The following is a 224,551-nucleotide window of genomic DNA, read 5'->3' on the forward strand; positions in this document are numbered from 1 at the left end:
TCGAGCCGCGGGAGCCGCTAGGCGGAGGCGTGTCGAGACCAACACGGTCCTATCGGCGCTCGGCCGGACTGTGTTGGTCTCGACACGCTCGCTAGCGCTCGCGGCTCGACCAGCGTCAGGTGAGGTCGGTGCGGTCGGAGTCCTTGAGGGCGGCGACGATCTTCTTGACCTGCTGGGCATGCGTACGGGTGGTGACCAGGACGGCGTCGTCGGTGTCGACGACGACGATGTCCTCGAGGCCGATGAGGGCGACCATACGGCCGGAGTGGGGCACGACCAGGCCGGTGGAGTCGAGGGCGTGGACGAGCGTGGCGTCACCGAGGATCGTGGGGCCCTCGGGCGAGGCGGTGGCGGCCGCCTGGAGCAGCGTCGCGAGCGAGTCGAAGTCGCCGATGTCGTCCCAGCCGAGGTCGGCGGGCACCGTGGCGACCCTGCCGGCGGCGGCAGCGGGCTCGGCGACGGCGTGGTCGACCGCGATCTTCGGCAGCGTCTCCCACAGTTCCTCGAGCCGCGACGGCTCGGCGGCGATGGCCCGCAGCCGGTCGGTGAAGCCGGGGTCCGACTCCGCGAGCAGGTCGAGGAGCACGGTGGGACGGACGACGAACATACCGGCGTTCCAGCGGTAGCGTCCGGTCGCGAGATAGCCCGCCGCGACCTCGGCCGACGGCTTCTCGACGAACTCGTCGACCAGGTACGCCCCCGGGTGGCCGGCCAACGGCTTGCCCTCGGCGATGTAGCCGAACGCGGTCGAGGCGAAGGTCGGCGAGATCCCGATCGTCACCAGCCAGCCGTCCGCGGCGATCGCCGCGGCGCTGCGTACGGTCTCGTGGAAGTTGTCGACGTTGCGGATCACGTGGTCGGCGGCGAAGGAGCCCATCACGGCCTCCGGATCGCGCCGCTCCAGGAAGGCCGCTGCCAGGCCGATCGCGGCCATCGAGTCGCGCCCGCTCGGCTCGGCCAGGATGGCGTCGTGCGGCACCTCGGGCAGCTGCTCGCACACGGCCCGCTCATGGACCGCGCCGGTCACCACCATGATGCCGTCGGAGACGGGCTCGAGGCGGTCGTAGGTCTCCTGCAGGAGCGTACGTCCGTGGCCGGTGAGGTCGCGCAGAAACTTCGGCTCCGAGGACCGCGAGAGCGGCCACAGCCGCGTACCTGCGCCACCAGCGGGGATCACTGCCCAGAACGTCATGCCGCACACCTTAGAGTTTCGACGTGAGCAGCTTCCCCGAGACCCTCGCCCGAGCCCTGCGGACCAACCCCGGCGGTCCGTTCGTGACCTTCTACGACGAAGCGAGCGGCGAGCGCCAGGAGCTGTCCACCACGACGTACGCCAACTGGGTGGCCAAGGCCTCGGGCCTCCTCCTCGACGAGCACGGGCTCGAGCGCGGGGACAGCATCCGGATCGACCTGCCCACCCACTGGCTGGCCACCGTCTTCCTCGGTGCCGCCTGGAACACCGGGCTCGTGGTGACCGACTCCGACGGTTCCGATTCCTCTGGCCCCGACGCCGTCGTCTGCGGCCCCGAGACGCTGCCCGCCTGGGCGGATGACGCCGCGAAGCGGCCGACACTGGCATGCTCGCTGCTGCCGTTCGGCGTACGTTTCGCCGACCCGCTCCCCCAGGGCGTGCACGACGTCGGCATCGAGGTCTGGGGACAGCCGGACGCCTTCACCCCCTGGGACCCGCCGGCCGCGGACGACGCGGCCACCTCGTGGGCCGGCGTCGAGACCAGCCACGCGGATCTGTTCGGAGGCGACGGACAGGCCGTACGGCTGCTCTCCACCGTCCCCTCGGCCTCACCGGCCGGCGCCGAGCTCCTCGCCTCGCTGCTCACCGGCGGCGGCTCGCTGGTGCTGGTCACCAACGCGACCGAAGAGCGGTTGACCGCACTGGCGGAGTCCGAGCGCGCTCAGCCGAACTGGTCGTAGCCTCGTACGACGCCCATCTGGGACTTCCGGTCCCAGCCTCCGCTCTGGTTGTGCTCGTAGGCGAACCACATGCCGTCGGACTTGCGACGCAGCAGCAGGTCGCCGCCGGTGGAGGCGCCGCGGAGGTCCTTGGTCGCGAGGATGAAGTCGAAGACGCTGGTGTCGATCCCGGGGTCGGAGTAGGTGGTCAGGCCGCCGGGGCCGTTGGTGCGGAAGATCAGCAGCTTGCTCGAGACCCTGAAGACCACCTCGGGCGAGCCGTCGTCGGCGTAGAAGCGGCCGGCGCCGATGACCTGGGTCGAGCCGCTCACTGCGCTGCGCATCCGGTAGGACGCTCCCAGGGCGCTGGTGCCGCGCCCGGGCCAGACCCGGATCTCGCCGGTGGAGTGCTTGCCCACGAGGTCGGGCCAGCCGTCGCCGGTGATGTCGGTGACCACGTCGATGACCGAGACGGACTGGAAGCCGCGCCCGATGATGACGCCGGTGGCGAAGGTCTCGGTGCCGTTGCCGCGGTTGACCCGGACCGTGCCGTCGGTGTGGCGGATCAGGATGTCGCCGTCGCCGTCGCGGTCCCAGTCACCGGCGTTCATCAAGGTGGCCGAGGTGCCGCCGATCAGGTTCGTCGCCCGCGGCGTACCGAAGCGGGCGTTGCCGTCGGTGCGGATCACGACGATCCGCTTGTCGGCGGACCGCCGGGCGACCAGGTCCGGGTAGCCACGCCCGCTGATCTGCGACTGCAGCTCGCGCGCCGCCCAGCTCGCCTGCTTCGAACCCGCCTGCGAGCGGATCGTGCTCAGCTTGGCGTAGAGGTAGCGGCCAGGGCACGCGGTGGAGCCGGCGTCGCGATGGCCCATGATCGCGTGCGAGAACGTGCGGTCGCCGATCCGGGTGGAGCCCTTGTTGCCGCGGACACCGTGCAGCGACAGCTTCCACGCGTACAGCGTCCCGAAGGCGTTCACCAGCGCGGTCGGGGGTGCGACGTTGTCGAAGTTGCCGATCGCGGAGGCGGCGAAGGCGTAGCTGTTGTAGCCCGAGGTGTGAGCACCCACGACGGGCCGGTCGACGCCGCCGTAGCGGCCCTCCCAGATCCGGCCGAACTTGTCGATCAGGAAGTTGTAGCCGATGTCGCGCCAGCCCCGGCTCTGCACGTGGTAGGCGTAGATGCTCCGGATGATCCCCGGCACCTGGTCCCTGGTGTAGGAGTTGGTGTTGACGGTGTGGTGCACGAACCCACCGCGGACCTCGTGGTAGTCGGGCGGGCCGGCCTCGCGCACGCTCTCGTCGGCGCCCCACTGGCGACGGCTGTAGATGCTGGGTTTGGAGGTGTACGCGGCCGCCGACAGCGTCGCTGCCTCCCCCTCCTCGACGCGCGCTGTGCTCTCGGCGCCCTCGGCCGGCTCCGGCGCGTCATCGGCCCCGGTCTCGATCTCGGGCGACTCGCTGCGGCTCGCGTCCGCCTCGCCGGGCGTGATCACCGCCAGCCTGAGGTCGGCCGGCACCTGGGCACCGGTCAGCCGTAGCCGGGTCTGCACCTGGTCGACCTCGCCGACGATCGCCTCCATGGTGCCCGGCCTCGACCCGTCGGCCTCCGCGGAGTCCGGATCAGGAGCATGGTCGTCCAGGTGGACGTCCAACGCCTGCCAGTCGCTCCACGTCCCGTCCACCAGCGTGCGTACGTCGGCCGCGACCGCCTCCTCCGGCACGACCGCGCCGGGCGCCCAGGTGAGCCCGACCGTCCCGAAGCCGTCCACCGGCTGCGGAAGGCTGGTGACGGTCACCGCATCGCCCGCGTCGGCGGCCTTCTTGGCCTGCGCGGTGATCCGGCCGGCTCGGGGCGCGGTCAGCGAGATCTCCTCGAGATGGGCATCGACCGGCTTCACGGGCACCTGCGCCGCTGACGGCACCGCCACCTGACTCCCGGAGACGGGAACCTCGCCGGGTCGGACCACCTTCAGGTCGACGACGGTGCTCGCCGGGACCAGCGCGGCCAGGACGAACCCGAGCACGAGCAGCTGCTGGGTCGAGGCGACGTAGCGCGAACGAGCGCGCTCGACGTCGCTCGACCGCTCTTCTCCGGCCTGCGAAAGCACGTATGGATCCCCCTGGTTCCGTAACACCAGGGAACATCTTTCACATCAGTCACAGGGGTTGGGAAGAGCCCGCGGGGAACTACAGATCTGTAATTCTCCGCGGGCTCTCGCCCTGAGCTCAGCTCAGACTTCCGCTCCGAGCGCGCTGTCGGCAGCGTCGAGCTTCCTCTGCGCCACCGACCCCTTGGCGTCGTCCTCACCGTAGTGGAGGTACTCGATGCCTTCGTCGACGTCGCCGTCGAAGACCAGGCGGCCCTTCTCCAAGCAGATGACGCGGTCGCACATCCGCTTGACCGAACCGGCGGCGTGGCTGACGTAGACCACGGTGCGGCCGCTGTCGCGGATCTCCTCCATCTTCTCCATGCACTTCTTCTTGAAGGGCTTGTCACCGACGGCGAGGACCTCGTCGGCGAGGAAGATGTCGGAGTCGATGTGGACGGCTACCGAGAACCCCAGGCGCGAGTACTGCCCCGAGGAGTAGTTGCCGACCGGGGAGTTGAGGTGGTCGCCGAGCTCGGCGAAGTTCACCACGTCGTCGTAGATCTCGGCGGTCTCCTCGGCGGAGAGCCCATAGATCGCGGCGTTGAGGAAGATGTTCTCCCGGCCGGACAGCTGCGGGTGGAAGCCCGCACCCGTCGCGATCAGGCCCGCGATCTGGCCACGCGTCTTCACGACACCCTGGTCGGGGCGCATCACGCCGCTGATCAGCTTCAGCAGGGTCGACTTGCCCGAGCCGTTGAGGCCCATCAGGCCCACCGACTCGCCCTGCTTGATCGTGAAGGTGACGTCGTCCAGCGCCTTGAAGGTGTTGGAGACGGCCCGTCCCTTCATCTTGGCGACGGTGATGTCCTTGATGCTGCGGTGGTAGCGGAGCGTGAAGTTCTTGGTGACTCCGTCCACCACGATCGAGTCGGCGGTCATGTCAGACGCTCCGGAATCTTGTTCTCGTACTTGCTGAAGACCACCTGGGCGATCACCAGCAGGACCAACGAGACACCGAACGCACCCAGACCCCACATCCACAGATTCTCGGGCAGGTGCTTGGCGGCGGTCTCCTCGGGATTCGGGGTCACCCCGACCCAGAAGGCCTGCTGGAAGAGCAGCACGGCGTCCGCGATCGGGTTGAGCAGGTAGATCCAGGCCTTGTCCCCGAGGGCGCTCTCGATCATCGAGAACGGGTACATCATCGGGACGCCGAAACGGATGTAGTTGGTCAGGATGTTGACCGCGCTGCCGAAGTCCCGGAAGAAGACGTTGGCCAAGCTGAAGACCAGGGCAAGAGCGGTGCCCAGCGCCATCACGATGCCGAGCGCGAGCAGGAAGGAGGGAACCGTCTCCCAGGTCGGCGTCCATCCGCTGAACAGACAGACGACGATGAGGATCAGAGTCGCCGGCACGAGGTGGTAGAGCGAGACCAGCATCGAGGCGACCGGGAACATCTCCTTCGGCATCGCCATCTTCTTCAGCAGCCCCTTGTTGCCGAGCAGGGACCGCGTCCCTGCCCCGAAGGTCTCGGTGAAGAAGTGGACGATGACCAGCCCGGCGAACAGGTGGACCGGGTAGTTGTCCATCCCCTTGTCCGCGCCCATGATCTTGCCCATGAAGATCCAGTAGACGAGGAACTGCGTCAACGGGTTGATGTAGGACCAGAAGACGCCGAGGATCGAGTTGGAGTAGCGACCGCTGATCTCCCGCTGCACAAGCAGCTTGAGGAGGTAGCGGCTCTTGAAGACGGAGAGCAGACCGAGGTTCTCCGCCGGGGGTGCCAGCGGCGCGTCGACGATCCGTACGGGGCGTTCATCAACTCCGGTTGCCATCGGACCCCTTCTCCTCGACGACCTTCCACGGCTCGAACGTCTTCTCCCAGGCCTCCGGCGAGGTGAACTCGCTCAGCTTGGCGCGGTACTCCTCGGCGAGCTTCGGCCACTGGCGCTTGAGCCGGCGGTGCACCTTGATGGTGTCCTTCAGCATCTGGTTGAAGCGCTTCTTGTCGCGGCGGTAGAAGGCAGCGCCCTGCTGGTCGTTCATCGACACGATGGCGCTGTCGTACTTGGTGATCCGGTACCACTGGTTGTCCATCGCGGCGAGCTCGGCCTCGGGGAACTCCGTGGAGAGCTTGCGCGGCTTCATGATCTGCCGGATCGGCGCCTTGAGCGCGGCCAGCTTGACCTCGCGGCTGGTCGGGACCTCGGTGTCCTCCTTGCCCTTTCGCGGCGGCTTGTGGCGGCGCACGGGCGGGAACTCGTCACGGTCTGCCTTGAGCTGCGCGTCCGGGTAGTCCTTGACCATCTCGCGTACGGCGGGAAGCTGGGTCGCGAGGGTCTCATGGAGCTTCTCGGGGCCGGCGAGCACGTCGAGCAGCGCCTGGTGGCGCAGCATGACCGTCGAGTACTGCATCGAGACCAGGTGCTTGATCTGGTGGGAGAACGACTCGGTGACCATGCGGCCGCCGTCGTCGTAGATCGAGTGCAGCAGAGCGGCGACGAAGCGGTTGCGCTGGTGGAAGTAGGACTGCCAGTCGAGGGCGTCGTTCTTGTCGGTCCACGGGACGTGCCACACGGCCGCACCCGGGAACGACACGGTCGGGAAGCCGGCCGCCTTGGCGCGCAGGCCGTACTCGGAGTCGTCCCACTTGATGAAGACCGGCAGCGAGAGCCCGATCTCCTCGATCACCTTGCGCGGGATCAGGCACATGAACCAGCCGTTGAAGTCCACGTCTACGCGCTTGTGCAGCCAGCGGGTCGAGCGCAGGTTGCGGGCGCCGAAGTCCCAGTCGCCGTAGACGCCGGGAGCCGACTGCCACCAGAAGCGCCACGGCTGGACGATCTCGCCGTAGGAGTGCAGGCGCGACTTGGCGTAGAGCGAGAACATGTGGCCGCCGACGATGGTCGGCCGCTTGGCGAGGTCACCGAAGGTGATCGCGCGGATGATGCCCTCGGGCTCGCAGACGACGTCGTCATCCATCATCAGGGCGTACGTCGCGGTGCCCTTGCGCAGCGACTCGAGCTGACCACGCGCGTAGCCGCCGGAACCACCCAGGTTGCCCTGCTCGATGATGTGCAGCAGATCGCCCAGGGCCTTCTCGGCCGCCGGGAACTCGACGTCGTCGGCGACCTTCTTGGTGCCTTGCTCCATCACGAAGACGGTGTCGAGGTAGGGGCGCAGCTGCTCGTCCTCACCCATCTGCGCGAGCAGCTTGGCGCAGAAGTCGGGCTTGTTCATCGTGGTGACGCAGATGTCGACGGTGCCGTGCTCGGCACGGTCGTCGGGGACCTCCGCGGTCCACTCGGCCGAGGTGATGACGGCGTCCTCGTCGGAGGCGACGACGTCGTACCAGTACCAGCCGCCGTCGACGAACGGCTTCAGCGGCAGGTCGAAGGTGAAGGTGCCCTCGGGGTTGGTGCCGGTGTCGGCGGCGTCGACGCGCTGGGAGCGGCCGTTGGCCATCGACTTGTAGACGATGACGCTCGCGCCGCGACCCTGGAGCGCGACGGTCAGCTTCACGCTGTCGACCACGGTGTGCCGGCGCCAGTAGCTGGCCGGGAACGCGTTGAAGTAGGTGCCGAGCGAGAGCCGCTCGCTCTTCAGGATCCGCAGCGCCGTACGCGACTCGATCTGGTCGGGGTGGATCTGGGTGCCGTCGTTGATCGACTGGCGGATCTGGGCGTTGTTCAGCGCCTGGGCCGTCTTGTCGGAGCCGACCTCGTACTTGTCGGCGTCGAGGATGGCAGCCTGGTTGTCGACGTAGAGCGGGAGTACGTCGGAGTCACGGTCCAGGGGCAGGATCTGCCGCTGGAGCAGTCGGGTCACGCTCATTCGTCAACGCCTCCGGAGGTGAGCGGGGTGCCGTCCTCGAAGTGGGGACGGAGCTTGTTCTCGAACATGGTGAGCGCGGACGCGATCGCCATGTGCATGTCGAGGTACTTGTAGGTGCCGAGGCGGCCACCGAAGAGCACCATCGGCTCCTTCTTGGCCAGGTCGCGGTAGACCAGGATCTTCTCGCGGTTGTCGGCGGTGTTGATCGGGTAGTACGGCTCGTCGCCCTCCTGGGCGAAGCGGCTGTACTCCTTCACCACGATCGTCTTGCCGGGCTTGTAGCGGTCGGCGCGCTCGGGGTGGAGGTGCTTGAACTCCAGCTCACGGGTGAACGGGACCTCGGGGTCGTTGGCGTTCACCACGCCGGTGCCCTGGTAGTCGTCCACGTCGAGGATCTCGGACTCGAGGTCCACGGTGCGCCAGGAGAGCTTGCCCGCGGAGAAGTCGAAGTACTCGTCGACCGGACCGGTGTAGACGATCGGGACCTTGCCCTTGTAGTCGTCGACCACGGTGAAGAAGTCGGTGTCGAGCTTGACCTCGATGTTGGGGTGGTCGGCCATCCGCTCCAGCCACGCGGTGTAGCCGTCGACCGGGAGACCCTCGTACTTGTCGTTGAAGTAGCGGTTGTCGAAGGTGTAGCGGACCGGGAGGCGCGTGATGATGTCGGGCGACAGCTCCGTCGGGTCCTTCTCCCACTGCTTGGCGGTGTAGCCCTTGATGAAGGCCTCGTAGAGCGGGCGGCCGATCAGCGAGATCGCCTTCTCCTCGAGGTTCGTGGCGTCCTCGGTGTTGAACTCGGAGGCCTGCTCCGCGATCAGCGCGCGCGCCTCGTCGGGGGTGTGCGACTTCCCGAAGAAGGAGTTGATCAGCGCGAGGTTCATCGGCAGGGAGTAGACCTGCCCCTTGTACTTCCCGAACACCTTGTGCTTGTAGTCGGTGAACTCGGTGAACTTCCGCACGTAGTCCCACACCTTCTCGTTGGAGGTGTGGAAGAGGTGGGTGCCGTACTTGTGCACCTCGATGCCGGTCTCCTCGTCGAACTCGGAGTAGGCGTTTCCACCGATGTGCGGACGGCGCTCGATGATGAGCACCTTCTTGTCCAGCTCGGTGGCGGCGCGCTCGGCGATGGTGAGGCCGAAGAGGCCGGAGCCGACGACGACGAGGTCAGGAGTGGTTTCAGGGGAGGACACGATCGCTCAGTCTAGGTCTCTGTGGGTAAGGGGTCGGTCAGGAGGAGGTGGGGATGGTTCGCATACCCCGCGCGGCGCGCAGGGCCTTGATCACGTTGACGGCTTCGTGCTTGCCGCCTCGCAGCGGGCTGAGGAGAACCACAGCCGCGGTGATGAGCCAGGGCTTGAGACGTACGAGGACGTTCTCGCCGTAGCGGAAGTGGACGACGAAGAGGTTGCGGTACATGTAGAAGCCCTTCCAGCCGGCCAGGTCGTGCTGCTGGCTGAAGTCGAGCTGTCGCACGAGCACCGCGTCGCGTACGGCCCAGATCGTGCGGCCGGCGCGGCGGGCGCGGATCGCGAGATCCACGTCGTCGTAGAAGATGAAGTAGGTGGGATCGGGAAGCCCGATCTCCTCCAGGACGGTGCGGCGGATCATGAAGCCCTCGAAGGCGACGTTCTCCACGGCTACCCGCTCCGGAAGCGCGTCGCGGGTCGGGTAGGTGTCCATGACCGAGGCCGTCTTGGGCTTGATCGCGAGCGGGTTGCGCAGGTCGAACTTCAGCGCGGCCAGCTCGATCAGCTTGCCGTTCTTGTCCTCGCGCACGGAGAAGAGGCAGTCCTCGTCCTGGGCGAGCAGCACCTCGAGGCAGTCGTGGGCCGGGACGACGTCGTCGTCGATCAGGTAGAGACGGTCCCAGCCCTGCTCGACCGCGGCCTTGGTGCCGAGGTGGAAGCCACCGGCGCCGCCGAGGTTCTCCGGGCTGTCGATCACCTGCAGGTTGGGGGTGATCGCCTCGGCGAGGACCTGCGCGGTGTGGTCGGTGGAGGCGTTGTTGACGACGATCACCGCGTCAGCGGGCTCGTCGAGCTTGGTGAGCCCGTCGAGCAGCCCACGCAGCATGTCGGCGCGGTTGTAGGTGACGACGACGATCGCGACCGTCTCACGGGTGGTGCTCAACGAAGGAACCTCTCGTGTCCACTGAAGTCCCCCCGGATGGCAGCCCACCACGCCTGCGCAGAGAGCCGGATCCGCTTCGGCTGCGGCTTGGTGAGCAGGTAGAACCATAGAGTCTTCGCCACGAAAGCCAAAGCGAAGGGCCACCCTCGGTAGTCGCGCAAGTTGAGCAGGTTGTTGCGCGCCATGCAGTAGTGCTTCAGGTCGCTCGGCGTGTGGTTGTACGTCGCCCTCCCCCACGCCATCGGGGTGCCGAGATCTCCGACGGAGGGATGGCGCACCTGAGCGCCGACGACGGTCGCGATCCGCGCCCCGGCCTTCTCGGCCCGGAGACGGTATTCGTGGTCGTCACCCCAGATGAAGTACTCCGCTCGGGGGTAGCCGATCCGCTCCACCAGGTCGCGGGTGACCAGGACCCCGTTGAACGGGATCACGATGTCCTTGATCAGGCCGTCGGTGGCGGCCGCCTCGACGTCGGCGAGCTGGTGCACGACCTTGGAGCGGCCCGGGAGCCGGATCGGGAACACCAGGCGGCCGGGGTCACCCTCGTCGACGACGAGCGGCCCCCAGAAGTCGAGGTCGGTCTGCTTGAGCAACAGCCCGAGGCAGTCGGTGTCGGGCAGGCCGTCGTCGTCCATCAGCCAGACCAGGTCGGCGCCGCGCTCGATCGCCATCTCGAGACCGTCGTGGAAGCCGCCGGCGCCGCCGCTGTTGCGCTGCAGGGTGCGAGCGATCACCGGCACCTGGCGCTGACCCGGCTCCTCGGCACCGTCGAGCTCGGCGAGCCACTGCGACGTACCGTCGGTGGAAGCGTTGTCGATGACGATCACCTCGTCGAGGCCGTCGACCACGTCGAGCCGCTCCAGCAGTCGCTGCAGCAGCTCGAGACGGTTGAAGGTCACCACGACCGCGGCGACACGATTGCTCCCTGGCACGGATCCAGACTAGCCGCGACCGCGGGGTATCCCGGGAATCAGCGAGTCGCTGTGACCTGCGCTTAACCCGTTGTTCAACAGGCTGAGGCGAGGTCGTCGGTCTCGTTGGCCTGGTAACCCTTGTTGCGCGAGCCCAGGGAACCGCCGGTGACGGGGCCGCCCTTGTCGTCGGCCTCGGAGCCGCCCGCCTTTGGCTTGCCCTCGGCCTTCTGGGTGGGCGCCTTGGTCTCGCCGTCGTCGCCGGTGCCGGGCGACTTGAAGACCTCCTCCTTCTTCGGGGTGGCCTTCTTCACCGCCTTGCGCACCTCGGCGTGGATGTCGGACATGTCCGGGTCGGCGGTGTTGACCAGCGGAGGCACCAGCGAGAGCGTCGAGATCTTCTGCGACTTCGCCTTCAGCGCCAGCGCCGAGAACCGCTCGATCTCGCTCGGCGGGACCGAGGTGGTGATGGTGGAGCCGGTCGCCTTCGCGACGTCCTGGTAGTGGCGTACGACGTCTGCGGGGCTGGTCTGCTGCAGGATCGCGTTCAGGACGCACTTCTGGCGGGCCATCCGGGAGTAGTCGTCGGAGTCGTGGCGGGCCCGGGCGTACCAGAGGGTCTCCCAGCCGTCGAGCTTCTTCGTGCCGGGCTGGATGTGGGTGTAGAAGCTGTCGGAGGGGAGGCCGACCGGGATCGGCTGGCGAACCTTCAGGGTGACTCCCCCGATGGCGTCCACGATCTCCTCGAAGCCGTTGAGGTCGACGATCGCGTAGTAGCTGATCTGCAGGTCGGTGATGCCCTCGACGGCGTCCACGGTGGCGGCCATCCCGGGGTCCTTCTCGCCCTTGTAGAGCTCCTTGTGCTCACCGGCCCAGGTGCTCACGCCGTTGAGGTAGCAGCCGTCGCAGTCGAAGCCGCGCGGGAACTCCTCGTCCATCGGCGAGCCGTCGTCGAAGGTGAAGTTCTGCATGTTGCGGGGCAGGCCGATGAGCACCGTACGTCCGGTCACGGCGTCGATGGAGGCGACCGTGAGCGAGTCGGGACGCAGGCCCCAGCGGGTCTTGCCGCCGTCGGAGTCGGCGCCGGCGAGCAGGACGTTGAAGCGGCCGTTGTGGGCCTCGGCGGCCTCGGCGCCGGCGAAGATCGCCTCGACCATGCCCTTGTGGACGCCGACCAGGTGGGCGCCGAAGATCAGGGTCGCGGCCACCGAGAACGCCAGCGCGCCGTTGATCGCGACCACGATGCGGCGCTGCTTGAGGTCGAGCTCGAGCGGGCGGCCGAGGCGCCAGGCGTCGATGAAGAGCGCTGCCCAGGCGATGGCGCCGGCGATGAGCGCGATGCGGAACAGGCCCAGCAGCCACGGCGTCGTGCCGAGCCGGAAGATCAGGCCGTGCCACAGCAGGGAGATCAGGAAGACCAGCCCGGTGGTGACCGCGAGACCGATGACGGTCCAGATCGCGATCCGGCCGACGCGGCGGTTGCCGGCGACGAGCTGGGCGGAACCCGGCAGGAGCAGCGTGATCAGCAGCAGCGCCATGGCGCGACGGAACCGCACGCGGGAGGCGCGCTCGGCGGCCGTACGCTGGGGCCGGTAGTTCTGCTCAGCCATCTGGTGTCCCTCGGGTGTGAGTCTGCACCGCCAGTATCACCAGTCACACGAGTAACACGGTGGTGCGACGCGCCGACTAACTTTAGCGGCCTGGCACGGTACGTTTGAGCGCATGCCAAACCCCCGCAACCCTGGCAGCCCCAACGATCCCCGGTCGCAGCAGTACGGCTGGGCGTACGGCAATGGCCAGCATGCTCAGCCCTCCGGGCCCGAGCCCACCAACGTCATGCCCACCGTCCGGCGCCCGTCCGGCGGCGCGCCGCCTCCGGCGCCGCCGCGTGGCGGCTATGACCGGCCGCTGCCCCAGCCGGGGCAGATCGCGCCGACCCCAGGGCAACAGGGCGGGTATGGCAACCAGGGCTACAACCAGGGCTACAACCAGGACTGGAACCAGCCGAGCGAGTACGGCGGCAACGGTGGCAACGGTGGCTATGGGGGTCCGGGCGATGGCTACGGCGGTCGCGGGGGCCGCCAGCCCAAGCCCAAGAAGCGCCACCCGTTCCGCCGGTTCGTCGCCATCGTGATGATCCCGGTGCTGATCCTGGTCGGCGCGGTCGCCTGGATCGGCATCAGCGCCTGGAACAAGGTCGACAAGGTCCCCTACGAGCCGACCGCGGGCGAGCGGCCCGCGGACCAGCCGGGCACGACGTACCTCATCGTCGCCAGCGACTCCCGCGAGGGCCTGACCGCCGAGGAGAAGAAGAAGCTCTCCACCGGTGACGCCGCGGGCAGCCGCACCGACACCATCAAGCTGCTGCACACCGGCGGCGGCAAGACGATCGTGGTGACCCTCCCCCGCGACTCCATCGTGCCGATCCCCGGTCATGGGGAGACCAAGATCAACGCGGCGTTCGCCTACGGCGGCCCCGAGCTGCTGGTGCAGACGATCGAGCAGAACACCGGCGTACGCATCGACGGCTACGTCGAGATCGGCATGGGCGGTCTGGCCCGGCTCGTCGACGGCGTGGGTGGCATCGAGATCTGCCCGAAGAAGGCCATGAAGGACCCCAAGGCCGGCCTGGACGTCGAGAAGGGCTGCCAGGAGGCCGACGGCGTCACCGCGCTCGCCTACTCGCGGTCCCGCTATGCGGCCGAGGACGGCGACCTGGGTCGTGGCGCCAACCAGACCGAGGTCATCTCCGCGATCGGCAAGAAGGCCACCAGCCCGGCCACGCTGCTGAACCCGTTCAAGCTCGCCGAGATGGGCGAGGGCGCCGCCGGGCTCAAGGTCGGCGAGGGCATGAGCGTCATCGGCGGCGCGAAGTTCCTGTTGGCGTTCAAGGCGCTCGCCGGCGGCTCCGCGATGACCTGCGGCGTCCCGATCAGCGACTTCGCAGTCCACTGGCGCAAGGACGACGCGCTGACGATGTTCGGCCACATCAAGGAGGACACCGTCGACCAGATCCCGGCGGACATCTGCACGCCGACCGGTCTGCCCGAGTAGCCCGTTCCACCCCGGCCGTCCCTACTGACCTTCGTCGGTAGGGACGGCTGCTTTTCGTCCACTGTGCCCGGCCGCGTACGTCCCTAGGTTCGAGGCATGATCACTCTGGACCACCTGACCAAGAGATACGGCGCGACCACCGCGGTCGACGATCTCACCCTGCAGATAGAGCCCGGCCGGGTCACCGGCTTCCTCGGCCCCAACGGCGCCGGGAAGTCCACGACCATGCGGATGATCCTCGGCCTGGACCGGCCGACGTCGGGGACCGCCACCATCGACGGCCGCCCGTACGCCTCGCTGCGGCGCCCGCTGCGCGAGGTCGGCGCGCTGCTCGACGCCAAGGCGGTGCATCCCGGTCGCCGGGTGCGTACGCATCTGGTGGCGATGGCGCGGAGCAACTCGATCCCGGTGGCCCGGGTCGACGACGTGCTCGAGCGCGTCGGTCTCGCCGGCGTCGCCCGGCGCCGGGCCGGGAGCCTGTCGCTCGGGATGAGCCAGCGGCTCGGGATCGCGGGCGTGCTGCTCGGCGACCCGCGGGTGATGCTCTTCGACGAGCCGGTCAACGGGCTCGATCCCGACGGGGTGATGTGGATCCGGAAGCTGCTGAGGTCGCTCGCCGCGGAGGGGCGTACGGTCCTCGTCTCCAGCCACCTGATGAGCGAGATGCAGCAGACCGCCGACCACCTGGTCGTCCTGGGCCGCGGGCGGCTGCTCGCGGACTCCTCGCTGGAGTCGTTCGTCGCCGGGCACGGCTCTTTGGAGGAAGCCTATTTCCGGCTGACGGCCGGGAGCGTTGAGTACACCGGGACGGAGGTGGCCTGATGCTTGCCTCGATCTCGTCCGAATGGACCAAGCTCTGGTCGGTCCGCTCGACCTGGTGGTGCCTGATCGGCGCGGCCGCGCTGATGGCGCTCTACTCGGTCCCGCTGGGCTTCGACGCCGCCGAGCCGAACCCGAACCTGTCCCACGCCGACCAGCTGCTCCATGTCGAGGAGGTCGCCACCGCAGGGCTGCTGTTCACCCAGTTCGCGCTGATCGCGCTCGCTCTGCTGACGGTGACCTCGGAGTACGCGTCCGGCAGCATGCGTACGACCCTGCAGTGCGAGCCCCGGCGCGGCAGGGTGCTGGTCTCGAAGCTGATCGTTGTCGAGGCCGTCGCGCTGGTCGCAGGAGCGCTCCTCGCCGTCCTGGGTGCCGGCCTCGGCTACCTGACGGCGGGTGACTACGGCGTCTTCGACGTCTCTTCGGTGGCCACGGTGGCCGCGAAGATCAGCGTCTACATGGGCGTGGTCGTCGCGCTGGCCATCGGGCTCGCGGTCGGCCTGCGAAGCACCGCCGGGGCGCTGGTCGTGGCGTTCCTGGTGCTCTTCCTGCTGCCGATGGTGCTGATGATGAGCGGGATGGACCTGATGACCGACGTGTCCTACTACCTGCCGGGGACGGCGGGCACGGAATACCTCGGCATCGGGATCGCGACCCTCTTCGGGCTCTCCGACGGACTCCCCTACGGCCGCAGCGGCGGGCTCGGGCTCTTCGCCGCCTGGTCCGTGGCCACGCTGCTGGCCGGCTACCTGGTGTTCCGCCGGCGCGACGCCTGAGGCCTCCGCCTGCTAGCGGTCCTCGCTCACGAGCCCTGCCTCGTGGGCGAGGACCGCTGCCTGCACCCGGTTGCGTACGCCGAGACGACCGAACGCGCTGCTCAGATAGGCCTTCACGGTCCCCTCCACGAGGTGGAGACTGCGACCGATCTCGGCGTTGGAGAGCCCGGCGCCGACCAGCGCCATCACGTCGCGCTCGCGGTCGGTGAGGGCGGCGACCTTGGCCCGCGCGTCCGCGGCCCGCGACATCCGGTCACCAGCCCCGGCGCCGAGCTCGGCGATGACGCGCTGGGCAACCCGTGGCGAGAGGAAGGCGGCGCCGTCGGCGACCGCGTGCACGCCCGCGAGCAGCTCGCGGGGATCGCCTGACTTCAGCAGGAATCCGCTCGCCCCGTCGCCGAGGGCCCGGGCGATGTAGGCGTCCTCGGAGAAGGTGGTCAGCATGACTCGCGCGGTCTCCGGGGCGGTCCGGGCGATCTCCGCCCCTGCTGCCAGACCGTCCATCCGCGGCATCCTGACGTCGAGCAGCGCGACGTCGGGCCGGTGGCGCTGGGCCGCCTCGACCGCCGCGCGCCCGTCGGCGGCCTCGGCGACCACCTCGATCGCCTCGTCGGTCTCCAGGATCGCGCGTACGCCGGCCCGCACCATCGCCTCGTCGTCGGCCAGCAGCACCCGGATCACAGGCGCACCCCGCGCCGCTGGTCCGCGCGGGCCGGCAGATCGGCGACCACCTCGAACCCGCCGCCGGCGGCGGGGCCGTGGCGCAGCGTGCCTCCGGCGGCGCGGGCCGCCTCCTCCAGCCCGGCAAGGCCGAGACCGGTGGTGGCCCCGGCGCGCGGAGGGAGGGTCGCCCGGCCGTTCGTCACCGAGAGGCGTACGCCGTCGGCTCCGGTCTCGACCGAGACCGTCACCGGCGCCCCGGCAGCGTGCCGGGCCGCGTTGGTCAACGCCTCCTGCACGATGCGATGGGCGGCGACGTCCCGCACCCCTTCGCCATCGTCGAGCGATCCCTCCAGGCGTACGTCCATCCCCGACTCGCGCGCACGCTCGACCAGGCCCTCGATCCCGGCCGCGGCAGGGGCCAGCGGCGCCTCCTCGGCGGCGGGGCGGAGCACACCGACGATCTCGCCGAGCCGCTCGGTGGCCCCGGCTGCGGCCGCGCGGATGGCGCCGGCCGCCTGCTGGTGGGCGTCGGTGAGCCCAGGTGCCACCTCGAGCGCACCGGCACGCAGCGCGATCAGGCTGAGCTCGTGGCCCAGCGAGTCGTGCATCTCCTGGGCGATCCGGGCACGCTCGGCGAGCTGGGCCTGCTCGATCTCGGTCGAATGGTTGCGGGCGACCTGGCGCAGGTAGCGGCCGCTGAGCCACGGCAGCGCCATGAAGATGATCATGTTGCCGGCCATCGCGACCTGCACCCCGCCGCCGTTGACGACGGCATCCAGCACGGTCAGCGCCACCACGGCCACGCCCGCCACGACCGCCGACGGCCACACCTGGTCGGCCCATCTGCCGACCAGGAAGCTCACCAGGGCCGCGAACGCGATGTAGCTGATCAGGACCCACCCGTCGTTGGCCACCACCGTGCCGCCGACCAGCGCGCACACGAGCGCCACCGCTACGGCAGGCTGCCTCTGCCGGACCCACATCGCGAGCGTGACGCCGAGGACTCCCACCAGCGCCGACCAGCCCGACCACTGCGGGTGGCCGGCATCGCTCATGTAGAGGTGCTCGCCGGCGACCGCCACGATCAGGACGCCCGACAGGATCGACTCGAGGGCCCGGGGCCGGCGCAGCAGACTCACGCTCACCACGGTAGTTGCCGTCTCGCCCGGGCTGTACCGACTTTCGTCAGTAGGCAGACCCACCCTTCCGCAGCCGAACGGAAGCAATACAGACTGTGACCCATGGCTTACGAGACCCTGACCTTCGACGTGGACACCGATGGCATCGCGCTCCTGACTCTCAACCGACCCGACGCGCTCAACTCGTTCACGGTGACGATGGCGCGCGAGCTGGAGGAGGTCTTCACCACCGACGCGATGGCCGACGAGGTGCGCGCGGTCATCGTGACCGGCGCCGGGCGGGCGTTCTGCGCCGGGATGGACCTCTCCGCCTCCGGGAACGTGTTCGGCCTCGACGAGTCGCTGCACCCGACGCCCGAGAGGCTCGCCGAGCACCTCGCCGACCCGGCCAACCACCCCGAGTACGCCGAGGGCGTACGCGACACGGGCGGCAAGGTCACCCTCGCGATCCACGCACTTCCCAAGCCCGTGATCGCTGCGATCAACGGCCCGGCGGTCGGCATCGGCGCCACGATGCTGTGCGCGATGGACGCGCGGCTGGCCTCCTCGAAGGCGAAGATCGGCTTCGTCTTCGGCAAGCTCGGCATCGTTCCTGAGGCCTGCTCGTCCTACTTCCTGCCACGCGTCGTGGGTGTCCCCCGGGCCCTGGAGTGGCTCTACACCGCCGAGATCCTCGAGCCCGACCAGGCCCTCGACGGCGGTCTCGTCCGCAGCATCCACCTGCCCGACGAGCTGCTGCCCGCGGCCTTCGAGCTGGCCCGGAGGTTCACCCAGAACCGGTCGCCGGTCGCCACCGCGCTCGTGCGCCAGCTGATCACCCGCAACGCCTCCGCACGCCACCCGCTCGAGGCCCACCTGTCCGACTCGCTGGCGATGTTCTACGCCTCGATCGGTGACGGCAAGGAGGGAGTCGCCGCGTTCCTGGAGAAGCGGGCGCCGGAGTTCACCTCGAAGGCGTCCGAGGTCCCGGACGTGTTCTACGGACAGATTTTTACGGGCTGACCTGCAGCGATAGTCGTTGACCCCCTGTTGTGGGGCCGGATCCTGGGCTACGGTCGAAAGTGGGCCCGCCCGCTGGTCCCTCACCCGGGTGTGGCCGCGGCCGGCACGCAGTGCCCAACCCGAGATGGGCGCGTGTCGGCCGCATCTCGGTGCCGATCAGGCGCCGATCCGGCCTGCGTACTCCTCGACGATCGCGTCGACCGGCTGGTCGACGGCGACGACCATCCCGGCCTCGTCCGGCTCGAGCGGCTCGAGCGTCTTGAACTGGCTGTCCAGGAGCGCGGCCGGCATGAAGTGGCCGGGTCGGCTCGCCTGGCGCCTCGCGATCACGTCGCGGGTGCCCTCCAGATGGAGGAAGGTCACCTCCGGGCAGTGCCGGCGGAGCTGGTCACGATACTTCCGCTTCAGCGCCGAGCAGCCCATCACGCCACCGCGCTCGACGTGCCGGGCGAGCCACTCCCCGACCGCCTCGAGCCAGGGGTAGCGGTCATCGTCATCGAGCGCGATCCCTGCGGTCATCTTCTCGATGTTCGCCTGCGGATGCAGGTCGTCGGCATCCTCGAACGGCACCCGCAGCCGCCCTGCGATCGCCGCTCCGATGGTCGACTTCCCCGAGCCCGAGACTCCCATCACGACAAGTACCGGTTTCGCCATCACGCCATCGTACGGGCGTAGAGCGCCTCGAGATCGGTGAAGTGCCGATGAGTCCCTGCCTCCTGGTAGGAGGAGGTGTCCGCCATCGTGTAGCCGTGCGGGGCGTCGGGGTAGATGAGGTTGGTGTAGATCACCCCGGCGTCGTCGAGCGCCCTGCTGAGGTCCTCGACGTTCTCCGGCGTCATGGAGCGGTCGTGGTCGGCGTGCCCGAAGTAGTACTCCGCCCTCGTCCCCGCGATGCAGGTGTGCGGCGAGGCGGCGTCCGCGGTGACCAGCCCGCCCCCGTGGAAGCCGCCGACCGCGACGAACTCGTCGGGGAACCGCCCCGCGGTCCGCACCGCCAGCCGCGCGCCCATGCAGTAGCCGTGGGTCGCGAGCGGGCCGGTGACGTACGTCTGGAGGGTTTCGACGTACGCCGGGATGTCGATCGCCAGCCGGTCCACGGTGAGGCCACGGACCCGGTTCATCGCGCCTCCGGCGAAGAATGCGTCCCTGGCGGCGGGATCGCGGAGGTCTCCGGTCGGCGCCAGCTCCGCCACGCTGCCGTCGCGGTAGAACGTGTTGGGCGCGAGCACGACGTAGCCCCAGGAGGCGACCCGCTCGACCATGTCGGCCAGCCGCGGCCGGAGGCCGATGGCATCCATGTAGACGAGCACACCGCCCTTCGGTGCGCTCTCGGGCCGGGCCAGATAGGCCTCGGCGATGCCGTCAGGTGTCTCGATCTCGATCTGCTCGACCACGCCTTCACGCTACCGGCAGCACCTTGATGCCATGCTCGTCCCCATGACTCAGCACCCAGAGGCACTGCACCTCGAATCCTCCCGAGCGATCCCGGTCGCGTACGAGACCGCCCTCGCCCGCGTCCTCCCGGCGCCGCTGCCGCAGATCTTCGGTCGCCGGTACGCCGCGATCGGCCCGATCGCCGAGGTCCGCGACCAGGCCGGCGGCTGGGATGCCGTCGGCGAGACCCGCACGATCGTCCTCGCCGACGGCGCGACGATGCGCGAGACCCTGACCGGCATCGACAGCCCCTCGACGTTCTCCTACGAGATCACGCCGCTCTCGGGCCCGCTCAAGCTCCTGGTCGGCCACGTCGCCGGGCGCTGGTCCTTCGCCCCGGCCGGCACCGGCACCCGGGTCACCTGGTCCTGGGACGTCACGCCCACGTCCCAGGCGACGTCGTACGCGATGCCCGTCTTCGGGTGGATGTGGAAGGGCTACGCCCGGCAGAGCCTGGAGTCGCTCGAGGAGATGCTGCTCTCCTCGTGAGCCTCACTCCACCCCGTTGCGCTTGATGAAGGTGAGGATCTGCTCGGAGAGCTCGGGGCGGCACACGATCACGTCGGGCAGGTAGACGTCGTCCTGGTTGTAGCGCAGCGGCGAGCCGTCGATGCGGGAGGTGAACAGCCCGGCAGCGGCGGCGACGGCCACGGGGGCGGCGGAGTCCCACTCGTACTGCCCGCCCGCGTGGACGTACGCGTCGGAGATGTCGCGTACGACCGACATCATCTTCACGCCGGCCGATCCCATCGGCACCAGCTCGGCGCCGAGCTCCTCGGCCAGCGCCTCCACGAACGCCGGCGGGCGGCTGCGGGAGACGGCGATCCGGGGACGGCTCGAGGTCGACGGCGGCACGACCGGGGCGGCACCGGTGTGGAAGGTGCTCTGCACGGAGGCGTCGGCCAGGGCCGGCTGCGCGACCGCGCCAGCGATCAGCTCCCCGTCGTTGGAGGAGGCCCACAGCGCCACGTGCACCGCCCAGTCGTCGCGCGGCGGCTCGGAGAACTCACGGGTCCCGTCGAGCGGATCGATGATCCACACCCGGTCCTTGGTGAGCCGCTCCTTGGAGTCCTTGCCCTCCTCGGAGAGAACGGCGTCCTCCGGGCGGTACTCGGCGACGAGCTCCATCAGCAGCTCGTGGGCTGCCAGGTCACCGGCGTCCTTGAGCTCCTTGCCCTCCAGGCCGGAGGTGGCACGCACCTCGAGCAGCCGGCGACCGGCGGTCTCGGCCAGCCAGGCGGCCAGCAGGTGATCGGAGGCGAGGATCTCGGTCGTAGGCACACCAGGAACGCTCTGCTTAATCTTCTCGGGCTCCGCTTCGAAAGTCACCCGCGGAACTCTATCCAGCCGACCGCCGAGTCCGATAAAGCCCCAGCCCGAGCCCGATCGCGGCGACCAGCGCCACCCCGGTCAGCACCGCGCGCAGGATCAGCCCGGTCTTGGCACGCTCGTGCTCGTCGGTGACGTCGTTGGCCATCGTCTCGGCCGACTTCAGGATCACCTCGAGAAGGCTCTGGATGTATGCGACAGCGCCGTCGGACCAGGTGCGGACGATCGGCTCGCCCTTCGACGCCGCCCGCAGCTCGGTGGCGACACCTTCGATGCTGCCCTTGGCGGCGACATCGCGGACCGTACGCTGCACCATCATCGCGCCGGAGCCCTTGTCGAAGGTGCCGTCGGAGACCCGGTCGAGCTCCGCCTGGAGCTCGGGCGAGGCGCCCGAGTAGAACGCCGAGGACGCCTTCACCCAGGCGGCCTCCGCGTCGGTGAGCTCCTTGACCGACTTCGTACCGATCTCGTTCTCGGACAGCGCGACGACCATGAGCTCCCGCTCGATGCTGAACGCCTCCGCCGCCTGCGTCAGCTTGCTGAGGTTGCGGACCTGGTCGCCGGTCTGGTTGTCCTCCAGCTCCGGCACCTGCCCCGCCAGCATCAGCAGGTTGCTGGCCAGGGCGGTGTAGACCTCGCGAGCGGCGTCCTGGCTGGCCCGGTCGCCTTCCTGCATCTCGACCCGGTAGAGCTCGAAGTCGTCGAGCACCTCGGTGATGTCGTGGTGGAGTCTGCGCAGCTCAGCGTCACCGTCGACGTCGATCTCGGCCGCCGCCGTCCGCCACTCCTCGACCGCGAGGTCGGTCGTGTGCAGGTAGGTGGAGCGTACGTTGACCGGTGCCTGTGCGACGGGCTGCAGCGCGTCCCGTTCGAAGATCACGTCGACGGCGAGCTCGATGGTCTCCGGGAGCGCCTCGCTGATAGCGGCCGCCCGGCCGGTCTCCGATGCGCTCCGGAAGGAGGCGAAGGTGGCCACGCCGCCGACCGCGACAGCGACCAGGGCCACCGCCAGCAGGATGCTCAACGTCCGGTTGGCGCCGGAGCGCTTCGCCACCCGTGACCCGCCGGTCGAGAACGACCCGCTCGCCCCGATCCGCTCGAACGCCTCGGACGAGCCGGTTGCACCGGTCGACCCGGTCCCGGCTGCGGGGAACGAGCCGCTCCCGCCGAAAGCCTCGTAGGCGCCGGAGGTGCGGATCGGACCCGACGCGTGCATCGGACGCTGCCTGGGCACCTGCGCGTCGAAGACGGGCAGCGGGCCGGAGCCGGTGAGCACCGCGACGACGTCGTGAGCGCTGGGCCGCTGCTCGGGGTCCTTGGCCATCATCATCGCGACCAGGTCGTCGATGATCTTCGGCACCTGGACCGCACCGCTGACCCGCGGGATGGGCGCGGTGGCGTGCTGGTAGACCATCGTCGCCGGCGCGCCACCGGAGTAGGGGGTGTGGCCGGTGAGCATCTCGTAGAAGACGCAGCCCAGGGAGTAGATGTCGCTCGGCGGACCGACCTCGCCACCCGAGCCACGCTCGGGCGAGAGGTAGCCGAGGCTCCCGACCACGTCGTGGGTGGAGGTCAGCCGCTGGTCGCCCAGCCGGGCGAGCTGGGCGATCCCGAAGTCGACGATCCTGATCCTGCGGTCGCTGTCGTAGACGAGGTTGGACGGCTTGATGTCGCGGTGGACGATCCCCTGCGCGTGGACCGCGGCGAGCGTACGCGCGGCCTGGACGATGACCTCACCGGCCTCCCGGGCGATCAGCGGGCCGTGCGAGCGCAGGCGTTCGCCGAGGTCGGGGCCGGTCAGGAGCTCCATCACGAGGAAGGCCATCGGCCCGTTGCCGGTGCGTTCGATCCCGGCGTCGTGGACCTGCACGGTGCCGGGGTGGCTGGCGGCCGCGGTGGAGAGCGACTCGCGCCGGAACCGCTCGATCATCGTCGGGTCGGCCGACGTCCTCACGACCTTGACCGCGACCCAGCGCTGCAGGGTGAGGTCCATGGCCTGCCATACCTCGCCCATGCCGCCTCGCCCGATCAGGCGGTGCAGCTCATAACGGCCGGCAATCATGGGGTGGGGGGAGGTTTGCATGGGGGACGTTCCCGTCGAGGATCCAGTTGTTCGTACGTGTTGGGTTGCTCACACAACGGCCTGGGAGTTTAGGCGACACTCACTAGTAGGCGCCAGAGCCACGCACAACAGCTTTGACTGTACGAACGACGATTCCGAAGTCCCGCAACAGCGTCCAGTTGTCCACATAGTCCAGGTCCAGGCGGACCGTGTCCTCCCAGGAGAGGTCCGAACGCCCCGAGACCTGCCACAGCCCGGTCAGACCGGGTGCAACCGCAAGTCGGCGATGAGAGTCCCGATCGTACATCGCCACCTCGCTCGGCAGACCCGGCCGGGGCCCGACCAGCGACATCTGGCCCAGCACGATGTTGAACAGCTGCGGCAGCTCGTCGATGGAGTACTTCCGCAGCACCCGTCCCACGCGGGTCACCCGGGGGTCCGCGCGGAGCTTGAAGAGCACGTGGCCCGGCCGGTGGTCGAGCGTGCGCAGCAGCGACTCGGCGTCGACGACCATGGTGCGGAACTTCCAGATCCGGAACTGCTTGCCGCCTCGGCCGACGCGCACCTGCCGGAAGAAGACCGGCCCCGGAGAGTCGACCTTGATGACGACCGCCATCACGGCGAAGACCGGGAGGAGCACGGCGACGGCGGCCGCCGCGGCCAGCCACTCCCACACGTACTTCGCCACCCGGGTCAGCCGCGCCCGCAGGGCCTCGTCGACGTAGAGAAGAGTCATCGAGCCCAGCCGCATCGAGGACGTACGCTGCGGGGTCACGTCCTGCATCCGGGTGCTGACCAGCAGCGGCAGGCCGAAGGACTCGCTCGTCCAGGCCAGCCGCTGGATCTCGCGGCCGGCCAGGTCGGGCCCGGGGACGACCAGCACGGCGTCGGGAGCGACCGAGGCGATCGCGCCGGAGAGCCCGTCGGCTCGGCAGACCGCCGCCGCCTCCATCAGGCCGCCGCTGAGCCGGTGGGTCCACTCCGGGATCACGCCGTGGTCATGAGCCGCCTCCACCACGACGACCCGCAGCGGGGTGCGCGGCCGGGAGCTGAAAATGTAGCCCACGATCCGGAACGCGAGCGCGGTCACCAGCCCGAGGATGGTCTGCGCGACCAGCTGCGCCTGCGGCAGCTCGACCACCGCACCCAACAGCCAGGTGAACATGCTCATCGCCATGAACGCCTTGAAGACCCCCGAGACCGTCGCCCGCAGACGCTCGGCGCCGGGCAGGATCTTCGGCGCGGTGATCCTGGTGGCCAGTCCCCAGAGCAGACCCCACGCCAGCGCGGGGACGATCTCCTGTCCCACGATCAACGGCGCGAGGACCATCAGCGCGAGCCCGTCGACCATCGAGGCCTGCAACCGAAGGGAGGGTGCCTTCGCGGACACCCTCCGGCGGTTGATGTCGAGCGGGACTACTGTCTCCACCGACGCCAGCTCTATCGTCATCAATCTCCCCCATAGCTGCTGGGCGCCCGAACGCTTACTTCATGCCAGAACAATGCGGGAAGAAAGCGGTCGTTGGGGGCCGATGGGGGTCCGGTTAGACCAAATGAGGGAACCGGAACCCACTGGTCCAGACCAGTCGTCTCACTCCAGCGACTGCGGGGACCGCCAGCCGAGGCGGTGGGCCAGTCCGACGGCGGCGATCTGGGAGGTGACCTGGAGCTTGGCGAGGATGGACTTCACCTGGGTGCGCACGGTCGCCTCGGAGACGACGCCGATGACGGCGATCTCGTGGACGGTGCGGCCGAGCATCAGATGGCCGAGGACCTGGGACTCGCGCTTGGTGAGCAGCTCGATGCGGCGGCTCAGCTCGGAGACCTCGTGCTGGCGCTCGAACCAGACCCGGATCAGCCGCTCGCGGTCGCTCACCGCGAGCACGCAGGCGCCCTGGTAGAGCCGCCTGACGGTGCCGAGGATCTCGCCGAGCGGGCGGGACTTGGACAGCACCGTGCGGGCGCCGTTGCGCAGCGCCTGACCCCAGCGCGCCTCCTCGATCGCACCGGTCACCACGACCACGTCGACGCCGGCCTTGGCCAGCGGCTCGATGAGACGTACGCCGTCGCCGTAGCGGCCCAGGTCGAGATCGAGGAGCACGACCTTCGGCTTGTTGCGGAGCACGACGGAGACCATAGTGGCGGTGGAGACGGGCTCGCTGGGCATCGGGATGCGGCGTACGTCGTATCCCTCCATCGAGACGGCGAGCTCGAGCGACTCGGCGAAGAGGACATGGTCCTCGACGATGACTACTCGGTACTGGCTACGCGGCGACAACGTCATCGGAGGCGCCTTCCTTGTCTGCTTCTGCGGTGGGGCGCTGGATCACGGCGCTGGGAAGGGTGACCACGAAGGTCGTACGGTCCGCGGCGGCGAGGCGGAGCGAGCCGCCCATCCGATCGGCGACGGTGTGGGCCTCGTTGAGCCCGATGCCCTGGCCGGCCGAGTCCGGCCCCCGGACACCCCACTCGAAGATCCGCTCGCGCACCTCGGGGGCGACCCCGGGGCCGTCGTCGGAGACCTCGATCACGACCATCTGATCGGCCTCGCCCGGCTCGTGCCGGACGGTGACGTCGACAGCGCCGGAGCCGTGCTTGGCCGCGTTGTCGAGAAGAATGTTGATGATTCGCGCGGCCGCGTCCGAACTGCCCACGGCGAGCGCGTTGCTGGGCTCGTGGACGACCGTGGTGCCGCTGGCCTCATGAGCCAGGGCGAGGTTGTGGACCACCGCGTCGACGTCGATCACGCCGACGTCGATCGGCATCGTGTCCGCGCCGCCACGCTGGGCACGCACGAGGCGCTCCAGGCGCCTGAGCTCGCTGCCCATCATGGTCATCATCGCGACACGACGCTCCGGGTCGAGCGTCTCGGAGTTGCACAGCAGCTCGCTGGCCGAGCGGACACCGGCGAGGGTCGAGGTCACCTCGTGCATCCGGGCCCGGTGGAGACGCTGGGTCTCACGCGCGCTGAGCAGGTCGTGGTAGATCTCGTCAGCCGCCTTCGCCTCCGCCGCGCACACACGCCTGTAGATGCGCACGCCACCGAACAGCAGCGCTGCGGCGGCGACGAGCGAGGTGGTGACGACGATGGCCGTGAGGATGGCCCAGAGGACTGCTCCGTGAGCGTGGAAAGAGACCCAAGGTCCCTGCAGAACGGCGATCAGAAAGCTTTGGATACCGATGAAGACGGCGGTGGTCGTTGCGTAGGCGGTGGTTAACCAACCCGAGTTGATCCGCTGGAAAATGGACGTAGACATACTGCTCCCCAGGTCGGGTCGGCCAGTGAGGTATGAGTCCCGAATAGGGCCGTGTCCAGGCCCTGCTCCCCCAGCCCGAGCTTGTCGGGCCGTCCCAATTTGAATGATGTGACCGAAACCTTTACAAGGCAACGTAATCAGCACCGTATCGCCACGTGACCGCATTCCGGGCCAATACCGAGAATTGAGGAGTCATAGAATTTCGAGGTCGTCCACAAACTACATTGCGGGACACGTTGTCCCAGGTCATCCCCAAACTTGGGGCTGTGTAGAACAGGTTTCCGATCTACGCCTGAGACTGCCCAGAATAGCCATACCCCCAGGGAGATCTGGTGAGGCCCGAGACGACCGAACGGCGCGGCAGACATGGCAGGCTCGACCGTACGACTCAGGGTTGCTGTCTCAGCCGACGAGACGATGACCCTCGATGCCGTGACGGTTGCACTCGACGAGCGCGGCATCACCGTCACGGCGACTGCTCCCACCATCGCGGGCCCCGACGAGCTGCTCGGCGGAGATCCCTCGGCCTGGCTGGTGGTCACCGACCTCGATGGCTGGACCCATCTCGGCGAGGTGTGTGACCTGGTCCGCAGCGTGCGCCTGCCCGCGGTTGTGCTGACTCCAGCCCCGCGCGGCGGCCTCTGGGGTGCCCTCCTCGAGGCCGGTGCGGTCGCAGTGCTCTCCGCCGACACCGGCTCGGACACGATCGAGGACACGCTGCGCGACGCGGCCGAAGGACGGCGCGGGCACACCCCGAGCGAAGCCGAGGGGCTCATCGCGCAGTGGCACCTGCTCCGGGACGGTCGCGAGCGCATGCACCGCCTGGTCCGCTCGCTCACCGTGCGCGAGCACGAGGTGCTCGAGCTGCTCTACGACGGGGCCACCGTCGCCGAGATCGCGGCGCAGTTCGGCGTCGCCCAGACGACGGTGCGGACCCAGGTGAAGTCGATCCTGCGGAAGTTCGAGGTCGGCTCCCAGCTGGCCGCGGTCGCTGCGTACGACCGGTATCTGCGGCCGCCTAGGAGTTGAAGCGCTGCTGGGTCTTCTCCAGGCCCTCGTTGATCAGCGTCTCGATCGCGTCGGCAGCGGTGTCGACCACGAACGGCAGCACCTTGCGCTCGGCGGTGGAGAAGTTGGAGAGCACGAAGTCGTGCACCTCCTGGCGACCGGGCGGGCGGCCGATGCCGACGCGCACCCGGTGGAAGTCGCCGGTGCCCAGGGAGGACCGCATCGACTTGAGGCCGTTGTGGCCGTTGTCGCCACCGCCCAGCTTGACCCGCATCGTGTCGAAGGCGATGTCAAGCTCGTCGTGGATGGCGATGACATGGTCGGGCTGGACCTTGTAGAAGGTCGCGAGCGCCTTGACCGGCCCGCCGGACTCGTTCATGTAGGTCCGGGAACGGGCGAGCACGACACGTGGGCCGGGCAGCCCCGGGCTGTGTCCATTTCTGGCACCCGGGAGCCGCCCTTCCACGACGTCAGCACGGCCGGACTTGTGGGCGCGCCACTTGCCGTCCAGCCGGTTGGCCAGCTCGTCGGTGACGAGATAGCCGATGTTGTGACGGTGCCCGGCGTATGTCGGCCCGGGGTTGCCCAGGCCGACGACCAGCCAGACGCCGTCGGTCACCGAATCGGTCACCGGTCGGTCACTCGCCGTTGGAGGCCTCGTCCTCGGCGGACTCAGCGGTCTCGCCCTCGGCGGCCTCGTCGGAGGCGGGCTCCTCGATGGTCTTGGCCTCGGTGATGTTGACGACCAGGGCCTCCGGGTCGGTGACCAGGGTGGTGCCCTTCGGCAGCTCGACGGCGCCGGCGAGGATCTGGGTGCCGGCCTCGAGGCCCTCGACGCTGATCTCGATGCTCTCGGGCACGTGAGTGGCCTCGGTCTCGACGGTCAGGGTGTTGGCGTCGGTGACGACCATGGTGCCGGAGATCGCGTCGCCCACGACGTGGACGGTGATGTCGACGGTGACCTTCTCGCCGGCGCGGACGGCGACGAAGTCGACGTGCTCGATGACACGGCGGACGTCGTCGACCTGGACCTGCTTGGTCATGGCGAGCTGGACCTTGCCGTCGATGTCGAGCTCGAGGAGAGCGTTCGCACCGTGGTTCTTGAGCGCCATCATGGTGGCGTGGCCCGGCAGGCTCAGGTGGATCGGGTCGGCGCCGTGGCCGTAGACGACCGCAGGGATCTTGTTCTCACGGCGGATGCGGCGAGCGGCACCCTTGCCGAACTCGGTGCGCTTCTCGGCGACGATCTTCTCGCTGGACATGCGTTGAACTCCTCGATGAGTGGTGCTGACGTCAATGGCGCCCGGCTGGTCCAACGAAGGCCGTGCGACGAAGGCACGGCGTCTCCCGAAGAGACGTCCACCTTGTCGATCACGGAGCGCGATGCGCTCCCTCGCCGAGGCAACTGCCACAGACTATCCCCGGATCACGCTCACAGCGAAATGCGCGCGCGTGCTGACCTGCGAGGACGTACGTTGGAGGTCGTGTCCCTCACACTCGACGAGGCCCGCACACGGGCCGGCGTGCTCAGCTCCGTCTCCTACTCGCTCCATCTCGACCTCACCGGTCCCGAGACCTTCCGGAGCCACACCCGGGTCCGGTTCCGTTCCACGGTCGCCGAGACGTTCCTGGACCTGAAGGGCGCCATCGCGGTGTCGCTGGTCGTCAACGGGGAGGCGGTCGAGGCCGCGTACGACGGTCGGCGGGTGGGTCTGACCGGGCTGTCGACCGGCCTCTCGACCGGGCTGTCCGACGGGGCGGTCAACGAGGTGGAGGTGACCGCGACGCTGCCCTATACGACCGACGGCGACGGGATGCACACGTTCACCGACCCCGTCGACGGGTCGCGCTATGTGTCCGCCTACCTGGGCATGGACAACGCCTCGAAGGTCTACGCCTGCTTCGACCAGAACGATCTCAAGGCGTCGTTCGCGGTCGCGGTCACCGCAGATCCGGCAGACACCGTCCTCGCCAACGGCTCCGTCGTCTTGCACGACGCCGGACGCTGGGTCTTCGCCACCACTCCCCCGATCCCGCCGGCACTGCTGGTCGTTGCCGCCGGGCCGTGGCACTCGGTGCGGTGGACGTACGCGCTCGATTCCGGGGAGAGCCTCGACTTCGGCTGGCATGCCCGGCGGTCGCTGGCGGCAGAGCTGGACCGGGACGCGGACGAGCTGCGGCGTACGTCCGAGGCGTGCTTCGCCCACTACGCCGACCTCATCGACGAGCCCTATCCCTTCGACTCCTACGACCAGGTCTTCGTGCCCGGGCTCAACTGGGGCGCGCAGGAGATGCCGGGGTGCGTGACCTACCGCGACGAGCTGTTGCCGCGCGGCGCGATCACCGACACGCAGCGGGCGATCCGCGCGGTGATCATCGCCCACGAGATGTCGCACATGTGGTTCGGCGACTCGATGACGATGACCTGGTGGGAGGACACCTGGCTGCAGGAGTCGTTCGCCGACTACATGGGCTATCGGGTCGCGGAGGCGGGGGCCGGCTTCTCGGACCTTCGGGTCGAGGTGGAGATCGGGAGCAAGCCGTGGGGCTACCGCTCCGACGCCCGCCGCTCGACCCATCCGGTCGCTCCGCTGGCCGTGGACGTACCCGACGTGGACACCGCCGCCACCATCTTCGACGGCATCTCCTACGCCAAGGGCGGAGCCTGCCTGGTGCAGCTCGCCTTCTGGCTCGGTGACGAGGAGTTCATGGCCGGGGTCAACCGCCACCTGACCCGCTTCCGGTTCGCCAACGCGACCCTGGCCGACTTCGTCGAGTCGCTCGCGGCGAGCTCGCCGAAGGACGTACGCGGGTGGGTGGACGCGTGGCTGCGGCGCCCGGGGTTCGACACGGTATCGGTGCGGCGCGACGGGGACGTGCCGGTCCTGGAGCGCGAGGGGAGCCGGCCGCATGCGTTCACCGTCGCCGGCTACGACTCCTCGCTCCGGCTCGTGAAACGCAAGCGGATCGAGCTGGGTGCCGAGCCGGTGCCGCTGCCGGAGTTCGCCGGGCTCGTCGTTGTCCCCAACGCCGGCGGCGAGACCTTCGCCGCGCTCCGCCTCGACCCGGGATCGTGGGAGGCGCTATCCGGCGGGCTCTCCCGGCTCGAGGACCCGCTCGTACGTGCCGTGCTCTGGTCCGCCACCGCCCTCCGGGTGCGATCGCGTGACCTGTCGGCCGACGACTACCTCGACCTGGTCGAGACCCACCTGCCCGCCGAGACCCGGGCGGACATCATCGAGGGGGTGCTCGCCGAGAGCCGCTCCGTGGTGATCCCGCAGCGGGTGCCGGCCTCGCGCGCGGCTGGAGCGGTCGCGCGGGTCGCCGCCGCGTCCGCCGCGGGCCTGGCGGCGTACGCGGACGACGAGCAGCGGGCCCTGGCCTGGGCCGCGGCCCTGGCCGCGACCAGCGCGGACGCCGAGCTGCTGCGCGGCTGGCTGGACGCCGACAAGGTCGGGGGCAGCATCCCGCTGCTGCCGACCACACGCTGGGCGGCGATCGTACGTCTCGCCTCGCTCGGTGAGGCCGACGCGCGCTTCATCGCGACCGAGCGCGACCGGGACGGCACCGCCGAGGGAGACCTCGGGGCGCTTCGCGCCCTCGCCGCCCGCCCCTCGACCAGCGCGAAGGACGCCGCCTGGGAGGCGATGCTCGCCCCCGGTGTCGACAACCGTCGCTTCGGGGCGCTGGCATCGGGGATGTGGATCGCCGAGCAGGCGCATCTGCTGCGTCCCTACGTCACTGCCTATCTCGCCGAGGCGCCGGCCCTGGCCACCCGTGGTCAGGCCTTCGCCATCGAGGTCGGGCGCGCCTTCCCGCGGATCGCTCTCGATGACGGTCAGCTCGATGCGCTGCGCACGGCCCTGGCCGGCGACGTACCGACGATCCTGCGGCGGTCGTGGGAGGACCACTTCGACGACCGCGAGTAGCAACCACTAGCCTCTATCCGCCCTCGACCCCCACCATGAGGACGGCCATGAAGAAGACGCGCATCTGGCTCGGCGTCGGGATCGCGTTCGTCGTGCTCGTCGGCGCCGTGACTGGCACCGGCTGGTACCTCGCCCACCGGCTCGATCGCCAGGTCACGACCGTCGATGTCTTCTCCGGGCTCGAGGAGCGTCCCGAGGCGGCCGGCGACGCTGCGGGCGCCCTGAACATCCTGCTCCTCGGCACCGACGGGCGCACCGGCGGCAAGGCCACCACCGGCAGCGAGGCCACCGCGTCGTGGACGCCCGGTGAGCAGCGGGCCGACACGATGATGCTGCTGCACCTCAGCGCGGACCGCCGCTCGGCCTCGGTCGTCTCCATCCCACGAGACTCCTGGGTACGGATCCCCGGCCACGGCAAGGCCAAGGTCAACGCCGCCTTCTCCCAGGGCGGGCCGAAGCTCAGCGTGCAGACCGTCGAGAAGCTCACCGGCGTACGCATCGACCATGTCGCCTGGGTCGACTGGGCCGGCTTCGAGGAGATCGGCGACCTCCTCGGCGGCGTCGAGGTCTACATTCCCGAGACCGTCCACGACTCGGCCCGCCACCGCACCTGGACCAAGGGCACCCACCTGCTCAGCGGTGAAGAGGCCCTCCTCTACGTACGCCAGCGCTACGGCCTTCCCGGCGGCGACCTGGACCGCGTGAAGCGCCAGCAGTACGTGCTCCGCTCCATCCTCCGCGGCCTGAGGCAGAGCGTCGACCCGAAGAACCCCAAGAAGGCCTACGACCTCCTCGACATCATCACCCGCCACCTGACCGTCGACTCCGGCTTCTCCGGGGGTGACCTTCGGGGCCTGGCCCTCGATCTTGCCCGGATGCCCTCTTCGGACCTGACGTTCTTCACTGCCCCTGTGGCCGGGTTGGGCAAGGAGGGTGCGCAGAGCGTTGTCCGTCTCGACAAGCGCGAGGGTCGTCGTCTGTGGGCGGCTATGCGTGAGGACGAGATGGATGCGTGGCTGGCTGAGAATCCCGAGGTTGTGACTGGCGGGACGGTCAGCTGAGGTCCTTCGGGGCTGGGGGCCGCCGACCCGTTACGGGAGGGTGTTCTCAACGGACCCCGGAGTAAAGGACGGCCTTCGGCCGCCGGCTTCGCCGGTCGCCTGCGGCGATCATCTCGACAAGCTCGATACATCGCCTTGACACCGGGCTCCGCCGAGAATTTCGGCTGTATACCGGGTCGGCGGCAGGGGTTTGGCGCAGCGGTTTGGGTTGGGCGGGGGCTTGGGAGCTCGGGCATTCGGGCCGACCAGTGGAAAGAATTTTCATTCCGCCCGGGACCAGCTCGGCAGACGGGATCAGGGAGGCGAACGAATTTTCGTTCGCCGCAGAGGCCGCCTCAGCCCGGGGCGGGTTTGGCGCGTGAAAGAAATTTTTCTTCCACGCAAAGACCCCATGTCTGGTCTAGGCGTGGAGCGGTCACCTTCCGTGGGGCAGTGTGCCGTGGCCACACCCGGGCCGCCGCCCCGATAGCCAGCCAAGTCTTTTCTCGATCTGGTCCGGAGTCCAGGACCGCGAAGCGGCCGGCGAAGCCGGCGGGCCGAAGGCCCGTCCTTGACGCCGGACCAGATCGAGAAGACCCTCCCAAAACGGGTCGGCGGCCCACCCCAGCCCCGAAGAACACCCAGCTACCGTGAACAACATGCCGATCCCAGACTTCATCGTCGACCTCCGCCGCAGGATAGGAACAGAGCTGCTCTGGCTCCCAGGCGTAACAGCGGTAGTACGCAGAGACGACGAGATCCTCCTGGTCCAGCGCGCAGACAACCTGCGATGGACCCCGATCACCGGGATCGTCGACCCAGGCGAGCAGCCGGCGACGGCAGCAGTGCGCGAGGCGAAGGAGGAGACCGGGGTGGACATCGTGGTCGACCGGCTGGCGTCGGCGGGCGCGACGAGTCCGATGGTCTATCCCAACGGGGATCGTGCGGTCTACATGGACCTCACGTTCAGCTGCACGTGGCGCTCGGGCGAGGCGTACGTCGCTGACGACGAGTCCGCGGATGTCGGCTGGTTCCGCGTGGACGAGCTCCCGGAGATGCCGCCCGAGCTCCGGGCGCGGATCGAGGCCGCGCTCTCCGACGAGGTCGCGGCCCGGTTCATAGGGCCCTGACAACCGGCCGTCAGCCAGACGCTCGCAATCGACTGTCGAGGACACTCATGAGCTCTGCGACACGGTTCTTGCCGGCCGGTACGACCGGATAGCGCGCGAGTACGTCGAGCAGCACCGGGCTCGCACGCTCGACGGCACGGTCCACGGATGCCACGGCAGCCCCGGGCTCGGAGATCTCCGCGATCCGGGCGACGCTGGCTGCCGCGCGCAGGATGTGCCCGACCTGGGCGGCGTCGGCGAGCGGATGGAGGTAGGCGGCAGAGGCGGCGTCACCGGCGCTTCGGGCGGCCAGCCGAGCCGCCTCGGAAGGGGCCTCCTTGGCCGCACGATGGGCGTCCAAGGAGGTGACCCGCTGCACCTTCGTACGTCTCGCACCACCGACGAACTCCCAGGCCGCATCCAGCGCCAGCCTCGGTCGAGGGTCGTCGGGGCAGGCCGCCTCGAACAGAGGCAGCACCTCAGCGGCGCTCTCCGTGACGTAACGGGCGACGACCCGGAGCTCGTCGGTCGTCAGCTCGAAGTCGCCCGCCACGACGGAGCAGGCTCAGGCGTGGCCGTCGAACATCGAGGTCACCGAGCCGTCCTCGAACACCTCGCGGATCGCGCGGGCGAGCATGGGGGCGATGGAGAGCGTGGTGAGCTTGTCGAACTGCTTCTCCTCCGGCACCGGGAGGGTGTTGGTGATGACGACCTCGGTGGCGGTGGAGTTCTTCAGCCGGTCGACGGCGGGGTCGGAGAGGATCGCGTGGGTGGCGCAGATGATCACGCCGGCGGCACCGTCGGCCATGAGCGCGTCGGCGGCCTTCACGATCGTGCCACCGGTGTCGATCATGTCGTCGGTGAGGATGCAGATGCGGTCCTTGACCTCACCCACGACCCGGTTGGCGACGGTCTCGTTGGGCCGGTTGATGTCGCGGGTCTTGTGGATGAACGCCAGCGGCGCCCCACCGAGACGGGCCGCCCAGCGCTCGGCGACCTTGATCCGGCCGGCGTCGGGAGAGACGACGGCGAGCGGCTGGTTGCCGTACTTGTCCTTGATGTAGTCGGTCAGCAGCGGCAGCGCCATCAGGTGGTCGACGGGACCGTCGAAGTAGCCCTGGAGCTGGTCGGCGTGGAGGTCGACGGAGATGATCCGGTCGGCACCCGCGGTCTTGAACATGTCGGCGACCAGACGAGCCGAGATGGGCTCACGACCGCGGTGCTTCTTGTCCTGGCGGGAGTAGCCCCAGAACGGCATCACGACGGTGATCCGCTTGGCCGAGGCGCGCTTCAGCGCATCGACCATGATCAGGTGCTCCATGAGCCACTGGTTGATCGGCGCCGTGTGCGACTGGATGACGAACGCGTCCGAACCGCGCACCGACTCCTCGTAGCGTACGTAGATCTCCGAGTTGGCGAAGTCGTAGGCCGAGGTGGGCGTCAGCTTCGTTCCCAGAAGGTCGGCGACCTCCTCGGCGAGGACCGGGTGAGCCCGGCCGCTGAAGAGCATCATCTGCTTCTCGGTGGTGCGCTTGGTCATCTGCTGGCTCCTACCCCCGGGGTCACTGCACTTGGATTCTCCATCAACTTCGCTGCCGGACCCAACCCCGGGGGTCACTCGCCTGTCGCCGAGGGTTCACCGACGATGGGTACGCCAGACTCGAGCGCCTCCTCGGCCGCGGCCGCCTGCGCCGTGCCTGCCCTCTTCGCCAGCGCCCACCCCTCGATGATCCGCTGCTGACCTGCGGAGACGGCCAGCGCACCGGGCGGGACGTCCTCCCGGATGAGGGCCTCGCCACCGGTCGTCGCGCCGTCTCCGACGACCACCGGGGCGACAAAGGTCACACCTGAGCCCGACTTCACGTGGCGCCCGATCCGGGTCTTGTGCTTGTTGACGCCGTCGTAGTTGGCGAAGATCGTGCCGGCCCCGATGTTGGTGCCCTCGCCGATCGTCGCGTCGCCGACGTAGGACAGGTGCGGCACCTTGGCGCCGGGCCCGATGGTCGAGTTCTTGACCTCGACGAAGCCGCCGATCTTGCCCTCCTCGCCGAGCACCGTGCCCGGGCGCAGGTAGGCGAACGGCCCGACGTTGGCACCGGGTCCGACGACGGCGAGCTCTGCCTGCGTACGCACCACCCGGGCGCCGTGGCCGACCTCGGTGTCCTTCAGCGTGCAGTCGGGACCGACCACCGCGTCCTCGTCGATCCGGGTGGCTCCGATGAGCTGGGTGCCCGGCAGGATGGTGACGTCGGGCGCGAGCTCGACGTCGGCGTCGATCCAGGTCGTGGCCGGGTCCATCACGGTGACCCCGTCCTTCATCCACCGGGTCACGATCCGATCGTTGAGGATCTTTCCGAGCGCGGCGAGCTGCGCCCGGTCGTTGGCGCCCTCGGCCTCGCTCACGTCGTCGAGGACGAACGCGTCCACCCCCAGCCCGTCCGAGACCGCCAGCGCGATCGCGTCGGTGAGGTAGAACTCCTTCTTCGCGTTGTCGTTGCCGATCCGAGGCAGCACCTCGGCCAGGAAGCCGCCGTCGAAGGCGATGATCCCCGAGTTGATCTCGGTGATCGCCCGCTCCTCGTCGGTCGCGTCCTTCTCCTCGACGATCCCGGCAACCCCGGCGTCTCCACGCAGGATCCGGCCGTAGCCGAAGGGCTCCGGGACGATCCCGCTCAGGATCGTCGCGGCCCGGCCGGCGGCCTCGTGGTCGGCCACCAGCGCGCGCAGCGACTCCCCGCGCAGCAGGGGCGTGTCGCCGTACGTGACGAGGACCGTCCCGCCGGAGACCGCGCCGGCCTCGACCGCCACCCGCACGGCGTGCGCCGTGCCGAGCTGCTCGGTCTGGACCGCGATCACGGCCTCGGGCAGGATCTCGGCGATGTGGGGCTCGACCAGCTCGCGCTGGTGTCCCACGACCGCGACGACACGGGACGCCCCGGCCTCCGAGACCGCGGCCAGGACATGGCCCACGAGACTCCGGCCCGCGATCTGGTGGAGCATCTTGGGAGTCTTGGACTTCATCCGGGTGCCGCCACCGGCGGCCAGCACGATCACGGTGAGCTCGCTCATGTTGGCTCAGTCTAGGCCGCTGCGCCGGCGCGCCGATCCGGGGTCAGCGGACCCGTTCCTCGGCCGCGTTGAGGACCCCGATGATCTGGTCGTAGTCACCGCGGACCTCGGCATAGCGCAGCAGCTTGACCTGCTCCACGAGCACCTCGTGGGCCTCGGGATCGGCCTCGAGCAGCGCCATCACCTCGTCGACGTACGCCTCGAGCGGCATCGCGTGCTCGGAGCTCTCGTGGCCCGGCATCAGGGCCGTCCGGACCGCCGGCGGGACGAGCTCGGTGACCTGGATCCCGATCGGCTCCAGCTGCATCCGGATCGACTCGGAGAGCATGTGGATCGCCGCCTTGGTGGCGGTGGCGTTGTAGGTGGGCGTGAACCGCAGCGGCGTGTGGGCCAGCCCCGAGGAGACGGTGAGGATCGTGGCGCCGGGACGCTCGCGCAGCTGCGGCACCAGCGCGTCGATGAGCCGGATCGGACCGAGCAGGTTGGTCACCACGGTCTCCTCGGCATCGGCGAGGAAGCCCCGCGTGGTCCAGTCCTCGGGCCGCATGATCCCGGCCATCGCGACGAGCACGTTCAGGTCCGGGAAGCGGCTGACCACGTCGGCGGTCGCCTCCGCGATCGAGGCGGCGTCGGCGGTGTCGATGCGGACGGTCTCGAAGCCGTGCACCTGGGCCAGCTCGGAGAGCAGCGACGTACGCCGGCCGCCGATGATCACGGTGTTGCCGCGCTCCTTGAGGCGCAGGGCGAGAGCGAGGCCGATCCCGGAGGTCGCTCCGGGGATGAAGATGGTGTTTCCGGTGATGTTCATGCCTCCACCTTGCGGCGGCCACGCCGTCCGCGGGAGAGACCTGGCGATCGTGGGATCGGCAGTCCCTGGCTGCGTACGATCCCAAGCCGCATCATGGATGCCATGGACCGCGCCTCCCTCGCCGACTTCCTCCGACGCCGCCGTGAGGCGCTCCGCCCGCAGGACGTCGGCCTGGTCACCGGACCGCGCCGGCGTACGCCCGGCCTGCGCCGCGAGGAGGTCGCTGCGCTGACCGGGATGTCGACCGACTACTACGTACGCCTCGAGCAACAGCGCGGCCCGCAGCCCTCCGAGCAGATGCTCTCCGCGCTCGCCCGGGCGCTGCGCCTGACCGTCGACGAGCGTGACCACCTCTACCGGCTGGCCGGACACAACGCCCCGCGGCGTACGTTCGAGGACGGCCACGTCGCTCCGGCGCTGCTGCGCGTGCTGGACCGGCTCGAGGACACGCCGGCGATGATCATGTCCGCGCTCGGCGAGACACTGGTCGCCAACCGGCTGGCGACCACGATCTTCGGGGACCGGCCGGCGCTGACCGGCTGGGACCGCTTCGAGGCCTACCGCTGGTTCACCGATCCCTCGACGCGGAGCGTCTACCCGCCGGACTACCACCTCACGCACGGCCGTGGCCTGGTGGCGAGCCTGCGGATGGCCTACGGAGCACTCGGCGAGCGCGGGCGCGCCGGCGAGCTCGTACGCCTCCTGCTCGCCAGGTCCGAGGAGTTCCGCGAGCTGTGGGAGCGGCACGAGGTGACACATCGGTACGAGGACCACAAGACGCTGCTGCATCCGCAGGTCGGCCGCATCGACGTCGACTGCCAGGTGCTGTCGGCTCAGGACCAGGGCCAGGCCCTGCTGGTGCTGACGCCGGTGCCCGGCAGCGAGGCCGAGGAGAAGATCCGGCTGCTCGCGGTGCTCGGCCACGAGGAGTTCAGCGCTCCCTAGGAGTCGCCCCGGCCCAAGTCGAGGACGAGGACGGCCATGTCGTCGGAGGGCGGCGCTGGGGAGAAGTCGGTGACCGCCCGCAACAGCCGGTCGGCGACGACCTGCGCTCCCACGTCGATGCCCCTGGCGAGGACGGCCTCGACCCCCGCCTCCTCGAACATCGTGTCCCCGGAACGCCGCTCGAGGACACCGTCGGTGACGACGACGAGCCGGTCGCCCCGCTCCACCGTCACCTCCTCCTCGATGTAGTCGACCGCGTCGAGCACCCCGAGGAGCGCCTGCGGCCGGCCGACCCGCCGAGCGACGACGCCAGGCCGGGATCGGGTGACCAGGAACGGCGGCGGGTGGCCCGCACAGACGAGCCGCACCTGGAAGCGGGAGGCGGCGGTGACCTCGAGCGTGCCGCACACGAGCGTGATGAACCGGCCCCGCAGGCCCTCGTCGCTGATCGCGGCGTTGAGCCGCTCCAGGGTCGGCGCGATCGGGATGCCGGCCCGCATCAGCGCCCGCACGGTGTGCCGCGACATCCCGGCGACCGCGGCCGCTTCCGGCCCGACACCGCACACGTCGCCCACCATGAAGCCCCAGCGCCCGGCGCCGAGCGCGAAGATGTCGTAGAAGTCGCCGCCGGCGTCGTTGAACTCCCCCGTCGGCTCGTAGCCCACCCCGATGTCGACGCCCGGGATGTCCGGCAGCACCGCCGGCAGCAGGCTGCGCTGCAGGGACCGGCCGATCTCCTGGAGCTCGGTGTGGGCGCGGGCGTTGTCGATGGCCAGGGCAGCCCGGCGGGACACCGCCTCCGCGACCATCAGGCGCTCGCGACGCAGCGGCTCGCCGGCCGGCCGCCCGAGGGTGAGCCAGCCGATGACCCGGTTGCGTGCCTCCAGCGGAAGGATCGCGACCTCACCATCGACGTCGGGCTTGGCCGGAGCCTCGGGGCCGTCCGGCTCCGCCTCCTCCAACGCGTCCTGCACCGCGTCGAGCTGGTGCTCGTCGGCATGCCACGCGAACTGGAGCTGCGGATGCTCGCGGGCGTCGTTGAGGTAGATGCCGCACCACGTCGCCAGCCGCGGCACCACGATCTGCCCGGTCATCGCGGTCGTCGTCTCCAGGTCCAGCGACGCGGCCAGCATCACGCTGGCCTCGCTCTGGAACGTCAGCCAGGCGCGACGCTCGCTGTCGGCAGCCCGCGTGGACGCCCGGTCGACGCTGGGCGCGGCCCAGTCCGCGACCCGCTGCAGCTCGGCGCCGTCCTCGGTGGCGAAGCTGCCCGGCTCGTGTTTCGCGACCGCCAAGGTGCCGATCACCCGGCCCTCGAAGGCCACCGGCGCCGTCGTCAGCGAGCGCAGCTCCAGCCCACTGAGCAGCTCGACGGGCGTCGCCCGCAGGTCGCTGATGGCCAGCGGCCGGAACGACGCCTTGAGGCTCGGCGCACCGGCCTGACCACGGCGCACGCTGCGTCCCTTGATCGACGTCGCCGCCCCGCTGGTCGCGGCCACCACGAACCGGTCCTCCATCTCGTCCTCGAGCAGGAGGTACGCAGCGTCAGCATCGAATCGCTCCCGGGTCTGATCCACGACGAGGTCGAGGATGTCCCCGAGCGCGAGCTGGTTGAGGGCGACCCCACTCAGCCCCAGTGGATCCTGCCCGGTCGTGGCCACGCTCTCCCGGCGGCGTACGTCCTGGCCTTCCGGGACTCCCCCGTTGGGCGCCTCCACGTCGAGGGTCGTCTCGACGAGCGCGAACGCGGCCCACACCCGCTTGTGGTCCCGGCGGTACTCCACCCCCCAGGCCGTCGCCAGCGCAGAGGTGATGAGCAGCCCGCGGCCGTGCTCGCCGGCCCCCGGCCGGGCGTTCGCGCCGACCGGGAGAACCCGGGTGGGGTGCTGGTCGAAGACGTCGATGCGGAGCCGGTCCTCCTCGCGTACAACCGCAACCGTCATGGGCGTCCCGGCGTGGGTCACGGCGTTCGTCACCAGCTCGCTGGTCAGCAGGACGACGTCGTCGAGGATGTCGTGGAGGCCCCAGTCGGCAAGCACCTCGCGCGCGAAACGGCGCGCTTCGGATACCGACGTCGGCGCCGGCTCGAACGTGCGCGAGAGTGTCTTGGCTCCGTTGCTCATGACCACCGCCGATTGTGCACCCCTTTGGCGCCGGTATGACACCGATCGCGGCAAGGTACCGGCAGGTAGGTCAAGGAATTACCAGAATCGGTGGTGAACGATCATTTGTGAGCCATGGCCAGCCGAGGAGTGCGACACTTCAGCAGACGCGTGTATCAGCGCGAGAGGAGGCGGCGGGGATGCCCTCATCGGCGGACACATCCAGGTCGACCACGCTACCCGAGCAGGTGACGGTCGACCAGGCCGCGCTGCGCCAGCTCAAGGACGCGATGACCGCGATGCGCGACGGCATCTTCACCGGCCGGCTGGAGCCTGTCGACGGGCCGCTCGGTGACGTCGCCTCCATCCACAACGAGATCGCCGAGCGGCTGAACCACCTGACCGACGAGATCGCGCGCGTGCGTCGTGAGGCGGGCCGCGACGGCCACCACGACGAACGGCTCCGGCCGAGCATCGGCGGCGGTGCCTGGGCCGGTGCCGTCGAGGACGCCAACAAGCTGGTCGCCGACCTGGCACGCCCGACCGCCGACGTCGCCCGGGTCGTCGCCGCCGTCTCCGCGGGCGACCTCACCCAGACGATGGACGTACGCCACGGCAGCCGCGCCCTCAAGGGCGACCCGCTGCTGGTCGCCAAGAGCGTGAACGGCCTGGTCGCCCAGCTCGCCACGATCACCGAGGAGATCGCCCGCGTCACCCGCGAGGTCGGCACCGAGGGCAAGCTCGGTGGTCGCGCCCGGGTGCGCAACGCCTCCGGCACCTGGCGCGATCTCGTCGACGCGGTCAACACGATGTCCTCGCGGCTGACCGCCCAGGTCCGCGACATCGCCGAGGTCACCACCGCCGTCGCCAACGGCGACCTGTCCCGCACGGTCACCATCGAGGTCTCCGGCGAGATGGCGCAGCTCAAGGACACCGTCGACCGGATGGTCGGCCAGCTGTCCTCGTTCGCCGCCGAGGTCACCCGTGTCGCCCGCGAGGTCGGCACCGAGGGCCGCCTCGGCGGCCAGGCCGACGTGCGCGGCGTCTCCGGCACCTGGCGCGACCTGACCGACTCGGTCAACACGATGGCCTCCAACCTGACCTCCCAGGTGCGTGGGATCTCCTCGGTCGCCAAGGCCGTCGCCCGCGGCGACCTGTCGCAGCAGATCACGGTCACCGCACGCGGTGAGGTCGCCGAGCTCGCCGAGACGCTCAACTCGATGACCGCCACCCTGCAGACCTTCGCCGACGAGGTCACCCGCGTCGCCCGCGAGGTCGGCACCGAGGGCATCCTCGGGGGCCAGGCCGAGGTGCCGGGCGTCGCCGGCCGGTGGAAGGACCTCACCGACTCGGTGAACTCGATGGCGAGCAACCTGACCAACCAGGTCCGTGACATCGCCCAGGTCACCACCGCGGTGGCCGGCGGCGACCTGTCCCAGAAGATCACCGTCGACGTACGCGGCGAGCTCGCCGAGCTCAAGACCACCGTCAACACCATGGTCGACCAGCTCTCCGCCTTCGCCGACGAGGTGACGCGTGTCGCCCGCGAGGTCGGCACCGAGGGCATGCTGGGCGGCCAGGCCGAGGTGCCTGGCGTCGGCGGCCGCTGGAAGGACCTCACCGACTCCGTCAACTCGATGGCGACCAACCTGACCAACCAGGTCCGCAACATCGCGCAGGTCACCACCGCGGTGGCCGGCGGCGACCTGTCCCAGAAGATCACCGTCGACGTACGCGGCGAGCTCGCTGAGCTCAAGACCACCGTCAACACCATGGTCGACCAGCTCTCCGCCTTCGCCGACGAGGTCACCCGCGTCGCCCGCGAAGTCGGTGGCGAGGGTCAGCTCGGCGGCCAGGCAGCGGTGCCCGGCGTCTCCGGCACCTGGCGCGACCTGACCGACTCGGTGAACTTCATGGCCGGCACGCTGACCGCCCAGGTGCGAAACATCGCCCAGGTGACGACAGCGGTGGCCCGCGGCGACCTGAGCCGGCAGATCACCGTCGATGCCCGAGGCGAGATCCTCGAGCTCAAGTCGACCATCAACACCATGGTCGACCAGCTCTCCTCCTTCGCCGCCGAGGTCACCCGCGTCGCCCGCGAGGTCGGCACCGAGGGCAAGCTCGGCGGCCAGGCCGACGTGCACGACGTCTCGGGCACCTGGAAGGACCTCACCGACTCGGTGAACTCGATGGCGTCCAACCTGACCTCCCAGGTCCGCAACATCGCCCAGGTCACCACCGCCGTCGCCCGCGGCGACCTGACCCAGAAGATCACCGTCGACGCCCGCGGCGAGATCCTCGAGCTCAAGTCCACCATCAACACCATGGTCGACCAGCTCGGCTCGTTCGCCGACGAGGTCACCCGTGTCGCCCGCGAGGTCGGCACCGAGGGCGCGCTCGGCGGCCAGGCCCAGGTGCCCGGTGTCGCCGGCACCTGGCGCGACCTGACCGTCTCGGTGAACTCGATGGCCTCCAACCTGACCAACCAGGTCCGCAGCATCGCCCAGGTCTCCAAGGCGGTCTCGCAGGGCGACCTGTCGCAGAAGATCTCCATCGAGGCCCGCGGCGAGGTCGCCGCCCTGGCCGGCACCCTCAACGCGATGGTCGACACGCTGCGTACCTTCGCCGACGAGGTCACCCGTGTCGCCCGCGAGGTCGGCACCGAGGGATCGCTGGGCGGTCAGGCCCACGTACGCGGCGTGGCCGGCACCTGGAAGGACCTCACCGACTCGGTCAACTCGATGGCCTCCAACCTGACCTCCCAGGTCCGCAACATCGCCCAGGTCACCACCGCGGTGGCCCGTGGCGACCTGACCCAGAAGATCACCGTCGACGCCCGAGGCGAGATCCTCGAGCTCAAGTCCACGGTCAACACCATGGTCGACCAGCTCTCCTCCTTCGCCGACGAGGTCACCCGCGTCGCCCGCGAGGTCGGCACCGAGGGCAAGCTCGGCGGCCAGGCCGAGGTCGCCGACGTCTCCGGCACCTGGCGCGGACTGACGGAGAACGTCAACCAGCTCGCGTCGACGCTGACCACACAGCTCCGCGCCATCGCCGAGGTCTCCGCCGCGGTGACCCAGGGCGACCTGAGCCGGCAGATCACCGTCGGGGCCGCCGGCGAGGTCGCCGACCTGAAGGACAACCTCAACGAGATGATCGACTCGCTGCGGGAGACCACCAGGGCCAACGAGGACCAGGACTGGCTCAAGACCAACCTGGCCCGGTTCACCGGCCACATGCAGGGCGGTCGGGACCTGCTCGAGGTCGCCCGGCTGATCGTCTCCGAGCTCACCCCGCTGGTCGGTGCCCAGCAGGGCTCGATCTTCCTCACCGACCAGACCTCCGAGCACGGCGGCCCCAAGGTCCTGCGCAGGATCGCCTCCTACGGCTACCAGCCCGGCCCCGACGTCCCCGATGTCTTCGCACTCGGCGAGGGACTGGTCGGGCAGGCGGCGTACGACCGTCAGCCGATCATCGTGCGCGACGTGCCGGCCGACTTCCTGCGGATCTCTTCGGGCCACGGGTCGGCGGCACCGACCTCGATCGTGGTGCTCCCGGTGGCGTTCGAGGAGAAGGTGATCGGTGTCGTCGAGCTCGCCTCGTTCCGGCCGTTCAGCGCCGTCCACATGCAGTTCCTCGAGCAGCTCGCGGAGTCGATCGGGGTCTCGCTCAACGCGATCATGGCCAGCTCGCGCACCGAGGAGCTGCTGGTCGAGTCGCAGCGCCTCGCGGCCGAGCTGCAGGACAAGCAGGACGAGGGCGAGCGCCAGCAGGTGGAGCTGCAGCAGACCAACGCCGCTCTCGAGGAGAAGGCGCGTCAGCTCGCCGACCAGAACCAGGCGATCGAGATCAAGAACCTCGAGATCGAGGACGCCCGGCGTGGCCTGGAGGAGCGCGCCGAGCAGCTCGCCCTCTCGTCCCGCTACAAGTCCGAGTTCCTGGCCAACATGTCGCACGAGCTGCGTACGCCGCTCAACTCGCTGCTCATCCTGGCCCGGCTGCTCTCCGACAACGTCGACGGCAACCTCAACTCCCGCCAGGTGGAGTACTCCCGCACCATCCACGGTGCCGGCACCGATCTCCTCCAGCTGATCAACGACATCCTCGACCTGTCCAAGGTCGAGGCGGGGAAGATGGACGTCCACGTCACCGACGTCGCGGTCACCTCGGTCGTCGAGTACGTCGAGGCGACCTTCCGGCCGCTGACCGCCGAGAAGGACCTCGACTTCATCGTCAGCGTCGACCCCGACGTACCCCGGGTGCTGCGCTCGGACCAGCACCGGCTGCAGCAGGTGCTGCGCAACCTGCTCTCCAACGCAGTGAAGTTCACCGACGGCGGCGGCGTCCGGCTGCTGATCCGCAACGCCTCCGGCGAGCGCTTCTCGACACCCAGCCTGCAGCAGGCCGACGCGGTGCTGGCGTTCTCGGTGGTCGACACCGGCATCGGCATCCCGCCGGAGAAGCTGAAGGTCATCTTCGAGGCGTTCCAGCAGGCCGACGGCACGATCAGCCGCAAGTTCGGCGGCACCGGCCTCGGCCTGTCGATCAGCCGCGAGGTCGCCCACCTCATCGGCGGCGAGATCCAGGTGAAGAGCGACCCCGGACACGGCAGCTCCTTCACCCTGTACGTCCCCAGAATCAGCTCCGGGACGATCGACGCCCAGCCTCCGACGCCCGCCGCGTACGAGGATGCGACCGCCACCAGAGCGGACCAGCTCCTGCTGGTCCTCAGCAGCGACAGCGACGAGTCCGGCCCCGGCACCAGCGCCGTCGTGGAGGCCCTGTTCGGCTCGGTCGACGAGGTCGAGACTGTCTTCGGCACCTCGCCCGAGGAGGCTCAGACGGTCCTGACCGACCGCGACGTCGACTGTGTCGTCCTGGACCTTCCGCTGGCGGACGGCGGCTTCGACGTACTCCGCTGGATGCGCACCCACAAGCGCACCAAGAACATCCCCGTCGTGCTGAGTAGGGTCGGCGAGGTGACCAAGGCCCAGCAGAGCCGGCTGGACAGGTACGCCCAGGCGATGACCCTCAAGACGCCGGCAACCACCGAGGAGACGATCGACGACGTGAGCGTGCTGCTGGGCCGCCCCGGAGTGCAGCCCCCTGGGACGTACGTCCCCGAGCCGGCCGGTCCGAACGGCCAGTTCGTCGGTCGGAGGATCCTGATCGTCGACGACGACGTACGCAACGTCTTCGCGCTCACCAGCGCGCTCGAGCAGCACGGCATCGACGTCATCTACGCGGAGTCCGGCGAGGCCGGGATCGAGGCACTCCAGCGGGAACCGGGCGTCGACCTGGTGCTGATGGACATCATGATGCCGGGCATGGACGGGCTGACCGCGATGCGCCTGATCCGCGACATCCCGCAGTTCAAGAGCCTCCCGATGATCGCGCTGACCGCGAAGGCGATGACCGGTGATCGCGAGGACAGCCTCGCCGCCGGCGCCTCGGAGTACATCACCAAACCGGTCGACGTCGCCGACCTGCTCTCGCTGTTCCGGTTGTGGCTCTCATGAGTGATCGCCATCAGGGGACGGCGAAGATCCTGCTCGTCGACGACCGTGCCGCCAACCTGGTCGCGCTCGAGGCGATCCTCGGCTCGCTCAACCAGAGCCTCGTCCGCGCGGGATCCGGCGAGGACGCCCTACGCGCCCTGCTCCACGACGACTTCGCGCTGATCCTGCTCGACGCGCAGATGCCGGGGATGGACGGCTTCGAGACGGCCACCCGCATCAAGGCACGCGAACGCACCAAGGACGTCCCGATCATCTTCCTGACCGCCAACGACTTCGACACCCACCTCGCCTATCGCGGCTACGCGACCGGCGCCGCCGACTTCCTCGCCAAGCCGTTCGACCCGTGGCTGCTGAGGGCGAAGGTGCAGGTCTTCGTCGACCTCTGGCACGCCAGCCGGAAGCTCAGTGCCCAGGCCGACCTGCTGCGTCGGTCCCTGGACGAGCGGGCCGCCCAGCCCGGCCGGGTCGACGTCGACGTCGTCACCGATCTCCGCTCCCGGCTCGCGGGAGTCGAGGAGGCCGTGGCCGAGCTCGACACCGGCGGTGACATCGGCCCCGGCGGCGATGCCCGCCGCCGCCTCGGGACGCGGCTCGAGGATCTCAGGCAGGCGCTCGACGCGCTGGGCTGAGGCCGAACGGTGTCAGATCTTCGCCCGGTAGGCCGCGAGGACCTGCTCCGCCTTCTCCTTGTCGGCGTCCTGCAGCGGGATGAGCAGCTCGGCGACCACGTCGGTCAGCTCGGCGACGCGCCGGTTGAGCTGACGCTGCTCCTGCACCTCGGCCTCGAGCGCCTCGATACGGCGCACCAGCGAGGCACGCGTACGGGCCGCGTCGCGGGCGCCGCGAGCGATGTTCTTGATGCCGGAATCGTCGGACATGTCAGTTTCCTTCTGCAGCGTGCTGCGTCAGTTTTTTGGGGGAGGGCCAGGAGGCGCGTAGCCGCGCGACGCCGGGCAACGGGTTGCCGAGCATGTCCTGGCCTTCGTTGATCCCGAGGTGCTCGACCACACCGCCGGCCGCCTCGATCTCGGCCTGGACGAGGGCGGGGTCGACGCGGCGTACGAGGCCTTCGGGCTGCGGCTCGGGAAGGTTCTCACCGGTGACCGCGAACTCGAGGTAGAGCTTGCCGCCACTGGGACGCAGCGCCATCTTCGCCAGGGTCCAGAGCTGGCTCCGGGCCGCGCCGTCGAGGCAGCCGATCAGGTCCCGAGCGTAGAGATGGTGGGGGTCGCGGGCAAGCCGCGCACCCAGCGCCAGCGTTGAACGCAGCTCGCCGAGGATGAGCTGCTCGGAGACCAGCGGGAGCTTGTGGCGCTCGGCTCTGCGGCGTACGGCGGCCACCGCGGCACGGGAGAAGTCCACCGAGTGCACCTGGTGTCCCTTGCGGGCGAAGAAGCGACCGTCACGCCCGATCGCGCCTGAGCCGATGTCGACCACCTTCGCGTCCTCGGGCAGCTGCCGCTGGACCCACGCGCCGAAGGCCGACTGCTTGCTCTCGAGCTCTTTTCCGTGGGTGTTGTGGAACTCGGTCCAGAACCCCATGTCGGTGCGGAATCCGCGCAGCCAGCCGTCCAGGCGACGTACGCCGGCCGGCGGGTCGGCGTACTTGAACGACGGGTCCGGGGTGCGCCACTTCGGGCCGTAGATGAAGGCCAGCATCTCCTCGGGCTCGGCGGGAGCCGGGAAGTCGTAGCCGTGCAGGTTGATCGTCGAGACCGGCACGATCGCCTCGCGGCGCAGCCGTCCGGAGCGGTTGCCGAGCTGGTAGAAGACCGGCTCGCCGTCCTTGTCGGGCACGTAGAACGCCACGAAGATGTCGATGTGCACCTTGCGGCCGTCCGAGACCTGGTGCAGCACCTTGATGTCTCCGCCCGACATCCGCAGGACGCTCCAGCCGCGCTCGCGCATGGTGCGCTCGATGGCGTACGACTCGGAGATGATCTCGGCGGGGACGGTGTGCTTGGAGAGGTAGCAGACGTCGGTGTCGGAGTCGTGGCCGAGCATCCGGCCTTCGCGGATCGCGCCGAGAAGCGCGCCGTAGTTGAGGTAGGCCTCGACGCCGACCACGTCGCGGAGGTCGGCGAGGACACGCTGGGTGCCGTCGAGGATCTCTTCGCGGATGCTTTCGTCGGTGGCCTCGAACGAGCGGGTCAGGTGGCCGACCTTGTCGACGCTGAGCGGGTTGCCGCTGCCGTCGACGATCGAGATGTTGCCCTCACCGGAGCCGAGGACGACCTTGTCCTCGAAGAGCACCTCGCCCTCGTAGTCGGCGATGGTGATCGTCGCGGTGCCGTCCAGGAACCGGGTGAGCACGGTCGGCCACGGCACCATGGTGCCCCCGTCGACCGGGTGGCCGTCGCGCTCGGGCGTGAGGGACCAGACGTACTGGCCGTCGACGGAGAGAATCAGGACCGGCGTCGAGGAGTCCCGGACAAGGACCCCTTCGTCGGAGATCTCGAACTGTCCGCCAGGAGTGGGGGCACTGCCGGTCACGAGACCTGGGCATCCTCTCGCGCGATGGCCTTCCGCAGAGCGGTGCTGCTGGTCTGGAGCGTGTAGGGGAAGTAGACGACCTCGACACCGACCGACGCCATCTTCTTCTCGAGCGCGTCGCCCTTCTCGGTGCCCTTCCAGTCATCGCCCTTGAAGAGGTGGGTGAACCCGACCTCGCGCCAGGAGTCGACCTTGTCGGTGGTGCGCTCGGCGTAGACCGCGTCCACGATCCCGATCGCCTCGACGATCTCGAGCCTCTCGACGAGCGGGACGGTCGGGATGATCCCCTTGGTCGTCTCGCAGACCTCGTCGGAGACCACACCCGCGATCAACGTGTCGCAGCGCTCTCGCGCCTGGCGCAGCATGTTGAGGTGACCGATGTGGAAGAGATCGAACACGCCAGGTACGTAACCGATGACCGGTCCCATGCCCACGCTTCCTCCAAGTGTTTGTCGATTAGTTTGGGCGACTTTACACCCTGCTCCCCCACGACCTTGATACAGGCCAGTATCCATGTCTCCCTGTGCATCTCCGGAATCACCAGCGCGACACGCGGACGTCCACAGGAAGCCCGGCGACCTTACACGAAGATGAACTGCGCGTGGCCATCAATGACGACAGCCAGGGTCAGCCGGGCGGCATGACCCCGAGGACGACGAGCAGTCCGGGAAGGCCGAGGAACAGCAGACCGAGCAGGATCGGGCCACCGAGCACGCCCAGGATGACGGTGACCTTCGAGACGGCGTACCGCCGCAGGTAGGACACGGCGAGCACCCCGAATCCCGCGGCCGAGACGACCGATCCGAGGAGGTACGCCACCGAGCGCAGGCCGAGGTCAGCCGGGTCGCCGCTCGCTCCCAGCAGGATCACGCCGGCCTCCACGGTGCTGCCGACCGCGTCGAGCGCGAGCGTCGCGAAGGCACCCCAGAGAAGCACCGACATGGCCCATGGCGTCACGAACCGGACCGGGCGTGCGGCCACCGACAGCAGGGCGACCGCGGCCCCCAGGACCTTCAGGCTCGTGACGGTCCAGTTCATGACCGAGAGCCCGGTGGCGTACTCGGCGTAGCGGCCCTCGGCGAAACGATCGGTGGCCTCGAAGACCACGTTGACCCCGGCGAACGCCAGACAGCCCAACGCCATCAGCACCGCGACGGCAATGACGGCAGGGCTCGCGGCCCGCGCCGCGGGCGCCACCGGTCCCTTCCTGCTAGCGAGAGTCGTCATGCTCTCGACGCTATTGACCTCGGCGCGGCGAGAGCATCGGGGGATCCCCTACCTGAACCCGGAGCGCGCTACCTTCGGTTTCATGGATGTCGTCGAGATCGACGGGTTGCGTATCGCCTACCGGCGAGCCGGGAACGGTCCCGCGGTCGTCTTCGTCCACGGCGGCGCCGAGGACGGCCGCGCGTGGACACCACAGCTCGAGGCCCTCTCGGACGAGTTCACCGTCATCGCGTGGGACGAACCGGGCGCCGGCAGCTCCGACGACGTGCCCGAGGGTTTCGTGCTGAGCGACTACGCAGACCACCTTGGCGGGCTGATCCGAGCCCTGGACATCTCTCCGTGCACCCTCGTCGGGCTCTCCTGGGGCGTCACCGTCATCCTCGAGCTCTACCGACGCCACCCTGATGTGACGCGAAGCCTGGTGCTCGCCGACGGCTACGCCGGCTGGCGCGGCTCCCTCGGCCCCGACGAGGCCGACGCCCGTCTAGCGGGCCTGCTCAACCAGCCGTCAGACAGCTTCGACCCGACCCTCCCAGGCCTCTTCGCCGGCCCTCCGCCGCCGGAGTTCGTCCCCCTGCTGGAGGCGATGGCGGCCGACGTACGCCGCCACAGCATGCTGACCGCCCTGACCGCGATGGCCGACGCCGATCTGACCGACGTGCTCGGGACGATCCAGGTCCCCACCCAGCTCATCTGGGGCGCCCTCGACGCGCGGTCACCCCTGGCAGTTGCAAACGAGTTCGAGCGCCAGATCCAAGGCGCCGGCCTCGCCGTCATCCCCGACTGCGGCCACGTCAGCAACCTCGAGGCTCCGCAGGCGTTCAACGACATCCTCCGCGAGTTCCTCCGCCGCCACGCTGCGTGAGCCGCACTCACACTCGAGATGCTCCTCGCTGGAGCCATTCGAGAATCAGGCGGGTGGTCTCCTGCGGCAGCTCCTGCTGGATCCAGTGGCCGCAGTTCAGCTCCACGACGTCGACGCGCGGCACGAACGCCTCGAGGTTCGGCGCCCTCATGACCGTGTCACGTGCGCCGTAGATCATCAGCGCTTGCTGGCGGACGATCGGGTCGACGTCCTCCATCAGCTCCCAGTTGCGGTCCACGTTGCGGTACCAGTTCACGCTCGACGTGAAGCCCGATGCCTCGAATGCGTCGATGAACACCGCCAGCTCCTCGTCGCTCATCACAGGCTCTCCACGTGGCGTATCGGCGTGGGCGAGGTTGAGGAGCGGCATGCCCGGCTCCGGCTCGGCCGCGCCCTCGTTCTTGCGGTACAGGTTGCACAGGAAACGGCGGGCGTTCGCGTCGAACACAGCATCGGCCACCCCGGGCTGGCGGTTGAAGTGGACGAAGTACGAGTCGCTGCCGACGATCGACTCGATGAACGCGACGGGCGGCACCTCACCGCGTTCCATGTACGGCACGCTGAGCGCGATCACCTTGTTCACCCGAGTGGGATGCAGGACGGCAGCACTCCACACCACGTTCGCGCCCCAGTCGTGGCCCACGAACGTGGCGTCCTCGTATCCGAAGTGATCCAGGAGACCGACGAGGTCGCCGGAGAGATGCACGATGTCGTAGTCGGAGACCTCGGCGGGGCGGGACGAGTTGCCGTAGCCACGCTGGTTGGGAGCGATGACGTGATAACCGGCGGCGGCGAGCGCCTCCATCTGGTGTCGCCACGAGAAAGCCAGCTCCGGCCAGCCGTGGCAGAGGACGATGGGATTGCCGGCGTTCTCCTGTCCCGCCTCGAAGACTTCGAGCTCGATGCCGTTGACGGCGATCATGCTCGGCTCGGGAAAGGCGAGGGGTTCTGACATACGTTGTCCTTCCAGCGACATGCCGATGCGCGCGGTGTGACGATCGGTTGATGTGACCGTAGAAGCCATCGCGGACAGGAACCGTCCTCAATGCTTCACAGATTGAGAGCAGCGCAAGCGAACATTGACTGGGCTGGATTATCGAATTGTTGGCGCACATCGGGTGAACGCAAAGCGAAGTCCGCACATTCGCTAAAACGTATGGAACCAGATGCATAACCCCGGCGAGCGAGCAGACGTTGACGTGTCATGCGGATCCTGTCCGCGGCTTGAAGGCCGTGGGCGACCAAGGGGTTCTCGCCGCAAGCGTGGGGCAGCGACGAGGACCGGGGGCTTGGCGCGCAGGTCGTGCCGTGGACAGGATCCGCATGGTTCGACCTGCGGTGAGTCCTACCTGCATGCCAAGCGCATAGCTACTGCTCAACCGCCCGAGGTCAGATGACCTCGGGCCGCTTCTGCTCCCCGGGTAGGAGTCGAACCTACGTCGCTAGTCCTGATTCAAAGTCAGGCGGGCCCTGCCGGCAGACCAACCGGGGAACGTACGTCGAAACGCACGGGACAACTGTAGACGGCAGCGCACCCACCGCGCGCACTGACACTGCATGCCGGTCGAGGTTGGGCGGGGGTCACGCGGCGAGATCGTGGTCGAGAAGTACGTCGCGCAGCCCGAACTCTGCTCGGGACCAGGTTGGCGGCGGTTGTGCCCAGGTGTCGGGTGGTGGGCTCGTGTAGGTATGGCCCGTGGGGGTGGTGGTGATGATGCTGCCGTCGGGTCCTGGTCTGGCCTGCCAGCCGAGGGCTTCCTTGGCCTGGTTGCACCTTTCGCACAGGCCCTGCAGGTTCTCGGCGCTGGTGGTACCGCCATCTGCGTGGCGTTGGATGTGGTCGATGTTGCGGATCGGGGCGTCGCAGCCGTTGGTGCGGCAGATCCCGCCGTCCCGGGTGGCGATGAACTCCGCCAGCCCGTCGGGTGCCTTGCGTGATCGGGATTCCATCGCGACCAGCCGCCCGGCGGGGTCGGTGAACAGGCGACGGACGAACACCTCGGCATAGTTGAGTGCTTCACGAGCCCAGGCGGCGGGGACGGGTCCGTAGCCCTCGACCATGGCGGGCTGATCCGCGTCGCTGGCGAGCGTGTCTGCGGTCATCACGATCTTGACCTCGATCCGAGGCTTCGAGCCGGTCGTGCTGCGGCCGGTGATCCGGTCGACGAGCGTGTCGGCCATGACCTGACCGCGCGTGCGTTCATCGCCGGCTGCGTGGGCAGCCTTGGCCGCCTGGTCCAGTGCGGCGAAGACCGCGACGCCGTCCTTGACCGGGAGCAGGGCACCCAACCACGTCATCGTGTCCGGGGCCGGCCGGAGGCTGACGCGGCGGTCTTTCACGGCGTTGGCGGCTCGGGCGACGACGGAGGCTTGGTCGAGGGTGATCGCGACCTTCTTGGCGGCGTTCTCGAGCTGCCGTAGCCCCATCGACACCGCCTTGGCAGGCTCGCCGCCCGAACCCATGGCGCAGAGTTCGTAGTCGATGACCCGACGATCGCCCAACGACAGACAGGCGGTTTCACGGGCGAGGATGGTGGCCTGCCACTGGGAGAACAGACCCGCCTTCATCAGCGCGAAGGTGTGCGGCATCTCTGCGGTCAGGATCTTTGCCAGGCCGAGCAGCTTGGCGCCCTTCTCGGGCGAGACCCGCCGAGCCAGCGCGATCTGCGAGGCGACCCCTTCGCCCAGCCTGCGGGCAGGCACCCCGGCCTCGGCCTGGCGTGCCCGGACGGCTTCGTCGAGGCGTACCGCCGCTTCGGCTTGGACCGCCTCAGCAGTGCACTTGACCGCTTCGAGACCAGCGATCCAGTCAACCAGCTCAGCCTCGGACGCGCCCGAAGGCGGCCCAGCGAGGAGGTGGTCGATGGTCTCGTACATGCGCCTTATTATATGCGATCGAGTACCCAGACGCGACCTATTTGTGGTGTTCAGATGACAGTTACGCAGTCAGCGAACAAGACACCTGAGCACCGCGCCACTCTCTCGCCGCCGCCCCGATACAGGCGAAATCTTTCTCGATCGGGTGCCGGGTCAAGGACCGCGAAGCGGCCGGCGAAGCCGGCGGGCGAAGCCCGTCCTTGACGCGGCGCACGATCGAGAAACACTCAAATCAAGGGTCGGCGGCGAACCCTGAAACGAAGTACAGCCGCCAAGCGAGCTTTCCCGAAGAAGCGGACCGTGTTGGTCTCGACACGCCTCCGCCTAGCGGCTCCAGCGGCTCGACCAGCGAGCAAGGCGGCTCGACCAGCGAGCAAGGCGGCTCGACCAGCACTTGTCAGTCAGCAGCGCCTGACCCATCGAGCAGTGTGGTTCAACGCCGGATAGAGAGCGTTTGGATGCGGTAGGTTGCCAATATGCTCATCATCGCGATCATCCTGTTCGGCATCGTGGCAGGCGGCGTGGCACAACTCGTTCTCGGTCGATCGATGAAGGACATCGATTGGACCACCGCGGCGGTGACGGGCCTCCTGGGCTCCTTCGTCGGTGGCCTGGGGCTCAGCCTCGCGACCGGCAACGGCCTCGATCTCCACCCGACCGGGCTGATCGGGTCGATCCTGGGAGCGCTGCTTCTCACGTGGGCGTGGGGGTACTGGCGCCGGTCGCGTCAGGGCCAGTGATCATCGGCTCGTCCTAGCGGCACACCCCACCCGCTACGGGTGATGCCGCCGACCCATGACCGTTCGAGAGTGGAACCTCAACCACCTAGGAGCGGATGTCATGGCAGACGAGACCACCAACCCCGACGTCGAGGTGAACGCGGCCTCCGTGTCCGACGGCGCGTACACCCTCATCATCGCGGACTTCAGTGACACGGACATGGCGTGGGAGGCGTACGAGGCGCTCAAGTCGGTCGAGAACGGCCGCAGCGTCGAGATCGAGGGCGTCATCGTGGTCAGGCGCTCGGCCGAGGGCAAGCTGGAGATCCAGAAGGCGACCGACCACAGCACGAAGTCAGGACTCAAGTGGGGCGTCGTCGGCGGCATCGCGCTCGGCGTGATCTTCCCACCGTCGATCATCGGCAGCGCCGCAGTGGCAGGCGGGGCCGGAGCCTTCGTCGGAAAGCTGCGGCAGCGCCACCACAACCGCGAGCTCGAGCAGAAGCTCGAGAATGCGATCACACCAGGGCACTCCGGCCTGCTCGCCCTGGTTTCCGACCCCGGCGAGATCAAGATCCGCAAGGCCCTCGAGCGGGCGGAGACCATCGTCGAGTCCACCCTCGAGAAGGTCGAGGCGGACGACATCAAGGCCGCCGCCAAGGAAGTCCAGGGCGGCCACGCCTGAGCCCCTGACGGCGAGCGTCCGACCTCGAACAGGCTCAGGCGACGTCGCGACGCAGGGATACGGCAGCGGCCAGCACCGAGGAGGCCAGGGCGTAGCCGAGGAGCACGAGCGCGCCTGTCAACGGCGCCTGGACGACGGGTCCACTCACGCCCGCCTCGGCGGCGATCATCTCCAACAGCTCGGTCGACCCGGTGAGCGCGGCGGTGGCTCCACCGGGAAGGAAGGGATAGACGATGTTGACTCCAGGGAGAATCATCATCAGGTTCTCCATGAAGTAGAAGTAGCCCAGCGTGATCCCGATCGCGAGCAGCTGGTGCCGCGCGACGGCTCCGATGCCGACGCCCAGCAGCATGTAGATGGCTGCGGCGGCGCCGTACCTCGCCGTGGTGCCGAGAATGGCGTCGAGCCCGAGCCCCGGCTCGATCCCGTGCGCTGAGGTCCCTGCGTAGATCCCGGCGATCGCGGAGAGCGCCAGGACCACCCCGTACGCCAGACCGAGACCCCCGTAGGCGATCAGCTTGGCCACCAGCACCCGGCCGCGCTTCGGCACCGCGAGGAAGGTGTTGGCTACGGTCCGATGCCGGTATTCGCCAGTGATCGCCACAGTGCCGATCAGCGCAGGCACGAAGAGGGCGACGCCAAGGAGACTCAAGACTCCGGACACGCCTGCGGCTGTGTCCAACCCAGGCATCGGCGGAGTGGCGTTCTCCGGCCCGGTCAGGGCGATGAGACCGGTGAGCAGGCCACCGCACGCCACCGCAGCCACCAGCGTCCACAGGGGCAGCCGCGTCCTGGTCAGCCGCACGACCTCACCTCGGATCGTGTTCTTCAGCTGTCGCATGCCATCTCCTCCTCGATCATGCTCAGGTAGGCCTCCTCGAGTGAGGCGTGGTCACCGGTGAAGTCGCTCAAGGAACCGGACCAGAGCGTGCGGCCACCCTCGATGAGCACCAGATCGTCGATGACCTGCTGCAGCTCGGTGAGCACATGACTGGAAACCAGCACCGTCCCACCGGCATCGGCGAAGGCTCGCACAAGACGTCGCAGCCAGACGATGCCCGAGGGGTCCAGCCCGTTGGTCGGCTCGTCGAGGATCAGCCCGGATGGCTGCCCCAACAGGGCCGTCGCCAACGCCAGCCGCTGGCGCATCCCGGTCGAGAAGCCGCGTACTCGTCGACGCGACACCGAGCGCAGGCCGGTCTCCTCGAGCACTTGCTCGACCCGGTCGCCGGGTACACCGATCAGGGCGGCCTGAGTCTGCAGGTGCCCGCGAGCGGTCATCCCCGGATGGGCGCCGGCCAGGTCGCCGACGACGCCCAGCACTCGGGACGGACAGCTCAACGCGGTGTAGGGCACCTCATCGATCGTCGCCGTCCCCTGATCCGCACGGGCAAGTCCGGTGAGGATGCGCAAGGTCGTGCTCTTGCCCGCGCCGTTCGGCCCGATGAAGCCGGTCACCCGTCCGGGCCGGGCGACCAGATCGACCCGGGTGAGCGCCGGCACCGGCCCGAAGGACTTGGCCAGACCCTCGGTCTTCAGAGTCGGGCCGGACAGCACCCCGCTCCCCTCCGCCGTTACACCCACAGCCGCAGCCGCGCTCATGGCCGAGCCAGAGCATCGAGCTCCGACGCCAGCTCGGCGGCCTCCGGAGCGCTGACCAGCAGCTCGTCGAAGCCAGCACCGACCTCCCGGTCGCGCAACCGGATCCGCAGCAGAGGCAGCCCACGCGTCATCGAGACCAGCCTGCGGGTGCCATCGGGGTGTCGAAAGGTGCCCAGCTTGCGTAGACCGGAGATCACCAGACCGATACGCCAGCCCAAGACCTCCGAGCTCCAGTCCGGCAGCACCTCCACCGAGTCGACGGCGCTGATGGCGACGGAGTAGCTCCCGCGGCCCGCCATCAGCCGCTCCCAGCCGGGAAAGGTGAGCGTGAGCAGGCCGTCTTGGACGTTGAGAGTGGTCATCTCATCTCCTAGAATATGATCAGATCAGGAACATTCTAAGAATGATAATAATGGGAGTCACATGCCGTCGCAAGGCAATATCTCCGAGGTCGTCGCGCACCCCGTACGGCTGCGGGTTCTGCAGGCGGTGGGTGGTCGCGACCTGACCACCGCCCAGCTCCGGGAACTGTTGACCGATGTCCCCCAGGCAACGCTGTACCGACACGTCGCCACCCTCGTCGAGGCCGGCTTCCTCGCGGTGGCGTCGGAGCGGCGGGTGCGGGGCACGACCGAGCGCACCTACACGCTGGGCGAGCGGATGGCTCACGTCGAGCAGGCCGAGCTGGCGACACTCTCCGACGAGCAGATCCGAGCCGGCTTCCTCGCGTTCATCGGCGAGCTGCTTCGTACGTTCGAGGGTTCACTCGCGCTCGGCGAGGTCACCCGCAGCCACCTCGGGTTCGGCACCGGCGCGCTGTACGTCGACGAGGAAGACCTCGCGCGGATCCAGCAAGGATTCAACGAGCTCATCGCCCCGTACGCCGGCGAGGCGGCCGGGAAGCAGCGGGTCATGCTGTCTACCGCGCTCCTGCCCACCGAGTAGTGCAGTACGTCCCAGTGACACCAGGCCTCAGCTGACGACCCTCAGGTCACGCTCGGTGTTGTTCAGACGCCTGCCGCCCGCTTCGGTGACCGTGACGATGTCCTCGATGCGGACGCCGAACTCCCCGGGGAGGTAGATCCCGGGCTCGACGGAGAAGCACATCCCGGGCACCAGCGGCTGCTCCTCGCCCTCGATCATGTACGGCGGTTCGTGCGTCGTGGTGCCGATGCCGTGCCCGGTGCGATGGATGAACCGCTCGCCGTACCCCGCGTCCGTGATCACCTCTCGAGCGGCCCGGTCGATCTCCTGGCAGGCAACGCCTGGGCGTACCGCTTCGACTCCTGCCTGCTGCGCCGCGCGGACGACCTCGTGGACCTCGCGGACCAGAGCGGACGGTTCGCCCACACAGACCGTGCGGCTGGTGTCCGAGCCGTAGCCGTGCATCAGCCCGCCGAAGTCGAGGACGATCGCATCGCCGACCTCGATGGTGCGGTCGCCGGCCTCGTGGTGAGGGTTGGCGCCGTTGGGGCCTGAGCCGACCACCGTGAAGTCGACCTGCTCGTGCCCGAACTCTCGAAGCAGGCGGGCCAGGTCGGCGGCCACGTCCGTCTCCTTCCGGCCGGCGAACCTGACTCCGAGGATCTGCTCGTAGGCCGCGTCCGCGGCGGCCCCGGCAGCTGCCAGCCGAGCGAGCTCCTTGGAGTCCTTCACCGCTCGCAGCATCGGGAGGGCCTGCGTCAGCGACCGGTAGGAGGATTCGGGCAACGCGTCCTGCAGCCCGAGCAGATGCATCGCCCAGGCGGAGTCGGCGATTCCCATCGTTGCGTGGGCGGGGATCAAGGTGCTGGCGCGCGCGAACGGATCCTCGCCGTCGACCCAGTCGACGATCGAGAGGCCTGGTGCGCCCATGGCACTCTCGGCGTCCGGCCGCTCCAGAGTCGGCACCAGCAGCGTCGGCTGCTGGCCGGGAGCGAGCACGAGCACCGTCAACCTCTCGGTGATGGCGGTGGGCTGGTACCCGGTGAGCCACACCAGGTCAGGGCCGGGTGTCACGAGGAGCCCGTCCAGCCCCGCCTCAGTCGCGTCGGCGACGGCACGGGCCATCCGGGCCGCGTAGTCCTCGTACGTGATCGGCACTGGTGACTGCGTCGTGGTCATCGTGTCCTCCTGGTAGGGACGATAACCACAGAGGCCCAGGCACGAATCATCCGTTCAGGATGATCCAGCCGCGCGAGCGTCATTCCTAATCTGAGCCATCAGCTGCCGTCGCTTTTCGCAAGGAGTGATGAGGATGTCCAGATGTCGCAGGAGCCCCGCCCCGCTGCGGTGGTCACCATGAGCGCAGGGGACGCAGCAGCGGACCTGGCGACGCGAGCCAAGATTCCGCCTACCGCCTGGATCTCGTGGGTGGCGCTGGCGATGATGACCACGAGCTCGGTAGCCAGCCTGCGGGCGGCGCCGACGATGGCGGTCTACGGCCTGGCCTGCGTGTTCTTGTACCTGCTCCCCGCCATCGTGTTCCTGCTGCCGACCTCACTGGTCTCCGCGGAGCTCGCATCAGGGTGGGAAGGCGGCATCTACAAGTGGGTCTCGGAGGGGATCTCCAAGCCGATGGGCTTCCTGGCGGTGTGGTGCCAGTTCGCCATGACGATCTTCTACTACCCGAGTCTGCTGGGGTTCGTGGCGAGCACCCTCGCGTACGTGTTCAATCCGGAGCTGGCCAGCAGCGGGGTGTGGACCGCGTGCGTGATCATCGTCGTGTACTGGTCCGGTGTCTGGATCTCCTCACGTGGCACCAAGGGAGTTGCGGGTCTCGCCAGCGGCGGCCTGATCATCGGAACCCTGATCCCCGGCGTCGTGCTGATCCTTCTCGGCATCGTCTTCCTCGGGCAGGGCAACGAGTCCGCGGCACCGATGACCTCCGAGAACATCTTCCCGGTGTGGGCCGGGCTCTCGAGCCTCGTCCTCATCGTCAACAACTTCCTCTCCTATTCCGGGATGGAGATGAACGCGGTTCACGTGTCCTCGCTGAAGAACCCGGGCAAGGAGTTCCCGAAGTCGATGTTCCTGGCCATGGGCCTGGTCCTCGCGATCTTCATCCTCCCGGCGCTGGCGATCAGCTGGATCGTGCCCGCTGAGGAGCTGTCCCTCACCGCTGGTGTGATGCAGGCCTTCGACGCGGTCTTCGCGAACTTCGGCTGGCAGTGGCTGACCCCGATCGTGGGCATCATGCTGGTCACCGCCTCCCTCGGCGGCATGCTGACCTGGCTGGCGGGGCCCTCGAAGGGCCTGCTGCTGATCTCACGCCAAGAGGGTTACCTCCCGCCCTTCCTGCAGAAGCTCAACAAGAACGGTGTCCAGCAGAACATCCTGGTCGTCCAGGGGCTGGTCACCACCGTGATCGGCCTGGCGTACGCACTGATCCCGGACGTGTCCAGCGCGTACTGGGTCTTCTCCGTCATCACCACCCAGGTCTACCTGATCATGTACCTGCTGATGTTCGTGGCGGCGATCCAGCTACGCCGGAAACACCCGGACCATCCGCGCGGGTATCGCGCACCCATGCTGGTCGGGATGTGCGGAATCGGCTTCGCGGCCTCCCTCGCCGCCCTGCTCGTCGGCTTCATCCCGCCATCGCAGTTCTCGGCCGGAAACTCCGGTCTCTACTTCGCCATCGTCGGCGGCGGCGCACTCGGACTCGGACTCCTCGTGCCGTTCCTGTTCTACCGGTTCCGCAAGCCGTCGTGGAAGCAGCCTGACCCGCAGGAGGTGACCCCGTCATGAGCACCCCGACGGAGACAGAGAGCAAGCGCGAACGCAGCTGGATCTACATCACCGCCCTGGTCGTCCTCGGCGTCCTCGTCGTTGCCGGTCTGCTCGCCTTCAACTCGGCCCGGGAGACCCGCAACGCCGAGGAGAAGGCCGACGAGCTGATCGCGGCCCTCGAGGACGCGGGCGCTCGCACCCCGGACAGAGACCAGATCGTGCGGGTCCTCGGCGAGGACGGCGGAGCGACCTGCGAGAACCCGAACGACGCGCTGAGTCGCGCCATCCTGCTCTCGCAGCTCTCGAACGGGGCGACCGGCCCCGGGGCGCGCCCTGTGGTCGCCGACAGCCGGGTCTTCCAGGGCCAGAAGCTGATCATCGAGATCTACTGCCCCGACGAGCTGGACGACTTCAACGAGTTCGTCGACGACCTCGAGACCGATGACGTGGCGGGTGAGTAGGAGATGGATCTGAGGAGCCGCATCACCGAGCTCATGCCCCAGGCGCGGGCGGAGCTGGCCGAGCTGGTCGCCATCAAGTCGGTCGCCGACCCGCGCCAGTTCCCGCCCGAGGAGTGCCACTGCGCTGCGCAGTGGGTGCTCGACCACTTCGCGGCTCTCGGATTCGACGATGCCCGGCTGGCGGAGACCGCGGACGGCAGCAACGCCGTCGTGGGCTCTCGCCGGTGCACACGACCGGATGCGCCCACGGTGCTGCTGTACGCCCACTACGACGTGCAACCACCGCTCGACGACGCCGCCTGGCAGACACCGCCGTTCGAGCTGGTCGAGAAGGACGGGCGCTGGTACGGCCGCGGGACGGCGGACTGCAAGGGCAACATCCTCATGCACCTCCTGGCGCTCCGGGCCTTGGGACGGGACGTACCGGTGAACCTCAAGCTGGTCGTGGAAGGGTCCGAGGAGCAGGGCACCGGGGGGCTGGAGGCGTTCGTGGTCGACAACGCGGATCTGCTCCGCGCCGACACGATCCTGGTCTGCGACACCGGAAACGCGGCCGTCGGCCAGCCGGCGGCGACCGTCAGCCTGCGTGGCATGGTCAACGTGGTCGTATCGGTCGAGGCGCTGGCCTCGGAGGTGCACTCCGGCATGTTCGGCGGTGCGGCTCCGGACGCCCTCGCCGCCCTGATCGCGATGCTGGCCAGCCTGCGGGACGCAGCCGGCAACACCACCGTCGAGGGGCTCGACAACACCCGACGCTGGGAAGGCCAGCCGTACCCGCCCGAGCAGTTCCGCAGCGACGCCGGGCTGCTTGACGGGGTGCAGCTGATCGGTGACGGCTCGGTCTCGGACATGTTGTGGGCCCGGCCCGCGGTCACGGTGCTCGGCATCGACTGCCCACCCGTGGTCGGCTCGGCGGCGGCGATCGTGCCGAAGGCCGCGGCCCGGCTGAACCTCCGCATCCCACCCGGGCTCGCGCCGGACGTGGCACAGAATGCCCTCGAAGCACACCTCCGCCTGACCGCGCCCTGGGGTGTCCACGTCACCATCGAGGTGGAAGCCACCGGCTCGCCGTTCCGGGCCACCACCGACGGACCGGCCTACCAGGCAATGGGCAAGGCGATGCTCGAGGCCTACGAGAAGCCGATGGCGAGCCTGGGCCAGGGCGGCTCGATCCCGTTGTGCAACGTGTTCACCGACACCTACCCCGACGCCGAGATCATCCTGATGGGCGTGGAGGAGCCGCAGGCGTTGATCCACGCGCCGAACGAGAGCGTGGATCCGCGCGAGATCTCGTCCATGGCACTGACCGAGGCGCTGTTCCTGCAGCGCTACGCCGCCATGACGACTTCACCGACCTGAATCCTCATCTCAATTTCGCGCGGCGCCCTTAGGCTGAGCGACGTGGACCTTCCTGTGATGCCGCCGATCCTGCCGATGCTCGCGAAGCCCGCGAAGGGCGTGCCGACCGACGGTGGCTATGCGTTCGAGCCGAAGTGGGACGGGTTCCGGTGCATCGTGTTCAAGGACGGGGACGAGGTGGAGCTGGCGTCGCGGAACACCAAGCCGCTGACTCGCTACTTCCCCGAGGTGGCCGAGGCGCTGCGGAAGGCGCTGCCGGAGAAGATCGTGCTCGACGGGGAGATCTTCGTGGCGATCGGGGACCGGTTGGAGTTCGAGGTGCTGCAGCAGCGGATCCACCCGGCGGCGTCGCGGATCAGCCTGCTGGCGGAGGAGACGCCTGCTGCGTACGCGGCCTTCGATCTGCTCGCGCTGGGCGAGAGGTCGTTCCTCGACGAACCGCTGACGGAGCGGCGGGCGGCGCTGGAGGACGTCTTCGCCAAGGTGGCCTCGGACAACGTCCATCTGTGCACGACGACGACCGATCCCGAGGTCGCTCAGGACTGGTTCACCCGGTTCGAGGGCGCCGGGCTGGACGGGGTGATGGCCAAGCCGCTGGACGCCCCTTACGTCCCCGACAAGCGGACGATGCTGAAGGTCAAGCACTCGCGTACGGCTGACGTGGTCGTGGCCGGCTACCGCGAGCACAAGACCTCCACACCGGAGAACCCGCTGCTCGGGAGCCTGCTGCTGGGTCTGTACGCCCCCGGGGAGGACGGCCAGCCGGAGCTGCAGCACATCGGGGTCTCGGCGTCCTTCACCGCCGCGCGACGCGCCGAGCTGTGGCAGGAACTGCAGGAGCTCGTCGTCCCGATCGAGGACCACCCGTGGGGCCGCTGGAGCGAGTGGCTGACCGCCAACCCCGACCGGGTCCCCGGCACCCAGAGCCGCTGGTCGCAGGGGAAGGACCTGTCCTTCACCCCGCTGCGCCCGGAGCGGGTGCTCGAGGTGGGCTATGACCACATGGAGGGACGCCGGTTCCGGCACACCGCCCAGTTCAAGCGCTGGCGCCCCGACCGTGACCCGGAGTCGTGCGGCTATGAGCAGCTCGAGGAACCCGTGGCGTACGAGCTGTCCGAAGTGCTCGGAGGAGCGTCTAAATCCGGCTAGGGTCGGAGCCATGAGCTACGACGTCGTTCTTCTTGTCGAGCAGGCGATCACCCTCGACGACGCGACCCGGGTCCACTCCCTCCACGAGGGAGTCGAGGACCCGGTCTACCACGTGCTGCTGCCCTTGGAGGATGCCGCCGCACGGATCGAGTCAGCGATGGGCACGCTCAGCGCGGCCGAATACCTCGGCTCGGCGATGATGATGAACGAGATCGACCTCGACGCGGTGCGCGAGGAGGCCAAGGACGAGGCCGAGCAGGCGCTCGAGCAGACCCTGAAGGTGCTGAAGACCTCCGGCGCATCCGCCCACGGCGAGCTCGTCCAGGACCCGGTCAAGGCGCTGCGTGCCAAGGTCGCAGCGGTCGATGGCCGGGAGGCGATCATCATGACCCGCCCGCACGTGGTCGCCGAGTTCTTCCACGTCGACTGGACCCACCAGGCCCGCCGTCATCTCCACGTCCCGGTGCTGCATCTGATCGAGCACGAGAACTTCGACGAGCAGGCCGGCGAGGGCGAAGGAATCAGCGGCATGTGAGACGTTTCGTCCGCATGACAAACGAAACCCTCGGAAGTGACCGGCAACACACCAAAGGTTACCGCTCTGTTACCGGCTTCACGTGGCAGTTGTGGCTCGCATTCCCCTAGTATCTTGGGGTTCGCTGTTCCGGGGGGATCCAGCGACGAGGAAGTGCCTGCTCGTGCGATCGGGGGATCCGCGCTGAGCGGGCACTTCTGCTATCCGCTCACTCCTTCCGTGCCTTCTTCAAGGCGCTGGTGCGCTGGTTCACCCAGTCCGACATCGTGTTGATCGCCGTCTCCAGGTCCTCGGCACTCAACGAGTCGCTGGTCGGCACCGTCTCAGCGAGCCCGTCGAGGGTGTCGGCGGCCGTACCGTCGGCGTACACGTTGTCGAACAGTTCCCAGTACGCCTCGGTGTAGACGCCTTTCAGGTCATCGGACGCCAGGAACCGTTCCTTGAGCGCGTTCCCACCGCGGATGCCACCGGCTCCGGCCTGCTGCGGACGTTCCGGGGCCATGCCTTCCGGCGCACCGCCCATGCCAGCGCCCATGCCTGTCTCGTCGTCGGGACCAAGGGTGGCGTCACCCTGCATCGCGAGGTTGAGGTCCCAGGAGATCACCGAGAGCTTCTCGGACTCCAGGTCGTACCAGAGGTAGTAGTTCTGGCCCGGACCGCCCATGTCGTCGCCGTTGACGATCAGGTTCTGCATCGCCAGGTAGCTCGCCAGGGAGTCCACGTCGACCCACTCGTCGAGGTCGGCGGCGAACTCCTCGTCGTCGGCCTCGTCCATCCACTTGAGGAAGTCGATGATCGGCTGCAGGGTGCCGTCGTCGCTGGAGTTGATCTGCTTGAACTGGTCGCTGTAGGACGACTGGTCGTCGTCGACGTAGGCCAGCTGGGAGGAGGCGTCCGCCTTGTAGAGGTAGCCGGGCGAGTCGAACAGGTTGTTCGCCATGTTCTCGTCCGGGTGGGCGAGCAGCAGACGGGTCGTCGTGTCGCTGCCGTTGACCGAGTAGACGGCATACCCGTAGTCCTGGGTCGGCAGGTCGGCCGCCTTGGTCAACGAGAGGGCCATCGCCTCATTGATGACCGGGCTGCCGGGGCGTACGGAGATCTCGGTCATGCCCTGGTAGGCACGGCCCTCGACGTTCTCGTTGAAGCTGAGCAGCAGCGGGAGCGAGGTCGGGTCGTCGGCGGAGGCCTGGGACATCGCGCCCATCCCGCCACCGCCCGGTCCGCCCGCCATCCCGCCTTCGGGCATCTCCATGCCCTCAGGAGGCTCCATGCCCTCGGGCATCTGCATGCCCTCGGGGATCTCCATCCCTTCGGGGAGCTCCATGCCCTCTGGGGGCTGCACGCCGCCCCGGCCGGGACCACCCTCGCCACCGGCTCCACCTGTGCCGCGCAGGCCCATCAAGGTCGAGTTTCCCTTGAGCCGCACCGCGACGTCGTTGATAACGGTCCCGTCGATGGTCACCGTGGCGGTGACCCACTTCTTCTCGCCGTCCTTCTGGTAGCTCTCGACCATGTCGTCGTACTCGACATCTGTGATGTCGATGGAGACCTCGTGGTCGACGGAGGCGTCGAACAGGTCGACGGTGCCGGCGAGGTCCTCAGTGATCTCGGCGGCGGCGATCTCGACCTCGCCGGTGATGTAGGGCTTGATACCCACGTCTTTGAGCGTGACCAGCAGCGCGAGGGAGAAGACGCCCAGGAGGGCGACGAGCTTCCAGTGCTGGCGCCAGGACCGCGGCAGCCGGTGCCGGAGGCGCTTGCGCGGCACCGGCTGCGGCGCGACGTTGTCGGGGTCGGCCATCACAGGTCGGTCTGGTCGTAGCCCGTCAGCACGGTGACGCGCTGGCCGCTGTTGACCGCGGAGAGTGCCTGCAGCAGCTCACGCGAGCTGCTGCCCTTCTTCAGCTGCGCGGTGTAGTAGAGCTCGATCAGTGCCCCGGAGCGTACGGACTCGGTCGAGACCAGCTCGAAGTCGGAGCAGTGCTGGATCATCAGGTCCTCGACGACCGAGGTGTACTCCGGCTCCGGCGGCACCTGGACCTTGACCACCTGACGCTGTACGTCGAGCTTGAACCAGTTGAACTTGTTCATCAGGACGAGAACGAGGCAGATCATCACCGTGGCCGCGATCGCGAGCAGGTAGAACCGGGTGCCGGTCGTCATCCCGATCGCCATCACCAAGAAGATGAAGCCGACGTCGCGGGTCTCCTTCACGGCGTTGCGGAACCGGATCACCGACAGCGCACCCACCAGCGCGAACGCTCGGGCGATGTTGGAGCCGACGACGAGCATGATGAGCGAGACGACCATGCCCGCGAGCACCAGCGTCTGGACGTACGACTGGCTGTAGGAGACGTTCTTGTGGGTGGCCCGGTAGACGTAGCCGATGATCGCCGACAGCACGAACGACAGCGTCAGCGACGCCACGATGTCGAAGACGGTGAACGTGGAGCTGAGATCTTGGAAATCGAGATTCATGAGAGCTTCCTGTGCAGTGATCGCTGAGGAGATCAGCGAGAGGTGATGAGATCGGTGGACGGGGCGAGGACGTTCTCGGCCGAGCCGTAGCGTGAGCTCGGGGCGAGCGAGAAGGCCTCGACGGACTGGCAGTACTTCGAGATCCGGACCACCGACATGTCGAGCCGTGCGGTCAGGTCGGTCGCCCAGTAGGGCACCCGCTCGTTGGCCTTGAGCTCGACGATCGCCAGCTTCGGCGGGATCAGGAACCGGTTCTCCGCGCTGGAGGCGAAGTGGAAGTCGCGGTCGCGGCCGTGCACGCGGTGGTCGATGGTGACGCGCAGGCCGAGGTCGGCCTCGCGCCCGATGAACGCCTCACGCTGATAGCCGGTGGTGACGATCGGACGCAGGTCGAGATTGCCGACCAGCGAGGTCACCTCGTTGACGAAGCCTCGTGAGGTGCCACTGACGTCCAGTTCGAGCTCTTCGCGCTCGTCGAGCCAGCGCCGCGCCTGCTGGTATGGAAGCGAGAGGCGGCGCTTCTGGGTCACCCGGTTCACGCGCTGCTTGATCTCGACGTGGACCGGGGTGTCCTCGGCGCAGCTCGCCGGCTTGCCGTAGAGCCGCATCCGGAGCTTGCGGCGGAACCGGAGCCCCTCGATCTTCTCCCAGTAGAACCGCAGATCCGGGGTGTCGTAGTAGACCGACGTCACCGGGTAGCCGCCAAGTGGCGAGTACGGGTCGGCCTCCATCCGGGCCTCGAGCTCCTCGCGCAGCTGGGCGACCTTCAGCTCGTCGATCAGATACTTGATCTCGTAGCGGTTGAAGGCGTGCAACCGGCTCGCGGTCTCCGCATAGCCGGTGGGCTGCGTCGGAGCATCCTCGGCTTCCATCTCATCGTGGTTGACGCCTCGGCGTCGACTCAACCAACCCATTCAGTTCTTCCTCCCGGGAGAGTCACTCATGCGACTCCGGGAGTTCACCGGTCGTTCATGTCTTCGGGCTGTGCCGAACCTGTGATGAGCCTGTCAACGAGTCGGCGAGAGGCCGATCATTCGATGCGGTTGCCCTCCTCGTCCCAGTGGGACGCGACCTTCTTGCTCGGCTGCACCCGCGGCGGCTCGCCCGGCATCTTCGGGTAGTCGGGCGGGAAGTTGAGCTCGCCTCCGGGCAGCTTCTCCCACAGCTCGAGCAGGGGCGTGAGGTCGCACGCCTCGTCGTCGATCTGCGCCCAGCGGTCGCCGTCGGCGAGGAGGTCGGGGACGGTGAAGAGGTTGAGCTCTCGCGGGTCCTTCAGGTCGGCCAGCTCGTCCCAGGTGAGCGGCGTGGAGACCGGGGCGCCGGGTCTGGGACGCAGTGAGTAGGCGCTCGCGATGGTCCGATCCCGGTTGTTCTGGTTGAAGTCGACGAAGATGCGCTCCCCGCGCTCCTCCTTCCACCACGCGGTGGTCACTCCCCCGTCGCGACGCTCGAGCTCACGGCCGAACCCGATGGCGGCGTGACGCAGCTCCTCGAAGGTCCACTCCGGCCGGATGCGTACGAAGATGTGTACGCCGCGGTTGCCGCTGGTCTTCGCGAAACCGCGCAGGCCGAGCTCCTCGAGCGTCTCCCGAGCGACGCCGGCGACCCGCAACACGTCGGCGAAGTCGGTGCCCGGCTGGGGGTCGAGGTCGATGCGCAGCTCGTCGGGATGATCGACATCAGCGCGGCGGACGGGCCAGGGGTGGAAGGTGAGCGCGCCCATCTGGGCACACCAGACCGGGACAGCGGGCTCGGTGGGGCAGATCTCCCGCGCCTTACGCCCGCTCGGGAAGGTGATCTCGACCTCCTCGAGGTAGTCGGGGGCACCCTTGGGCGTGCGCTTCTGGTAGAAGCCGTCACCCTCTCCCCCAGAATTGGGCCCAGTGGTCGGCCCGGTGGCCAGCTTCATGCCCTCGCGCCAGCCGTCGGGCCAGCGCTCGAGAGCCGTCGGGCGATCCCGCAGCGCTCGCATCAGCGGGTCGCCGACGGTCGCGAAGAACTGCGCGACCATCAGCTTGGTGACCTCGGGGGTGCTGTCGGTCGCCTCGTAGATCACCCGGTCGGGGCTGGAGATCCGTAACTCGCGCTCGCCTGCCTGCACGTGTGCCGCCGGTGTCTTCGCCATGGCGCCAACCTAGCCCGCTCCAAGCCCCTCCCCCAGCGAAATCGCCCGGACGACATCCGCAACTCACTGGCCAGTACGTCGTGAGACCGGCATGATCCGCTCCAACGTACGGCGACCGCCACGATCTCGGAGGACCCCCACATGTCGACTCGAACCACGGCACTGACCGCCGCCACGGCCGCCCTGGCTGCCGCCATCACCCTCGGCCTCACCGGCGCTCCCTCGACCGCGAGCGCCAACCCGGCCTGCGGGACCGTCGCCTCGCCCGACACCCGGGTGGAGCACACCCGGCTCACCGACCCGGCGGTGACCGACATCCTGGCCCGCTCCGGGTTCGACGATGTCGCCGGCGCGGTGAGGACGGCCGTCTGCGACGCCGGCAGCAGCAGGGCCGCCACCGCTGCGGCACGGCTCGCCGGCCAGGCGCTGTGGCAGCGCGCGGTCGACCGCGTGCAGGGCCGCGGCGGCGCCGGTGGCGACCTGCCGCGCAGTGACGACCGGCCGCTCTACTGGGCCCGGCTCGCGGGCGAGCTGGAGGTCGCGCGAGTCGCTCCTGCGTACCGGACCTGGTCCGAGGACGCCCGGGCGAAGGTGCTGGCAGCCTTCGACCGGAGCTCGCGCGGGATCGAGTCGACCGCCTTCACTCGCGGCGAGTCCGGCCGGTCACGGCAGGTGCTGGCCTCCGGCTTCGACCCGTTCACCCTCGATCGCAACATCCGCCAGTCGAACCCTTCCGGGGCGACGGCGCTGGCGATGGACGGGCGCGTCGTCCAGACGGCGAAGGGTCCCGTCGAGATCCAGACCGTGGTGTTCCCGGTGCTGTGGGAGCCGTTTGCGCAGGGCACCGTCGAGCGCGCGTTCCTGCCACACCTGGTCCCCGGCAAGCGCGACGTGGACACCGCCATCACCATCAGCCAGGGCCGCGCGGGCCGTTTCGACCTGGAGGTCTGGAACGGCGCCCATCGCGGCACCTTCCCCGACAACGACCGCGTCAGCGTCAACGAGACGATCCCGATCCCCGAGGACGTACCTCATGCCGACCCGCAGCCGCAGTGGACCCGGACCACACTGCCGGTCGAGGCGATGAAGGCGGCCGTGCCCGGCACCTTCCCGGTGAACATCAACCGGATCATCACCGAGATCCCGGCCGGATCGACCACGCCGGTCACCCGGGAGGACCCGACACCGGGCTCCACGGCGGTCGCCGGTGGCGGCGGTGACTACCTGTCCAACGAGTCGGCCTACCGCACCACCGCCCTCCGCGACGCGCTCGAGGCCGACACCAAGCAGGGTCACATCCACGTACCGGTCCTCGACGGGGACGCCGGTGGCGAACCGCTGGCCGACATGCGGGCAGACATCGTGGCCCAGACTCTCGATCTCGTGGCGGCTGCGGCGACCAGCTGATCCGGAGATGGCCCGAAGGAGATGGCCCGAAGAAACTAGCCGTCTGCCGCACCGTTTTCATGCCCCCGGGCGTACTAGGGGCATGAAAACAGCAAAGGTCAGGCCTATCTCGGGTGCGGCCCTTGTGATCAGCATCGTCAGCGTCTTCGCCCTCGGCGCCTGCGGCGGGTCGGACGGATCGAGCGGATCCTCCGCCGACTCCGGCTCGGTCGAGTCGCTGGCCGACCAATCAGCCGGGAAGGCGGCAGGCCCGGAGATGGCCGCGGAGGACGCAGACGCAGCGGCCCCGAAGCAGGCCGTCACGAAGGCGTCGATCATCTCCACCGGCTCGGTCGCGCTCGACGCGAAGGACGTCGCAAAGACCCGTACGCAGGTGCAGCAGATCTCCGACAGGTACGCCGGCCAGGTCACCGAGCAGGAGACCAGCGACAGCGACGACGACGGACCGAGCCATGCCCGGATGGTCCTCCGGATCCCGTCGAAGTCGTTCGACGACGCGATGGCCGACCTCGAGGACACCGCCACCCTGGTCGACTCCAACACCACGACCACCGACGTCACCACCGAGGTCGTCGACACCGAGGTGCGGGTGAAGAACGCGCGGACGAGCATCGAGAGGATCCGTACGCTCCTCTCCCGTGCCGAGGCGATCGGTGACGTCATCGCGATCGAGTCCGAGCTGGCCAGGCGCGAGGCCGACCTCAACTCGCTGCTCGCCCAGCAGGCGGCCCTCGAGAACCAGACCTCGCTGTCGACCATCACGGTCAACATCGACCGTGCCGGTCCCGGCGGCTCCTCCGACGACGACCCCGGCTTCTTGGCCGGGCTGAGCGCCGGCTGGGATGCCCTGGGCGACTCGGCCCGCGTCCTCGCGGTCGCCCTCGGCGCCATCATCCCGTGGACGCCGGTCATCCTGCTCCTCCTCGCGCCCGTCTGGTTCCTGTCCCGACGCCGGAGGCAGGTGGCTGGGCCAATGGCCGGGCCGGTGCCGGCCACCGGCCCGGCGGAGGAATAACCAGTCGAGATCGGGGTGCTCGGCGGCGTACGTTCTGAACATGAGCGCGCTCGAGCACCCCGGCCTCGTCTTCCGCAGCCTCGACCCCTTCGACGGGGACGAGGCCCTGTTGAAGGGGTGGTACGAAGGCACGCGGCGTGGCTTCCACCAGTCCCGAGGCAACGACGACGGCATCGAGGTCTGGCGAGACCACACCCGCTCCGACTCGGTGACGCTGCTGGGGGCGTGGACGGAGAACTCGGAGTTCTCCTCGGCCACGATCCCGGTAGCGACGTTCTCGTCCTGGACCTCGCCGGTCAACGTGGGCGGCGGCGTCAGCCTGCCGACGCTGCTGATCAGCGACGTGACGGTCTCCCCGACCCACAGGCGCCAGGGCCTGCTGCGCAAGCTGATGACGGTCTCGCTGGCCGACGCGGTCGCCGCCGGCGTGCCGCTGGCGGCGCTGACCGTCTCGGAAGGGTCGATCTACGGCCGCTTCGGGTTCGGCACGGCCACCCATCTGCGCCAGGTCGAGGTCGACGTGACCGCGAAGTTCCGCTACCGCCCCGAGGTGCCCGCCGATGACGGTTCGGTGACCATGGTCGAGCCGGCCGACGCCTGGAAGACGGTCGCCGAGATCTACGGCACCTTCCAGGAGCGCACCCGTGGATCGGTCACCCGGCCGCAGTTCTACGAGCCCTGGCTCTCCAGCGCCTACGATTTCGGCGGCGACTCGAAGGGCGAGTCGAAGCAGCGCGCCGTGCTGCACCTGGACACCTCCGGCACGCCAGATGGCTACGCCATCTACAAGACCGCCGACGAGCGCAACGACTCCGGGCTGCGGATGGCGCGGGTCGTCGACCTGGTGGCGCTGACCCCGGCGGCCTACCTGCGGCTGTGGCGGTTCCTCGCCGACATCGACCTCGTCGAGCGGGTCTCCTGGCACCGGGCACCGCTGCAGGACCCGCTCTACTGGGCGCTCGCCGAGCCGTTCGCGGTCAAGAGCGCCGAGATCGACGACATGCTGTGGATGCGTGTGCTCGATGTGCCGACCGCCCTTCAGGCACGACCCTGGTACGCCCCCGGCGAGGTCGTCCTCGGCGTCGACGACCCGCTCGGACACGCTGCCGGGGCCTGGCGGGTCGCGGTCGCGGACGGCACGGCCGAGGTCACGCGGACCGACGCAGCCCCGACCGTGGAGCTCGGCGCGGACACCCTCGGTGCCCTGTATCTCGGCGGCGTCGACGTACGCACCTTGGCGGCCGCCGGCCGGATCACCGGCTCGCCCGAGGCGATCGAGACCTGGGCGGCGATGGCCGACGGCGGCCCGCTGCCCTACTGCATCACCGGCTTCTGAGGGTCAGGGACGTCCGGGCTCGGCGCCGATCAGGCTGATCCGGTCGCCGCGAAAGTGGTAGTGGTGCATCGCGTCCAACCGCGGTGCGTACGCGTGCAGGCTGATCGCGGGGCGCGAGCCGACGTTGCGTACGTCATGGACATGACCGGCGTCGTGCGCCCGGGCTTCGCCCGGACCGACGTCGGCGATCTGCAGGCCACCGAGCCAGTTGTGCTCGACCAGACTGCCGGTGAGCACGGTGAAGGCGGTGGTCGCGGTGCCGTGGTCGTGGAAGCCGGTGCTGGCGCCCGGCGACCAGGCGATCAGCCAGACCTCGACTTTGTCGCCGCGGTGAAGCAGGTGGAACTCCCGCCCGGTCTCGGGCACCTGAACCCGCGCGAGCAGGTCGTCGTCGGCGTGGGTGCGGATGGCGTCCAGCAGGGGCTGTATGGCAAGGGCGGTCAAGGTGGCCTCCTCCAGAAGCGTCGTGGGCTTAAGTATAGTAGATGACTCGACTTTGGCAATGGAGTTGTGCTCCCACCCCAGACGTACCATTTGAGCCATGGGTTACAACGTGGAGAAGTCCGACGAGGAGTGGCGCGCAGAGCTGTCGCCCGAGGAGTACGCGGTGCTGCGCCAAGCGGGCACCGAGCGGGCGTTCACGGGTGAATACACCGACACCGAGACCAAGGGCGTCTACTCGTGCAAGGCCTGCAAGGCCAAGCTGTTCGAGTCCGACACCAAGTTCCACTCCGGCTGCGGCTGGCCGTCGTTCTACCAGCCGATCAGCGACACGATCGAGTACATCGAGGACAAGACGCACGGGATGGACCGGGTGGAGGTCCGCTGCGCCAACTGCGGCTCCCACCTCGGCCACGTCTTCCCCGACGGCTACGGCACCCCGACCGGCGACCGGTTCTGCATCAACTCGATCTCGATCTCGCTGGAGCCTGCCGACCAGGCCTGACCCGGCTAGCGTTGCGCCGTGACTGTGCGGATCGCGATGTGGTCAGGACCGAGAAACCTATCCACGGCGTTGATGCGCTCGTTCGAGAACCGGCCGGACTGCACGGTCCTCGACGAGCCGCTGTACGCCGCCTACCTCGCGGCCACGGGCCTCGATCATCCCGGCCGTGACGACGTGCTCGCCTCCCAGCCGAACGACTGGCGGGTGGTGGCCAAGGAGATCACGTCCGGGCCGGTCGGCTCGGCGGTGCAGTACCAGAAGCACATGACCCATCACCTGCTCCCGGAGATGGACCACGGCGCCTTCGCCGGGCTCTCGCACGCGTTCCTGGTCCGGGACCCGGAACGGGTGCTGACCTCGTACGCGAAGGTCCGCGAGGAGCCGACGCTGGAGGACCTCGGACTGCCACAGCAGGTGGCGCTCTTCGAGGAGTTCGGCGGTCCGGTGGTCGACGCCGCCTCGATCCTGGCGTCGCCGCGGGCGGCTCTCGCCGGGCTGTGCGAGGCGCTGGGGATCGGCTTCGACGAGGCGATGCTGTCGTGGCCGGCCGGCCGCCGGGACTCCGACGGAGTGTGGGCCCCGCACTGGTACTCCGGGGTGTGGGCCTCGACCGGGTTCGCCGCCTCCTCCCCCGGCGCCGCCGACCCGCTGCCCGCGCGCCTGGCGCCGCTGCTGGAGCGCTGCCTGCCCTACTACGATCGCCTCGCCCCCTATGTCATGAGAGTTGACTGATGCTGCAGACATACGACCCCCGCAACGACCACCTCCAGGTCTGGATCAACGGTGAGCTCAGCCACCGCCTGGAGGCGCGGATCTCGCCGTTCGACTCTCTCGCCCAGGGCGGCGACGGCGTCTGGGAGGGGCTGCGGCTCACCCAGGGACGCATCTTCAAGCTCGACGAGCACCTGCAGCGGCTGCGGCGCTCGGCGCGGGCTCTCGCCTTCTCGGACATCCCCTCCGACGCGTTCATGACCGAGGCGATCCGGGAGTGCCTGGCCGCCAACGAGATGCGCGACGACGTCCACATCCGGCTCACGCTCTCGCGCGGCGTGAAGGTCACCTCCGGCATGGACCCGCGGCTCAACCAGTCGGGTCCGACGCTGATCGTGCTGGCCGAGTTCAAGTCACCGGTCTACGACGACTCGGGGATCACGCTGATCACCGCGGCGCAGCGCCGCCCGCGCGCCGACATGCTCGACCCGAAGATCCACCACAACAACCTGATCCCCTCGATCCTGGCCAAGGTCGAGGCCAACAACGCGGGCGCCGACGACGCGCTGATGCTCGACGACGCCGGATTCATCGCCGAGACCAACGCCACCCACTTCTTCCACGTACGCGACGGCGTGCTGCGCACCTCGACGACCCGCGCCTGCCCCGAGGGGATCACCCGCGCCACCGTCCTCGACCTCGCCGCCGACCTCGGCCTGCCGGTGGACGTCGGCGACTTCTCGCTCACCGACGCCCACACGGCCGACGAGGCCTTCGTCACCGGCACGATGGGCGGGCTCACCCCGGTGGTCTCCCTCGACGGCCGGCCGATCGAGCGCGGGCCGATGACGCAGCAGCTCTCGAAGGCGTACGCGGACCTGCAGGCGACAACGGGGACGGTCGTCGCGGGCTGAGACTCAGGCGCCGACCGAGTCGCGCCAGGCGACCAGGTCCTCGAGCGGCTTGAGGTCGTAGTCGGGACCGCCGACTCCGTAGGTGAACAGCCGGGCACCTGCGTCGTAGAGCGGCTTGGCGGCCTCCGCGCTGTCGGCCGCGGTCGAGATCTCGATCTCGTTCACGTCGCGGCCGATGGCCTCGCAGTGGCCGGCGAGCACCCCGCGCTTGCGCTCCAGAGTCTCCACGTCGGAGAAGGAGTGCCAGATGTCGGCATGCTTCGCGACGTACTTCAGGGTCTTCTTCTCCCCGCCGCCACCGATCATGACCGGGATCTTCCGGACGGGTGCGGGGTTGAGCTCGGACCAGCGCTTCTCGATGCGCGGGAGCGCCTCGCCGAGCGCGTCGAGGCGCGAGCCGGCGGTGCCGAAGTCGTAGCCGTACTCGGTGTAGTCCCGCTCGAACCAGCCGGACCCGATCCCGAAGACCAGCCGGCCGTCGGAGATGTGGTCGACGGTGCGGGCCATGTCGGCGAGCAGCTCGGGGTTGCGGTAGGAGTTGCAGGTCACCAGGCAGCCGATCTCGGCGCGCGTGGTCTGCTCGGCCCAGGCCGCGAGCATGGTCCAGGCCTCGAAGTGCTTGCCGTCGGGCTCGCCGTAGAGCGGGTAGAAGTGGTCCCAGTTGAAGAGGATGTCGACGCCGATCTCCTCCGCGCGGCGGGCGGCATCGCGGATCTGGGCGTAGTCGGCGTGCTGGGGCTGGATCTGGACTCCGATACGGATCGTCATGTGTCCAACCCTACGGAGTGCCTGGCTTCCGTCCCCGCGCGAATCGGCCCTATCGTTCGGCAGGCGGCGAACCGCGCCGTACGAGAGCTGAAGAGGGTGCGAGATGCGACTCGGCTGGGATCTGCACGATGACGGCAAGAACGTACGCGAAGGGGCGATCGTCAAGCCCGGGGAGCGGTTGAGCTGGCCCCGGACGATCGGCTTCGGCGGCCAGCACGTGGTCGCGATGTTCGGTGCCACGTTCCTGGTGCCGTTGCTGACCGGCTTCCCGCCGACCACGACGCTGTTCTTCTCGGGCCTCGGCACCCTGTTGTTCCTGCTGATCACGCGCAACCGGCTGCCCAGCTATCTCGGCTCCTCGTTCGCCTTCATCGCGCCGATCGGTGCCGCGATGGGCGGCGGCGGGATGGGGGCTGCGCTCTTCGGCATCCTCGTCACCGGTGCGCTGCTCGCGCTGGTCGGCGTCATCGTGATGGTCACCGGCACCGGCTGGATCGAGGCGCTGATGCCGCCGGTGGTGACCGGTGCGATCGTCGCGCTGATCGGTCTCAACCTGGCCTCGGCGGCGACCAACAACGTGGTCGGCGGCGACCCGGCCAACCCCGACAACGGTGCCGTGCTGGTCGCCGCGATCACTCTGGCGACCGTGCTCGTCGTCGCTGTCGCCTTCCGTGGCCTGATCGCCAGGCTCTCCATCCTGGTCGGCGTCGTCGTCGGCTACCTCGCCGCGCTGGTCATGGGCCAGATCGACACCTCGGCGTTCCAGGAGGCCGCCTGGTTCGGGCTCCCCGACTTCTCCACCCCGACCGTGTCCTGGTCGGTCGTGCCCATGTTCCTGCCGGTCGTGCTCGTCCTCGTCGCCGAGAACGTCGGCCACGTACGCAGCGTCGCCCACCTCGCCGACGACGACACCATCAACCGCGAGACCGGCCGTGCCCTGTTCGCCGACGGCCTCGCCACCACCATCGCCGGTGGCTTCGGCGGCTCGGCGACCACGACGTACGGCGAGAACATCGGCGTCATGACCGCGACCCGGGTCTTCTCGACCGCCGCCTACTGGGTCGCCGGCGTCGTGGCGATCCTGCTGTCGCTGTCTCCGAAGTTCGGGGCGCTCCTGAACACCATCCCTGCCGGTGTGCTCGGCGGGATCACCGTCGCGCTCTACGGCCTGATCGGCCTGATCGGGATCAGGATCTGGCTGGACAACCGGGTCGACTTCGCCGACCCGGTCAACCAGTTCACCGCCGCGGTCGCTCTGGTCATCGGGATCGGCAACCTCACCCTCACCTTCGGCGACCTCACCTTCACCGGCATCGCGCTGGGCACCATCGCCGCGGTCGTGATCTACCACGGGATGAGCGCGTTGGCGCGCCTGCGGAGGTAGTTGTGAAGCTGAGAGTGGTCTATGGGCCACTCTCAGCTTCACAACCTCCGCTGCAAGGCGGTCGCTCCCTCCACGGACAGGAAGCCGTCGCCCTCACCCGAACCGATGATGATGCCGCCGTCGTCGAGCGTCTCCAGTTGTTTGTCGTCCAAGCCACCCGGCAGTGCCCGCGCCCTCTCCGCGGAAAGGTACGTCAGGTGGCCGACCTTTGGACCTGGCTTTCCCGCAGGTTGCACCTCGGCCACAGCGCGCATGAGAGTTCTCGAGGTCACCGCGGCCCAGTACGGGTCCCAAACCGAGACGAGCCTGCGCAGAATCGGGACGGCAAGTGCCCGGGCGTCGGCTCCACACCACTTGAGCACGAAGGCGTTCCGCACATTCGGGGAATCGGAGTATCCGCCGACAGTCATCGTGATCGAGACGTCCTCGAGCCTCGTCCCGCGCGCGTCGTACGCCTGGGTCACCCCGAGATGCGGAGCGTCGGTGTTGCGCTGGAAGGCGTCGGATATCACCTTCAGCGCAATCGCCGGCTCGGCAATCACCTTCCCCGGCAGGCGCGACGACGACCACCGAAGGGTCTCCCCAGCGACGACGTCCAGAGCCGCGAGGAACGCCACCAGCTTGTCGGCGATCTGATCTGGCGACTCCTGCCTAGGACCCCAGAATCCCCGTGCGATCAGTTCGTCGAGCCTGCTCACGCCTCGCCCAGATCAGATGTTCATCGGATCAGGATGAGGCGTCGCACCCGGAACGTCTGACCAGACCAACCGAACCTCGATGTCGTCCTCACCCACCAGCTCGACGATCTTCTTCGCCGCCCACTCGTTCCAGAACACGAACTCCCGCGACTCCGGGATGCGGAAGGCAGGCGCCGATGTCGGAATCTTCTCCCCGACAAAGACCACTCGCTGGATGATCTCGAGCCAGCCCTCCGGTTCCGACGAACGCTCAAGGTCCAAGCAGTCCACCAGATCTGTCGGCACGTACATCTCGTACGCGCCGGTTCCCTCATTACGCAGGTCGACCGGAATGAAGAATCCGTGCTCGCCGAACTCGTCCCGGACGGCATCCGCGACCCGTTTGCTGAGTACGGGATAGCCCTGGGCGAACGACGGAAACTCCGTACGCCGCAACTCCTCGTCGGACTCCCAGTAGGCAGCGATGCTTCGCGGCGGATCCTTCGGGAACCCGTCGAACAACCAGTTCGCGTACGCCTGGTCCTGGACCAGCACATGCAGCGCAGCATCATCACCACGGGCGAGCATCGCGTAGACAGAAACCACCGGTCCAACCTATCCCGTCCACACCGAGCCGGGAGCCGGCGAGCCACCGGCGAGCTCGGTGGACACTGCCCGACCGATGACCCGCAGCTGGTTCTCCATAGCGGTGCCGATCTGATCCACGCTCGCTCCTCGACGGATACCAGCCGACTCGATCTGGAGAAGGCTCTGCTCGACCCTCGTGAGGAAGTTGCCGCGGTGCGTGTAGTTGTGCGGCGACGGGTGTCCCAGGGGCAGACCGTTCGCCGCGCCATTGATGTCGACGCCGTAGTAGTGCAGCATCTGCCGCGCCCGCGCGCCCGGCGCCCAATGGCCGTTCGATGCGGTGGAGGGGACGATGTGCGCAGCGGCCTCGCCGGGCTGAGGCGGTCGTCCATCGGCGATCAGGTTGCCGCGCAACTCCAGAGCGTTCTGTTTGCAGGCGCTAGGCGCCAGGCCGAGCGGGTCAGCCCACATCATCGGGTTGTGGACATAGGTGTTCGGGTTGGGGGCCGGGAGAAGACCGAGAGGATCCTGGCTCAGGTAGCGGCCCGTCGCCGGGTCGTAGTAGCGCTGGTTGTTGTAGTACAGGCCAGTCTCGGCGTCGGCGTACTGGCCGGCGAATCGCAGCGGTGTCGGCGTCGTCGTGTCATCGCCTGGGGCTCCCCAGATGGTGCGGCGGGCATGCCAGACGAGCTGGGCGTCAGCGGTCAGCATCTCCGCCGGCGCACCCACGAGATCGGTGACGATCGCAAAGAACCGCGCGTCTGTCTGCTCCGCAGTCAGCTCGACCTGAGCAAGGGCCCGCTGCCCGTCGTGGGCCCAGGAAGTGATGCTCCCGTCAGCCGAGGTCTGCTCGACCATCGTGAGCCCATCCCAGGCGAACACCGTCTGCTCGACGATGACACCGGCCCCGTCGTGGCGTCGCTTCGCGATTCGGCGACCGAGCGCGTCGTAGACGTAGGTCCAACGGGTGCCGTCCGGGGTTCGTACGGCCGCGAGTCGGTCCTTGGCGTCCCACTCGTAGAGCCACGTGTCGGGCTTGGCGGAGAGGCGAGTTCGGGTGTGACGGACGAGGCGTCCCTGAGCGTCGTACGCGAAGCGGCTGCGGCCGGCACGAGCGAGGAGGTTGCCGTCGTACTCCCGACGTTCCGTGTCGCCACCGTTGGCGGCAGAGCGAGTGATGTTGCCGAGCGGGTCGTAGGAGTAGGACTCCGTCACCGAGCCGTCAAGCGCGACCGAGGTGATCTGGTCTGCAAGATCGAGCTCGAACCTTCGGGCACCGGTGAGCCGGTCTTCGACGCCGATCAGACGACCCGCCGACTCGTAGGCGAAGGTGCGCTCCTGGAGCACGACCAGCGGCACGGAATCAGCCTGGCGCTGGACTCGCTGAGTCAGGGGCTGGCCGATGAGGTCCCAGGTCTGCTCCAGGACGAGGTCGCCGGTGGTGCGCCGGGTCTCGCGGCCGGACAGGTCGTGCTCGAAAGCGATCTCCTGGCCGGCGACGGTCATCCGCTCCGGCGCGATGCCCGCGCCGTAGTCCCACGTCGTCTCGACACCCTCCGGTGTCGTACGCCGCGTCGGGCGGCCCAACGAGTCGTGCTCCTTCACCACGCTGCGACCGTTGACCGACTCAGCGTGCACCCGACCGAGCGGGCCTCGCTCGATGACCAGGTCGACGCCGGGAGACGTCGCCCGCAGGAGGCGGCCGACCGGGTCGTACGCCATCGTCGTGGTCTCGTCGCCGGCCTGCTCCGTGACCAGATTGCCGAGAGCGTCGTAACCGAAGGTCAATCGCTGACCCGCGCCGTTGGTCTGCTCGATCATCTGGCCGGCGATGTCGTAGGCGTAGGTCAGGGTGCGGCCGTTGTAGTCGGTCTCGGTCGCGAGGCGGCCGGCATCGTCGTAGTCGTAGCGCCAGGTCGCACCTTGGGGATTGGTGACGCTGGTGAGACGCAGCTCGGGGTCGTAGGTGTAGCGCGTGGTCGCGCCGTCGGGCGCCATCACCTCGGCGGGCATGTCGAAGTGGGTGAACCTCGTCATGGTGGTGCGACCGGCAGGGTCGGTGTAGGAGACCGGGTTGCCCTCGCCGTCGTACGTCCACGACTCGGTCGAACCATCCGGAAGACGCCGAGACGCGAGCTGACCGTCGACGGTCCAGGAGTAGGTCGTGCGCGCGCCCAGGGCATCGGTGCTGGCGACGACCCGTCCGAGGTGGTCACGCTCGAACCCTGCCGAACGACCGTCGGGCTCGACGACCCGACGTGGGAGACCGGCGGTGTCGGTCTCGATGGTGCGGACCCGACCAAGAGGGTCGGTGACCGAGGCCAGGTGGCCATCGTCCCCGTAGCCGAACGCGGTGGTGACACCGCTGGCGTCCGTGACCGCCGTGCGGCGCCCGGCGTCGTCGTAGCTCAATGTCGTCACCGACCCGTCGGGCAGCACCTGGCGGACCATGCGGGGCCCGGCGGGGGTATCGGCCCACTCCATCGTGGTCTGGCTGCCGTCCGGGCGGGTGACCTCGGTGAGGTTGCCGGCCTCGTCGTAGTCGAAGGTCGTGCGGCGGCCAAGTGGGTCGGTGCGTGCGAGTAGTTGGTTCTGCTCGCTCCACTCCGAGCTGGTCGCGCCTCCGAGCGGGTCGATCGTGGCGACGACCTGAAAGCGGGAGTTGATCTTGAAGGTCGTGGTGAGCTCGCGGGAGTCGGTGACCCGCGTCTCGCGCAGACCGCTCGCGTTGGCCTCTCCGTACTCGAAGGTGTTGCGCATGACGCCGTCGGAGCCGCCCTGGCTGACGCAGCGGCCGCGCTCGTCGTAGACGTAGTCATAGATGGTGCCGTTGCGGTCGACCCAGCGGGCCAGACGGTGCTGGTCGTAGGCGAACTCCATCTCCTCGCCGGAGCCGTTGACCACACCGACCAGGTCGCCGTTGGCGTCGTAGCGGTAGCCCATGACGTCGACCGCGTCGATGCCGTCGGCACGGGTGACGGTCAGGCCGGTGACCCGCTGGCCCGACGTGGCCACACCCACGCGATATCCGGCACTGTGTATGACCTCCGACGGGATGCCGCGCTCGTCGCGGGTGAACCGGACCGAGTCGCCCGAGGCGTTCGTGATCGATGTCAGCCAGGCCGTCCCATCCATGACCGTGCCGTAGTGGCGGGTCTCGCCGGTCGCCGTGTCCAGCAGGTGGTAGTCACCGTCCTCGGTGACCCGCATCCGGGTGGTGCCACCCGCGACCGGCGGGCTCTCCTTGCCGACCTCGAGATTGCGGAAGACATGCGCCATCGTGTCCGCCGCAATCACGACCACCGAGCGCCGACCGACCAGATCGGTGTGTACGTCGACGCGCTCGTCGAACGTCGAAGACCACGACGGGCCGAACCAGTGCCCGTAGGTCCAGTCGCTTGAGTGCTTGCGGCTGAGGACCAGCGGGAGGTCACCGGGGAGGGTGAGGTCGTTCTCCTGCAGGAAGACCGCGCCGGTGGCGACATCCACCGGGTCACCACAACCGGTCGGTGTCCGGTCGCCCTCGCGGGCCGTGCCGTCCGCATTGGAGGGCAGGCCATCCGTGCGACTGCCGGTCCGGTCAGACCCGGACCTTGCCATGTCGCTGTCCAGGTCACGACGAGCATCCGCGTGCTTCCGAATCCCGTCGGCGACGTCGTCAGCGTTCTTCTTCAGGGACTGTCCGACGTCGCTGAGAGTCTTGGTCGCCGCCTCCCGGAGCTCCTCGACGACGTCATCCATCTTTCTGGCCATCAAAGTTCTCCTAGGATTCGAAGAAGGGCAGGGCGGACACCTCGGCTGCGAACGTGGCGCAAAGGTCGTACTGGTCGGCGCCACAGTCGCTGAGCGCCGTGGCGATCTGCTCCATCAGGTCGTAGCTGAGCTTGGTCGCCGCGGTCGCCTCGCCGTCGGTCACGATCGGAGCCTCGGCGATCGACATGGCGAGTTCGGTGATCGTTCCTGTCAGTGGCTCGGTCACCATGCTTGCGACCTCACCCATCACCCCTTCCATCGCGATGTCGGTGGCGATATCGAGCGCCTTCTTCCGAGCGGCGATGATCGCTGCGTTGCCGACTACGCTGAGGCCTCCCGTGACCACAGCGGTCGCGGCGGCTGCAGCGATCTGTGCCGCCGTGATCGTCAGTTCGGCAATGACCTTCATCTTCAGCGCAACGATCGCGTCAGCGGCGACATCGATCCCCGTTGCGACCCCGGGCAGTGCGTCGAGCAACCCGTCCATGTTGGCCGTCCGGTTATCGGTCCACGCCCTGATCAGCGCATTCACCGACTGTGCCGTGGCCCCGTCGCCGAGCTCGTTGACTCGGATCTCCAGCTCGTCGAGCGTGCCGCGAAGGTCTGACTCCAGACCTCGCAGCAGCTGTGCGGCATCGCGGACCGCGTCCTCGTTGACGTTCGGCCACTCGTACCCGAGCAGGTCGAGTACGAAATCCAACTCCCCAGGGATGGTCATCCCCACGTCTCAGCCCTCCCCGTCGTCATGCGGACATGTCATGAGCCCATGACGGGATCGGCACACGAACCCGAGCAGGAGCCACCGCGACAGATGAGGTTAGTGGAGACTCACGAGGCCGGACAGGGAATTTCCGAGATGTTCCGACCGGTCAGGTATTCGTCAGGGAAGGCGCTCCAGGAGGTCGCCGATCTCGACGCGAGCGCCGGTGTAGAAGGGCACCTCTTCGCGTACGTGACGGCGGGTCTCGGAGCCGCGGAGGTGACGCATCAGGTCGACGATGCGGGAGAGGTCGTCGGCCTCGAAGGCCAGCATCCACTCGTAGTCACCGAGGGCGAAGGACGGGACGGTGTTGGCCCGCACGTCGGGGTAGTCGCGCGCCATCTGGCCGTGCTCGGCGAGGAGGCGGCGGCGCTCCTTGTCATCGAGGAGATACCACTCGTAGGAGCGGATGAACGGGTAGACCGCGACGTAGTCGTGGGTGCGCTCGTCGGCGAGGAACGCGGGCAGGTGGCTCCGGTTGAACTCGGCCGGGCGGTGCAGCGCCATCTGCGACCAGACCGGCACGAGCCGGCCGCCGAAGGCGGTGCGGCGCAGGCGGTGGTAGGCCGACTGGAGCTTGTCGGAGGACTCCGCGTGCAGCCAGAACATCACGTCTGCGTCGGCGCGCAGGCCGGCCACGTCGTAGGTGCCGCGCACCACGATGTCCTCGCCCGCGAAGGCGGCGAAGAGCTCCTCGACCTCGACCGCCTCGGCCTTGCGGTCGGCGTCGCCGAGGGTCTCCTCGAGGGAGAAGACCGACCACATCGTGTAGCGGATCGTGTCGTTGAGCTCGTTGATCTTGGCTGCGTTGGACTTGATGTCGGCCTGCGGGTCGGTCATGCCCCCTATTTTGCGCTACCGCCGGTCGCCGATCCGCGCCGGGCTCCATCCTCCGGCCTCTATGGTGTGGGCATGCTGCCGCTGCGTACCCGCATCTTCGCCTTCCTCCAAGAGCGCCTGGTCAAGACACCGCTGAACGCCGAGGAGATGATCGCCCTGCGCGCCCAGCGCGAGGGGCTCCGCACCGGGCCGGTCACCGCGTTCCTCTTCGGCCGTCCCGCGGACGTCGAGATCAAGGAGACGTACGTCGACGGGCGCCGGTTCGCGATCTACACGCCTCATGACGTCAGCGAGTCTGCGCCGGTCGTGATCAACTTCCACGGCGGCGGCTGGTGTCTGGGGACGCCGGAGCAGAGCGCGTGGGTCTCCTCGCACGTCGCGGCGGGGACCGGCTCGATCGTGATCGCGCCGTCCTACCGGCTGGCTCCGGAGAACCCGTTCCCGGCTGCCGTCGAGGACGCCTGGGCCACCGTGGAGTGGGTCGCCAAACACGCCGCCGACCTGGGCGGAGACCCGTCACGGATCGCGGTGATGGGCGACAGCGCCGGCGGCAACCTGGCGGCCGTGGTCTCGCTGATGGCGCGTGATGCGGGCGGTCCCGCCATCCGCGCGCAGGTGCTGATCTACCCGGCGGTGGAGATGTACGAGAAGTTCCCCTCCGAGGCGGCCAACGCCAACGGGCCGGTGCTCACCTCGACGCAGATGAGCACCTTCGGCCACCTCTACATGGGCGAGCGCTACGGGGACGAGTCCTGGCATGCCTCTCCCCTGCGTGCCACGTCGCACGCCGACCTGCCGCCGGCCCACATCATCACCGCGCTGCACGACCCGATCCGCGACCACGGCACGCGGTACGCGGAGGCGCTCCGCGCTGCCGGGACGCCGGTCTCGCTCGTGGACTACGACACCGCGTTCCACGGGTTCATGTCGCTTCCCGGGGTTGCCCCGGCGGCCCGGAAGGCTCTCGACGGGATCGTCGCGTTCCTGCGGTGAGATCATCAGGAGTTTTCTACATTCGCTTAGGAGTTTGTTAACCCTCGGCGCCGGGCCGTGTTGTAACGTTCCACCCAGGTGTCCGTCGCCAGGTTGTCTCGGGTTGTGCGCCACCTGGATCCCCCCATTCGCCTGCGACTGAGAGCGCTTTCGCGAGTCCTCGGCGAGCCCTGCGCATACCGGAAAGGCGTAGCGACATGCCAGACGTCTCCGTCAAGATCGAGACTCTTGATCAGACGGTCAAGAAGCTGGATTCGATCATCGATGAGTTCGACCATGCGGTCGGCAATGCCGACGCGCTCGAAGGCGCCATCGGGAACCCGTTCCGGCGCGGCGAACTGCGCGGTCAGGCCGACGACTTCGAACAGCGCTGGGACATGAAGCGCAACGATCTCAAGGACGAGCTGTCCGACGTGCGGGACCACATCAAGGGCGTCGTCGAGGGCTTCCAGAACTGGGACAGCGAGACGGCTCTCCTGTTCCAGCAGAAATAGATGGAGTGAGTCATGGATCAGTCACCCAAGGGGCGGGAGATCCAACCCGTCATCGGCGACTCGGCGGTGATCGTCGCTCGCGGCAACAAGATCGAAGAGCTCGGCGAGCAGATGTCCGAGGCGGCCACCGTGCTCGAGCAGATCGCCACCGGAGAGCTGGCCGACGGCCAGATGCAGGGAAAGGCCGTCGCTGAGCTTCAGGACAAGATCGGGTCCTCCTACGAGACGTTGCGGGAGGCCAGCGAGCTGTACACGCCCGTCGGGCCGCTGATCGCGGCGTACGGCAAGAGTCTCGGCGAGGTCCAGGCCAAGATGGGGCCGCTGGTCGAGTCCTGCACGGACAAGTGGACCACCTACGAGGGGCTTCCGGGAGACCGCGAGGAGGACGACGCCGAGGGGCAGGCGAAGAAGACCGCGTACGACGAATGGCAGGACGACGCGGAGAGCTGGGACGCCCAGTACGACACCTGGGAAGACGCCTATGACCTCGCCGTCAACGGCATCGGCAACGAGATGGCCGGCAGCATCAAGGACGGCTTCTGGGAGATCTTCGGCTTCCTCATCAACATTCTCGAGGCCATCGCCATGGTCTTCATGATCGCCGGGCTCTTCCTCGGTGGCATCGTCGCCGTCATCGGATTCGCCCTCGGCGCCTTGGTGCTGATCGGCAAGATCGTCCAGGCGTCAGCCGGCAAATGCGAGGTGACAGACGTGCTCTTGGCGGTTCTCGCGGTGCTCCCCTTCGGAAAGCTCGGCCAGATCGGGAAGGCCTGGACAGCGATGGGGAAGGGTGCCGCCTCCGGCGGGAAGACCGCCGGCGCGGCCGGACGAGGCTACGGAAACTTTGCTCTGAAACGAGCGGCGCCGCTGAACCCACCTCCCGTGAACGTCACGTTCGGCGCCAAGTTCAAGACCGCACTCTCCATCTCCACCGGCTTCAGGGAGGTCCCCCGGACCAGGGCCGCTTGGATGGCCAACCCGTTCAAGCCCCCCAAGGACATTCCCGTGGGCATCATGAGCGGCTCCGACATCGCCACCGGGATGGCCATCTACGGGGGGATACGCACCGGGACCTGGGGCCAGAAGGTCGGGGCTGGCTTCGACGGGCTCAGCGGCCTGGGGAAGTGGGCAGGCGAGTGGTACGGCACCACCTCGACGAGCCAGGCACTGAACGAGCGGCGCACCAATGACCAGCAGAGCGCACAGCCCTCGGAGGGATGATGCCGGAGACATGGGAAGCTGAGATCGCCCAGCCATCGGAGCGATGGATCTGGGTCCCGAACGCGGGCGAGCTCGACGCCGCGGGTGCGGAGAGGTGGGTCGAGGACGTGCTCGCCTCGCTCCGCGACACCTGGGACGGCGAGTGGACCGACGAGGTCGACCCCGGCGCGCGTGCCCTGCTTGCCCACCACCTCGCCGGCGACCTCCACCCCGGGACGCTGGCCTCGATGCTCCACTGGCCGCTGCCCGCGCCCGTCGTCAGCCGGGTGCGGGTCGTACTCGGGGGCGGCGAGCCGACCTCGCCCGAGGAGTGGCGGCAGCAGGGCTTCGACGTCGATGAGTACGCAGGGGCCGCTCTCGGTCCCGGGCTGAGATGTCTCGCGTCCAGGACCGGAGAGATCGACGGTGAGACCGTCGAGTTCCTCACCGGCATCTTCGTCTTCTCGACGCAGGAGATCAGCGTGATGGTCGTGGTCGAGGCAGGCGCACCCGAGATCTTCGGTCTCACCATCGCGGACATGCCGCTCTTCCTCGCCGAGCTCGAGGTCGTACGCCCTGATGGCACCCCGTTCTCGGCAGAGCCGGTCCCCGGCATGCTGAGCGACCCGTTCGACGTCTGGGAGGACTCGTCCTTTGTCTAAGGCAGCACCCGCTCCGCAGTCCTCGCTACGCGAGCTGCTCGGCGGCACCAAGGAGCCGGAGTTCGAGCTGAGGCTCCTCCCCGGCTGGGAACGTCACTCCCCGGACGAGGTCGACCGGGCCGCGATGGACGCGGCGTTGAAGAAGCGCTTCATGAGCATCAACAGGCCCGAGCTCCACGCCTCCATGCGGGTGCAGCTCGATCAGGCGTACGCGCTCATGAAGCAGCATCAGGTCAAGGCCTACTTCGCCGCCACCGCCGAGACCGACAGCCTCGCCATCATTCCCGGCGCGATCGTCGCGACGACGTTCCACGCCCACGGCGGCGGAACCCTCGACACCCACGTCGCCGCGATCATCCGTGACCACGGCGCCAAGCCGTTGTTCGGCGACAAGCGGTTCATCAGGTACGAGCGCGAGTCGACCAAGACCGCCCAGGGCGACGAGCCGGTGGTCGCGACGACGATCGTCTACATGACCCCCGTCCCCGGCTCGAAGCGGCGACGGGGGCTCCAGCTGACCGCGACGATCGCCCGCCCGTTGGACATGGCCGCGACCGACGAGAAGTTCCTGGCGTGGAAGCTGGCGCTGGACGTCTGTGTCTCGACGCTGCGGTGGGTGCCGGCCTGAGGATCAGCTGATGTCCGCGGCGGCGCGGTGGGCCGAGGCGATCGTGGCCGGGATCCCGACGCCATCGTAAGAGGCCCCGGCGAGGGCGAGACCGGGCACGCCGCGGAGTCCTTGCCGGATCCGGGCGACCCGGTCGAGATGCCCGACGGGATACTGCGGTAGCGCGTCGGTCCAACGCTGGACGTGCACGTCGGACGGCTTCGCGGTGATGCCGGCGATCCGCTCCAGGGCCGCCAGCGAGTCGGCGACGAGCCGGTCGTCGTCGTCCGAGGGCGGCTCGCCGTGGCGCCCGATGGACGTACGCAGGTAGTTGCCGCGCTCCCCCACCCAGGCCCACTTGGCGAAGGAGAAGGTGGAGGCCTTGATCGCGCAGTCCTCGACGGGCGGAACGAGGAATCCGGACCTGCCGGCCAGCTCCGCGGGGAGCTCGGCGAAGGCGAAGGTGATCACGGCGACGCTCGCGGTCTCGATCCCGGACAGCTCGCGCGCGACCGCCGGGGCGGTCGAGCGGAGCAGCTTCGCGGCCACCGGAGCGGGGGTCGCGACCACCACGGCATCTGCGGTCTCCACCGCGCCGCCGATCTCGATCAGGAAGCCCTGCGGGGTCCGGGTGACGGTGTCGACCTGGGTGTCGAGCCGGATGTCGAGGCCCGCGGCGAGGGTCGCCGGCAACCGGGACATGCCACCGTCGATCCCGGCGAAGACCGGCACCGACGAGCTCGGGAGCGCGGCGGCGGCCTCCAGCAGCGACCCCTTCTCGGCCAGCATGAACAGCTGCGGGGCAGCCGCCTTCACCGAGATCGCACGGGCGTGGCCGGCGTAGACCCCCGCGAGCAACGGCTCTGCCAGCCGGTCGGCCGTCTCGTCCCCGAAGCGGGCCGCGATGAGGTCACCGACCGAGATGTCCTCGTCCGTCTTCGCAGGCGGGAGCGTGGGTTCGCGGCGTACGACCTCCAGGGTCTCCTCCGAGAGCAGACCCGAGGACTCCAGCGCGGCCAGGTCGAGAGGCACGCCCATGATCGACCGCGGGATCGGCCGCAGCGCGCCGCGGGACCAGATCGAGGACTTCGCGTCGGTGGGGTGGACCACGTCGAGGCCGACCTCACGAGCCAGAGACACGCCCTCCGGCCGGCGGTTGAGCATCGCCTCGGCGCCGACGTCGACCGTCTGTCCGGCGACGGACTCCCCGCGGATCTTTCCGCCGACCCGGTCGGAGGCCTCCAGCACGGTGACCCGGTGGCCCTTCAGGGACAGATCGCGGGCCGCGGTCAGTCCGGCGATCCCTGCTCCGACGACGATGACACGCACAGCGTCAGTCTCCCATCCGCCCCTGAGGCGATGCTGACGAGGTGGGCTGCTCAGGTGAGCTGCTCGACCGCTTGCTTGGCCTCGGCCAGCCCGACGCCGGTTGCCTCCCGATAGACCTTGATCGCCTCGATCTTCTTGCCCGCACGCACCAGCGCCACGACCTCGTCCTGCCGCGGCAGCGGCGGCTCCTCCACCCCAGCGTGCTTCAGGAGCAGGTCGACCTTGTCCTCGAGCCTGTTCATCCGGCGAGTGAGCTCCGCACGAGTTCTGCTCCCCGACGACTCGATCACGAAGTAGAGCAGGATCAGACCGACGAGGGCTACGACTCCGAAGGTATCCACAGCCGAACCATAGTGCCGAGGCGTCACCCCCGTCGGCCGAGACGGCACCGAAGTGCCCACTCGACCGACGTAAGTGCCGTCTCGGCCGACGTACCTGACGCCTCGGCCGGGTGGGGTCAGCTGGCCAGCTTTCCGAAGTTGGAGCGGTGGAAGACGAGGGGCTGGCCGGCGCCGTGGTCGGCGGCGTGGAGCTGGAGGAGTACGACGATGTGGTCTCCGGCCTCGACCTCGCGATAGATCGTGCAGTCGAACCGTGCGAGGCCCTCGTCGAGGGTGAGGGCTCCGTCGAGGGACGAGCTGACCACGAGGCCGTCGAAGCGGGAGTCGACCGGACCGGCGAGCTGGCGGCAGACCTCGCCGTGGTGCTCGGCGAGCACGGTGACACCCAGGTGCGAGGAGCGCCGCAGGTCGGGCCACGTCTTCGAGGTCCGGGCCACGGAGAAGGAGACCAGGGGCGGGTCCAGGGAGACCGAGGTGAACGACGACGCGGCCAGACCGACGGGGCGACCGTCGACCACGGCGGCGACCGCCACCACCCCGCTCGGGAAGACTCCGAAGGCCTGCCGCAACGCGGCCGGGTCGAGATCCTGATTCGTACGCAGCGGACTGGTCATCACGCCACCACCTCTCTCGCGGGCACTGCCCGCGCCTCGTCCACGGCCGTGTCCCGCAGCCTCTCGCCACGGGTCTCCGGCAGCAGCCACATGCAGGTCAGACTGATCACGGCGACCACGACGTTGTAGCCAGCCACCCACCACAGCGAGCGGTCGTCGGAGAGCGCCACCAGGGCGGCCGCGATCAGCGGCGTCAGCCCGGAGGCCACCACTCCTGAGATCTGGTAGAGCGCGTTGAGCGCGGAGAACCGGTAGCGGGTGTCGAACAGCTCGCTCCAGAACGCCGCCAACGGCCCGTAGACGGTGCCGTAGACCAGGCCCAGTCCACCGACGAATGCCGCCACCGACGGCACCACCGCGCCGGACTGCACCGCGGCCGCGACCGGGAAGGCGATCACCAGCCCCAGCACGGCCCCGACCGTGTAGACCGGCCGCCGTCCGAACCGGTCGCTCAGCGCTCCGGAGGCGACTGTCACCACCACGCCCAGCAGGGCGCCGGCCATGATCGCGTTGAGCACCACCGACCGGCTCAGGCCCGCGTCCGCCACCGCGTAGGAGAGCAGGAAGACCGAATAGAGGTTGTAGGTGAAACCCTCCACGAACCGGGTCCCCATCCCGAGCAGCAGCGTGCGCGGCTGATGCCGGAAGAGCTCCCCGACCGGCAGCTTGGAGACCTTCTTCTCCGCCTGCACCTCCTGAAACGAAGGCGTCTCCATGATCGAGAGCCGGATCCAGGCGCCGATGGCGAGCAGCACGATCGAGATCAGGAAGCAGACCCGCCATCCCCACGCCAGGAAGGCCGCGTCGGGCAGCTGCGACGCCACCGCGAACGCCCCGGAGGCGAGCACCAGCCCGCCCGGGACACCGATGTGCGCGAAGCTGCCGTAGAGCCCGCGGCGCCCGGCCGGTGCGTACTCGGTGGCCAGCAGCACCGCGCCGCCGTACTCACCGCCGACGCCGATCCCCTGCAGGATCCGGAGCACGACGAGCGCGATCGGGGCGATCACCCCGATGGAGTCGTACGTCGGGAGCAGCCCGACCAGCGAGGTGCCCACTCCCATGATCACGAGCGTCCAGATCAGCATGGTCTTGCGACCGATCCGGTCGCCGAAGTGCCCGAAGATCAGCCCTCCGACCGGGCGGGCCAGGAACCCGACGGCGAAGGTGGCGAAGGACGCGAACGTGGCAGCGGTGCCGTTGAGTCCGTTGAAGTAGAGCTTGTCGAAGACGAGGCCGGCGGCGGTGCCGTAGAGGAAGAAGTCGTACCACTCGATGGTGGCACCGACCGAGGCCGCGAGCGCGACGCGCTTCGGGCTGGCGGAGGTGGCTGTGGGGGTGGACACGTTCGCCTCCTACTGAGCCGCGGCGCCGAAGGGCACCGCTGCCCCGCGGCCGGCGACAGGGGCAGGGTGGGACCACAGGCCTCGGCGGGCGAGCTCGGGCAGGACGCCCTCGCCGAACCAGTAGGACTCCTCCAGGTGCGGGTAGCCGGAGAGCACGAACTCGGAGATCCCGACGGAGTGGTACGCCTCGATCAGGTCGGCGATCTCGGTGTAGGAGCCGACCAGCGCGGTCCCGGCACCACCGCGGACCAGCCCGACGCCCGCCCACAGGTTGGGGTACACCTCGAGCCCGTCGCGGGAGCCCTGATTGAGCTCCAGCATCCGCCGCTGGCCCTCCGAGACGCTGCGGGACAGCCCAGCCTGGACTCGCTCGATGTCCTCGTCCGAGATGTTCTCGAGCAGCCGGTCCGCCTCCGCCCACGCAGCAGCGGAGGTCTCCCGGGCGATCGAGTGCAGCCGGATCCCGAAGCGGAGCTCGCGCCCGCGGTCGGCCGCCAGCTTCTGCACCTTCGCGATCTTCTCCGCGACCGCGGCCGGCGGCTCGCCCCAGGTCAGGTAGACGTCGGCGTACTCGGCGGCGACATCCAGGGCCGCAGGCGAGGAGCCGCCGAAGTAGACGTCCGGGACCGGCGTCGGCCGCTGCTCGAGGCGCGCGTTCTCGACGGAGAGGTGCTTGCCGGAGAAGGTCACCGTCTCCCCGGCCCAGAGCCGGCGGACGATGTGCAGGAACTCCCCGCACCGCTCGTAGCGCTCGTCCTTGACCAGGAAGTCGCCGTACATCCGCTGCTCGTGGTCCTCACCTCCGGTGACGACGTTGAGGAGCAGCCGCTGCCCGGACAGGTTCTGGAAGGTGCCGGCCATCTGCGCGGCCAGGTAGGGCGAGACCGAGTCGGGCCGGAACGCGACCAGGAACTTCAGCCGCTCCGAGACGGAGCTGAGCATCGCGGTCGTCACCCAGGCGTCCTCGCACCACGCGCCGGTCGGCGTCAGCGCCGCCTCGAAGCCGAGCTGCTCGGCGCTGCGGGCGATCTGGCCGAGGTAGGGCACCGTCGCCGGACGGCCGGACGCCAACGCGCTGACGCCGTGACCGCCGCCGATCACGTGACGGCCGTCGCCGCCGTTGGTCGGGAGGAACCAGTGGAACTTGAGCGTGCTCATCGCTGCTGCCTTTCGAGTGGGATGTAGGGATGTCAGATCTGGCCGTGGCGAGGTGGCGGGGTGGCGTCGACCGCCCACCGCCCGAGGTGCTGGACCTTCCAGGCGGCCGGGTCGTGGAGGGTGTGGGTGCGTGCGTTGCGCCAGTGGCGGTCGAGGTTGGTGGACGTCAGAGCCGCCCGGGTGCCAGAGACCTCGAGCAGCCGGCTGGTGACATCGACCGACACCTTCGCGGTCGACGCTCGGGCAGCCGCCACGGCCAGGCTCGCCTCGGCCGCCGATGCCTCGGTGAGGTCCGCGTCGGCCTCGTCCACGCGTCGTGCCGCCTCGGCGAGGAGCGCCTCGGCGCTGCGTACCGCCAGCTCCATCTCGCCGAAGGCCTGGACGACCAGCGGGTCCTGCGCGGCGGTCTCGACCCCGGCGAACGCGACGGCGTCGGCGTAGGGCCGGGACTTCGTGCGTACGAACTCGGAGGCCTCGTCCAGCGCGCGCCGGGCGATCCCGGCGTCGATGGCCGCGTGCAGCAGCTGCGCGAAGGCGCCGTAGGTCGTCGGCACGTCGAAGGTGACCGCGAACGGCGTCACCCACTCCTCGGCCACGGCGACGTCGGTGAGGCGCACCGTGCCGGACCCGGTCGTACGCTGCCCGACGGCATCCCAGTCGTCGATGATCTCGACGCCGGGAGTCTCCGTGCGGACCCAGGCCACCTGCAGCGGCCCATCGACCTCACGCCGCGCAAGCACGGCGAGATAGTCGGCGAAGAGCGAGCCGGTGCAGTAGAACTTCTCGCCGTTCAGCAGCCACTCCCCCTCCTCCCGGGCTGGCGTGAGGGTCGTCCGGATGTCGCGTACGTGCTTGGTGCCGAACTCCGACTGCGCGTTGGCGACCAGCGCCCCGGCCCGCACCTCGCTGTAGATCCGCTGCTGCTGCTCGCGGGTGCCGTTCAGCCGGAGCTGGTTGAGGAAGACGAAGTGGCTGTGCGGAACCTGGCCGACGTTGGGATCACCCCACGAGACCAGCCGGAACACCTCCGCCACGGTCGTGGCCGGAAGCGCCGGACCGCCGAACTCGAGGGGGACGGTGAGCGCGCCGAGCCCGGCGGCGGCGTACGCCTTGACCTGGTCGTAGGGCAGCGCCCTGACCCGGTCGCGTCCGCCGTCGCCGAGCGCGAGCTCGTCGGCCAGCCGCCGCGCCACCAGCGGCGCGGTCTCGGCGTCGAGTCGGGCGATCTCCGTCGTGCTCAAGCCACGGACTCCAGCTGCTGCGCCTCGAGCTCGCGCACGAGCGGAAGGACGCGCTGACCGAAGTACTCCACGTCCTCGAGGTAGTGCAGGAAGCCGCCGAGGATCAGGTCGGCGCCGGCCCTCTTGAGCTCGACGATCCGCTCGGCGACCTGCTCTGGCGTGCCGATCAGTCCGGTCCGGAAGCCGTCGTTGTACTGCACCAGGTCCTCGAAGCTGGAGTCCTGCCACATCCCGGTCTTGTCGCCGGTCGACTGCCCGGCCTGCTTGACCGCGGAGCCGAAGCCCTCGACGGCCTCACGGTCGGCCTTGTCGATGATCTCCCGGAGGGTGTCGCGCGCCTCCTTCTCGGTGTCGCGGGCGACGATGAAGCCGTTGATCCCGAAGCGGACCCGACGTCCCAGCGGCCCGGCGACCGCGTTGACGTCCTTGATCTGCGCGGCGAGGCCCTCGGGAGTGTTGCCGTTGGCGAAGTACCAGTCCGAGACCCGGCCGGCCATCGCCTTGGCGTCGGAGGAGTTGCCGCCCTGGAAGATCTCCGGGTGCGGACGACCCTCGCTGGCCAGCGGCTTCGGCTTCAGGTCGAAGTCGTGCAGCCGGTAGAAGTCTCCGTTGAGCTCGGCGGCCTCACTCGTCCAGATCTCGCGGAGGTAGCGGATGAACTCCTCCGAGCGGCGGTAGCGCTCGCCGTGCTCGAGCCACGGCTCGCCGAGCTGGGTGAACTCGTCCTTGAACCAGCCGCTTACCACGTTGACGGCCGCGCGGCCGCCGGAGAGGTGGTCGGCGGTGGCCAGGAACTTGGCGAGTACGCCCGGCTGCCACAGCCCCGGGTGGACGGCGGCGATCACCTTGAGCCGCTCGGTGGCCAGCAGCAGCGCGAGGGAGAACGAGGTGGACTCGTGCTGGTAGGCCGCACCATAGGAGGCCATGTAGCGCACCTGGGACAGGGCGTACTCGAAGCCGTTGTTCTCGGCCAGCTGCGCGAGCTTCTTGTTGTAGTCGTAGCTCCAGTCGGTGCGCTGCTCGATCTTGCTCACCACCAGGCCGCCACTGACGTTGGGCACCCAGTAGGCGAACTTCAGGGGCTCGGTTGCCGGTGAAGTCATGCTGGTCTCCTTGGATCGCGAATGTCTATTAAACTTATCTGATTAAACAGACGGCGGGACCGGATCTCCCGATGTGGACCACCGGAAGACCCGATCCCGTGATAGGTGCCGCCTATCAGGCGGCGTCGGGGCGAGAGGCCCTACTGATCACCGAGGGCCCGGCTCACGTGTACCAGGTCGGCGCGGGGATCTCCCCGAGCAGCGCGTAGCGGCCCACCTCGGCCCGCTTGTGCGCGACCGGGTCGTGCAGCGAGTGGGTGCGGATGTTGCGCCAGAAGATGTCCAGGCCGACCTTGTTGGAGGTCGCCCGGGCGCCGGTGAGGTCGTAGACCTTGGTGCCGATCTCCAGGCCGGCGTCGATCGCGACCTGCTTGGCCGCGGCGATCACGACCGCAGCCTCGCCGCGCTCCTGCTCGGTGACCTCGTCGGCGTGCGAGTTGATGGCCTCGATCAGGCCGGCCGCCCGCTCGGCCAGCGCCTGGGCCGCCCACAGCTTCGAAGTGAGGTCGCCGTACGTCTCCTGGATGTAGAACTCCTCGCTCCCCGTCTCCTTGACGTCTCCGGCGTAGGGCCAGGCGCGGGTCGTGTCGCGGGTGTAGGTCGCCGCGGTCGTCAGTGCGCCCTCCGCGATCCCGAGGTAGAAGTTGGTGAAGATCAGCTGGATGATCGGCACGTTGAGCGTGTTGTAGACCCGCGGGGCGAACTCGTACGTCCCATCCTCCTTCTTCACATAGCCGGCCGCGGACTCCCAGGGGACGCGCACGCCGTTGATCTCGACGGCGCCGGACTCGGTGAGCCGCTGGCCGAGGTTGTCCCAGTCGCCGGCGAAGACGATGGCCTCCTGCTGGGTCGGGACGATCGCGAAGACGTGCTTCTCGGTGCCCTCGATGACCCCTTCGAGCACGGTCAGGTCGGAGATCCTTCCGCCTGTCGAGAACGACTTGCGGCCGGCGAAGACGAGCTCGTCACCCTCGACCTTGATCACCAGGTCGTCGTCGCGCGGGTTGACCGCGCCACCGAAGAAGAAGTTGTTCTCGGTGTAGAGCTGCTCGACGGCGGCGATCTGCTCCGGGGTGCCGACCAGCCGCGCCGCCCAGGCCCACAGGTAGTGGTAGCCGAGCAGCTGCCCGATCGAGCCGTCGCCCGCGGCGACCGCCCGGACCACGCGCAGCGCGGTCGTCCAGTCCTGGCCGGCGCCGCCGTGCTCGGCGGGGCCGAGCAGGGTGACCAGGCCGCTCTCCTTGAGCAGGTTCACCTCGTACGTCGGGACCTGGTTGGCCCGGTCGCGGGCGACCGCGTCCACGGAGAGCCTGGTGGCCACCTCGCGGGCACGGTCGACCCAGCCCTCCGGAGTCGTGGGTGCCGCGCCGAACTCCGCGGCGGTGCGTACAGCTTCGGTTGTCATCGCGCCCTCTCAGTCTTGCGTCGTGGATATTTCTGTCTTTAATCGACCAAGTTACTTGAGAATGGGGAGCGTGAGACAGGCTGGAGGCCAGCGATCACCGATCACCCGCTCGGGATGACCGATCACCGACCGACGAGAGGACAGCGTGAGGATCGAGCAGCTGGAGTACATCGCGGCCGTGACCCAGTACGGCTCGCTGCGCCGCGCGAGCGAGCAGCTCCACATCTCCCAGCCCGCCCTGAGCGAGGCGATCACCAAGCTCGAACGCGAGCTCGGCGTGACCCTGCTCGACCGGCGCCGCGCCGGGGCCCGGATCAGCCGCGAGGGCCAGGAGCTGCTGCACTCCATGTCCGACGTCCTGGAGGCCGTCGACCGCCTCCGCCTGGCCGCCGGCGACCAGAGCGCCGGGGTCAGCTCGGTGCGGGTCGGCACGGTCCACGCCGGCACCTCGACCGTGCTGCTACCGACGTTGCGGAGATTCGCCGACGAGCATCCGCGCACGAGCGTCGAGGTACGCACCATGGTGCAGGAGGACATCTACCTCGCCCTCGTCGAGGGCACGATCGACATCGGTCTGGTCAACCTGCTCGACGGCGACGACCTGCCGCCGACGGTCGAGGGCAGCGCGCTTCTCCACGGACGGCCGATCGTCGTGCTGCCCGCGGGCCACCCGCTCGCCTCCCGCGACGAGATCACCGTCGCGGAACTCCGCGAGGAGCCGTTCGTCGGCATGCGCGCGGGCTACCTGATGTATCGCTTCGCCCACCGCGTCTTCGGTCGCGACCTCCCCCACCACTGGCACGCCACCGACGGCGCCGAGATGGGCAAGATGATGGTCGGCGAGGGCCTCGGACTGACCCTGCTGCCCGACTACAGCGTCGTCGGCGACCCGCGCGAGACGGGCGGACACATCACTGTACGTCCCCTCGCCGGGGACCGCTCCCGGGTGACGATGGTCGCGGCGCGACGGCACAACGCACGTACGACCTCGGGGGCGCGAAGCCTCCTCGAGCTGCTCGCCGAGACGGCTGCCCGCTCTCAGCGCGCTCGGGCTCAGCCCTCGGCCGGCTCGTAGCTCTGCACGAACTCGGTGAGCCGGGCGAGCTGGTCGGGGTCGGTGCTCGGGATAACGCCGTGGCCGAGGTTGAAGATGTGGCCCTTGGCGCGACGCCCGGTCTCGATGATCTTCCCGGCCTGCTCGAGCATCACCTCGGTGGGCGCGAAGACGAGGGCGGGGTCGAGGTTGCCCTGGACTCCGAAGTCGTCGCCGAGCTGGGTGATCGCCCAGTCCAGCGGCGTACGCCAGTCGACACCGACGACCTCGGCACCGGCGCTGCCCATCAGCGGGAGGAGCATGGCGGAGTTGACGCCGAAGTGGATCCGCGGGACACCGAGCTCACCGATCCGGGTCATCACCTGGGTCGAGTAGGGCAGCACGTGACGCTCGTAGTCGGCGGGCGTGCAGGCGCCGGCCCAGGAGTCGAAGAGCTGCACCGCGGAGGCACCCGCGCGGACCTGGACCTCCAGGAACGCGCCGGAGATCCCGGCGATCTTGCGCATCAGGGCGTCCCACACGTCGGGGGCGCCGAACATGAGCGCCTTGGTCTTGGCGTACTCCTTCGAGGGGCCGCCCTCGACCAGGTAGGAGGCCACGGTGAACGGGGCGCCGGCGAAGCCGATCAACGGGGTGCCGCCGTTGATGCCGGCCAGCTCACCGATGAGGTTCTGGACGGCTTCGGTGATGTAGGTGACGTGCTCCGGTGTCAGGTCCGGGATCGCCTCCACGTCGGCCAGGGTGCGCACCGGGTTGGCGATGACCGGGCCGACGCCGGGCTTGATGTCGAGGTCGACACCGACCGCCTTCAGCGGCAGCACGATGTCGGAGAAGAAGATGGCCGCGTCGACCCCGTAGCGGCGTACGGGCTGCAGGGTGATCTCGGTGATCAGGTCGGCGTCCTGGCAGGACTCGAGCATGCCGATGCCCTCGCGGACCTTCAGATACTCGGGCAGCGACCGGCCGGCCTGGCGCATGAACCACACCGGCGTACGGCTCGGCTTCTGCCCTGCGAGTGCTTGCAGGAACGGGGAAGATGCGAGCAGGTCGGGGGTCTTCCCAGAGGTGTGTTCAGCGGCCACCTGGCAATGGTCCCATCCGGTGCGGCGTGTACGCACATCGCGAATCGCGCAGAAGACATACCCTGTTCACATGGTCGTCCGTGGAGAGTCGCGTCCCGCCGCGGGACCGGAGACCGGTCCTGCCGTGTTCCGGTCCGCCGCGGAAGGGATGCGCGCCGCGACCTTCAGACCCGAGGTGCTGGCCGAGGAGATGCCGGCGCCCCAGCGGATCGCTCCGTACGCCGCGGCACTCTCCGCCGAGGTGACCGTCGACGACGTCGACGTGGCGACCGGACGGCTGATCCTGCTGCACGACCCCGACGGCAATGACGCCTGGGGCACGGTGCACGGACTGCCCGGCACCTTCCGGCTGGTGGCCTACGCACGGGCCGATATCGACGTCGAGCACATCAGCGACCCGCTGCTGGGCGAGGTCGGCTGGTCCTGGCTCCTCGACGCGCTCTCCGGTCACGGCGCCGAGCACGTCGCCGCCGCGGGCACCGTGACCCGCGTGGCCACCGAGTCCTACGGCGGGATGGCCGATGAGGACGGCACCGCGCAGATCGAGATCCGCGCCTCCTGGACGCCGGTGGGGACGGCCTCGGGCGACCTGGACCTGCGACCACACACCGAGGCATGGGGCGAACTGCTCTGCACGGCCGCGGGACTTCCTCCGGTGCCGGAGGGCGTCACCGTCATACCGAGCCGGCGAGGGCAGCGAGGCGCGTGATCTCAGACAACACCGAGGCCGAGACGGGGCCGGACACACCAGAAGATGCTGCTCCGGCGCCGCTGCTGACCCTGCGCGACGGGTTGCCTCCGGTGACCGACACCGACGAAGGCCTGGTCAAGGCCGCCGCGGCCATCGCCGCCGGCTCGGGTCCGGTCGGGATCGATGCCGAGCGCGCCTCTGGCTATCGCTACTCCAACCGCGCCTACCTGATCCAGCTGCGCCGCGAGGGCTCCGGGATCTGGCTGATCGACCCGATCGAGCTGTCCACGATGCAGCCGCTGGTCGACGCGCTCGAGGGCACCGAGTGGATCCTGCACGCCGCCACCCAGGATCTCCCCTGTCTCAGCGACCTCGGTCTGCACCCCTCCGCCCTCTTCGACACCGAGCTCGCGGGGCGGCTGCTGGGCTATCCGCGCGTCGGGCTCGGCACCCTGGTCGAGACGGTGCTGGGCTTCACCATGCTCAAGGAGCACTCCGCGGCCGACTGGTCGACCAGGCCGCTGCCGGACGCCTGGCTGGAGTACGCCGCGCTCGACGTCGAGGTGCTCGTCGAGCTGCGCGACGCGCTGGCTGACGAGCTCGTCTCGCAGGGCAAGGAGGCCTGGGCCCGCCAGGAGTTCGACTGGCTGCGCGGGTTCGAGGCGCCGGTGCGTACGGATGCCTGGCGACGCACCTCCGGCATGCACCGCGTCCGCGGCCGCCGGGGTCTCGCCGCGGTGCGTGAGCTGTGGACCGAGCGCGACCGGATCGCGCAGCAGCGCGACGTCACCCCGAGCCGGATCATTCCCGACGCCGCGATCGTCGCCGCCGCGCAGGATCTCCCGCAGGAGAAGGCCGCGCTGCTCGGGCTGAAGGGCTTCCACGGCCGTGGCGCCGAGCGCTACGCGACCTCCTGGGTGAAGGCGCTCAACCGCGCGGTCACGATGGACGAGGACGAGCTCCCGGTGCGTTCGCCGCGCTCCGACGGTCCTCCCCCGCCGCGCGCGTGGGCCGACAAGGACCCCGTCGCCGCCCGTCGTCTCACGCTGGCGCGCGAGTCCGTCAACGCCCTCGCCGAGGCGCGCAACCTCCCAGCCGAGAACCTGCTCACCCCCGACTTCCTGCGCCGCGCCATGTGGACGCCCCCGAAGACCCGCGACCCCGGCGCCCTGCTCGACGACATCATCGAGCTCCTCTCCGGCTTCGGCGCCCGCGGCTGGCAGATCGCCCTCACCGCCCCGCTCCTCACCGACGCCGTCCTCCACGCCGAGGCGAACTGACCGAGCCTGCCGAGAGGTCAGGCCCGTCGGCCGAAGCGTCACGCGCGCTGGCCGAAGCGTCACCTAGGACGGCCGAGTCGGCATCGTCGTGACGGCTCGACTGACCTAGCCGACCTCTCGGGCGACGTACGTGACGCCTCGGCCAGCTAGGAGCTGGGTGAGATGGAGGGCGACGGGGAGGCGGCCGGCGTCGGCTGGGGGAAGACGGTCTTGGAGAGCTCGTCGATCTGGACCGCGTAGTCCTCGACCTGGTCGGGCTCGGTGACCGCGAAGGAGCCTCGGACGGCGACAGCGGCGACCTTCTGGAGCTGGGCGAGCTGGGTGGCCTCGGGGAGGACCTGCATGTCGCGCACGGTGTCGGTGAAGATGCGAGCGTTCTTGGGGTTGCGCTCGGGCTGGGTGAAGACCGGGGCGTAGCCGACCTCGGAGTTGACCGGCACGAAGTGGCCGGTGCGGACCATCTTCACGACCGACTCGGTCGAGATGAGGTAGGTGAGGAAGTCGGCGGTGGCGTCGGGATCGGCGGTCTCCGACCCCATGCACAGGCCGGCGTAGTCGCCGGTGGTGCCGTTGCCACCCGGCATCGGCATCACGTCCCACTCCATCGCGTCGGTCGCCCGAAGGTCCGAGACCAGCGAACGGTCGCCGACCAGCGCCACCAGGCGGCCCTGCTTGAAGGCCTGGAACGGCGTGCGGCCGTTGAGGTCCTTCGCGGTGGCCAGCACGTTGGGCTGGGTCAACGCCTCGACCAGGTCCTCGTACGCTCCGGCCGAGTCCTCCAGCGCGGTCGACGTCGGAGCCAGCGGGTCGTCGAAGAGGGTCGCGCCGGCACCGGCGAGCCAGGGCATCAGCGCGGAGAGGTTCTGCTCGACGTAGGTGCCCCGGACACCCTTGTGGTGCTCAGCGGCGTAGGTCATCGCCGAGCTGAACTGCTCGAGGGTCCAGCCACGCAGGGAGCCATCGGCCCGGACGCTGGGCGTGGGCAGGCCCTCCTCCTTCATGGCGTCGAAGTCGAGCAGCCCGGTGTTGACGTAGACGACCTGCGGCGAGACCGAGTAGGGCATGCACTCGAGGCGACGTTCGACGGAGAAGTCCTCCATCGCCTCGCGGGAGTACTTGTCGCCGAAGTCGACGTTGCGGGCCTCGAGCAGTGTGTCGACGGGCTGGATCCGCTTGTCCTCGGCGAACGCGCCGACGTCGGCACGCGGGGTGAGCACCACGTCGACCTTCTCGCCGCTGTTGACCGCCGCAGTGAGCTGGTCAGCGGTCGGCCAGGACTTCACCTCGACGGTGACGTTGGGGACCTCTTGGGTGTATTCGGCAGCCAGCTGCTTGTAGGTGTCGACCAGCGTCTTGTGGCCGGAGACCCCGAAGACGAGCTTCACCTTGGCCGGCGCCTTCGTCGTGGTGCTCGGCGAGGGCTTCGAAGCCGGGTCACCACCACCGCAGGCGGCGAGGGACGCCGAGAGAACCGTCACCAGAAGCGCCGTTGCCAGCCGCGTGCGCCGCACCATTTCCTCCATCTCAACACCAGTACCGGGTCTGTGATGCAACAACAGACCCGGTTTACCAGCGATTCACTTTACGATACGTACCTGGACACTTCCTGAGAAGGCACGTCAGAACAGCCCCAGGACCGCCTCAGGCGAGGTGATCGCGTGCGGCCTTGATCACATCATCGAAGATTTCCTTGGCCAGCACATCGCCCTCACGGCGTACGTCTGCGGGATCCATCCGGATCAGCCGGTCCAGGCGCACCTCGGAGGGCCTCCCCTGGCGGTCCCAGCCACCGGTGCCGACATCCATCCAGTGCCGCCCGTTCCGCGCCTCCTGCGCCTCGTCGCGGTCGTGGTCCTTGCTGGTCAGCATCAGGCACAGGAGCACGCCGGCCTTCTCGCCGATCACGAGAACGGGCCGGTCCTTGCCCTGGGTCTCGTCGTCCTCGTAGGGCACCCAGCCCCACACGACCTCGCCCGGGTCGGCGTTGCCGTCACCGATCTCGGGCTCGTAGGAGATGGCGCCCTCGCGCGCTGCGGGCTGGGTGTCGGTCACTACGGCTCCTCGGTCGGTGGCTGGCGTCATGGCCGCCCAGCCGAGGTGCACCGAAAAAGATGATGAACACGCCGGACCGGGAGCGCCTCACGGCGCAAGGCCGCTCGAAGCGGCTGAAGTTGGGACCCGGGGCTGCCGCAGCCCGACGTGTTCGGCACCAGTGTAACGGTGCCCCCAACCTCCTCCGCATCAAAGCGAACAGGAGGCTACAGCACCCCTGGCTTCGGGCTCCGCTTCAGCAGCAACTCAAGTCAGCCGCTGCTCGAGCTCCGCATGACCCGCCGCCTCGAGCTGCTCCGACAGCTGCAGCATGTTGCGCACGTCCTTCGCGGCCGCGTCCGGGTCCAGGGCCGCCCGCCCGGCGGCGATGACGCGGGAGAACGCGGCGGCACGGAGAAGCACCACAGCGAAGTCGCTGCCGGCGATGCCGCGCAGCACCTCGTCGACCATCGCCTTGAGCTCCTCCGGGCCGGGAGGCTCCGCGACACCGGCCACGACCTGCGCGACCTGCGCCTTCGCCCGGCCGGCATCGAACTCGCGCGCGGCGCCGACCGGGTCGGCGTAGACCCAGCTGCGGAGCAGGTAGAGGCGCCACAGGCAGCCGGCCAGCGACTCCGCCGGCGAGCTCGACCAGACCTCGGCGATCGTCTCGATGCCCTCGGACTCGGCCAGATGGAGGATCCGCTCGGCGACCGCGGGGTCGTCGCTGTCCCGCGCGCCACGTACGAGCGCCGTCGCCGCCGCATCGGCCGCCTCCTGCACCAGGGCAGGGTCGTCGCCCCCGAGGAGGGAGTCGAAGAAGCCGTCCCCGGGACGCATCGGCGAATGGAACTCTCTGGACATCGGATCGAGCGTAGCGGCCGCCACCCACATGTAACAGCCTTGCGGCGCTACCCCAGCAGCTTGCGGATCCGCGCGTCGGAGACCTTCTCGGCGGTGCCGAGATGCTGGGCCCAGAGCTGGACGCGGTACTCCTCGAGCATCCACCGCACCTGCCGCAGCCGTGGCCCGGGCGGCCGACCCTCGGCGAGCGCCTCGACCTGGTGCAGATAGGCGTCCTGGAGGGACGCGATCCGGTCGTGGGTCGTCCGGTCGGCGCGCAGATCGGCGTCGAGCTTGCGGCGGCGTTCGACGATGGCCTTCAGGTAGGTCGGATACCGCCTGATCTGCTGGGCACCCGCCTCGGCAACGAACCCACGGTGCACCAGCCGCGCGAGTTGGTCCTTCATGTCGGTCAGCGCGGGGAGCTGGAACATGTCGGCCCGCCCGGAGAGGGCCTTGTCGGTCTCGCGATAGGCCTCGAGCGCCCGCATCACGTCGGCCAGGACCGCACGGACGGCCGCGACCAGGTCGGCCGGCGTGCCGGCGGCGGCCTGGACGGCGGCGTACGCCTCCTGTGTCCGCGGCAGCGGACGGGCGTCGACCAACTGCTGGACCACGGCGGCGCGGCAGTCCTCGACGAGCTCGGCGGCGCTCGGGTAGGGGGATCCGGCCAGCGCGAGCTTCTCCATGGTGGAGAGCCCGTCGACGACCTGCTTGCCCACATTCGGGAGAGCGAGGAGAAGCAGCCGTACGACGCCGAGACGATGACGCGCCTCGGCCTCCTCCGCGGATCCGGCGACGACGAGACCGACCGTCGTGCCCTCGTCGGAGAGGCACGGGAAGACGGTGACCTCATGACCGGCACGCTTCTCGGTCACCGTGGTGGCGATGTCACCGAAGACCCAGCTCGTCTCGCCGGTGCGAGTGTGACCTGCCGACGCCGCGACCTCGGCGATCGCGGCCTCGAACTCGCCCTCGAGCGGCGCCTTGAGCGCGTCGAGGTCCTTGCCCTTCGCGGTCTCCTTGCCGTCCTCGCCGACGACCCGGTAGGTCGGGCGCAGGTGCTCGGGCACCTTGGTCCAGTCCCAGGCCTCGCGAGGGATGTGTACGCCCGCGGTCGAGCGCGCCCAGCGCTCCAGCGCGGTCAGCAGCGGCTCCTCCCCCGGCGGCGTCTCCTTCAGGAAGGCGCGCGCCTTGTCAGGAGCGGGCACGAAGCTGACCCGCAGCGGCTTGGGCAGCGACCGGATCAGCGCGGTCACCAGCTCCTCGCGCAGCCCCGGCACCAGCCAGGAGAAGTCGTCGGCGCCGACGCGGTTGAGGGTGGCGACGGGTACGTCGATCGTCAGCCCGTCATCGGCCGCGCCCGGCTCGAAGTGGTAGCTCAGCGAGAACGTGAGCGGCCCTGCGTCCCACTCCGCCGGGAAGTCGCTCTCGGTCACCTCTCCCGCGGCGTCGTTGGTGAGCATCGACAGCTCGAAGGTGAGCAGGTCGGGCGTCTCCCGCCGGGCCTGCTTCCACCACTGGTCGAAGTGGGCGCCGGAGACGATGGAGGCCGGCAGCCGGCGATCGTAGAAGTCGAAGAGTGCGTGCTCGTCGACCACGATGTCGCGGCGCCGGGCGCGGTGCTCGAGCTCCTCGGCCTCCTCGACGAGCTTCGCGTTGTCGCGGAGGAAGCGGTGATTCGTACGCCACTCCCCGTAGACCAGGGCATGCCTGATGAAGAGCTCGCGCGAGAGCTCGGGATCGATCTTGCCGAAGGCCACGGGACGGTCGGCGACCAGCGGCACGCCGTAGAGGGTCACCTTCTCGCGCGCCATCACCGAGGCGCGCTTCTGCGACCAGTGGGGCTCGGAGTAGGTGCGTTTGACCAGGTCGCGGCCGAGGCTCTCGGCCCACTCGGGCTTGATCGAGGCGTTCTGCCGGGCCCAGAGCCGGGAGGTCTCGACGAGCTCGGCGGACATCACGAACTGCGGGTTCTTCCGGTGCAGCGCCGACCCGGGGAAGATCGCGAACTTCGCGCCTCGGGCGCCCTCGTACTCCCGCGGGCCGGGCCGCCGCTTCTCCCGCGCTCGCGCCGCGTCGGCCTTCGAGTCCCGCTCCTCGAGCGCCCCGATGTGCGAGAGCAGCCCGGAGAGCAGCGCCTGATGGATCCCGTCGGCGTCGTACGTGACTTTGTCCTCGCCTGCGTCCTCGCCGGCTTCGATGACGTCGCGGTGTCCCTTGCCGAGGTCGATCTTCATCTCCCGGCACACCTGGCGCAGCTGCGACTCCAGGTCCTGCCACTCCCGGACGCGTACGTAGTGCAGGAACTCCCGCTTGCACAGCCGCCGGAACGCGCTGGAGGAGAGCTCGTGCTGCTGCTGCTTGAGGTAGCGCCACAGGTTGAGCCAGGTGAGGAAGTCGGAGGTCTCGTCCTTGAACCGCGCGTGCAGCTGGTCGGCCTGCGCCTGTTCCTTGGGGTGGTCCTGTCCCGGCCGCTCACGGGGGTCCTGGAGCGAGAGCGCGGCAGCGACGACGATGACGTCGCGTACGCACCCGAGCCGCTCGGCCTCGAGCACCATCCGGGCCAGCCGCGGGTCGATCGGCAGCCGGGCCAGCCGGCGGCCCAGCTTCGTCAGCCGCTGCCCCCGCATCGCGCCGAGCTCCTCGAGCAGCTGTACGCCGGCGGTGATGTTGCGCCGGTCCGGCGCCTCCACGAACGGGAACCGGGCGATGTCTCCCAGCCCGAGGGAGGCCATCTGCAGGATGACCGAGGCCAGGTTGGTGCGCAGGATCTCCGGGTCGGTGAACTCCGGCCGGCCGAGATAGTCCTCCTCGGAGTAGAGCCGGATCGCGATGCCCGCCTCGACCCGCCCAGTACGTCCCGACCGCTGGTTGGCCGAGGCCTGCGAGATCGGCTCGATGGGCAGCCGCTGGACCTTGGTGCGGGCGGAGTAGCGCGAGATGCGGGCGACACCGGTGTCGACGACGTACTTGATCCCGGGTACCGTCAGCGAGGTCTCGGCGACGTTGGTCGCGAGCACGATCCGGCGGCCGGTGTGGGGCGAGAAGACCCGGTGCTGGTCGGCGGCCGACAACCGCGAGAACAGCGGGATGATCTCGACCAGACCCGTCCCGGAGCGCCCCTTGTTCAGCCCGAGCGCATCCGACAGCGCGTCGGCAGCGTCCCGGATCTCGCGCTCGCCGGGCAGGAAGACGAGGACGTCACCCGGCCCCTCGGCGGAGAGCTCCTTGACCGCGTCGACGATGGCCTCGGTCTGGTCGCGGACGACGACCTCGCCCTCTTCGTCCTCCTCGGAGAGCTCCATCAGCGGCCGGTAGCGGACCTCGACCGGATAGGTGCGGCCGGAGACCTCGATGATCGGCGCGGGATCCCCGGTTCGCGGGTCGGCGAAGTGGGCGGCGAACCGCTCCGGGTCGATCGTCGCCGAGGTGATGATGATCTTCAGGTCGGGTCGCCGCGGCAGCAGCCGGCGCAGGTAGCCCAGCAGGAAGTCGATGTTCAGCGACCGCTCGTGGGCCTCGTCGATGATGATCGTGTCGTAGCGGCGCAGGTCGCGGTCGCGCTGCAGCTCGGCGAGCAGGATGCCGTCGGTCATCAGCTTGATCCGGGAGGCGGCCGAGGACTTGTCCATGAACCGCACCTGGTAGCCGACCAGGTCGCCGAGCGAGGTGCCGAGCTCGGAGGCGATCCGCTCGGCCACCGATCTGGCCGCGATCCGGCGCGGCTGGGTGTGTCCGATCAGTCCGGCAGACCCGCGCCCGAGCTCCAGGCAGATCTTGGGCAGCTGCGTCGTCTTCCCCGACCCGGTCTCACCGGCGACGATCACGACCTGGTGGTCACGGATGGCCGCGGCGATGTCCTCGCGGCGCTGGGTGACCGGGAGCTCGGCAGGGTAGGTGATCGCGACGGAGGTGGCGGCGGGCTGGTCGGACTCGGACATGAGGTCACCCATTCTCCCCCGGCGTACCCCTCGACCGCACATCGGTTTCTCGCGGAACCCCCGCCCGCCGGATGGCGGGGGCAGCGGATGTGATTCCCGCCACAGGCCGGGTTCCGTCGACAACGGTCACGAGGGAGGCTGGGGGCACCCCGACGAAGGAGTGGCCATGACCGAGACGACCACCAGCGAGATCTACCCCGACACCCCCATCCGGCCGCCGTTCGATCCCGAGCTCGTGCCGGTCCTCGAGGCGGTACGCCAGGGCATCCCGCCCTTCTCGGCGGAGCTCCTCCCGCTGATACGGCAGCAGAGCGCCGACGGGTTCCCCGGCATGGAGCCGGCGGATCTGACCGTCGGCGGCGCGGTCAGGGTCGAGGAGCGGCAGGTTCCCGGCCCGGAGGGCGCCCCCGACATCACGCTGCTGATCTTGAGCCCGACCGTCGACGGGCCGCCGCGACCGGTGATCTACCACATCCACGGCGGCGGCATGGTGATCGGAAATCGGGTGTTCGGCGTGGAGGCCTTCCTCCCGCACGTCGCAGACGGCACCGCCGTGGTCGTGTCGGTGGAGTACCGCCTCGCCCCGGAGCATCCCGACCCCGCGCCCGTGGAGGACTGCTACGCCGGCCTGGTCTGGACCGCGAAGAACGCCGCTGACCTCGGCATCGATCCCGAGCACCTCATGATCGCGGGAGCCAGCGCCGGCGGCGGCCTCGCCGCGGGCACGGCGCTGCTCGCCCGCGACCGGTCCTTCCCGAAGCTGAGCCACCAGATCCTCATCTGCCCGATGCTCGACGACCGCTTCGAGACCCACAGCAGCCAGATGCTCGACGACGAGGGAGTCTGGGACCGCGAGGCCAACCTGTTCGGCTGGACCGCACTGCTCGGCGAACGCCGGGGTGGCCCCGACGTCTCCCCGTACGCAGCGCCCGCGCGCGCCGAGGATCTCACCGGCCTCCCCCGCACCTACATCGACACCGGCTCGGCGGAGACGTTCCGCGACGAGACGCTGGCCTATGCGCGCCGGCTCTCGGAGGCCGGCGTCAGCGTCGATCTCCACATGTGGGGCGGCGGGTTCCACGGGTTCGACATGATGGCCGGGCACGCCGCGGTCTCCCGTGCCTCGATCGCGACCCGTGACGAGTTCGTCCGCAGGGCACTCGAGGCCTGATCCGCTGGCTTGCTCGCCTTCCGTGGGCGAGAGTAGGCCAGGGAGGTTCAGGTGCGAGATCTGATCGGCAAGCTCGAGGTGGTCGACGACGACACGGCCAGTGCGCTGCGCGTCATCGACCACTTCGACCGGCTCGTGGACGAACGGGCCTCGACCGCCGCGGTCGTACGCGCCGCGGCGGCGCTGGCCGGGTCCCCCGCAGGGCTCCACGACGCCGCGCGCGGCCTCGTCAAGCGGTTCGCGCCCGACGGCCGCGCACTGGCCGGCGAGACCGAGGGCAGCTGGCATCACGCGCCGCTCCCCGGCCAGCCCGGATCCTGGCTCTGGCTCGAGCGCACCGGGGACGACGGCCCGCTCGACGCCCTCATCCTCGAGCGCGCCGCCCGCGCCCTGCAGTCGCTCAGCACGGGCGCTCCCGACCCCTCGACCAGCGGGCTGGTCAGGATCGCGTGCGACCCCGACGCGACCGACGCGGACAGACGCGACGCGGTCGCAAGGCTCGGCCTGACCGGCCCCGTCACGGTCGTACTGAGCACCTCGGTCCACCTGCGGGCGACGCTGATCAGCACGGTCGGAGCTCTGGTGGTCGCGCTGCTTCCCGGCACGCCCACCATCCCGGACGGCGTCCGTGCGGGGGCCGCCGTAGCCCCCGATCCGCTCCAACTGCCGACGGCGCTGGAGCAGGCACGTACGGCCCTCCGGTTGGCCGCCGACGTCGGCGGTCTCGCGCCTGCGGTGGTCCGCTACGACGACCTCGGCGCGCTTGCCGTCATCGCCGAGCGGATCAGCGCCGACGAGGCGGCGGGGGTGGGTGACGTACGACGTCTGGAGGAACTGCTCGCCGGGCATCCGTGGGTCGTGGACACGCTCCACGCGGTGCTGGACCAGCCGAGCCTGCGACAGTCGGCCGCGATGCTCCATGTGCACCACTCGACGCTGCAGGAGCGGCTGACCTGGCTGAGCGGTCAGCTCGGCTACGCGCCCACCAAGGGGCGCGGACGGCAGCGCGCGGCGGTCACGCTGCTGCTGTGGCGTGTGGCCCACGGCACCGATCAGCAGGTCGTGGGCGATCCGCACTAGGCGGGCCTTGGTCCGGGCACCTAGATTATGTCCCCATGACCGGGGAGCCGAGCGAGACCGAGGTCCAGGATGCGCTGCGTGCGCTCCGCGGCGAGGACGACACCCTCAACGAGCGGTCGGTGCAGACCGCTCTCGACCTCCATCGGCTGCGCGATGCGCTGACCCGGTTCGGCGACGACGAGCCGTCCGGCGACACCAAACCGGCGCGCGACAGGTTCCGACTCTGACTCGAAATCGGCCAATGGGTGGGACGCCGAGTTACGTAGGGGATTTCAAGAGGGTTACCGTTGCTGATCGTGACCGAATCTCTAACAGTGCGTGACAACCGCACCGGGGTGGAGTACGACATCCCGATCACCGACGGCACCATCCGCGCCGCCGACCTGGGGAAGATCAAGGCCGCTGACCCGGCCACCCACGAAGAAGGTCCTGGCCTGGCCGTCTATGACCCCGGCTTCGTCAACACCGCTTCCTGCCGATCTTCCGTCACCTATATCGACGGTGACAAGGGCGTGCTCGAATATCGGGGCTATCCCATCGAGCAGCTCGCCGAGAAGTCGAGCTTCCTGGAGGTCTCCTATCTCCTGGTCCACGGCGCGCTGCCGACCAAGGAGGAGTACGACGCGTGGGTGCACGAGATCACCTTCCACACGTTCGTGCACGAGAACATCAAGGAGTTCATGCAGGGCTTCCGCTATGACGCCCACCCGATGGGCATGCTCATGGCGTCGGTCGGTGCGATGTCGACGTTCTACCCGGACGCCGCGAACATCTCCGACCCCGACAACCGTCGCCTGCAGATCATCCGGCTGATCGCCAAGATGCCGACCCTGGGCGCGTGGGCGTTCCGGCACGCGCAGGGCAAGCCGTACGTCTACCCGGACAACGACCTGTCCTACACCGGCAACTTCCTCTCCATGCTCTTCAAGATGAGCGAGAGCAAGTACGCCTCGGACGACCGCATCGAGAAGGCGCTCGACACGCTCTTCATCCTGCACGCCGACCACGAGCAGAACGCCTCGGCCAACGCCGTCCGCAGCGTGGGCTCGACCCAGGTCGACCCCTACTCCTCGGTGGCTGCCGGCGTCGGTGCCCTCTTCGGCCCGCTCCACGGCGGCGCCAACGAGGCCGTGCTCCGGATGCTGCGCCGCATCGGCAAGGTGGAGAACATCCCCGCCTTCATCGAGGGCGTCAAGGCCGGCAACGAGCGGCTGATGGGCTTCGGCCACCGGGTCTACAAGAACTACGACCCGCGCGCGACGATCATCAAGCAGCAGGCGCTCAACGTCTTCGAGGTCACGGGCACCAACCCGCTGCTCAACATCGCGATGGAGCTGGAGAAGATCGCGCTGGAGGACGAGTACTTCGTCAAGCGCAAGCTCTACCCGAACGTCGACTTCTACTCCGGCCTGATCTACGAGGCCCTGGAGTTCCCGCCGGAGATGTTCACCGTGCTGTTCGCCATCGGGCGTACGCCGGGCTGGCTCTCCCAGTGGCTGGAGCTCGTCCAGGACAAGGAGCAGAAGATCGCCCGTCCGAAGCAGATCTACACCGGCGAGCGCGGACTCACCTTCGTCCCGCGCGACGTTCGCTGGGCGTGACGGTCCCCGGCACGCAGACCCCGTCCACCCCCGTGGTGGATGGGGTCGTCTGGGATTTCGGGAACGTCCTCATCCGCTGGGACCCGCTCCCGGCGATCGCGGCCGGAGTCGGGGACGCCGACGCCCGCAGGTTCATGGAGTCCTTCGACTTCAGGTCGTGGAACCACGTCCAGGACGCCGGCCGCACCTGGGCCCAGGCGCTCACGGTGCTCGAGGAGGCGGCGCCCGAGTGGCTCGCGGCCGGAGCGGCGTACGTCGACAACTTCCCGCTCTCCCTGCTCGGGCCGGTCCCTGGCACCCATGAGATGGTCCGCGAGCTCGCCGCGGCCGGCTTCCCCCAGCTCGGACTGACCAACTGGTCGGCCGAGCTCTATCCGCATGCTCCGGCGACGTACGACGTGATCGAGCTGCTCGGCGACGTCGTCGTCTCCGGTGAGGTGCGTCTGGCCAAGCCCGACCCGGCGATCTACCGGCTCGTGGCCGAGCGCGCCGGGATGCCGTTGGACCGGCTGGTGTTCATCGACGACAGCGTCGCCAACGTGGCCGCCGCCGCGGCGCTGGGCATGCACGCGATCCAGTTCACCGGGGCCGAGCAGCTCCGCAAAGACCTGGTCGCACTCGGCCTCCCGCTCTAGACCTGCTCGGGCGCGCGCTCCAGACGGCGTACGCCCGCGAAGGAGATCGACATCAGGGCGGTGCCGGAGATCACCGCGGCGACCACGAGCAGCCAGGTGTCGAAGCCCACCGCGACGGCGACCGGGCCGACGAGCGCGAGCCCGAGGGGGCGGGCGACGAACGAGCCGACGATGTCGAAGGAATAGACCCGGGAGAGCTTCTCCTCGGGGATCTCCTGCTGGATCGCGATCTGCCAGAAGATGTCGAAGACCTGCAGCCCGAACCCGTGCAGGAACGCGCCGAGGAGGATCGGCCAGAGCGTGTCGGAGACCGCCATCGAGATCGGGAAGAGGCCGGTCATCGCGAGGAAGAGCACGCCGACGGAGAGCAGCCGGCGCGGGCGGAACCTCAGGCAGAACAGGCCGCCGACGAAGAAGCCCGCCATCAGGGCGGCGAGCGCGAAGCCCCACGACGCCCGGCCGATGCCCTCGCCGACCACGATCGGGCCGAGCACGCTGTGCGCTCCCGACCAGAACAGGTGGTAGAGCAGCGCCTGCAGGATGAGGAACCACAGCCACGAGTGCCGCATCACCTCGCGGAAGCCCTCGGCGAGGTCGCCGAGCATCGACGCCTTGTGGGGAGGGCGCTCATGGGGCACTCGCATGCCGGCATAGGCGACAGCGGCGATGGCGAAGGTGAGCGCGTCGACCATGATCGCCCAGCCTGATCCCACCGCGGCGACGAGCACACCGCCGAGGGCGTAGCCGATGGTCGAGGCGGTGGTCTGGAGCAGCGACCGGAGCGAGACGGCGGCACCGAGATCCTCCGCGGGCACGACGACCTTGGTCATCGCCATCGCGGAGGGCTGGTTGAGCGCGGCGACGATGCCCGCGAGACCACCCATCACCGCGATCGACGGGATCGTCGCCACCCCGAGGATCACCGTCGTCGCCAGGGCACCGGCCACGACGGCGCTGATCGCCGCCGTGCCCTCCATCATCAGCTTGCGCGAGACCCGGTCGCCGAGCACTCCCCCGGCCAGCGTGGTGACCACCTGGCAGGTCGCGAAGATCGCCTCCACGATGCCCAGCTGGGTGACGGTCCCGCCGAGGTCGAGCACCGCGAACGCCAGCGCGACCGGCGTGATCGCGTTGCCCAGCGACGATGCCGCCGTCCCGGTCACGAGTCGGCGGAAGTTGCGATGCCTCAACGGTGAACGGCGCCCGGTCGGCGGTTCGGTCGGTGGCTCGGTCGTGACGGTCATATCCTCAAGTTACTTCGCTGGCGAACTATTCGCCAGCGAATTATCAACCGGCGAAAGGTAGGATCGGTTCATGCCCGAGCTGCGACCCTCTGAGACGTCCGACGACGACCTCACCGAGGACGGTGCCGACCGTCACGTCGCGCGATGGCGCGACCACTGGCTCGACATCGACTTCGACGACGAGATCGAGGCGATCACGGTACGGATCGGGTCCATCTCGAGGTTCTTCAACGATGCTCGCGCGGCGGCGGCGAACAAGGTCGGCCTGGCCGACTTCGAGTACAAGACGCTCCACGACCTGATGATCCGTGACACGCCCGGGCACGCCTCCCCCACGGCCCTCGCGAAGGATCTGGGGATCAGCCCGGCCGGGATGACGGGCCGGCTGGACAGCATGGAGAAGGCCGGGTGGTTGCGGCGTACGGCATCGGTCGAGGACCGCCGCAAGATCAGCGTCGAGGCGACCAAGGCTGGGATCGAGATCTGGCGCCGGGCGATGGACCTGCGCGGCGAGGCCGAGACCAAGCTGCTGGAGACGCTGAGCCCGGAGCAACGTACGGAGCTGGCGACTCTGCTCAAGCAGGTGACCCTGCGGATCGAGGCCGAGTAGTGCCCTGGGGGATCTCTTCGAGACCGCATAGCCCCGTCTCAGCCCGTTCACAGGGACACTGGCCACACTCGAAGACATGACCGAAATCCCTCCTCCGCAGCCGAGTGGGACTCCGCCGCAGTGGACTCCCCCGGCTCCCGCCGGCGCCACTCAGCCTCCCGCCGGCCCGTTCGCGCCCCCGCCGGCGCAGACCTCCGTCATGCCGGCCGTGGCCGGAACCCCTGGCGCCCCGGGCGCTCCCGTCAAGAAGCGTGCCGCAGGCCGCACCGGGCTCGTCGCGGCGGTCCTCGCCGGCGCCCTGGTGGCCGGTGGTGCCGCCGGTGTCGGTGGCGCGGCCGTCTACGGCGCCCTCAACGGTGACGGCATCGGCGGCGGGGCGAACACCCCGGCCACCTCGCAGGTCGTCGACGCGAAGGCCCCCGAGGGCAGCATCGAGAAGGTCTCGGCCAAGGTGCTCCCCTCCGTCGTGAAGATCGAGGTCACCTCGCAGCAGGGCTCCGGCTCGGGCTCCGGGGTCGTCATCTCCTCCGACGGCACGATCCTGACCAACAACCACGTGGTCGAGCTGGCGGCCAACGGTGGCACGGTGACCGTCGACTTCAACGACGGTACGTCGGCCTCCGCCGAGGTCCTCGGGACCGACCCGCTCACCGACACCGCCGTGATCAAGGCGAGCGGCGTCTCCGGCCTGACGCCGATCACGATCGGCAAGTCCTCCAACCTCACCGTCGGCCAGAGCGTCGTGGCGATCGGCTCCCCGTTCGGGCTCGACTCCACGGTGACCACCGGCATCGTCAGCGCCCTCGACCGCCCGGTCAACGTCGGCGTCGACCAGAGCGGCGCGGCCACCGTCTACCCGGCGGTGCAGACCGACGCGGCGATCAACCCGGGCAACTCAGGTGGCGCCCTAGTCGACCTCAACGGCAACCTCGTCGGCATCAACGCCTCGATCCGCTCCACCGCAGGTGGGGACGGCCAGGACGCGGGCTCGATCGGCATCGGGTTCGCCATCCCGATCGACGAGATCCGTCCGATCGTCGAACAGCTCGAGAAGGGCGAGCAGGCCACTCACGCGCAGTTCGGCATCTCGGTCTCGGACGCTCCCCAGGCGCAGAACGGCCAGACCTCTGTCACCGGGGCCCAGGTCCAAGAGGTCAGCGAGGGCAGCACCGCCAAGAAGGCGGGCCTCGAGAAGGGCGACATCATCACCAAGGTCGACGACCACGTCATCACCGGATCGGACTCCCTCGTGGCGACCGTCCGCTCCTACCGCCCGGACGACAAGGTCGAAGTCTCCTGGTCTCGCGACGGCGAGCAGCAGACCGCGAAGGTCACCCTGGACTCCGACGCATCCTGATCTCCCCGCGTGACGCTGGGGCCCGCAGGGCCTCAGCGTCGCGGGGCGCCAACACACCACAACGCCTCATGCCCGACTCTGACCGGGGATGAGGCGCTCGTGTTCAGGAGACCTGCTTCTGGATGCTGCACAGCCACTCGACCGGCTCGAAGCCCATGGCCTCGTTGACCTGGATCATGTGGGCGTTGACCTCGGCGTTGTACGTCGTCAGGGTCGGCACTTCCGGCCGCTCGGCCTGGAGCAGCCTGAGGTTGGCGACCTTGACCGCCAGTCCGAGCCGGTGGCCCCGGTGAGCCCCTTCGACCAGCGTGCCCCACTGATAGCTGTTGCCGTCCATGCTCGAGTAGCCGATCACGGTGTAGGCCACCACCCGGCCGTCGGCTTCCAGTGCCACCGAGTGGTAGAGGGTCCGCTTCTGGGCAGCGACCAGAGCCTCGGTCTCGCGCACCTTCGCCACGTCGGGCTCGAGCGCCTCGATGTCCAGGTCGCCGGTCGGCGCCTCGGTCTCCAGGCTGGCGTCGAGCACCGCCCAGCTCTCGACGATGTCGTCGGGTACCCGGCCGACCCAGGAGCGCAGCGTGTAGTCGCCGTGCTTCTCGGCGGCCTCCGCCGCCAGCCGGTCGAGAACGCCGTCCGCGACCGGGAGCCGCAGCAGGCGGCGTACCTCCACCAGAGCGGGCGCATAGCCCCGCGCGATCCCGAACTCCCGCCCCGGCGATCCCTCACCGCCGGATCCGAGCGCCCAGGCCCACCAGACCTCACCGGTGAACGACGTACGCCCCTGGGCGCGGGCCTCCGCCTCGACATGGTCGAGCAGAGCGGTGCCGTGTCCTTGCCTGCGGTGGTCCGGCAGCACCGCCACCACCAGGGTCGCCCGGTGGAGGTTGTCGAGCAGCGGCATGGCCATCCAGGCGGCGGCGACCGCCTCACCACCGACACGGCCGACGTACGCCCTCCGGTCGGTCTTCTCGGTCTGCTGCTGCAGCTCGACGCGCTGCTCCTCGCGCGCCCACAGGTCCGCGTCGGGGCCGCGTACGTCGAGCCACGACGCCGTCATCACGTCGTACCACGCATCGAAGGCGTCGTCGTCGAACGGGTCGACGCGCTCGATCACCAGCTCACTCATCGGGACCTCTCCACTCTCGTCTCGTCCCAGACCGGCTCCGGGGACTCGTAGACGTCACCGTTGGCGCCGTAGACCAGGAACCGGTCGAAGCCACGGGCGAACCAGCGGTCGTGGGTGACCGCGATGACGGTGCCCTCGAACGACTCCAGCCCGGCTTCGAGGGCCTCGGCGGACTGGACGTCGAGGTTGTCGGTCGGCTCGTCGAGCAGCAGCAGGGTGGCACCGCTCAGCTCGAGCAGAAGGATCTGGAAGCGCGCCTGCTGTCCGCCCGAGAGCGAGTCGAAGTTCTGCTCCGCGGCGTGCGCGAGCTCGTAGCGGTCGAGCACCCGCGAGGCGGCCTCGCGCCCCATCCCCGCGCGCCCTCGGCCATCAGGCGTGGCCTCACCGCGGTGCAGGATGTCGAGCAGCGTACGCCCCACCAGCTCCGGATGGGCATGGGTCTGCACGAACCAGCCCGGCCGCACGCGGGCGCCCAGCTTGGCCTTCCCACGGTGGCGGACCGGCTCGATCGGGGTGTCCTCGACCGGACGATGCTCCACGTCCGGGTCGGTGCCGCCGCGGGCGAGCAGCCGCAGGAAGTGGGACTTGCCCGACCCGTTGGAGCCGAGCACAGCAACCCGCTCGCCGTACCAGACCTCCAGGTCGAACGGGTTCATCAGCCCGGTGAGCTCGAGCGCCTCGCAGACCACCGCCCGCTTGCCGGTGCGGCCGCCGCGCAGCCGCATCTGCACCGCCTGCTCTCGTGGCTGCTCGACCGGCGGCCCGGCCTCCTCGAACTTCCGGAGCCGGGTCTGGGCCGCCCTGTACTGGCTGGACATCCCGTCGTTGTACTCAGACTTGACCTTCAGCCGCAGGACCAGCGCCTTGATCTTGGCGTGCTCCTCGTCCCAGCGACGGCGCAGCTCCTCGAACCGCAGGAACCGGTCTTTGCGGGCCTCGTGGTAGGAGGCGAACCCACCAGGATGCGTCCACGTGCTGTTGCCGGCGCCGGACGCGCCGAGCTCGACCGTGACCACCCTGGTCGCGGTGTTGTCCAGCAGCTCACGGTCGTGGCTGACGTAGAGGATCGTCTTCGGAGACTCCCGGATGCGTTGCTCCAGCCAGATCTTGCCGGGCACGTCGAGGAAGTTGTCCGGCTCGTCGAGCAACAGCACCTCGTCGGGGCCGCGCAGCAGAAATTCGAGCACCAGCCGCTTCTGCTCGCCGCCGGACAAGGTGTCCAGGGAGCGGTAGCGGGCGCGGTCGTAGGGCACCCCGAGCCCGGCCATGGTGCATACGTCCCAGACGACCTCGATGTCGTAGCCGCCGGCGTCGGCGTACTCGGCCAGCGCGGTCGCGTAGCGCATCTGCAGCCGCTCGTCGTCCGACGACATCAGCTCCAGCTCGCACGCGTCCACGGCGGCCGCCGCCTCGCGCACCCGCGCGGGCGCCACCGAGAGCAGCAGCTCACCGACGGTCGAGGAGCCCTTGCCGACCATCTGCCGCATCACCCCGAGGCCGCCCGAGCGCACGACGGATCCCGCCGTCGGCGTCAGCTCACCGGTGACGATCCGCAGCAGCGTCGTCTTCCCGGCGCCGTTGGCGCCGACCAGCGCGACCTTCGCGCCCTCACCCACCCGGAAGGAGACGTCGTCGAGCAGCACTCGTCCATCAGGCAGCTGGAAACTCACGCCAGCAACGTCCACATGTCCCACAACGGTCCAGTCTGGCACCTGTGTCGAATGGTTATTCCCAGTCGGGATTCGGTGAGCGGTCCCATCAGTAGAACGTGACGCTCGACACATTTTGGCTATTAGCGATATGACTGTCGCCATGCCTCCGCTCGACAGCCAGATCGCTGACCTGCTCACCCTCTTCGCGAAGGGCCAGCCCCTGGAGTCCTTCGACCCGCCGACGGCACGAGCGCTCTACCGCGCGTTGGGCGAGGGCATCCCCCTTCCACCAGTCGGATCGGTGGAGAGCGCGGTGATCCCAGGGCCGGCCGGCGACCTGGACGTACGCATCTACCGGCCCACGACGCAGGGGCCGCTGCCCACGATCGTGATGTTCCACGGCGGCGGCTGGGTGGTCGGCGACCTCGACACCCACGAGGACCAGGCCCGCAACCTCGCCACCATCTGTGACGCCGTGGTCGTCGCGGTCGACTACCGGCTCGCTCCCGAGAACCCCTTCCCCGCCGCGTACGACGATGCCCTGGCCGCCGCTCGCTGGGTCAGTGACAACGCCGCGACGCTCGGCGGTGACGGCCGGGTCGCAGTCGCCGGCGACAGCGCCGGCGGCAACCTGTCGGCCGTGGTCGCCCAGGTCTTCCGTGACGAGGGGCGCGAGCTCGCCGCCCAGCTGCTGATCTACCCGGCGACCGACATGACCAGCGGCTACCCGTCCTACGCAGAGAACGGCCATGGCTACTTCCTCGAGCTGCCGACGATGAAGTGGTTCTCCGACAACTATGTGGGCGACGCCGATCGCGCCGACCCGCGGCTGAGCCCGATCAAGGGCAACCTGGAGGGCCTGGCACCGGCGGTCGTGGTGACCGCGGAGTTCGACCCGCTGCGCGACGAGGGCATCGCGTACGCCAAGGCGCTGGAGAGCTTCGGGGTCCCGACGACCTACCACCACTGCGACGGTCTCATCCACGGGTTCTTCGCCATGGGCCATCACTCGCAGGCCGCACAGCTCGCGATCGAGGAGACGTGTGCGCTGTTCAGGACCGTGCTCCACGGGTGATCCCGGGGCAATCCTGAGGGGTGAGCCAAGACACATCGTCAAACCAGGGGTATTCCTGATGACCCTGGTTTGACGATGGTCCAGACTGGCCGCATGCCGATTGCTGCCCAGGTGCCCTCATTTCTACGGGCGATGACGCGACCGCTGACGGAGCGTGTCCGCAAGCTTGCCCTGCAGTTCGCGATGCGGGGCAAGGAGTCGCCGATCCCCGATATCACCACGCTGCGCAAGATCCCCGAGCACCTGACCTTCCCGCTGCGCCGTGACGGCGTCGACCCGGTGCCGCTGCTCGCCGAGAGCCGCGAGCAGGCGCCGGTCACCAAGCTCGGCTCGGTGCTCGGCCTCGACATCGTGCTGGTCACCGGACACGCCGAGTCGAAGCACGTTCTGGCCGACAAGAACGCCTACTCCAACGACATGCGTCACCTGCTCGGCACCCGCAAGCGCACCGACGCCGAAGGCATCGGTGGCCTCGGCATGACCGACCCGCCCGACCACACCAAGCTCCGCGGCCTGCTGACCCCGGAGTTCACCATGCGCCGCCTCGGCCGCCTCAACGAGATGATCGACCGGATCGTCACCGACGCCCTCGACGGCATGGAGGCCCACGGCCCCGAGGTCGACCTGGTCCACCACTTCGGCTTCGAGATCCCGTTCCGGGTGATCTGTGAGCTGCTGGGCATGCCCGAAGACGTACGCGACGAGTTCCACAAGCTCGGCATGGCCCGTTTCGACCTGTCCGAGGGCGGCGCCGGCGCCTTCGGCGCCGCCACCGAGACCCGGACGTTCCTCATCGAGCAGGTCCGCCAACAGCGCGCCAACCCGGGCGACGGCATGATCGGCGAGATCATCCGCAACAAGGGCTCGGAGTACGACGACGTCGAGCTCGGCGGTCTCGCCGACGGCGTCTTCCTCGGCGGCTACGAGACCTCCGCCTCGATGCTCTCCATGGGTGCCTACGTCCTGATGCAGAACCCGGAGGCGTACGAGATCCTCCGCTCGGGCGACAGGGCCGAGGTCGACAAGGTCGTCGAGGAGCTGCTCCGCTACCTGTGCCCGGTGCAGCTCGCGTTCCCGAGGTTCGCCCGTGAGGACCACGACCTCTTCGGCGTACCGATCAAGAAGGGCGCCGTCGTCCTGGTCAGCCTCACCGGCGCCAACCGCGACCCCGCGGTCATGCCGAAGCCCGAGCAGTTCGACCTCCGCAACGCCGACACCATGCACTTCGCCTTCGGCCACGGCATGCACCGCTGCGTCGGCGCCGAGCTGGCCCGCATGGAGCTCCGCGCCGCCCTCACCGGCCTGGCCCGCCGCTTCCCCGACCTGGCCATGGCCACCGACGACCCCGGCGACCTCGGCTGGCGCGACCTCTCCGTCGTCTACAGCCTCGACCGCCTCCCCGTCCGACTGGCCAAGGACCCCGTCCCCGCCTGATCACGCCCAGATGAGGAAGATGACGACCAGTTCGATCAGCAGGAAGCCGTAGATCCACAGGAAGATCCGCTCGCAGGTGGCCCCTGAAGCCCCCGGGATCGCGGCAACTGCTGCGCCGATACCCGGCGCAACAGCGAGCAGCCACCACACCAGACGCAGGTCCACAACCAAGATCACGAGGGCCAGCCCGAGGCACACCAACGTGGCCAAACTGCTCGCGTAGGGCAAGGAGACGACGCGGTTCATGACAACACCCGCGACGACTCCGACGGCCAGAAACACGACGATCGACCCCACGAAGGCAGCGACAGCGTCCACGCCAGGATTGGTCTGCGAGGAGTGCCAGAGCGGCCATGCGGCCGCCAGCGCCATGGCAGCGGCGATCAGCCACGCGATGTACGAACGGATGACGTTGCCATACCAGGTTGGGTGCGCTCTGCTCACCCATCGAGCCTGGCCACCCCCGTAGGTCGCCACATCCGCACGGATACTCAGATTTGCGCCTGGACCGGTCGTCAGGAACCATCCCAGCTCGCCAAGGACCCGGTCCCGGCCTGATCTCTCTCAGCCGTTCCGGCGCTGAGGTACCGGCTCCTCGCTGATCGCCACGGCGATCCAGGGTGCCAGGACGTACGCCGGGATCGCCAGCAGCGGCAGGCTCGTCATCGGGGTCGCGATGATCACGAACGCGGCCCCGGTGCAGAACCGCCCCAGCCCGGCGCGCATGCTCAAGAACGCTCCGACCACCGGCCCGATCAACCCAACGACGACCATCACCGGCACGCTCACCAGCCGCGACATCTCGATGCCGGAGCTCGTCACGGCAACGTACACAGGCAGCACCGTCACCAGGCTCACCAGCGCGGCGACTCCCCAGGCCATGTAGGAGCGGGCCAGGCGCTGACGGTTCGTCAGTGCGGGAGTCGTCATCGCACGGTTGGTCATGGGCGGAGTCTCGCAGCGCATCAGGCGCGACCGGCCGCGAGACGCGCGAGACGGCGGAAACCGGCATCTGGACCGTTCAGGAGCGGCGGGCTCGAGGACTCGGAAGCCCTTGGCCCTGCCGGTCCGCCCGCCTACGACGATTGCGCCTGACTATGGCGGAGGATCCGAGTTTGTGAACGATTCACGAACTCGGACCCTCCGCCATAGTCGCCGAGTAAGCAACCCTGTCCCAATTAGCCCCGGCAGGCCCAGCAGTTGGCCCTGACAAGCTCGCCGGGTGTGCCTCGCTCCATCTCCATGAAGATCTCGGCTGCGTTGGATCCATCGTCGCGAGCCATGTCCCCGGATAGCCGGAAATCAGCCCTGTCCTCTGGGAAGAGAAACACGTCCCAGATCACGCCACCCCTCTGAATTCGGTACTCCACTACGTCGTACTCCGGCCAGGCCGTCATCTGCAGTGATCCCTGAACGACCTGCCACTCCGAGTCCGCTCCTGGCAGCTGCACCGCGATCGTCGAGTCAACGATCTTCTCGCGCATGTGGACGGCGTACGCAACATCCGAGGCGACCAACGCCAGCACCGGGATCGCCACCTTGGCAACAGCGACCCGGAGGGGACGCGGCACTCGCCCCACGACCCAGGCGATCAGCCGCCACAGGTCACGGATCGCCAGAGCTCCGATCAGCGGGGCGAGCAGAAAGTGGTCCGAACAGGAGCTGGCCGAGATCGCCCAGGAACGCTCCCGGCCCCTCCGCATCGAAGAGCGGCCTGACGAGCTCCTTGTCAGCCGGGCCGAAGCGCGTCGCGAAGATGACCACCGCCGCCACGACGGTCAGGAGAGCGGGGATCGCGACCCGCGCGATCAAACCGGCGAGCAAGGTGACCACCGCCCAGAGCGCAACGGCACCGGTGAGCACCTGGCCCTCGACGTAGGCCCGGCGGCTCTCGTCAGGCAGCCAGTCCGGCCCAAGGCTGGCGAAGCGGATCTGCACCACGCCCGCAACCGCGACCACGATGCCGATCACGAAGATGCCGTACGACTTTCCGACCGATGCACCCACGCGCACGAGCAGGCGTCGTGGGACCGACCCCGTCCGCTCGGTACCGGATCCTGCTATCGCCTCGTCCACGCTCACGCACGGAGCCTGACGCATGAGTCCACGTTCCGCAGGTGATGTCACCGAACTGTCGGCTCCCGCGCCGTGGCGAAGCCTCAGGCGCGGCGGGTCTCCAGGACACGGAAGCCCTTGGCACTGCCGATGCGGGTGGTGGGGTAGCCCTGGTCGGTGATCCAGCGCTGCAGCGAGTCGCCGCCCAGGTTCTTGCCGACGACCATGACCGCTCGGCCATCAGGAGCGAGACGCGGGAGCCAGGTCAGGAGCAGCTCGTGGAGGGCCGGCTTGCCGATCCGGATCGGCGGGTTGCTCCAGATCTCGTCGTACATCGTCTCCGGGTCGATCTCGGCGGGTACCGCGGCGCGATACCGATCACCCAGACCCAGCTTCGCCGCGTTCTCGTTGGCCAGCAGGACTGCGCGCTCGTTGACGTCGACCCCGGTGACGTACGCCTCCGGCACCGCGAGCCCCAGCGCGAGCCCGATCATGCCGTAGCCGCAGCCGAGGTCGAGGACCCGTGCGCCGGGCTTCAGCGAGGGCGGCTCGGTCTCCTTGAACAGCACCGAGGTGCCGATGTCGAGGCGTCCCTTGGCGAAGACGCCCGACCCGGAGACCAGCGACAGGTCCATGTCCCACACGGTCGTCGAGACGGGGATCCGCTCGAAGGGCACCGACGGGTCGGCGGAGAAGTAGTGCTCGTCATCGGTCCCGGTCAAGCTCGCTCGCCTCTCTGCGATTCATGGTGCGTTCGTGCTGGGCCGCCAACAGCTCGTCGGGCGGATAGGCGACCTCTTCGAGGGTCAGTCCGTTGGCCGGCGCGATCGGGATCGACGAGGACCGCGAGCGAGAGGCCAGCGACTCCTTGGCCCAGCTGACGTCCTTGCGCCCCTCCCCGATCACCATCAGGCACCCGACCAGCGAGCGCACCATGGAGTGGCAGAAGGCGTCGGCGAGCACGGTCGCCTCGATGATCCCGTCGGGGCGCCGCTCCCAGCTGAGCTGGCGCAGATCGCGGATCGTGGTCGCGCCCTCGCGCGGCTTGCAGAAGCTGGCGAAGTCGTTGAGCCCGATGAGGTCGGCGGAGGCGACGTTCATCAGCGACAGGTCGAGCGGCCGGGTTCGGTAGAGCACGTGCCCGCGCTGCAGCGGGTCGACGTACGCCGGGTCGTCCACGATCCGGTAGACGTAGCGTCGCCACAGCGCCGAGAACCGGGCGTTGAAGCCCACCGGCGCCTCGACGGCGGCACGTACACGCAGGTCGGCGGGGAGGATCCCGTTCAACCGACGTACCAGCGAGTCGAGCGGCGACTGCTCCGAGCGTCCCCGCGAGGACTCCAGCACGTCGGCGTCGATGTCGAAGTGGGCGACCTGTCCGCGGGCGTGCACACCCGAGTCGGTACGCCCGGCGACCGTCACCCACACCTGGGACCGCTCCCCCGTCGCCGGCACCCGCAGCGCGGTCGCCAGCGCGGCCTGGAGCTCCCCCTGGACCGTACGCAGCCCCGGCTGGGTCGCCCAGCCGTGGAACATGGTGCCGTCGTAGGCGAGGTCGATCCTGATGCGCACGGGCCCATTCTCGCAGCGACGACGTCGTTTGCCAGACTCGGCGCATGCGCTACGTGATCTTCGGTGCCGGGGCTGTCGGTGGGGTGACCGGCGGGCTGCTGCACCGTGCAGGTGTCGACGTCACACTCGTTGCCCGCGGCGAGCACCTCCGGGTGATCCGCGAGCAGGGCCTCACCCTCGACACTCCCGACGGCGTGCTCACCCTCGACGTACCCGCCGTCGAGGACGCGAGCCAGGTCGCCTGGACCGAGGACACCGTCGTCCTCCTCAGCGTCAAGGGCCAGCAGACCGAGGCCGCGCTCGAGGACCTGGCCGCATACGCTCCGCCGGGCACGCCGGTCGTAGCGATGCAGAACGGCGTCGCGAACGAGTCGCGGATCCTGCGCCGCTTCGCCCGGACGTACGCCATCCATGTCATCCTTCCCGCCACCTTCCTGACCCCCGGCGCGGTCGTCCAGGACTCCGGCAACATGCCCGGCATCCTCGACATCGGCCGCTACCCCGCCGGCATCGACGAGACCGCCACCGAGATCGCGAACGACCTGGTCAAGGCGGGGTTCCTGAGCGAGCCGCGCGCCGACATCATGGCCTGGAAGCACCGCAAGCTCCTCAACAACCTCGGCAACGGCATCAACGCCGCGATCACCCCCGGCCCCAGCGACGAGGAGATCTACGCCCGCTGCCTGGCCGAGGCGGAGGCCGCTCTGGCTGCCGCCGGCATCAGCGTCGTGACCGCGGACCAGGACCGTACGCGGCGAGCCGGCCACATCACCGGACGCGGCCGTGCCAACAACAGCTCGACCTGGCAGAGCCTCACCCGCGGGACCGGCGTCGAGATCGACTACCTCTCCGGCGAGATCGTGCTGCTCGGTCGCCTCCACGGCGTCCCGACCCCGGTCAACGAGGCGATCCAGCGCGCGGTCCACGACATCGCCCGCACCGACGCCGAGCCCGGCAGCATCGACGGCGCCACCTTCCTCGCCGGCCTCTGACAGCCAACGGCCGAAACCCGTCCCTGAAAGGGGTGGCAGGCACACAGCGGGTCCGGCAGGCTGCCTGCCATGAGCCACGCCGCGCCGCCTCCCCCGCCGCCCCCGACGCCGCTGCCACCGACCCACACCACCGGTCCCGCCCCTCGGTCGACCATCACCATCACAATCGTCGTGATTGCGGCGGTGGTGATCCTGCAGATCGCAATCGCCGTGATCGGCTTCCTGCTGACGTACTTCCTCGGCGGCACGATCGCCAGCATGTCCATCTCCAACATCGTGACCATCGTGCTCAACGCGCTGCTGTACGCCGTGGTCGCAGGTGGCGCCGCGCTCATCGCCCGCACCCCGACGGGTCGGCTCCTCGGCATCGTGCTGCCGATGCTCTCCTGGCTGTTGAGCACGGTGTTCTGGTACGGCCTCATCCGACTGCTGGATTTCTACAACCCGGCCGTCATCGGCTTTCTCGGCCCGCTGTTCCTCCTGATGGTCCTGGCCGGTTGGGGATGTGCTGCGTGGACCGGTCGCCGTTGGCTGATCGGGCTGCCGATCACCTACGTCCTGCTGATCGTGGTGCAGACGCCGCTCTCCCTCGCGCTCGCGCCCGCCATGTCCCTCGACAACATCGCCGCGGCACAACTGCTGTCGGCCGCCTCAACCGTGGCGACGACCGTCGTCATGGTCGTCGGCGGGGTCATCTGCTGGCTGCTGGCCCGATCCGAACAGACCGCCGGGAAATGACAGTGGCCCGTCACCCTCGCGGGTGACGGGCCACAGTTCAGAACCAGATCAGGCCTTGGCCTCGTCCTCGGTGGTCTCCGCAGCGGGAGCCTCCTCGGCGGCAGCCTCGGTGGTCTCGTCGGCAGCGGTCTCCTCGACCGGCGCCTCCTCGACCTTCTCCTCGACGGGGGCCTCAACCGGAGCCGCGGCAGCCGGAGCAGCCTTGGTCTTCGGCTCGTAGGCCTCGTTGACGAGCTCGATCACAGCCATCGGAGCGTTGTCGCCCTTGCGGGGACCGATCTTGGTGATCCGGGTGTAGCCACCCGGACGCTCCGCGAACTGCTCGGCGATCTCGGTGAAGAGGGTGTGCACGACGGACTTGTCGCGGATGGTCTTGAGGACCTCGCGACGGTTGTGCAGGTCACCCTTCTTGGCCTTGGTGATCAGCTTCTCCGCGACGGGGCGGAGGTGCCGGGCCTTGGCCTCGGTGGTGGTGATGCGGCCGTTCTCGAACAGCGCGGTGGCGAGGTTCGAGAGGATCAGCTTCTGGTGCGCGGGCGAACCGCCGAAACGGGCACCCTTCTTCGGGGTAGGCATCGTGCCTGCTCCTTCTCTCCGGCCGTATCAGGTACCGGGGTAGACGCCCCTCACGGGGCGGTTTTGGTGGAAACTCAGTACTGCTCGTCCTCGACGAACGCGTCGTCGTCATCGTCGCCGTAGGCGGCGAGGGCGGCGGACGGGTCGAAGCCCGGAGCGCTGTCCTTGAGGGACAGGCCCATCTCGTGCAGCTTCAGCTTGACCTCGTCGATCGACTTGGCACCGAAGTTGCGGATGTCGAGCAGGTCCTGCTCCGAGCGCGAGATGAGCTCACCCACGGTGTGGATGCCCTCACGCTTGAGGCAGTTGTAGGAACGGACGGTCAGCTGCAGGTCCTCGACCGGGAGGGCGAGGTCGGCGGCGAGCTGCTCGTCGACCGGCGACGGGCCGATGTCGATGCCCTCGGCGTCGACGTTCAGCTCGCGGGCCAGACCGAAGAGCTCGACCAGGGTCTTACCGGCCGAGGCGATCGCGTCGCGGGGAGCGATCGACGGCTTGGTCTCGACGTCGATGACGAGCTTGTCGAAGTCCGTGCGCTGCTCGACACGGGTGGCCTCGACCTTGTAGCTGACCTTGAGGACCGGCGAGTAGATCGAGTCGACCGGGATGCGGCCGATCTCGTTCTCGGCGCCCTTGTTCTGGACGGCGGAGACGTAGCCACGGCCACGCTCGACGACGAGCTCGAGCTCGATCTTGCCCTTGTCGGACAGCGTCGCGATCTTCAGGTCGGGGTTGTGCACCTCGACACCGGCCGGCGGCGCGATGTCGGCGGCGGTGACGTCACCGGCACCGGACTTGCGGAGGTACATGGTGACGGGCTCGTCGTGCTCCGAGGAGACGACCAGACCCTTGAGGTTGAGGATGATCTCGGTGACATCTTCCTTGACGCCCTCGATGGTCGAGAACTCGTGGAGGACGCCGTCGATCTTGATCGAGGTGACCGAAGCACCGGGGATCGAGGAGAGCAGGGTGCGGCGAAGAGAGTTGCCCAGCGTGTAACCGAAGCCCGGCTCGAGGGGCTCGATCACGAAGCGGGAGCGGAACTCCTCGACGGACTCTTCCGACAGGGTGGGGCGCTGTGCGATAAGCACTGATTTGTCCTTTCCGGGCCGACCGCTATTTGACGGACCCGAACTTCAAGGGGTGATGACGGAAGGCTGTGGGGGCGGCAAGGCCCCGGCGTACGTCTTCTGTGAAGTTTGAACGCCGGGGACTCACCGTGGTTACTGCGTGGGGCTGATCAGAGCTTCGAGTAGTACTCGACGATCAGCTGCTCCTGGACCGGGACGTCGATCTGAGCCCGGACGGGGAGCTGGTGAACCAGGATGCGCATCCGGTTCGGGACAGCCTCGAGCCAGGCCGGGACGACGCGCTCGCCGTGGGTCTCGCGAGCCACGATGAACGGGGTCATCTCCAGCGACTTCTCACGAACGTCGATGACGTCGTGAGCCGAGACCTGGAACGAAGGCACGTTGACCTTCTTGCCGTTGACCAGGAAGTGGCCGTGAACGACCAGCTGGCGGGCCTGGCGGCGGGTGCGGGCGAAGCCGGCACGGTAGACGACGTTGTCCAGGCGGCCCTCGAGCAGCTGGAGCAGGTTGTCACCGGTCTTGCCACCGCGACGGTGGGCCTCGGCGTAGTAGGAAGCGAACTGCTTCTCCATCACGCCGTAGGTGAAGCGAGCCTTCTGCTTCTCACGAAGCTGGAGGAGGTACTCGCTCTCCTTGATGCGGCCGCGGCCGTGCTGGCCGGGAGGGTAGGGGCGCTTCTCGAACGCCGCGTCGTTGCCGACAAGGTCGACACCGAGACGGCGCGACTTGCGGGTCATGGGTCCGGTGTAACGGGCCATTACTCTTCAGTCTCCTTCTATGTCTCGGTGGGGATCAAACGCGGCGGCGCTTGGGCGGACGGCAACCGTTGTGCGGGGCCGGCGTGACGTCCTGGATGGTGCCGACCTCGAGGCCGATCGCACCCAGGGAACGGATCGCGGTCTCGCGGCCCGAGCCCGGGCCCTTCACGAAGACGTCGATCTTCTTCATGCCGTGGTCCATCGCGCGGCGGCCAGCGGCCTCGGCGGCCATCTGAGCGGCGAACGGGGTGGACTTACGCGAGCCCTTGAAACCGACGGTGCCGGCCGAGGCCCACGAGATCACCGCACCGGTCGGGTCGGTGATCGTGACGATCGTGTTGTTGAACGTGCTCTTGATGTGGGCCTCGCCCTGAGCGACGTTCTTCTTCTCCTTGCGACGAACCTTCGTCGCACCCTGTCGGGTCTTCGGAGGCATGCATTAACTCCTGTGTTGGCTGGTCTGTGAGATCGAGGCGAAAGCCGGATCAACGCTGCCCGGAAAAATCCGGTACAGGCGTCGGATCACTTGGCCTTCTTCTTGCCGGCGACGGTGCGCTTCGGGCCCTTGCGGGTGCGCGCGTTGGTCTTGGTGCGCTGACCGCGGACCGGAAGGCCCTGACGGTGGCGGCGACCCTGGTAGCTGCCGATCTCGATCTTGCGACGGATGTCAGCCTGGACCTCACGACGGAGGTCACCCTCGGTCTGGATGCCCTGGGCTTCGATCTCGTCACGGAGCTTGACCAGCTCGTCCTCAGCCAGAGCGTGCACCCGGGTGTTCGGGTTGACGCCGGTGGCCTCGAGGAGCTTCTGCGAGGTGGTACGGCCGATGCCGTAGATGTAGGTGAGAGCGATCTCCACGCGCTTGTCGCGCGGAAGGTCAACACCTTGGAGGCGTGCCATTGTGTTCCTTACGTTTCGACAGAGGTGTCGGTCGGGTCGCGCCCCGGGGTGGCACCCTCGGGCTCCGGCCTCTGCTCCGGAGGTGACTTCGGACTCCAGAAATCTGGTTCAGCGTCCTAGCGACTCGATGCGAATATTCAGTTGTTGCTGCGAGCTGGGCTCAGCCCTGACGCTGCTTGTGGCGCGGGTTCTCGCAGATCACCATGACGCGGCCGTGGCGACGGATCACCTTGCACTTGTCACAGATCTTCTTCACGCTCGGGTTGACCTTCATGTCAGCCCTTTCTTGATCGTCGGCTGGTTACTTGTACCGGTAGACGATCCGACCGCGCGTCAGGTCGTAGGGAGACAGCTCCACCACCACGCGGTCCTCAGGAAGGATCCGGATGTAGTGCTGTCGCATCTTGCCGCTGATGTGGGCGAGAACCTTGTGTCCGTTGCTCAGCTCCACACGGAACATGGCGTTGGGGAGGGCCTCCACTACGGTGCCCTCGATCTCGATCACGCCTTCTTTCTTCGGCATGCCCTCTGCAATCTGTTGGTCGGTCATCTACCGTTCAAACCACGGATCGGATGACCCGCGGGCGGTCCGGGAACCTCTCCGAGAACTCGGAGTGGACCTCGTGAAGCCATCTGCATGTCTCACCCGCGAGCGCACAGAAGCGCGCTGACCGGGCAGCCGCGAGGCACGACGAGACAGACCCACGTTGGACCGACTACCAAGCCTAGACCCCTAGAACAGCAATGCCCTAATCGTCAAGCCCGGGTGGCCGCGTCCGCCTGAGCGACCTCCGCGACGTACGCGAGCGCCGCCTCCGGGTCGCCGAGGAACGGTCCGAGATCCTCGGGGTGCGGGAACAGCCGGGTGAACCGGTCCGCCACCGCCTGGTGCTGCGTGGCCGCGCCGAGCACCTGCTGCACATGGTCGGGAAGCGGGTTGAGCAACGCGTCGGTCAGGCCGGTCGAGTGCTGGGCACGGGTCTCCCAGAAGGTCTCGAAGGTCGCCTGCATCCACTCGGGGTCGAACGGCCGGTCACCGCGATCCAGGATCGCCTGGGTGTAGATCCCGGCGCAGTGGGCGGCGTTGTTGGAGCCCTGCCCCGCGATCGGGTCGTTGACCACGACGACGTCGCCCATGCCGAAGACGAAGGTGCCGTCCGCGACCTCGGCGTACGGCTTGCGGATCGTGCCGGTGAAGGCGCCCGAGAGCGAGGCACGAGCGTCGGTGGGCTCGCAGTCCAGCATCAGCTCGCCCTCCCACGGCATGTGCTCCAGCATCACGTGCTGCAGCCGGCGCAGGTGCTCGTCGGGGCGGGGGCGGTCCCAGAAGCAGTCGAAGGGACCGTCGGGGATCGCCTCGACGAACGCGACCCGGCTCGGCCCGAACTGGGTCAGGGCGCTGATCACGAACAGCTCCCCCACCCCGGGCGCGACGTTGATCCGCATGCTCCCGGCCGGGAAGTCGTCGGGTTCGACCATGCCGTGGAGGTAGATCGCCGAGAGGGCGCGGCCGGGGGTGTCGTACTTGGAGCGGACCGGGTCGCGGTCGAACAGCTCGACGATCTCGCCCTTGCCGGCTGCGATCAGGGTCAGCTCGTACATCGACGCGAGGCCGGCCAGGTCGGAGGTCATCACCGGGTGGTAGATGATCCGGCCGCCCCGGTCCTCGAACAGCTCCAGCCAGGAGGACATCTTCAGGCGCTGGTCGACGGACATGGCGTACGGCTCCCAGGGCCCGTCGAACTTGAGCGCGCGGACCCCTGGCTCCGGGCTGACCGAGATGCCGACCGCAGGGATGCGGGGCGCCTCGTCCTCCCACAGGTTGAGGTCGTAGACGCGCTCGTACTGCAGCGCGGGGTCGAACATGACCTGCGTCGACGTCGGCCAGCCGTCGCGCAGCTCATCGGGCGTACGCGCGGACATGACCGTCACCTCGTAGTCCTCGGCCTGGAGGCTGAGAGCGAGCTGCATGCCCGCCTGTCCGGCGCCGACGATCAGGATCTTGCGCAATGAAACTCCTTCGGAGTTGGGACGCCTCCGGGCTCAGGCGCGTGTGGGGGTGGTTTTCATCGTGTGCGACAGGCAGGCGACCAACGTCTTGGCCGTCGACCTGCGGTCGCGGGCGTCCACGGTCACCAGTGGCGTCCGCTCGTCGAGGCAGAGCGCGTCGCGCACCTTCTCCAGGGAGTGGGTCAGCTTCCCGTCGAACAGGTTGACCGCCACGATGAACGGGACGTCGGTGTCGTTCTCGAAGTAGTTGACCGCCGGGAAGGACGCGTCGAGCTGGCGGGTGTCGACGAGTACGACGGCACCGCTGGCACCGCGGCACAGGTCGTCCCACATCGGCCAGAACCGGGGCTGGCCCGGGGTGCCGAACAGGTAGAGCAGCAGGTCGGGGGCGAGGGTGACCCGGCCGAAGTCCATCGCGACCGTGGTGGTCGTCTTGGCACTCGAGTCCGAGAGCGGGTCCACCGACTCACCGGCCTGCGTCATCCACGCCTCGGTGTTGACCGGCGGGATCTCTGAGACCGAGGCGACCAGGGTCGACTTCCCGACGCCGAACCCTCCCGCGATCACGAGCTTTGCAGAGGTGACGGTCAGTGCCGGGCGGTCAGCCGAGCTCGGAAAGGCCATCGATAACTCTCTTCAACAGACGGTGGTCGAACGGGGAGTCGTAAGCCCCCTCATTGATCTGCAGGTGCTCGGTCGAGGCAAGGTCCTCGAGCAGCACGCGCGTCACTCCGAGCGAGATCCCGCAGTGAGCGGACAGCTCCGCGACCGACTGTGGCCCGAGGCGTACGCGGTCGTAGAGCCGGCGCGACTCGGGCGTCAGCTTGGCGGCCGCGCGCGCGTCGAAGTGCGCCGCCGAGACCAGCGTGTGCACGTACAGCTGGTGGTTGGTCTTGGTGCGGCCGCCGGTGAGCACGTAGGGACGTACCCAAGGGTTTTGCTGGCTCACGCCCGCTCCCCCGCCATCGAGCTGACCGTCATCTGGCGCAGCTCGTCGCGCATCTGGGGAGTGAGTACGTGACCGACGGCGTCGACCATCTGGGCCATCTTGTGGGCGACGACGCCCAGGTTGGCACCGGCGCCGACGAGGACGGCGAAGCCCGCGAGGTCACCGATGCCCATGAAGAGGAAGTGTCCGGTGTGGAACTTCAGCATCACCTGGTCACAGCCGGGCTCGCCCACCTCGCGCGCGATGTTGTTGCCGAGACTGATCACTCCGGCCGTCATCGCGGCGAGCGGGTCGGCGACGTTGGCGGACATGCCGCCGGCACCGATCAGCGGGAGTCCGTCGGAGGAGACGATGAGCGCATGGGTCACACCTGGGGTGGAGCTGGCGAAGTTGTCGATCAGCCAGCTGAATTCCTTGGGGTCGCGGGGAACGACCGGGCTTTCCATTACGAAAGGGTTCCTTTCACTGCTGGGTCTTAGCTACCAAGGGAGAACGCGTCGAGATCGTCGGCGAAGGAGTGCCGGGCCGCCGACTGGTCCTCGGGCGAGGACTCTTCGGCCTGCGGTCCAACGGCTGCTTCGGGCACGGTCTGCTTGCTGCGCAGGCTGACCGGCTCCCGGCGCGGGAGCGCGCCCGACTCTACTGGGCCACTCTGCTCAGTGGGCACGGAGGCCTCGTTCGTCTCATCCGTCCCATCCGTCTCAACGGGAAGCGGGAGCGGAGTCTTCATGGTGTCGGCGGAGAGATCCGGCGACGGCTGCTCGGCGGGCGGCGGCGCGAACTGCGCCGCCGGCTCGGCCGGCGGCATCGGTCGGCGCACGGGTTCGAGCGAGGACAGTCGCGTCTCCTGCCGCATGGGCTGGGCCGCCGGCCGCGGCGCCGCCTGGGGTGCCCGCCGCCGCGGAGCAGGCGGCAGGACCGCGACGCTGCTCGCGCTCGAGGTCCTCGGCAGCTCGGCAGGCTCGAGCGGTGTGACCGGCACCTCGCACAGGAGCTGGGCCGGCACCTTCACCATCGCGATCATCCCGTTGCCGGGCGCGGGGCGGGTGGCGAGGCGTACGTCGATGTCGTACTTGCGGGCGATCCGGTGCACCACCGGGAAGCCGGTGTGGCTGCCGGACTTGCTGACCAGCTCCACGATCGGGCCCGCCAGCAGCGCGTTGAGGCGGCCTACCGACCGCTCCGGGATGCCGATGCCGGTGTCCTCGATGCGGAACAGCACGTCGCCGGCGTCGGCCAGGTGGACGTTGACCGTCACCGCACCCGGGGAGTACTTGGTCGCGTTGTCCAGCAGGGCGGCGATCAGGCAGGAGACATCATCGGCGGCGTAGCCGATGACGGCGAGGTCGCTCACCCGGCCGATCGTGACCTGGTTGTAGCGCTCGATGCCCGACAGCGCCATCCGGATGATGTCCAGCAGCGAGGTGTCGATGCCACCCATCTCGTCCTCGGCGCGGCCGGCGAGCGTACGCAGGTCGCGGCTCGCGCGCCGCATGCGGGTGACGGCGTGGTCGACCTCATAGAGCTGCTTCAACCGATCGGGGTCGTCCTCGTCGGCCTCGAGGCCGTCGAGCGAGATCCGCATCTGCTCGGCGAGGCTGATCAGGTGGAGCCCGAACTGCTCCATGATCTCGGGCCAGGCCTCGTCCTCTTCCTCCTGGAGGGGAGGTGGCGAGGAGGAGATCGGTGGTGTGGAGGAGAGCTGTGGCATTGCGGGGTTCGATGGCACCGGCGCAAAAGGCACGGCCTGACCCCCGGTCGGAGGGAATGAGCGAGCAAGACCCGGATCTGACTGCTCAGCGAGCGTCGCAGTCTGGGGCCCCCGGCGCTTCAACCAGCGCAGGCTCCAGCGTGTCATGAGGCGGCACTTTCAAATGTGGAGAAGGAAACAGAGCGGTGATCAGACTGGCACAACCGGTGCGCGAGCGCAGAGTTACGCACCCAGAAGCAGACAGTGTCCTAGGTCCCTCGTCCCAAGTGGCTCAGGCGCGCCGCCACCTCGCGACGAGGTGGGCCGATCCTACGCGGCCGTCCAACTCAGCCGGCCAGCAGGCGCAGCGTCTCCTCACGCGCCGGCGCGGTGCGCGGGTCCGTGCCCTCGTACGCCGATCCGACCGGGTTCACCATGACCTCGTCCACGCCGTACTCCTCGGCCATCCCGGCCAGGCGTGCCTTCGCGTACGCCGCGGAGCCGATGATCCAACGGCCACGCATCGTGTCGACCAGCCCCTGGTGGGCTTCGGGGATCTCTGTCTTCTCGGCCTCGTCGATGCTGGGCTGCGCGGTCAGCGGCTGGCCGGTGCGCAGCTTCAGCATGGTCAGCAGCTGGGGCAGCGCCCGGCGGTCGGCCTCCTCGGAGGTCTCGGCCACGCTCGCGTTCACGGTCAGGAACGTCTTCGGCTCGCTGAGGAGCTCGGAGGGCTGGAAGGTCGAGCGGTAGAGCTCGATCATCGCCTTGGTGTCGGTGCCGTTGCCCGCGAAGTGGTGGGCGAAGACGTAGGGCAGGCCCTTCTCGGCGGCCAGGCGCGCGGAGTAGTCGGAGGAGCCGAGCAGCCAGAGCTCGGCGACCGACGCGGCCGACGGGGTCGCGTGCAGGACGTGCTGGCGGCCGCCGGCCATCAGCCCGACGCCCTCTGGCGCCATCATCGCGACGATGTTGTCGAGGTACTCCGGGAAGCGGTTGACCGCGTCGTCGCTCACGCCGCCCGCACCGTGACGCAGGGCCCAGGAGGTCACCGGGTCGGTCCCCGGCGCGCGGCCGATGCCGAGGTCGATCCGCCCCGGGAACGCGGCCTCGAGCAGCGAGAACTGCTCGGCCACCACCAGCGGTGCGTGGTTGGGCAGCATCACTCCCCCGGACCCGACCCGGATCCGCTCGGTCGCACCGGCCACCAGTGAGATCAGCACCGGCGGGTTGGTCGACCCGACCGCCGGCATGTTGTGGTGCTCGGCGAGCCAGTAGCGCTCGTACCCGAGCTCGTCGGCCACCTTCGCCAACGACAGTGTCGCGGCCAGGGCATCTGCGGAGGACTGGTCCTTGCGGACCGGGACGAGGTCGAGAACGCTCAGCTTCACGTGAAGTCTCAACCCGCCCCGGGGCGTCGCTTATTCCGGCGGCAGCAGCGCCCGCAGGCCGTCGGCGACGGCCGAGCGCCACCAGGCGTAGTCGTGGCCACCGTTGTGCTCGGCGGAGGTGACGTCGATCCCGGCGGCACGGAGACGGTCGACGAGATCGTGGTGGAGCTCGTCGAGGACCCACTCCTGAGTGCCGTGCGCCAAGTGCACGCGCGTCTTCGCCTCCGCCGTGACCGCGTCCGCGAGGTCGTCGAGCCACAGCGAGGCCGACTGGCTGGCGACCCCGTGGATGTGCTCGGGATAGGTCAGGCCGGCACGCAGCGCGGTGACGCCGCCGAGGCTCTGGCCCACGACGTACGTCTCCTCGGAGACCGCGCGACGCTCGCGCACCCACGGAAGCAGCTGGTTGACGATGTAGTCGGCACCCTCGCCACCGGCGAGCTCCTCCCACCGCTTGTCGCGGCCGCCGGAGGCGGGCAGGACGCAGCGTACGTGGCGCAGGTGGCCGTCGGCGATCAGGTTGTCGAGCGTGGTCGGCAGCGAGTGGTGGTCGGTCCAGATCTCACCGTCGAGGGCGACCACGAGCGGCAGGTCGACGTTGAGACCGGCGCCGGCGGGGTCGTAGAGCCAGACGTCACGGCCGTCGGGACCCACTTCCAGCGTCACCGTGCCGGCGACGACGTCGTCGCGGCGGAACAGCCACGGCTGCAGCGGAGCATCGGGCAGGGAGACGACCGACTGCTTGATGCCCTGCCGGTTGTGGCACCAGTCGGGGTTGAGCGGGTCGAGGTAGCCGCGGTGCAGCACGGCACGCAACTCGACCTGACCCTCGCTCTCCCACGGGGCCGGCTCGCCGGGGTGCTTGCACAGGAAAGAGTACGAGGCCCGCCAGTCGCCCTTCATCAGGAACGAGGCGTGCCACAGGTCGGTGCCTGCCTTCCGCTCGAGCATCGTCTCGGCGAGATGACGCTCGTCGGTCAGCCGGTTGGCGAAGAGGAGCACCTCCTCGGCCTCGTCATCGCGCCAGCAGAAGGTGACGATCACCTCATGGTCCGCGGCGCCGGCGCCCGTCTCCTCGACAAGCGGGAGCGAGGTGGCGATCTGGTCCCAGAACATGTCGATGTCCTCAGGACTGAGGCGGTCGATGATCGCGCTCCGCGTCCGTGCTGATGGATTGGGTCGCGCCGCCGTGGGTGGTCGCAACTGCGTACTCATCCGGTTCTTCCTCCCGAGTACGGGGCTCTCTCTGTCCCCGCGGGCTGACCAAGTTACTCACAGTCGGGGCCCTACGCGAGATGCCGAGGTCCCTTTCTCTGTCAACTGACAGGTGATGTCGCATATCCGCTAGTCAAACGCGTCGCTGAGCGGGAATCGTTCAGTTTCCTATCAGTTTTCGGTCCGCATGTCGGCACAGATCGCGACCGCGCCGAGGAATCCGGAGCCCTCCCACTGGGTGAGCCGGACCTCCCCGACCTGGCCCGCCGGGACGTCGCCGGAGGGGCCTCCGGAAAGGACATCGAGGCGCTGCGCCGCCGCCATGCTTCCGTGGCCGGCCTTGACCAACGCCTCCTTCTGCACCCACAACCGCGTGAACGCGTACGCCGCGTCCTCCTGCCCCGCCACCCAGGCCGCCTCGCGCGGCGAGAGCGCCCGGTCGGGCCCGCGCGAGACCTTCTCCACGTCGATGCCGCAGCGTCGGCCGGCCGCAACCGCGGCGACCTGGCCGCGGGTGTGGCTGAGGCTCACCCGGACCGCTGCGGCACCGGCCACCGACGGGGCTCCGTGCTCGGTGCTGTCGCAGCGAGCGCAGCGCTGCTCGATCACGATCTCCTCGCGCGCGGCGCCCAGCAGCTCAGCGGCGCACTCGCGGACGAGGACGTGCGCAGCGGCGTACGCCTGCTTGTCGGCATCGGCGACCAGCCGCTCGTGACGCGCCCGCTCCGCGGTGGAGAGCAGCCCGAGATCGGCGTCGATCTCGGCCACTGCCGCGAAGCGCACGACCTCGGTCATGCGCGGCTCAGTGACCGCCCCAGGGCACCCCGAGCTTGCCGAGCATCTCCTCGCCGCCGTCGAGCGCGGTGAGCACCCAGGCGCCGTCGGAGGTGAGCGCGAAGGTGTGCTCGAAGTGGGCCGCCCAGGATCCGTCGTCGGTCACGACGGTCCAGTCGTCCTCCAGGGTGGTGACCTCGGGGCCACCGAGGGTGAGCATCGGCTCGACGGCGAGCGCGATGCCGCGCTGCAGCTTGGGACCCTTGCCGGGCTTGCCGTAGTTGAACACCGACGGCTCCATGTGCATCTCGGTGCCGATGCCGTGGCCGCTGAAGTCCTCGAGGATGCCGTAGTCGCCCTGGGAGTCGACGTAGGTCTCGATGGCGTGCGAGATGTCGGTGACCCGTCCACCGAGGCGGGCAGCGGCGATGCCGTGCCACATGGACTCCTCGGTGACGCGCATCAGCTCGGAGACCTTCTCAGGCACCGAGCCCATGGCCACCGTGATCGCGGCGTCTCCGTGCCAGCCCTCGACGATGGCGCCGCAGTCGATCGAGATGATGTCGCCCTCGGCGAGCACCCGGGAGCCCGGGATGCCGTGGACCACGACCTCGTCGACCGAGGCACAGATCGAGCCCGGGAAGCCGTGGTAGCCCTTGAACGACGGGACGCCACCCCGGGACCGGATCGAGTCCTCGGCGATGGCGTCGAGCTCGAGAAGGGTGACTCCGGGCCGCGCGGCGGCCCGGAGCACCTCGAGCGTCTCGCCGACCACGAGGCCGGCCCTACGCATCTTCTCGATCTGCTCAGGGGTCTTGATCTGGACCTTGTTCAAGAAGCCCACTGCTCCCCCGTTGCGTACAAGATATTGGTTTCAGGACTCAGGGATGATGTCGAGCTCGTCGAAGATCCGCTTGGTGACGTCGTCGACGTCGCCCATGCCGTCGATCTCGTGGACCAGGCCGCGGCCCTTGTAGACCTCGATCAGCGGCGCGGTCTCCTCGAGGTAGACCTCCTGACGGCGGCGGATGACGTCCTCGGTGTCGTCGGCGCGACCCTCGAGCTCGGCACGCTGCAGCAGCCGCTGCACGATCTCGTCCTTGTCGACCGTCAGCACGACCACCGCGTCCAGCGCGTGGCCGGTGTACTTGATCATCCCGTCGAGCTCCTCGACCTGCGCAAGCGTGCGCGGGTAGCCGTCGAGCAGGAATCCCTGGGCTGCGTCGGGCTCGTCGATGCGGTTGCGGACCATCAGGTTCGTGACCGAGTCCGGGACGTACTCTCCCTTGTCCATGTAGGACGCAGCCTCGATGCCCAAGGGCGTGCCCTGGGTGACGTTGGCGCGGAAGATGTCGCCGGTCGAGATCGCGGGGATCTCGAAGTGCTCGGCGATGAACTTCGCCTGGGTGCCCTTACCGGCTCCCGGCGGGCCCATGATGATCAGTCTCATCGGAGGAACCCTTCATAGTTGCGCTGCTGGAGCTGGCTCTCGATCTGCTTCACCGTGTCGAGGGCGACGCCGACCATGATGAGGATCGAGGTGCCGCCGAACGGGAAGTTCTGGTTCGCGTTGATGAGCGCCAGCGCGATCAGCGGGATGAGCGCAACCAGACCGAGGTAGAGCGAGCCCGGCAGTGTGATACGGGACAGAACGTAGGACAGGTAGTCCTCGGTCGGCTTCCCGGCCCGAATTCCTGGAATGAAGCCGCCGTACTTCTTCATGTTGTCGGCGACCTCCGGCGGGTTGAAGGTGATCGACACGTAGAAGTAGGTGAAGAAGATGATCAGCGCGAAGTACGTCGCCATGTAGATCGGGTGGTCGCCCTGGACGAAGTAGTTGTTGATCCAGTCGACCCACACCGGGGGGTTCTGCGCGTTCTGGTTGAACTGCGCCGCCATCGCCGGCAGGTAGAGCAGCGACGAGGCGAAGATGACCGGGATGACACCGGCCTGGTTCACCTTGAGCGGGATGTAGGTCGAGGAGCCGCCGAACATCTTGCGACCGACCATGCGACGCGCGTACTGGACCGGGATCCGGCGCTGGGCCTGCTCGATGAAGATGACCGCCGCCATGATCGCCAGACCGATGACGATCACGATCGCGAAGGTCCACCAGCCCTTGTCGTTCTTGACCGCCCACATGGTGGCCGGGAAGGTGGCGACGACCTGGGTGAAGATGAGGATCGACATACCGTTGCCGATGCCGCGCTCGGTGATGAGCTCACCGAGCCACATGATGACCGCGGTGCCGGCGGTCATGGTGATGACCATGACCAGGAAGGTGGCGGTGCCGTCGTCGTGCAGCAGCGGCTGGGTGCAGCCCTGGAGCAGGTCGCCGGAACGGGCCAGCGCGACGATGCCGGTGGCCTGCAGGACCGCGAGACCGAGGGTCAGGTAGCGGGTGTACTGCGTGATCTTCGTCTGCCCCGCCTGGCCCTCCTTCTTGAGGCGCTCGAGGCGAGGGATCACCACGACGAGAAGCTGCAGGATGATGCTCGCGGTGATGTACGGCATGATGCCGAGCGCGAAGATCGTCAACTGCAGCAGTGCGCCACCGGAGAAGAGATTGACCAGGTTGTAGAGGCCGGCGCTGTCACCGGTCTGAGCCGCGTCAAGACACTGCTGGACGTTCGCGACGTGAACGCCAGGAGCCGGGATCTGGGACCCAGCCCTGAAGATCACGACGATGAAGAGAACGAAGAGCAGCTTCTTGCGCAGGTCCGGAGTACGGAACGCTGATGCGAACGCGCCAAGCACGAATGGTTCCTCTTTCGACAATCAGGGGTCGCAGGGCCTGCGCCGATGCGAAAACCCGTGGCAGCCTAACAGCCCCCACGGCAGTTCTTACACGTAGGGCTGAAACAGCGGGAGCGCGGTCGGGACCCCGAAGGGGCGACCCGGCCGCGCTCCCACGTGACAGGCTCTACGTTAGTAGAACTGTCAGAGAACCGTGACAGTTCCGCCAGCGGCCTCGATCTTCTCCTTGGCAGTGCCGGAGAAGGCGTTGGCGCTGATCTCGACCTTGACGGTCAGGTCACCCTGGCCCAGGACCTTGACCGGGTGGCCCTTGCGGACGGCACCCTTCTCGATCAGGGTCTCGGGGGTGACGACGCCACCCTCGGGGAAAAGCTCGTTGAGCTTGTCGAGGTTGACGACCTGGAACTCCACCTTGAAGGGGTTCTTGAAACCCTTCAGCTTGGGGAGTCGCATGTGCATCGGGGTCTGGCCACCCTCGAAGTAAGCGGGGACCTGGTAACGGGCCTTCGTGCCCTTGGTACCACGGCCGGCCGTCTTACCCTTGGACGCCTCACCACGACCCACACGGGTCTTGGCCTTCTTGGCACCGGGAGCCGGCGCCAGGTTGTGCACCTTGAGTGCCATATCAGTCGACCTCCTCGACCGTCACCAGGTGACGGACGGTCTGGACCATGCCGCGGATCTCCGGGCGGTCCTCCTTGACGACCACGTCGCCGATCCGCTTGAGACCGAGCGTACGCAGGGTGTCTCGCTGGTTCTGCTTGAGACCAACGAGGCCCTTCTTCTGCTGGACCTTCAGCTGCGCCATCAGGCCGACACCTCCACGGCGGGAGCCGTAGCCTCGGCCTGCGCCTTGAGCAGCGCGTCCGGGGCGACGTCCTCAACGGGGAGACCACGGCGGGCGGCGACAGCCTCAGGCGTCTCGAGCATCCTGAGGGCCTCCACCGTCGCGTGGACGATGTTGATCTGGTTGGACGAACCGAGCGACTTGCTCAGCACGTCGTGGATGCCGGCGCACTCCAGGACGGCGCGCACCGGACCACCGGCGATGACACCGGTACCAGGGGCGGCCGGACGAAGAAGGACCACACCAGCGGCCTTCTCACCCTGCACCGGGTGCGGGATCGTGCCCTGGATGCGGGGAACGCGGAAGAAGTGCTTCTTCGCTTCCTCGACACCCTTGGCGATCGCCGCGGGAACTTCCTTCGCCTTACCGTAGCCGACGCCGACCAGACCTTCACCGTCACCGACGATCACAAGGGCGGTGAAGCTGAAGCGACGACCACCCTTCACGACCTTGGCAACTCGGTTGATCGCGACGACCTTCTCGATGTAGGCGGTCTTGTCGGCGCTCTGGTTGCGACGGTCGTCGCGACCTCGGCGCTCGCCACCACGCTGTCCGCGCTGGGCTCCGCTCATCAGACTTTCCTCTTCTCTCGTTCGATCGTTGCGATCAGAAGGTCAGACCGGCCTCGCGCGCGCCATCGGCGAGCGCGGCGACACGGCCGTGGTACTTGTTGCCGGCACGGTCGAAGACGACGGTCTCCACCCCAGCGGCCTTGGCACGCGACGCAACCAGCTCGCCGACCTGCTTGGCCTTGGCGGTCTTGTCACCGGAGGCCGACCGCAGGTCGCCCTCGATGGTCGAAGCCGAGGCAAGCGTCTTGCCGGCCAGGTCGTCGACGACCTGGGCGGTGATGTGCTTGGCCGACCGGGTCACGACGAGGCGCGGGCGCTCCGGCGTACCCTCGATCTTCTTGCGACCGCGGGCCTGACGACGCAGGCGCGAGCGGACACGGGAAGCGGTGTGCTTGTTGTTCGACAGCGAGATGGCCATCACTTACCAGCCTTTCCGACCTTGCGGCGGATGTTCTCGCCGGCGTAACGAACGCCCTTGCCCTTGTAGGGCTCCGGCTTGCGCAGCTTGCGAATGTTGGCCGCAACCTCACCGACGAGCTGCTTGTCGATGCCGACGACACCGAGCTTGGTCGGACCGTCGGTGGTGAAGGTGATGCCCTCGGGCGCGTCGAAGACGATCGAGTGGGAGTAACCCAGCTGGAACTCCAGCTTGGTCGGGCCCTTCGACAGCACGCGGTAACCCACGCCGACGATCTCGAGCTTCTTCTCGTAGCCCTCGGTGACACCCAGGACCATGTTGTTGATCAGCGTGCGGGACAGGCCGTGGAGGGCCTTGTTGTCCCGGCTGTCGTCGGGGCGCTTGACGTCGAGGACGCCACGGCCCTCGTCGTCCTGGCCCTTCTCGACGGTGATCGGGTCGACCACGGTGTGCGACAGGGAGCCCTTGGGACCCTTGACGCTCACGACCTGGCCGTCGATGGTGACGTCCACGCCGGCCGGAACCGGGACGGGGAGCTTGCCAATACGCGACATTTCTCTTCTCTCCCTTCCCTGATTACCAGACGTAGGCGAGGACTTCCCCACCTACGCCCTTCTTGTTCGCCTGGCGGTCGGTCAGCAGACCCTGGCTCGTCGAGATGATCGCGACGCCGAGGCCGCCGAGCACCTTCGGGAGACCGGTGTGCTTCGCGTAGACACGCAGACCGGGCTTGCTGATGCGGCGTACGCCGGCAATCGAGCGCTCACGGTTGCGGCCGTACTTGAGGGTGATCGACAGGGTCTTGCCGACCTGGCCCTCGGTGGGCTCCAGCACCTCGTACTTGGTGATGTAGCCCTCCTGCTGGAGGATCTCAGCGACGCCCTGCTTCAGCTTGCTGTACGGCATCGAAACCGCATCGTGGTACGCCTGGTTGGCGTTACGCAGACGAGTGAGCATGTCTGCGATCGGGTCAGTCATCGTCATTGGCCGAACGGCCCTTTCTCGTAGTGGTTTCCTCACGACACAAAGTCATGAGGACCTTCAACGTCAGTGGTTGGAACGGTGATCGCTCACCAGGAGGACTTGGTGACGCCGGGCAGCTCGCCCCGGTGGGCCATCTCGCGCAGGCAGATTCGGCACAGGCCGAACTTGCGGAACACGGCCTTCGGGCGGCCGCAGCGCTGGCAGCGGGTGTAACCGCGAACCGCAAACTTCGGCTTGCGGGCGGCCTTCACCTTGAGAGCGGTCTTCGCCATCTCAGTTCTCCTTGAACGGGAAGCCGAGCGCCTTGAGCAGCGCGCGACCCTGGTCGTCGTTGGTGGCAGTCGTCACGAGGGTGATGTCCATGCCCCGCGAGCGGTCGATCTTGTCCTGGTTGATCTCGTGGAACATGACCTGCTCGGTGAGACCGAAGGTGTAGTTGCCGTTGCCGTCGAACTGCTTGCCGTTCAGGCCGCGGAAGTCCCTGATGCGGGGCAGCGCGAGCGAGAGCAGGCGGTCGAGGAACTCCCACATGCGGTCGCCGCGCAGCGTGACGTGCGCACCGATCGGCATGCCCTCGCGCAGCTTGAACTGCGCGATGGACTTCTTCGCCTTGTTGATCAGCGGCTTCTGGCCGGTGATCGCGGTCAGGTCGTTGACGGCGCCCTCGATCAGCTTGGAGTCGCGAGCAGCCTCGCCCACACCCATGTTGACGACGATCTTGGTCAGACCGGGGATCTGCATGACATTCGGGATCTCGAACTCGGCCTGCAGGGCCGGGGCGATCTCCTCGCGGTACTTCGTCTTGAGGCGCGGGGCCACAGCGGTGTCGGTCATGATCAGATGTCCTTACCGGTCTTGCGCGAGATGCGAACGCTGCGCTCGGCGGCGTACGTCGACCCGTCGGGGCGACGCTTCTGGACCGTCTCACGGCGGTAGCCGACGCGAACCGGCTCGCCACCCTCGAGCAGCTGGACGTTGGAAACGTGGATCGGGGCCTCGGTGTTCACGATGCCGCCGGTGGTGCCGGCGCGGCCGCCCTGGTCCTGGACCTTGGTGTGCTTCTTGACGAGGTTGATGCCCTCGACGATCACACGGTCCTCCTGGGTGAGGACAGCGATCACCTTGCCGGAGCCGCCCTTGTCCTTACCAGCGATCACCTTGACGGTGTCGCCCTTCTTGATGTGCGAGCGACCCATCACAGCACCTCCGGCGCAAGCGAGATGATCTTCATGAACTTCTTGTCGCGCAGCTCGCGGCCGACCGGGCCGAAGATGCGGGTGCCTCGCGGCTCACCGTCGTTCTTGAGAATGACGGCGGCGTTCTCGTCGAAGCGGATGTACGAGCCGTCAGCGCGGCGGCGCTCCTTGACGGTGCGCACGATGACGGCCTTGACGACGTCACCCTTCTTCACGTTGCCACCGGGGATAGCGTCCTTGACGGTGGCGACGATGGTGTCGCCGATGCCGGCGTAGCGACGACCGGAACCACCGAGCACACGAATGCAAAGGATCTCCTTCGCACCAGTGTTGTCGGCGACCTTGAGTCGCGACTCCTGCTGGATCATTACTTCTCCTTGTCGAGCTGGTTCTCAACCGCATCCAGGGCGGTCGAGCCTTGCCGAACGTAATGGGATTTGATGGGCACAGGCCCAGCGAACAATGGTCGCTGGACCTGCGCCCTTTGGTCAATTTGGCGACGTTTGCCGCCTGCCGGATCCGTCTCTTACGAGACGAGGATCACTTGGCGCGCTCGACGACCTCGACGAGGCGCCACCGCTTGGTCGCGGACAGCGGCCGGGTCTCCATGACCAGGACGCGGTCGCCGATGCCGGCGGTGTTCTGCTCGTCGTGAGCCTTGAGCTTGCTGCTACGGCGCATGACCTTGCCGTAGAGCGGGTGCTTCACGCGGTCCTCGACCTCGACGACGATGGTCTTGTCCATCTTGTCGCTGACGACGAGGCCCTCGCGCACCTTGCGCGTGTTGCGCTCGGTGGTGTCCTGGGTGGACTCGGTAGCCATCTCAGGCCTCCTCAGTGGTCTCGGCACCCGGGGCCACGCGGATGCCGAGCTCGCGCTCACGCACCACGGTGTAGATCCGGGCGATGTCCTTCTTGACGGTGCGGAGCCGACCGTGGCTCTCCAGCTGGCCGGTGGCCGCCTGGAACCGGAGGTTGAACAGCTCCTCCTTCGCCTCGCGCAGCTTCGCCTCGAGGTCGACGTCGGTGAGCTCGTCCAGCTCGAACGCCTGCAGGGAGTTAGCCATCAGAACTCACCAGCCTCTCGCGTGATGAAACGGCACTTCATGGGCAGCTTGTGGATCGCGCGGCGCATCGCCTCGCGGGCCGTGTTCTCGTCGACACCGGAGAGCTCGAACATGACGCGGCCCGGCTTGACGTTGGCAACCCACCACTCGGGCGAACCCTTACCGGAACCCATGCGGGTCTCGGCGGGCTTCTTGGTCAGCGGGACGTCGGGGTAGATGTTGATCCACACCTTGCCGCCTCGCTTGATGTGACGAGTCATCGCGATACGCGCTGCCTCGATCTGGCGGTTGGTCACGTAGTGACCCTCGATCGCCTGGATGCCGTACTCACCAAACGCGAGCTTCGTGCCACCCTTGGCCACGCCAGTGCGCTTCGGGTGGTGCTGCTTGCGGTGCTTGACTCGACGGGGCATCAGCATGGGTCAGCCCTCCTGGGACGTGGTCTCGGCGGCGGGAGCCTCAGCGGCAGCCGGCGCCTCAGTCTTCGCCGCGCGGTCAGCGCGGTTCGGGCGGTCACCACGGGAGCCACGCGACGGACGGTCGCCGCCACGGCCACCGCGGCCGCCGCGCTCGCCACCGCGACCCGGGACGCCCGCACGGGCGGCCTGGGCGGCCTGACGCTCGGCGCGCGATCCGGAGACCTCGCCCTTGTAGATCCAGACCTTCACGCCGATGCGGCCGAAGGTCGTGCGGGCCTCGTAGAAGCCGTAGTCGATGTCCGCGCGAAGGGTGTGCAGCGGCACGCGACCCTCGCGGTAGAACTCGGTACGCGACATCTCGGCGCCGTTCAGACGACCCGAGCACTGGATCCGGATGCCCTTGGCACCGGAGCGCATGGTGGTCTGCATGGCCTTACGCATCGCGCGACGGAACTGAACGCGACCGCTGAGCTGCTCGGCGACACCCTGGGCGACCAGCTGAGCGTCGACCTCGGGGTTCTTGACCTCGAGGATGTTCAGCTGAACCTGCTTGCCGGTGAGCTTCTCCAGCTCGGTGCGGAGGCGGTCGGCCTCGGCGCCGCGGCGACCGATGACGATGCCGGGACGCGCGGTGTGGATGTCCACACGGACGCGGTCACGGGTGCGCTCGATCTCGACCTTGGCGATGCCGGCCCGCTCCATGCCCTTGCTGAGCAGCTTGCGGATCTTGACGTCCTCGCCGACGTACTCCTTGTACTGCTTGTCGGCGTACCAACGCGACTTGTGGTCGGTCGAGATGCCCAGGCGGAAGCCGTTCGGGTTGATCTTCTGACCCATTACTTCTTACCGCCCTTCTCGACGACGTCGGCCGGCTGCACGACCAGGGTGATGTGCGAGGTCCGCTTGTTGATGCGGGTCGCACGACCCTGGGCGCGGGGGCGCCAGCGCTTCATGGTCGGACCTTCGTCGACCATGGCGACCGAGACGACGAGGTCGTCACGGTCCAGACCCTCGGTCGACACCGCGTTGGCGATGGCGCTCTCGAGAACCTTGTAAACAGTCTCGGAGGCTGCCTGCGGCGCGAACTGCAGCAGGGACAGAGCCTCGTCGACGGGCAGGCCGCGGACCAGGTCGACGACGCGGCGTGCCTTCAGCGGGGTGATCCGCACGAAGCGGGCACTCGCGAAGGCACCCGGCTGGTCGCCGAGCAGGGAGTCGCGGCGGGCGCTGATGCGCTGCCGTTCGGTGGTGGTCATCGACGGCGTCCCTTCCGGTCGTCCTTGATGTGACCCTTGAACGTGCGGGTCGGGGCGAACTCGCCCAGCTTGTGACCGACCATCGAGTCGGACACGAAGACCGGGACGTGCTTGCGACCGTCGTGCACCGCGATGGTGTGACCGATCATCTCGGGCACGATCATCGAGCGGCGCGACCAGGTCTTGATCACGTTGTGGGTGCCCTTCTCGTTCTCGGCGTCCACCTTCTTCTGAAGGTGGTCGTCGATGAAGGGGCCCTTCTTCAGGCTGCGAGGCATTGCTTACTTCCTACCCTTCCCGCTCTTACGGCGGCGGATGATCTGCGAGTCAGAGGCCTTGCGCTTACGCGTACGGCCCTCGGGCTTACCCCAGGGGCTGACCGGGTGACGGCCACCAGAGGTCTTACCCTCACCACCACCGTGCGGGTGGTCGACCGGGTTCATGACGACACCGCGGACGGTCGGGCGAACGCCCTTCCACCGCATACGGCCGGCCTTGCCCCAGTTGATGTTGGACTGCTCGGCGTTGCCGACCTCACCGACGGTGGCGCGGCAGCGCACGTCGACGAAGCGCATCTCACCCGAAGGCATACGCAGCGTGGCCTTGGAGCCCTCACGAGCGACCAGCTGGGCGCTCATGCCGGCGGAGCGGGCGATCTTCGCGCCGCCACCCGGACGCAGCTCAACAGCGTGGATGGTGGTACCAACCGGGATGTTGCGCAGCGGGAGGTTGTTGCCGGGCTTGATGTCGGCGGTGGGACCGGACTCCACGACGGTGCCCTGGCTGACGCCGACGGGCGCGAGGATGTAGCGCTTCTCGCCGTCGAAGTAGTGCAGCAGGGCGATACGGGCGGTGCGGTTCGGGTCGTACTCGATGTGAGCGACCTTGGCCGGCACGCCGTCCTTGTCGTAGCGACGGAAGTCGATGATCCGGTAGGCCCGCTTGTGGCCACCACCCTTGTGACGAGTGGTGATACGGCCCTGGTTGTTGCGGCCGCCCTTCTTGGGAAGGGGCACCGTCAGCGACTTCTCCGGCGTGGTCCGAGTGATCTCGGCGAAGTCGGCCACCGACGAGCCACGACGGCCCGGGGTGGTCGGCTTGTACTTACGAATAGCCATGTTCAGTCAGTCCTTCTCACGCGCCGAAGATGTCGATGCGGTCGCCCTCAGCCAGGGAGACGATCGCGCGCTTGGTGTCGGGGCGCTTGCCCAGGCCGTAACGCGTACGACGGGCCTTGCCCTTGCGGTTGATCGTGTTGACCGAGGTCACCTTGACGTCGAACACCTTCTCGACCGCGATCTTGATCTCGGTCTTGTTCGCGTCGGGGCGAACGATGAAGGTGTACTTGTTCTGGTCGAGGAGGCCGTAGCTCTTCTCGGAGACCACCGGCGCGATCAGGATGTCGCGGGGGTCGTAGTGCAGCGTGCTCACTTGTCGGCCTCCTTCTTCTTGCCGGCCTCAACGAAACCAGCCGCGATAGCGTCCTCGGCGGACTTGAAGTAGAACTCCGCCTTGGTGGACTCGTACCAACGGCCGCCCGGGGCGTGGAACTTCTTGTCCTTGCCCTTGACGTTGCCCTTGACGTCGAAGCCCTCGGGGGCCGAGCCGTCCTCGAGCGGCGCGACAGCGCCCTCGGGGAGGTCGATCTCCTTGGCGGGCTCGACGGCAGCCTCCTTGATCGCGTCCTTCTCGACCTCACCGATGGTGACGGTCTCCTTGGCGGCGACGACCGGCTTGCCCGAGATGAAGACCTCGAAGGCCGGCTTGGAGAAGACAACGTCGTCAGAGACGAGGACGTCGTAGGTGTTGAGCTGGTCGGCCCAGAGCAGGTGCACCTCAGGGGCGTTGCGCAGGCTCAGTGCGGCGACGGACTCGGAGCGGTCCAGGACGACGAGGTAACGCTTGACGTCCGAGATCGCCTTGAGGGCGGTCAGCGCGGTCTTGGTGGAGGGCGCCTCGAGGGTGAACTCGGCCACGTGGATCTGGCCGGCACGAGCCCGGTCGGAGAGGGCACCGCGGAGGGCGGCAGCCTTCATCTTCTTGGGGGTGCGCTGGCTGTAGTCACGCGGCTGCGGGCCGTGGACGGTGCCACCACCGGCGAACTGCGGCGCGCGGGTCGAACCCTGACGGGCGCGACCGGTGCCCTTCTGCTTGTAGGGCTTGCGTCCACCGCCGCGGACCTCGCCGCGGGTCTTGGTGGAGTGCGTGCCCTGGCGCGCAGCGGCCTGCTGCGCGACGACGACCTGGTGGATCAGCGGGATGTTGACCTCAACATCGAAGATCTCAGCCGGGAAGTCGACCTTGACAGTCTTGATAGCCATGATCAGGCCTCCAGCTTCTTAGCAGCCGAGCGGAGGACCACGAGGCCACCCTTGGGGCCAGGAATGGCGCCCTTGACCAGGATGAGGCCCTTCTCGGTGTCGACGGCGTGCACGGTCAGGTTCTGGGTGGTGACGGTGTCAGTACCCATGTGACCGGCCATGCGGACGCCCTTGAACACGCGACCCGGGGTGGCGCAAGCGCCGATCGATCCCGGCTTGCGGTGGTTGCGGTGGGCACCGTGGGAGGCACCGACACCGGAGAAGCCGTGACGCTTCATGGTGCCCGCGAAACCCTTGCCCTTCGAGGTGCCCGTCACGTCGATCTCCTCGCCGATGGCGAAGGTGTCGACGGGGAGCTCCTGGCCGGCGGAGTACGTCGCGGCGTCGGCGGTGCGGATCTCGGCCAGGTGGCGGCGCGGCGTGGTGCCGGCCTTCTCGAACTGGCCGGCGCCCGGCTTGTTCACCTTGCGGCCGTCGATCTCGCCGTAGCCGATCTGCACGGCGTTGTAGCCGTCAGCCTCGGGGGTGCGGACCTGGGTCACGACGTTGGTGTTCGCCGCGATGACGGTCACGGGGACGACGACGTTGTTCTCGTCCCACAGCTGGGTCATGCCGAGCTTGGTGCCCAGGAGACCCTTCACGTTGCGTTCGATCGTCATGTCGTCAACCTCAGAGCTTGATCTCGATGTCGACACCAGCAGGCAGGTCGAGCCGCATGAGGGAGTCAACAGTCTTCGGGGTCGGGTCGATGATGTCGATGAGGCGCTTGTGGGTGCGCATCTCGAAGTGCTCGCGCGAGTCCTTGTACTTGTGGGGCGAGCGGATGACGCAGTACACGTTCTTCTCGGTCGGCAGCGGCACCGGGCCGGCGACCTTGGCACCCGTACGGGTGACCGTGTCCACGATCTTTCGCGCCGAGGTGTCGATCACCTCGTGGTCATAGGCCTTGAGCCTGATGCGGATCTTCTGTCCCGCCATCTGTCTCTCTCGTCCTTCTTGGTCAGCGTGCCGCGTGCTACAGGCTTCCTCCGGCTGAGTCGGCCCGGTTGCTCACCTCTGGCTCCGACCCCCGCGGTCGGGCGTGTCGCTTATTTTCCACAAGCAGACGCCGGACTTCTCGACGGGACTTTCACCATCAGCTTCACTGGAACCACGCCTTCGGGATGGGCACACGGCGACCACAGACCACATCCGGACAGGCTGATCAGCCTGCTCAGGTGACGCGATTCAGTAGTCAAGGTGTGCGCACCCCAGCGAACAGTTCACTGGAGCAACCAGAGAATCTTGTCACGCGTACGCAGGTGGCTCCAAATCAACGATGTCGTCTGGGTCGCTCTGAGAGGATGCCCCCAACCGAGCGAGTTCGCCGGTCGTCGTGACGAGGAGCATCCAGATGTCAGGAGTGTGGCCACCCCCACCGGGTGAGCAACCTCAACAGGGCGCGGCGAACCCGTCGGCCCCACCCCCGCCGGGCCAGCCGGTGCAGTCCCAGCCGGTGCAGGCCCAACCGGTGCAACCGGCGTGGGCCCAGCCGCTGCCACCGGCCCACAAGCCGGGAGCGATCCCGCTGCGCCCGCTGGGCCTCGGCGACATGCTCGACGGCGCCTTCCGGCTCGTACGCTTCAACCCCGGCGCCACGGTCGGCGCCTCGGTCCTCGTGGCGGCGGTCGCGATGGCCATCCCGCTGGGCGTGACCGCGGCGATGACCTTCACCGGCGACAGCCTGGAGTGGTTCGGGACCAGCGTCGAGGACCCCGCCTACTCGCCCGGCGGCTCCGAGGTCATCAGCATGCTGGTGGCCTTCGGCTCCTTCTTCCTCGGCTCGGTCCTGCAGGCGATCGGCGCGATCCTGGTTGCCGGGATGATCTCCCACGTAGCCCATGCCGCCGCGATCGGCCGCAAGCTCACCCTCGGCCAGGCGTGGGCGGCGACCCACGGCAAGCGCTGGCGGCTGATCGGGCTGGCGCTGCTGAGCGGAGTGGTCTTCACCCTGGTCCTGGCGGTCGCGACGACTCCCGTGGTGGTACTCGCGCTCGTCGTCGACAGCCCCGTCCCAGCCATCCTGGTCGGCATCCTGATGTTCCTGCTGCTGATCGTGGCCACCCTCTTCATGACGGTGCGGCTCTACCTGCTCGCGGTGCCAGCACTGATGCTGGAGCGCACCGGTGTCTTCGGCGCCATCGGGCGTGCCTGGCAGCTGTCGGCGAGACAGTTCTGGCGGCTCTTCGGGATCTGGCTGCTGGCCGCCATCATCGTCGGCTTCGCATCCCAGATCATCGCCTTCCCGATCAGTCTGGTCGCCAGCGTCGTGGGCGTCGTCCAGCCCGACCTCTACTTCCTCGCGACCATCGCCGGCAGCGCCGTCTCCACCGTGGTCTCCGCAGCGATCGTGACCCCGTTCAGCGGTGCGGTGACCAACCTGCAGTATCTCGACCAGCGCATCCGCAAGGAGTCCTACGAGGTCGAGCTGATGGAGCAGGCCGGGCTGCTGAGCAGATGATCCTCCTCCAACAGACCCCTCCTCTGACGCCGACGCCCGAGGAGGGTCGCTCCTGGCTCCGGCGCGAGCTGGCCGGGCCGGAGTACCACGACCTCGACCTCATCGAGCGGATCCTGCGCTGGATCGAGCGCACCCTGTCCGACGGCCTGCCGTCGGTCGGCGACGTGCCCTGGGCCCAGACCGTCGCCGCGATGGTCGTCTTCGCGGCGCTCCTGGTCGGGATCGGCCTGCTGGTCTCACGGGCCCGGCGCAGCCCCCGGGTCGCCCGCGACCGCAACGGGGACGTCCTCACCGACGAGTCGCTCTCCGCGGCCGCGCTCAGGGCGCGGGCCGAGGCTGCGTACGCCTCGGGGGATCACGGCGCCGCCGTGATCGACGGGTTCCGTGCCCTGGCCAGACGACAGGTCGAGCGCGGCCGGCTCGCGGAGGACCCCGGGCTGACCGCGGCCGAGGTCGCCGCCAGCTTGGAGCGGGAGATGTCGCTCGAGGGCCGTGCCGGACAGGCCGCGGAGCTGTTCAACGAGGTGCTCTATGGCGACCATCCGGCCACGCGCGAGCAGGCCGAGGGCGTACTCGCTCTCGAGCAGGAGCTGGCGGTGGCGCGATGAGCTCCGAGACGCTGGTTGAGCCGCCGGAGCCGCTAGGCGAAGGCGTGTCGAAACCAACACGGTCGTCTGATGGTTGGTTCCGACGGAACCGGCCGCTTCTGATCGTCGCGCTGGCCTTCGTGATCGCGGTCGTGCTGGCGTACATCGCGACGCCGAAGGGCGGGGAGTCCTTTGCCGCGTACGACCCCGAGAGCCCCGACCCCGACGGCACCCGGGCGCTGGTCGAGGTGCTCGAGGACCACGGTGTCGAGGTCGAGATCGTTCGCTCCTCGAAGCGCCTGGAGAGCACCGAGATCGGGCGGGACACGACGGTCTTCGTGACCGGCACCGACGCCCTCGGCGAGGACACCGCATCCCGGCTGCGCGAGCGCACCGACGACGCCGCCGGGCTGATCCTGGCCGAGCCCGCCCCCTACGTGTCGGCGATGCTCGGCATCCCCTACGCGGTCGCCCAGACGCCCGAGAAGGTCGAGGCGGGCTGCGACGACCCGCGCTGGGAAGGGCTCAGCATCCAGGCCGATGCGGTCACTGCGTACGACACCGGCTCCTGCTTCCCGCACGAGGGCGGCGCGGTGCTGGCGCCCGCGGAGGGGCTCACCGTCTGGGGCGCGCCGCAGGTGCTGACCAACGACCAGATCCTGCGGGCGGACAACGCGGCGGTGGCGCTGCGGCTGCTGGGCGAGAACGACCACCTGGTCTGGTACGTCCCCTCCTTCGACGACCTCGCGCCCGACGAGGCCCACTCCCCCAGCTCGTTCCTGCCGCGCTGGATCAAGCCGGCCCTGTGGCTCCTGCTGCTCGCGGTCGTCGCCTTCGCCGTCGCCCGCGGACGGCGGCTGGGTCCGCTGGCGGTCGAGCCGCTGCCGGTCCATGTCCGCGCCGGGGAGACGACGCGCAGCCTGGGCCGGCTCTACCGCCGTTCCGGTGACCGCACGCACGCCGCGACGACGCTGCGGCAGGCCGCCCGCACCCGCCTCGCCCAGCGACTGCGGCTGGGGCGCGATGCCACCCCGGAGGCCGTCGTACGCGCCGTCGTCCAGCGCACCGGACGACCGGATCTCGAGGTCTCCGCGCTGCTCACCGACGCCCCGATCGAGAACGACCAAGACCTGATCACGCTGGCCAACGCGCTGGCTGCCCTTGAGGAAGAGGTACGACACCCATGACCCAATCCGAGACCATCGCCAACGTGTCGCCCGACGGCGCACGGGAGCGGCTCACCGCGGTCCGGGCCGAGGTCGCCAAGGCGGTCGTCGGGCAGGATGCCGCGGTCTCCGGGCTGCTGGTCGCGCTGGTGTGCGGCGGCCACGTGCTCATGGAGGGCGTACCCGGCACCGCCAAGACCCTGCTGGTGCGGTCGCTGTCGGCGGCGCTGTCGGTGGAGACCCGCCGCGTGCAGTTCACCCCCGACCTGATGCCCGGCGACATCACCGGGTCGATGGTGGTCGAGTCCTCCCACGGCGAGCTCACCTTCCGGGAGGGACCCGTCTTCACCAACCTGCTCCTCGCCGACGAGATCAACCGCACCCCACCGAAGACGCAGTCGGCGCTGCTCGAGGCCATGGAGGAGGGCCAGGTCTCGGTCGACGGGGTCACCCGCCCGCTGCCGCGCCCGTTCCTGGTGGCCGCGACCCAGAACCCGATCGAGTACGAGGGCGTCTACCCGCTCCCCGAGGCGCAGCTGGACCGGTTCCTGCTGAAGGTCGTCCTCCCGGTGCCCTCGCGCTCCGACGAGGTGCAGATCCTCAACCGCCACGCCTCCGGCTTCGACCCGCGCGACGTCGCCGGGGCCGGGGTTGCGGCGGTCGCCTCGGGCGCCGACATCGAGGCCGCCCGGCAGCACGTCTCGACGGTCCAGGTCTCCCCCGAGGTCACCGGCTACATCGTCGACATCGCCCGGGCAACGCGCGAGTCGCCGTCGCTGTCTGCCGGAGTGTCGCCGCGAGGCGCCACCGCGCTGCTCCGCTCCGCGCGCGCCTGGGCCTGGCTCGCCGGCCGCGACTTCGTGACCCCCGACGACGTGAAGAGCCTGGCTCACGCCACCCTTGCCCACCGCCTCGCCCTACGCCCCGAGGCCGAACTGGAAGGCGTCCAGGTCAGCCAGGTCCTGAGCTCCGCCATCGGCGCCGTCCCAGTCCCCCGATGACTCGCCGAGAAGTCAGTTTCTGGCGCCGAGAGGTCAGTTTCTGGGCGCGAGACGTCAGTTCTTCCGTGTCGAGGCGGCCCTGATGACGATCACCTGGCGCGTACCACTGCTCATGCTGGCCGGCATCGTCCCTGTCGTCCTACGCCCGGCCGGGAGCACGGCGGCGGTCTGGATCCTGGTCGTGCTGGCGCTGGCGCTCATCGATGTGTTCCTGGCGCCCAAGCCGGCGACCCTGGAGATCAGCAGGGTTCCGCTCGGCGGGATCAGGCTGGGCGAGTCGACGACGTCGGAGCTGATGGTCCGCTCCCCTGCCCGCGGCTTCCGGGCGCTGGTGCGCGATGCCTGGCAGCCCACCGCCGGTGCTGGTCACAACCGGCATCGGATCCGGCTCGCTCGCGGCGACAGCACCAGGCTGCGTACGCCGCTGCAGCCGCGGCGCCGCGGAGATCTGCGCGCGTTGGGCGTGACGGTGAGGGCGTACGGTCCCTTGGGTCTGGGCGCTCGGCAGCGCACGATCCCGGTGGAGGGCTCGGTGCGGGTGCTGCCCGCCTTCGAGTCGCGCAAGCACCTGCCCTCGCGGCTCCAGCGCCTGCGCGAGCTCGATGGTCGGGCCGCGGTCCGGGTGCGCGGGCAGGGGACGGAGTTCGACTCGCTGCGGGAGTACGTCCGCGGTGACGACGTACGCTCCATCGACTGGCGCACCACCGCCCGGTCCCGCACCGTCGTGGTCCGCACCTGGCAGCCCGAGCGGGACCGCCGCGTGGTGCTGGTGCTCGACACCTCCCGCACCTCGGCCGGCCGGATCGAGGGCGCCGGCGGAGGCGTGCCACGGCTCGACTCCGCCATGGATGCCGGACTTCTGCTCGCCGCCATCGCCTCGCGGGCAGGCGACCGGATCGACTTCATCGCCGGCGACCTGCGCGTACGCTCCCGGGTCCGGCTCGCCGGCCAGCGCGACGTCACCCAGCGGCTGCAGGAGACGATGGCCGACCTCGAGCCGGTCATCGCCGAAGCCGACTGGTCCAACCTCGCCGGCGCGGTCGCCGGCCTCGGCCGCCACCGCGCGCTCGTCGTCCTGCTGACGCCCCTCGACCCGCACGCGATCGAAGAGTCGCTCCTCCCCGTCCTTCCGGTCCTGACCCAGCACCACCGCGTCGTCATCGCCTCCGTCCGCGACCCCGAGCTCGAGGCCACCGCCGCCTCGCGCGACACCCTCGAGGACGTGTACGCCGCGGCCGCCGCCGAGCAGACCCTCCGCCGCCGCGACCACACCGCCGCCATGCTCCGCACCCTCGGCGTCGACATCGTCGACACCGACGCCGAGTCCCTCCCGCCCGCTCTCGCCGACCACTACCTGCAGCTCAAGGCCACCGGTCAGCTCTAAGCCTGGGTGGCGACGCGGTCCTCGAGCAGGCGGTCGTCGATGTCGCCCGTCTCGCCTCGGGAGGCGGCGGCGCGGCCGACGATGAAGACGTACGCGAAGAACGCGAGCTCGGCGAGGACGCCGATGCCGACGCGGGCCCAGGTGGGTAGGGGCGAGGGGGTGACGAAGGCTTCGATGATGCCGGAGATCAGGAGCACGACGATGAGGCCGAGAGCGATGCCGGCGGCGGTGCGGCCTTCCCGGGCCATCGACTGCCCGCGGGTCAGCGAGCCGGGGTCGATCCAGGACCAGAAGATCCGCAGGCCGACGGCGCCGGCGACGAAGACTGCGGTCAGCTCCAGCAGTCCGTGAGGAAGGATCAGGCCCCAGAAGAGGCCACCGCGGTCGTGGCGGTGCATCAGGGTGCCGAGGATGGCCAGGTTGGAGATGTTCTGGAACATCGAATAGATCACCGGCAGCCCGAGCACACCGAGGGCGATGCAGATGAACGAGACCCAGACGTTGTTGACCCAGACCTGGGTGGCGAACGACGAGGCGGCGTGCTCGCTGTAGTAGCCCTCGATGTCGTGCTCGACCAGCTGCTTGACCTGCTCCGGTCCGAGCAACGACTGCTCGACCTCCGGGTGGCGCAGCAGCCACCAGATCATGATGGCGGTGACGACGATGTTGGCCGCCATCATCCCCAGCCACCACCAGCGCAGCCGGTAGAGCGCGGCCGGGAACCGATGCGTGAAGAACCGCAGGAAACCCGACCAGGTGCTCGTCCGGGTGCCGGTGGTGCGGTTGCGGGCAGCGGCCAGCAGCACCGAGAGATGCTGCACGGCCGTCGGGTCAGGGGCGTTGCTGCGTACGACCGAGAGCTGGGTGCTCACCCGCTGATAGAGCTCGACCAGCTCGTCTGCCTGGGCGCCGTTCAGCCGGCGCTCGGCCAGCAGCTGCTCGAGCCTGGTCCGGTCGGCGGCGGTAGCGGCCAGATACGCGTCGAGATCCACGCCCGCAGCGTACGCTGACCGCCATGACCTCCGCGCCGCAATCGCCCGAGCGACGCCCCCAGGAGCAGCGCCCCCGAGAACGGGAACTGCTCACCGACGACGACCTGATCACCGGAGACGCGGTCGCCCTCGACCTGCCGGCCGCCGGGCTGGGGATGCGGCTGCTGTCGGGTCTCATCGACGTGATCGTGGTGATGGCGCTGCTGATCGTGACGCTGTTCGTCTTCATGACCGCTGCTCCCGCAACCGACGAGGCCCTGGCCTGGGCCGCCTACATCGCGGCCACCGCTTCGGTCCTCGTGGTCTTCCCGACGGCCATCGAGACGCTCACCCGCGGCCGCTCGCTCGGCAAGCTCGCGCTCGGCCTCCGTACGGTGCGCGACGACGGCGGGGCGATCAGCTTCCACCATGCGTTCGTACGCGCCCTGATCGGCGTCGTCGAGATCTACGCCACCAGCGGCGCCGTCGCCTTCCTCTCCGCGATGATCCACCCGCGCGGCAAGCGGCTGGGCGACATAGCGGCCGGGACGTACGTCATCCGCGTGCGCGTGCCGCTGCGTCCCCCGGCACCAATCCAGATGCCCCGTGGGCTCGCCGCCTGGGCCTCTCGCGCGGACGTCGCCACCATCCCGGTCGGCCTGTCCCTGGCGGTGCGCCGGTTCCTCTCCGGCGAGGTCGGCACCTACACCGACCCGGTCCGCCGCCACGCTCTCGCAGAGCGCCTGGCGACCCACATGCAGACGTACGTCGCCCCTGGCCCACCTCCGGGCACGCCGCCCGAGGCCTATCTGGCTGCCGTGCTCGCCACCCGCCGCGATCGAGACGCGGCCCGGCTCGCCCGCGACGAGGAGCTCCGGTCGCGGCTCACCGCGCGCTAGGACGTCTTGAGGCGCTTGGCGCTGAGCCCGACCGCCTTCAGCTCCAGCTCGGCCAGCCTCGCCACCACGTCGGCGTCGCCGTCACGCCAGGCGCTGACCGGGTCGTCGCTGATCTTGACCAGCTTGTGCAGCGGCTGGGTCGCCATCGCGCGCAGCGCCACCAGATCGGCGCCGGTGCCAGCCTCCAAGAACCGCTGGGTAGAGGTCGCGTTGCGGATGTACCGCCACCGCAGCGGCACATAGATCATCAGCCACATCAGCACCGGGATGAGCACGACCGCGATCGCCAGCCCGATCGCGATGCTGGAGACGGCCTCGACCTGCGCCTCCCCGGCCGCACGGAGCTGGTCGGCGGCCTTCGCGGCGCCCTCGAACGGGACTGCGATGCCGTCCTTGACCAGCGGCAGGTCATCGACCTTCCCGGCCGCCTCGAGCAGCTTCACGGAGAGCGAGGTGCCGGCGTCGTCCATCTTCTCGCCGGGCACGGCGAGTGCCGAGACCATCTCGTGGACGAATCTGCCGAGAAGGACCCAGCCGGCGATCCACGCCACCGTCAGCAGGTCGGCGAACAGCTGGGCGGCGAGGCGTGGGGGCCTGTCGGCGTACAACTTCATGCCGCTGATCTTCGCGGTTCCGCGCCTACAGATCAGTCACGACACGGGTAGTTCGGGTCAACGCCGGTAGAGCAGGTCGGTGATGACCCGGTCCTTGGCCAGTCCCTTGCGCTCGAACTTGGTCACCGGGCGCTCGTCCCAACGGTCCACCACACCACCGCTCAGGAGCGGCTCGGCGTCGAGGACCTCGACCATCTGCTCGGCGTACTCGACCCAGTCGGTCGCCAGCCGCCAGATCCCGCCGGGGGCCAGCCGTTCCGCGATCATCCGTGCGTTGGCGGGCGTCACCAGCCGCCGCTTGTGGTGGCGGGTCTTGTGCCACGGGTCGGGGAAGAACGTCCAGATCTCGCTGACCGACCCCGGCTCGACCAGGTTCTCGAGCGTCCAGAGCGCGTCGACGCTGCAGAATCGCACGTTCGTCGCGCCCGCGGCGCCCACCCGGGCCAGGCTCTCCGCGACCCCGGGCCGCCACACCTCCAGCGCCAGGATGTTGACCTCGGGACGGTTGGCCGCCAGCACCGCGGTCGCCTCTCCCACGCCACCGCCGATGTCGACGATCAGGGGCGCCTTGCGACCGAACCAGCTCTCCAACGAGAAACCGGGCTCGTCGACCGCCTCGTCCGGGATCACCCACTCCGCTGCGTACGCGTCCCAGGCGCGCTGCTGCTTGGGGTCCAGCCGGCTGCCGCGTCGGGTGTAGGTGAGGACCTCTCTTACCGTGCGGCCGTCATCGAGCAGCTTCTGGTGGGGTCTTGCTGGGCGGATGGGGTGGTTTGGCTCTGTCATCTCTTCTTGCCTTGGTCTCGTGGCGCGCTGACTCGGCGCTTTCCTAAGCAGCAAGGAGCATCTGACCACAGCAAAGGACCCCCTTCGCCTTGCGGCTCCGGGGGCCCTTCACTGTGGATCAGACGATCACTTGATGATCTTCGTAACCCGACCCGCGCCGACGGTGCGACCGCCCTCACGGATAGCGAACTTCAGACCCTCGTCCATCGCGATGGGCTGGATGAGCTCGACCGACATCTCGGTGTTGTCACCCGGCATGACCATCTCGGTGCCCTCGGGGAGGGTCACAACGCCGGTCACGTCCGTGGTCCGGAAGTAGAACTGCGGACGGTAGTTGTTGAAGAACGGGGTGTGACGGCCACCCTCCTCCTTCGAGAGGATGTAGACAGAGCCCTCGAAGTTGGTGTGGGGGGTCGTGGTGCCCGGCTTGATGACAACCATGCCGCGCTCGACGTCCTCGCGCTTGGTGCCACGGAGCAGCAGCCCGACGTTCTCGCCGGCCTGGCCCTCGTCGAGCAGCTTGCGGAACATCTCGACGCCGGTGACGGTCGACTTCTGCGAGGTCTCGCGGATGCCGACGATCTCGACCTCCTCACCGACCTTGACGATGCCGCGCTCGATACGACCGGTGATGACGGTGCCACGACCGGTGATCGTGAAGACGTCCTCAACGGGCATCAGGAACGGCTTGTCGGTCTCACGAGCCGGGGTCGGGATGTAGTCGTCGACGGCCTGCATGAGCTCGGCAACCGAGTCCATCCACTTCTGCTCGCCCTGCAGGGCGGGGTAAGCGGCAACGCGCACGACCGGGAGGTCGTCACCCGGGAACTCGTACTCGCTGAGGAGCTCGCGCACCTCCATCTCGACGAGCTCGATGAGCTCCTCGTCGTCGACCATGTCGCACTTGTTGAGCGCGACGACGATCGACGGCACGCCGACCTGGCGGGCCAGGAGCACGTGCTCCTTGGTCTGCGGCATCGGGCCGTCGGTGGCGGCGACCACGAGGATCGCGCCGTCCATCTGCGCGGCACCGGTGATCATGTTCTTGATGTAGTCCGCGTGACCCGGGCAGTCGACGTGAGCGTAGTGACGCGACTCGGTCTGGTACTCGATGTGCGCGATCGAGATCGTGATCCCGCGCTGGCGCTCCTCGGGGGCCTTGTCGATGTCCTCGAACGCGAACTCCGGGTTCAGGTCCGGGTACTTCGCGTGCAGCACCTTCGAGATCGCCGCGGTAAGGGTCGTCTTACCGTGGTCGATGTGACCGATGGTGCCGATGTTGACGTGCGGCTTGTTCCGCTCGAACTTCGCCTTAGCCACTGTGGGCTCCTCCTGGTGTGATTTTCTTACTGACTCGTACTGAGTGGTGGTGCTGCCGAAGTCCCTGGACGGGCGACCCGAAGGTCACTCGCCACGGGCCTTCTTGATGATCTCGTCGGCGACGTTCGTGGGAACCTCGGCGTACGAGTCGAACTCCATCGAGTACGACGCCTGACCGCTGGTCTTGGACCGCAGGTCACCGACGTACCCGAACATCTCTGAGAGCGGGACGAGAGCCTGGACGACCATGTCGCCGTGGCGCTCCTCCTGCGACGACACCTGGCCGCGGCGGGAGTTGATGTCGCCGATGACGGTGCCGAGGTAGGTGTCGGGGGTCGTCACCTCTACCGCGAACATCGGCTCCAGCAGGACGGCCTTCGCCATCCGCGCGGCCTCCTTGAATGCCTGGTTGCCGGCGATCTTGAAGGCGAGCTCGGAGGAGTCGACGTCGTGGTAGGCGCCGTCCTCGAGCGAGACCTTCACATCGACCATGGGGAAGCCGGCGAGAATACCGAACTCCATAGCGTCCTGAGCACCCTGGTCGACCGAAGGGATGTACTCCTTCGGCACGCGACCACCGGTGACGTTGTTGGCGAACTCGTAGCCCGCACCGAGGCCGGTCTCCTCGTCGATGTTGGGCTCGACGGAGATGACGACCTTCGCGAACTGACCCGAACCACCGGTCTGCTTCTTGTGGGTGTAGCTGTGGTTCGCGACCTTCTTGCGAAGCGTCTCGCGGTAGGCGACCTGCGGCTTGCCGACGGTGGCCTCGACCTTGAACTCGCGCTTCATCCGGTCGACGAAGACCTCCAGGTGGAGCTCGCCCATACCGGCGATGATCGTCTGGCCGGTCTGCTCGTCGGACTTGACCGTGAAGGTCGGGTCCTCCTCGGTGAGGCGCTGGATCGCGGTGCCGAGCTTCTGCTGGTCGCTCTTGGTCTTCGGCTCGATGGCGACCTCGATCACCGGGGCCGGGAAGCTCATCGACTCGAGCACCACCGGGTGGGTCGGGTCGCACAGGGTGTGACCCGTCTTCGACTCCTTCAGACCCATGACCGCGACGATTTGGCCGGCGCCCACCGAGTTGATCTCCTCACGCTTGTTCGCGTGCATCTGGTAGATCTTGCCGATGCGCTCCTTGCGGCCGTTGATCGGGTTGACCACGGTCGCACCCGCCTCGACCTTGCCGGAGTAGACGCGCAGGTAGAACAGCTTGCCCAGGTGCGGGTCGGAGGCGATCTTGAAGACCAGGCCGGAGAACGGCTCGTCGTCGGAAGGCTTCCGGGAGACCTCGACCTCCTCGTCCTTGACGTCGTGGCCGATGATCGACTCGACGTCGAGCGGGGAGGGCAGGTAGTCGACGACCGCGTCGAGCAGGGGCTGGACACCCTTGTTCTTGAACGCGGTGCCGGTGAGGATCGGGTTGAGCTTGTCGGCGAGGGTCGCGCGACGGATGGCGGCCTTCAGGGTGGGGACGTCGAAGACGTCGCCCTCCTCGAGGTAGACCTCCATGATGTCGTCGTCGGCCTCGGCGAGGGTCTCGACCAGCTTCTCGCGGTATTCCGCAGCCTTGTCGGCGAGGTCGGCCGGGATCTCCTCGATCACGTAGTCCTCGCCCATCGCGGTCTCGCCGCGCCAGACCTTGGCGTGCATCTCGACCAGGTCGACGACGCCGATGAAGTCGGACTCGGCGCCGATCGGCAGCTGCAGCACCAGCGGGGTGGCGTGCAGCTTGTCGACGATGGAGTCGACGACCATGTAGAAGTCGGCACCGGTGCGGTCGAGCTTGTTGACGAAGCACATCCGCGGGACGGCGTACTTGTTCGCCTGACGCCACACGGTCTGCGACTGCGGCTCGACACCGGCGACACCGTCGAAGACGGCGACGGCGCCGTCGAGGACGCGCAGCGAGCGCTCGACCTCAACGGTGAAGTCGACGTGCCCGGGGGTGTCGATGATGTTGATCTGGTGGTCCTTCCACCAGCAGGTCGTCGCGGCGGACGTGATCGTGATGCCGCGCTCCTGCTCCTGCTCCATCCAGTCCATCGTGGCAGCGCCGTCGTGGACCTCACCGATCTTGTACGAGATACCGGTGTAGAACAGGATGCGCTCGGTGGTGGTGGTCTTACCGGCATCGATGTGCGCCATGATGCCGATGTTGCGGACCACATTGAGGTCCGTGGTGATGTCGACGGCCACTGTCTTCAGCGTTCCTTAAAGAGATTGTCTTCGGTCTGGATGGGCGGGGTGCCCACATTGTGCGGCAGGCACCCCGCCGTACGTCACCAGCGGTAGTGCGCGAAGGCCTTGTTGGACTCGGCCATCTTGTGGGTGTCCTCACGCTTCTTCACAGCGGCACCGAGGCCGTTGCTCGCGTCGAGGATCTCGTTCATCAGGCGCTCGGCCATCGTCTTCTCACGACGGTCCTGGGCGTAGCCGACGAGCCAGCGCAGCGCGAGCGTGGTGCCACGCGTGCCCTTGACCTCGATCGGAACCTGGTAGGTCGCGCCACCGACACGGCGGGACTTGACCTCGATCGCCGGCTTCACGTTGTCCATGGCGCGCTTGAGCGTGACCACGGGGTCGGTGCCGGTCTTCTCGCGGCAGCCCTCGAGCGCGGTGTAGACGATGCGCTGGGCGACCTGCTTCTTGCCGTCCTGGAGGACCTTGCTGACGAGCTGGGTTACGAGCTGCGAGCCGTAGACGGGGTCGACGACGAGCGCACGCTTGGGAGCGGGACCCTTACGAGGCATGTCACTTCTCCTTCTTCGCGCCGTAGCGCGAACGGGCCTGCTTGCGGTTCTTGACACCCTGGGTGTCGAGCGTGCCGCGAATGATCTTGTAACGCACACCGGGGAGGTCCTTCACACGACCGCCGCGGACGAGCACGATGGAGTGCTCCTGAAGGTTGTGGCCCACACCCGGGATGTAAGCGGTGACCTCGACGCCGGAGGAGAGGCGCACACGGGCGACCTTCCGGAGGGCGGAGTTCGGCTTCTTCGGGGTGGTGGTGTAGACGCGCGTGCAGACGCCACGGCGCTGCGGCGATCCCTTGAGGGCAGGCGTCTTCGACTTCGTCGCCTTGTCCTCGCGGCCCTTGCGGACCAGCTGGTTGATTGTGGGCACCTCGGTGGTTCCCCTTCTTTTCTGCTCTCACTACGCGGCGCTCTGCCGCGAAGGATCCAATGTTGTGCGTCCAGGTGGTGCGATACCAACTGGTCCCGCCTCGCCCCCGAGGTCGGGCGTGTCGCCCTTACCTCAACGCACACGTTGGCGGATCTTTCGAACCGAATCCCCGTACTGAGGGCGCCGAACCCGGGTCCGAGACCTATCTCTCGAGCTTGTTCCGGGCACGCGCGACGGCCTGGTTGTCCCAGACACGCTTCAGAGGCTACCCGGCGGCTTGAGAGGGGGTCAAAACGGCCCGGATACCACCTCTGAGTGCGGCGAGGACCAGCACCCCCGCAAGCGTACCCAACAACACCAGAGCACCACTCGCGTACAGGGTCGTGCGGGCACCGAAGTGCTCGCCGACGAAACCGATGAGCGGGGCACCCAGCGGGGTGCCGCCCATCAGGACCGTCATGTAGATCGCCATCACCCGGCCGCGGAACTCCGGGGCCGCCTCGGTCTGCATGGTGGCGTTGCAGGCGTTGAGGGTCGTGATCGTGAAGAAGCCGAGCACGGGCGAGATCAGGGCGAAGAGCGCGTACGTCGGCATCAGCCCGGACACGATGACCGTGAGGCCGAAGCCGGTCGCCGCCAGCACGATCAGCCTGAGCGGGATCCGGGTGCGGCGGGCGCCGAGCAGGGCGCCGGAGAGCGAGCCGATGGCCAGGACGGTGCCGAGCAGGCCGTACTCGCTGGCGCCCTTGCCGAACTCCTCGGTCGCCATCAGCGCCGAGGTGATCGGGAAGTTCGCCCCGAAGGTGCCGACGAAGAAGATGATCACCAGGACCATCAGCATCTTGGGCTGCGTACGGATGTAGCCGATGCCCTCGCGCAGCATCCCGCTCCGCCGGGCGACGGGGTCGGGCGAGTGCAGCTCGGCGGTGTTCATCCGCTGCAGCTGGCCGATCACGGCGAGGTAGGAGACGGCGTTGATGAGGATCACCCAGCCGGTCGCCTGGGGGCCGCTCCCCAGCAAGCCGATGAGGAGCCCGGCCAGCGCAGGTCCGATCAGCCGGGCGAGGTTGAACGAGGCCGAGTTGAGGCCGACGGCGTTGGTGAGGTCGTCGGGGTGGACCATCTCCGAGACGAACGACTGACGGCCGGGGCCGTCGAAGGCGGCGCCGGTGCCGAAGAGGAACGCGATCACGTAGACCATCCACACCTCGGCGTGGCCGCTCACCGCCAGCACACCGAGGAGCAACGACATCAGGGCCATCCAGCCCTGGGCCACCTGCAGCAGGCGGCGCTTCGGGAAGCGGTCGGCGATGACCCCGGCGTAGGGGCTGAGCAGGAGGATGGGCAAGAACTGCAGGCCCGTGGTGATACCGAGTGCCGCTCCCCCGCCGCCGAGGCTCAGGACCAACCAGTCCTGGGCGATGCGTTGCATCCAGGTGCCGACGTTGGAGACGACACTGCCGGCTAGGTAGAGGCGGTAGTTGTGGCTGCGCAGGGAACGGAACGTGGGACTCAACTGGTGGCTATTCTCTCCATGATCGAAGCGGCTGTGCGGAGGGCGGCGAGCTCGTCCGCATCGAGGTCGACGAGCTGCTGGGCGAGCCAGGCGTCCCGGCTGAGCCGGTCCTTGCGTACGGTCCGGCGGCCCTTGTCGGTGATCGAGACCAGCACCTGGCGGCGGTCGGTCTCACCCTGGCGGCGGACGACGTAGCCGCCCTCCTCGAGGAAGTTGACCATCCTGGTCATGCTCGGCGGCTGGACGCGCTCGCGCCCGGCGAGAGCGCCGAGGGTCATCTCGTCGTTGGCGTACAACGCCCCGAGCACCGCCATCGACCCCAGGGAGAGGTCGTTGTCAGGGTGGCGCTCGTTGGCCAGGCGGCGGCGCATCCGCATGACGGAGGTGCGCAGCACCGACGCGACCTCGGGGATGTCGGAGGCCGCGTCGGGCGCGGAGGCTGGCTGTGCGGTAGGCATGTCGGTAAGCATAACTGCTTACCGGCGCTAACTATTCCGGCAAGAGACGGCGCCCCGGTGAGGGCGCCGTCACAGGGTCAGGACATCGCGGCGAGCATCAGGATGTCGTCGCGGCTGTAGGTGCGGCCGGGGTGAGCCTCCGCGAGGTGCTCCTGCACCTTCTCGACCAGCTCGTCGTCGGTCTCCGTGCGGAAGTTGGTGCCACAGGGGCAGCGGAGCGAAGCCATCAGGGACCTCCAAGTCGTCAGCGTTCCTCCCCACCCTACCGGCTGGTGGTGACCCATAAGATGGGGTCCCATGAGCGACCAGTACCGCGACGACGACTATTCCGGCACCTACCCGGAGCAGCAGTACGACGGGTACGACGGCGACTACTACACCGAGACTGCCCCCGATGATGGGCATGGCTACCCCCAGGACTACGTCTACGACGAGCCGCCTGTCGAGGAGCCTGTCCAGGCCGCCCCCGAGCCGAAGATCGAGCTGGTCGACCAGGACGGCATCCGCGCCTTCGAGCTCGCCACCCTCGGCTGGCTCGTCGGGTTCGTCGCCCTGCTCCCCTTCTGGGGCCTGCTCAACGACCGCGGCTGGACCTGGTGGATCTGGACCTGCCTGGCCGCCTTCGGCATCGGCGCGATCGGCATCGAGCTGACCCGGCGCCGCAAGGCCCGCCGGCTGCGCGCCGAGGGTCTCGCCTAGAACCGCTCGGCTAGAAGGCCTCGGCGTCGTCGCTGATCGTGTCGAAGACCGGGTCCGGCAGCGGCTGCGGCTCGTGCTTCTTCGCCAGCCGCACCTCCGAGTGCGCACCGCACCCGTGGTTGAGGCTGACAACCTTGCCGTCGTCGTTGGCGTCGCCGTTGGCGCAGACACCGAAGCTCGTGGCCAGGTGGCCGGTCAGCCGGACCAGGAAGCCACAGCTGTGGCACTGGTCGGGGGCTGCCTGCGCGAGCGGCGCCTCGGGGCCGCCGTCACCGGCGTACCACCGCTCGGCGGCGGCGTCGAAGCCGGAGACGGACAGGGTCCGGACACGGCCGAGGCCGAGGTCCTTGGCGACCTCACGCACCTGAGCCTTCTCGTCGGCGTCGAGCGGGTCGTCACCGAAGGCGTACGTCGGGACCAGCCGCGCGTCGTCGTCCTCGACCGGGAGCAGATCACCGGGCGAGAGGTCGCCCGGCTTGATCCGTTCGCGGTAGGGCACCCAGGCCGGCGCGACGATCGCGGCGTCACCGGGGACGAGGACGACCTCGTTGATGGTCACCGGCGCATCGACACCGAATCCCGGGCCGTCGAGCGAGGGCACGGTGACGAGCGTGACCGACCAGTGCCACCCGACGTAGCCCTTGCGGGTGCAGGCGAACAGGTGGGTCACTACGCCCGGGCCGGCACCCTTCTCGACCACATGGCCGAGATGTTCTCCGACGTCACCGGCTGGCACGTCGGACAGGAGCGCGGAGCGGGCCTCGTCGACGGCAGCGACGGCCGTCGCATCGGCGTACGGGGTCGTGATCACGGACCACATCTTCACCCACATGCGCCTCAGGTGCCACTTCGGGGTCACCTTGCGCCACCACAACCTGAACTTCCGCACAACGCGTGATCCTCCCAGACGTACGCCTCTACTGCACAGTCACGACAGCCCTTGAAATGGCCAACACCCGCCGGAGCGTGGCTACGGCGGGTGTTGGTGACGCTTGGCTACTGAAGAGCGCGCGTGGAGACCATGGAGAGGACGTACTCGACGAGCGAGATCAGCGTCGCCTTGGTCGACTGGCGGTCGCGAGCGTCACAGGTGACGATCGGGATGTCCGGGCGCAGGGCCAGGGCCTCGCGGATCTGCTCCGGCTTGTAGGCCTGGTTGGCGCCGAAGACGTTGTGGGCCACGACGAACGGCACGTTGCGGGACTCGAAGTAGTCGATCGCGCCGAAGGAGTCGGCGAGGCGACGGGTGTCGATGAGCACCACGGCGCCGATGGCGCCCTGGGTCAGGTCGTCCCACATGAACCAGAAGCGGTTCTGACCGGGGGTGCCGAACAGGTAGAGGATCAGGTCGGAGTCGAGGGAGACTCGACCGAAGTCCATGGCGACCGTGGTCGTCTTCTTGTTGGGCACTGCGGAGAGGTCGTCGACGCCGGCGGTCGCCTGCGTCATCACGGCCTCGGTCGTCAGGGGGACGATCTCCGAGACGGAGCCCACGAAGGTCGTCTTACCAACGCCGAACCCGCCGGCGATGACGATCTTCGCAGACATCGTCGCCTGCTTGGAGTCGGTGGTCACTGCATTACTCCTGTCAAAGCTTCCTCAGGCCGGACAGCACGCGCTCGAGGAGAGCGGTGTCCGGGGCGTCCGGGACCTTGCTGGCGTGCACCTGCACCACGCCGCGCTCCGCAAGGTCACCGATCAGGACTCGGGCGACACCCAGGGGCACCCGGATGAGCGCCGCGACCTCAGCGACGGAACGGCTCTCGCGGCAGAGCTCTGCGATCGTCCGCTCCTCGGGCGACCGGACGTAGCCGTCGATCACGTAACGGTCAGTGATCACCAGTGCTTCCATCGGGAAGACGCGCTTGGGTTGCGTGCGGCCACGGGTCAGGGCATAAGGCCTGACCAGCGGCGGCGGTTCGGATGCGTGGTTGCTCACGATCTCGGTCCTAGGGTCGGGGCACTGATCAGGCGCCGGTTCTGGTATCGGGGGTGAGGGCGGTGGCAACACGCGAGATCAACAGCTGCATCTGGTAGCCAACCTGTCCCAGATCGCAGTCGGGGGCGGCGAGGGCAGCAAGGCTGGAGCCCTCACCAACCGCCATGAGGACCAGATAGCCACCGTCCATCTCGATGACCATCTGCTGGACATTACCCGCCGCGAAGCACCGAGCTGCTCCTTGGGTAAGACTGGTGAGACCGGAGGCGATCGCCGAGAGCTGGTCGGCCCGGTCCGGGGGGAAGTCGACGGAGCTGGCCATCGGCATGCCATCAGCCGACACCAAGATCGCGTGAGCGATGTCAGGGGTGCGCTGGGTCAGGCTGTCGACAAGCCAGTCCAGTCCTGCGGGGGCCGTTGTCACTGCTGCTCCTCACCTTCGGGGTTGCTTTCCGCATCAGCGGGGTTGTTGCGGGCGCGGCTGACGCCCTTCTGGAAGCTGGACATGCCACGGGTGCGGCGCGCGTCCATGTTACGCGGACCTGATGACGGTGGTGTGACCGCCGGGGCCGCACCTGGGATCAGGTTCTGACCCGGGACACGGACGGGGAGGCCACCCTGGGTGATCGTCGCCGGCTCCTGCTCCTGCAGCTGCTCCAGCTCCTGCGCCCGGCGCCAGCCCTCGTCGCCCGGCGAGGACCAGCTCGTCGGCGTGGTCGGCTCGTCGTCCTGAGCGACCGGCTCGTCGACCGGCTCGCTCGCGGGGGCGGCCGCCGGACGGGAAACGTCGGGCTTGGGTCCCGGACCGGCCTTGGCGGCCGGGGCGATCGGGTCGCTGAGCGGGTCGCCCTTGGTCTCCATCGCCCGGCGCGCGCCGAGCGGGCGACGACGGGTGAACCACTCGGACTGCAGGTCGTCGAAGATCGAGCTGCCCTCGTCGTCGAGGATCGGAACCTCGGTGGTCGAGTCGAGCGGGTTCGGCGAGTTGGTCGGCTCCGGCGCCATCGGGCCCATCGGGCTCGGGGCGATCGCGTCACCGGCCGGACCGAACGGGTCGTCGTCGGGACCGAAGCCCGGCGGCGGAGTCCGCGGCGTGGTCCGCTCGTTGGGGCGCTCGAAGGTGCGGAACGCTCCGGTTTCGGTGCCGAACGGGCTGCCGCCCTGCATGCCCGGGTCGCGACGCGGCAGCTCGCCGGTCTCGGTGCTCGGGTCGAAGCGACCGTCGGGGAAGCGCGCGGCCAGGTCCTCGGCCTTGCGAACCGGCAGCATGTTGGACAGGAAGTTCTGCTGCTGGCCGCTGGGGCTCTGCTGCGGGGCCGGCGGCTGGTTGGCGCCGAACGGGTCGCCGCCGAACGGGTCTCCCCCGTACTGCGGCTGGCCACCGCTGAACTGCTGCGGCTGCGCCGGGAAGCTGCCTGTACGCGCGCCCGGACCCTCGAAGCCCGGGTCACCCGGCATCGGCGGGACACCACCGTATGCGGGCTGCTGACCCGTCTGCGGTCCGCTCTGACCGAAGCCGTTGTGCTGGCCCGAGTGGCCGTTGGCACCCTGCTGCGGGAAGGCCGACGCACCGCCGTTGGAGAGGTTGGGGTGGTTGGACGCTCCGGGCGTACGGCTCGGCAGGGCCGGGGGCGCTGCGGCGGAGGCCGCGGGCGCCTCGGGCGCCGGAAGAGCACCGACCGGGACGTCGTAGGGGTTGCCGCCGGCGTACGACTGGGCGTCGTAGGCGGGCATCCCGTACTGCATCTCGTAGGGAAGCTCGCCGGTGCCCGGGTAGGCGCCGGCCTGCTGGCCGTAGCCGCCCTGCTGGAAGGCGTAGGCGTCGAAGCCCTGCTGCTGGCCCGACGGCGCCTCGGCGTGAGCGCCGACGATCGTGGTGACCGGCATCTCGACGCGCGCGACCACACCGCGGGGGCGGTTGGGAACGAGCTCGATGTAGAGACCGTGACGCGCCGCCAGGCGCGCGACCACGACCAGACCCATCATCCGGGCGACGTCGGCGTCGAGGCCGGTCGCACGGCGCAGCTTCATGTTGGCCGCGTCGAGCTCCTCCGGCGTCATGCCGATACCGAGGTCCTCGATCTCGACCAGCAGCGGCGCGGCAGGGCCGGCGCGGAAGGTGCGGATCGTGACCGCGGTGTCGGGCGGGGAGAAGTTGGTGGCGTTCTCGATCAGCTCCGCGAGCAGGTGCACGAGGTCACCCGCGATCGCGCCCTCGAACTCGGCGTTCTCGTCGGAGTCGATGTCGACCCGGGCGAACTGCTCGATCTCGGAGGCGGCGGCACGGAGCACGTCGAGGACCGGGACCGGACCACGAGCCGCGTGGCCGATCTCGCCACCGGCGAGAACCAGGAGGGACTCGTCGTTGCGGCGCATTCGGGTGGCGAGGTGGTCGAGGCGGAACAGGTTCGCGAGGTCGTCGGGGTCCTGCTCGTTGGCCTCGAGCTGGTCGATGAGCTGAAGCTGACGCTCGACGAGGCTCTGCGAACGGCGGGAGAGGTTCATGAACATCTTGTCGACGTTCGTACGCAGCTCGGCCTGCTCGCCCGCCAGCCGGATCGCCTCGACGTGGACCGCGTCGAACGCGTCCGCGACGTCACCGATCTCGTCTCGACGCGCGATGTCCAGAGGCTCCACATGTGTATCCACCGGGCCTTCGGCCTGGTTCATGTAGGCGACTCGCTCGGGCAGGTCGTGGTTGGCCAGGTTGTAGGCCAGACGACGCAGCTGGCTCAGCGGCGACAAGATCGAGCGGGCCGCGACCAGACCGACGGCGAGGGCGAAGATCAGAACACCGAGAACGAGGAGACCGATGACGATGGCGTCGCGGGTCGCGTCGCTCTTGATCTGCTCGACGTCGTCGCTGATCTCCTGCGCGGTCTGGACGATCATCTTCTGCAGACCACGGATGAACTCGGTGCTGGCCTCGGTGTACTCGTCCGGGGTCATCTTGACCCGGTCCATGCTGCCGCTGGAGATCACCTGGTTGACGACCTTGTGGGCAGGCGCCCCGACCGAGCCCTGGTCGGTGGTTTCGTTGGTCAGCTCGTCGAGCTGCTGGCGGATGTTGTCGGACGTCTTGGCGTAGTAGTCAGCCGTGGACAGACGCCACTTGGCCTCGGCGCGGGCGAGCTCTGCGAACTCGGCGTCTTTGAGGACGTCGGGGTTGACCTGCCCGTCCCTCTCCGCGGCCGCCTTGGCGCCCAGCGCCTGCATCATGATCATGCGCTCGGTGCCCATGGCCTCCGAGGCGGGACGCACGTTGCTGATCGCGGAGATCTTGGAGAAGACCTCGTCGTTCTCCAGGGTCGGCATCTGCGCCGAGATCCCGAAGAGGTTGTTCATCACGGTCGTGTAGGCCAACTGGGCCTCGACCGCGGTGTCCCGCTCCTGGATCTGCGAACGCAGGTCGTCGATGCCGTTCAGCGCCTGCTGGATCTCGACGATGCTGTTCTCGAGGTCCTTGTCGTCGCCGGCGTCGATCTCCTTCGCCTTGGCGCTCCAGGCCTCGATCGACTCGTCGGTCTTCTGCTGCAGCGGCCGCATGACGACCTCGGGGACGCCCGCGAGGGCACCGTCCCGCTCGAACAGAATGTTGATCGCGAGGTTGTAGGTGTCAGGCAGTGCCTGGGCGACAGTCTCTGCCTGGCGTGCTTCCGCCTGGGCTGAGAGGGCGCTCGAAATGCTCAACCCGCCGAACACCATCGCCGCGATGGTCGGGATGAGCAGCACGAAGATGAGGCGCGCTCGAATTCCCTGCCAGGGCTTACGTTCCGGACGGTGGGTTGTGCTTGCGTATGGCTCGGCCATTACTCCCTCTCGTGGCCATGTCACATCATTCCCGAGAGGCATGCACCGTCTGTGGCGCATACCCCAGTCCCCCGCCGCGAAGTCTGCTGGCACCCGGGCGTACCTGTCTGCAGTCTTTGGCGACGCAAACTTACGTCATAAGTGGTCTCGATTACCAATGGTGTACGAAATCATTTGCAAATCTATGGAGGGGTAGGCGGAGTATAGGCCCCACCCGCACGAGGGACGACATGGCGAGCCATCCGTGGATGCCGTCGATGCCGTAGAGGGGAATACCTCACGCGTCCCTGGGCGCTGAGGACTAGGCTCTCCCGCGTCGGCCGTCACAGTCGCCGGGCGACGTACGTTCGTAGCGCTGATGCGCGAGGAAGGGGCAAGCTGCCGTGCCTACTGGCAAGGTCAAGTGGTTCGACGCCACCAAGGGCTTCGGGTTTCTGTCGCAGGACGACGGTCCGGACGTGTACGTCCACGCCGACGCGCTCCCCGAGGGCGCTGCCAAGACCTTGAAGGCCGGCACCCGGGTGGAGTTCGGCATCGCCCAGGGGCGCCGCGGTGAGCAGGCGCTCTCGGTGACCATTCTGGAGCGCTCCCCGTCCGTCGCCGGGCGCCAGCGTGCAGCCAAGCGCCGCAAGCCAGAGGAGATGGAGCTGATCGTCGAGAACGTGATCAAGCTCCTCGACGACATCCGCGACGGCTACGCCCAGGGCCGCCCGCCCACGCGCGAGCTGGCCAAGAAGGTCTCCCCCGCGCTACGCCAGATCGCCGACGAGTTCGAGCTCTAGATCCAGCTCAGGTCGGGGATCAGCGTCTGCACGCCGACCACGAGGCCGGCGACGTTCACGGCCAGCAGGACGAGGATCCAGAGCACCGACGGGATGCCGGTCAGGCCGGCGAGCTGGTCGGGGTCGGAGCCGCGGCGACCTCGCTCGCCGCGGCCGAGGAGCTCCAGGAGCGGCCTCGGTGAGGCGAGCAGGAGCAGCCAGGTGACCAGCGTGGCGACGATGGTCTGGATGCGGCCGTCGGCGTACCAGCTGATCGCGCCCAGGACGGCGCCGAGCACCAGCAGGACGACGAGGCCGTAGCCGTTGCGTACCCACAGCAGCAGCACGAGCATCGCCGCCACCAGGAGCCACAGCAACCCCAGGGCGTGACCCGCGGCGAGCATGGTCGCGCTGAGCAGGCCGAGGAGCGCCGGGGCGAGATAGCCGGCGGCGAGCATCGCCACCATCCCCGGCCCGGACGGCTTGCCGCGCGAGAGGGTCACGCCCGAGGTGTCGGAGTGGAGCTTGATCCCGGCCAGGCGCCTTCCCACCAGGACCGCGACCACGGCGTGCCCGGCCTCGTGGACGACGGTGACGCCGAGACGTACGGTGCGCCAGCTCCCACGCCACACGACCAGCACCAGCGCGACGAGCCCGGCGCCGATCAGCCAAGGCGCTTCGGGGACGGTCTGGGTCGCGGTGATCGTGTCCCAGAACTCCCTCACTTCGCCGCCTTCTGGTTCATCGATCCGGAGCGAAAGCCCCGTTGGTCGATCTCCGCGGCGGGGAATCCTGCGTCGGTCACTGTCTTGAGCACCTCGTCGGCATGGTGGGGGTCGAGAGGCAGGAGGGTAGCGGACAGCTCCACGGTGGCCTTCTCCCCGTGGTCACGCACGCGCAGGTCCACCCTGGCCGCGTCGTGGCCGCGGGCGGCCAAGACGCTGCGTACGCCCTGCTCTGCTCTCTCCACGCGCGCGAGGCGCCTCGGGGTGACCTCGAGGCCGTAGGCGATCCGGCTGGAGAGGCAGGCCGCGGCCGGCTTGTCCCAGGTCGGCAGCTCCCAGCGACGCGAGGCCTCGCGGATCTGCGCCTTGGTCAGCCCGGCGTCCTTGAGCGGGGTGATCGCACCACGCTCGGCGGCCGCGCGGATGCCGGGCCGGAGGCCGTTGAGCCCCTCGATCGCGTCGTCGGCGTTGGTGCCGGTGGCGACGTGGGCCAGGCCCAGCTCACGGGCCAGCGGCATGAGGGTGTCGAGCAGCTCCGCCTTGCAGAAGAAGCACCGGTCGGTGCCGTTGGCCCGATAGCCCTCCCGCTCCATCTCGTGGGTCTGCGGGGTGACGAGGCGTACGCCGAGACTCCTCGCGAACTCGGCCGCCGGGTCCCTCTCCGCGATCGGGAGGCTGTGCGAATAGCCGGTCGCGGCGGCGACGTCGTCGCTGCCCAGAGCCCTGGCCGCGGCCGCCAGGAGGAAGGCGCTGTCGGCGCCGCCGGAGAAGGCGACCAGCACGCTTCCCCGAGTCTTGAGATCCGCTTCGAGAGCGTTGAGCCGTTGGTCGAGGTCGGACACGCTCCGACCCTATCCACGGGCTCCACGCGTGTTCGCGGATCGGCGCCGGGAGACCAGGACCGCCAGCAGAACCACGAGCACGATCAGGATGACGACGAGGACGCTCACGACCGCGAAGGTGAGAACGACCGCGGCGAGCGCGGTGCGGGTTGCGTCGTCGCGATCGGCCCGCAGCCCCTCGGCGATCTCCTGGGCGGAGGCGATGAGCACCTCCTCCAGGACGCGTATGAAGTCGGTGCTGGACGCGACGTACGAATCCAGAGTCAGCGCAGTGCCGCCACCGGCGATGACCTCATTGACGGCCCGGTGGGCCGGCACGCCGGTGGCACCCTCCGCGGCCGTGCCGTTGGTCAGCTCGTCGAGCGCCCGACGCTGGTCCCCCGAGGACCCCTCGTAGAAGGCGGCGAGAGAGCGCCGCAGTCCGGCCTCCGCCTCGGTGAGCGCCGCGATCTCGTCGGCGCTGATCTGCTTCTCGCCGGAAAACGGTGAGCTGGAGAGTGCGGCCATCATGATCGCGCGCTCCTGGCCCAACGCCTCCCATGCCTCGGGCATGTGGCCGAGCGCCTCGATCGACGAGGCGGCCTGGCCATCGCCGGTGTTCGGCAGATCGTCCGCGATGCTGAACAGGTCGTTGGTCAGGGCGGTATAGCTCTCTGTGCCCTTGGCGCGGTCGTCCTGGATCTGCGTACGCAGCTCGTCGATGCCGTCGAGTCCTTCGCCGATCCGGGCGAGCGTCGCGTCGAGCTCCTCGTCGCCGCTGTCGATCTCCTGCGCGCGAGCGCGCCACGCCTGCACCGACTCGTCGGTGGACTGCTGCATCGGCCGGAGCACGACCGGAGGTGCGCCGGCCGTCATCGCATCGCGTTCGAAGGACAGGTCGACCGCGAGGTTGAAGGTCTCCGGGAGGGCCTCGGCGAGCGTCACGGTCCGCGCGCTGGGTCCCGCCTGGCTGGTCGCCCGCGAGACGCCCAGATAGCCGAGTGCTCCCGCCACGATGGCGACGATCACGGCCAGGGCCAGGACGGTCCAGATCGCCCACGCGCCCTTCTTGGCACGCTCATGGGTCGGGGATTCCAGTGTGTTGGTCATGACGCCTCTCGGGTCCGGATGAGTGAGGAACCCTAGAGCAGGAGCGGCGCCGCGCGCCCGTGAATTCTGGATAGCGCCCGGGTCCGACCCGGCGTCTGGATAGGGTCTCATCATGGGGGCAGAGCGGGAGGCGTCGGTGGGGTCAGGCCGGCGGCAGAGGGGAGTTCTGGGGTCGCTCGTCGAGATCCTGATCATCGCGGTGACCGCGATCCTGCTCGCCGTCATCATCAAGACGTTCCTCGCCCAGGCGTTCTACATCCCCTCCGAGTCGATGCAGCCCGGGCTGGAGGTCAACGACCGCGTGCTGGTGGAGAAGCCGTCCTACTGGATGGGCGGCACACCCGAGCGCGGCGACGTCGTCGTCTTCACCGATCCCGGCGGCTGGCTCTCCGCCAACCAGCTCGCACCTGCCCCGACCGGCTTCAGGGCCGTGCTCGCCAAGATCGGGCTCTACCCGACCGGCGACCACCTGGTGAAGCGGGTCATCGGCGTCGCGGGCGACACCGTGGAGTGCTGCGAGTCGGGCCGCGTCGTCGTCAACGGCACGCCCTTGGACGCGTCGTCCTTCATCGCCCCTGCCGACACCTGTGACGGCCCGATGGCGCAGGACAACGGGTCGTACGTCAAGGGCGGCTGCCGGGGCTGGAAGGCCGTCGTCCCCGAGGGCCGGATCTTCGTGATGGGCGACAACCGCACCAACTCCGCCGACTCGTCCTTCCATCTGTGCAGCCCCGAACGCCAGGAGTCCGGCGACGAGACCTGCTCGAACGCGTTCGTACCCGTCTCCGACGTCGTCGGCCGCGTCGCCGTCGTCTTCTGGCCCACCGACCGCTTCGGCGTCGAGCACCGCCCGGAGACCTTCGAGTCCGTCGACTGAGAACGTCCGGCCGAGTCGGTCGTTGTGGCGGCCGAGAATGCAGTTGTGGGCGACGAAACCAGAGTTTCGTCGCCCACAACTACAGATTCGACCCGCCACGACTGCGGATTCGGCCGGAGGGGTCAGGCCTCGCGAACCACATCCATGGTGCGGTCGCCGAACTTGACCTTGTCGCCGTCGACGAGAGCCGCGGGGCGGCGGGCGCCAAGGGCTCGTGCGGCACCCTGGCGGATCAGGGTGGTGCCGTTGGTGGAGCCGCGGTCCATGACCACGAGGGTGCCGTCGGCAGCGATCTGGAACTGAGCGTGGGTCTTGGACAGGGACATGTCGCTCGAGGAGAGGGCCACCCGGTGGGCGACCTCCTCGCCTGGACGCGGCTCGGGGCCGCGGCCGACGATGGCGAGACCCTCGACCACGAAGCTCTGGCCAGTGTCGAACGTGACCCGCCAGCGAGCCGTCGCCGCGGGCTGCGGAGCAGGCACGGGAGGCGGCGGAGGGGCAGGCTGAGCCACCGCTTGCACTGCCGACGCGACCGGCGGCGCGGGCGGGGCGGGCGGAGCAGGCGGCGTGGGCGTCGGCGGCACGGGGGTCGGCGGAGCCTGACGGGCGATCGGTGCCGGGACCAGGGTCGGGGCTGCCTGCGCCTCGGCCTGAGCGGCGCTCTGGGTCGGGGCGGCGGGAGTCTGCGGCCGCTCGGCCGGCTCCGGGGTCGCCTCGGCCTGCTTCAGGCGCATGGTGGTGAGGTTGACGATGCGGCGCGGCGCCGGGGCCTCTTCCTCGGCCTCGACGACCGCTGGAGGACGTACGTCGACCACGACCGAGCCCGCACGGCGGTCGTGCCACCCCTGGCGACGGCCGCGGTCGTCCATCGCGGCGACCCAGGCGAACGTGGCGGTGCCGATGCCGAGCGTCGGGATCGTGCAGAGACCGAGCAGGGCCTGGCGTACGAACGCCTTGCCGACGCCGATGGGACGGCCCGCGGCTCCGGAGTCATCGCTGACCACGCGGAGCCCGAGGGCCATCTTCCCGGGGGTCTTGCCCCCGGAGCCGGTGAGCACGGTGCCGACCAGCCAGACCCCCAGGACCACGCTGGCGATCAGGCCGACGCCGGCAAGCGGGTTGTCGTTGCGGAAGAAGATCAGCCAGGCGGCGAACCCGGCCGCGGCGAAGATCGCCCAGGCGATCACCCGGTCGATCGCGAAGGCGTAGAACCGACGGTCCGGCTCCGCGATCGCAGCTTCGACGGTTGGAGCCGGCAGGCCGGCCACGCTCATGCCGCCGCCTCCACAGAGGCCGGCGACATGAGCGAAAGCCGCTCGATCATGGGTTGGTCACCCGAATCGTCAGACTGTCACCGAGGTCGATGACAGCACCCGGCATGAGCTGGACGGGTACGCCGGGGCGCAGGTCCTCCGGGCCGAGACCGGGCTGGACCAGCACGGTGCCGTTGGTCGAGCCGAGGTCGGTGACCACCGCTGCGCCGTGGTCGACACCGGCACCGGGACGGATCTCGCAGTGGGTCGAGGAGATCTCCTGGTGCGGGCTCGGCACGGTCACCAGCATCGGCTGCTCGGTGGGCGTGAACCGGCTCGCCTCGGGGGCGCGGCCGACCAGGACGACCCGGTCGACCTCGACGCGGTCGCCGCTGGAGAACTCCAGGCGCGCGACCGGGTAGGCGGTCACCTTCGGGGCCTCGGGCTGGCCGGGGATCCCGGCGAGACCGGCGTTGAGGTCCTCGCCGACGCCGATGCGGGTCAGACCGTCGTGGTCGTCCTCATCGGGGTTGGGCTCCTCCCAGACCGGCTCGTCGTGGGTCTCGGGGATCGGTGCCACGGGCGGAGCCGGCGGCGCGGGCGGGGCCGGGAACGCCGGAGGGGCCGGGGGTGCCGGAGGGATGTCGGTCACCGGAGCGTCGACGGGCGGGCCGTCGAAAGCCGGTGCCTCGATCGGCGCATCGCTCGGCGCGGAGTCGATCAGACCCTCGGCCGGCGCCTCGTCGAAGGGAGCCGGCGGCGCGTCCACCGGAGGCGGCGGAGGCGTCGTCAGCGGCGGCGGAGGCGGCATCGACGGCGGGCCGAAGCCGGGCGCCGGGGCGGACTCGGGCTCGTCGTAGGACTCGGGCCCGTCGTACGACTGCTCGTCGACCGCCGGAAGGACCTCGGTCTCGGCGTCGGGGGCGACGTCCATGTCGGTCACGGGCTCCGGGGAGACCGCGGAGGGACCGAAGGAGGAGGCCACGGCGGCAGCGTGCTCGTCGCTGGCGTAGTCGTCCTCGTAACTGCCGGTAGCGGGCTCCGGGAAGTCCTGGTCGTCGGCGTCCTGGGAGGCGGCCGGCATCTCGAACGCCTCGGTCGGCTCGGTCAGGTCGTCGTGACGCGGCGCCGACGCCTCGCCGGACTCGTCGCCACGGTTGACCGAGATCGGCTCGTCCGCCTCGGCGTCCGCGTCGAAGTCGGAGTCCGGGCCGAGGTCTGCCTCCGAGCCGGAGTCCGGCTCAGCGTCCGCCCCGAGACCGGGGAGGTCACCCGAGACCGGGATCGGCGGAACGACCGAGAGGGAGGGCGGAGCCGCTACCGGCTCGTCCTCGTCGAGACCCTGCTCCTCGGCGGAGTCCAGGTCGTCGTCGGAGTCGGCGTAGCTGTCCTCGGGAAGAGGATCGGTGAGCGGGTCACCCGGGGCCGGCTCGTCGACGCTCTCGTCGGGGCCCTCCTCGACGGCCACCGGGGCAGCGACGAAACCGGCGCGGCTCTCCGGCGAGTCGTCTTGGGCGGACTCCGGGACCGGCGGCGGAACCTCGAGACCCGAGACCCGCAGCAGGCCACCGAGCGCCGTCATCGGCTCGCCGGTCGCGCCCTCCTCGCCGAGCGAGACGGACATCCTGGTGACACCCTCGAGGGTGCGCTCGACCCACGTCTTCGACGACGAGCCGTCGACCTCGACGGTGCCCTCGCCGGCTTCGAACGAGACCACGGACGGGCCGCGCACGACCGTGCGTACGCTGCCGCCGTCAGGCGTCACGTCCCCGGAGATGAGGACGAAGCCCGGCAACGAGCTCAGCCCGGTCGCGACGAGCGCGTCGAGCACCTCGTCGAACCCGGCACCGTCGTCCACGAGCGCCCACAGCGCGCCCGCGCGGCTCTTCTCCGAGGGCGGGAGCAGCACCGTGGCGCTCTCACCGATGATGCCGAACCACGTGCCCGGCATGTAGGACGTGCTTGCGATGGTTGCTGGCTCACTCATGGCAGCACTCCTAGCTTCTGCTCCATACTCACCCTTTGTTGCTCCGAGTCATACGGGTTCTCCTCGGTCAATCCCATCACATCGACCACGATCGCGGTGGCGTTGTCCCGGCCACCCGCCTCGACCGCGGCAGCGACGAGCTTCTCGGCCGTGTCGCGGGCATCGGTGTCCTCCGCCGCGAGGATGTCGGCGATCTCAGCATCCGAGATCATCCCGCTCACGCCGTCGGAGCAGAGCATCAGCCGGGCACCCACGGGCAGGGTCACCTGGAAGATGTCCGGGACCGCCGGGGCCATCCCGCCCAGCGCCCTGGTCACCACGTTGCGCTCCGGGTGATGCTCGGCCTGCTCACGCGTGATCTGCCCCGAGTCGACCAGCTCCTGGACCAGGCTGTGGTCGCGGCTGAGCTGGCTCAGCGTGCCGTCGAAGTATCGGTAGATCCGCGAGTCGCCGACGTTGAGCAGAATCCACAACGGACTGCTTCCGCCGTCGGCGATCAGAGCCGCGGCGCAGGTGGTGCCGGACTGGTAGTCCGAGGCCCCGCGCGAGCGCTGCTCGAGCGCGAAGGCCACGATCCGGTCCTGGGCCGACTGGAGCGCCTCGACCATCGCCTGGCTGCCTGACTCGGACGCGTAATGGGCGCCGCCGAGCTTGGCGAACTCCTGGATCACCATCTCGCTGGCGATGTCACCACCGTCGTGGCCGCCCATACCGTCCGCGACGACGAAGACCGGTGGCTCGGCCACATGGGAGTCCTCGTTGACCTTCCGCACCTGACCGACATCTGTCGCGGCCCCGTGCGCGATCACTACTTTCCTGGACATCTCGCCCCCTAGGCCTGCCGGGATAGCGTGATGCCGATGGACACAGGCTTCCGCTCACTCGCAGACCAGTTGCGCTCTTGGCCCACAGAGCGCATCTCACGCCTGCTTCTTGCTCGTCCTGATCTCGCCACGCCGTCCCCTCATGACTCCGGCCAACTCGCCGCCCGAGCAGCCACTCGCACATCCTTGCACTACGCGATGGATGACCTTAACCATCTCGAGCTGATCGTGCTTGATGCCGTTGTCCTCGCGAATCAAACCACCAAAGCCCACTTATCTTCCATGCTGAACGCTGAAGTGGACGCCGCGACACGGGCACTTTCTCATCTGGAGGACACCTGCCTGGTGTGGCACTCCCTCGACGGCCTGCGCGCGGTGACCGGTGTCGCGGCCCTGCTGCGGGGCTCGCCCGGCACCTCCGGGCTGCAGCCGTTCGCCGCTGACCAGGAAGAAGTCGTACGCAGCCTGCCGGCTGTGTCCGCCGAGGCACGCGCGATGCTGGAGGCCGTCGACGCCGGCGGCGGGCAGGCCTCCTCCTCACGCGCGCGCCCGGGCATATCCGTGGCCGAGGCGGCCGGACCGGCCGAGGAGCTCATCGCCCACGGGCTGCTGGTGTCCTCGGGCGACGGCATGCTGACCCTGCCCGGAGAGGTCGGGCTGGCGCTGCGAGGCGGGCGGACGACGGTCGCCCCCGTCGACGTCCCGCCACCCCTGCCGACCTCCTCGCGGGCGTCCACGCTGGTCGACCGGGCGGCCGCGGGCGCCGCCTTCGAGCTCGTACGCAACCTCGAGCTGCTCCTCGACGCCTGGAGCGCCGCGCCACCCCGGTCGCTGCGCGGCGGGGCGGGGCTGACGGTCCGGGACCTGAAGACGACCGCCGAGCGGCTCCATGTCGCCGAACCGACCGCGGCGTTGCTGATCGAGGTCGCCTGGGCCGCTGGGCTGCTCGCGCTCGGCACCGACGAGGAGGGCGATCCGTCCTGGATGCCGACCGAGCTCTTCGACCAGTGGCTCCAGCAGCCCTTGGCGGCCCGCTGGTCGCACGTGGCCAGCGCTTGGCTGGCCTCGCCGCGCCTACCCGGGCTCGTCGGCCAGCGCGACCCTGCCGGGAAGACGTGGAACGCGCTGGCGCCCGACCTGGCCGGGGCGTCGGCCGTGGCGACGCGGCGGCAGACCCTGGGCCTGCTCGCAGCCCTGTCGGACGGTGAGGTCCTCGCGGCCGGCACCGGACCGGCAGCGGTCGTCACCCGCCTCGCCTGGGAGCGGCCGCGGCGGCCGCGCACCCGTACCGAGTCCCGCGAGTCGCTGGTGGACTGGACGCTCACCGAGGCGGAGACCCTCGGGCTCGCCGCGTTCGGGGGGATGGCTGCGTACGGTCGGCTGCTGGTGGCTGGTGAGGACCCGGTCCCGACCCTGGCCGGGCTGCTGCCGGAGCCGGTCGACCACGTGCTGCTCCAGGGCGACCTGACCGCGGTCGCGCCGGGGCCGCTGGAGCCTGCGCTGGCCCGCACGCTGGCCGTGGTGGCCACGGTGGAGTCGCACGGCGGGGCGACGGTCTACCGGTTCACCAAGGAGTCGGTGCGTCGGGCCATGGACCGCGGCTGGACCGCCACCGAGATCCACGCGTTCCTCACCGCCGCCTCCCGCACCCCCGTCCCGCAGGCGCTGACCTACCTGGTCGACGACACGGCGCGTACGTTCGGGACGGTCCGGGTCGGGTTCGCCGCCGCCTACCTGCGCAGCGACGACGAGGCCGCGCTGGCCGAGCTGCTGGCCCACCCGGCGGCCGAGTCCCTGGGGCTGCGGCGACTGGCGCCGACCGTGGTCGTCAGCACCGTCGCGCTCGACTCGCTCCTCCCCCGGCTGCGCGAGCTGGGCCTGGCCCCGGTCGTCGAGGCCCCCGACGGATCCATCCACGTCGCGCGCCCCGACGCCAAGCGCGCCAAGGCCCGCAACGGCGCGCGTCCGGCCGGCGCCCAGGAGGCCCACCTCGCCGCGCGTGCGACCGCGGTGGCGGCCAGGATCAAGGCGGGCGACGAGACCGCCGCCTCCCGCCCGGCCCCTGCCGAGCCGGCCTCCACCATGGCGATCCTCCACGAGGCCATCGATGCCGGGGAGCCGGTCGTGATCTCCTACGTCGACGGCCGCGGGGTCGCCGGCGAGGCGCGCGTCGAGCCGCTGGGGATCGACGGCGGCTCTCTCGCGGCCCGGGCCGAGGACGACGTACGTTCCTTCGCGCTGTCCCGGATCAGAAGTGTGCGCCCGACGCCGCCGTAGGCTGGTCCGGTGAACGACGGCCCCCTGATCGTCCAGTCGGACAAGACGCTGCTGCTCGAGGTCGACCATGCCCGGGCAGGTGAGTGCCGCAAGGCGATCGCGCCGTTCGCCGAGCTGGAGCGGTCGCCGGAGCACATCCACACCTACCGGCTGACTCCGTTGGGGCTGTGGAACGCGCGCGCGGCCGGGCACGACGCCGAGCAGGTGGTGGACACGCTGCTCGAGTTCTCCCGCTATCCCGTACCGCACTCGCTGCTGGTCGATGTCGCCGAGACGATGGCCCGCTACGGCCGGCTCCGTCTGGAGAAGAACCCGGTCAACGGGCTGGTGCTGGTCTCCTCCGACCGGGCGGTGCTGGAGGAGGTCATCCGGGCGAAGAAGGTCGCCGGGATGCTGGGCGAACGGCTCGACGACGACACCGTCGTCGTCCACCCCTCCGAGCGCGGCAACCTCAAGCAGGCGCTGCTCAAGCTCGGCTGGCCGGCCGAGGACTACGCGGGTTACGTCGACGGCGAGGCGCACTCGATCGCGCTGGACACCACCGACTGGACGCTGCGCCCTTACCAGTCGGAGGCGGCCGAGTCGTTCTGGCACGGTGGCTCCGGGGTCGTCGTCCTCCCGTGCGGCGCCGGCAAGACGCTGGTCGGCGCCGCCGCCATGGCGCACGCCCAGGCGACCACGCTGATCCTCGTCACCAACACCGTCTCCGCGCGGCAGTGGAAGGACGAGCTCGTACGCCGCACCTCGCTGACCCCGGACGAGATCGGCGAGTACTCGGGGTCGGTCAAGGAGATCCGGCCGGTCACGATCGCCACCTACCAGGTGCTGACCATGCGCCGGAAGGGCGCCTATCCCCACCTGGAGCTGCTCGACGCCCGCGACTGGGGGCTGGTCGTCTACGACGAGGTGCACCTTCTCCCCGCGCCGATCTTCCGGATGACCGCCGACCTGCAGGCGCGGCGCCGACTCGGCCTGACCGCGACGCTGGTGCGCGAGGACGGTCGCGAGGGTGACGTGTTCTCCCTGATCGGCCCCAAGCGCTACGACGCTCCGTGGAAGGACATCGAGGCGCAGGGCTGGATCGCGCCGGCCGACTGTGTCGAGGTGCGGGTGACGCTGCCTGCCGACGAGCGGCTCGTCTACGCCACCGCCGAGCCCGACGAGCGCTACCGGATCGCCTCGTGCACCCACCACAAGATCGACGTGGTCAAGGAGATCGTCGCCTCCCACGCAGGCAAGCCGACGCTCGTGATCGGGCAGTATCTCGAGCAGCTCGACGAGATCGCCGCCTCGCTCGACGCCCCGGTGATCGAGGGCAAGACGTCGGTCAAGGAGCGACAGCGGCTCTTCAACGCCTTCCGCTCCGGCGAGATCGGCCTGCTGGTCGTCTCCAAGGTCGCCAACTTCTCCATCGACCTGCCCTCGGCCGAGGTCGCGATCCAGGTCTCCGGGGCCTACGGCTCCCGCCAGGAGGAGGCCCAACGGCTCGGCCGGCTGCTGCGCCCCGGCGACGGCAACAAGACCGCGCACTTCTACACGATCGTCTCCCGCGACACCGTCGACGCCGACTTCGCCCAGAACCGCCAGCGCTTCCTGGCCGAGCAGGGCTATGCGTACCGGATCGTCGACGCCGACTCCCTCGACGACCTCACCTCCTGACCGGTTGAATCGTCGGCTGTGGCCGGATGCGGCCAAGTCGATGCACGCGGAATGTGACGCACGCCATACTCGGTGAAGCGTTTCAATTCCTCGACCCCAGGAGTCTGCGTGCGCCGACACATCGCCGGGCTGGTCACGGCCACCCTCGCCGTCGTCCTCTCCCCCGCTCTGCCCCCACTCGCCGCCAGCGCCGTCCCATCGACCGAAAGCGTGGGCTCCGTCCCCGTCGTCAGCGAGCTGCGTACGAATGCGCTGGTCGATCCGCTCGGCATCGCGACGACCGCCCCCACGCTGGGGTGGCAGCTCGACTCCGACCGCCGCGGCGTGACCCAGAAGGCGTACCAGATCCGGGTCGCGTCCTCGGAGCGACGACTCACCTCGCCCGACGTCTGGGACAGCCGGAAGGTGAAGTCCGGGCAGTCCGTCGACGTCCGGTACGCCGGCCCCGCGCTGAAGCCTCGTACTGACTACGTGTGGTCGGTGCGGGTCTGGGACGACGACGGCGTCGTCTCTGCGTGGAGCGAGCCGGCGACGTTCGCCACCGGTCTCGGCAAGGAGGCGTGGACCGCGGACTGGATCGGCGCGGAGACTCCCGAACTGGGCGCGGAGTGGACCGACTACACGGTCGAGTTCACCGCCTCCGACATCGGTGGAGCCCTCGGCGTCTACTTCCGTGGCGAGAACACCGAGAACGCCTACATGTGGCAGTTCAGCGAGTCCGACGACGCGCTTCGTCCGCACGTGAAGCGCAACGGCGGCTACTCCGTGCTGCCTGCGAAGCCGGTCCCGAGCGGCTTCGACTTCGCCGCGGAGCACGACTACGCGATCACCGTCGCGGGCGACACGATCACGACCTCGATCGACGGCCAGCAGCTCGACCAGCGCACCGATGCCACCTTCGCCGGGCCCGGGGTCATGGGCTTCCGCACCAACGGAGCCGAGCACGGGCTGGTCCACGACGTGACGGTCACCAGCGCCGGCGGCACCGCCCTCGTGGATACCGACTTCCCGACCGGCGACCGCACCTTCACCGCCGGCACCGTCACCGCCGACGGGCTCCGGGTCGACAACGCCGGCGGCGAGGCATGGCTACGCGGCGACGACGCGGTGCCGCTGCTGCGCAAGGAGGTCGACCTGGGCGAGAAGAGCATCACCCGCGCCCGCGTCTACGCCTCGGCGCGCGGCGTCTACGAGCTTCGCCTCAACGGCAAGCGGGTCGGCGACGCCGAGCTGGCGCCCGGCTGGACGGCGTACGACAAGCGCATCGACTATCAGACCTACGACGTGACCGAACTGGTGCGCTCGGGATCGAACGTGTTCGGGGCCGAGGTCGCGCCCGGCTGGTACTCCGGCAAGGTCGCGATGTTCGGCACCGACGTCTACGGCACCGCCAACTCCGTGATCGCCGAGCTCGTCGTCGACTACTCCGACGGCACCAGCGAGGTCGTACGCACCGACGACACCTGGCGCACCACCGGCGGACCGACCCGCGAGGCCGATCTCCTCGACGGCGAGTGGTACGACGCCCGCCGCGCGGCAGAGGTCGAAGGCTGGGACCAGGCCGGATATGACGACCAGGACTGGGCCGCCGTCGGCGTCAGGGACGAGCCGACCGACGTGCTCGAGCCCCAGACGGCCGTCGACGTACGCGTCACCGAGGAGCTCGAGACCGCGAAGCGGATCGACTCGCCCACCGACGGTGTCTACCTCTACGACCTCGGCCAGAACATGGTCGGCCACGTCCGCCTCACCCTGCAGGGCGAGAAGGGCCAGACGGTCACGATCCGCCACGGCGAGGTGCTCAATCCGGACGGCACCCTCTACACCGCCAACCTCCGCAGCGCGAAGGCCACCGACACCTACACCTTCGGGTCGGACGAGCCGGAGACGTACGAGCCGTCCTTCACCTTCCACGGCTTCCGCTACGTCGAGATCTCCGGGCTGGACGAGGCGCCCGACGCCTCCGACATCGTGGGCGTCGTGGTCGGCACCGACGGCGACCTGGCCAGCACGCTGGACACCAGCTCGGACCTGGTCGACCAACTGCAGAGCAACATCGTGTGGGGCATGCGCGGCAACTTCCTCTCCATCCCGACCGACACCCCGGCTCGCGACGAGCGGATGGGTTGGACCGGCGACATCAACGTGTTCGCCCGGACGGCGGTCTACAACATGGACTCCGAGTCGTTCCTGACCAAGTGGCTGCAGGACCTGCGCGACACCCAGCGGCCCAACGGATCACTGCCCGGCGTGGCCCCGGTCGTCCCGGGCCGCTTCGACGGCGGCTACGAGTCGGCCGGCTGGATGGACGCGGGCGTGCACGTGCCCTGGACGCTGTGGCAGGCCTACGGCGACACCGGCGTCATCACCGAGAACTACGACATGATGAAGCGCTACGTCGACTTCCTCGACGCCGACTCGACCGGACACATCAGGTCCGCCGGCGGCTACCTGGACTGGCTCAACCTCGACGACCCGACACCCGCGGACGTCCTGGACACCGCCTTCGTCGCGAAGAGCACCCGAGAGTTCGCGCAGATGGCGAAGGCCGTCGGCAGGGACGCCGACGCCGCTGCCTATCAGGCGCGCTACGAGGCCATCCGGGCGGCGTACCAGCAGGCGTTCATCGCGGCCGACGGGTCCGTCAAGGGCGACAGCCAGACGGCGTACATCCTCACCCTGACCAACGACCTCGAGCCCGAGGACCGGCGCGATGCGGTCTACGACCAGTTCGTGCAGACGCTCGAGCGGCGTGACTACCACCTCTCGACCGGGTTCCTCGGCGTCGACGGGCTGCTGCCCGCGCTGACCAAGGCCGGACGCACCGACATCGCCTACCGGCTGCTGCAGCACGAGGACTACCCGTCGTGGGGCTATGAGATCGGCAAGGGCGCCACCACGATCTGGGAGCGCTGGAACTCGATCAACCCCGACGGCACGTTCAACGACGTGGGCATGAACTCCTTCAACCACTACGCCTACGGCGCCGTCGGCGAGTGGATGTATCGCACGATGGCCGGGGTCTCGGCCGCCGAGCCCGGCTACCGCAAGATCACCATCGCGCCCGAGCCCGGAGACGGTGTCGACGACGTCGACTACAGCCTGCAGACCCCGTACGGCACCGTACGCAGCGCGTGGGCGACCGGCGACGGGCCGATGACCCTCGACGTGACCGTCCCGGCCAACACGACCGCCGAGGTGCGGATCCCCGCTGCCAACCGGTGGGCGGTGACCGAGGGCGGCTCGCCGATCGAGGACTCGGAGCACGTCGAGTTCGTGCGTGAGGACGAGGACGTGGTCGTTCTCGAGGTCGGATCCGGCGACTACAGCTTCGCGGTCGCCCCCGCCCTCGGGGACCTCGGCGCCGCTCGGACGGAGGCTGCCGCGACAGCTGCGCAGGTCACCTCCCTGAGCCTCGAGGGCCCGGCGGGCCGTGCCGCCAAGCGCGACCTCGCGAAGCGGACCGCGCTGCTGCGCGGACAGATCGACGGGGCATGGGACCTCGCCGCTGGCGACGCCGAGGAGGAGCGGGTCGCCGAGGCGGTCCACCGTGCCCTCGCGGCGGCCGCGAACCTCGACCGTGCCGTCCAGATGTACGCCGAGAACGGCACGCTCACCGAAGCGACCGCGGCAGGTCTGCGCGATCGGCTGACGGCGATCGAGAAGAGTCTCTCGCGCGCTTCGGCCCGGCTGGTCGGAGCCGTCGCCGTCCTGCAGGTGCCCTACGAGGAGGTCCTTCCCGGCGATGTCGTCGAGGTGTCGGTGCGGGTCGACAACTCGGGCAAGCAGTCGCTGCAGGAGGTGACCTCGTCGCTCGAGGTGCCGGACGGATGGACCGCCGAGCCGGTGGATGCGCCCGCCGGCACCGTGCCCGCCGGCGGACAGGTCGAGCACGCCTATGAGGTCACGGTGCCAGAGGATGCCGCCGTGGGTCCCGCGGAGCTCAGCGGTGCGCTGTCCTACAGCCGCTCGGGTGGCACCGCCAGGCTCCCGGTTGGAGGCACCCTGATGGTCGGGCCCGGCGTGCAGATCAGCGCGACGTCGAGCGCCCCGGCGTCGGTCGACGGCGGACAGACCGCGACCATCACCGCCACGCTGCACAACCGCAGCGACGTCACCCAGCGCGGCGAGCTGTCACTGACCGGTCCCGCCGGCTGGTCGGCGGAGCCGGTGGGCTACGAGATCCCGGCCGGTCAGGACGCCGAGGTGGACGTCGAGGTGGTCGTGCCGCAGACGGTCGTGGCCGGCGCGGTCTCCCTGGCGGTGGCGACCGGAGCGACGCCGGCGGAGCAGGCGGCGGCCACCGTGACCGTCGGACTCGCGACGCCACCGTCGGCGTCGACCGATCACATCGACCTCGGTGAGGCCACCTCGGAGACGGCGCACGGACTGACCGCCTCCGAGCGGTCGGGGACCAATCAGGAGGCCGGGCTGACCCGCCGCTACACGCACTCCTCCTACCCGGGCGGCTGGTTCGAGTTCGACGCCGCGGTGCCGACGAATGGATCGTTCGTGGTCCGGATCGTCGAGACGTTCGACGGCGCTCGACGCAAGACCTACGACGTCGAGCTCGATGGCCAGGTCGCGCACAGCGTCGACCTGACCCGCACCAGCGGCGGGCAGGGCACGATGACCCACCAGTTCCTGGTGGAGCCCTCGGCGCAGACCGCGGACGGCTCGGTGCGGATCCGGTTCCGGGACACCGGCGCCGACTACGACCCGTCGGTCGCCGACGTGTGGGTGGTGCCGGTGGCATGAGCCTCACCCGAGCGCAACGACGCGGAGCTGGTGAGGGGGTGGACAGTTCTGCACCCATTGGTCCCTGCACTCCCGGCACAACAGATAGGTGTGGGTGCACCGGTCGTCGGGACAGAGCACGGTCACCGCGTACGCCGCCACCTCGCCACAAGGCTCCGCGTCGCTGTCCGGGCTGCCACAGCTGCACTCACAGGCAGGCCGCTCGCCGAGCTCCTCCTCGAGCCGCTCGATCTCCTCATCGATGGTCGTGCTGATGGTCATGACATCTCCTCCGTCTGGATCGGATGTCGTCCTCACCACCACCTAAACAGAGACCACCGACAGTTCTGCCTCATGGATCGTGGTCTCGAAGCCGAGATCGGGACGTGAACCTCCGACCGGGGTCAGCTGCACGACGACCCCGGTCGCCACGTCCAGCGCGACGTCGTACGCCTCGGGGTACACCGTCCCCGCGGACGGCTGCCACCCCGGGTCGCCGTCGCCGTACTCGTCGCGGTCGGAGACCCAGGACCACAGCAGCGGACAACAACCGCACCGCGGCTCGTACTCATCCCCGGGCACCGCCCTCGCCCACCAGGTCTCCCGACCCGCTCGCTCCTCCGAACGCAGGTCGCTCAGCACGACGTCGGCGGAGAGCTCCTCGGGATCGAGCATCGACACGAACAGGTAGTTGTTCCACATCGGATCGTCGATGTCGTGGGTGTAGGCCCGCGACCGGCTCTCCACGAGACCGTCGGCGCGCAGGACCGGCTCCGGATCGAACACCGGAGCGTCACCCCGCTCGACGCGATCCCCGTCGGCATCGCGCACGCGGAGCCACCCGGGTCTGCGCAACCAGCACTCGACGTCGCCTTCGTCCCGCGTCCGCCAAGTGAAGTGCAGCGCGGAGAAGCGCCACGGCGAAGATCGGGCGAGCGCCCGGAAAGTGTCTTCGGTCAGCGGGATCTCAGCTTCCATCGGACCCGCCTTCGTCCAGCCAGCGGCCGTTCCGCATCAGGTGGCGTCCCTCGAGCTCGTTCGACTCGCGCCACGCCTGGATCTTGGTCGGCCGGATACGGATCAGGCTGTCCGCCCAGCTGCTCGGGTCGTCGCCCTGCTTCTCGGCGTAGATCTCCAGCACCCGCTTCGGCGTACGCTCCATCGGCTCGACCTCCGCGCGACCGTCGATGATCACGACGTCGCGCAGCTCGCCGAGCGCCAGGCGCACGACCGGGGAGGCGGACAGGTTGCGCTGGGTGCGCGCACCGCCCATGCTCGCGATCCAGATCGCGTCCTCCCACCACACGAACGAGATCGGCACCAGCCACGGCTGGTCGTCGTGCGCGGAGGCGATCCACAGGTCGATGTCGTTCTCCAGACGGGCGCGGGTGTCGGAGAGTCTCTGGGCGAGGGAGCGAGGGTCGGCAGCCATGGCCGCACCCTAACCGCCGACCATGCAGGTCGAACCCTAATTTTCCAGACGCCGACCTGGGAGGATGAACGCGTGGAGACCTGGGATTTCGAGGCCGAGCTGTGGCCGTGGAAGGGCGATACCGACGCCTGGATCTTCGTGACCGCTCCACCCGAGGTCACCGAGGACATCCGCGAGGCGTCGATCGCGACCGGTCCGCCGCGCGGCTTCGGGTCGGTGAGGGTCGAGGCGCGGATCGGCACGACTACCTGGAGGACGTCGGTCTTCCCAGGCCAGGAGGGCTATGCGCTGCCGATCAAGAAGGACGTACGCCGCCGCGAGGACCTCCAGGTCGGCGACCGCGCGCTCGTCTCGATCACGCTCGTCTGACCCGCGCGAAATTCCCGCGCGCAGCCGGCCGCCGGCATGGTTGGCTCGGCCACGATGAGCGCCCGGATGCACGACGACGAGCTGATGATCGACGAGGACCTGGTGCGGTCCCTGCTGAGGCGGGACCTCGCCGCGTACGCAGAGCTTCCCCTCCGCCCGCTGGACTCGACCGGGTCGACCAACCGGCTCTTCCGCCTGGGCGAGGAGCATCTCGTACGCCTCCCCCGCCAGCCCCGCGGATCCGCGACGATCACGCAGGAGGCCCGCTGGCTGCCCGGCTTCGCGACCAACCTCGCGGTCGCGACGCCCGAGGTGGTGACGGTCGGCGAGCCGGGCTTCGGCTACCCCGAGCGCTGGAGCGTGGTGCGCTGGCTCGACGGCGAGAAGCCTGGTCCCGGCGCGGGTGACGTCACCGCCGCGGACCTGGCCTCGGTCGTGACCGGCCTCCGCCGGACCGAGGTGCCCCAGGAGGCGCTCGATGACCCCGAGCTGCGCTGGTATCGCGGCGATCCGATCGCCGGCTTCGACGCCGACGTCCGGTCGAGGCTGCGCGAGTGTCGCGAGCTCGCCGATCTCGAGCTGGACCTGGACGCGGTCGAGTCCGTCTGGGACGAGGTGATGGCGCTTCCCCCTGCGGAGGCCGGACCGCACTGGCTCCACGGCGACCTGCTCGCCGAGAACCTCCTCGCCCGCGACGGCCGCCTCACCGCCGTACTCGACTTCGGTGCCCTCTCCGTCGGCGACCCCACCGTCGACCTGATCTGCGCCTGGGAGCTCCTCGACGCCGCCGGCCGCGACGAGTTCCGCAGGATCTTGGACATCGACGACGCCACCTGGCTTCGCAGCCGCGGCTGGGCCCTCTTCATCGCCCTCATGACCTTCCCCTACTACTGGCAGACCATGCCCGTACGCTGCGCCGACCGCCTCGTGATGGCTCGGGCTGTTCTGGACGGCTGAAACCCGGTGGCGTCAGGCGTGCGAACCGGAGCACGATGGAGGACGTGACTCGCGCGACCTGGCAGCCCCGACCCGACGACGCCGAGACCCTGAGACGGTTCTTCGGCAAGGACGGGCGGCTGCTGACGATCCCCTCGAAGCACGTCAAGAAGCTGGTGGTGCTCAACCAGCTCGCGCAGGCCTTCGAGCCGGGGAAGGTCTACCCCGAGCGGGAGGTCAACGAGGTCCTGGGGCGGTTCCACGAGGACGTCGCCGCGCTGCGCCGCTACCTCTTCGAAGAGGGATTCATGATGCGCGAGGGCGGCTACTACTGGCGCGACGGCGGGAGTGTCGACATCTGAGCGGCGACGGCGCCGCCCGATCGGGCATGATTCGGCCCATGACGATGCCGGACCAGACGGGCCAGCCAGTGCCCGGACAGCCGCCCGTGGGGTGGATCGACCTGACGATCCAGGGCAGCCACATGACCTCGAACATGATCGTGCCGACGGTGAAGCTCAACGGCCACCAGATGCCGACGCAGTACGGCCGGAACGTCTTCCCGGTGCCGCCGGGGCACTGGAACGTCGACATGTACGCCCAGTGGACCTGGAAGTTCGGCAAGGCGTCGCTGAGCTTCGACGTCGCCGAGGGCCAGACCGTTCCGGTCTTCTATGCTGCGCCGCTGACCGGGTTCAGCAAGGGTGCGATCGGGCACGAGAAGCAGGGCAAGCCCGGAGTCCTCGGCTTCGTCCTCATGATGGTCGTGCTGCTGCTCTTCATCGTCGGCATCGTGGCTCTGGGCGTGGTGTCGGGCTAGCTCGGCCCGCGGGGACACCGAACCGGACTGTCGGTGCTCACCGATACCGTCAGCCTTGTGACCACCACCGAATCACGCGGCCGAAGCGACGCCCGGCGAAATGCCCGGGGCTACGCGGTCCTCGACGTCGAGACGACCGGGCTCGACCCCTACCGCGACCGCGTGATCCAGGTGGCGATCCGCCAGATCGCCGCCGACGGCACCGCCGAGTCGGAGTGGGAGACGCTGGTCAACCCCGGCGCCGGCGTCGACCCCGGACCGGTCGAGGTCCATGGCCTGACCAGCGCCGATCTCGCCGGTGCCCCGTTCTTCCGGGACGTCGCCGCCACGATCGCCCAGCGCCTCGCCGGCCGGGTCTTCGTGGCCCACAACGCCGCGTTCGACTGGACGTTCGTGGCCGTGGAGTCGGACCGTGCCGGCGTACGCCTCGAGGTTTTGGAGTGGTTGTGCACGATGCGGTTCGCGAAGGCGCTCGCGCTGGAGGTGCCGGACAAGTCGCTGGCGACCATCGCGGCCTACTACGCGGTCGAACAGCTGAAGGCCCACGACGCGGGTGACGACACCCGGGTGGCCGCGGAGATCCTGCTGCGCGAGCTGGCCGACGCCGACCGGGTCGGTCTCACGCTGCCTCTGGTCGAGTGCAACACCTCGCGACAGCGGCTGAAACGGACCGTACGCCGCTGGTTCAGCCGCATCCGGCGACCGCTTCACTGAGAGATCGTCCCAACATCCGGGACATTTCCCGCAGAAATGCAACCGAAGAACCCGGTTCGGACATCACCATGTCGTCGGCCCCGCGTTACTTGAAGTAACAGCACCTTGAGGGCCCTGGTCCGAAGTGAGGCGATGAAGATGGTCATCCGGGGATTGATCGCCGGGGCGCTCGCCGCCCTGTTGGCAACGACGTTCGCGGCCTGCGCCGTGGAGCCCGCCGCCGCCCCTGCGCCCGAGGCGACTGCCTCACCGGCCGCGGGTTCCTCCTCCGCCAGCCCCTCGGCATCGCCGAGCGCCACGCCGACACCGTCACCCAGCGCGAAGCCGAAGCCCGAGCCGAAGCCGTCCCCGACCTCGGGCCCGCGGCTCTTCGGCAAGGGTGACAGCGGTGACGACGTACGTGACCTGCAGGCGCGCTTGAAGCAGATCGGCTGGTTCAACGCGGGCGTGACCGGGTTCTACGGCAACGTCACCACCGAGGCCGTCTCCGGTTTCCAGGGCAAGCGCGCCATCGCGGTCACCGGCTTCGTGGACCAGACCACGCTCGACCGGCTGCACGCGATGACCCGCGAGCCGACCGAGGCCGAGCTGACCAACGCACCGCCGCCGGTGCCCTCCGGCAAGCTCGACCCGCGCTGCCTGACCGGCCGGGTGATGTGCATCGACAAGTCCACCTCGGTGCTGCGCTGGGTCGTCGGCGGGACCGTACAGATGAGCGTCGAGGTGCGGTTCGGCTCACAGGAGCTGCCCACCCGCGAGGGCCAGTTCTCGGTCTTCGCCAAGAGCCGCGACCACGTGTCCTCCATCTACAAGACCCCGATGCCGTTCGCGATGTTCTTCTCCGGCGGCCAGGCGGTCCACTACTCCCCCGACTTCGCCGCCAACGGCTACAACGGCGCCTCCCACGGCTGCGTGAACGTGCGCGACTACGGCGCCATCACGTCGCTCTACGACCAGGTGAACATCGGCGACGGCGTGGTCATCTACTGGTCCTGAGAACCGCCGTGCACGGCCGTCCGGCCCTCGGGCAGGATTGAGGAGGCGTACGTCCGGAGTCTTAGGCTTGAGCCATGAAGGCGCTGCTCCTGGAGAACATCCATCCTGTCGCTGTCGAGAACCTCGAGAAGGCCGGCTTCGAGGTCGAGCTGCGCAGCAAGTCTCTCTCCGAGGACGAGCTGGTGGCCGACCTTCCGGGCGTGACGCTGCTCGGCATCCGGTCCAACACCCACATCACCCCGCGCGTGCTGGACGCGGCCACCGACCTCAAGGCGATCGGCTGCTTCTGCATCGGCACCAACCAGGTCGACCTGGCCGGGGCCGCCGAGCGCGGCGTGGCCGTCTTCAACGCCCCCTACTCCAACACCCGCTCGGTCGTCGAGCTGGTCATCGGCTACATCATCTCCCTGGCGCGACGGCTGCCGGAGAAGACCGAGAAGATGCACGCCGGCGTCTGGGACAAGTCCGCGAAGGGCTCCCACGAGATCCGCGGCCGCACGTTGGGCATCGTGGGCTACGGCAACATCGGCACCCAGCTCTCCAACATCGCCGAGGCGCTGGGCATGTACGTCATCTTCTACGACATCGCCGACCGGCTGGCCCACGGCAACGCGCGCCGGATGAAGTCCCTCGACGCGCTGCTGGAGGAGGCCGACGTGGTCTCCATCCACATCGACGGACGCCCGGGCAACCTGGGCATGTTCGGCGAGGAGCAGTTCGCGAAGATGAAGCCGCGCTCGCTGTTCATCAACGCCGCGCGAGGCTTCCTGGTCGACAACGACGCGCTGCGCAAGCACATCGAGTCCGGCCACATCGCCGGCGCCGCGCTCGACGTCTTCCCGATCGAGCCCAAGGCCCAGGGCGACGCCTTCGAGAGCCCGCTGCAGGGTCTCGACAACGTCATCCTGACCCCGCACGTCGGCGGCTCGACTCAGGAGGCCCAGGAGGAGATCGGCTGGTTCGTCTCCGGCAAGCTGCGCGACTTCATCCGCTCCGGCTCGACCGCGCTGAGCGTCAACCTGCCGGCCGTCCAGCCGCCGCCGCTGGCCGCCGGTGCGCGCCTCGCGCTGCTGCACGACAGCGTCCCGGGCGTGCTCGCCGAGCTCAACGCGCTGCTCGCCGCCGAGGGTGTCAACGTGACCGGTCAATACCTCGCCACCGCCGGTGAGACCGGCTTCGTGGTCACCGACGTGACCGACGTACCTGCGACGACGCTGGAGAAGATCACAGCCAACCCGCACACCAGGTGGGTGCGCGCCTACCACGCCTGACGCTAGCGTTCTGGCTCATGGAGCTCCCGCAACATTGGCCGCTGCCAGAGGCGACCGACCTTCTCGATGACGTCCTGGCAGCGTACGACGACCCGACCCGCCGCTATCACGACCGCCGACACCTCACCGAGGTGCTGGACCGGATCGAAGAGCTGCGGGCGGAGGGAGAGCACTTCGACCCGCTGACGGTCACCCTCGCGGCGTTCTTCCACGACTCCGTCTACGACGGGGAGCGGGATGCCGAGGAGCGCTCGGCCACCTGGGCCGAGGACGCGCTGGGCACCTACCTGGATGCCGGCGCCGTGGCCGAGGTCGCCCGGCTGGTGCGGCTGACCGAGACCCATGATCCCGCCCCCGACGACCGCAGCGGCCGGGTGCTCTCCGATGCCGACCTGGCGATCCTGGCGGCGCCGGCGGAGCGCTATGCGGAGTACGCCGCGACCGTCCGCGAGGAGTACCAGCATCTCTCCGACGAGGAGTTCCGCGTCGGTCGTGCCCAGGTCCTCGAGCGGCTGCTGGAGAAGGAGTCGCTCTTCTCGACGCCCTTCGCGAGGATCAGCTGGGAGGCAGCCGCGCGGGCCAACATCTCGGCCGAGATGGAGACCCTGAACACATACCTGTCACCCGACCGATAACGATTCGTAAAGAACCGCTCACCGGTGACAGAATTCGTCGGTGAGCTTCCAGACGTACGCCGACCTGTGGCGGATTCCCGACGTTCGCCGCATCCTCGTGCTGGGTCTGTTCCTGCGGATCCCGATGCCGGCGTCCTCTGTCATCGTGACCCTTCACGTGGTCGGCCCGCTGGACCGCTCCTACGCCGAGGCCGGCCTGGTCTCGACGATGCTCGCGATCGCGATGGCGATCTCCGCGCCCTGGCTCGGTCGGCTCCTCGACCGCCTCGGCCTGCGGCGTACGCTCCTGCTGCCGCTGGCCGTCCTCCCGATCGCCTGGTCGATCGCTCCCTGGGTCGGCTACCTCCCGCTGCTCGCACTGGTCGCCGTCGCCGGGCTCTTCACGGTCCCGTCCTTCTCGGTGGTGCGCCAGGTGATGATCCGCTCGGTCGGTCCCGGGAAGCGCACCGCGGCGCTGAGCGCCGACGCGATGATGACCGAGCTGGGCTTCATGGTCGGACCGGTGATCGGCGTGCTCGGCGCCAGCTACTTCGGCACCGCCTGGGCGATGCTGCTGATCCAGTGGCTCGGGATCGCCGCGGCGATCGTGCTGTGGCTGTTCAACCCGATGATCACCGAGGGCGAGGCGACCGTCCCGAGCGACGCTGTCCCGAGCGCCGCAGTCCCGAAGCGCCGCTTCGGGCTCCCCTCCTGGGTGAACCCGGGCGTCACGCTCCTGCTCGCCGGCACCTTCACCGCCTCGCTCATCCTCATCGCCGAGGACCTCGGCACCGTGGCCGCGATGCGCGACTTCGACCGCACCGCCCTGCTCGGGATCGTCATGGCGATCTGGGCGCTCGGCTCGCTGCTCGGCGCACTCATCTACGGCGCCCTCAACAGCCACCCCTCCACCGCGGTGATGCTCGTCCTGCTGGGCGCGACGACGGTGCTGACCGCGTTCGCCTGGGACCCGATCTCCTTCACCGTCCTGCTCCTGCTCAGCGGCTTCTTCTGCGCACCGACCCTGACCGCCGCGCTCGAGGCGATCACCAGCAGCGTCCCCGCGAACGTACGCGGCGAGGTGATGGGCTGGCACGGCTCGGCCATCACCCTCGGCAGCGCCGTCGGCGCCCCCACCGCCGGGTTCGCCATCGACCTGATCGGCTGGCAGGGCGGCTTCGTCCTCGGCGGCGGCCTCGGCCTGCTCATCGCGGCGGCCATCTGGCTCACCACCCGACGGATGTCCACCCCCGCCGAGGCGTCACTCCCGCCGGGCGAGAAGTCACCCGCCTAACGAGGTTTGCGGCGGCGAAGGCCGGCGGCGAGGAGAGCAGCGACCAAGACCCGAGAGGTGACCTCGACGGCACCCGCGGCGACCATCTCGTCGTAGACCTCGGCGGGTACGTCGTAATGGTCCCGGTCGAAGCCTCGGGCCGGGATGCCCATCCGGCTCGCGAAGGCGTGCAGCTCCTCGTAGGAGGTGTCGCTGGCGAGGTGAGACCACATCCGGCCGCGACTGGGTACGTTCGGCGGGTCGATGAGGATCACGGGCCATTCTTACCGTGTTCGTTCTTGGGTGCCACCCTGACCCCACAGCCTTGACCGGTCGGCAAGAATGGATCCTGATGAACACGACAGTGCTGTTCGAGGCTCGGGCGAGGGTGCTCCATGACCTCGATGCCCGCGGACTCGCCGGTGCGGCAGCCGTCTCCGCTCTCGAGGACGCGATGACCGAGCGCGGCTGGTGGGTCGAGCAATGGCCGGAGGGCAAGGCGTACGTCGCCGGCCTGGTCGCCCAGGACGTCCAAGACCTGCTCTTCGACGGCGAGGCCTCCGCGCGCTGGCCGGTGTGCACCACGTGTCCGCCCGAGTCGCCGGTGCACTCGCTCCACATCACTCCCGACCTGGGAGGTCCGGACCCGATCTGGGTCTGCGAGGAGAGCGGTGACGTGGTCGCTCCGTTGGGCGACCTCTGACTCAGGACGGACCGAGCTGCAGGTGCAGCGCATAACGGTCGGCACGGTAGACCGAGCGGCACACCTCGACGTAGCGGTCCCCCGCGACCGACTTCCGCTGCCTGCGGAGCACGGGGACGCCCACCGAGAGGCCGAGCAGGGTGGCCTCCTCGATGTTGGCCACATCGGCACGGAAGGTGTCATCGACCCACGACGGCCGCATCTGGCGGCTGGCCAGCTCGGCGTAGAGACTGGTCGGCGCGGTGCGCTCGAGCATCCCGGGCACGATCGCCTCGTCGAGGTAGACGTCCTCGATGCAGATCGGCACCCCGTCCCCGCGGCGCAGACGCCGCCAGTGGATGACGGCCGCACCTTCCTTGATGCCGAGCGCGCGGGCGATGGTGGGCCCGGCCTTCTCCCGGCCGAGCAGCAGGGTCTCGGACGACGCCTGCATCCCCCGGCGAGCCATCTCCTCGCTGAACCCGAGCACCGGGCTCGCCGCCCGCGGCGGGCGCGCCACGAAGGTGCCCCGGCCCGGGATCCGGACCAGCAGACCGTCGGCGACGAGCGCGTCGAGCGCCTGCCGCACGGTGGCCCGGGCGACGCTGAACTTCTGGACCAGCTCGCGCTCGGAGGGCGCGGAGGCACCAGGACTTTCGCCGATGACCAGCTCCCTGACGTACTCACGGATCTGGACGTGCTTGAGCGACCGCTCTCCCTCGACCGACCGGACCATGACCAGAGCGTAGGTGTACACCTCGCGTACGTCCCGAGTTTGGTCAAGTTGTGACATTGCAACGAGATGAGGCAGATCAACCGCAACGAAACGACAATGTCCCGATTTCACTAGAACACGTGTTCGATCGCGAGGTATGGTGGCGGGGTGGACTTCCAGGGAACACTCTTCGCCCCGACAGACGACGAGACCACCGAGACGACCTACGAGCGGATCCATCTGGACCGCGGAGCCTGGGTGGACATCGCCCGCGGCTGGCTGCCCGATCCCGATGACGTCTTCGCCGCGCTGGTCAGCGACGTCCCCTGGCACGAGGAGCGCCGGCAGATGTACGACCGCGTCGTCGACGTGCCTCGGCTCCTGCACACCTATCTGCAGGGCGACCCGCTCCCCCACCCCCGTCTCGCCGAGGCCCGCGGCCGCCTCACCGCCCACTACCTGCCCGAGCTGGGCGAGCCGTTCGTGACCGCGGGCTGCTGCTACTACCGCAACGGCCACGACTCGGTCGCCTGGCACGGCGACAAGATCGGCCGGGGCCGCACCAACGACACGATGGTCGCGATCGTCTCCGTCGGCGACCCCCGCCGCCTCGCGCTACGCCCCCACGGAGGCGGCAAGGGGATGAGCATCCAGATGGGCCACGGCGACCTCGTCGTCATGGGCGGCTCCTGCCAGCGCACCTGGGAGCACGCCATCCCCAAGGTCTCCTCCGCCGGCCCCCGGATCTCGGTCCAGTTCCGCCCCCGCAACGTCTTCTGAGGTTCAACCGGGATCAGCCGAAGGGACGCATGCTGAACCCTTCGCCGCGGTAGTAGCTGTCGATCGCGGCATTCATCCTGCTGATGAACGTGTCGAGGACCCTGACCGCACTGACGTAGCTGCGATTTCTCGCGCGAGTCAGGAAGGCCGCCTCGTACGTCGCCACGGCGGTCCTCGCCCGCCCCATCAGCTGGCCCTCGATCGAGTCGAACTGGCTGCTCACGCTCGAGAGCCGCGGCGACCACGCCCTCCAGGTGCGGTGTGCGGCGAGGTAGTTCCGCTGGGACCGCAAGGAGTCGGTGGCCGACTGCATCGCCGCGATGTCGATCCGGATCGAGCCTGCTTCGGCGGGAACCGGCTTCGTTGCGACGGCGACGCCGATCGGCCCGAGGCCGGTAACGAGGGCGAAGGCCACGAGCAGGACTCGTAGCCGGGTGGAGAGGTGGGGCACGGTGAACCTTTCTGAGGGAATCTTTCGGCCCATCGTGGTCGATCCGGCGCTCGCCTCGAACCCGTACCGGCCCCGTACCGAGAAGCCCGCCGAGTGCCGATCTCAACCGTCCCGAGGTGGGTCCCAGATGCGTTCCGTACGCTGGTAGGAAAGGATGGGACCGACAGCCGACGCCCCTGGAGCCGCCTTGACCACCACCGCACCACCCATCGCCCCGCCGTCCGCTGAGGAGATCGCCAGGGCGAAGGAGATCGTCGGGCGGGTCAGCACCGCCTTCAGCAGCCGTGTGGTCGGCCAGGAGCGGCTCAGGACGGCGCTGCTGATCGCGCTCCTCTCCGAGGGGCACGTGCTGCTCGAGAGCGTGCCCGGGCTGGCCAAGACGCTGGCCGCCTCGACGCTGTCACAGACGGTCAAGGCGCAGTTCTCCAGGATCCAATGCACCCCCGACCTGCTGCCGAGCGACATCATCGGCACCCAGGTCTACGACCAGCGCAACCACGAGTTCGAGACCCAGCTCGGCCCGGTGCACGCCAACTTCGTGCTGCTCGACGAGATCAACCGAAGCTCCGCCAAGACCCAGAGCGCCATGCTCGAGGCGATGCAGGAGCGCCAGACGAGCATCGCGGGCCACATCCACCCGCTGCCACGCCCGTTCATGGTGCTCGCCACGCAGAACCCGATCGAGGAGGAGGGCACCTACGTCCTCCCGCACGCGCAGATGGACCGGTTCCTGCTCAAGGAGATCGTCAACTACCCCAGCGACGCCGAGGAGCTCGTCGTCCTGGAGCGCATCGAGGCCGGCACGCTCGGCCCCGACCACGAGGTGACCCGTCCGGTCGCCGACCCCGACGACGTGATCTGGCTCCAGGAGCTGACCAAGCGCGTCTACGTCGACCCGGCGATCAAGCGCTACATCGTCGCCCTCGTCCAGGCGACCCGCAACGCCCGCCAGCTCCTCGGGCCGGAGACGGGTTCCTACGTCGAGATCGGCGCGTCCCCGCGTGCCTCGATCGCGTTCCTGCAGGCGTCGCGCGCGGCGGCGCTGCTGCTCGGCCGCTCCTACGTGACTCCCGAGGACGTGCGCGAGCTGCGCCACAGCATCCTGCGCCACCGGCTCCACCTCAGCTTCGAGGCGCTGGCCGAGAAGGTCCAGCCCGAGATGCTGGTCGACGCGCTGGTCCGCGCTGTCCCGAGCCCCTGAGTGGCGCCAGGAAATCAGGCACAGAATGGCGACGTACCTTCCCCGGATCCGCACGCGGTTGATGATCCATGCCCACCGCAAGGTCCTGGGCCTGCTCGACGGGGAGTACGCCAGCGTGCAGACCGGGCGCAGCATGGACTTCCACGACCTGAGGGAGTACGTCCCGGGCGACGACGTCAAGGACATCGACTGGAAGGCGACGGCCCGGTCTCGGAGCCTGCTGGTCAAGCGGTTCACCGCCGAGCGCCAGCATCTGGTGCTGCTGGCGATCTCCACCGGCCGGAGCATGGCGGCCCAGGCGACCGGCACCACGACCAAGCGCGAGCTGGCGATCTTCACCGCCGGCCTGGTCGGCTGGCTGGGCGTACGCCACGGCGACAAGGTCGCGGTCGCCTACGGCGACTCGGAGACCCAGAAGCTCACCAAGGCCGCGGACACCGAGATCGCGCTCGAGCGGGCGCTCGGGCAGGCCCACGAGGCGATCACCCCCGATTCCGCCGAGGCCGACATCGTCGCCGTCCTGCGCCACATCGCCACCAACGTACGCCGCCGGGCGATCCTGCTCGTGGTCACCGACGAACACTCGGTCAGTGACGAGATGGCCGCGGTCCTGCGCCGCCTCACCGTCCAGCACGAGGTCCTGGTCGCCGGCATCGACGACCTCGACCCCACCACCGCCGTGGCAGGCGGCGCCCCGACGGTCGACATCGACACCGTCTCCGCCCTGCCGGGATGGCTCACCGGCGACGCGGTCCTCCAGGCCCAGTACGCCGAGCTGGCAGCTGCCGAGGAGCACGGCCTGCGCGGCACCCTGGACCGCCTGGGCATCGCCTACCAGCGGGTCCAGGACGACGCCACCGCCATCGGCGCGGTCTTCCATCTCCTGGAGAGGCACCGCCATGCGCGCCGGTAGCGTCCCCGAGGAGTTCCAGCAGCCGCTGGCCCACTCGGGCTGGTGGCTGGTGCTCGCGCTCGCGCTGCTGGCCGTGGTGGCGCTCTACTACCTGGCGGTCATCCTGCTGACCCGCAAGCGCCGGCCGGTCGTCGAGATCGAGACGCCCTGGGTGCCCGAGCCTCGTGACCTCCGTGCCGAGCACCTGGCCGAGATCGACCGGATCGAGCGGGCGGTGCACCGCGGCGACGTACCGGCGCGGGTCGGCCACCAGCACCTGAGCCGCACCGTGCGCGACTACGTCGCCGAGGTCAGCCAGATCCCGGCCGACAAGATGGTCCTCGCCGATCTGAAGGCGACCGTACGCAGCGACCCCCGCACGCGCCCGCTGGCGATGGCCGTCGAGGTGATGTACCCGCCCGCCTTCGCCTCCGAGGAGGAGGGCAAGGCTTCCGAGCGCTTCCCCGAGGCGCTGAGCCGGGCCCGTCAGGTGGTGACGACATGGACCTGAGATGGCCCGTACTCGCCGCGATCGTGCTGGTCCTCACCATCGCCGCGATCGCCGCGATCGTCGTGTTCGCCGCCCGGGTGCATCGCCGCCCGGCCGACGCGGTGCTCGTCGCCCACACCGAGCGACTCAAGCGGCTCCCCCGGTTCCGCGAGCTCGCGACCCAGCAGCGGTGGCTGTCCTGGTGGCAGACCGCGGGGATCGCGCTCGCGGTGATCGGGTGCATCTGGCTGATCGCCCGGCCGCAGGCAACCGACATCACCCAGAACCGCTACTCCACCCGCGACATCGTGCTCTGCCTCGACGCCTCGACCTCGATGTTCGACGAGGACACCCAGGTCACCCAGGCCTACTCCCAGCTCGTCGCCGGCCTCAACGGCGAGCGGGTCAGCCTGGTGCTGTGGAGCGACGCCGCGGTCACCGTCTTCCCGCTCACCGACGACTACGGCTGGGTGCAGGACGAGCTGGCGCGGGCCGGCCGGGCCTTCGCCCTCGGCGACCAGGAGTACGTCGCCGGCACCTACCTCGGCAAGGAGCGGGCGAGCCTGATCAGCGACGGGATCGTCTCCTGCGTCAAGCGCTTCGACCTGTCCAACTCCGAGCGCGGCCGGGCGGTCATCGTCGCCTCCGACAACGACCCGCAGGGCGGGCCTCCGGTCTACACGCTGCCCGAGGCCACCGAGTTCGCCAAGGAGCGCGACGTCCAGCTCTACGGCATCGGCTCCGCCGACCTCAGCTTCCAGGAGGACAAGCGCGCCACCTTCGACAAGGCGATGACCGACACCGGCGGCACATTCTCGCTGCTCGGTGACGACGGCTCGATCGAGTCGATCCTGGCCGGGATCGACCGGCTCTCGGCCGACGAGGTCGTCGAGCCCCCGAAGTACCAGATCCGCGACGCTCCCGGCTGGCCGATCGCGACGATCGTCCTCGGGGTCCTCATGCTGATCGCCGGGTGGGTCTACGCCCTGGTCCGATCCGGCCGGCTGTCCCCGGGCCCGTCGCCGCGACCGACGCCGCCGGGAGGCTCGTTGCCCGCACAGACCCGGCCACCGAGCGAGGTGGGTCGATGAGCGCCAGGGGGTGGCAGATCCTCACGCTCGTACGCCGCGTGCTGATCGTCCTGCTCACGGTCGTCGTCCTGGTGCGGCCGAGCTGGGGCGCGGCACCGGCGGAGATGCGTACGGCCGACCTCGATGTCCTCGTCGTGGTCGACAGGACACGGTCGATGGTCGCCGAGGACGCACCCGGCGGCGAGGCCCGGATGACACAGCTCAAGAAGGACCTCAAGGCGCTCTCGTCGGCTCTGCCCTCGGTGCGGTTCGGCGCGATCACCTTCGGTGGCGAGGTCGTCCGCACCGAGATGCCGTTCACCTATGACACCACCGCCTTCAACGCCTGGGTCGACGGGCTCTACGCCGAGCGGGCCTTCGACGGGTCCGGTTCGATGGTCGACGCTCCGCGCGACCAGATGATCGATGCCCTGGAGCGTGACCAGGAGCGCTTTCCCGAGCGGCGCCGGATCGTGGTGTTCGCCTCCGACGGCGAGAACACCCGCGAGGGCGTCGACCAGCAGTCGTTCGCCGAGGTCGACGACCTCTCGGCCGGTGGCATGGTGCTCGGCTACGGCACCGAAGAGGGCGGCCGGATGCCCTGGGACGACGAACGTCCCCAGGACGGCTACCTCAAGGACGGCGACGGCCAGGACGCCCGCTCCCGGATCGACCTGGCCAACCTGCGCGAGATCGCAGGTCAGATGGGTCTTCAGACCCTTCACCGCACGACGAAGGAGACCAAGGAGATCACCACGGAGGCCTCGACCTGGGACTCCGAGATGCTCACCGAGGAGACCTCCGCCGGCGGCGAGACGTCCCGGGCCTGGCTCTTCGGCTTCCCGCTCCTGGCACTCTTGCTGTGGGAGCTGTGGGGCCATCGTCGCCGCGCGCACGAGGCCGAGGAGGTGCTGTCGTGACGCTTACCGAGACGCCTGTCGACTCGACCGAGCCGCAACCGCTACGCACTCCTCGCGAGCAGGTGCGGCGCGCGCTGCTGCTCGCCGGGATCGTGCCGGTGGTGATCGGTCTGGCCTTCCTGGGGAAGGTGATCCTGATGGACCACCACGACCGCGGTGGCCGGGACGCCTGGGACGTACGCGACGCCGCGACCGCGATGGAGCACTACTCCGCCAACCGCGACCTCAACTTCCTGCAGCCGTGGATCGCCCACTTCGACGCCGGCAACGCCGCCTTCCTGCTCGGCGAGAACGCCCGCGCGGTCGCCTACTACGGCGAGGCGTTGGAGCGCGTGCCCGAGGACCACGAGTGCACCGTACGCATCAACATGTCGCTGACCCAGGAGGCGATCGGCGACCGCGCCCGGGACGCCGGCGATCAGCCCGGCGCGAAGGCGGCGTACGAGGAGGCACTGGCCACGTTGAAGGAGGGCGACTGCCCCACCGACGCCGGCCAGGGCCCCGAGCAGTCCCAGCAGGGCGAGTCCGTCGAGGAGCGCCTGAAGGAGAAGCTGACCCCGAAGGTGCCGATCAAGCCCGAGGAGCAGGAAGACCCGCCCGAGGAGCCGCAGAACCAGGACGAGAAGGAAGACAAGCTCGACCGACGCAACGGCGACGGCGAGGACTACCGCCGCGACGACGCCGACCTGGACGACTACGGCGGGTTCAGCGACGAGCCCCAGTGGTGAGGCTCAGTGGTGAGGCTCAGCGCATGAGCGTCTGAGACGGCAGCTCCTGGAACTGCGCCCGGTACGCCTGGGAGAACCGGCCGAGGTGGAAGAAGCCCCACTGGGCGGCGACCTCGGTGACCGAGGTGGCGGTCGCGTCGGCGGCGAGCAGGTCGGTGTAGGCCCGGTCCAGCCGCGTACGCCGCCAGTACTCCAGCGGGGTGGTGTCGAGGTCGCGCTGGAAGGCCTCCTGCAGCGTGCGGGTGGAGACGCCGACCTTCTGGGCGAGCTCGGCGACCTTCCAGGGGCGCTCGGGGTGGGCCTCGAGGAGGTCCACGGCCATGCGTACGGCCCGGGAGATGGTGGGAGATCCGGTCTCGGAGACGATCTCGAGGGAGGTGTTGGCCTGGATCGTGAGCAGCCCGCCGATGAGCGCCTGCTCGTACGGCGCGGCCACCAGCGGAGAGCTCAGCAGTGAGCCACCGGCCTCGACGTTGTCGTAGGCCAGCCGCACCATCTTCAGCCAGTCGCGCACCTCGGGCCGGCCGAGGTCGAGGCTGGGATCGAAGACCACCGGCCCGGAGCCGCCGATGCCCGCGGCCGCCTCCTCGACGGCGCTGCGCCGGATGTAGACCTGCAGCTTCTCGCAGCCGTCGGACCAGAGCATGTCGACCGGTTCGGTCGGCGAGCCGATCGAGGCGCGGGTGCGGTCGGCGAGGACGACCTGCTCCCCCACCTTGACCTTGGCGGTGCCGGCCAGCGGGAGCTGGATCAGGTAGAAGTCATCGAAGGTGCCGGGAGTGATCCGCACCTCGTCGCCGTAGCGCATGTAGTTGAGCATCACGTCCTCGCCCAGCGGCGCGGCGTTGTGCACCATGTCGAGGTGGGAACCGGCCTTGGTCAGCGCCAGGTAATGGGCACAGAATCGTTCGGCTACGGCTTCTCTGGCCTGGTCCACGTCAGTGGTGGCGACAACGGTGTGGCGACCCAACAGAGGACGGGGCAAGGGAGGCTCCTGGAGCGTGCTCGATTGACGGAAGAGCGTAGCGGAGCCAGCGCCGCGTCAACGCGAACACGGCGCAATCACTGTCTAAGGTCCCAGCCCAGGTCCTGGCCCGGTCCCGAAACGAGATGCCGGCCCCACCCAGCACCGGCATCTCGCCGTACTAGCTCCTCGCTGCCAGCTTCTCCACGAGTCTGGGAGTGATGGAGGCGTACGCCTTCGGGTCGATCGGTAGCAGCCACTGCACTGCCTTGACCCGCTTGCTGACGTCGATGCCGACGTCACCGAGAACCTCGTCGATGTTGTGCATCGAGAACGGAATGATGTTGGTGCCGCGGGCGTGGTGGCCGTCGGTGCGCTCCCGCATCCAGGCCAGCCGCGCGGTGACGTGGGCCTCCATCTCCTCCGCCGGCGGAACATCGTGGCCGCCACCGAGGTGCGAGCCGATCCAGACGGCGCTCATCTCGGCCGAGAGCGGCGAGAAGAACGAGGAGTTGTAGCCGGCGAAGGTCAGGTCCTTCACGCTCAGCGGGAGGATCTGACGGTAGAGCTGGTAGTCGCCGTTGTCGTCGGTGAGCTGGTCCTGGATCTCCTCGGAGAAGAACGGGAGCTCCTGCTTGAACCCGGTCGCGGTCACCACGACGTCGGCGGGCACCGCGCGCCCGTTGGCGAGCTCGGCGTACGGCTTGCCCTCCTTCGTCACGAAGGCGGCGATCTCGGTGTCGCGCTCGACGGCGATGTCCCCGGCCTCGACGCCCTCGAAGAAGCCCTCGGTGGCCAGCGAGACCGTCGAGCGGGCGATGTCGGTGAACGGGCCCTTGGGCACCAGCCCGAGCTTCTTCAGCTTGAGCTGGCTGGTGGTGACCGACTCGACGCTGCCGACCATCGATCCGGCCATCTTCGAGCCACCCGCGTGCAGCGCCTTCTCGGCCCCGCGGATGCTCTGGTAGGGGAACAGCCCCTCCCCCAGGCGCGTGAGCAGCAGCATCTTGTAGTTGAGGACGCCCTTGATCTTGCGGGGCATCTTCCACAGCAGCTGGCGCGCGACCACGGTGGTCGAGGCCGCCTCCTTGGCGATCTCGACGGCCACGTCGCAGGCCGACTTCCCGTAGCCGACGACCACGACGTGCTTGCCGTTGACGGTCTCCAGGTCGTGCAGCTCGCTCGCCGCGAGGATCCGGCCGCCGGCTGCCTCCAGCTCGTCGACCCCGTCGTACGCAGGGGCGAACGGCTCCGAGAAGACGCCGCTGGCCACGACCAGATGGTCGTGGTGCTCGGTCGTCTCGCCGTCGGCCCCTGCGATGGTGATGTCCCAGCCGCCCCCTCCAGCCGGCTGGGCGCTCCGCACCTCGGTGGAGAGTCTGATCATCGGGGCGAGCTCGAACTTCTCGACGTACATCTCGAGGTAGCTCTGCACCTGCTCGCCACTGAGCCACTCCGGGAACACCTTCGGCATCCTCAGGTCCGAGAGCGTGTAGGAGTCCTTGTTGTTCTGAGTCGTCAGGCCCGGGTAACGACGGGTCCGGCTCCAGACGCCGCCGACATCCGGGGCCTTCTCGTAGACGGTGACGTCATGACCGAGCTCGGTGAGCACCTTGGCCGAGGCAACGCCTGCGAACCCGGCACCGATGACCGCGATCTTCACTTTTCTGTTTCCTCTCGCAGCGGGATCTGCGTCATGGAAACGCTAGAGAGGTCGAACGGCCCTCGCTATCCACGTTGCGCGGGTGGTATCCGGTTTGCGCGACGGGTTCAACCTCGCAGGAGCCTGTAGACGACCACCGCCGCCGCGATCACAGCTACCCCGACGGCGATCTTCTTGCCGTAGTTCTTGATCAGCACCGGTACGACCGTGGCGCCGAGGTCGAGCGCCTCGGGCGCCCCGCTGGTCGAGCCGCCGGAGCCGCTAGGCGAAGGCCCCGCCGAATCAGGCTCAGTGAGACCAACACGGTCCCCTCCGGCGCTCGACGGGGCTGTGTTGGTCTCGACACCGCTCGCTTCGCTCGCGGGCTCGACCGACGGTGGGGCGGACTTCTGCTCCAGGCAGGCGACGAACTGGCCGAGAAGCTTGTCGGAGACGTCCTGCATCACCCCGCGCCCGAACTGGGCGGGCTTGCCGGTGACGGCGAGATCGGTGACGATCTCGACCTTCGTGCCGGTGCCCTCCGCGGCCATCGTCAGGGTCGCGTTGGCGCCGGCGGTGCCGTTGCCGCGCTTGTCGCGCCCCTTGGCCTCGACGACCAGGCGGCGGGCGGCCTCGTCCTTCTCGACGAAGGTGCCGGAGCCGGCGTAGACCATGGAGATCGGGCCGAGCTTGACCTTCACCGTGCCGGTGAAGGTGTCGCCCTCGGCCGAGGTGACCTGGGCTCCAGGGAAGCACTCGGCGAGCGAGCCGATGTCCAGGAAGCTGTTCCAGGTCTCCTCGACCGAGGTCGGAACCGTGAACTCGTGCGTCAGGTCCACGCCTCAGCCCCCGAGGGCCTTCGTGATGGCGCGGCGGGTCAGCACCGTGACCAGGTGACGCCGGTAGTCGGCGTCGCCGTTGAGGTCCGAGGGCGGCTCGGCGCCGTCCGCGGCCAGGGCCGCGGCGTTGCGTACGACCTCCTCGGTGGCCTGCTGACCGACCAGCGCCTGCTCGACGCCGGCGGCACGCAACGGGGTCGAGCCCATGTTGGTGAGACCGATCGCCGCGCCCTCGATCACGCCGCCGGAGACCTTGAGGGTCGCGCCGACCGCGCAGATCGGCCACTGGTGGGCGACCCGGACGAACTTCTCGTAGTGAGCCGTCCATCCGGTGTGCTTCGGGATGCGTACGCCGATGAGCAGCTCGTCCTCGGAGACGGCCGTCTCGAAGAGCCCCTGGAAGAACTCCGCACCCGGGACGACCCGCTCCCCGGCCGGCCCGGCGATGACGAACTCGGCGTCCAGGGCAAGGGCCGGGGCTCCGAGGTCGCCCGCCGGGTCGGCGTGGGCGAGCGCGCCACCGAACGTGCCGCGGTGGCGTACCTGCTCGTCGGCGACCGTCGCCGTGGCACGCGTGACCAGTGCCGCGTGCTCGGCGACCAGAGGATCGGCCGCGACGTCGCTGTGGCGGGTCATGGCGCCGACGAAGATCGACTCACCCTCGTCGCGTACGCCGCGGAGCGAGTCGATGCGACCGAGGTCGATCACCCACTCCGGGGCGTTGAGGCGCATCCTCAGCACCGGCAGCAGGCTCTGTCCGCCGGCGATGATCTTGGCCTCGTCGCCGTACTGGGCGAGGGCGGCCAGCGCCTCCTCGACCGTGGTCGGGGCGACGTAGTCGAACGATGCGGGAATCACTGGACGTCTCCTTCCGTGCGGTCGACGTTCCCGGACATGCCCGTCGACGGATCGAAGTGTGCTGCGGCCGCACCGGTGGTCTCGCCACCGGCCGAACCCTCGTTGATCGCCCGCCAGACCCGTTCGGGCGTGCAGGGCATGGTGACGTCGTGCACGCCCAGCGGGCGCAGCGCGTCGACGACGGCGTTGACCACGGCCGGGGTGGAGGCGATCGTGCCGGCCTCCCCGACACCCTTGGTGCCGAGCGTGTTGGTGGTCGCGGGCGAGGTGGTGTGGTCGATGTCGAAGCTGATCGTGTCGGCGGCCGTCGGCAGCAGGTAGTCCACGAACGAGCCCGACACCAGGGTCCCGGCGTCGTCGTAGACCGCGTCCTCCCACAGCGCCTGAGCGATGCCCTGGACCAGGCCACCGTGCACCTGACCTGCGACGATGAGCGGGTTGATGATGTTGCCGATGTCGTCGCAGCAGACGTACTTCCGCATCTTCACCTGGCCGGTCTCGGTGTCGACCTCCATCGCGCACAGGTGGGTCCCGTGCGGGAAGTTGAAGTTCTCCGGGTCGAACGTGGCCTCGGAGTCGAGGTTGGCCTCGACCCCGTCGGGCAGGTTGTGCGCGGCGAAGACCGCCGTGGACAGCTCGCCGATGGACATGCCCTGGTCGGTGCCGCGCACCGTCCACTTGCCACCGGTGAACTCCATGTCGTCGACGCTCGCCTCGAGCAGGTGGGCCGCGATCGGCTTGGCCTTCTCGAGCACCTTGTCGGCAGCCCGCACCAACGCCTCACCACCCACGACCAGCGACCTGGATCCGTAGGTGTCGTAGCCCTTGGCCGCGATCTGGGTGTCTCCGTGGAGCACCTCGACGTCCTCGAAGGCCACGCCGAGACGGTCCGCCACGATCTGGCTGAACGCGGTCTCGTGCCCCTGACCGTGCGCGCTGGCCCCGGTGATGACCTCGACCTTGCCGGTGGGCGTCAGTCGCACCTGGGCGTGCTCCCAGCCACCGGCGCCGTAGTCGAGGCTGCCGAGGACGCGGGACGGAGCAAGGCCGCACATCTCGGTGAACGTCGAGATGCCGATGCCGAGCTGGACCGGGTCGTTGTTGGCGCGACGCTGCTGCTGCTCGGCGCGGAGCTCGTCATAGCCGAACATCTCCTTCGCCTTCGCGGTCGCCGCCTCGTAGTTCCCGGAGTCGTAGGTCAGACCGGCGATGGTCGTGAACGGGAACTCCTCGTGCTTGATCCAGTTCTTCTCCCGGATCTCGAGCGGGTCGACCCCGACCTCGGCGGCCAGCTCGTCCATCAGACGCTCGATGGCGTACGTCGCCTCCGGCCGCCCCGCGCCGCGGTAGGCGTCGGTCCAGGTGGTGTTGGTGAACACCGTCTGGCAGTTGAACTGGTAGGCAGGGAACTTGTAGATCGCGTTGAACATGAACGCGCCGAGGACCGGGACACCGCCGCCGACGATGGCGACGTACGCCCCCAGGTTGGCGTCGAGCTCGACCCTGAGGCCGGTGACCTGGCCGTCCTTTGTGGCCGAGAGGGTCAGCTTCTGGATCTGGTCGCGACCGTGGTGAGCGGAGAGCAGCGACTCGGAGCGGGTCTCGGTGTACTTCACCGGCTTGCCGAGCCGGCGGGCGATCGCGAAGACGATCATCTCCTCCGGCGTCTGCTGGAGCTTGCCGCCGAAGCCGCCGCCGACGTCGGGTGCGATCACCCGGATCTTCGACTCGGGCACGCCCGTGGTCGCGGCGAACGCGAACCGCAGGATGTGCGGGATCTGGGTGGCGCTCCATACCGTGATCTGCTCACCGGTCGGGTCGCACACCACGCTGCGAGGCTCCATGAACGCCGGGATCAGGCGCTGCTGGCGGTAGGTCCGCTCGATGACGATGCCGTCGCTCTTCGCGGAGGCGATCGCCTCGTCGACGTTGCCGCCGGTGCCGGCCTGGGCGCTGTCGAAGACCCACAGGGCGGACTTGTTGGTGCCGAGGTCGGGGTGCGCGAGCACCTCGTCCTTGACCGCCTCCTCGAGGGAGACGACGGCGGGGAGTTCCTCGTAGTCGACCTCGACCATCTCGGCAGCGTCCCGGGCGGCGGCCGCGGACCGGGCGGCCACGACCGCGACGATCTCACCGGCGAAGGTGACCCGGTCGGTGGCGACCGGCGGGTGGGCCGGCGTCTTCTGATCGGGCGTGATCGGCCAGGCGTTGATGCAGACGCCGAGGCTCTCGTCGAAGTCCTTGGCGGCCAGCACGGTCACCACGCCCTCGGACTCCTCCGCGGCACTGGTGTCGGTGCCGGTGATCCGGGCGTGGGCGAAGGGACTGCGCACCATCGCGAGGTGCAGCATCCCGGGCAGGTTGATGTTGTCGGTCCAGCGGGTCCGTCCCGTGATCAGGCGCGCGTCCTCCTTGCGGCGACGGTCGCGGCCGATCTCGTTGGTCTGCTCCGGACGAGCTTCTACGGCGGTCACAGCGCGTCCACCTCCTCGGTCGCGCCCTTGGGGCCGGCAGCCGTGGCCAGGTGGCCGCTGGCGTACTGCACCGCGCGGACGATGTTGTGGTAGCCCGTGCAGCGACACAGGTTGCCCTCGATGCCCTCACGGATCTCTTCCTCGCTGGGCTGAGGGTTGCGCTTGAGCAGGTCGACGGACTGCATGATCATGCCCGGCGTGCAGAATCCGCACTGCAGACCGTGGCACTCACGGAATGCCTCCTGGACCGGGTGGAGGTCGCTCTCGACCGTGTCGGCGAGGCCCTCGATCGTGGTCACCTCGCACCCGTCGGCCTGCACCGCGAGCACGTTGCACGACTTCACCGAGTCACCGTCGAGATGGACCGTGCAGGCGCCGCAGTTGCTGGTGTCGCAACCGATCACCGTGCCGGTCTTGCCGAGTCCTTCGCGAAGGTACTGCACGAGCAGCGTTCGCGGTTCGACGTCGTCGGTGACTTTCATACCGTCGACGCGCATGCTGATCCGGGCCATGTTGTCTCCCTGCCAGACGTCACTGTTCTAGTGGAAAGCTGTGTGGGCCAGATCACAGTAGGACGCGCAGGGTTGGGCCCCGGTTGGCTGCTCGGGTGGCGTACCCGTTCTTGGTCAGCGGCTGGCGGCCAGGCGTGCCCTGAGCAGGGGCAACGCGGGGTGGGCGCTGCCGCCCAGGCGGCGCAGGCAGACGTCGACGACCTCGGTGTCGTACGGAGCCAGCTCGCTGTAGCTGAGCACCGCGTCGGGCTGCGGGTCGGCGATCAGCGCCTCGCGCAGCGCGACCGCGACGTACTCGGCCATCTCGGCCAGCGCAGGACTGTTGGTACCGGGCAGAAGATCACCGCCGTACGCCTCCACCGCAGCGGCCACCCGGCCGTGCCGGACCAGCGCGAGGACCTGCTCGACGTCGGTCACGACGGGCATCAGCAGGCGGTAGGGACGGGAGGCGACCTGGCCGCCGAGGGCGTGGCGCAGGTGGGAGACCTCGGCCTTGAGCGTCGAGAAGGTGACCGCCTGATCGCCGTAGACCATCGCGTGCAGCCGCTCCAGCGAGAGACCCTCGGGGTGGAGCGCGAGCAGAGCGAGGATCTCGGTCTGGCGACGGTTGAGCAGCAGCCGCTGCCCATCGAGCCAGGTCTCGGCGGTGCCGAGCAGCGTCAGCACCAGGCCGGGCTGCTCGATCGCCTCCTCGCCGTCTCGTTGGGTCGGCATCTTCGGCAGCGCACCCTCGATGAGGCGTGCCATCACGCGGGCGGTTGCCAGCCCGATCGGGTGGGTGCGGTCCCAGGTCGTGGAGAGGTCGAGGACACCGAGATGCTTGCCGGTGACCGGGTCGTGCAGCGGCGCCGCCCAGCAGACCCAGTTGTGCACGACCTCGGCATAGTGCTCGGGCCCGAAGACCATCGTCGGGGAGTTGGTGCGATTGGCGAGGTCGAGCGCGTTGGTGCCGGCGCTCTCGTCGTCCCAGCGGCCGCCCGGCACGAAGTTGACCGACTCGGCCTTCCGCCGCATCACCCGCCCGCCGTACGTCCACAGCACCCGGGTGTCGGGGTCGGTCACCGCGATGACCAGATCACCGTCGTCGGCGGTGCACCGCAGCTCCTCCTCGACCCGCTCGACCGCCACCTGGAGCGGCGAGCCGCGCCACATCTCGCGCGTCTCGTCCTCGTCCGCCAACGGCGCCTCGCGCACGTCTGGTCTGACGGCCGTCGCCGAGCGCGTCCAGCTGGTCAGGATCTCCGGCCTGACGAAGTCCTCGGCGGCATCGCCGCTCTCCACGAAGGCGGTCCACGCCCGCGCCGCGCTGATGCGGCGCTCCTGCAGATCGCTGCGAACCATCACTCCCCCTTTGGAGCTCGGCCCATTGAGGCTCGGTTCTGCCAACGTAGCACCCTGTGACGCGGCTCACTATGCCGTTGGAGGTACTCCAGCTTCCGGTGTCACAGTGGGTGCATGACCACGCGCGCAGCCACGACCTGGGCCGACTTCGAGACCGCGGCCAGACTGCAGGTCGACTTCAACACCGAGTACGCCTACCCCGCCCCACCCGTCGACGAGCTCGCCCGGCACCTCAGCCGGCTCGTCGAGGGTGGGGACACGACCGTGATGCTCATCGGAGAACCTGCGGTCGGCCACGGCATCACCCGCTTCCGCCTGCAGACCACGGCCGACGAGCTCGAGGCCTACCTCGCCGAGCTCTACATCGTGCCCGACCGCCGGGGGCACGGACTCGGCACCATCCTGCTGCAGGCGATCATCGACGAGGCGAAGGCCCGCGGCGCGACGTACATGGACCTGGGGACGAGCGAGGACGACACCTCAGCCCGCGCGCTTTACGAGAAGTTCGGCTTCGACAACCACGAGGGCCGCGGCTCCGGGCCGCGGGCGCTCTACTACGAGAAGGAGCTGTAGAGCTCCTGCTCAGGCCGGAGCGCTTTCGGTGCGGCCGTCGTACGACAGTCCGCGAGCAATCGCGTGGAAGAACATCGCCAGGATCAGGATTCCGGCGCAGACCAGCGCCACGATCGCCACCGACGTACTCTGCGAGAGCTGAATCTGGCGGAGACCGACCGCGACCAGCGCCCACGCGCACGAGATCAGCAGCTCTCGCAGGTTGCGCTTGAACAGAAGCGTCAGCAGCGCGACGGTGAGCACCGCGATCACCACGATCGAGGCCAGCGGACTGACCGTCACATCCCTCGAGTCGAGGTAGGTCGCGATGTTGACGATGCTCGCCGCGGTCACCCATCCCGTGTAGAGCATCAGCGGCAGCCAGACCATGAGGAAGTCCTTGGTGGACGGCCGGGTCGTGCCCACCCCGAGGCGCCACAGCGCGGCATAGAGCGATGCGGTGAGGAGCAGCAGGATGACGACGGAGAGCCCGACCCATTCGTTCACGAAGACGAAGGTCCACAGCCCGTTGCAGATGCTGGCGATGACGAACAGCGGCCCGAGCAGCTGCGGTATGTCGTTGTCGTCGCGCGGATCACGAAGATCCCTCGCCTGGTAGACAGCGAAGACGATCAGCAGCAGATAGATGAGAGTCCAGATCGAGAACGCGTATCCAGCCGGCGTCAGATACGTGGCGTATCTGTCCGATATCTCGCCGATCGGTGGCAGATCGAGAATCTGCGCACCGGTCAGGAAGTTGGCCACAAGCGCAAAGATGAGGGCGAGAACATTACCTATCTGCCAGGTTCTCTTCACTCTTCGACCGTAACAAACGAGATCGTGGATTTTGCCTAACGGTCTTCGTGGATCCGTCCCGTGGTGGTGGCCAGGCGCTCGCCGGAGCCGCCCCAGCGGCCGGCGATGATCTCGGCGGCGATGGAGATCGCGGTCTCCTCCGGCGTACGGGCTCCGAGGTCGAGGCCGATGGGGCTACTCAGCCGGGCGATCTCCTCGTCGGTGAGGCCGGCGTCGACCAGGCGGGCGAGGCGGTCGTCGTGGGTGCGGCGCGAGCCCATCGCGCCGACGTAGGCGATGTCGGGAAGGCGGAGGGCGACCTCGAGGAGAGGTACGTCGAACTTCGGGTCGTGGGTGAGGACGGCGATCACGGTGCGCTGATCGATGCGGCCGGCCTCGACCTCCTGGTTCAGGAAGCGGTGGGGCCAGTCGACGACGACCTCGTCGGCCTCGGGGAAGCGCGAGTTGGTGGCGAAGACCGGGCGGGCGTCGCAGACGGTGACGTGATAGCCGAGGAACGCACCGACGCGGGCGACGGCGGCGGCGAAGTCGATCGCGCCGAAGACGAGCATCCTGGGCTTGGGCGCGAAGGACCAGACGAAGACCCGCATGCCTTCGCCGCGGCGCTCGCCGTCGATCCCATAGGACAGTGTCTGGTTGGTGCCATGAGCGAGCAGGCCGAGCGCGTCGTCGTGGACGGCGTCGTCCATCCGGGCGCTGCCCAGCGACCCCTTGACCCCCTCGGGGCGGATGAGGACGCGGCGCCCGAGGATCTCGGGGTCGGGGTGCTCGATGACGGTCGCCAGGGCGACCGGGCTGCCGCTGCGTACGTCCTCGGCGAGCTCGCCGAGCTCCGGGAACGTCTCCTGGGACACCTTCTCGACGAAGACGTCGAGGATGCCGCCGCAGGTCAGCCCGACAGCGAAGGCGTCGTCGTCGGAGACGCCGTAGCGGTTGAGCTCCGGCACCCCGGTCTCGGCGACCTCGCGAGCGACCTCGTAGACGGCGCCTTCGACACAGCCGCCGGAGACCGAGCCGACCGCGCTCTCGTCAGGGCCGACGAGCATCGAGGCACCCGGCGGCCTGGGGGCTGACTGGAACGTCGCGACCACGGTGGCCACCGCCACGGTCTCGCCGGATTCCCACCACTTCATCAGATCGTCGAGTACGTCACGCACGCGCGATCACCTCCACCAGATCCTCGTACGTCGCCAGGGAATGTCCGGCGACGAAGTCGTCCACGTGCGGCAGCACCGCGACGATGCCTCGCTGCAGCGGTTCATATCCAACCTTGCCACGGTGTGGGTTGGCCCACACCACGCGGTGGGCGAGGCGGTGCAGCCTCGCCGCCTGCTCCTCGAGGAGCGCGGTGTCGCCTCGCTCCCAGCCGTCGCTCGCGATGACCACCACGGCGCCTCTGGCCAGACCCTGGTGTCGCCGCAGGAACGCCTGCAGGTTGTCACCGAGCCGGGTCCCGCCCGACCAATCGGGCACCGTCTCGCCGGCCGCGACCAGCGCGCGATCGGGGTCACGGTGGCGCAGCGCGCGGGTGACGTTGGTGAGCCTGGTGCCCATCGTGAACACCGCGCCGCTGCCGGTCGTCGAGCTCACCCGGTGGGCGACCCGCAGCAGCACATCGGCGTAGGAGCTCATCGAGCCGGACACGTCGATCAGCCACACGACTCGGCGCGGCCGCTCGCCACGCCTGCGGTAGTGGATCCCGGCGGGCTCGCCGAGGTGTCGCAGGCTGGCCCGCAGGGTGCGGTGGGCATCGACGCGTCCTCGCCGCCATTGCTCCTGTCTTGGCGTCCTGCGGCGCGGCACCCGTGGGCGGAGCCGGGCGATCAAGGCCGCCAGGCGCTCCTGCTCGGCCGGTTCGAGGTCGGCGACGTCGCGATGGCGCAGGGTCTCGATATCGCTGGCGCGTGCCCTGATGAGGTCGTCGGTCTCCTCGCCCTCTCCCTCACCTTCCTGCGGCTCGGTCTCGGGCAGGGTCGAGGTGACCGAGACCGTACGCGGCGGCCCCTGCGGCCCCGGCAGCGTCGCGGTCGACCCGAACCAGGCCTCGAAGACCTGGTCGTAACGGCGCAGGTCGTCGGGGCCCGCGCACAGCGTCGCCCGTCCGGCGGTGTAGGTCGCGGTCGGGTCCCCCGCGCCGACGATCGCGGTCGCCTGCAGGAACCCGTGGGCGCGGTCCTGCGTCACCTGCACCCCGGCCGCTCTGAGGGCCCGGGTGAAGCCGAGGAAGATCGCTGTCGGAATACCCGGTTCACCGGGTATTCCTGCACTTCTCTGGCGTTGCATTGCCTGAGAAGTGCCAGTTTTGCCAGAGAAGTCCGTCACGTCAGGAGCCGATCCAGCGCTGCCCGGACGCGGTCGGCGTCCTCGCGGTGCTTGACGAGCGCGCCGAGCGTCGCCGCGGCGCTCTCCAAATCCATCTCGGCAACTCCGAGGTGATGCAGGGCGCGGGCCCAGTCGAGGGTCTCGGCGACGCCCGGCGGCTTGAGCAGCGCGTTCGCGCCCTCGGCGCCGCGCAACTGCTGGACCACCGTGACCACCTGGCGGGCGAGCTCGTCGGCGACCTCGGGTGCTCGGCTGCGTACGATCTCGATCTCGCGGGCCAGGCCCGGGTGGTCGATCCAGTGGTAGAGGCAGCGGCGCTTGAGGGCGTCGTGGAGCTCGCGGGTGCGGTTGGACGTGAGGACTACGACCGGTGGGACCGTCGCCGCGACGGTCCCGAACTCCGGGATCGTCACCTGGTAGGTGGACAGCACCTCGAGCAGGAACGCCTCGAACTCATCGTCGGCCCGGTCGACCTCGTCGACGAGCAGGACAGACGGAGCCTGGCGCAGCGCGGCCAGCACCGGGCGGGCGAGGAGGAACCGCTCGTCGTAGAGGGACTTCTCGGCCTCCTCCACCTCCCCCGCGCCTCCGGCCGCCTCGAGGGCACGCAGGTGGAGGATCTGGCGGGCGAAGTCCCAGTCGTAGAGCGCCTGGGTGGCGTCGATCCCCTCGTAGCACTGCAGCCTCACGAGCGGCAGGTCGAGCGCCTCGGCGACGGCCTCCGCGAGCGCGGTCTTTCCGGTCCCGGGCTCACCCTCGAGCAGCAGCGGCCGCTGCATCTTCAGCCCGAGGAACGTCACCGTCGCCAGCTCCGGGTCGGCCAGGTATCCGGTCGCCGCCAGGCGGTCAGCGATCTCCTGGGGCGTCAGGTCCATGTCCTGAGCCTAGAACGCGAAGCGTTGGCTGAGGGTTGGACAACCCCTAAGGAGGACGGCCGAACGAATTTTCGTTCAGCGCCGGTCGACGTCGTTCCCCCCGGCCAGGTCGCCGCACTCCACCAGGCGTACGTCATGGGTCTTCAGGTAGCCCCGGGCGCCCTGGTCGCCGACGGCCGCCTCGATGACCCCCGCCCAGTGGTCGCGCCCGATCAGCACCGGATGGCCCGGAACCCCGGCGTACGCCGCCCGGGCGAGCCCCGCGGGAGAGCCCGTCGAGACCACCCGCGCCACCACGTCAGCCCCGACATCCGGCAGATCGACCAGATGAACCACCGCAGCCTCTGCATCCGGCCCGAGCGCCGCCAGACCGCCCCGCAGCGACGCGCCCATCCCCTCGTCCCAGTCCTCGGCGACGACGACCCGCTGATCGGCCGGAAGCAGCGCCCGCGCCTCGTCGGCGGCGGCGCCGAGCACAACGAGTACGTCGTCACAGCCGCCCTCGCGCAGCACTTCGATCGATCGGACCAGCCAGTCGTCGACCAGCGCCTTGGGCATGCCCATCCGTCGACCCGCGCCGGCGGCCAGGAGCAGGCCGGCGACCGCCGTCACTTGAACGCGGCGGTGTAGAGCTTCTGCAGCTTCGCGCTCTTGACGTCGCTGTAGCCACAGCCGATCACCTTGGCATCGCCCTTGGCCGCGACCAGGTAGTTCTTGCCCTTCTCGAACTCGGGCATCGGGATCGTGCTCGGCGCGGGCAGTGTGATTCGGACGGTGTCGGTGCCACCGACGCCGTCGGCGTACATCCACGTCTTCACCCGCAGCACGGCCTCGTTCTCGGTCACGCTCTCCGCGGTGCCCTCGAAGGCCAGCGCGGCGTTCTGGGAGAGCCACTTCGAGGTCGGCGGGATGCATCGGGCGGCGTCCGCGACGACGGTCAGCTCGGTCGCCCCGGCGCCTCCGGCAGGAGCGGACGACGAGGGGACCGGCGCGGTCTCGGTGACCGTCGCGGTCGGCGACGGAGGTGCGGCATCGGGGTCCTCAGCAGTGTCGTCGGAGCTGAGGAGGCCGAAGGAGGCGACGATCGCGACGAGCACGACCGCGGCGGCGATCACGGCTGCGACCCATCGCCACGGTGACCGCGGCCGCTGCATCCCGGTCTTCGGTCCGAGGTCGACACTCATGCCAACATCATGCCTCATCACTGGGTGCCATCCGGGGACCCGCTGGACGTCCGCAGGTTGACACACGCAGGCGGGGCCCTGGCTTCGAAGAGCCCTGACCCCGCCCGCCGCTGCAGAACTTCACCCGGATATTCCCTTGGGCTTCAAAGCCCCCCAGATCCAGACGCTTCCCCGCAGTCGGCCACTGTGTGGAGCACCAATGTTGCGTTACCGAGCTGTTGTCGAGACAGTGTCGAAAGTCCCCAAAAGAATGGGACCGCTGGGCCCCTCCTCATCGCCTGGTCAGGTCATGCCAGCTGACGATCGAGGAACCCGACGACCCGCCGGATCGAGAGGTCCCACTGCGGCCCGAAGGCGTGCTGCTCGCCGGGGTAGACCCACAGCCGCTGGCGCACGCCCGCGGTCTCCATCAGGTCCCGGGTGGTGTAGGCCCACCTGATCGGGCAAGACTCGTCATTGGTCCCGTGGTGCATCTGGACGGGGACCTCGATGCGGTCGAAGTACGTCCGCGCCGACAGCCCCTCCCAGAACTCCGGCTCCGTCTCGGGATCGCCGTACTGCCGATAGAGCCGGGCCACCTCGTCGGGCCGCGACGGCACCGCCCACCGGTTGATGTTGTCGACGATGTCGGAGGAGACCGACGCGTACGTCACCCCGGCCCGCACCAGCCCAGGCTGGGCGACGAGCGCGTTCATCACCACTCCCCCACCCATGGAGCGGCCGAGCAACGCGGTGCGGTCGGGGTCGACGTACGGAAGTCGCTTCATCGCCTGGACGGCGTTGATGGTGTCGCGGGTGTAGCCGAGGCGGCTCTCGTCCTCCTCGGTTCCTTCCGGGATGGGGGAGGATCCGGCGTGACCGCGGTAGTCGGTGTGCAGTACGACGTAGCCCTCCCGGGCCAGCCGGTCCTGCTCCCGCTTCAGCCCCTGACCGGTGACGTAGATGTCGGTGTCGATGTGGCCGTGCGCGAAGACCACCCCAGGAAACGGCCCGGCGCCCCGCGGCCGGAAGAGCACCCCGGTGATCGTGAGCCGGCCGCTCGGGTAGCTGACCTCGAAGCGCCGGTACGCATCCGTGCTCCCCGACTCCCGCAGCACCTTCACCTCGCCGCCCGGGAAGTCCTCCCGCATCAGCTGCGGCAGCGAGACCTTGTCGGTCACCGGCGGCAGCGTCTCCGACGGACTCGGGGAGGGTGTGGTTGATGTCGCCGAAGGCGACGGTGTCGCTGCACGAGACGACGGCGCAGCGGAAGGCTCACCGCCGCATCCGGCGAGAAGCACGGCCGAGATCGCCAGCGCCGACGCAGCCTTCAGGCCCATGCCGTCGAGAGTAGCCCTCGCACCCACGGCACCAGGGAAAACGACAGGTGCCCCCGCCAACCGGCGGGGGCACCTGCGTCGTGCTCTAGCGGAACAGCCTCAACTGTGCTGATCGCTTCTTCGGCTTGCGCCTCAGAAGCCCATGCCGCCCATGTCACCCATGCCACCGGTCGGGTCGCCACCAGCGGCGGCCTTCTCCGGCTTGTCGGCCACGACGGCCTCGGTGGTGAGGAACAGCGCGGCGATCGACGCGGCGTTCTGCAGCGCCGAGCGGGTCACCTTGGCCGGGTCGATGATGCCCGCGGCCAGCAGGTCGACGTACTCACCCGTGGCGGCGTTGAGGCCGTGGCCCTGCGGGAGGCCGGCGACCTTCTCCGCCACGACGCCGCCCTCGAGGCCGGCGTTGATGGCGATCTGCTTCAGCGGCGCCGAGATGGCGGCCTTGACGATCGAGGCACCGGTGGCCTCGTCGCCGTCGAGCTCGAGCTTCTCGAAGGCAGCGGCGGCGGCCTGGATCAGCGCGACACCACCGCCGGCGAGGATGCCCTCCTCGACAGCAGCCTTGGCGTTGCGGACAGCGTCCTCGATGCGGTGCTTGCGCTCCTTGAGCTCGACCTCGGTGGCCGCGCCGACCTTGATGACGGCCACGCCGCCGGCCAGCTTGGCGAGGCGCTCCTGGAGCTTCTCGCGGTCGTAGTCGGAGTCCGACTTCTCGATCTCGGCGCGGATCTGGTTGACCCGGCCCTCGATCTGACCCTGGTCGCCCGAACCCTCGACGATGGTGGTCTCGTCCTTGGTGATGACGACCTTGCGGGCCTGGCCGAGCAGCTCGATGCCGGCGGTCTCCAGGGAGAGGCCGACCTCCTCGGAGATGACCTGACCACCGGTGAGGATCGCGATGTCCTGCAGCATGGCCTTGCGGCGGTCACCGAAGCCCGGAGCCTTGACGGCGACGGACTTGAAGGTGCCCTTGATCTTGTTGACGACCAGCGTCGAGAGAGCCTCGCCGTCGACGTCCTCGGCCAGGATGACCAGCGGCTTGCCGGTCTGCATGACCTTCTCCAGAACCGGGATCAGGTCCTTGACGCTGGAGATCTTCGAGTTGACGATCAGGATGTACGGGTCGTCGAGGACGGTCTCCATACGCTCCGGGTCGGTCACGAAGTAGGCCGAGATGTAGCCCTTGTCGAAGCGCATACCCTCGGTCAGCTCGAGGTCGAGCCCGAAGGTGTTCGACTCCTCGACGGTGATGACGCCTTCCTTGCCGACCTTGTCCATCGCCTCGGCGATGATCTCGCCGACGGTGGTGTCAGCAGCGGAGATCGAGGCGGTAGCAGCGATCTGCTCCTTGGTCTCGATGTCCTTGGCCTGCGCGAGCAGCTGCTCGGAGACGGCGTCGACGGCCGCCTCGATGCCGCGCTTCAGGCCGGCCGGGTTGGCACCCGCGGCGACGTTGCGCAGGCCCTCGCGGACGAGCGCCTGGGCGAGAACGGTCGCGGTCGTCGTGCCGTCACCGGCGACGTCGTCGGTCTTCTTCGCGACCTCCTTGACCAGCTCGGCACCGATCTTCTCGTAGGGGTCCTCGAGCTCGATCTCCTTGGCGATGGAAACACCATCGTTGGTGATCGTGGGGGCACCCCACTTCTTCTCGAGCACGACGTTGCGGCCCTTGGGACCGAGGGTGACCTTGACGGCGTCGGCGAGGGTGTTGAGACCCTTCTCCAGACCCCGACGGGCCTCCTCGTTGAAAGCGATGAGCTTCGGCATTGCTCCTGCGATCCTTCACTTGGGAAGTTCGTTGGATCCGGTCCGATGGGTTGCCCGCGACGGACGACGCCACTCCCGGCAGAACCCTTCCCTGCCGCTCGCGACGCCTCAACGTCACCGGTCCGGTTGTTGTCACTCTCATGGTAAGAGTGCCAGCCTCATGTTTAGCACTCGACCCCTGCGAGTGCAAGAAGATCCCAGGAGGGCGATGGTCAGAGAGGCTTCGCGAGCTCGGCGAACTCGAGGTCCTCACGCAACGGGCGGCCGAAGCGCTCGTCGCCGTAGGGGAACGGCTCGAAGCGTCCCGTACGCCCGAACCCGCGCCGCTCGTAGAACGCGATCAGGTCCTCGCGCTGGCGGATCACGGTCATCCGGATCTCCTCCGCGCCCCACTCGCGCGCGATCCGCTCGGCCTCGGCCATGACGGCCTTGCCGACGCCGGCCCCCTGCAGCTGCGGCGAGACGGAGAACATGCCGAAATAGACGTACGCCTCCCGCTTCTGCAGCTGGCAGCAGGCGACGATCTCGCCCGGCCGCTCGGGCTGCTCGGCGACGAGGAGGCGGGAGCCTGCAGCGGTGATCACCTCACGTACGCCCTCGGGGTCGGTGCGCTGGCCGGCGAGCAGGTCGGCCTCGGTGGTCCACCCTGCACGGGAGGCGTCGCCGCGGTAGGCCGACTCGATCAGCCCGACCAGGGCGTCCACGTCGGAGAAGTTGGCGTCACGGAAGGTCAGCTCAGGCACGGGCCCCAAAATACGACAGAGCGACAATCAGGCGGGCAGGTCGGGCAGCGCCGACCGGCGCAGCCAGGCATCGAAGAGCGCGGTGAGGTCGCGGCCGCAGACCTCGGCGGCGACGGCCTCGAAGTCGGCGGTCGTGACCGATCCCCCGCTGTGCCGGGCGACCCAGGTGCGCAGGATCTTGAAGAAGGCCTCGTCGCCGACGGTGCGGCGCAGTGCGTGCAGGGTGAGCGCTCCGCGCTTGTAGACGCGGTCGTCGAACATGTCCGCGGGACCGGGGTCGGCGAGGACCAGGTCCTGCGCCAGCGCGGACAGCCGGCGGTGGTGGTGACGGGCGTGCTCGCCGCACGAGCGGCCCCCGGAGGCGTCCGACCACAGCCACTCGCTGTAGCAGGCGAAACCCTCGTGCAGCCAGATGTCGCGCCACTCGCGCAGGGTCACCGCGTTGCCGAACCACTGGTGGGCGAGCTCGTGGGCCACGAGGCGTACCTCCGACCACTCGCCGGTGAGGTGGTTGCGCCCGAAGGTCGACAGCGACTGCGATTCGAGCGGGATCTCGAGCTCGTCGTCGGTGACCACGACGGAGTAGGAGGCGAAGGGGTAGGGCCCGAAGACCGAGGTGAAGTAGGCCATCATCTCCCGCTGGCGCCCGAAGGAGGCCTCGAACCCGGCGGTGGCGTCGACCGGGTACGCGGCCCGGATCGGCACCCGGCCGCCCGGCCCTTCGCTCGTCGCGATGTCGACGACCCGGTAGCGCCCGATCTGCACCGTGGCCAGATAGGTCGCCATCGGCTCGGCCTGCCAGTAGCGCCAGGTCTCCCCGCTGCCGCGGCGTACGCGGGAGGTCAGCTCGCCGTTGGAGACGACCGCATAGCCCGGCGCGGTGGTCACGCTGATCGCGTAGCGGGCCTTGTCGGAGGGGCGGTCGTTGCACGGGAACCAGGCCGGCGCACCATGCGGCTGACCTGCGACGATGACACCGTCGTCGAGCTCCTCCCAGCCGGCGTCGCCGTGGTGGGACAGCACCACCGGGCGGGGCTTGCCGGAGTATCTGACCGTGACCACGAACTCCTCGCCGGCGGCGATCCGCGAGCGGAGGTTCAGCACCAGGCGGTGGTCTTGGTGGGCCCACTTGGCCGGCGGGCGGCCGTCGACCGCGACCTTCTGCACCCGCAGGTGGGCGAGGTCGAGGACGACGCGGCTGAGGTCCTCCACGGCGACCGCGCGGATCGTCGCCGTGCCCGCGAGCCGGTTGCCGACCAGGTCGTAGGTGAGCTCGAGGTCGTAGTGGGTCGCGCTCCACGACAGGTCCCCATGACCAGGAAGGTAGGGGTCGGCTGCGGGGAGCTTCGGCACGGCGGTCATGTTAGGGGGCCGCCTGGTCCCAGGGACCGATCGGGTTGCCGATCCACAGGGTCTTGTCCGGGAGGCTCTCCCCGCGCATCACCAGCGAGACCGGGCCCACGACCGCATGCCGCCCGATGGCCGCGGCGGGCAGGATCACCGAGTTGGGCCCGAGCGTGGCGCCGCGCCGCAGGACGACCTCGTCGAGGGCCAGGACGCGATCGTGGAACAGGTGGGTCTGCACGACGGTGCCGGCGTTGACCGTGGCACCGTCACCGAGCTCGACGAGGTCGGTCTCGGGCAGCCAGTGGGTCTCGATCCACACGCCGCGGCCGATCTTCGCACCGAGCGCTCGGAACCAGAGGTTGAGCACCGGGGTCCCGGACACGGCGCCGGTGAACCAGGGTGCGGCGAGCACCTCCACGAAGGTGTCGGCCAGCTCGTTGGCCCACACGAACCAGCTCCACAGCGGGTGCGACCCGGCCCGGATGCGGCCCACGAGCAGCCACTTCGCCGCCACCGTGATGCCGGCGGCGACCGCTCCGGCGGCCGCGAGCACCGGCCCGGCG

General features: G+C 69.0%; 230 protein-coding genes and 1 tRNA gene (1 of these 231 cut by a window edge). 78 read left to right on the top strand and 153 right to left on the bottom strand.

From position 1 onward, the window contains the following. Positions 1–115: 115 nt before the first annotated feature. Positions 116–1,192, bottom strand: a complete 1,077-nt coding sequence (locus ABZY89_RS01530; RefSeq protein WP_355224082.1) for a mannose-1-phosphate guanylyltransferase — start codon at positions 1,190–1,192, stop codon at positions 116–118. A gap of 23 nt (positions 1,193–1,215) precedes the next feature. Between ABZY89_RS01530 and ABZY89_RS01535 the strand changes: the two genes are divergently transcribed. Next, positions 1,216–1,932 carry a TIGR03089 family protein gene (locus tag ABZY89_RS01535; RefSeq protein WP_355224084.1) on the top strand — a complete coding sequence of 239 codons (717 nt, stop codon included), beginning with the start codon at positions 1,216–1,218 and terminating at the stop codon, positions 1,930–1,932. On the opposite strand, the gene ABZY89_RS01540 is transcribed toward ABZY89_RS01535, so the two are convergent. From ABZY89_RS01540 to ABZY89_RS01575, 8 genes are all read right to left on the bottom strand, one after another. Beyond that, complete coding sequence (locus ABZY89_RS01540) at positions 1,914–4,022, bottom strand: FG-GAP-like repeat-containing protein (RefSeq protein ID WP_355224085.1); 2,109 nt, start codon at positions 4,020–4,022, stop codon at positions 1,914–1,916. The genes ABZY89_RS01535 and ABZY89_RS01540 overlap by 19 nt on opposite strands. Before the next feature lie 123 nt (positions 4,023–4,145). After that, the gene (locus tag ABZY89_RS01545) at positions 4,146–4,943 is read right to left on the bottom strand and encodes an ABC transporter ATP-binding protein (RefSeq protein WP_355224087.1); all 798 of its coding nucleotides are present in this window, start codon (positions 4,941–4,943) and stop codon (positions 4,146–4,148) included. Then, positions 4,940–5,839 (bottom strand): ABC transporter permease, encoded by a 900-nt coding sequence (locus ABZY89_RS01550; RefSeq protein ID WP_355017873.1) that lies wholly within the window; start codon positions 5,837–5,839, stop codon positions 4,940–4,942. The genes ABZY89_RS01545 and ABZY89_RS01550 overlap by 4 nt, the downstream gene beginning before the upstream one ends. Continuing rightward, positions 5,823–7,838, bottom strand: a complete 2,016-nt coding sequence (locus ABZY89_RS01555) for a glycosyltransferase (RefSeq protein ID WP_355224089.1) — start codon at positions 7,836–7,838, stop codon at positions 5,823–5,825. Before ABZY89_RS01555 ends, ABZY89_RS01550 begins: the two co-directional genes overlap by 17 nt. Continuing rightward, the gene (gene glf, locus ABZY89_RS01560; RefSeq protein ID WP_355224090.1) at positions 7,835–9,028 is read right to left on the bottom strand and encodes a UDP-galactopyranose mutase; all 1,194 of its coding nucleotides are present in this window, start codon (positions 9,026–9,028) and stop codon (positions 7,835–7,837) included. The genes ABZY89_RS01555 and glf overlap by 4 nt, the downstream gene beginning before the upstream one ends. Positions 9,029–9,065: 37 nt before the next feature. Beyond that, positions 9,066–9,968 carry a glycosyltransferase gene (locus ABZY89_RS01565; protein WP_355224092.1) on the bottom strand — a complete coding sequence of 301 codons (903 nt, stop codon included), beginning with the start codon at positions 9,966–9,968 and terminating at the stop codon, positions 9,066–9,068. Beyond that, positions 9,965–10,900, bottom strand: a complete 936-nt coding sequence (locus ABZY89_RS01570; RefSeq protein ID WP_355224093.1) for a glycosyltransferase — start codon at positions 10,898–10,900, stop codon at positions 9,965–9,967. Before ABZY89_RS01570 ends, ABZY89_RS01565 begins: the two co-directional genes overlap by 4 nt. Before the next feature lie 74 nt (positions 10,901–10,974). Continuing rightward, the gene (locus ABZY89_RS01575) at positions 10,975–12,489 is read right to left on the bottom strand and encodes an LCP family protein (protein ID WP_355224094.1); all 1,515 of its coding nucleotides are present in this window, start codon (positions 12,487–12,489) and stop codon (positions 10,975–10,977) included. A gap of 112 nt (positions 12,490–12,601) precedes the next feature. On the opposite strand from ABZY89_RS01575, the gene ABZY89_RS01580 reads away from it, so the two are divergent. The 3 genes from ABZY89_RS01580 (at position 12,602) to ABZY89_RS01590 (ending at position 15,531) form a co-directional block, all read left to right on the top strand. Further along, complete coding sequence (locus tag ABZY89_RS01580) at positions 12,602–13,933, top strand: LCP family protein (protein ID WP_355224096.1); 1,332 nt, start codon at positions 12,602–12,604, stop codon at positions 13,931–13,933. 96 nt (positions 13,934–14,029) lie between these two features. Further along, positions 14,030–14,755: an ATP-binding cassette domain-containing protein gene (locus tag ABZY89_RS01585; protein WP_355224098.1), complete on the top strand. Its 726-nt coding sequence runs from the start codon at positions 14,030–14,032 to the stop codon at positions 14,753–14,755. Beyond that, positions 14,755–15,531, top strand: a complete 777-nt coding sequence (locus ABZY89_RS01590) for an ABC transporter permease subunit (protein WP_355224100.1) — start codon at positions 14,755–14,757, stop codon at positions 15,529–15,531. Before ABZY89_RS01585 ends, ABZY89_RS01590 begins: the two co-directional genes overlap by 1 nt. 12 nt (positions 15,532–15,543) lie before the next feature. Here the strand turns inward: ABZY89_RS01590 and ABZY89_RS01595 are convergent, their stop codons facing one another. Both ABZY89_RS01595 and ABZY89_RS01600 read right to left on the bottom strand, forming a co-directional pair. Further along, a complete protein-coding gene (locus ABZY89_RS01595; protein ID WP_355224102.1) occupies positions 15,544–16,212 on the bottom strand; it encodes a response regulator transcription factor in 669 nt (222 codons plus the stop codon). Beyond that, a complete protein-coding gene (locus ABZY89_RS01600; RefSeq protein WP_355224104.1) occupies positions 16,209–17,333 on the bottom strand; it encodes a histidine kinase in 1,125 nt (374 codons plus the stop codon). Before ABZY89_RS01600 ends, ABZY89_RS01595 begins: the two co-directional genes overlap by 4 nt. A 102-nt stretch (positions 17,334–17,435) precedes the next feature. On the opposite strand from ABZY89_RS01600, the gene ABZY89_RS01605 reads away from it, so the two are divergent. Then, the gene (locus ABZY89_RS01605) at positions 17,436–18,335 is read left to right on the top strand and encodes a crotonase/enoyl-CoA hydratase family protein (RefSeq protein ID WP_355224106.1); all 900 of its coding nucleotides are present in this window, start codon (positions 17,436–17,438) and stop codon (positions 18,333–18,335) included. A 156-nt stretch (positions 18,336–18,491) separates the two neighbouring features. Here the strand turns inward: ABZY89_RS01605 and ABZY89_RS01610 are convergent, their stop codons facing one another. Continuing rightward, positions 18,492–18,989: a gluconokinase gene (locus ABZY89_RS01610; protein ID WP_355224108.1), complete on the bottom strand. Its 498-nt coding sequence runs from the start codon at positions 18,987–18,989 to the stop codon at positions 18,492–18,494. Continuing rightward, complete coding sequence (locus ABZY89_RS01615; RefSeq protein ID WP_355224110.1) at positions 18,989–19,729, bottom strand: dienelactone hydrolase family protein; 741 nt, start codon at positions 19,727–19,729, stop codon at positions 18,989–18,991. The genes ABZY89_RS01610 and ABZY89_RS01615 overlap by 1 nt, the downstream gene beginning before the upstream one ends. A 43-nt stretch (positions 19,730–19,772) precedes the next feature. Between ABZY89_RS01615 and ABZY89_RS01620 the strand changes: the two genes are divergently transcribed. Continuing rightward, positions 19,773–20,258, top strand: coding sequence for an SRPBCC family protein (locus ABZY89_RS01620; protein WP_355224112.1), 486 nt, complete (start codon positions 19,773–19,775; stop codon positions 20,256–20,258). 3 nt (positions 20,259–20,261) lie between these two features. On the opposite strand, the gene ABZY89_RS01625 is transcribed toward ABZY89_RS01620, so the two are convergent. The 5 genes from ABZY89_RS01625 to ABZY89_RS01645 form a co-directional block, all read right to left on the bottom strand. Then, positions 20,262–21,098 (bottom strand): 3'(2'),5'-bisphosphate nucleotidase CysQ, encoded by an 837-nt coding sequence (locus ABZY89_RS01625; protein WP_355224114.1) that lies wholly within the window; start codon positions 21,096–21,098, stop codon positions 20,262–20,264. A 10-nt stretch (positions 21,099–21,108) separates the two neighbouring features. Beyond that, a complete protein-coding gene (locus tag ABZY89_RS01630; protein ID WP_355224116.1) occupies positions 21,109–23,181 on the bottom strand; it encodes a protein kinase in 2,073 nt (690 codons plus the stop codon). Positions 23,182–23,263: 82 nt separating this feature from the next. Continuing rightward, positions 23,264–24,610 carry an exopolysaccharide biosynthesis polyprenyl glycosylphosphotransferase gene (locus tag ABZY89_RS01635; protein ID WP_355224118.1) on the bottom strand — a complete coding sequence of 449 codons (1,347 nt, stop codon included), beginning with the start codon at positions 24,608–24,610 and terminating at the stop codon, positions 23,264–23,266. A 141-nt stretch (positions 24,611–24,751) separates the two neighbouring features. Beyond that, the gene (locus tag ABZY89_RS01640) at positions 24,752–25,444 is read right to left on the bottom strand and encodes a response regulator transcription factor (RefSeq protein ID WP_091052720.1); all 693 of its coding nucleotides are present in this window, start codon (positions 25,442–25,444) and stop codon (positions 24,752–24,754) included. Continuing rightward, entirely contained in the window at positions 25,425–26,417 is a 993-nt protein-coding gene (locus ABZY89_RS01645; protein WP_355224121.1) for a HAMP domain-containing sensor histidine kinase, read from the bottom strand. The genes ABZY89_RS01640 and ABZY89_RS01645 overlap by 20 nt, the downstream gene beginning before the upstream one ends. Before the next feature lie 432 nt (positions 26,418–26,849). Between ABZY89_RS01645 and ABZY89_RS01650 the strand changes: the two genes are divergently transcribed. Next, entirely contained in the window at positions 26,850–27,446 is a 597-nt protein-coding gene (locus ABZY89_RS01650; protein ID WP_355224122.1) for a LuxR C-terminal-related transcriptional regulator, read from the top strand. Here ABZY89_RS01650 and pth read toward each other — a convergent pair. Then, the gene (gene pth / locus ABZY89_RS01655; RefSeq protein WP_355224124.1) at positions 27,436–28,056 is read right to left on the bottom strand and encodes an aminoacyl-tRNA hydrolase; all 621 of its coding nucleotides are present in this window, start codon (positions 28,054–28,056) and stop codon (positions 27,436–27,438) included. The two genes, ABZY89_RS01650 and pth, sit on opposite strands and share 11 nt — an antisense overlap. Before the next feature lie 7 nt (positions 28,057–28,063). After that, a complete protein-coding gene (locus ABZY89_RS01660) occupies positions 28,064–28,687 on the bottom strand; it encodes a 50S ribosomal protein L25/general stress protein Ctc (RefSeq protein WP_355224126.1) in 624 nt (207 codons plus the stop codon). Between the two features lie 222 nt (positions 28,688–28,909). On the opposite strand from ABZY89_RS01660, the gene pepN reads away from it, so the two are divergent. The 3 genes from pepN to ABZY89_RS01675 all read left to right on the top strand — a co-directional run bounded on the left by pepN (position 28,910) and on the right by ABZY89_RS01675 (position 33,524). Next, positions 28,910–31,354, top strand: a complete 2,445-nt coding sequence (gene pepN / locus ABZY89_RS01665; protein ID WP_355224128.1) for an aminopeptidase N — start codon at positions 28,910–28,912, stop codon at positions 31,352–31,354. Positions 31,355–31,401: 47 nt separating this feature from the next. Next, the gene (locus ABZY89_RS01670) at positions 31,402–32,415 is read left to right on the top strand and encodes an LCP family protein (protein ID WP_355224129.1); all 1,014 of its coding nucleotides are present in this window, start codon (positions 31,402–31,404) and stop codon (positions 32,413–32,415) included. 638 nt (positions 32,416–33,053) lie between these two features. Beyond that, positions 33,054–33,524 carry an NUDIX domain-containing protein gene (locus tag ABZY89_RS01675; RefSeq protein WP_355224131.1) on the top strand — a complete coding sequence of 157 codons (471 nt, stop codon included), beginning with the start codon at positions 33,054–33,056 and terminating at the stop codon, positions 33,522–33,524. Between the two features lie 10 nt (positions 33,525–33,534). Here ABZY89_RS01675 and ABZY89_RS01680 read toward each other — a convergent pair whose 3' ends face one another. The 4 genes from ABZY89_RS01680 to ABZY89_RS01695 all read right to left on the bottom strand — a co-directional run bounded on the left by ABZY89_RS01680 (position 33,535) and on the right by ABZY89_RS01695 (position 37,380). Beyond that, the gene (locus tag ABZY89_RS01680) at positions 33,535–34,056 is read right to left on the bottom strand and encodes a putative immunity protein (protein WP_355224133.1); all 522 of its coding nucleotides are present in this window, start codon (positions 34,054–34,056) and stop codon (positions 33,535–33,537) included. A gap of 12 nt (positions 34,057–34,068) precedes the next feature. Further along, a complete protein-coding gene (locus ABZY89_RS01685) occupies positions 34,069–35,043 on the bottom strand; it encodes a ribose-phosphate diphosphokinase (protein WP_091052555.1) in 975 nt (324 codons plus the stop codon). Positions 35,044–35,117: 74 nt separating this feature from the next. Then, the gene (glmU, locus tag ABZY89_RS01690; protein WP_355224134.1) at positions 35,118–36,572 is read right to left on the bottom strand and encodes a bifunctional UDP-N-acetylglucosamine diphosphorylase/glucosamine-1-phosphate N-acetyltransferase GlmU; all 1,455 of its coding nucleotides are present in this window, start codon (positions 36,570–36,572) and stop codon (positions 35,118–35,120) included. A 43-nt stretch (positions 36,573–36,615) separates the two neighbouring features. Beyond that, positions 36,616–37,380: an SDR family NAD(P)-dependent oxidoreductase gene (locus ABZY89_RS01695; protein WP_355224136.1), complete on the bottom strand. Its 765-nt coding sequence runs from the start codon at positions 37,378–37,380 to the stop codon at positions 36,616–36,618. 102 nt (positions 37,381–37,482) lie between these two features. On the opposite strand from ABZY89_RS01695, the gene ABZY89_RS01700 reads away from it, so the two are divergent. Further along, positions 37,483–38,325, top strand: coding sequence for a helix-turn-helix transcriptional regulator (locus ABZY89_RS01700; RefSeq protein ID WP_355224137.1), 843 nt, complete (start codon positions 37,483–37,485; stop codon positions 38,323–38,325). On the opposite strand, the gene ABZY89_RS01705 is transcribed toward ABZY89_RS01700, so the two are convergent. Next, complete coding sequence (locus ABZY89_RS01705; protein ID WP_355224139.1) at positions 38,322–40,448, bottom strand: SpoIIE family protein phosphatase; 2,127 nt, start codon at positions 40,446–40,448, stop codon at positions 38,322–38,324. The genes ABZY89_RS01700 and ABZY89_RS01705 overlap by 4 nt on opposite strands. 179 nt (positions 40,449–40,627) lie before the next feature. Between ABZY89_RS01705 and ABZY89_RS01710 the strand changes: the two genes are divergently transcribed. Beyond that, entirely contained in the window at positions 40,628–45,946 is a 5,319-nt protein-coding gene (locus ABZY89_RS01710) for a HAMP domain-containing protein (protein ID WP_355224141.1), read from the top strand. After that, on the top strand, positions 45,943–46,575 hold the full coding sequence (locus ABZY89_RS01715; protein WP_355224142.1) for a response regulator: 633 nt from the start codon (positions 45,943–45,945) through the stop codon (positions 46,573–46,575). Before ABZY89_RS01710 ends, ABZY89_RS01715 begins: the two co-directional genes overlap by 4 nt. A 12-nt stretch (positions 46,576–46,587) precedes the next feature. Here the strand turns inward: ABZY89_RS01715 and ABZY89_RS01720 are convergent, their stop codons facing one another. The 4 genes from ABZY89_RS01720 to ABZY89_RS01735 all read right to left on the bottom strand — a co-directional run bounded on the left by ABZY89_RS01720 (position 46,588) and on the right by ABZY89_RS01735 (position 49,666). Beyond that, positions 46,588–46,824 carry a DUF6752 domain-containing protein gene (locus tag ABZY89_RS01720; protein ID WP_355224144.1) on the bottom strand — a complete coding sequence of 79 codons (237 nt, stop codon included), beginning with the start codon at positions 46,822–46,824 and terminating at the stop codon, positions 46,588–46,590. A 1-nt stretch (position 46,825) separates the two neighbouring features. Continuing rightward, entirely contained in the window at positions 46,826–48,439 is a 1,614-nt protein-coding gene (locus ABZY89_RS01725; protein ID WP_355224146.1) for a class I SAM-dependent methyltransferase, read from the bottom strand. Continuing rightward, positions 48,436–48,867 carry an adenylyltransferase/cytidyltransferase family protein gene (locus tag ABZY89_RS01730; protein WP_141806140.1) on the bottom strand — a complete coding sequence of 144 codons (432 nt, stop codon included), beginning with the start codon at positions 48,865–48,867 and terminating at the stop codon, positions 48,436–48,438. Before ABZY89_RS01730 ends, ABZY89_RS01725 begins: the two co-directional genes overlap by 4 nt. 199 nt (positions 48,868–49,066) lie before the next feature. Beyond that, positions 49,067–49,666, bottom strand: a complete 600-nt coding sequence (locus tag ABZY89_RS01735; protein WP_355224148.1) for a hypothetical protein — start codon at positions 49,664–49,666, stop codon at positions 49,067–49,069. 82 nt (positions 49,667–49,748) lie between these two features. Between ABZY89_RS01735 and ABZY89_RS01740 the strand changes: the two genes are divergently transcribed. Then, on the top strand, positions 49,749–50,531 hold the full coding sequence (locus ABZY89_RS01740; RefSeq protein WP_355224150.1) for an alpha/beta hydrolase: 783 nt from the start codon (positions 49,749–49,751) through the stop codon (positions 50,529–50,531). A 7-nt stretch (positions 50,532–50,538) separates the two neighbouring features. On the opposite strand, the gene ABZY89_RS01745 is transcribed toward ABZY89_RS01740, so the two are convergent. From ABZY89_RS01745 to ABZY89_RS01755, 3 genes are all read right to left on the bottom strand, one after another. Then, the gene (locus tag ABZY89_RS01745) at positions 50,539–51,486 is read right to left on the bottom strand and encodes an alpha/beta hydrolase (protein WP_355224152.1); all 948 of its coding nucleotides are present in this window, start codon (positions 51,484–51,486) and stop codon (positions 50,539–50,541) included. A gap of 458 nt (positions 51,487–51,944) precedes the next feature. After that, positions 51,945–52,023, bottom strand: a tRNA-Gln gene (locus tag ABZY89_RS01750). Between the two features lie 89 nt (positions 52,024–52,112). Next, positions 52,113–53,408: a DUF222 domain-containing protein gene (locus ABZY89_RS01755; RefSeq protein WP_355224154.1), complete on the bottom strand. Its 1,296-nt coding sequence runs from the start codon at positions 53,406–53,408 to the stop codon at positions 52,113–52,115. A gap of 476 nt (positions 53,409–53,884) precedes the next feature. Here ABZY89_RS01755 and ABZY89_RS01760 point away from each other — a divergent pair, with 476 nt between their 5' ends. Beyond that, complete coding sequence (locus ABZY89_RS01760; protein ID WP_355224156.1) at positions 53,885–54,148, top strand: GlsB/YeaQ/YmgE family stress response membrane protein; 264 nt, start codon at positions 53,885–53,887, stop codon at positions 54,146–54,148. 100 nt (positions 54,149–54,248) lie between these two features. Beyond that, the gene (locus ABZY89_RS01765; RefSeq protein WP_355224158.1) at positions 54,249–54,812 is read left to right on the top strand and encodes a DUF1269 domain-containing protein; all 564 of its coding nucleotides are present in this window, start codon (positions 54,249–54,251) and stop codon (positions 54,810–54,812) included. Positions 54,813–54,846: 34 nt separating this feature from the next. Here ABZY89_RS01765 and ABZY89_RS01770 read toward each other — a convergent pair whose 3' ends face one another. The 3 genes from ABZY89_RS01770 to ABZY89_RS01780 are packed head-to-tail and all read right to left on the bottom strand — an operon-like array spanning position 54,847 to position 56,776. Next, complete coding sequence (locus tag ABZY89_RS01770; protein WP_355224159.1) at positions 54,847–55,653, bottom strand: ABC transporter permease; 807 nt, start codon at positions 55,651–55,653, stop codon at positions 54,847–54,849. After that, a complete protein-coding gene (locus tag ABZY89_RS01775) occupies positions 55,641–56,414 on the bottom strand; it encodes an ATP-binding cassette domain-containing protein (RefSeq protein WP_355224161.1) in 774 nt (257 codons plus the stop codon). The genes ABZY89_RS01770 and ABZY89_RS01775 overlap by 13 nt, the downstream gene beginning before the upstream one ends. Next, positions 56,411–56,776: a hypothetical protein gene (locus tag ABZY89_RS01780; RefSeq protein WP_355224163.1), complete on the bottom strand. Its 366-nt coding sequence runs from the start codon at positions 56,774–56,776 to the stop codon at positions 56,411–56,413. Before ABZY89_RS01780 ends, ABZY89_RS01775 begins: the two co-directional genes overlap by 4 nt. Positions 56,777–56,837: 61 nt before the next feature. Here ABZY89_RS01780 and ABZY89_RS01785 point away from each other — a divergent pair, with 61 nt between their 5' ends. After that, positions 56,838–57,359 carry a helix-turn-helix domain-containing protein gene (locus tag ABZY89_RS01785; RefSeq protein WP_355224165.1) on the top strand — a complete coding sequence of 174 codons (522 nt, stop codon included), beginning with the start codon at positions 56,838–56,840 and terminating at the stop codon, positions 57,357–57,359. Positions 57,360–57,386: 27 nt separating this feature from the next. Here ABZY89_RS01785 and ABZY89_RS01790 read toward each other — a convergent pair whose 3' ends face one another. Then, positions 57,387–58,517 (bottom strand): aminopeptidase P family protein, encoded by a 1,131-nt coding sequence (locus ABZY89_RS01790; protein ID WP_355224167.1) that lies wholly within the window; start codon positions 58,515–58,517, stop codon positions 57,387–57,389. Between the two features lie 141 nt (positions 58,518–58,658). Here ABZY89_RS01790 and ABZY89_RS01795 point away from each other — a divergent pair, with 141 nt between their 5' ends. The 5 genes from ABZY89_RS01795 to ABZY89_RS01815 are packed head-to-tail and all read left to right on the top strand — an operon-like array spanning position 58,659 to position 63,629. Then, a complete protein-coding gene (locus ABZY89_RS01795) occupies positions 58,659–60,143 on the top strand; it encodes an APC family permease (protein ID WP_355224169.1) in 1,485 nt (494 codons plus the stop codon). Continuing rightward, the gene (locus tag ABZY89_RS01800) at positions 60,140–60,586 is read left to right on the top strand and encodes a hypothetical protein (RefSeq protein WP_355224171.1); all 447 of its coding nucleotides are present in this window, start codon (positions 60,140–60,142) and stop codon (positions 60,584–60,586) included. The genes ABZY89_RS01795 and ABZY89_RS01800 overlap by 4 nt, the downstream gene beginning before the upstream one ends. A 3-nt stretch (positions 60,587–60,589) precedes the next feature. After that, positions 60,590–61,945 carry a dipeptidase gene (locus tag ABZY89_RS01805; protein WP_355224173.1) on the top strand — a complete coding sequence of 452 codons (1,356 nt, stop codon included), beginning with the start codon at positions 60,590–60,592 and terminating at the stop codon, positions 61,943–61,945. Positions 61,946–61,987: 42 nt separating this feature from the next. Next, positions 61,988–63,094, top strand: a complete 1,107-nt coding sequence (locus ABZY89_RS01810; RefSeq protein ID WP_355224174.1) for an ATP-dependent DNA ligase — start codon at positions 61,988–61,990, stop codon at positions 63,092–63,094. A gap of 10 nt (positions 63,095–63,104) precedes the next feature. Continuing rightward, positions 63,105–63,629 carry a hypothetical protein gene (locus ABZY89_RS01815; RefSeq protein WP_355224176.1) on the top strand — a complete coding sequence of 175 codons (525 nt, stop codon included), beginning with the start codon at positions 63,105–63,107 and terminating at the stop codon, positions 63,627–63,629. Positions 63,630–63,837: 208 nt separating this feature from the next. Here the strand turns inward: ABZY89_RS01815 and ABZY89_RS01820 are convergent, their stop codons facing one another. From ABZY89_RS01820 to ABZY89_RS01835, 4 genes are all read right to left on the bottom strand, one after another. Further along, a complete protein-coding gene (locus tag ABZY89_RS01820; protein WP_355224177.1) occupies positions 63,838–65,430 on the bottom strand; it encodes a CotH kinase family protein in 1,593 nt (530 codons plus the stop codon). Then, positions 65,430–66,107, bottom strand: coding sequence for a DUF4956 domain-containing protein (locus ABZY89_RS01825; protein ID WP_355224179.1), 678 nt, complete (start codon positions 66,105–66,107; stop codon positions 65,430–65,432). The genes ABZY89_RS01820 and ABZY89_RS01825 overlap by 1 nt, the downstream gene beginning before the upstream one ends. 32 nt (positions 66,108–66,139) lie before the next feature. Beyond that, complete coding sequence (locus ABZY89_RS01830) at positions 66,140–67,021, bottom strand: polyphosphate polymerase domain-containing protein (RefSeq protein ID WP_355224181.1); 882 nt, start codon at positions 67,019–67,021, stop codon at positions 66,140–66,142. Between the two features lie 116 nt (positions 67,022–67,137). Continuing rightward, positions 67,138–68,232, bottom strand: a complete 1,095-nt coding sequence (locus tag ABZY89_RS01835) for a DNA polymerase domain-containing protein (protein ID WP_355224183.1) — start codon at positions 68,230–68,232, stop codon at positions 67,138–67,140. A 141-nt stretch (positions 68,233–68,373) separates the two neighbouring features. Between ABZY89_RS01835 and ABZY89_RS01840 the strand changes: the two genes are divergently transcribed. The 3 genes from ABZY89_RS01840 (at position 68,374) to ABZY89_RS01850 (ending at position 71,990) form a co-directional block, all read left to right on the top strand. Then, positions 68,374–69,639 carry a hypothetical protein gene (locus ABZY89_RS01840; RefSeq protein WP_355224185.1) on the top strand — a complete coding sequence of 422 codons (1,266 nt, stop codon included), beginning with the start codon at positions 68,374–68,376 and terminating at the stop codon, positions 69,637–69,639. Positions 69,640–69,763: 124 nt separating this feature from the next. Continuing rightward, on the top strand, positions 69,764–70,654 hold the full coding sequence (locus ABZY89_RS01845) for a DUF4349 domain-containing protein (protein WP_355224186.1): 891 nt from the start codon (positions 69,764–69,766) through the stop codon (positions 70,652–70,654). Between the two features lie 40 nt (positions 70,655–70,694). Continuing rightward, on the top strand, positions 70,695–71,990 hold the full coding sequence (locus tag ABZY89_RS01850; protein WP_355224188.1) for a GNAT family N-acetyltransferase: 1,296 nt from the start codon (positions 70,695–70,697) through the stop codon (positions 71,988–71,990). 3 nt (positions 71,991–71,993) lie between these two features. Here ABZY89_RS01850 and ABZY89_RS01855 read toward each other — a convergent pair whose 3' ends face one another. Beyond that, positions 71,994–72,434, bottom strand: coding sequence for a cysteine dioxygenase family protein (locus ABZY89_RS01855; RefSeq protein WP_355224189.1), 441 nt, complete (start codon positions 72,432–72,434; stop codon positions 71,994–71,996). 97 nt (positions 72,435–72,531) lie between these two features. Between ABZY89_RS01855 and msrB the strand changes: the two genes are divergently transcribed. Genes msrB through ABZY89_RS01870 form a run of 3 tightly spaced genes read left to right on the top strand, consistent with a single transcriptional unit; the run spans position 72,532 to position 74,561 of the window. Beyond that, on the top strand, positions 72,532–72,936 hold the full coding sequence (msrB, locus tag ABZY89_RS01860; RefSeq protein ID WP_355224191.1) for a peptide-methionine (R)-S-oxide reductase MsrB: 405 nt from the start codon (positions 72,532–72,534) through the stop codon (positions 72,934–72,936). Positions 72,937–72,972: 36 nt separating this feature from the next. After that, the gene (locus ABZY89_RS01865; RefSeq protein ID WP_355224535.1) at positions 72,973–73,668 is read left to right on the top strand and encodes an HAD family hydrolase; all 696 of its coding nucleotides are present in this window, start codon (positions 72,973–72,975) and stop codon (positions 73,666–73,668) included. Beyond that, a complete protein-coding gene (locus ABZY89_RS01870) occupies positions 73,668–74,561 on the top strand; it encodes an aminotransferase class IV (RefSeq protein WP_355224192.1) in 894 nt (297 codons plus the stop codon). Before ABZY89_RS01865 ends, ABZY89_RS01870 begins: the two co-directional genes overlap by 1 nt. A gap of 3 nt (positions 74,562–74,564) precedes the next feature. Here the strand turns inward: ABZY89_RS01870 and ABZY89_RS01875 are convergent, their stop codons facing one another. Continuing rightward, a complete protein-coding gene (locus ABZY89_RS01875; protein WP_355224194.1) occupies positions 74,565–75,329 on the bottom strand; it encodes an LLM class F420-dependent oxidoreductase in 765 nt (254 codons plus the stop codon). A 103-nt stretch (positions 75,330–75,432) separates the two neighbouring features. Between ABZY89_RS01875 and ABZY89_RS01880 the strand changes: the two genes are divergently transcribed. Further along, on the top strand, positions 75,433–76,713 hold the full coding sequence (locus tag ABZY89_RS01880) for a solute carrier family 23 protein (RefSeq protein ID WP_355224196.1): 1,281 nt from the start codon (positions 75,433–75,435) through the stop codon (positions 76,711–76,713). Between the two features lie 38 nt (positions 76,714–76,751). Here the strand turns inward: ABZY89_RS01880 and ABZY89_RS01885 are convergent, their stop codons facing one another. The 5 genes from ABZY89_RS01885 to hemQ form a co-directional block, all read right to left on the bottom strand. Continuing rightward, on the bottom strand, positions 76,752–77,411 hold the full coding sequence (locus tag ABZY89_RS01885; RefSeq protein WP_355224198.1) for an Imm52 family immunity protein: 660 nt from the start codon (positions 77,409–77,411) through the stop codon (positions 76,752–76,754). Positions 77,412–77,423: 12 nt separating this feature from the next. Further along, positions 77,424–77,996: a hypothetical protein gene (locus tag ABZY89_RS01890; protein ID WP_355224200.1), complete on the bottom strand. Its 573-nt coding sequence runs from the start codon at positions 77,994–77,996 to the stop codon at positions 77,424–77,426. Between the two features lie 9 nt (positions 77,997–78,005). Beyond that, positions 78,006–81,731: an RHS repeat-associated core domain-containing protein gene (locus tag ABZY89_RS01895; RefSeq protein WP_355224202.1), complete on the bottom strand. Its 3,726-nt coding sequence runs from the start codon at positions 81,729–81,731 to the stop codon at positions 78,006–78,008. 10 nt (positions 81,732–81,741) lie between these two features. Then, entirely contained in the window at positions 81,742–82,449 is a 708-nt protein-coding gene (locus tag ABZY89_RS01900) for a hypothetical protein (RefSeq protein ID WP_183544253.1), read from the bottom strand. Between the two features lie 162 nt (positions 82,450–82,611). Then, on the bottom strand, positions 82,612–83,331 hold the full coding sequence (gene hemQ / locus ABZY89_RS01905) for a hydrogen peroxide-dependent heme synthase (RefSeq protein WP_350660553.1): 720 nt from the start codon (positions 83,329–83,331) through the stop codon (positions 82,612–82,614). A gap of 72 nt (positions 83,332–83,403) precedes the next feature. On the opposite strand from hemQ, the gene ABZY89_RS01910 reads away from it, so the two are divergent. The 5 genes from ABZY89_RS01910 to ABZY89_RS01930 all read left to right on the top strand — a co-directional run bounded on the left by ABZY89_RS01910 (position 83,404) and on the right by ABZY89_RS01930 (position 87,308). Then, positions 83,404–84,324, top strand: a complete 921-nt coding sequence (locus ABZY89_RS01910; protein ID WP_355224204.1) for an alpha/beta hydrolase — start codon at positions 83,404–83,406, stop codon at positions 84,322–84,324. Between the two features lie 197 nt (positions 84,325–84,521). Then, positions 84,522–84,818 (top strand): flagellar protein FlgN, encoded by a 297-nt coding sequence (locus ABZY89_RS01915; RefSeq protein ID WP_355224205.1) that lies wholly within the window; start codon positions 84,522–84,524, stop codon positions 84,816–84,818. Between the two features lie 12 nt (positions 84,819–84,830). Then, positions 84,831–86,039 carry a hypothetical protein gene (locus tag ABZY89_RS01920; RefSeq protein ID WP_355224207.1) on the top strand — a complete coding sequence of 403 codons (1,209 nt, stop codon included), beginning with the start codon at positions 84,831–84,833 and terminating at the stop codon, positions 86,037–86,039. Next, positions 86,039–86,680 carry a hypothetical protein gene (locus ABZY89_RS01925; RefSeq protein WP_355224209.1) on the top strand — a complete coding sequence of 214 codons (642 nt, stop codon included), beginning with the start codon at positions 86,039–86,041 and terminating at the stop codon, positions 86,678–86,680. Before ABZY89_RS01920 ends, ABZY89_RS01925 begins: the two co-directional genes overlap by 1 nt. Continuing rightward, complete coding sequence (locus ABZY89_RS01930; RefSeq protein ID WP_355224211.1) at positions 86,673–87,308, top strand: protein TPRXL; 636 nt, start codon at positions 86,673–86,675, stop codon at positions 87,306–87,308. Before ABZY89_RS01925 ends, ABZY89_RS01930 begins: the two co-directional genes overlap by 8 nt. 3 nt (positions 87,309–87,311) lie before the next feature. Here ABZY89_RS01930 and hemG read toward each other — a convergent pair whose 3' ends face one another. The 8 genes from hemG to ABZY89_RS01970 form a co-directional block, all read right to left on the bottom strand. Then, entirely contained in the window at positions 87,312–88,616 is a 1,305-nt protein-coding gene (gene hemG / locus ABZY89_RS01935; RefSeq protein WP_355224213.1) for a protoporphyrinogen oxidase, read from the bottom strand. 50 nt (positions 88,617–88,666) lie between these two features. Continuing rightward, complete coding sequence (locus tag ABZY89_RS01940) at positions 88,667–88,957, bottom strand: ribosomal protein L7/L12 (protein WP_355224215.1); 291 nt, start codon at positions 88,955–88,957, stop codon at positions 88,667–88,669. A gap of 116 nt (positions 88,958–89,073) precedes the next feature. Then, the gene (locus ABZY89_RS01945) at positions 89,074–89,571 is read right to left on the bottom strand and encodes a flavin reductase family protein (protein WP_355224216.1); all 498 of its coding nucleotides are present in this window, start codon (positions 89,569–89,571) and stop codon (positions 89,074–89,076) included. Further along, positions 89,571–90,914 (bottom strand): MFS transporter, encoded by a 1,344-nt coding sequence (locus ABZY89_RS01950; protein WP_355224218.1) that lies wholly within the window; start codon positions 90,912–90,914, stop codon positions 89,571–89,573. The genes ABZY89_RS01945 and ABZY89_RS01950 overlap by 1 nt, the downstream gene beginning before the upstream one ends. 9 nt (positions 90,915–90,923) lie before the next feature. After that, entirely contained in the window at positions 90,924–92,072 is a 1,149-nt protein-coding gene (locus tag ABZY89_RS01955) for an LLM class flavin-dependent oxidoreductase (protein ID WP_355224219.1), read from the bottom strand. Between the two features lie 32 nt (positions 92,073–92,104). Then, positions 92,105–93,313 carry an SfnB family sulfur acquisition oxidoreductase gene (locus ABZY89_RS01960; RefSeq protein WP_355224221.1) on the bottom strand — a complete coding sequence of 403 codons (1,209 nt, stop codon included), beginning with the start codon at positions 93,311–93,313 and terminating at the stop codon, positions 92,105–92,107. Beyond that, positions 93,310–94,416 (bottom strand): dimethylsulfone monooxygenase SfnG, encoded by a 1,107-nt coding sequence (sfnG, locus tag ABZY89_RS01965; protein ID WP_355224223.1) that lies wholly within the window; start codon positions 94,414–94,416, stop codon positions 93,310–93,312. Before sfnG ends, ABZY89_RS01960 begins: the two co-directional genes overlap by 4 nt. Before the next feature lie 163 nt (positions 94,417–94,579). Next, positions 94,580–95,821 (bottom strand): acyl-CoA dehydrogenase family protein, encoded by a 1,242-nt coding sequence (locus ABZY89_RS01970; RefSeq protein WP_355224225.1) that lies wholly within the window; start codon positions 95,819–95,821, stop codon positions 94,580–94,582. 145 nt (positions 95,822–95,966) lie between these two features. Between ABZY89_RS01970 and ABZY89_RS01975 the strand changes: the two genes are divergently transcribed. Next, complete coding sequence (locus tag ABZY89_RS01975; RefSeq protein ID WP_355224227.1) at positions 95,967–96,896, top strand: LysR family transcriptional regulator; 930 nt, start codon at positions 95,967–95,969, stop codon at positions 96,894–96,896. Here ABZY89_RS01975 and hemE read toward each other — a convergent pair. Then, the gene (hemE, locus tag ABZY89_RS01980; RefSeq protein ID WP_355224228.1) at positions 96,875–97,957 is read right to left on the bottom strand and encodes a uroporphyrinogen decarboxylase; all 1,083 of its coding nucleotides are present in this window, start codon (positions 97,955–97,957) and stop codon (positions 96,875–96,877) included. The genes ABZY89_RS01975 and hemE overlap by 22 nt on opposite strands. A 70-nt stretch (positions 97,958–98,027) precedes the next feature. On the opposite strand from hemE, the gene ABZY89_RS01985 reads away from it, so the two are divergent. Next, complete coding sequence (locus ABZY89_RS01985) at positions 98,028–98,666, top strand: DUF3000 domain-containing protein (protein ID WP_350660578.1); 639 nt, start codon at positions 98,028–98,030, stop codon at positions 98,664–98,666. After that, complete coding sequence (locus ABZY89_RS01990; protein ID WP_355224230.1) at positions 98,663–99,928, top strand: ribonuclease D; 1,266 nt, start codon at positions 98,663–98,665, stop codon at positions 99,926–99,928. The genes ABZY89_RS01985 and ABZY89_RS01990 overlap by 4 nt, the downstream gene beginning before the upstream one ends. Positions 99,929–100,074: 146 nt before the next feature. Here ABZY89_RS01990 and ABZY89_RS01995 read toward each other — a convergent pair whose 3' ends face one another. The 4 genes from ABZY89_RS01995 to hrpA all read right to left on the bottom strand — a co-directional run bounded on the left by ABZY89_RS01995 (position 100,075) and on the right by hrpA (position 106,746). Beyond that, entirely contained in the window at positions 100,075–101,406 is a 1,332-nt protein-coding gene (locus tag ABZY89_RS01995; RefSeq protein WP_355224232.1) for an extracellular solute-binding protein, read from the bottom strand. A gap of 163 nt (positions 101,407–101,569) precedes the next feature. Then, complete coding sequence (locus tag ABZY89_RS02000) at positions 101,570–101,980, bottom strand: type II toxin-antitoxin system PemK/MazF family toxin (RefSeq protein ID WP_355224233.1); 411 nt, start codon at positions 101,978–101,980, stop codon at positions 101,570–101,572. Positions 101,981–102,226: 246 nt separating this feature from the next. Then, entirely contained in the window at positions 102,227–102,823 is a 597-nt protein-coding gene (locus ABZY89_RS02005; RefSeq protein WP_355224235.1) for a hypothetical protein, read from the bottom strand. Between the two features lie 47 nt (positions 102,824–102,870). Then, a complete protein-coding gene (hrpA, locus tag ABZY89_RS02010; RefSeq protein WP_355224236.1) occupies positions 102,871–106,746 on the bottom strand; it encodes an ATP-dependent RNA helicase HrpA in 3,876 nt (1,291 codons plus the stop codon). Positions 106,747–106,912: 166 nt separating this feature from the next. Here hrpA and ABZY89_RS02015 point away from each other — a divergent pair, with 166 nt between their 5' ends. The 5 genes from ABZY89_RS02015 (at position 106,913) to ABZY89_RS02035 (ending at position 111,233) form a co-directional block, all read left to right on the top strand. Beyond that, on the top strand, positions 106,913–107,917 hold the full coding sequence (locus tag ABZY89_RS02015) for an alpha/beta hydrolase (protein WP_355224237.1): 1,005 nt from the start codon (positions 106,913–106,915) through the stop codon (positions 107,915–107,917). 51 nt (positions 107,918–107,968) lie between these two features. Next, on the top strand, positions 107,969–108,997 hold the full coding sequence (locus ABZY89_RS02020; protein WP_355224239.1) for a helix-turn-helix domain-containing protein: 1,029 nt from the start codon (positions 107,969–107,971) through the stop codon (positions 108,995–108,997). Between the two features lie 35 nt (positions 108,998–109,032). Continuing rightward, on the top strand, positions 109,033–109,224 hold the full coding sequence (locus tag ABZY89_RS02025) for a hypothetical protein (RefSeq protein WP_091052443.1): 192 nt from the start codon (positions 109,033–109,035) through the stop codon (positions 109,222–109,224). A 69-nt stretch (positions 109,225–109,293) separates the two neighbouring features. Then, entirely contained in the window at positions 109,294–110,598 is a 1,305-nt protein-coding gene (locus ABZY89_RS02030; RefSeq protein WP_355224241.1) for a citrate synthase, read from the top strand. Further along, complete coding sequence (locus ABZY89_RS02035) at positions 110,595–111,233, top strand: HAD-IA family hydrolase (protein WP_355224243.1); 639 nt, start codon at positions 110,595–110,597, stop codon at positions 111,231–111,233. Before ABZY89_RS02030 ends, ABZY89_RS02035 begins: the two co-directional genes overlap by 4 nt. Here the strand turns inward: ABZY89_RS02035 and ABZY89_RS02040 are convergent. Beyond that, complete coding sequence (locus tag ABZY89_RS02040) at positions 111,230–112,477, bottom strand: MFS transporter (RefSeq protein WP_355224244.1); 1,248 nt, start codon at positions 112,475–112,477, stop codon at positions 111,230–111,232. The genes ABZY89_RS02035 and ABZY89_RS02040 overlap by 4 nt on opposite strands. Positions 112,478–112,547: 70 nt before the next feature. On the opposite strand from ABZY89_RS02040, the gene ABZY89_RS02045 reads away from it, so the two are divergent. Continuing rightward, positions 112,548–113,087: a MarR family transcriptional regulator gene (locus ABZY89_RS02045; RefSeq protein WP_355224246.1), complete on the top strand. Its 540-nt coding sequence runs from the start codon at positions 112,548–112,550 to the stop codon at positions 113,085–113,087. Positions 113,088–113,163: 76 nt separating this feature from the next. After that, positions 113,164–114,444, top strand: coding sequence for a trypsin-like peptidase domain-containing protein (locus tag ABZY89_RS02050; protein ID WP_355224248.1), 1,281 nt, complete (start codon positions 113,164–113,166; stop codon positions 114,442–114,444). Between the two features lie 103 nt (positions 114,445–114,547). Here ABZY89_RS02050 and ABZY89_RS02055 read toward each other — a convergent pair whose 3' ends face one another. Together ABZY89_RS02055 and ABZY89_RS02060 are read right to left on the bottom strand one after the other, a co-directional pair. After that, positions 114,548–115,570 (bottom strand): GNAT family N-acetyltransferase, encoded by a 1,023-nt coding sequence (locus ABZY89_RS02055; RefSeq protein ID WP_355224250.1) that lies wholly within the window; start codon positions 115,568–115,570, stop codon positions 114,548–114,550. Further along, complete coding sequence (locus tag ABZY89_RS02060; protein ID WP_355224252.1) at positions 115,567–117,264, bottom strand: ATP-binding cassette domain-containing protein; 1,698 nt, start codon at positions 117,262–117,264, stop codon at positions 115,567–115,569. The genes ABZY89_RS02055 and ABZY89_RS02060 overlap by 4 nt, the downstream gene beginning before the upstream one ends. A 118-nt stretch (positions 117,265–117,382) precedes the next feature. Between ABZY89_RS02060 and ABZY89_RS02065 the strand changes: the two genes are divergently transcribed. Next, complete coding sequence (locus ABZY89_RS02065) at positions 117,383–118,297, top strand: alpha/beta hydrolase (protein WP_355224253.1); 915 nt, start codon at positions 117,383–117,385, stop codon at positions 118,295–118,297. A 93-nt stretch (positions 118,298–118,390) separates the two neighbouring features. Continuing rightward, positions 118,391–119,731 carry a cytochrome P450 gene (locus tag ABZY89_RS02070; RefSeq protein WP_355224255.1) on the top strand — a complete coding sequence of 447 codons (1,341 nt, stop codon included), beginning with the start codon at positions 118,391–118,393 and terminating at the stop codon, positions 119,729–119,731. Here ABZY89_RS02070 and ABZY89_RS02075 read toward each other — a convergent pair whose 3' ends face one another. From ABZY89_RS02075 to truA, 6 genes are all read right to left on the bottom strand, one after another. Beyond that, positions 119,732–120,175 carry a hypothetical protein gene (locus ABZY89_RS02075; protein WP_355224257.1) on the bottom strand — a complete coding sequence of 148 codons (444 nt, stop codon included), beginning with the start codon at positions 120,173–120,175 and terminating at the stop codon, positions 119,732–119,734. 120 nt (positions 120,176–120,295) lie between these two features. After that, positions 120,296–120,676: a hypothetical protein gene (locus ABZY89_RS02080; RefSeq protein ID WP_355224259.1), complete on the bottom strand. Its 381-nt coding sequence runs from the start codon at positions 120,674–120,676 to the stop codon at positions 120,296–120,298. Between the two features lie 233 nt (positions 120,677–120,909). Beyond that, the gene (locus tag ABZY89_RS02085; protein ID WP_355224261.1) at positions 120,910–121,215 is read right to left on the bottom strand and encodes a hypothetical protein; all 306 of its coding nucleotides are present in this window, start codon (positions 121,213–121,215) and stop codon (positions 120,910–120,912) included. A 121-nt stretch (positions 121,216–121,336) separates the two neighbouring features. Further along, positions 121,337–121,813 carry a hypothetical protein gene (locus ABZY89_RS02090; protein ID WP_355224262.1) on the bottom strand — a complete coding sequence of 159 codons (477 nt, stop codon included), beginning with the start codon at positions 121,811–121,813 and terminating at the stop codon, positions 121,337–121,339. A 77-nt stretch (positions 121,814–121,890) separates the two neighbouring features. Further along, the gene (locus ABZY89_RS02095) at positions 121,891–122,508 is read right to left on the bottom strand and encodes a methyltransferase (protein WP_355224263.1); all 618 of its coding nucleotides are present in this window, start codon (positions 122,506–122,508) and stop codon (positions 121,891–121,893) included. After that, a complete protein-coding gene (truA, locus tag ABZY89_RS02100) occupies positions 122,492–123,358 on the bottom strand; it encodes a tRNA pseudouridine(38-40) synthase TruA (RefSeq protein WP_355224265.1) in 867 nt (288 codons plus the stop codon). Before truA ends, ABZY89_RS02095 begins: the two co-directional genes overlap by 17 nt. A 44-nt stretch (positions 123,359–123,402) precedes the next feature. On the opposite strand from truA, the gene ABZY89_RS02105 reads away from it, so the two are divergent. After that, entirely contained in the window at positions 123,403–124,350 is a 948-nt protein-coding gene (locus ABZY89_RS02105) for a 2-dehydropantoate 2-reductase (protein ID WP_355224267.1), read from the top strand. Between the two features lie 69 nt (positions 124,351–124,419). Then, positions 124,420–125,088, top strand: a complete 669-nt coding sequence (locus ABZY89_RS02110; protein ID WP_355224269.1) for a hypothetical protein — start codon at positions 124,420–124,422, stop codon at positions 125,086–125,088. A gap of 48 nt (positions 125,089–125,136) precedes the next feature. On the opposite strand, the gene rplQ is transcribed toward ABZY89_RS02110, so the two are convergent. The 39 genes from rplQ to rpsJ all read right to left on the bottom strand — a co-directional run bounded on the left by rplQ (position 125,137) and on the right by rpsJ (position 149,250). After that, complete coding sequence (gene rplQ / locus ABZY89_RS02115) at positions 125,137–125,664, bottom strand: 50S ribosomal protein L17 (RefSeq protein WP_355224271.1); 528 nt, start codon at positions 125,662–125,664, stop codon at positions 125,137–125,139. A 74-nt stretch (positions 125,665–125,738) separates the two neighbouring features. Continuing rightward, complete coding sequence (locus tag ABZY89_RS02120; RefSeq protein WP_008361061.1) at positions 125,739–126,755, bottom strand: DNA-directed RNA polymerase subunit alpha; 1,017 nt, start codon at positions 126,753–126,755, stop codon at positions 125,739–125,741. A gap of 149 nt (positions 126,756–126,904) precedes the next feature. Then, complete coding sequence (gene rpsD, locus ABZY89_RS02125) at positions 126,905–127,513, bottom strand: 30S ribosomal protein S4 (RefSeq protein ID WP_355224272.1); 609 nt, start codon at positions 127,511–127,513, stop codon at positions 126,905–126,907. 34 nt (positions 127,514–127,547) lie between these two features. Beyond that, entirely contained in the window at positions 127,548–127,949 is a 402-nt protein-coding gene (gene rpsK, locus ABZY89_RS02130) for a 30S ribosomal protein S11 (protein WP_091052417.1), read from the bottom strand. Positions 127,950–128,035: 86 nt separating this feature from the next. Next, positions 128,036–128,413: a 30S ribosomal protein S13 gene (gene rpsM / locus ABZY89_RS02135; RefSeq protein WP_008361056.1), complete on the bottom strand. Its 378-nt coding sequence runs from the start codon at positions 128,411–128,413 to the stop codon at positions 128,036–128,038. 160 nt (positions 128,414–128,573) lie between these two features. Beyond that, positions 128,574–128,687, bottom strand: a complete 114-nt coding sequence (gene rpmJ, locus ABZY89_RS02140) for a 50S ribosomal protein L36 (RefSeq protein ID WP_008361054.1) — start codon at positions 128,685–128,687, stop codon at positions 128,574–128,576. A 27-nt stretch (positions 128,688–128,714) separates the two neighbouring features. After that, positions 128,715–128,936, bottom strand: coding sequence for a translation initiation factor IF-1 (infA, locus tag ABZY89_RS02145; protein WP_011757309.1), 222 nt, complete (start codon positions 128,934–128,936; stop codon positions 128,715–128,717). A gap of 233 nt (positions 128,937–129,169) precedes the next feature. Beyond that, a complete protein-coding gene (locus tag ABZY89_RS02150; RefSeq protein WP_355224274.1) occupies positions 129,170–130,423 on the bottom strand; it encodes a styrene monooxygenase/indole monooxygenase family protein in 1,254 nt (417 codons plus the stop codon). Between the two features lie 33 nt (positions 130,424–130,456). After that, a complete protein-coding gene (locus tag ABZY89_RS02155) occupies positions 130,457–131,047 on the bottom strand; it encodes an ATP/GTP-binding protein (protein WP_355224276.1) in 591 nt (196 codons plus the stop codon). Continuing rightward, complete coding sequence (locus ABZY89_RS02160) at positions 131,025–131,372, bottom strand: DUF742 domain-containing protein (protein ID WP_355224278.1); 348 nt, start codon at positions 131,370–131,372, stop codon at positions 131,025–131,027. Before ABZY89_RS02160 ends, ABZY89_RS02155 begins: the two co-directional genes overlap by 23 nt. Beyond that, the gene (locus ABZY89_RS02165; protein ID WP_091052410.1) at positions 131,369–131,818 is read right to left on the bottom strand and encodes a roadblock/LC7 domain-containing protein; all 450 of its coding nucleotides are present in this window, start codon (positions 131,816–131,818) and stop codon (positions 131,369–131,371) included. Before ABZY89_RS02165 ends, ABZY89_RS02160 begins: the two co-directional genes overlap by 4 nt. Before the next feature lie 29 nt (positions 131,819–131,847). Beyond that, a complete protein-coding gene (locus ABZY89_RS02170; RefSeq protein WP_355224280.1) occupies positions 131,848–133,083 on the bottom strand; it encodes an ATP-binding protein in 1,236 nt (411 codons plus the stop codon). 326 nt (positions 133,084–133,409) lie between these two features. Further along, positions 133,410–134,447, bottom strand: coding sequence for an LLM class flavin-dependent oxidoreductase (locus ABZY89_RS02175; RefSeq protein ID WP_355224282.1), 1,038 nt, complete (start codon positions 134,445–134,447; stop codon positions 133,410–133,412). A 30-nt stretch (positions 134,448–134,477) separates the two neighbouring features. After that, a complete protein-coding gene (locus ABZY89_RS02180) occupies positions 134,478–135,662 on the bottom strand; it encodes an enterochelin esterase domain-containing protein (RefSeq protein ID WP_355224284.1) in 1,185 nt (394 codons plus the stop codon). A 171-nt stretch (positions 135,663–135,833) separates the two neighbouring features. Then, on the bottom strand, positions 135,834–136,457 hold the full coding sequence (locus ABZY89_RS02185; RefSeq protein WP_355224285.1) for a 4'-phosphopantetheinyl transferase superfamily protein: 624 nt from the start codon (positions 136,455–136,457) through the stop codon (positions 135,834–135,836). A gap of 7 nt (positions 136,458–136,464) precedes the next feature. Then, on the bottom strand, positions 136,465–137,280 hold the full coding sequence (map, locus tag ABZY89_RS02190; protein ID WP_355224287.1) for a type I methionyl aminopeptidase: 816 nt from the start codon (positions 137,278–137,280) through the stop codon (positions 136,465–136,467). A 30-nt stretch (positions 137,281–137,310) separates the two neighbouring features. Further along, complete coding sequence (locus ABZY89_RS02195) at positions 137,311–137,886, bottom strand: adenylate kinase (RefSeq protein WP_355224289.1); 576 nt, start codon at positions 137,884–137,886, stop codon at positions 137,311–137,313. Further along, positions 137,883–139,193, bottom strand: a complete 1,311-nt coding sequence (gene secY / locus ABZY89_RS02200; protein ID WP_355017756.1) for a preprotein translocase subunit SecY — start codon at positions 139,191–139,193, stop codon at positions 137,883–137,885. Before secY ends, ABZY89_RS02195 begins: the two co-directional genes overlap by 4 nt. A gap of 183 nt (positions 139,194–139,376) precedes the next feature. Then, positions 139,377–139,817 (bottom strand): 50S ribosomal protein L15, encoded by a 441-nt coding sequence (rplO, locus tag ABZY89_RS02205; protein ID WP_091052397.1) that lies wholly within the window; start codon positions 139,815–139,817, stop codon positions 139,377–139,379. 1 nt (position 139,818) lies between these two features. Next, complete coding sequence (gene rpmD, locus ABZY89_RS02210; RefSeq protein WP_008361029.1) at positions 139,819–140,001, bottom strand: 50S ribosomal protein L30; 183 nt, start codon at positions 139,999–140,001, stop codon at positions 139,819–139,821. Beyond that, complete coding sequence (gene rpsE, locus ABZY89_RS02215; protein WP_160027014.1) at positions 140,001–140,612, bottom strand: 30S ribosomal protein S5; 612 nt, start codon at positions 140,610–140,612, stop codon at positions 140,001–140,003. Before rpsE ends, rpmD begins: the two co-directional genes overlap by 1 nt. Before the next feature lie 34 nt (positions 140,613–140,646). Next, entirely contained in the window at positions 140,647–141,030 is a 384-nt protein-coding gene (gene rplR / locus ABZY89_RS02220) for a 50S ribosomal protein L18 (protein WP_008361025.1), read from the bottom strand. Continuing rightward, complete coding sequence (gene rplF, locus ABZY89_RS02225) at positions 141,030–141,584, bottom strand: 50S ribosomal protein L6 (RefSeq protein ID WP_355224291.1); 555 nt, start codon at positions 141,582–141,584, stop codon at positions 141,030–141,032. Before rplF ends, rplR begins: the two co-directional genes overlap by 1 nt. 22 nt (positions 141,585–141,606) lie before the next feature. Beyond that, positions 141,607–142,014, bottom strand: a complete 408-nt coding sequence (gene rpsH, locus ABZY89_RS02230; protein WP_040755997.1) for a 30S ribosomal protein S8 — start codon at positions 142,012–142,014, stop codon at positions 141,607–141,609. An 86-nt stretch (positions 142,015–142,100) separates the two neighbouring features. Next, on the bottom strand, positions 142,101–142,286 hold the full coding sequence (locus tag ABZY89_RS02235) for a type Z 30S ribosomal protein S14 (RefSeq protein WP_017932844.1): 186 nt from the start codon (positions 142,284–142,286) through the stop codon (positions 142,101–142,103). A gap of 1 nt (position 142,287) precedes the next feature. After that, on the bottom strand, positions 142,288–142,848 hold the full coding sequence (gene rplE / locus ABZY89_RS02240; protein ID WP_091052391.1) for a 50S ribosomal protein L5: 561 nt from the start codon (positions 142,846–142,848) through the stop codon (positions 142,288–142,290). 2 nt (positions 142,849–142,850) lie between these two features. Then, positions 142,851–143,210: a 50S ribosomal protein L24 gene (rplX, locus tag ABZY89_RS02245; RefSeq protein ID WP_091052390.1), complete on the bottom strand. Its 360-nt coding sequence runs from the start codon at positions 143,208–143,210 to the stop codon at positions 142,851–142,853. Continuing rightward, positions 143,210–143,578, bottom strand: a complete 369-nt coding sequence (gene rplN / locus ABZY89_RS02250) for a 50S ribosomal protein L14 (protein WP_008361015.1) — start codon at positions 143,576–143,578, stop codon at positions 143,210–143,212. The genes rplX and rplN overlap by 1 nt, the downstream gene beginning before the upstream one ends. 172 nt (positions 143,579–143,750) lie before the next feature. Next, positions 143,751–144,032 (bottom strand): 30S ribosomal protein S17, encoded by a 282-nt coding sequence (gene rpsQ, locus ABZY89_RS02255; RefSeq protein WP_336734596.1) that lies wholly within the window; start codon positions 144,030–144,032, stop codon positions 143,751–143,753. 1 nt (position 144,033) lies between these two features. Beyond that, positions 144,034–144,276, bottom strand: coding sequence for a 50S ribosomal protein L29 (gene rpmC / locus ABZY89_RS02260; protein WP_292648878.1), 243 nt, complete (start codon positions 144,274–144,276; stop codon positions 144,034–144,036). Beyond that, the gene (gene rplP, locus ABZY89_RS02265; protein ID WP_183544361.1) at positions 144,276–144,695 is read right to left on the bottom strand and encodes a 50S ribosomal protein L16; all 420 of its coding nucleotides are present in this window, start codon (positions 144,693–144,695) and stop codon (positions 144,276–144,278) included. The genes rpmC and rplP overlap by 1 nt, the downstream gene beginning before the upstream one ends. Before the next feature lie 3 nt (positions 144,696–144,698). Further along, entirely contained in the window at positions 144,699–145,532 is an 834-nt protein-coding gene (rpsC, locus tag ABZY89_RS02270; protein ID WP_355224293.1) for a 30S ribosomal protein S3, read from the bottom strand. Next, entirely contained in the window at positions 145,532–145,951 is a 420-nt protein-coding gene (gene rplV, locus ABZY89_RS02275) for a 50S ribosomal protein L22 (protein WP_091052384.1), read from the bottom strand. Before rplV ends, rpsC begins: the two co-directional genes overlap by 1 nt. Then, positions 145,948–146,229 carry a 30S ribosomal protein S19 gene (rpsS, locus tag ABZY89_RS02280; protein WP_008361004.1) on the bottom strand — a complete coding sequence of 94 codons (282 nt, stop codon included), beginning with the start codon at positions 146,227–146,229 and terminating at the stop codon, positions 145,948–145,950. The genes rplV and rpsS overlap by 4 nt, the downstream gene beginning before the upstream one ends. A gap of 3 nt (positions 146,230–146,232) precedes the next feature. Then, the gene (gene rplB / locus ABZY89_RS02285) at positions 146,233–147,069 is read right to left on the bottom strand and encodes a 50S ribosomal protein L2 (RefSeq protein WP_160027008.1); all 837 of its coding nucleotides are present in this window, start codon (positions 147,067–147,069) and stop codon (positions 146,233–146,235) included. Positions 147,070–147,085: 16 nt separating this feature from the next. Further along, complete coding sequence (gene rplW / locus ABZY89_RS02290) at positions 147,086–147,382, bottom strand: 50S ribosomal protein L23 (RefSeq protein ID WP_008360999.1); 297 nt, start codon at positions 147,380–147,382, stop codon at positions 147,086–147,088. After that, positions 147,379–148,272 (bottom strand): 50S ribosomal protein L4, encoded by an 894-nt coding sequence (rplD, locus tag ABZY89_RS02295; protein ID WP_355224295.1) that lies wholly within the window; start codon positions 148,270–148,272, stop codon positions 147,379–147,381. The genes rplW and rplD overlap by 4 nt, the downstream gene beginning before the upstream one ends. A gap of 2 nt (positions 148,273–148,274) precedes the next feature. Continuing rightward, on the bottom strand, positions 148,275–148,931 hold the full coding sequence (rplC, locus tag ABZY89_RS02300) for a 50S ribosomal protein L3 (RefSeq protein WP_355224297.1): 657 nt from the start codon (positions 148,929–148,931) through the stop codon (positions 148,275–148,277). A 10-nt stretch (positions 148,932–148,941) separates the two neighbouring features. After that, complete coding sequence (rpsJ, locus tag ABZY89_RS02305; RefSeq protein ID WP_008360994.1) at positions 148,942–149,250, bottom strand: 30S ribosomal protein S10; 309 nt, start codon at positions 149,248–149,250, stop codon at positions 148,942–148,944. 415 nt (positions 149,251–149,665) lie between these two features. Between rpsJ and ABZY89_RS02310 the strand changes: the two genes are divergently transcribed. From ABZY89_RS02310 to ABZY89_RS02330, 5 genes are all read left to right on the top strand, one after another. Continuing rightward, on the top strand, positions 149,666–150,772 hold the full coding sequence (locus ABZY89_RS02310) for a hypothetical protein (RefSeq protein ID WP_355224299.1): 1,107 nt from the start codon (positions 149,666–149,668) through the stop codon (positions 150,770–150,772). After that, positions 150,769–151,380 (top strand): DUF4129 domain-containing protein, encoded by a 612-nt coding sequence (locus tag ABZY89_RS02315; protein ID WP_355224301.1) that lies wholly within the window; start codon positions 150,769–150,771, stop codon positions 151,378–151,380. The genes ABZY89_RS02310 and ABZY89_RS02315 overlap by 4 nt, the downstream gene beginning before the upstream one ends. 44 nt (positions 151,381–151,424) lie before the next feature. Next, a complete protein-coding gene (locus ABZY89_RS02320; RefSeq protein WP_355224303.1) occupies positions 151,425–152,546 on the top strand; it encodes a DUF4350 domain-containing protein in 1,122 nt (373 codons plus the stop codon). After that, positions 152,543–153,526 (top strand): MoxR family ATPase, encoded by a 984-nt coding sequence (locus ABZY89_RS02325; protein WP_355224305.1) that lies wholly within the window; start codon positions 152,543–152,545, stop codon positions 153,524–153,526. The genes ABZY89_RS02320 and ABZY89_RS02325 overlap by 4 nt, the downstream gene beginning before the upstream one ends. Positions 153,527–153,608: 82 nt before the next feature. Then, the gene (locus ABZY89_RS02330; RefSeq protein ID WP_355224307.1) at positions 153,609–154,910 is read left to right on the top strand and encodes a DUF58 domain-containing protein; all 1,302 of its coding nucleotides are present in this window, start codon (positions 153,609–153,611) and stop codon (positions 154,908–154,910) included. On the opposite strand, the gene ABZY89_RS02335 is transcribed toward ABZY89_RS02330, so the two are convergent. Continuing rightward, positions 154,907–155,902, bottom strand: a complete 996-nt coding sequence (locus ABZY89_RS02335; RefSeq protein ID WP_355224309.1) for a stage II sporulation protein M — start codon at positions 155,900–155,902, stop codon at positions 154,907–154,909. The genes ABZY89_RS02330 and ABZY89_RS02335 overlap by 4 nt on opposite strands. A gap of 23 nt (positions 155,903–155,925) precedes the next feature. Between ABZY89_RS02335 and ABZY89_RS02340 the strand changes: the two genes are divergently transcribed. Continuing rightward, positions 155,926–156,780 carry an RDD family protein gene (locus ABZY89_RS02340; protein WP_355224310.1) on the top strand — a complete coding sequence of 285 codons (855 nt, stop codon included), beginning with the start codon at positions 155,926–155,928 and terminating at the stop codon, positions 156,778–156,780. Here the strand turns inward: ABZY89_RS02340 and ABZY89_RS02345 are convergent. The 9 genes from ABZY89_RS02345 to ABZY89_RS02385 form a co-directional block, all read right to left on the bottom strand. Further along, the gene (locus ABZY89_RS02345) at positions 156,777–157,394 is read right to left on the bottom strand and encodes a hypothetical protein (RefSeq protein WP_355224312.1); all 618 of its coding nucleotides are present in this window, start codon (positions 157,392–157,394) and stop codon (positions 156,777–156,779) included. The genes ABZY89_RS02340 and ABZY89_RS02345 overlap by 4 nt on opposite strands. A gap of 57 nt (positions 157,395–157,451) precedes the next feature. Further along, positions 157,452–158,180 carry a tRNA (guanosine(46)-N7)-methyltransferase TrmB gene (trmB, locus tag ABZY89_RS02350; protein ID WP_355224314.1) on the bottom strand — a complete coding sequence of 243 codons (729 nt, stop codon included), beginning with the start codon at positions 158,178–158,180 and terminating at the stop codon, positions 157,452–157,454. Positions 158,181–158,306: 126 nt separating this feature from the next. Continuing rightward, positions 158,307–159,500 carry an elongation factor Tu gene (gene tuf / locus ABZY89_RS02355; protein ID WP_141806232.1) on the bottom strand — a complete coding sequence of 398 codons (1,194 nt, stop codon included), beginning with the start codon at positions 159,498–159,500 and terminating at the stop codon, positions 158,307–158,309. A gap of 84 nt (positions 159,501–159,584) precedes the next feature. Beyond that, positions 159,585–161,699 (bottom strand): elongation factor G, encoded by a 2,115-nt coding sequence (fusA, locus tag ABZY89_RS02360; protein ID WP_355017740.1) that lies wholly within the window; start codon positions 161,697–161,699, stop codon positions 159,585–159,587. An 83-nt stretch (positions 161,700–161,782) separates the two neighbouring features. Continuing rightward, positions 161,783–162,253, bottom strand: coding sequence for a 30S ribosomal protein S7 (gene rpsG / locus ABZY89_RS02365; RefSeq protein ID WP_292648923.1), 471 nt, complete (start codon positions 162,251–162,253; stop codon positions 161,783–161,785). A gap of 1 nt (position 162,254) precedes the next feature. Further along, positions 162,255–162,626 carry a 30S ribosomal protein S12 gene (gene rpsL, locus ABZY89_RS02370; RefSeq protein WP_091052356.1) on the bottom strand — a complete coding sequence of 124 codons (372 nt, stop codon included), beginning with the start codon at positions 162,624–162,626 and terminating at the stop codon, positions 162,255–162,257. Positions 162,627–162,891: 265 nt separating this feature from the next. Beyond that, positions 162,892–164,142, bottom strand: coding sequence for an MFS transporter (locus ABZY89_RS02375; RefSeq protein WP_355224316.1), 1,251 nt, complete (start codon positions 164,140–164,142; stop codon positions 162,892–162,894). Then, complete coding sequence (locus tag ABZY89_RS02380; RefSeq protein WP_355224319.1) at positions 164,139–164,600, bottom strand: MarR family transcriptional regulator; 462 nt, start codon at positions 164,598–164,600, stop codon at positions 164,139–164,141. Before ABZY89_RS02380 ends, ABZY89_RS02375 begins: the two co-directional genes overlap by 4 nt. Positions 164,601–164,677: 77 nt before the next feature. Continuing rightward, positions 164,678–164,827, bottom strand: a complete 150-nt coding sequence (locus ABZY89_RS02385; RefSeq protein ID WP_091052351.1) for a DUF1059 domain-containing protein — start codon at positions 164,825–164,827, stop codon at positions 164,678–164,680. 70 nt (positions 164,828–164,897) lie between these two features. Here ABZY89_RS02385 and ABZY89_RS02390 point away from each other — a divergent pair, with 70 nt between their 5' ends. Then, positions 164,898–165,299 carry a DUF2530 domain-containing protein gene (locus ABZY89_RS02390; RefSeq protein WP_355224321.1) on the top strand — a complete coding sequence of 134 codons (402 nt, stop codon included), beginning with the start codon at positions 164,898–164,900 and terminating at the stop codon, positions 165,297–165,299. Between the two features lie 10 nt (positions 165,300–165,309). On the opposite strand, the gene ABZY89_RS02395 is transcribed toward ABZY89_RS02390, so the two are convergent. From ABZY89_RS02395 to ABZY89_RS02415, 5 genes are all read right to left on the bottom strand, one after another. Then, on the bottom strand, positions 165,310–166,131 hold the full coding sequence (locus ABZY89_RS02395; protein WP_355224537.1) for a DUF3027 domain-containing protein: 822 nt from the start codon (positions 166,129–166,131) through the stop codon (positions 165,310–165,312). A 164-nt stretch (positions 166,132–166,295) separates the two neighbouring features. Then, entirely contained in the window at positions 166,296–166,847 is a 552-nt protein-coding gene (locus ABZY89_RS02400) for an ATP/GTP-binding protein (RefSeq protein WP_084101379.1), read from the bottom strand. A 40-nt stretch (positions 166,848–166,887) separates the two neighbouring features. Beyond that, on the bottom strand, positions 166,888–167,238 hold the full coding sequence (locus tag ABZY89_RS02405; protein WP_008360948.1) for a DUF742 domain-containing protein: 351 nt from the start codon (positions 167,236–167,238) through the stop codon (positions 166,888–166,890). A gap of 28 nt (positions 167,239–167,266) precedes the next feature. Next, positions 167,267–167,662, bottom strand: coding sequence for a roadblock/LC7 domain-containing protein (locus ABZY89_RS02410; protein ID WP_008360946.1), 396 nt, complete (start codon positions 167,660–167,662; stop codon positions 167,267–167,269). Beyond that, positions 167,659–170,970 carry a nitrate- and nitrite sensing domain-containing protein gene (locus tag ABZY89_RS02415; protein WP_355224323.1) on the bottom strand — a complete coding sequence of 1,104 codons (3,312 nt, stop codon included), beginning with the start codon at positions 170,968–170,970 and terminating at the stop codon, positions 167,659–167,661. Before ABZY89_RS02415 ends, ABZY89_RS02410 begins: the two co-directional genes overlap by 4 nt. A gap of 461 nt (positions 170,971–171,431) precedes the next feature. Between ABZY89_RS02415 and ABZY89_RS02420 the strand changes: the two genes are divergently transcribed. Next, positions 171,432–171,830 carry a cold shock domain-containing protein gene (locus tag ABZY89_RS02420; RefSeq protein ID WP_160026974.1) on the top strand — a complete coding sequence of 133 codons (399 nt, stop codon included), beginning with the start codon at positions 171,432–171,434 and terminating at the stop codon, positions 171,828–171,830. On the opposite strand, the gene ABZY89_RS02425 is transcribed toward ABZY89_RS02420, so the two are convergent. The 3 genes from ABZY89_RS02425 to ABZY89_RS02435 are packed head-to-tail and all read right to left on the bottom strand — an operon-like array spanning position 171,827 to position 174,465. Then, entirely contained in the window at positions 171,827–172,534 is a 708-nt protein-coding gene (locus ABZY89_RS02425) for a M50 family metallopeptidase (RefSeq protein WP_355224325.1), read from the bottom strand. The genes ABZY89_RS02420 and ABZY89_RS02425 overlap by 4 nt on opposite strands. Further along, complete coding sequence (gene larE / locus ABZY89_RS02430) at positions 172,531–173,376, bottom strand: ATP-dependent sacrificial sulfur transferase LarE (protein WP_355224327.1); 846 nt, start codon at positions 173,374–173,376, stop codon at positions 172,531–172,533. The genes ABZY89_RS02425 and larE overlap by 4 nt, the downstream gene beginning before the upstream one ends. A 9-nt stretch (positions 173,377–173,385) precedes the next feature. After that, the gene (locus ABZY89_RS02435) at positions 173,386–174,465 is read right to left on the bottom strand and encodes a nitrate- and nitrite sensing domain-containing protein (protein WP_355224329.1); all 1,080 of its coding nucleotides are present in this window, start codon (positions 174,463–174,465) and stop codon (positions 173,386–173,388) included. A gap of 112 nt (positions 174,466–174,577) precedes the next feature. Here ABZY89_RS02435 and lepB point away from each other — a divergent pair, with 112 nt between their 5' ends. After that, the gene (gene lepB, locus ABZY89_RS02440; RefSeq protein ID WP_355224331.1) at positions 174,578–175,342 is read left to right on the top strand and encodes a signal peptidase I; all 765 of its coding nucleotides are present in this window, start codon (positions 174,578–174,580) and stop codon (positions 175,340–175,342) included. Between the two features lie 122 nt (positions 175,343–175,464). Here lepB and ABZY89_RS02445 read toward each other — a convergent pair whose 3' ends face one another. From ABZY89_RS02445 to ABZY89_RS02455, 3 genes are read right to left on the bottom strand one after another with little or no spacing between them, the layout of a single operon-like run. Next, complete coding sequence (locus ABZY89_RS02445) at positions 175,465–176,616, bottom strand: RDD family protein (protein WP_355224333.1); 1,152 nt, start codon at positions 176,614–176,616, stop codon at positions 175,465–175,467. Positions 176,617–176,662: 46 nt separating this feature from the next. After that, positions 176,663–178,582 carry an FHA domain-containing protein gene (locus tag ABZY89_RS02450; protein WP_355224335.1) on the bottom strand — a complete coding sequence of 640 codons (1,920 nt, stop codon included), beginning with the start codon at positions 178,580–178,582 and terminating at the stop codon, positions 176,663–176,665. Beyond that, on the bottom strand, positions 178,579–179,406 hold the full coding sequence (locus ABZY89_RS02455; protein ID WP_355224337.1) for a protein phosphatase 2C domain-containing protein: 828 nt from the start codon (positions 179,404–179,406) through the stop codon (positions 178,579–178,581). The genes ABZY89_RS02450 and ABZY89_RS02455 overlap by 4 nt, the downstream gene beginning before the upstream one ends. A gap of 282 nt (positions 179,407–179,688) precedes the next feature. Here ABZY89_RS02455 and ABZY89_RS02460 point away from each other — a divergent pair, with 282 nt between their 5' ends. The 3 genes from ABZY89_RS02460 to ABZY89_RS02470 all read left to right on the top strand — a co-directional run bounded on the left by ABZY89_RS02460 (position 179,689) and on the right by ABZY89_RS02470 (position 188,100). Beyond that, positions 179,689–181,683 carry a helicase-associated domain-containing protein gene (locus ABZY89_RS02460; protein ID WP_355224339.1) on the top strand — a complete coding sequence of 665 codons (1,995 nt, stop codon included), beginning with the start codon at positions 179,689–179,691 and terminating at the stop codon, positions 181,681–181,683. 9 nt (positions 181,684–181,692) lie between these two features. Then, a complete protein-coding gene (locus ABZY89_RS02465; RefSeq protein ID WP_355224341.1) occupies positions 181,693–183,342 on the top strand; it encodes a DNA repair helicase XPB in 1,650 nt (549 codons plus the stop codon). A 108-nt stretch (positions 183,343–183,450) separates the two neighbouring features. Continuing rightward, the gene (locus ABZY89_RS02470) at positions 183,451–188,100 is read left to right on the top strand and encodes a family 78 glycoside hydrolase catalytic domain (RefSeq protein ID WP_355224343.1); all 4,650 of its coding nucleotides are present in this window, start codon (positions 183,451–183,453) and stop codon (positions 188,098–188,100) included. A 3-nt stretch (positions 188,101–188,103) separates the two neighbouring features. Here the strand turns inward: ABZY89_RS02470 and ABZY89_RS02475 are convergent, their stop codons facing one another. The 3 genes from ABZY89_RS02475 to ABZY89_RS02485 are packed head-to-tail and all read right to left on the bottom strand — an operon-like array spanning position 188,104 to position 189,511. Continuing rightward, a complete protein-coding gene (locus ABZY89_RS02475) occupies positions 188,104–188,361 on the bottom strand; it encodes a hypothetical protein (protein WP_355224344.1) in 258 nt (85 codons plus the stop codon). 42 nt (positions 188,362–188,403) lie between these two features. Continuing rightward, entirely contained in the window at positions 188,404–189,057 is a 654-nt protein-coding gene (locus tag ABZY89_RS02480) for a hypothetical protein (protein ID WP_355224346.1), read from the bottom strand. After that, positions 189,047–189,511, bottom strand: a complete 465-nt coding sequence (locus ABZY89_RS02485) for a pyridoxamine 5'-phosphate oxidase family protein (protein WP_355224347.1) — start codon at positions 189,509–189,511, stop codon at positions 189,047–189,049. The genes ABZY89_RS02480 and ABZY89_RS02485 overlap by 11 nt, the downstream gene beginning before the upstream one ends. A 72-nt stretch (positions 189,512–189,583) precedes the next feature. On the opposite strand from ABZY89_RS02485, the gene ABZY89_RS02490 reads away from it, so the two are divergent. The 9 genes from ABZY89_RS02490 to ABZY89_RS02530 all read left to right on the top strand — a co-directional run bounded on the left by ABZY89_RS02490 (position 189,584) and on the right by ABZY89_RS02530 (position 196,525). Further along, on the top strand, positions 189,584–189,880 hold the full coding sequence (locus tag ABZY89_RS02490) for a DUF1905 domain-containing protein (RefSeq protein ID WP_355224349.1): 297 nt from the start codon (positions 189,584–189,586) through the stop codon (positions 189,878–189,880). Between the two features lie 54 nt (positions 189,881–189,934). Further along, entirely contained in the window at positions 189,935–190,837 is a 903-nt protein-coding gene (locus tag ABZY89_RS02495; protein WP_355224351.1) for an aminoglycoside phosphotransferase family protein, read from the top strand. Positions 190,838–190,872: 35 nt separating this feature from the next. Beyond that, positions 190,873–191,178, top strand: coding sequence for a DUF2087 domain-containing protein (locus tag ABZY89_RS02500; protein WP_355224353.1), 306 nt, complete (start codon positions 190,873–190,875; stop codon positions 191,176–191,178). A gap of 38 nt (positions 191,179–191,216) precedes the next feature. Next, on the top strand, positions 191,217–191,636 hold the full coding sequence (locus ABZY89_RS02505) for a hypothetical protein (protein ID WP_355224354.1): 420 nt from the start codon (positions 191,217–191,219) through the stop codon (positions 191,634–191,636). 57 nt (positions 191,637–191,693) lie between these two features. Next, a complete protein-coding gene (locus ABZY89_RS02510) occupies positions 191,694–192,350 on the top strand; it encodes an exonuclease domain-containing protein (protein WP_355224356.1) in 657 nt (218 codons plus the stop codon). A gap of 132 nt (positions 192,351–192,482) precedes the next feature. Continuing rightward, positions 192,483–193,346 carry a L,D-transpeptidase family protein gene (locus ABZY89_RS02515; protein ID WP_355224357.1) on the top strand — a complete coding sequence of 288 codons (864 nt, stop codon included), beginning with the start codon at positions 192,483–192,485 and terminating at the stop codon, positions 193,344–193,346. 74 nt (positions 193,347–193,420) lie between these two features. Further along, positions 193,421–194,617, top strand: coding sequence for a phosphoglycerate dehydrogenase (gene serA / locus ABZY89_RS02520; protein WP_355224359.1), 1,197 nt, complete (start codon positions 193,421–193,423; stop codon positions 194,615–194,617). Positions 194,618–194,634: 17 nt separating this feature from the next. After that, positions 194,635–195,252 carry a hypothetical protein gene (locus ABZY89_RS02525; RefSeq protein ID WP_355224361.1) on the top strand — a complete coding sequence of 206 codons (618 nt, stop codon included), beginning with the start codon at positions 194,635–194,637 and terminating at the stop codon, positions 195,250–195,252. A gap of 40 nt (positions 195,253–195,292) precedes the next feature. Next, positions 195,293–196,525 (top strand): MFS transporter, encoded by a 1,233-nt coding sequence (locus ABZY89_RS02530; protein WP_355224363.1) that lies wholly within the window; start codon positions 195,293–195,295, stop codon positions 196,523–196,525. On the opposite strand, the gene ABZY89_RS02535 is transcribed toward ABZY89_RS02530, so the two are convergent. Continuing rightward, a complete protein-coding gene (locus ABZY89_RS02535) occupies positions 196,522–196,779 on the bottom strand; it encodes a DUF4031 domain-containing protein (RefSeq protein WP_355224364.1) in 258 nt (85 codons plus the stop codon). The genes ABZY89_RS02530 and ABZY89_RS02535 overlap by 4 nt on opposite strands. 77 nt (positions 196,780–196,856) lie before the next feature. Here ABZY89_RS02535 and ABZY89_RS02540 point away from each other — a divergent pair, with 77 nt between their 5' ends. Next, the gene (locus ABZY89_RS02540) at positions 196,857–197,207 is read left to right on the top strand and encodes a hypothetical protein (RefSeq protein WP_160026922.1); all 351 of its coding nucleotides are present in this window, start codon (positions 196,857–196,859) and stop codon (positions 197,205–197,207) included. Between the two features lies 1 nt (position 197,208). Here the strand turns inward: ABZY89_RS02540 and ABZY89_RS02545 are convergent, their stop codons facing one another. Further along, complete coding sequence (locus ABZY89_RS02545; RefSeq protein WP_355224366.1) at positions 197,209–197,979, bottom strand: GntR family transcriptional regulator; 771 nt, start codon at positions 197,977–197,979, stop codon at positions 197,209–197,211. A 90-nt stretch (positions 197,980–198,069) separates the two neighbouring features. Here ABZY89_RS02545 and ABZY89_RS02550 point away from each other — a divergent pair, with 90 nt between their 5' ends. Beyond that, positions 198,070–198,681, top strand: coding sequence for an alpha-ketoglutarate-dependent dioxygenase AlkB (locus tag ABZY89_RS02550; protein ID WP_355224368.1), 612 nt, complete (start codon positions 198,070–198,072; stop codon positions 198,679–198,681). A gap of 13 nt (positions 198,682–198,694) precedes the next feature. On the opposite strand, the gene ABZY89_RS02555 is transcribed toward ABZY89_RS02550, so the two are convergent. Beyond that, positions 198,695–199,132, bottom strand: coding sequence for a hypothetical protein (locus ABZY89_RS02555; protein ID WP_355224370.1), 438 nt, complete (start codon positions 199,130–199,132; stop codon positions 198,695–198,697). Positions 199,133–199,319: 187 nt separating this feature from the next. Between ABZY89_RS02555 and ABZY89_RS02560 the strand changes: the two genes are divergently transcribed. From ABZY89_RS02560 to ABZY89_RS02585, 6 genes are read left to right on the top strand one after another with little or no spacing between them, the layout of a single operon-like run. Then, positions 199,320–200,333: a MoxR family ATPase gene (locus ABZY89_RS02560; protein ID WP_355021236.1), complete on the top strand. Its 1,014-nt coding sequence runs from the start codon at positions 199,320–199,322 to the stop codon at positions 200,331–200,333. Between the two features lie 25 nt (positions 200,334–200,358). Next, on the top strand, positions 200,359–201,246 hold the full coding sequence (locus tag ABZY89_RS02565) for a DUF58 domain-containing protein (protein WP_355224371.1): 888 nt from the start codon (positions 200,359–200,361) through the stop codon (positions 201,244–201,246). Continuing rightward, on the top strand, positions 201,233–201,736 hold the full coding sequence (locus ABZY89_RS02570) for a hypothetical protein (RefSeq protein ID WP_355224373.1): 504 nt from the start codon (positions 201,233–201,235) through the stop codon (positions 201,734–201,736). Before ABZY89_RS02565 ends, ABZY89_RS02570 begins: the two co-directional genes overlap by 14 nt. After that, a complete protein-coding gene (locus tag ABZY89_RS02575) occupies positions 201,727–202,806 on the top strand; it encodes a VWA domain-containing protein (RefSeq protein WP_355224374.1) in 1,080 nt (359 codons plus the stop codon). Before ABZY89_RS02570 ends, ABZY89_RS02575 begins: the two co-directional genes overlap by 10 nt. Continuing rightward, positions 202,803–203,705, top strand: coding sequence for a VWA domain-containing protein (locus ABZY89_RS02580; RefSeq protein ID WP_355224376.1), 903 nt, complete (start codon positions 202,803–202,805; stop codon positions 203,703–203,705). Before ABZY89_RS02575 ends, ABZY89_RS02580 begins: the two co-directional genes overlap by 4 nt. Then, positions 203,702–204,433, top strand: coding sequence for a tetratricopeptide repeat protein (locus tag ABZY89_RS02585; RefSeq protein WP_355224377.1), 732 nt, complete (start codon positions 203,702–203,704; stop codon positions 204,431–204,433). Before ABZY89_RS02580 ends, ABZY89_RS02585 begins: the two co-directional genes overlap by 4 nt. 16 nt (positions 204,434–204,449) lie before the next feature. Here ABZY89_RS02585 and ABZY89_RS02590 read toward each other — a convergent pair whose 3' ends face one another. The 7 genes from ABZY89_RS02590 to ABZY89_RS02620 all read right to left on the bottom strand — a co-directional run bounded on the left by ABZY89_RS02590 (position 204,450) and on the right by ABZY89_RS02620 (position 213,063). Then, positions 204,450–205,418 carry an AraC family transcriptional regulator gene (locus ABZY89_RS02590; RefSeq protein WP_355224379.1) on the bottom strand — a complete coding sequence of 323 codons (969 nt, stop codon included), beginning with the start codon at positions 205,416–205,418 and terminating at the stop codon, positions 204,450–204,452. 160 nt (positions 205,419–205,578) lie between these two features. Next, positions 205,579–207,060 (bottom strand): NAD(P)/FAD-dependent oxidoreductase, encoded by a 1,482-nt coding sequence (locus tag ABZY89_RS02595; RefSeq protein ID WP_355224381.1) that lies wholly within the window; start codon positions 207,058–207,060, stop codon positions 205,579–205,581. 107 nt (positions 207,061–207,167) lie between these two features. Further along, positions 207,168–207,878, bottom strand: a complete 711-nt coding sequence (locus ABZY89_RS02600; protein WP_355224383.1) for an SRPBCC family protein — start codon at positions 207,876–207,878, stop codon at positions 207,168–207,170. Positions 207,879–207,881: 3 nt separating this feature from the next. Then, positions 207,882–208,736 (bottom strand): xanthine dehydrogenase family protein subunit M, encoded by an 855-nt coding sequence (locus ABZY89_RS02605; RefSeq protein ID WP_355224385.1) that lies wholly within the window; start codon positions 208,734–208,736, stop codon positions 207,882–207,884. Then, complete coding sequence (locus ABZY89_RS02610; RefSeq protein WP_355224387.1) at positions 208,733–211,210, bottom strand: xanthine dehydrogenase family protein molybdopterin-binding subunit; 2,478 nt, start codon at positions 211,208–211,210, stop codon at positions 208,733–208,735. Before ABZY89_RS02610 ends, ABZY89_RS02605 begins: the two co-directional genes overlap by 4 nt. Beyond that, positions 211,207–211,722 (bottom strand): (2Fe-2S)-binding protein, encoded by a 516-nt coding sequence (locus ABZY89_RS02615; protein ID WP_160026894.1) that lies wholly within the window; start codon positions 211,720–211,722, stop codon positions 211,207–211,209. The genes ABZY89_RS02610 and ABZY89_RS02615 overlap by 4 nt, the downstream gene beginning before the upstream one ends. 114 nt (positions 211,723–211,836) lie before the next feature. Beyond that, the gene (locus ABZY89_RS02620; protein ID WP_355224388.1) at positions 211,837–213,063 is read right to left on the bottom strand and encodes a transcriptional regulator; all 1,227 of its coding nucleotides are present in this window, start codon (positions 213,061–213,063) and stop codon (positions 211,837–211,839) included. 114 nt (positions 213,064–213,177) lie between these two features. Between ABZY89_RS02620 and ABZY89_RS02625 the strand changes: the two genes are divergently transcribed. Then, complete coding sequence (locus tag ABZY89_RS02625; RefSeq protein WP_355224389.1) at positions 213,178–213,636, top strand: GNAT family N-acetyltransferase; 459 nt, start codon at positions 213,178–213,180, stop codon at positions 213,634–213,636. A gap of 9 nt (positions 213,637–213,645) precedes the next feature. Here ABZY89_RS02625 and ABZY89_RS02630 read toward each other — a convergent pair whose 3' ends face one another. The 11 genes from ABZY89_RS02630 to ABZY89_RS02680 form a co-directional block, all read right to left on the bottom strand. Beyond that, on the bottom strand, positions 213,646–214,380 hold the full coding sequence (locus ABZY89_RS02630; RefSeq protein ID WP_355224391.1) for a tryptophan-rich sensory protein: 735 nt from the start codon (positions 214,378–214,380) through the stop codon (positions 213,646–213,648). A gap of 86 nt (positions 214,381–214,466) precedes the next feature. Then, entirely contained in the window at positions 214,467–215,588 is a 1,122-nt protein-coding gene (locus ABZY89_RS02635; protein ID WP_355224393.1) for an XdhC/CoxI family protein, read from the bottom strand. Beyond that, a complete protein-coding gene (locus ABZY89_RS02640; RefSeq protein ID WP_355224395.1) occupies positions 215,581–216,621 on the bottom strand; it encodes a VWA domain-containing protein in 1,041 nt (346 codons plus the stop codon). Before ABZY89_RS02640 ends, ABZY89_RS02635 begins: the two co-directional genes overlap by 8 nt. A 128-nt stretch (positions 216,622–216,749) precedes the next feature. Continuing rightward, positions 216,750–217,628: a MoxR family ATPase gene (locus tag ABZY89_RS02645; protein ID WP_355224397.1), complete on the bottom strand. Its 879-nt coding sequence runs from the start codon at positions 217,626–217,628 to the stop codon at positions 216,750–216,752. Between the two features lie 75 nt (positions 217,629–217,703). Then, positions 217,704–218,240 carry a nucleotidyltransferase family protein gene (locus ABZY89_RS02650; protein WP_355224398.1) on the bottom strand — a complete coding sequence of 179 codons (537 nt, stop codon included), beginning with the start codon at positions 218,238–218,240 and terminating at the stop codon, positions 217,704–217,706. Beyond that, positions 218,237–218,812, bottom strand: coding sequence for a hypothetical protein (locus ABZY89_RS02655; RefSeq protein WP_355224400.1), 576 nt, complete (start codon positions 218,810–218,812; stop codon positions 218,237–218,239). The genes ABZY89_RS02650 and ABZY89_RS02655 overlap by 4 nt, the downstream gene beginning before the upstream one ends. A 287-nt stretch (positions 218,813–219,099) precedes the next feature. Further along, on the bottom strand, positions 219,100–219,972 hold the full coding sequence (locus tag ABZY89_RS02660) for an alpha/beta fold hydrolase (RefSeq protein ID WP_355224402.1): 873 nt from the start codon (positions 219,970–219,972) through the stop codon (positions 219,100–219,102). A 291-nt stretch (positions 219,973–220,263) separates the two neighbouring features. Next, positions 220,264–221,898 carry a chaperonin GroEL gene (groL, locus tag ABZY89_RS02665; RefSeq protein WP_160026878.1) on the bottom strand — a complete coding sequence of 545 codons (1,635 nt, stop codon included), beginning with the start codon at positions 221,896–221,898 and terminating at the stop codon, positions 220,264–220,266. Between the two features lie 212 nt (positions 221,899–222,110). Next, on the bottom strand, positions 222,111–222,641 hold the full coding sequence (locus tag ABZY89_RS02670) for a GNAT family N-acetyltransferase (protein ID WP_355224404.1): 531 nt from the start codon (positions 222,639–222,641) through the stop codon (positions 222,111–222,113). A 27-nt stretch (positions 222,642–222,668) separates the two neighbouring features. Beyond that, complete coding sequence (locus ABZY89_RS02675) at positions 222,669–224,003, bottom strand: M1 family metallopeptidase (RefSeq protein WP_355224405.1); 1,335 nt, start codon at positions 224,001–224,003, stop codon at positions 222,669–222,671. Position 224,004: 1 nt separating this feature from the next. Continuing rightward, on the bottom strand, positions 224,005–224,551 hold the final stretch of the coding sequence (locus tag ABZY89_RS02680) for a Pls/PosA family non-ribosomal peptide synthetase (protein ID WP_355224406.1). Its footprint extends 3,320 nt past the window's final position; only the last 547 of its 3,867 coding nucleotides appear in the window; the start codon falls outside the window, past its right edge — the gene reads right to left on this strand; it ends in the stop codon at positions 224,005–224,007.

This window comes from Nocardioides sp. NPDC006303 (assembly GCF_040613175.1).
Classification (GTDB): domain Bacteria; phylum Actinomycetota; class Actinomycetes; order Propionibacteriales; family Nocardioidaceae; genus Nocardioides.

What these genes read in the sequence shown, in the direction of transcription:
- ABZY89_RS01530 (WP_355224082.1), bottom strand. Translation starts at nt 1,192, where the DNA reads ATGACGTTCTGGGCAGTGATCCCCGCTGGTGGCGCAGGTACGCGGCTG.
- ABZY89_RS01545 (WP_355224087.1), bottom strand. Translation starts at nt 4,943, where the DNA reads ATGACCGCCGACTCGATCGTGGTGGACGGAGTCACCAAGAACTTCACG.
- ABZY89_RS01550 (WP_355017873.1), bottom strand. Translation starts at nt 5,839, where the DNA reads ATGGCAACCGGAGTTGATGAACGCCCCGTACGGATCGTCGACGCGCCG.
- ABZY89_RS01555 (WP_355224089.1), bottom strand. Translation starts at nt 7,838, where the DNA reads ATGAGCGTGACCCGACTGCTCCAGCGGCAGATCCTGCCCCTGGACCGT.
- ABZY89_RS01575 (WP_355224094.1), bottom strand. Translation starts at nt 12,489, where the DNA reads ATGGCTGAGCAGAACTACCGGCCCCAGCGTACGGCCGCCGAGCGCGCC.
- ABZY89_RS01580 (WP_355224096.1), top strand. Translation starts at nt 12,602, where the DNA reads ATGCCAAACCCCCGCAACCCTGGCAGCCCCAACGATCCCCGGTCGCAG.
- ABZY89_RS01585 (WP_355224098.1), top strand. Translation starts at nt 14,030, where the DNA reads ATGATCACTCTGGACCACCTGACCAAGAGATACGGCGCGACCACCGCG.
- ABZY89_RS01590 (WP_355224100.1), top strand. Translation starts at nt 14,755, where the DNA reads ATGCTTGCCTCGATCTCGTCCGAATGGACCAAGCTCTGGTCGGTCCGC.
- ABZY89_RS01605 (WP_355224106.1), top strand. Translation starts at nt 17,436, where the DNA reads ATGGCTTACGAGACCCTGACCTTCGACGTGGACACCGATGGCATCGCG.
- ABZY89_RS01610 (WP_355224108.1), bottom strand. Translation starts at nt 18,989, where the DNA reads ATGGCGAAACCGGTACTTGTCGTGATGGGAGTCTCGGGCTCGGGGAAG.
- ABZY89_RS01620 (WP_355224112.1), top strand. Translation starts at nt 19,773, where the DNA reads ATGACTCAGCACCCAGAGGCACTGCACCTCGAATCCTCCCGAGCGATC.
- ABZY89_RS01630 (WP_355224116.1), bottom strand. Translation starts at nt 23,181, where the DNA reads ATGCAAACCTCCCCCCACCCCATGATTGCCGGCCGTTATGAGCTGCAC.
- ABZY89_RS01635 (WP_355224118.1), bottom strand. Translation starts at nt 24,610, where the DNA reads ATGACGATAGAGCTGGCGTCGGTGGAGACAGTAGTCCCGCTCGACATC.
- ABZY89_RS01640 (WP_091052720.1), bottom strand. Translation starts at nt 25,444, where the DNA reads ATGACGTTGTCGCCGCGTAGCCAGTACCGAGTAGTCATCGTCGAGGAC.
- ABZY89_RS01645 (WP_355224121.1), bottom strand. Translation starts at nt 26,417, where the DNA reads ATGTCTACGTCCATTTTCCAGCGGATCAACTCGGGTTGGTTAACCACC.
- ABZY89_RS01660 (WP_355224126.1), bottom strand. Translation starts at nt 28,687, where the DNA reads ATGTCCAGCGAGAAGATCGTCGCCGAGAAGCGCACCGAGTTCGGCAAG.
- ABZY89_RS01670 (WP_355224129.1), top strand. Translation starts at nt 31,402, where the DNA reads ATGAAGAAGACGCGCATCTGGCTCGGCGTCGGGATCGCGTTCGTCGTG.
- ABZY89_RS01675 (WP_355224131.1), top strand. Translation starts at nt 33,054, where the DNA reads ATGCCGATCCCAGACTTCATCGTCGACCTCCGCCGCAGGATAGGAACA.
- ABZY89_RS01685 (WP_091052555.1), bottom strand. Translation starts at nt 35,043, where the DNA reads ATGACCAAGCGCACCACCGAGAAGCAGATGATGCTCTTCAGCGGCCGG.
- glmU (WP_355224134.1), bottom strand. Translation starts at nt 36,572, where the DNA reads ATGAGCGAGCTCACCGTGATCGTGCTGGCCGCCGGTGGCGGCACCCGG.
- ABZY89_RS01695 (WP_355224136.1), bottom strand. Translation starts at nt 37,380, where the DNA reads ATGAACATCACCGGAAACACCATCTTCATCCCCGGAGCGACCTCCGGG.
- ABZY89_RS01700 (WP_355224137.1), top strand. Translation starts at nt 37,483, where the DNA reads ATGGACCGCGCCTCCCTCGCCGACTTCCTCCGACGCCGCCGTGAGGCG.
- ABZY89_RS01705 (WP_355224139.1), bottom strand. Translation starts at nt 40,448, where the DNA reads ATGAGCAACGGAGCCAAGACACTCTCGCGCACGTTCGAGCCGGCGCCG.
- ABZY89_RS01710 (WP_355224141.1), top strand. Translation starts at nt 40,628, where the DNA reads ATGCCCTCATCGGCGGACACATCCAGGTCGACCACGCTACCCGAGCAG.
- ABZY89_RS01715 (WP_355224142.1), top strand. Translation starts at nt 45,943, where the DNA reads ATGAGTGATCGCCATCAGGGGACGGCGAAGATCCTGCTCGTCGACGAC.
- ABZY89_RS01720 (WP_355224144.1), bottom strand. Translation starts at nt 46,824, where the DNA reads ATGTCCGACGATTCCGGCATCAAGAACATCGCTCGCGGCGCCCGCGAC.
- ABZY89_RS01730 (WP_141806140.1), bottom strand. Translation starts at nt 48,867, where the DNA reads ATGGGACCGGTCATCGGTTACGTACCTGGCGTGTTCGATCTCTTCCAC.
- ABZY89_RS01735 (WP_355224148.1), bottom strand. Translation starts at nt 49,666, where the DNA reads ATGACGACTCTCGCTAGCAGGAAGGGACCGGTGGCGCCCGCGGCGCGG.
- ABZY89_RS01740 (WP_355224150.1), top strand. Translation starts at nt 49,749, where the DNA reads ATGGATGTCGTCGAGATCGACGGGTTGCGTATCGCCTACCGGCGAGCC.
- ABZY89_RS01745 (WP_355224152.1), bottom strand. Translation starts at nt 51,486, where the DNA reads ATGTCAGAACCCCTCGCCTTTCCCGAGCCGAGCATGATCGCCGTCAAC.
- ABZY89_RS01755 (WP_355224154.1), bottom strand. Translation starts at nt 53,408, where the DNA reads ATGTACGAGACCATCGACCACCTCCTCGCTGGGCCGCCTTCGGGCGCG.
- ABZY89_RS01760 (WP_355224156.1), top strand. Translation starts at nt 53,885, where the DNA reads ATGCTCATCATCGCGATCATCCTGTTCGGCATCGTGGCAGGCGGCGTG.
- ABZY89_RS01765 (WP_355224158.1), top strand. Translation starts at nt 54,249, where the DNA reads ATGGCAGACGAGACCACCAACCCCGACGTCGAGGTGAACGCGGCCTCC.
- ABZY89_RS01770 (WP_355224159.1), bottom strand. Translation starts at nt 55,653, where the DNA reads ATGCGACAGCTGAAGAACACGATCCGAGGTGAGGTCGTGCGGCTGACC.
- ABZY89_RS01775 (WP_355224161.1), bottom strand. Translation starts at nt 56,414, where the DNA reads ATGAGCGCGGCTGCGGCTGTGGGTGTAACGGCGGAGGGGAGCGGGGTG.
- ABZY89_RS01780 (WP_355224163.1), bottom strand. Translation starts at nt 56,776, where the DNA reads ATGACCACTCTCAACGTCCAAGACGGCCTGCTCACGCTCACCTTTCCC.
- ABZY89_RS01785 (WP_355224165.1), top strand. Translation starts at nt 56,838, where the DNA reads ATGCCGTCGCAAGGCAATATCTCCGAGGTCGTCGCGCACCCCGTACGG.
- ABZY89_RS01790 (WP_355224167.1), bottom strand. Translation starts at nt 58,517, where the DNA reads ATGACCACGACGCAGTCACCAGTGCCGATCACGTACGAGGACTACGCG.
- ABZY89_RS01795 (WP_355224169.1), top strand. Translation starts at nt 58,659, where the DNA reads ATGTCGCAGGAGCCCCGCCCCGCTGCGGTGGTCACCATGAGCGCAGGG.
- ABZY89_RS01800 (WP_355224171.1), top strand. Translation starts at nt 60,140, where the DNA reads ATGAGCACCCCGACGGAGACAGAGAGCAAGCGCGAACGCAGCTGGATC.
- ABZY89_RS01805 (WP_355224173.1), top strand. Translation starts at nt 60,590, where the DNA reads ATGGATCTGAGGAGCCGCATCACCGAGCTCATGCCCCAGGCGCGGGCG.
- ABZY89_RS01815 (WP_355224176.1), top strand. Translation starts at nt 63,105, where the DNA reads ATGAGCTACGACGTCGTTCTTCTTGTCGAGCAGGCGATCACCCTCGAC.
- ABZY89_RS01820 (WP_355224177.1), bottom strand. Translation starts at nt 65,430, where the DNA reads ATGGCCGACCCCGACAACGTCGCGCCGCAGCCGGTGCCGCGCAAGCGC.
- ABZY89_RS01825 (WP_355224179.1), bottom strand. Translation starts at nt 66,107, where the DNA reads ATGAATCTCGATTTCCAAGATCTCAGCTCCACGTTCACCGTCTTCGAC.
- ABZY89_RS01830 (WP_355224181.1), bottom strand. Translation starts at nt 67,021, where the DNA reads ATGGGTTGGTTGAGTCGACGCCGAGGCGTCAACCACGATGAGATGGAA.
- ABZY89_RS01835 (WP_355224183.1), bottom strand. Translation starts at nt 68,232, where the DNA reads ATGGCGAAGACACCGGCGGCACACGTGCAGGCAGGCGAGCGCGAGTTA.
- ABZY89_RS01840 (WP_355224185.1), top strand. Translation starts at nt 68,374, where the DNA reads ATGTCGACTCGAACCACGGCACTGACCGCCGCCACGGCCGCCCTGGCT.
- ABZY89_RS01850 (WP_355224188.1), top strand. Translation starts at nt 70,695, where the DNA reads ATGAGCGCGCTCGAGCACCCCGGCCTCGTCTTCCGCAGCCTCGACCCC.
- msrB (WP_355224191.1), top strand. Translation starts at nt 72,532, where the DNA reads ATGGGTTACAACGTGGAGAAGTCCGACGAGGAGTGGCGCGCAGAGCTG.
- ABZY89_RS01865 (WP_355224535.1), top strand. Translation starts at nt 72,973, where the DNA reads ATGTGGTCAGGACCGAGAAACCTATCCACGGCGTTGATGCGCTCGTTC.
- ABZY89_RS01870 (WP_355224192.1), top strand. Translation starts at nt 73,668, where the DNA reads ATGCTGCAGACATACGACCCCCGCAACGACCACCTCCAGGTCTGGATC.
- ABZY89_RS01875 (WP_355224194.1), bottom strand. Translation starts at nt 75,329, where the DNA reads ATGACGATCCGTATCGGAGTCCAGATCCAGCCCCAGCACGCCGACTAC.
- ABZY89_RS01880 (WP_355224196.1), top strand. Translation starts at nt 75,433, where the DNA reads ATGCGACTCGGCTGGGATCTGCACGATGACGGCAAGAACGTACGCGAA.
- ABZY89_RS01895 (WP_355224202.1), bottom strand. Translation starts at nt 81,731, where the DNA reads ATGGCCAGAAAGATGGATGACGTCGTCGAGGAGCTCCGGGAGGCGGCG.
- ABZY89_RS01900 (WP_183544253.1), bottom strand. Translation starts at nt 82,449, where the DNA reads ATGACCATCCCTGGGGAGTTGGATTTCGTACTCGACCTGCTCGGGTAC.
- hemQ (WP_350660553.1), bottom strand. Translation starts at nt 83,331, where the DNA reads ATGACCGACCCGCAGGCCGACATCAAGTCCAACGCAGCCAAGATCAAC.
- ABZY89_RS01910 (WP_355224204.1), top strand. Translation starts at nt 83,404, where the DNA reads ATGCTGCCGCTGCGTACCCGCATCTTCGCCTTCCTCCAAGAGCGCCTG.
- ABZY89_RS01915 (WP_355224205.1), top strand. Translation starts at nt 84,522, where the DNA reads ATGCCAGACGTCTCCGTCAAGATCGAGACTCTTGATCAGACGGTCAAG.
- ABZY89_RS01920 (WP_355224207.1), top strand. Translation starts at nt 84,831, where the DNA reads ATGGATCAGTCACCCAAGGGGCGGGAGATCCAACCCGTCATCGGCGAC.
- ABZY89_RS01925 (WP_355224209.1), top strand. Translation starts at nt 86,039, where the DNA reads ATGCCGGAGACATGGGAAGCTGAGATCGCCCAGCCATCGGAGCGATGG.
- ABZY89_RS01945 (WP_355224216.1), bottom strand. Translation starts at nt 89,571, where the DNA reads ATGACCAGTCCGCTGCGTACGAATCAGGATCTCGACCCGGCCGCGTTG.
- ABZY89_RS01955 (WP_355224219.1), bottom strand. Translation starts at nt 92,072, where the DNA reads ATGAGCACGCTCAAGTTCCACTGGTTCCTCCCGACCAACGGCGGCGAC.
- sfnG (WP_355224223.1), bottom strand. Translation starts at nt 94,416, where the DNA reads ATGACTTCACCGGCAACCGAGCCCCTGAAGTTCGCCTACTGGGTGCCC.
- ABZY89_RS01970 (WP_355224225.1), bottom strand. Translation starts at nt 95,821, where the DNA reads ATGACAACCGAAGCTGTACGCACCGCCGCGGAGTTCGGCGCGGCACCC.
- ABZY89_RS01985 (WP_350660578.1), top strand. Translation starts at nt 98,028, where the DNA reads ATGGTCGTCCGTGGAGAGTCGCGTCCCGCCGCGGGACCGGAGACCGGT.
- ABZY89_RS02005 (WP_355224235.1), bottom strand. Translation starts at nt 102,823, where the DNA reads ATGTCCAGAGAGTTCCATTCGCCGATGCGTCCCGGGGACGGCTTCTTC.
- hrpA (WP_355224236.1), bottom strand. Translation starts at nt 106,746, where the DNA reads ATGTCCGAGTCCGACCAGCCCGCCGCCACCTCCGTCGCGATCACCTAC.
- ABZY89_RS02015 (WP_355224237.1), top strand. Translation starts at nt 106,913, where the DNA reads ATGACCGAGACGACCACCAGCGAGATCTACCCCGACACCCCCATCCGG.
- ABZY89_RS02025 (WP_091052443.1), top strand. Translation starts at nt 109,033, where the DNA reads ATGACCGGGGAGCCGAGCGAGACCGAGGTCCAGGATGCGCTGCGTGCG.
- ABZY89_RS02040 (WP_355224244.1), bottom strand. Translation starts at nt 112,477, where the DNA reads ATGACCGTCACGACCGAGCCACCGACCGAACCGCCGACCGGGCGCCGT.
- ABZY89_RS02045 (WP_355224246.1), top strand. Translation starts at nt 112,548, where the DNA reads ATGCCCGAGCTGCGACCCTCTGAGACGTCCGACGACGACCTCACCGAG.
- ABZY89_RS02050 (WP_355224248.1), top strand. Translation starts at nt 113,164, where the DNA reads ATGACCGAAATCCCTCCTCCGCAGCCGAGTGGGACTCCGCCGCAGTGG.
- ABZY89_RS02055 (WP_355224250.1), bottom strand. Translation starts at nt 115,570, where the DNA reads ATGAGTGAGCTGGTGATCGAGCGCGTCGACCCGTTCGACGACGACGCC.
- ABZY89_RS02065 (WP_355224253.1), top strand. Translation starts at nt 117,383, where the DNA reads ATGCCTCCGCTCGACAGCCAGATCGCTGACCTGCTCACCCTCTTCGCG.
- ABZY89_RS02070 (WP_355224255.1), top strand. Translation starts at nt 118,391, where the DNA reads ATGCCGATTGCTGCCCAGGTGCCCTCATTTCTACGGGCGATGACGCGA.
- ABZY89_RS02080 (WP_355224259.1), bottom strand. Translation starts at nt 120,676, where the DNA reads ATGACCAACCGTGCGATGACGACTCCCGCACTGACGAACCGTCAGCGC.
- ABZY89_RS02085 (WP_355224261.1), bottom strand. Translation starts at nt 121,215, where the DNA reads ATGCGCGAGAAGATCGTTGACTCGACGATCGCGGTGCAGCTGCCAGGA.
- ABZY89_RS02105 (WP_355224267.1), top strand. Translation starts at nt 123,403, where the DNA reads ATGCGCTACGTGATCTTCGGTGCCGGGGCTGTCGGTGGGGTGACCGGC.
- ABZY89_RS02110 (WP_355224269.1), top strand. Translation starts at nt 124,420, where the DNA reads ATGAGCCACGCCGCGCCGCCTCCCCCGCCGCCCCCGACGCCGCTGCCA.
- rplQ (WP_355224271.1), bottom strand. Translation starts at nt 125,664, where the DNA reads ATGCCTACCCCGAAGAAGGGTGCCCGTTTCGGCGGTTCGCCCGCGCAC.
- rpsD (WP_355224272.1), bottom strand. Translation starts at nt 127,513, where the DNA reads ATGGCCCGTTACACCGGACCCATGACCCGCAAGTCGCGCCGTCTCGGT.
- rpsK (WP_091052417.1), bottom strand. Translation starts at nt 127,949, where the DNA reads ATGCCTCCGAAGACCCGACAGGGTGCGACGAAGGTTCGTCGCAAGGAG.
- rpsM (WP_008361056.1), bottom strand. Translation starts at nt 128,413, where the DNA reads ATGGCACGCCTCCAAGGTGTTGACCTTCCGCGCGACAAGCGCGTGGAG.
- rpmJ (WP_008361054.1), bottom strand. Translation starts at nt 128,687, where the DNA reads ATGAAGGTCAACCCGAGCGTGAAGAAGATCTGTGACAAGTGCAAGGTG.
- infA (WP_011757309.1), bottom strand. Translation starts at nt 128,936, where the DNA reads ATGCCGAAGAAAGAAGGCGTGATCGAGATCGAGGGCACCGTAGTGGAG.
- ABZY89_RS02155 (WP_355224276.1), bottom strand. Translation starts at nt 131,047, where the DNA reads ATGGCCTTTCCGAGCTCGGCTGACCGCCCGGCACTGACCGTCACCTCT.
- ABZY89_RS02165 (WP_091052410.1), bottom strand. Translation starts at nt 131,818, where the DNA reads ATGGAAAGCCCGGTCGTTCCCCGCGACCCCAAGGAATTCAGCTGGCTG.
- ABZY89_RS02170 (WP_355224280.1), bottom strand. Translation starts at nt 133,083, where the DNA reads ATGCCACAGCTCTCCTCCACACCACCGATCTCCTCCTCGCCACCTCCC.
- ABZY89_RS02180 (WP_355224284.1), bottom strand. Translation starts at nt 135,662, where the DNA reads ATGAGTACGCAGTTGCGACCACCCACGGCGGCGCGACCCAATCCATCA.
- ABZY89_RS02185 (WP_355224285.1), bottom strand. Translation starts at nt 136,457, where the DNA reads ATGACCGAGGTCGTGCGCTTCGCGGCAGTGGCCGAGATCGACGCCGAT.
- ABZY89_RS02195 (WP_355224289.1), bottom strand. Translation starts at nt 137,886, where the DNA reads ATGAGACTGATCATCATGGGCCCGCCGGGAGCCGGTAAGGGCACCCAG.
- rplO (WP_091052397.1), bottom strand. Translation starts at nt 139,817, where the DNA reads ATGGCACTCAAGGTGCACAACCTGGCGCCGGCTCCCGGTGCCAAGAAG.
- rpmD (WP_008361029.1), bottom strand. Translation starts at nt 140,001, where the DNA reads ATGGCGCAGCTGAAGGTCCAGCAGAAGAAGGGCCTCGTTGGTCTCAAG.
- rpsE (WP_160027014.1), bottom strand. Translation starts at nt 140,612, where the DNA reads ATGAGCGGAGCCCAGCGCGGACAGCGTGGTGGCGAGCGCCGAGGTCGC.
- rplR (WP_008361025.1), bottom strand. Translation starts at nt 141,030, where the DNA reads ATGGCCATCTCGCTGTCGAACAACAAGCACACCGCTTCCCGTGTCCGC.
- rplF (WP_355224291.1), bottom strand. Translation starts at nt 141,584, where the DNA reads ATGTCGCGTATTGGCAAGCTCCCCGTCCCGGTTCCGGCCGGCGTGGAC.
- rpsH (WP_040755997.1), bottom strand. Translation starts at nt 142,014, where the DNA reads ATGACGATGACTGACCCGATCGCAGACATGCTCACTCGTCTGCGTAAC.
- ABZY89_RS02235 (WP_017932844.1), bottom strand. Translation starts at nt 142,286, where the DNA reads ATGGCGAAGACCGCTCTCAAGGTGAAGGCCGCCCGCAAGCCGAAGTTT.
- rplE (WP_091052391.1), bottom strand. Translation starts at nt 142,848, where the DNA reads ATGACCGACACCGCTGTGGCCCCGCGCCTCAAGACGAAGTACCGCGAG.
- rplX (WP_091052390.1), bottom strand. Translation starts at nt 143,210, where the DNA reads ATGGGTCGCTCGCACATCAAGAAGGGCGACACCGTCAAGGTGATCGCT.
- rplN (WP_008361015.1), bottom strand. Translation starts at nt 143,578, where the DNA reads ATGATCCAGCAGGAGTCGCGACTCAAGGTCGCCGACAACACTGGTGCG.
- rpsQ (WP_336734596.1), bottom strand. Translation starts at nt 144,032, where the DNA reads ATGGCTACCGAGTCCACCCAGGACACCACCGAGCGCAACACGCGCAAG.
- rpmC (WP_292648878.1), bottom strand. Translation starts at nt 144,276, where the DNA reads ATGGCTAACTCCCTGCAGGCGTTCGAGCTGGACGAGCTCACCGACGTC.
- rplP (WP_183544361.1), bottom strand. Translation starts at nt 144,695, where the DNA reads ATGCTGATGCCCCGTCGAGTCAAGCACCGCAAGCAGCACCACCCGAAG.
- rpsC (WP_355224293.1), bottom strand. Translation starts at nt 145,532, where the DNA reads ATGGGTCAGAAGATCAACCCGAACGGCTTCCGCCTGGGCATCTCGACC.
- rplV (WP_091052384.1), bottom strand. Translation starts at nt 145,951, where the DNA reads ATGACCACCACCGAACGGCAGCGCATCAGCGCCCGCCGCGACTCCCTG.
- rpsS (WP_008361004.1), bottom strand. Translation starts at nt 146,229, where the DNA reads ATGCCTCGCAGCCTGAAGAAGGGCCCCTTCATCGACGACCACCTTCAG.
- rplB (WP_160027008.1), bottom strand. Translation starts at nt 147,069, where the DNA reads ATGGCTATTCGTAAGTACAAGCCGACCACCCCGGGCCGTCGTGGCTCG.
- rplD (WP_355224295.1), bottom strand. Translation starts at nt 148,272, where the DNA reads ATGGCTATCAAGACTGTCAAGGTCGACTTCCCGGCTGAGATCTTCGAT.
- rplC (WP_355224297.1), bottom strand. Translation starts at nt 148,931, where the DNA reads ATGACGATCGAACGCAACGTGAAGGGTCTCCTGGGCACCAAGCTCGGC.
- rpsJ (WP_008360994.1), bottom strand. Translation starts at nt 149,250, where the DNA reads ATGGCGGGACAGAAGATCCGCATCAGGCTCAAGGCCTATGACCACGAG.
- ABZY89_RS02310 (WP_355224299.1), top strand. Translation starts at nt 149,666, where the DNA reads ATGTCAGGAGTGTGGCCACCCCCACCGGGTGAGCAACCTCAACAGGGC.
- ABZY89_RS02315 (WP_355224301.1), top strand. Translation starts at nt 150,769, where the DNA reads ATGATCCTCCTCCAACAGACCCCTCCTCTGACGCCGACGCCCGAGGAG.
- ABZY89_RS02325 (WP_355224305.1), top strand. Translation starts at nt 152,543, where the DNA reads ATGACCCAATCCGAGACCATCGCCAACGTGTCGCCCGACGGCGCACGG.
- ABZY89_RS02330 (WP_355224307.1), top strand. Translation starts at nt 153,609, where the DNA reads ATGACGATCACCTGGCGCGTACCACTGCTCATGCTGGCCGGCATCGTC.
- ABZY89_RS02340 (WP_355224310.1), top strand. Translation starts at nt 155,926, where the DNA reads ATGACCTCCGCGCCGCAATCGCCCGAGCGACGCCCCCAGGAGCAGCGC.
- ABZY89_RS02345 (WP_355224312.1), bottom strand. Translation starts at nt 157,394, where the DNA reads ATGAAGTTGTACGCCGACAGGCCCCCACGCCTCGCCGCCCAGCTGTTC.
- trmB (WP_355224314.1), bottom strand. Translation starts at nt 158,180, where the DNA reads ATGACAGAGCCAAACCACCCCATCCGCCCAGCAAGACCCCACCAGAAG.
- rpsG (WP_292648923.1), bottom strand. Translation starts at nt 162,253, where the DNA reads ATGCCTCGTAAGGGTCCCGCTCCCAAGCGTGCGCTCGTCGTCGACCCC.
- ABZY89_RS02380 (WP_355224319.1), bottom strand. Translation starts at nt 164,600, where the DNA reads ATGCCTACCGCACAGCCAGCCTCCGCGCCCGACGCGGCCTCCGACATC.
- ABZY89_RS02385 (WP_091052351.1), bottom strand. Translation starts at nt 164,827, where the DNA reads ATGGCTTCGCTCCGCTGCCCCTGTGGCACCAACTTCCGCACGGAGACC.
- ABZY89_RS02390 (WP_355224321.1), top strand. Translation starts at nt 164,898, where the DNA reads ATGAGCGACCAGTACCGCGACGACGACTATTCCGGCACCTACCCGGAG.
- ABZY89_RS02395 (WP_355224537.1), bottom strand. Translation starts at nt 166,131, where the DNA reads ATGTGGGTGAAGATGTGGTCCGTGATCACGACCCCGTACGCCGATGCG.
- ABZY89_RS02400 (WP_084101379.1), bottom strand. Translation starts at nt 166,847, where the DNA reads ATGTCTGCGAAGATCGTCATCGCCGGCGGGTTCGGCGTTGGTAAGACG.
- ABZY89_RS02435 (WP_355224329.1), bottom strand. Translation starts at nt 174,465, where the DNA reads ATGACCAACACACTGGAATCCCCGACCCATGAGCGTGCCAAGAAGGGC.
- lepB (WP_355224331.1), top strand. Translation starts at nt 174,578, where the DNA reads ATGGGGGCAGAGCGGGAGGCGTCGGTGGGGTCAGGCCGGCGGCAGAGG.
- ABZY89_RS02445 (WP_355224333.1), bottom strand. Translation starts at nt 176,616, where the DNA reads ATGAGCGTGGCCGGCCTGCCGGCTCCAACCGTCGAAGCTGCGATCGCG.
- ABZY89_RS02450 (WP_355224335.1), bottom strand. Translation starts at nt 178,582, where the DNA reads ATGAGTGAGCCAGCAACCATCGCAAGCACGTCCTACATGCCGGGCACG.
- ABZY89_RS02455 (WP_355224337.1), bottom strand. Translation starts at nt 179,406, where the DNA reads ATGTCCAGGAAAGTAGTGATCGCGCACGGGGCCGCGACAGATGTCGGT.
- ABZY89_RS02460 (WP_355224339.1), top strand. Translation starts at nt 179,689, where the DNA reads ATGCTGAACGCTGAAGTGGACGCCGCGACACGGGCACTTTCTCATCTG.
- ABZY89_RS02475 (WP_355224344.1), bottom strand. Translation starts at nt 188,361, where the DNA reads ATGACCATCAGCACGACCATCGATGAGGAGATCGAGCGGCTCGAGGAG.
- ABZY89_RS02480 (WP_355224346.1), bottom strand. Translation starts at nt 189,057, where the DNA reads ATGGAAGCTGAGATCCCGCTGACCGAAGACACTTTCCGGGCGCTCGCC.
- ABZY89_RS02485 (WP_355224347.1), bottom strand. Translation starts at nt 189,511, where the DNA reads ATGGCTGCCGACCCTCGCTCCCTCGCCCAGAGACTCTCCGACACCCGC.
- ABZY89_RS02495 (WP_355224351.1), top strand. Translation starts at nt 189,935, where the DNA reads ATGAGCGCCCGGATGCACGACGACGAGCTGATGATCGACGAGGACCTG.
- ABZY89_RS02500 (WP_355224353.1), top strand. Translation starts at nt 190,873, where the DNA reads ATGGAGGACGTGACTCGCGCGACCTGGCAGCCCCGACCCGACGACGCC.
- ABZY89_RS02505 (WP_355224354.1), top strand. Translation starts at nt 191,217, where the DNA reads ATGACGATGCCGGACCAGACGGGCCAGCCAGTGCCCGGACAGCCGCCC.
- ABZY89_RS02515 (WP_355224357.1), top strand. Translation starts at nt 192,483, where the DNA reads ATGAAGATGGTCATCCGGGGATTGATCGCCGGGGCGCTCGCCGCCCTG.
- serA (WP_355224359.1), top strand. Translation starts at nt 193,421, where the DNA reads ATGAAGGCGCTGCTCCTGGAGAACATCCATCCTGTCGCTGTCGAGAAC.
- ABZY89_RS02525 (WP_355224361.1), top strand. Translation starts at nt 194,635, where the DNA reads ATGGAGCTCCCGCAACATTGGCCGCTGCCAGAGGCGACCGACCTTCTC.
- ABZY89_RS02540 (WP_160026922.1), top strand. Translation starts at nt 196,857, where the DNA reads ATGAACACGACAGTGCTGTTCGAGGCTCGGGCGAGGGTGCTCCATGAC.
- ABZY89_RS02545 (WP_355224366.1), bottom strand. Translation starts at nt 197,979, where the DNA reads ATGTCACAACTTGACCAAACTCGGGACGTACGCGAGGTGTACACCTAC.
- ABZY89_RS02565 (WP_355224371.1), top strand. Translation starts at nt 200,359, where the DNA reads ATGGCGACGTACCTTCCCCGGATCCGCACGCGGTTGATGATCCATGCC.
- ABZY89_RS02570 (WP_355224373.1), top strand. Translation starts at nt 201,233, where the DNA reads ATGCGCGCCGGTAGCGTCCCCGAGGAGTTCCAGCAGCCGCTGGCCCAC.
- ABZY89_RS02575 (WP_355224374.1), top strand. Translation starts at nt 201,727, where the DNA reads ATGGACCTGAGATGGCCCGTACTCGCCGCGATCGTGCTGGTCCTCACC.
- ABZY89_RS02580 (WP_355224376.1), top strand. Translation starts at nt 202,803, where the DNA reads ATGAGCGCCAGGGGGTGGCAGATCCTCACGCTCGTACGCCGCGTGCTG.
- ABZY89_RS02615 (WP_160026894.1), bottom strand. Translation starts at nt 211,722, where the DNA reads ATGGCCCGGATCAGCATGCGCGTCGACGGTATGAAAGTCACCGACGAC.
- ABZY89_RS02620 (WP_355224388.1), bottom strand. Translation starts at nt 213,063, where the DNA reads ATGGTTCGCAGCGATCTGCAGGAGCGCCGCATCAGCGCGGCGCGGGCG.
- ABZY89_RS02625 (WP_355224389.1), top strand. Translation starts at nt 213,178, where the DNA reads ATGACCACGCGCGCAGCCACGACCTGGGCCGACTTCGAGACCGCGGCC.
- ABZY89_RS02645 (WP_355224397.1), bottom strand. Translation starts at nt 217,628, where the DNA reads ATGGACCTGACGCCCCAGGAGATCGCTGACCGCCTGGCGGCGACCGGA.
- ABZY89_RS02655 (WP_355224400.1), bottom strand. Translation starts at nt 218,812, where the DNA reads ATGAGTGTCGACCTCGGACCGAAGACCGGGATGCAGCGGCCGCGGTCA.
- groL (WP_160026878.1), bottom strand. Translation starts at nt 221,898, where the DNA reads ATGCCGAAGCTCATCGCTTTCAACGAGGAGGCCCGTCGGGGTCTGGAG.
- ABZY89_RS02675 (WP_355224405.1), bottom strand. Translation starts at nt 224,003, where the DNA reads ATGACCGCCGTGCCGAAGCTCCCCGCAGCCGACCCCTACCTTCCTGGT.